205 protein-coding genes and 11 pseudogenes (2 of these 216 running past the window's edge) are annotated in these 227,787 nt (G+C 70.4%); 122 read left to right on the forward strand and 94 right to left on the reverse strand.

Features of this window, described 5'->3' with window-relative positions:
- The 3 genes from ADL12_RS00225 to ADL12_RS00235 all read right to left on the reverse strand — a co-directional run.
- Positions 1–218, reverse strand: partial view of a sigma-70 family RNA polymerase sigma factor gene (locus ADL12_RS00225; RefSeq protein WP_062697111.1) — the 5' portion only. The gene continues 352 nt to the left of window position 1, outside the view; 218 of the gene's 570 nt are visible here — the first part of the coding sequence; the start codon lies at positions 216–218; its stop codon lies beyond the left edge, outside the window.
- Positions 219–493: 275 nt separating this feature from the next.
- Positions 494–793, reverse strand: a complete 300-nt coding sequence (locus ADL12_RS00230; RefSeq protein ID WP_062697112.1) for a hypothetical protein — start codon at positions 791–793, stop codon at positions 494–496.
- Between the two features lie 178 nt (positions 794–971).
- Positions 972–3,221: a coiled-coil domain-containing protein gene (locus tag ADL12_RS00235; RefSeq protein WP_062697114.1), complete on the reverse strand. Its 2,250-nt coding sequence runs from the start codon at positions 3,219–3,221 to the stop codon at positions 972–974.
- A 263-nt stretch (positions 3,222–3,484) separates the two neighbouring features.
- Here ADL12_RS00235 and ADL12_RS00240 point away from each other — a divergent pair, with 263 nt between their 5' ends.
- From ADL12_RS00240 to ADL12_RS00260, 5 genes are all read left to right on the forward strand, one after another.
- Positions 3,485–14,467 (forward strand): hypothetical protein, encoded by a 10,983-nt coding sequence (locus ADL12_RS00240; protein WP_062697116.1) that lies wholly within the window; start codon positions 3,485–3,487, stop codon positions 14,465–14,467.
- Entirely contained in the window at positions 14,464–17,148 is a 2,685-nt protein-coding gene (locus tag ADL12_RS00245) for a right-handed parallel beta-helix repeat-containing protein (RefSeq protein WP_062697118.1), read from the forward strand. The genes ADL12_RS00240 and ADL12_RS00245 overlap by 4 nt, the downstream gene beginning before the upstream one ends.
- Before the next feature lie 57 nt (positions 17,149–17,205).
- The gene (locus ADL12_RS00250) at positions 17,206–18,066 is read left to right on the forward strand and encodes a hypothetical protein (RefSeq protein ID WP_062697120.1); all 861 of its coding nucleotides are present in this window, start codon (positions 17,206–17,208) and stop codon (positions 18,064–18,066) included.
- 164 nt (positions 18,067–18,230) lie between these two features.
- Positions 18,231–20,573, forward strand: a complete 2,343-nt coding sequence (locus ADL12_RS00255) for a molybdopterin cofactor-binding domain-containing protein (RefSeq protein WP_062697122.1) — start codon at positions 18,231–18,233, stop codon at positions 20,571–20,573.
- An 8-nt stretch (positions 20,574–20,581) separates the two neighbouring features.
- The gene (locus ADL12_RS00260) at positions 20,582–21,058 is read left to right on the forward strand and encodes a (2Fe-2S)-binding protein (protein WP_062697125.1); all 477 of its coding nucleotides are present in this window, start codon (positions 20,582–20,584) and stop codon (positions 21,056–21,058) included.
- A 34-nt stretch (positions 21,059–21,092) separates the two neighbouring features.
- On the opposite strand, the gene ADL12_RS00265 is transcribed toward ADL12_RS00260, so the two are convergent.
- Positions 21,093–22,055 carry a LysR family transcriptional regulator gene (locus ADL12_RS00265; protein WP_079051772.1) on the reverse strand — a complete coding sequence of 321 codons (963 nt, stop codon included), beginning with the start codon at positions 22,053–22,055 and terminating at the stop codon, positions 21,093–21,095.
- A 128-nt stretch (positions 22,056–22,183) separates the two neighbouring features.
- On the opposite strand from ADL12_RS00265, the gene ADL12_RS00270 reads away from it, so the two are divergent.
- The 5 genes from ADL12_RS00270 to ADL12_RS00290 are packed head-to-tail and all read left to right on the forward strand — an operon-like array spanning position 22,184 to position 26,305.
- Positions 22,184–22,879 (forward strand): type 1 glutamine amidotransferase domain-containing protein, encoded by a 696-nt coding sequence (locus tag ADL12_RS00270; protein WP_062697127.1) that lies wholly within the window; start codon positions 22,184–22,186, stop codon positions 22,877–22,879.
- A 3-nt stretch (positions 22,880–22,882) separates the two neighbouring features.
- Positions 22,883–23,446 (forward strand): TetR/AcrR family transcriptional regulator, encoded by a 564-nt coding sequence (locus ADL12_RS00275; RefSeq protein ID WP_062697129.1) that lies wholly within the window; start codon positions 22,883–22,885, stop codon positions 23,444–23,446.
- Between the two features lie 47 nt (positions 23,447–23,493).
- Positions 23,494–24,996, forward strand: a complete 1,503-nt coding sequence (locus ADL12_RS00280) for a purine-cytosine permease family protein (protein WP_062697131.1) — start codon at positions 23,494–23,496, stop codon at positions 24,994–24,996.
- Positions 24,993–25,541, forward strand: a complete 549-nt coding sequence (locus ADL12_RS00285) for a cysteine hydrolase family protein (protein ID WP_062697133.1) — start codon at positions 24,993–24,995, stop codon at positions 25,539–25,541. Before ADL12_RS00280 ends, ADL12_RS00285 begins: the two co-directional genes overlap by 4 nt.
- Complete coding sequence (locus ADL12_RS00290; protein WP_062697135.1) at positions 25,538–26,305, forward strand: Type 1 glutamine amidotransferase-like domain-containing protein; 768 nt, start codon at positions 25,538–25,540, stop codon at positions 26,303–26,305. Before ADL12_RS00285 ends, ADL12_RS00290 begins: the two co-directional genes overlap by 4 nt.
- A gap of 18 nt (positions 26,306–26,323) precedes the next feature.
- On the opposite strand, the gene ADL12_RS00295 is transcribed toward ADL12_RS00290, so the two are convergent.
- Genes ADL12_RS00295 through ADL12_RS00305 form a run of 3 tightly spaced genes read right to left on the reverse strand, consistent with a single transcriptional unit; the run spans position 26,324 to position 29,982 of the window.
- A complete protein-coding gene (locus tag ADL12_RS00295) occupies positions 26,324–27,238 on the reverse strand; it encodes a peptidoglycan-binding domain-containing protein (protein WP_062697137.1) in 915 nt (304 codons plus the stop codon).
- Between the two features lie 25 nt (positions 27,239–27,263).
- Positions 27,264–28,589, reverse strand: a complete 1,326-nt coding sequence (locus ADL12_RS00300; RefSeq protein ID WP_062697139.1) for a hypothetical protein — start codon at positions 28,587–28,589, stop codon at positions 27,264–27,266.
- A gap of 58 nt (positions 28,590–28,647) precedes the next feature.
- Entirely contained in the window at positions 28,648–29,982 is a 1,335-nt protein-coding gene (locus ADL12_RS00305) for a phosphoribosyltransferase family protein (RefSeq protein WP_062697141.1), read from the reverse strand.
- Between the two features lie 185 nt (positions 29,983–30,167).
- Between ADL12_RS00305 and ADL12_RS00310 the strand changes: the two genes are divergently transcribed.
- Positions 30,168–31,409, forward strand: a complete 1,242-nt coding sequence (locus ADL12_RS00310; protein ID WP_062697545.1) for an acyl-CoA dehydrogenase family protein — start codon at positions 30,168–30,170, stop codon at positions 31,407–31,409.
- 76 nt (positions 31,410–31,485) lie between these two features.
- Positions 31,486–31,884: an SseB family protein gene (locus ADL12_RS00315; RefSeq protein WP_062697143.1), complete on the forward strand. Its 399-nt coding sequence runs from the start codon at positions 31,486–31,488 to the stop codon at positions 31,882–31,884.
- A 143-nt stretch (positions 31,885–32,027) separates the two neighbouring features.
- On the opposite strand, the pseudogene ADL12_RS58250 reads toward ADL12_RS00315, so the two are convergent.
- Positions 32,028–32,516: pseudogene (locus ADL12_RS58250) on the reverse strand (FAD-linked oxidase C-terminal domain-containing protein); the annotation flags it as partial.
- Between ADL12_RS58250 and pqqB the strand changes: the two are divergent.
- Positions 32,435–33,286: a pyrroloquinoline quinone biosynthesis protein PqqB gene (pqqB, locus tag ADL12_RS00320; protein ID WP_062697547.1), complete on the forward strand. Its 852-nt coding sequence runs from the start codon at positions 32,435–32,437 to the stop codon at positions 33,284–33,286. The pseudogene ADL12_RS58250 and the gene pqqB overlap by 82 nt on opposite strands.
- 31 nt (positions 33,287–33,317) lie before the next feature.
- On the opposite strand, the gene ADL12_RS00325 is transcribed toward pqqB, so the two are convergent.
- The 6 genes from ADL12_RS00325 to ADL12_RS00350 all read right to left on the reverse strand — a co-directional run bounded on the left by ADL12_RS00325 (position 33,318) and on the right by ADL12_RS00350 (position 38,499).
- Complete coding sequence (locus ADL12_RS00325) at positions 33,318–33,707, reverse strand: MarR family winged helix-turn-helix transcriptional regulator (protein ID WP_062697145.1); 390 nt, start codon at positions 33,705–33,707, stop codon at positions 33,318–33,320.
- Between the two features lie 98 nt (positions 33,708–33,805).
- Positions 33,806–34,156: a VOC family protein gene (locus ADL12_RS00330; RefSeq protein WP_062697146.1), complete on the reverse strand. Its 351-nt coding sequence runs from the start codon at positions 34,154–34,156 to the stop codon at positions 33,806–33,808.
- Between the two features lie 161 nt (positions 34,157–34,317).
- On the reverse strand, positions 34,318–35,349 hold the full coding sequence (locus tag ADL12_RS00335; protein WP_062697148.1) for a LacI family DNA-binding transcriptional regulator: 1,032 nt from the start codon (positions 35,347–35,349) through the stop codon (positions 34,318–34,320).
- Positions 35,346–36,254, reverse strand: coding sequence for a carbohydrate ABC transporter permease (locus ADL12_RS00340; protein WP_062697150.1), 909 nt, complete (start codon positions 36,252–36,254; stop codon positions 35,346–35,348). The genes ADL12_RS00335 and ADL12_RS00340 overlap by 4 nt, the downstream gene beginning before the upstream one ends.
- The gene (locus ADL12_RS00345) at positions 36,251–37,174 is read right to left on the reverse strand and encodes a carbohydrate ABC transporter permease (protein WP_062697152.1); all 924 of its coding nucleotides are present in this window, start codon (positions 37,172–37,174) and stop codon (positions 36,251–36,253) included. The genes ADL12_RS00340 and ADL12_RS00345 overlap by 4 nt, the downstream gene beginning before the upstream one ends.
- Positions 37,171–38,499, reverse strand: coding sequence for an ABC transporter substrate-binding protein (locus ADL12_RS00350; protein WP_062697154.1), 1,329 nt, complete (start codon positions 38,497–38,499; stop codon positions 37,171–37,173). Before ADL12_RS00350 ends, ADL12_RS00345 begins: the two co-directional genes overlap by 4 nt.
- A gap of 183 nt (positions 38,500–38,682) precedes the next feature.
- Here ADL12_RS00350 and ADL12_RS00355 point away from each other — a divergent pair, with 183 nt between their 5' ends.
- From ADL12_RS00355 to ADL12_RS00365, 3 genes are all read left to right on the forward strand, one after another.
- A complete protein-coding gene (locus ADL12_RS00355; RefSeq protein WP_062697156.1) occupies positions 38,683–40,704 on the forward strand; it encodes a beta-galactosidase in 2,022 nt (673 codons plus the stop codon).
- Positions 40,705–40,816: 112 nt separating this feature from the next.
- Entirely contained in the window at positions 40,817–42,385 is a 1,569-nt protein-coding gene (locus tag ADL12_RS00360; protein WP_062697157.1) for a glycoside hydrolase family 53 protein, read from the forward strand.
- Positions 42,386–42,606: 221 nt separating this feature from the next.
- A complete protein-coding gene (locus ADL12_RS00365; protein ID WP_062697159.1) occupies positions 42,607–42,894 on the forward strand; it encodes a hypothetical protein in 288 nt (95 codons plus the stop codon).
- A 74-nt stretch (positions 42,895–42,968) separates the two neighbouring features.
- Here ADL12_RS00365 and ADL12_RS00370 read toward each other — a convergent pair whose 3' ends face one another.
- Entirely contained in the window at positions 42,969–43,769 is an 801-nt protein-coding gene (locus tag ADL12_RS00370) for a ribonuclease BN (RefSeq protein ID WP_244187723.1), read from the reverse strand.
- A 370-nt stretch (positions 43,770–44,139) separates the two neighbouring features.
- Between ADL12_RS00370 and ADL12_RS00375 the strand changes: the two genes are divergently transcribed.
- The 12 genes from ADL12_RS00375 to ADL12_RS00430 all read left to right on the forward strand — a co-directional run bounded on the left by ADL12_RS00375 (position 44,140) and on the right by ADL12_RS00430 (position 56,238).
- Positions 44,140–45,102: an SMP-30/gluconolactonase/LRE family protein gene (locus ADL12_RS00375; protein ID WP_062697160.1), complete on the forward strand. Its 963-nt coding sequence runs from the start codon at positions 44,140–44,142 to the stop codon at positions 45,100–45,102.
- An 86-nt stretch (positions 45,103–45,188) separates the two neighbouring features.
- Entirely contained in the window at positions 45,189–45,650 is a 462-nt protein-coding gene (crcB, locus tag ADL12_RS00380; RefSeq protein ID WP_062697162.1) for a fluoride efflux transporter CrcB, read from the forward strand.
- Complete coding sequence (locus ADL12_RS00385) at positions 45,647–46,063, forward strand: DUF190 domain-containing protein (RefSeq protein WP_062697164.1); 417 nt, start codon at positions 45,647–45,649, stop codon at positions 46,061–46,063. The genes crcB (ADL12_RS00380) and ADL12_RS00385 overlap by 4 nt, the downstream gene beginning before the upstream one ends.
- Positions 46,060–46,434 (forward strand): fluoride efflux transporter CrcB, encoded by a 375-nt coding sequence (crcB, locus tag ADL12_RS00390; RefSeq protein ID WP_062697167.1) that lies wholly within the window; start codon positions 46,060–46,062, stop codon positions 46,432–46,434. Before ADL12_RS00385 ends, crcB (ADL12_RS00390) begins: the two co-directional genes overlap by 4 nt.
- Positions 46,435–46,530: 96 nt before the next feature.
- Complete coding sequence (locus ADL12_RS00395) at positions 46,531–47,370, forward strand: undecaprenyl-diphosphate phosphatase (protein ID WP_062697169.1); 840 nt, start codon at positions 46,531–46,533, stop codon at positions 47,368–47,370.
- Positions 47,371–47,536: 166 nt separating this feature from the next.
- Positions 47,537–48,214 carry a FadR/GntR family transcriptional regulator gene (locus tag ADL12_RS00400; protein ID WP_062697171.1) on the forward strand — a complete coding sequence of 226 codons (678 nt, stop codon included), beginning with the start codon at positions 47,537–47,539 and terminating at the stop codon, positions 48,212–48,214.
- Positions 48,211–49,650, forward strand: a complete 1,440-nt coding sequence (locus ADL12_RS00405; RefSeq protein ID WP_062697174.1) for an amino acid permease — start codon at positions 48,211–48,213, stop codon at positions 49,648–49,650. The genes ADL12_RS00400 and ADL12_RS00405 overlap by 4 nt, the downstream gene beginning before the upstream one ends.
- Before the next feature lie 47 nt (positions 49,651–49,697).
- Positions 49,698–50,714: an asparaginase gene (locus ADL12_RS00410; RefSeq protein WP_062697176.1), complete on the forward strand. Its 1,017-nt coding sequence runs from the start codon at positions 49,698–49,700 to the stop codon at positions 50,712–50,714.
- 142 nt (positions 50,715–50,856) lie between these two features.
- Positions 50,857–52,266: an aspartate ammonia-lyase gene (aspA, locus tag ADL12_RS00415; RefSeq protein ID WP_062697178.1), complete on the forward strand. Its 1,410-nt coding sequence runs from the start codon at positions 50,857–50,859 to the stop codon at positions 52,264–52,266.
- 47 nt (positions 52,267–52,313) lie between these two features.
- A complete protein-coding gene (locus ADL12_RS00420; protein WP_062697180.1) occupies positions 52,314–53,255 on the forward strand; it encodes a glutaminase in 942 nt (313 codons plus the stop codon).
- A 227-nt stretch (positions 53,256–53,482) separates the two neighbouring features.
- Entirely contained in the window at positions 53,483–54,877 is a 1,395-nt protein-coding gene (gene mptB, locus ADL12_RS00425) for a polyprenol phosphomannose-dependent alpha 1,6 mannosyltransferase MptB (protein WP_062697182.1), read from the forward strand.
- On the forward strand, positions 54,874–56,238 hold the full coding sequence (locus ADL12_RS00430) for a glycosyltransferase 87 family protein (RefSeq protein WP_062697184.1): 1,365 nt from the start codon (positions 54,874–54,876) through the stop codon (positions 56,236–56,238). Before mptB ends, ADL12_RS00430 begins: the two co-directional genes overlap by 4 nt.
- Before the next feature lie 80 nt (positions 56,239–56,318).
- On the opposite strand, the pseudogene ADL12_RS49405 reads toward ADL12_RS00430, so the two are convergent.
- From ADL12_RS49405 to ADL12_RS00445, 3 genes and pseudogenes are all read right to left on the reverse strand, one after another.
- Positions 56,319–57,155, reverse strand: a pseudogene (locus ADL12_RS49405) (D-alanyl-D-alanine carboxypeptidase family protein); the annotation flags it as partial.
- 94 nt (positions 57,156–57,249) lie between these two features.
- Positions 57,250–58,386 (reverse strand): transcription termination factor Rho, encoded by a 1,137-nt coding sequence (gene rho, locus ADL12_RS00440; RefSeq protein WP_062697188.1) that lies wholly within the window; start codon positions 58,384–58,386, stop codon positions 57,250–57,252.
- Positions 58,387–58,630: 244 nt separating this feature from the next.
- Complete coding sequence (locus tag ADL12_RS00445) at positions 58,631–59,458, reverse strand: class I SAM-dependent methyltransferase (RefSeq protein WP_062697190.1); 828 nt, start codon at positions 59,456–59,458, stop codon at positions 58,631–58,633.
- Positions 59,459–59,587: 129 nt separating this feature from the next.
- Here ADL12_RS00445 and ADL12_RS00450 point away from each other — a divergent pair, with 129 nt between their 5' ends.
- The 3 genes from ADL12_RS00450 to ADL12_RS00460 are packed head-to-tail and all read left to right on the forward strand — an operon-like array spanning position 59,588 to position 61,945.
- Positions 59,588–60,310, forward strand: a complete 723-nt coding sequence (locus ADL12_RS00450; RefSeq protein ID WP_062697192.1) for an SgcJ/EcaC family oxidoreductase — start codon at positions 59,588–59,590, stop codon at positions 60,308–60,310.
- Between the two features lie 13 nt (positions 60,311–60,323).
- Positions 60,324–60,665, forward strand: coding sequence for a YciI family protein (locus tag ADL12_RS00455; RefSeq protein WP_062697193.1), 342 nt, complete (start codon positions 60,324–60,326; stop codon positions 60,663–60,665).
- The gene (locus tag ADL12_RS00460) at positions 60,662–61,945 is read left to right on the forward strand and encodes an RNA polymerase sigma factor (protein ID WP_244187717.1); all 1,284 of its coding nucleotides are present in this window, start codon (positions 60,662–60,664) and stop codon (positions 61,943–61,945) included. Before ADL12_RS00455 ends, ADL12_RS00460 begins: the two co-directional genes overlap by 4 nt.
- Before the next feature lie 247 nt (positions 61,946–62,192).
- Here the strand turns inward: ADL12_RS00460 and ADL12_RS00465 are convergent, their stop codons facing one another.
- The gene (locus tag ADL12_RS00465; RefSeq protein WP_062697195.1) at positions 62,193–62,591 is read right to left on the reverse strand and encodes a nuclear transport factor 2 family protein; all 399 of its coding nucleotides are present in this window, start codon (positions 62,589–62,591) and stop codon (positions 62,193–62,195) included.
- Positions 62,592–62,661: 70 nt separating this feature from the next.
- Here ADL12_RS00465 and ADL12_RS00470 point away from each other — a divergent pair, with 70 nt between their 5' ends.
- A complete protein-coding gene (locus ADL12_RS00470; RefSeq protein ID WP_062697196.1) occupies positions 62,662–63,219 on the forward strand; it encodes a PadR family transcriptional regulator in 558 nt (185 codons plus the stop codon).
- Between the two features lie 3 nt (positions 63,220–63,222).
- The gene (locus ADL12_RS00475; protein ID WP_062697198.1) at positions 63,223–63,966 is read left to right on the forward strand and encodes a class I SAM-dependent methyltransferase; all 744 of its coding nucleotides are present in this window, start codon (positions 63,223–63,225) and stop codon (positions 63,964–63,966) included.
- Here the strand turns inward: ADL12_RS00475 and ADL12_RS00480 are convergent.
- The 4 genes from ADL12_RS00480 to ADL12_RS00495 all read right to left on the reverse strand — a co-directional run bounded on the left by ADL12_RS00480 (position 63,944) and on the right by ADL12_RS00495 (position 67,481).
- On the reverse strand, positions 63,944–64,687 hold the full coding sequence (locus tag ADL12_RS00480) for a GntR family transcriptional regulator (protein ID WP_062697200.1): 744 nt from the start codon (positions 64,685–64,687) through the stop codon (positions 63,944–63,946). The genes ADL12_RS00475 and ADL12_RS00480 overlap by 23 nt on opposite strands.
- 130 nt (positions 64,688–64,817) lie before the next feature.
- The gene (locus ADL12_RS00485) at positions 64,818–65,984 is read right to left on the reverse strand and encodes a serine hydrolase domain-containing protein (RefSeq protein WP_062697202.1); all 1,167 of its coding nucleotides are present in this window, start codon (positions 65,982–65,984) and stop codon (positions 64,818–64,820) included.
- A gap of 113 nt (positions 65,985–66,097) precedes the next feature.
- Entirely contained in the window at positions 66,098–66,502 is a 405-nt protein-coding gene (locus ADL12_RS00490; protein WP_062697204.1) for a nuclear transport factor 2 family protein, read from the reverse strand.
- A gap of 10 nt (positions 66,503–66,512) precedes the next feature.
- Positions 66,513–67,481 carry an acetylxylan esterase gene (locus ADL12_RS00495; protein ID WP_062697206.1) on the reverse strand — a complete coding sequence of 323 codons (969 nt, stop codon included), beginning with the start codon at positions 67,479–67,481 and terminating at the stop codon, positions 66,513–66,515.
- Between the two features lie 103 nt (positions 67,482–67,584).
- Here ADL12_RS00495 and ADL12_RS00500 point away from each other — a divergent pair, with 103 nt between their 5' ends.
- Positions 67,585–68,964, forward strand: coding sequence for an 8-oxoguanine deaminase (locus ADL12_RS00500; RefSeq protein ID WP_062697551.1), 1,380 nt, complete (start codon positions 67,585–67,587; stop codon positions 68,962–68,964).
- Between the two features lie 78 nt (positions 68,965–69,042).
- On the opposite strand, the gene ADL12_RS00505 is transcribed toward ADL12_RS00500, so the two are convergent.
- The 3 genes from ADL12_RS00505 to ADL12_RS00515 all read right to left on the reverse strand — a co-directional run bounded on the left by ADL12_RS00505 (position 69,043) and on the right by ADL12_RS00515 (position 71,073).
- A complete protein-coding gene (locus ADL12_RS00505) occupies positions 69,043–69,627 on the reverse strand; it encodes an Rv1733c family protein (protein ID WP_062697208.1) in 585 nt (194 codons plus the stop codon).
- A 77-nt stretch (positions 69,628–69,704) separates the two neighbouring features.
- A complete protein-coding gene (locus ADL12_RS00510) occupies positions 69,705–70,460 on the reverse strand; it encodes a ferredoxin reductase (RefSeq protein ID WP_062697553.1) in 756 nt (251 codons plus the stop codon).
- A 7-nt stretch (positions 70,461–70,467) separates the two neighbouring features.
- Positions 70,468–71,073 (reverse strand): sulfite oxidase-like oxidoreductase, encoded by a 606-nt coding sequence (locus tag ADL12_RS00515; RefSeq protein ID WP_062697209.1) that lies wholly within the window; start codon positions 71,071–71,073, stop codon positions 70,468–70,470.
- A gap of 296 nt (positions 71,074–71,369) precedes the next feature.
- On the opposite strand from ADL12_RS00515, the gene ADL12_RS00520 reads away from it, so the two are divergent.
- The gene (locus tag ADL12_RS00520) at positions 71,370–72,209 is read left to right on the forward strand and encodes a putative protein N(5)-glutamine methyltransferase (protein ID WP_062697212.1); all 840 of its coding nucleotides are present in this window, start codon (positions 71,370–71,372) and stop codon (positions 72,207–72,209) included.
- Here the strand turns inward: ADL12_RS00520 and ADL12_RS00525 are convergent, their stop codons facing one another.
- Together ADL12_RS00525 and ADL12_RS00530 are read right to left on the reverse strand one after the other, a co-directional pair.
- Positions 72,210–72,929 (reverse strand): DUF5666 domain-containing protein, encoded by a 720-nt coding sequence (locus ADL12_RS00525; RefSeq protein WP_062697213.1) that lies wholly within the window; start codon positions 72,927–72,929, stop codon positions 72,210–72,212.
- A 137-nt stretch (positions 72,930–73,066) separates the two neighbouring features.
- Positions 73,067–75,145: a SpoIIE family protein phosphatase gene (locus tag ADL12_RS00530; RefSeq protein WP_062697215.1), complete on the reverse strand. Its 2,079-nt coding sequence runs from the start codon at positions 75,143–75,145 to the stop codon at positions 73,067–73,069.
- 266 nt (positions 75,146–75,411) lie between these two features.
- Here ADL12_RS00530 and ADL12_RS00535 point away from each other — a divergent pair, with 266 nt between their 5' ends.
- Positions 75,412–76,284, forward strand: a complete 873-nt coding sequence (locus ADL12_RS00535) for a hypothetical protein (protein WP_062697217.1) — start codon at positions 75,412–75,414, stop codon at positions 76,282–76,284.
- 134 nt (positions 76,285–76,418) lie between these two features.
- Positions 76,419–76,793 carry a hypothetical protein gene (locus ADL12_RS00540; RefSeq protein ID WP_062697219.1) on the forward strand — a complete coding sequence of 125 codons (375 nt, stop codon included), beginning with the start codon at positions 76,419–76,421 and terminating at the stop codon, positions 76,791–76,793.
- Between the two features lie 24 nt (positions 76,794–76,817).
- Here the strand turns inward: ADL12_RS00540 and ADL12_RS57960 are convergent, their stop codons facing one another.
- Positions 76,818–77,501, reverse strand: a complete 684-nt coding sequence (locus ADL12_RS57960) for a peptidase dimerization domain-containing protein (protein WP_341846329.1) — start codon at positions 77,499–77,501, stop codon at positions 76,818–76,820.
- Complete coding sequence (locus ADL12_RS57965) at positions 77,483–77,977, reverse strand: M20/M25/M40 family metallo-hydrolase (RefSeq protein WP_341846330.1); 495 nt, start codon at positions 77,975–77,977, stop codon at positions 77,483–77,485. Before ADL12_RS57965 ends, ADL12_RS57960 begins: the two co-directional genes overlap by 19 nt.
- 119 nt (positions 77,978–78,096) lie before the next feature.
- On the opposite strand from ADL12_RS57965, the gene ADL12_RS00550 reads away from it, so the two are divergent.
- Positions 78,097–80,112, forward strand: coding sequence for an NADPH-dependent 2,4-dienoyl-CoA reductase (locus tag ADL12_RS00550; RefSeq protein ID WP_062697221.1), 2,016 nt, complete (start codon positions 78,097–78,099; stop codon positions 80,110–80,112).
- A 31-nt stretch (positions 80,113–80,143) separates the two neighbouring features.
- Positions 80,144–80,695: a PadR family transcriptional regulator gene (locus ADL12_RS00555; protein ID WP_062697223.1), complete on the forward strand. Its 552-nt coding sequence runs from the start codon at positions 80,144–80,146 to the stop codon at positions 80,693–80,695.
- Positions 80,696–80,706: 11 nt separating this feature from the next.
- On the opposite strand, the gene ADL12_RS00560 is transcribed toward ADL12_RS00555, so the two are convergent.
- Entirely contained in the window at positions 80,707–81,243 is a 537-nt protein-coding gene (locus ADL12_RS00560) for a hypothetical protein (RefSeq protein WP_062697225.1), read from the reverse strand.
- Positions 81,244–81,409: 166 nt separating this feature from the next.
- The gene (locus ADL12_RS00565) at positions 81,410–82,387 is read right to left on the reverse strand and encodes a fibronectin type III domain-containing protein (protein WP_062697227.1); all 978 of its coding nucleotides are present in this window, start codon (positions 82,385–82,387) and stop codon (positions 81,410–81,412) included.
- A gap of 406 nt (positions 82,388–82,793) precedes the next feature.
- Between ADL12_RS00565 and ADL12_RS00570 the strand changes: the two genes are divergently transcribed.
- Positions 82,794–83,507 carry a glycoside hydrolase family 75 protein gene (locus ADL12_RS00570; RefSeq protein ID WP_062697555.1) on the forward strand — a complete coding sequence of 238 codons (714 nt, stop codon included), beginning with the start codon at positions 82,794–82,796 and terminating at the stop codon, positions 83,505–83,507.
- 7 nt (positions 83,508–83,514) lie between these two features.
- Here ADL12_RS00570 and ADL12_RS00575 read toward each other — a convergent pair whose 3' ends face one another.
- Positions 83,515–84,276 (reverse strand): SDR family NAD(P)-dependent oxidoreductase, encoded by a 762-nt coding sequence (locus ADL12_RS00575; protein ID WP_062697229.1) that lies wholly within the window; start codon positions 84,274–84,276, stop codon positions 83,515–83,517.
- A gap of 139 nt (positions 84,277–84,415) precedes the next feature.
- Between ADL12_RS00575 and ADL12_RS00580 the strand changes: the two genes are divergently transcribed.
- Positions 84,416–85,066 (forward strand): TetR/AcrR family transcriptional regulator, encoded by a 651-nt coding sequence (locus ADL12_RS00580; protein WP_062697231.1) that lies wholly within the window; start codon positions 84,416–84,418, stop codon positions 85,064–85,066.
- 212 nt (positions 85,067–85,278) lie between these two features.
- Here ADL12_RS00580 and ADL12_RS00585 read toward each other — a convergent pair whose 3' ends face one another.
- Genes ADL12_RS00585 through dhaK form a run of 3 tightly spaced genes read right to left on the reverse strand, consistent with a single transcriptional unit; the run spans position 85,279 to position 87,380 of the window.
- The gene (locus ADL12_RS00585; RefSeq protein WP_062697557.1) at positions 85,279–85,734 is read right to left on the reverse strand and encodes a PTS-dependent dihydroxyacetone kinase phosphotransferase subunit DhaM; all 456 of its coding nucleotides are present in this window, start codon (positions 85,732–85,734) and stop codon (positions 85,279–85,281) included.
- A gap of 7 nt (positions 85,735–85,741) precedes the next feature.
- Entirely contained in the window at positions 85,742–86,341 is a 600-nt protein-coding gene (gene dhaL, locus ADL12_RS00590; protein ID WP_062697233.1) for a dihydroxyacetone kinase subunit DhaL, read from the reverse strand.
- Positions 86,342–86,387: 46 nt separating this feature from the next.
- Positions 86,388–87,380 carry a dihydroxyacetone kinase subunit DhaK gene (gene dhaK / locus ADL12_RS00595; RefSeq protein WP_062697235.1) on the reverse strand — a complete coding sequence of 331 codons (993 nt, stop codon included), beginning with the start codon at positions 87,378–87,380 and terminating at the stop codon, positions 86,388–86,390.
- Between the two features lie 418 nt (positions 87,381–87,798).
- Between dhaK and ADL12_RS00600 the strand changes: the two genes are divergently transcribed.
- The gene (locus tag ADL12_RS00600) at positions 87,799–88,038 is read left to right on the forward strand and encodes a hypothetical protein (protein ID WP_062697238.1); all 240 of its coding nucleotides are present in this window, start codon (positions 87,799–87,801) and stop codon (positions 88,036–88,038) included.
- Here ADL12_RS00600 and ADL12_RS00605 read toward each other — a convergent pair.
- Both ADL12_RS00605 and ADL12_RS00610 read right to left on the reverse strand, forming a co-directional pair.
- Entirely contained in the window at positions 88,035–88,697 is a 663-nt protein-coding gene (locus ADL12_RS00605) for a hypothetical protein (RefSeq protein WP_063806595.1), read from the reverse strand. The two genes, ADL12_RS00600 and ADL12_RS00605, sit on opposite strands and share 4 nt — an antisense overlap.
- Positions 88,698–88,702: 5 nt before the next feature.
- Positions 88,703–89,278, reverse strand: a complete 576-nt coding sequence (locus ADL12_RS00610) for an RNA polymerase sigma factor (RefSeq protein WP_062697242.1) — start codon at positions 89,276–89,278, stop codon at positions 88,703–88,705.
- Positions 89,279–89,411: 133 nt separating this feature from the next.
- Here ADL12_RS00610 and ADL12_RS00615 point away from each other — a divergent pair, with 133 nt between their 5' ends.
- Together ADL12_RS00615 and ADL12_RS00620 are read left to right on the forward strand one after the other, a co-directional pair.
- On the forward strand, positions 89,412–89,876 hold the full coding sequence (locus tag ADL12_RS00615) for a cupredoxin domain-containing protein (RefSeq protein WP_062697244.1): 465 nt from the start codon (positions 89,412–89,414) through the stop codon (positions 89,874–89,876).
- Positions 89,866–90,273, forward strand: coding sequence for a hypothetical protein (locus ADL12_RS00620; RefSeq protein WP_062697246.1), 408 nt, complete (start codon positions 89,866–89,868; stop codon positions 90,271–90,273). Before ADL12_RS00615 ends, ADL12_RS00620 begins: the two co-directional genes overlap by 11 nt.
- Before the next feature lie 46 nt (positions 90,274–90,319).
- On the opposite strand, the gene ADL12_RS00625 is transcribed toward ADL12_RS00620, so the two are convergent.
- The gene (locus tag ADL12_RS00625; RefSeq protein WP_062697248.1) at positions 90,320–90,757 is read right to left on the reverse strand and encodes a cytidine deaminase family protein; all 438 of its coding nucleotides are present in this window, start codon (positions 90,755–90,757) and stop codon (positions 90,320–90,322) included.
- 200 nt (positions 90,758–90,957) lie between these two features.
- Between ADL12_RS00625 and ADL12_RS55920 the strand changes: the two genes are divergently transcribed.
- From ADL12_RS55920 to ADL12_RS00645, 4 genes and pseudogenes are all read left to right on the forward strand, one after another.
- A complete protein-coding gene (locus ADL12_RS55920; RefSeq protein WP_062697250.1) occupies positions 90,958–91,623 on the forward strand; it encodes a serine/threonine-protein kinase in 666 nt (221 codons plus the stop codon).
- A complete protein-coding gene (locus tag ADL12_RS00635; protein WP_062697252.1) occupies positions 91,620–93,098 on the forward strand; it encodes a PQQ-binding-like beta-propeller repeat protein in 1,479 nt (492 codons plus the stop codon). The genes ADL12_RS55920 and ADL12_RS00635 overlap by 4 nt, the downstream gene beginning before the upstream one ends.
- A 117-nt stretch (positions 93,099–93,215) precedes the next feature.
- Positions 93,216–93,620 (forward strand): annotated as a pseudogene (locus ADL12_RS49410) (dihydrofolate reductase family protein).
- Entirely contained in the window at positions 93,601–93,813 is a 213-nt protein-coding gene (locus ADL12_RS00645) for a DUF3311 domain-containing protein (RefSeq protein ID WP_062697254.1), read from the forward strand. Before ADL12_RS49410 ends, ADL12_RS00645 begins: the two are co-directional and overlap by 20 nt.
- Positions 93,814–94,301: 488 nt before the next feature.
- On the opposite strand, the gene ADL12_RS00650 is transcribed toward ADL12_RS00645, so the two are convergent.
- Both ADL12_RS00650 and ADL12_RS58255 read right to left on the reverse strand, forming a co-directional pair.
- The gene (locus ADL12_RS00650; protein WP_062697257.1) at positions 94,302–96,347 is read right to left on the reverse strand and encodes a spermidine synthase; all 2,046 of its coding nucleotides are present in this window, start codon (positions 96,345–96,347) and stop codon (positions 94,302–94,304) included.
- 92 nt (positions 96,348–96,439) lie between these two features.
- Positions 96,440–96,594, reverse strand: a pseudogene (locus tag ADL12_RS58255) (respiratory nitrate reductase subunit gamma); the annotation flags it as partial.
- Positions 96,595–97,489: 895 nt separating this feature from the next.
- Here ADL12_RS58255 and ADL12_RS00655 point away from each other — a divergent pair.
- Entirely contained in the window at positions 97,490–98,242 is a 753-nt protein-coding gene (locus tag ADL12_RS00655) for a hypothetical protein (RefSeq protein WP_159053044.1), read from the forward strand.
- A 135-nt stretch (positions 98,243–98,377) separates the two neighbouring features.
- Here ADL12_RS00655 and ADL12_RS00660 read toward each other — a convergent pair whose 3' ends face one another.
- Positions 98,378–98,944 carry a DUF2269 family protein gene (locus ADL12_RS00660; RefSeq protein WP_062697260.1) on the reverse strand — a complete coding sequence of 189 codons (567 nt, stop codon included), beginning with the start codon at positions 98,942–98,944 and terminating at the stop codon, positions 98,378–98,380.
- A complete protein-coding gene (locus ADL12_RS54775; RefSeq protein ID WP_167364370.1) occupies positions 98,944–99,120 on the reverse strand; it encodes a hypothetical protein in 177 nt (58 codons plus the stop codon). Before ADL12_RS54775 ends, ADL12_RS00660 begins: the two co-directional genes overlap by 1 nt.
- Before the next feature lie 124 nt (positions 99,121–99,244).
- Here ADL12_RS54775 and ADL12_RS00665 point away from each other — a divergent pair, with 124 nt between their 5' ends.
- The 4 genes from ADL12_RS00665 to ADL12_RS00680 all read left to right on the forward strand — a co-directional run bounded on the left by ADL12_RS00665 (position 99,245) and on the right by ADL12_RS00680 (position 103,512).
- The gene (locus tag ADL12_RS00665) at positions 99,245–99,820 is read left to right on the forward strand and encodes a TetR/AcrR family transcriptional regulator (RefSeq protein ID WP_062697262.1); all 576 of its coding nucleotides are present in this window, start codon (positions 99,245–99,247) and stop codon (positions 99,818–99,820) included.
- Positions 99,821–100,076: 256 nt separating this feature from the next.
- Positions 100,077–100,508 (forward strand): hypothetical protein, encoded by a 432-nt coding sequence (locus ADL12_RS00670; RefSeq protein ID WP_062697264.1) that lies wholly within the window; start codon positions 100,077–100,079, stop codon positions 100,506–100,508.
- A 143-nt stretch (positions 100,509–100,651) separates the two neighbouring features.
- Positions 100,652–101,500, forward strand: a complete 849-nt coding sequence (locus ADL12_RS00675) for an MATE family efflux transporter (protein ID WP_062697266.1) — start codon at positions 100,652–100,654, stop codon at positions 101,498–101,500.
- Between the two features lie 155 nt (positions 101,501–101,655).
- Positions 101,656–103,512: a PA domain-containing protein gene (locus ADL12_RS00680; protein WP_159053045.1), complete on the forward strand. Its 1,857-nt coding sequence runs from the start codon at positions 101,656–101,658 to the stop codon at positions 103,510–103,512.
- Between the two features lie 718 nt (positions 103,513–104,230).
- Here ADL12_RS00680 and ADL12_RS00685 read toward each other — a convergent pair.
- Positions 104,231–104,572 carry a hypothetical protein gene (locus tag ADL12_RS00685; RefSeq protein WP_062697270.1) on the reverse strand — a complete coding sequence of 114 codons (342 nt, stop codon included), beginning with the start codon at positions 104,570–104,572 and terminating at the stop codon, positions 104,231–104,233.
- Positions 104,573–104,864: 292 nt separating this feature from the next.
- Here ADL12_RS00685 and ADL12_RS49415 point away from each other — a divergent pair, with 292 nt between their 5' ends.
- Positions 104,865–105,620, forward strand: a complete 756-nt coding sequence (locus tag ADL12_RS49415; protein WP_062697272.1) for a hypothetical protein — start codon at positions 104,865–104,867, stop codon at positions 105,618–105,620.
- Positions 105,621–106,020: 400 nt separating this feature from the next.
- Here the strand turns inward: ADL12_RS49415 and ADL12_RS00695 are convergent, their stop codons facing one another.
- From ADL12_RS00695 to ADL12_RS00705, 3 genes are all read right to left on the reverse strand, one after another.
- Positions 106,021–106,884, reverse strand: a complete 864-nt coding sequence (locus ADL12_RS00695) for a F510_1955 family glycosylhydrolase (protein WP_062697274.1) — start codon at positions 106,882–106,884, stop codon at positions 106,021–106,023.
- A gap of 127 nt (positions 106,885–107,011) precedes the next feature.
- Positions 107,012–107,674: a DUF305 domain-containing protein gene (locus tag ADL12_RS00700; protein ID WP_062697276.1), complete on the reverse strand. Its 663-nt coding sequence runs from the start codon at positions 107,672–107,674 to the stop codon at positions 107,012–107,014.
- 98 nt (positions 107,675–107,772) lie between these two features.
- On the reverse strand, positions 107,773–108,231 hold the full coding sequence (locus ADL12_RS00705) for a hypothetical protein (protein ID WP_062697278.1): 459 nt from the start codon (positions 108,229–108,231) through the stop codon (positions 107,773–107,775).
- Positions 108,232–108,555: 324 nt separating this feature from the next.
- Between ADL12_RS00705 and ADL12_RS00710 the strand changes: the two genes are divergently transcribed.
- Complete coding sequence (locus ADL12_RS00710) at positions 108,556–108,924, forward strand: BlaI/MecI/CopY family transcriptional regulator (protein WP_062697280.1); 369 nt, start codon at positions 108,556–108,558, stop codon at positions 108,922–108,924.
- A 3-nt stretch (positions 108,925–108,927) separates the two neighbouring features.
- Complete coding sequence (locus tag ADL12_RS00715; RefSeq protein WP_062697282.1) at positions 108,928–109,839, forward strand: M56 family metallopeptidase; 912 nt, start codon at positions 108,928–108,930, stop codon at positions 109,837–109,839.
- Positions 109,840–109,881: 42 nt separating this feature from the next.
- On the opposite strand, the gene ADL12_RS00720 is transcribed toward ADL12_RS00715, so the two are convergent.
- Positions 109,882–110,181: a heavy-metal-associated domain-containing protein gene (locus ADL12_RS00720; RefSeq protein WP_062697284.1), complete on the reverse strand. Its 300-nt coding sequence runs from the start codon at positions 110,179–110,181 to the stop codon at positions 109,882–109,884.
- Positions 110,182–110,510: 329 nt separating this feature from the next.
- On the reverse strand, positions 110,511–111,386 hold the full coding sequence (locus ADL12_RS00725) for a DUF5134 domain-containing protein (protein ID WP_107119801.1): 876 nt from the start codon (positions 111,384–111,386) through the stop codon (positions 110,511–110,513).
- 296 nt (positions 111,387–111,682) lie between these two features.
- On the opposite strand from ADL12_RS00725, the gene ADL12_RS00730 reads away from it, so the two are divergent.
- Together ADL12_RS00730 and ADL12_RS00735 are read left to right on the forward strand one after the other, a co-directional pair.
- Positions 111,683–112,198: a hypothetical protein gene (locus ADL12_RS00730; protein WP_062697286.1), complete on the forward strand. Its 516-nt coding sequence runs from the start codon at positions 111,683–111,685 to the stop codon at positions 112,196–112,198.
- A gap of 96 nt (positions 112,199–112,294) precedes the next feature.
- Positions 112,295–113,929 (forward strand): multicopper oxidase family protein, encoded by a 1,635-nt coding sequence (locus ADL12_RS00735; protein WP_062697288.1) that lies wholly within the window; start codon positions 112,295–112,297, stop codon positions 113,927–113,929.
- Here ADL12_RS00735 and ADL12_RS49420 read toward each other — a convergent pair.
- Positions 113,917–114,072, reverse strand: a complete 156-nt coding sequence (locus ADL12_RS49420; RefSeq protein ID WP_167364369.1) for a hypothetical protein — start codon at positions 114,070–114,072, stop codon at positions 113,917–113,919. The genes ADL12_RS00735 and ADL12_RS49420 overlap by 13 nt on opposite strands.
- A 509-nt stretch (positions 114,073–114,581) precedes the next feature.
- Between ADL12_RS49420 and ADL12_RS00740 the strand changes: the two genes are divergently transcribed.
- Together ADL12_RS00740 and ADL12_RS00745 are read left to right on the forward strand one after the other, a co-directional pair.
- On the forward strand, positions 114,582–115,127 hold the full coding sequence (locus ADL12_RS00740) for a P-loop nucleotide/nucleoside kinase family protein (protein WP_062697561.1): 546 nt from the start codon (positions 114,582–114,584) through the stop codon (positions 115,125–115,127).
- Positions 115,128–115,136: 9 nt separating this feature from the next.
- Positions 115,137–115,643, forward strand: coding sequence for an NUDIX hydrolase (locus tag ADL12_RS00745; RefSeq protein WP_062697290.1), 507 nt, complete (start codon positions 115,137–115,139; stop codon positions 115,641–115,643).
- A gap of 437 nt (positions 115,644–116,080) precedes the next feature.
- On the opposite strand, the gene ADL12_RS00750 is transcribed toward ADL12_RS00745, so the two are convergent.
- On the reverse strand, positions 116,081–116,617 hold the full coding sequence (locus ADL12_RS00750; protein WP_062697292.1) for a DUF4396 domain-containing protein: 537 nt from the start codon (positions 116,615–116,617) through the stop codon (positions 116,081–116,083).
- Between the two features lie 291 nt (positions 116,618–116,908).
- On the opposite strand from ADL12_RS00750, the gene ADL12_RS00755 reads away from it, so the two are divergent.
- From ADL12_RS00755 to ADL12_RS57975, 5 genes and pseudogenes are all read left to right on the forward strand, one after another.
- Positions 116,909–117,529 carry a class I SAM-dependent methyltransferase gene (locus tag ADL12_RS00755; protein ID WP_062697293.1) on the forward strand — a complete coding sequence of 207 codons (621 nt, stop codon included), beginning with the start codon at positions 116,909–116,911 and terminating at the stop codon, positions 117,527–117,529.
- A gap of 178 nt (positions 117,530–117,707) precedes the next feature.
- Positions 117,708–117,830, forward strand: a pseudogene (locus ADL12_RS53640) (nuclear transport factor 2 family protein); the annotation flags it as partial.
- A 248-nt stretch (positions 117,831–118,078) separates the two neighbouring features.
- Positions 118,079–119,767, forward strand: coding sequence for a LacI family DNA-binding transcriptional regulator (locus tag ADL12_RS55925; protein ID WP_425265055.1), 1,689 nt, complete (start codon positions 118,079–118,081; stop codon positions 119,765–119,767).
- Between the two features lie 37 nt (positions 119,768–119,804).
- Positions 119,805–120,020, forward strand: a complete 216-nt coding sequence (locus tag ADL12_RS57970; protein WP_062697298.1) for a hypothetical protein — start codon at positions 119,805–119,807, stop codon at positions 120,018–120,020.
- A gap of 5 nt (positions 120,021–120,025) precedes the next feature.
- Positions 120,026–120,292 (forward strand): aldo-keto reductase family protein, encoded by a 267-nt coding sequence (locus tag ADL12_RS57975; protein WP_062697300.1) that lies wholly within the window; start codon positions 120,026–120,028, stop codon positions 120,290–120,292.
- Between the two features lie 148 nt (positions 120,293–120,440).
- On the opposite strand, the gene ADL12_RS00785 is transcribed toward ADL12_RS57975, so the two are convergent.
- Positions 120,441–122,003: a glycoside hydrolase family 43 protein gene (locus ADL12_RS00785; RefSeq protein WP_062697302.1), complete on the reverse strand. Its 1,563-nt coding sequence runs from the start codon at positions 122,001–122,003 to the stop codon at positions 120,441–120,443.
- A 426-nt stretch (positions 122,004–122,429) separates the two neighbouring features.
- Here ADL12_RS00785 and ADL12_RS00790 point away from each other — a divergent pair, with 426 nt between their 5' ends.
- The gene (locus ADL12_RS00790; protein WP_062697304.1) at positions 122,430–123,881 is read left to right on the forward strand and encodes a GH1 family beta-glucosidase; all 1,452 of its coding nucleotides are present in this window, start codon (positions 122,430–122,432) and stop codon (positions 123,879–123,881) included.
- A 214-nt stretch (positions 123,882–124,095) separates the two neighbouring features.
- Here ADL12_RS00790 and ADL12_RS00795 read toward each other — a convergent pair whose 3' ends face one another.
- The 4 genes from ADL12_RS00795 to ADL12_RS00810 all read right to left on the reverse strand — a co-directional run bounded on the left by ADL12_RS00795 (position 124,096) and on the right by ADL12_RS00810 (position 126,578).
- On the reverse strand, positions 124,096–124,506 hold the full coding sequence (locus tag ADL12_RS00795; RefSeq protein WP_062697306.1) for a nuclear transport factor 2 family protein: 411 nt from the start codon (positions 124,504–124,506) through the stop codon (positions 124,096–124,098).
- A 1-nt stretch (position 124,507) separates the two neighbouring features.
- Entirely contained in the window at positions 124,508–125,314 is an 807-nt protein-coding gene (locus ADL12_RS00800) for an MBL fold metallo-hydrolase (RefSeq protein ID WP_062697308.1), read from the reverse strand.
- 35 nt (positions 125,315–125,349) lie between these two features.
- Positions 125,350–125,964, reverse strand: a complete 615-nt coding sequence (locus ADL12_RS00805) for a DsbA family protein (RefSeq protein ID WP_062697309.1) — start codon at positions 125,962–125,964, stop codon at positions 125,350–125,352.
- A 110-nt stretch (positions 125,965–126,074) separates the two neighbouring features.
- On the reverse strand, positions 126,075–126,578 hold the full coding sequence (locus tag ADL12_RS00810; protein WP_062697312.1) for a MarR family winged helix-turn-helix transcriptional regulator: 504 nt from the start codon (positions 126,576–126,578) through the stop codon (positions 126,075–126,077).
- Positions 126,579–126,826: 248 nt separating this feature from the next.
- On the opposite strand from ADL12_RS00810, the gene ADL12_RS00815 reads away from it, so the two are divergent.
- From ADL12_RS00815 to ADL12_RS00845, 7 genes are all read left to right on the forward strand, one after another.
- On the forward strand, positions 126,827–127,963 hold the full coding sequence (locus ADL12_RS00815) for a LacI family DNA-binding transcriptional regulator (RefSeq protein WP_062697314.1): 1,137 nt from the start codon (positions 126,827–126,829) through the stop codon (positions 127,961–127,963).
- Between the two features lie 292 nt (positions 127,964–128,255).
- Positions 128,256–129,644, forward strand: a complete 1,389-nt coding sequence (locus ADL12_RS00820; RefSeq protein ID WP_062697316.1) for an extracellular solute-binding protein — start codon at positions 128,256–128,258, stop codon at positions 129,642–129,644.
- 1 nt (position 129,645) lies between these two features.
- Positions 129,646–130,569, forward strand: coding sequence for a carbohydrate ABC transporter permease (locus tag ADL12_RS00825; protein WP_062697318.1), 924 nt, complete (start codon positions 129,646–129,648; stop codon positions 130,567–130,569).
- Positions 130,566–131,486 (forward strand): carbohydrate ABC transporter permease, encoded by a 921-nt coding sequence (locus tag ADL12_RS00830; RefSeq protein WP_062697320.1) that lies wholly within the window; start codon positions 130,566–130,568, stop codon positions 131,484–131,486. Before ADL12_RS00825 ends, ADL12_RS00830 begins: the two co-directional genes overlap by 4 nt.
- A 28-nt stretch (positions 131,487–131,514) precedes the next feature.
- Positions 131,515–133,656 (forward strand): beta-galactosidase, encoded by a 2,142-nt coding sequence (locus ADL12_RS00835; RefSeq protein WP_062697322.1) that lies wholly within the window; start codon positions 131,515–131,517, stop codon positions 133,654–133,656.
- A gap of 66 nt (positions 133,657–133,722) precedes the next feature.
- Positions 133,723–135,528, forward strand: coding sequence for an RICIN domain-containing protein (locus ADL12_RS00840; protein WP_062697324.1), 1,806 nt, complete (start codon positions 133,723–133,725; stop codon positions 135,526–135,528).
- Between the two features lie 101 nt (positions 135,529–135,629).
- Positions 135,630–136,424 (forward strand): SAM-dependent methyltransferase, encoded by a 795-nt coding sequence (locus ADL12_RS00845; protein ID WP_062697326.1) that lies wholly within the window; start codon positions 135,630–135,632, stop codon positions 136,422–136,424.
- Between the two features lie 66 nt (positions 136,425–136,490).
- Here ADL12_RS00845 and ADL12_RS00850 read toward each other — a convergent pair whose 3' ends face one another.
- Positions 136,491–138,140, reverse strand: a complete 1,650-nt coding sequence (locus tag ADL12_RS00850) for a TlrC/CarA/OleB/SrmB family ABC-F type ribosomal protection protein (protein ID WP_062697328.1) — start codon at positions 138,138–138,140, stop codon at positions 136,491–136,493.
- A 263-nt stretch (positions 138,141–138,403) separates the two neighbouring features.
- Positions 138,404–139,318, reverse strand: a complete 915-nt coding sequence (locus ADL12_RS00855; RefSeq protein WP_079051774.1) for an EamA family transporter — start codon at positions 139,316–139,318, stop codon at positions 138,404–138,406.
- A gap of 83 nt (positions 139,319–139,401) precedes the next feature.
- On the opposite strand from ADL12_RS00855, the gene ADL12_RS00860 reads away from it, so the two are divergent.
- The 4 genes from ADL12_RS00860 to ADL12_RS00875 all read left to right on the forward strand — a co-directional run bounded on the left by ADL12_RS00860 (position 139,402) and on the right by ADL12_RS00875 (position 144,877).
- On the forward strand, positions 139,402–140,256 hold the full coding sequence (locus ADL12_RS00860) for a LysR family transcriptional regulator (protein WP_062697331.1): 855 nt from the start codon (positions 139,402–139,404) through the stop codon (positions 140,254–140,256).
- A 454-nt stretch (positions 140,257–140,710) separates the two neighbouring features.
- Complete coding sequence (locus ADL12_RS00865) at positions 140,711–141,484, forward strand: HAD family hydrolase (RefSeq protein ID WP_062697334.1); 774 nt, start codon at positions 140,711–140,713, stop codon at positions 141,482–141,484.
- Positions 141,481–143,877, forward strand: a complete 2,397-nt coding sequence (locus ADL12_RS00870; protein WP_062697336.1) for a glycoside hydrolase family 65 protein — start codon at positions 141,481–141,483, stop codon at positions 143,875–143,877. Before ADL12_RS00865 ends, ADL12_RS00870 begins: the two co-directional genes overlap by 4 nt.
- 118 nt (positions 143,878–143,995) lie before the next feature.
- The gene (locus ADL12_RS00875; RefSeq protein ID WP_062697338.1) at positions 143,996–144,877 is read left to right on the forward strand and encodes a universal stress protein; all 882 of its coding nucleotides are present in this window, start codon (positions 143,996–143,998) and stop codon (positions 144,875–144,877) included.
- Positions 144,878–144,904: 27 nt separating this feature from the next.
- Here ADL12_RS00875 and ppk2 read toward each other — a convergent pair whose 3' ends face one another.
- Positions 144,905–145,708, reverse strand: coding sequence for a polyphosphate kinase 2 (gene ppk2, locus ADL12_RS00880; protein ID WP_062697565.1), 804 nt, complete (start codon positions 145,706–145,708; stop codon positions 144,905–144,907).
- 254 nt (positions 145,709–145,962) lie between these two features.
- Here ppk2 and ctaD point away from each other — a divergent pair, with 254 nt between their 5' ends.
- Both ctaD and ctaF read left to right on the forward strand, forming a co-directional pair.
- On the forward strand, positions 145,963–147,633 hold the full coding sequence (gene ctaD / locus ADL12_RS00885) for an aa3-type cytochrome oxidase subunit I (RefSeq protein ID WP_062697339.1): 1,671 nt from the start codon (positions 145,963–145,965) through the stop codon (positions 147,631–147,633).
- Entirely contained in the window at positions 147,630–148,076 is a 447-nt protein-coding gene (ctaF, locus tag ADL12_RS00890) for an aa3-type cytochrome oxidase subunit IV (RefSeq protein WP_062697341.1), read from the forward strand. The genes ctaD and ctaF overlap by 4 nt, the downstream gene beginning before the upstream one ends.
- Here the strand turns inward: ctaF and qcrB are convergent.
- Both qcrB and ADL12_RS00900 read right to left on the reverse strand, forming a co-directional pair.
- Positions 148,019–149,527, reverse strand: coding sequence for a cytochrome bc1 complex cytochrome b subunit (gene qcrB, locus ADL12_RS00895; protein ID WP_079051776.1), 1,509 nt, complete (start codon positions 149,525–149,527; stop codon positions 148,019–148,021). The genes ctaF and qcrB overlap by 58 nt on opposite strands.
- Positions 149,528–149,621: 94 nt before the next feature.
- Positions 149,622–149,903 (reverse strand): annotated as a pseudogene (locus tag ADL12_RS00900) (DUF6479 family protein); the annotation flags it as partial.
- Positions 149,904–150,051: 148 nt separating this feature from the next.
- Between ADL12_RS00900 and ADL12_RS00905 the strand changes: the two are divergent.
- The 5 genes from ADL12_RS00905 to ADL12_RS00925 all read left to right on the forward strand — a co-directional run bounded on the left by ADL12_RS00905 (position 150,052) and on the right by ADL12_RS00925 (position 156,507).
- Positions 150,052–150,432 carry a four-helix bundle copper-binding protein gene (locus ADL12_RS00905; protein WP_062697343.1) on the forward strand — a complete coding sequence of 127 codons (381 nt, stop codon included), beginning with the start codon at positions 150,052–150,054 and terminating at the stop codon, positions 150,430–150,432.
- 83 nt (positions 150,433–150,515) lie between these two features.
- Positions 150,516–151,694, forward strand: a complete 1,179-nt coding sequence (locus tag ADL12_RS00910; protein WP_062697345.1) for an acyl-CoA dehydrogenase family protein — start codon at positions 150,516–150,518, stop codon at positions 151,692–151,694.
- A gap of 9 nt (positions 151,695–151,703) precedes the next feature.
- Positions 151,704–152,546: an oxygenase MpaB family protein gene (locus ADL12_RS00915; protein WP_208614445.1), complete on the forward strand. Its 843-nt coding sequence runs from the start codon at positions 151,704–151,706 to the stop codon at positions 152,544–152,546.
- 63 nt (positions 152,547–152,609) lie between these two features.
- Positions 152,610–154,850, forward strand: coding sequence for a serine/threonine-protein kinase (locus ADL12_RS00920; protein ID WP_062697347.1), 2,241 nt, complete (start codon positions 152,610–152,612; stop codon positions 154,848–154,850).
- A 79-nt stretch (positions 154,851–154,929) separates the two neighbouring features.
- The gene (locus ADL12_RS00925) at positions 154,930–156,507 is read left to right on the forward strand and encodes a phytoene desaturase family protein (protein WP_062697348.1); all 1,578 of its coding nucleotides are present in this window, start codon (positions 154,930–154,932) and stop codon (positions 156,505–156,507) included.
- A 39-nt stretch (positions 156,508–156,546) separates the two neighbouring features.
- Here ADL12_RS00925 and ADL12_RS49435 read toward each other — a convergent pair.
- A pseudogene (locus ADL12_RS49435) lies at positions 156,547–157,055 on the reverse strand (SDR family NAD(P)-dependent oxidoreductase); the annotation flags it as partial.
- Here ADL12_RS49435 and ADL12_RS00930 point away from each other — a divergent pair.
- Entirely contained in the window at positions 157,031–157,546 is a 516-nt protein-coding gene (locus ADL12_RS00930) for an MmyB family transcriptional regulator (protein WP_482261696.1), read from the forward strand. The pseudogene ADL12_RS49435 and the gene ADL12_RS00930 sit on opposite strands and share 25 nt — an antisense overlap.
- Positions 157,547–157,550: 4 nt before the next feature.
- Here ADL12_RS00930 and ADL12_RS00935 read toward each other — a convergent pair whose 3' ends face one another.
- A complete protein-coding gene (locus ADL12_RS00935; protein WP_062697351.1) occupies positions 157,551–159,323 on the reverse strand; it encodes a serine hydrolase domain-containing protein in 1,773 nt (590 codons plus the stop codon).
- A gap of 84 nt (positions 159,324–159,407) precedes the next feature.
- Here ADL12_RS00935 and ADL12_RS00940 point away from each other — a divergent pair, with 84 nt between their 5' ends.
- On the forward strand, positions 159,408–160,517 hold the full coding sequence (locus ADL12_RS00940; RefSeq protein ID WP_062697353.1) for an NAD(P)H-dependent flavin oxidoreductase: 1,110 nt from the start codon (positions 159,408–159,410) through the stop codon (positions 160,515–160,517).
- The gene (locus ADL12_RS00945) at positions 160,514–162,067 is read left to right on the forward strand and encodes an acyl-CoA synthetase (protein ID WP_062697355.1); all 1,554 of its coding nucleotides are present in this window, start codon (positions 160,514–160,516) and stop codon (positions 162,065–162,067) included. The genes ADL12_RS00940 and ADL12_RS00945 overlap by 4 nt, the downstream gene beginning before the upstream one ends.
- Positions 162,068–162,113: 46 nt before the next feature.
- Here the strand turns inward: ADL12_RS00945 and ADL12_RS00950 are convergent, their stop codons facing one another.
- From ADL12_RS00950 to ADL12_RS49440, 4 genes and pseudogenes are all read right to left on the reverse strand, one after another.
- Positions 162,114–165,023, reverse strand: a complete 2,910-nt coding sequence (locus tag ADL12_RS00950; protein ID WP_062697357.1) for an ATP-binding protein — start codon at positions 165,021–165,023, stop codon at positions 162,114–162,116.
- Between the two features lie 262 nt (positions 165,024–165,285).
- Positions 165,286–166,296: a (-)-alpha-amorphene synthase gene (locus tag ADL12_RS00955; RefSeq protein ID WP_244187719.1), complete on the reverse strand. Its 1,011-nt coding sequence runs from the start codon at positions 166,294–166,296 to the stop codon at positions 165,286–165,288.
- Positions 166,277–167,905 (reverse strand): cytochrome P450, encoded by a 1,629-nt coding sequence (locus ADL12_RS00960; RefSeq protein ID WP_244187720.1) that lies wholly within the window; start codon positions 167,903–167,905, stop codon positions 166,277–166,279. The genes ADL12_RS00955 and ADL12_RS00960 overlap by 20 nt, the downstream gene beginning before the upstream one ends.
- 45 nt (positions 167,906–167,950) lie before the next feature.
- Positions 167,951–168,306 (reverse strand): annotated as a pseudogene (locus ADL12_RS49440) (acylase); the annotation flags it as partial.
- Between the two features lie 280 nt (positions 168,307–168,586).
- Here ADL12_RS49440 and ADL12_RS00970 point away from each other — a divergent pair.
- The gene (locus ADL12_RS00970) at positions 168,587–170,086 is read left to right on the forward strand and encodes an acyl-CoA synthetase (RefSeq protein WP_062697362.1); all 1,500 of its coding nucleotides are present in this window, start codon (positions 168,587–168,589) and stop codon (positions 170,084–170,086) included.
- An 18-nt stretch (positions 170,087–170,104) separates the two neighbouring features.
- Here ADL12_RS00970 and paaK read toward each other — a convergent pair whose 3' ends face one another.
- On the reverse strand, positions 170,105–171,400 hold the full coding sequence (gene paaK / locus ADL12_RS00975) for a phenylacetate--CoA ligase PaaK (RefSeq protein ID WP_062697364.1): 1,296 nt from the start codon (positions 171,398–171,400) through the stop codon (positions 170,105–170,107).
- A 134-nt stretch (positions 171,401–171,534) separates the two neighbouring features.
- Here paaK and ADL12_RS00980 point away from each other — a divergent pair, with 134 nt between their 5' ends.
- From ADL12_RS00980 to ADL12_RS01000, 5 genes are read left to right on the forward strand one after another with little or no spacing between them, the layout of a single operon-like run.
- Positions 171,535–172,011, forward strand: coding sequence for a hypothetical protein (locus ADL12_RS00980; RefSeq protein ID WP_062697367.1), 477 nt, complete (start codon positions 171,535–171,537; stop codon positions 172,009–172,011).
- A gap of 46 nt (positions 172,012–172,057) precedes the next feature.
- Positions 172,058–172,939, forward strand: coding sequence for an alpha/beta fold hydrolase (locus tag ADL12_RS00985; RefSeq protein WP_062697571.1), 882 nt, complete (start codon positions 172,058–172,060; stop codon positions 172,937–172,939).
- Between the two features lie 57 nt (positions 172,940–172,996).
- Complete coding sequence (locus tag ADL12_RS00990; RefSeq protein ID WP_062697368.1) at positions 172,997–173,482, forward strand: cation:proton antiporter regulatory subunit; 486 nt, start codon at positions 172,997–172,999, stop codon at positions 173,480–173,482.
- 6 nt (positions 173,483–173,488) lie between these two features.
- The gene (locus tag ADL12_RS00995; RefSeq protein ID WP_062697370.1) at positions 173,489–174,766 is read left to right on the forward strand and encodes a cation:proton antiporter; all 1,278 of its coding nucleotides are present in this window, start codon (positions 173,489–173,491) and stop codon (positions 174,764–174,766) included.
- 33 nt (positions 174,767–174,799) lie between these two features.
- Entirely contained in the window at positions 174,800–175,525 is a 726-nt protein-coding gene (locus ADL12_RS01000; RefSeq protein ID WP_062697372.1) for an alpha/beta fold hydrolase, read from the forward strand.
- A 51-nt stretch (positions 175,526–175,576) separates the two neighbouring features.
- On the opposite strand, the gene ADL12_RS01005 is transcribed toward ADL12_RS01000, so the two are convergent.
- The 3 genes from ADL12_RS01005 to ADL12_RS01015 form a co-directional block, all read right to left on the reverse strand.
- Positions 175,577–175,984: a hypothetical protein gene (locus ADL12_RS01005; RefSeq protein WP_062697374.1), complete on the reverse strand. Its 408-nt coding sequence runs from the start codon at positions 175,982–175,984 to the stop codon at positions 175,577–175,579.
- A gap of 137 nt (positions 175,985–176,121) precedes the next feature.
- On the reverse strand, positions 176,122–177,720 hold the full coding sequence (locus tag ADL12_RS01010; protein WP_107119802.1) for an alkaline phosphatase family protein: 1,599 nt from the start codon (positions 177,718–177,720) through the stop codon (positions 176,122–176,124).
- 380 nt (positions 177,721–178,100) lie between these two features.
- A complete protein-coding gene (locus ADL12_RS01015) occupies positions 178,101–179,720 on the reverse strand; it encodes an acyl-CoA synthetase (protein WP_062697378.1) in 1,620 nt (539 codons plus the stop codon).
- Positions 179,721–179,886: 166 nt separating this feature from the next.
- On the opposite strand from ADL12_RS01015, the gene ADL12_RS01020 reads away from it, so the two are divergent.
- From ADL12_RS01020 to ADL12_RS01045, 6 genes are all read left to right on the forward strand, one after another.
- The gene (locus ADL12_RS01020; RefSeq protein ID WP_062697379.1) at positions 179,887–180,687 is read left to right on the forward strand and encodes a crotonase/enoyl-CoA hydratase family protein; all 801 of its coding nucleotides are present in this window, start codon (positions 179,887–179,889) and stop codon (positions 180,685–180,687) included.
- A 47-nt stretch (positions 180,688–180,734) separates the two neighbouring features.
- Positions 180,735–181,700: a Zn-ribbon domain-containing OB-fold protein gene (locus tag ADL12_RS01025; RefSeq protein ID WP_062697381.1), complete on the forward strand. Its 966-nt coding sequence runs from the start codon at positions 180,735–180,737 to the stop codon at positions 181,698–181,700.
- Positions 181,701–182,765, forward strand: a complete 1,065-nt coding sequence (locus ADL12_RS01030; protein ID WP_062697383.1) for a thiolase domain-containing protein — start codon at positions 181,701–181,703, stop codon at positions 182,763–182,765.
- The gene (locus tag ADL12_RS01035; protein ID WP_062697385.1) at positions 182,762–183,928 is read left to right on the forward strand and encodes a thiolase domain-containing protein; all 1,167 of its coding nucleotides are present in this window, start codon (positions 182,762–182,764) and stop codon (positions 183,926–183,928) included. Before ADL12_RS01030 ends, ADL12_RS01035 begins: the two co-directional genes overlap by 4 nt.
- A 120-nt stretch (positions 183,929–184,048) precedes the next feature.
- On the forward strand, positions 184,049–184,294 hold the full coding sequence (locus ADL12_RS01040; protein WP_062697386.1) for a DUF397 domain-containing protein: 246 nt from the start codon (positions 184,049–184,051) through the stop codon (positions 184,292–184,294).
- 134 nt (positions 184,295–184,428) lie between these two features.
- Positions 184,429–185,334 carry a universal stress protein gene (locus tag ADL12_RS01045; protein ID WP_062697388.1) on the forward strand — a complete coding sequence of 302 codons (906 nt, stop codon included), beginning with the start codon at positions 184,429–184,431 and terminating at the stop codon, positions 185,332–185,334.
- A 17-nt stretch (positions 185,335–185,351) separates the two neighbouring features.
- Here the strand turns inward: ADL12_RS01045 and ADL12_RS01050 are convergent.
- A pseudogene (locus ADL12_RS01050) lies at positions 185,352–186,213 on the reverse strand (phosphotransferase family protein).
- 221 nt (positions 186,214–186,434) lie between these two features.
- On the opposite strand from ADL12_RS01050, the gene ADL12_RS01055 reads away from it, so the two are divergent.
- Both ADL12_RS01055 and ADL12_RS01060 read left to right on the forward strand, forming a co-directional pair.
- A complete protein-coding gene (locus ADL12_RS01055; RefSeq protein WP_062697390.1) occupies positions 186,435–186,932 on the forward strand; it encodes a hypothetical protein in 498 nt (165 codons plus the stop codon).
- 228 nt (positions 186,933–187,160) lie between these two features.
- Positions 187,161–189,395, forward strand: coding sequence for a glycoside hydrolase family 95 protein (locus ADL12_RS01060; protein WP_062697392.1), 2,235 nt, complete (start codon positions 187,161–187,163; stop codon positions 189,393–189,395).
- Positions 189,396–189,400: 5 nt separating this feature from the next.
- Here the strand turns inward: ADL12_RS01060 and ADL12_RS01065 are convergent, their stop codons facing one another.
- Together ADL12_RS01065 and ADL12_RS01070 are read right to left on the reverse strand one after the other, a co-directional pair.
- The gene (locus tag ADL12_RS01065; RefSeq protein WP_079051780.1) at positions 189,401–191,299 is read right to left on the reverse strand and encodes an N-acetylmuramoyl-L-alanine amidase; all 1,899 of its coding nucleotides are present in this window, start codon (positions 191,297–191,299) and stop codon (positions 189,401–189,403) included.
- 306 nt (positions 191,300–191,605) lie between these two features.
- Positions 191,606–192,751 carry an aminoglycoside phosphotransferase family protein gene (locus ADL12_RS01070; protein WP_062697395.1) on the reverse strand — a complete coding sequence of 382 codons (1,146 nt, stop codon included), beginning with the start codon at positions 192,749–192,751 and terminating at the stop codon, positions 191,606–191,608.
- Positions 192,752–192,985: 234 nt separating this feature from the next.
- On the opposite strand from ADL12_RS01070, the gene ADL12_RS01075 reads away from it, so the two are divergent.
- Entirely contained in the window at positions 192,986–194,482 is a 1,497-nt protein-coding gene (locus tag ADL12_RS01075; RefSeq protein ID WP_062697397.1) for a DNA-binding protein NsdB, read from the forward strand.
- Positions 194,483–194,533: 51 nt separating this feature from the next.
- On the opposite strand, the gene ADL12_RS01080 is transcribed toward ADL12_RS01075, so the two are convergent.
- Entirely contained in the window at positions 194,534–195,961 is a 1,428-nt protein-coding gene (locus ADL12_RS01080; protein ID WP_062697399.1) for a PP2C family protein-serine/threonine phosphatase, read from the reverse strand.
- Positions 195,962–196,392: 431 nt separating this feature from the next.
- On the opposite strand from ADL12_RS01080, the gene ADL12_RS01085 reads away from it, so the two are divergent.
- Entirely contained in the window at positions 196,393–196,806 is a 414-nt protein-coding gene (locus ADL12_RS01085; RefSeq protein WP_062697401.1) for an SsgA family sporulation/cell division regulator, read from the forward strand.
- Positions 196,807–196,898: 92 nt separating this feature from the next.
- Here ADL12_RS01085 and ADL12_RS01090 read toward each other — a convergent pair whose 3' ends face one another.
- The gene (locus ADL12_RS01090; protein ID WP_062697403.1) at positions 196,899–197,996 is read right to left on the reverse strand and encodes a baeRF3 domain-containing protein; all 1,098 of its coding nucleotides are present in this window, start codon (positions 197,994–197,996) and stop codon (positions 196,899–196,901) included.
- A 63-nt stretch (positions 197,997–198,059) separates the two neighbouring features.
- The gene (locus tag ADL12_RS01095; RefSeq protein ID WP_062697405.1) at positions 198,060–199,643 is read right to left on the reverse strand and encodes an alpha/beta hydrolase; all 1,584 of its coding nucleotides are present in this window, start codon (positions 199,641–199,643) and stop codon (positions 198,060–198,062) included.
- 203 nt (positions 199,644–199,846) lie between these two features.
- On the opposite strand from ADL12_RS01095, the gene ADL12_RS01100 reads away from it, so the two are divergent.
- The 4 genes from ADL12_RS01100 to ADL12_RS01115 all read left to right on the forward strand — a co-directional run bounded on the left by ADL12_RS01100 (position 199,847) and on the right by ADL12_RS01115 (position 202,996).
- Positions 199,847–200,704: an alpha/beta fold hydrolase gene (locus ADL12_RS01100; RefSeq protein WP_062697407.1), complete on the forward strand. Its 858-nt coding sequence runs from the start codon at positions 199,847–199,849 to the stop codon at positions 200,702–200,704.
- A 62-nt stretch (positions 200,705–200,766) separates the two neighbouring features.
- Complete coding sequence (locus ADL12_RS01105) at positions 200,767–200,982, forward strand: hypothetical protein (protein ID WP_062697409.1); 216 nt, start codon at positions 200,767–200,769, stop codon at positions 200,980–200,982.
- Between the two features lie 245 nt (positions 200,983–201,227).
- The gene (locus ADL12_RS01110) at positions 201,228–201,881 is read left to right on the forward strand and encodes a chaplin (protein ID WP_062697410.1); all 654 of its coding nucleotides are present in this window, start codon (positions 201,228–201,230) and stop codon (positions 201,879–201,881) included.
- A 260-nt stretch (positions 201,882–202,141) separates the two neighbouring features.
- Positions 202,142–202,996, forward strand: a complete 855-nt coding sequence (locus ADL12_RS01115) for a GNAT family N-acetyltransferase (protein WP_062697412.1) — start codon at positions 202,142–202,144, stop codon at positions 202,994–202,996.
- A 44-nt stretch (positions 202,997–203,040) separates the two neighbouring features.
- Here ADL12_RS01115 and ADL12_RS01120 read toward each other — a convergent pair whose 3' ends face one another.
- Complete coding sequence (locus tag ADL12_RS01120) at positions 203,041–203,526, reverse strand: nucleoside deaminase (RefSeq protein WP_062697414.1); 486 nt, start codon at positions 203,524–203,526, stop codon at positions 203,041–203,043.
- Positions 203,527–203,644: 118 nt separating this feature from the next.
- Here ADL12_RS01120 and ADL12_RS01125 point away from each other — a divergent pair, with 118 nt between their 5' ends.
- Both ADL12_RS01125 and ADL12_RS01130 read left to right on the forward strand, forming a co-directional pair.
- Positions 203,645–204,421 carry a GNAT family N-acetyltransferase gene (locus tag ADL12_RS01125; RefSeq protein ID WP_062697416.1) on the forward strand — a complete coding sequence of 259 codons (777 nt, stop codon included), beginning with the start codon at positions 203,645–203,647 and terminating at the stop codon, positions 204,419–204,421.
- Between the two features lie 77 nt (positions 204,422–204,498).
- On the forward strand, positions 204,499–205,440 hold the full coding sequence (locus ADL12_RS01130; protein ID WP_062697418.1) for an NAD-dependent epimerase/dehydratase family protein: 942 nt from the start codon (positions 204,499–204,501) through the stop codon (positions 205,438–205,440).
- Between the two features lie 116 nt (positions 205,441–205,556).
- Here the strand turns inward: ADL12_RS01130 and ADL12_RS01135 are convergent, their stop codons facing one another.
- Positions 205,557–205,820 (reverse strand): hypothetical protein, encoded by a 264-nt coding sequence (locus ADL12_RS01135; RefSeq protein WP_062697420.1) that lies wholly within the window; start codon positions 205,818–205,820, stop codon positions 205,557–205,559.
- A 70-nt stretch (positions 205,821–205,890) separates the two neighbouring features.
- Positions 205,891–206,484, reverse strand: coding sequence for a nucleoside/nucleotide kinase family protein (locus ADL12_RS01140; protein WP_062697422.1), 594 nt, complete (start codon positions 206,482–206,484; stop codon positions 205,891–205,893).
- Positions 206,485–206,560: 76 nt separating this feature from the next.
- Between ADL12_RS01140 and ADL12_RS01145 the strand changes: the two genes are divergently transcribed.
- Together ADL12_RS01145 and ADL12_RS01150 are read left to right on the forward strand one after the other, a co-directional pair.
- Entirely contained in the window at positions 206,561–207,301 is a 741-nt protein-coding gene (locus tag ADL12_RS01145) for a phosphotransferase (protein WP_062697424.1), read from the forward strand.
- 92 nt (positions 207,302–207,393) lie between these two features.
- Entirely contained in the window at positions 207,394–208,161 is a 768-nt protein-coding gene (locus tag ADL12_RS01150) for an ArsR/SmtB family transcription factor (protein WP_062697426.1), read from the forward strand.
- A 79-nt stretch (positions 208,162–208,240) separates the two neighbouring features.
- Here the strand turns inward: ADL12_RS01150 and ADL12_RS01155 are convergent, their stop codons facing one another.
- A complete protein-coding gene (locus tag ADL12_RS01155; protein WP_079051781.1) occupies positions 208,241–208,681 on the reverse strand; it encodes an SPW repeat protein in 441 nt (146 codons plus the stop codon).
- Between the two features lie 249 nt (positions 208,682–208,930).
- Here ADL12_RS01155 and ADL12_RS01160 point away from each other — a divergent pair, with 249 nt between their 5' ends.
- Positions 208,931–209,287: a YciI family protein gene (locus tag ADL12_RS01160; RefSeq protein ID WP_062697430.1), complete on the forward strand. Its 357-nt coding sequence runs from the start codon at positions 208,931–208,933 to the stop codon at positions 209,285–209,287.
- A complete protein-coding gene (locus tag ADL12_RS01165; protein ID WP_079051782.1) occupies positions 209,287–210,552 on the forward strand; it encodes an RNA polymerase sigma factor in 1,266 nt (421 codons plus the stop codon). Before ADL12_RS01160 ends, ADL12_RS01165 begins: the two co-directional genes overlap by 1 nt.
- On the opposite strand, the gene urtE is transcribed toward ADL12_RS01165, so the two are convergent.
- The 6 genes from urtE to ADL12_RS01195 all read right to left on the reverse strand — a co-directional run bounded on the left by urtE (position 210,465) and on the right by ADL12_RS01195 (position 216,609).
- Positions 210,465–211,157, reverse strand: coding sequence for an urea ABC transporter ATP-binding subunit UrtE (gene urtE, locus ADL12_RS49445; RefSeq protein ID WP_079051783.1), 693 nt, complete (start codon positions 211,155–211,157; stop codon positions 210,465–210,467). The genes ADL12_RS01165 and urtE overlap by 88 nt on opposite strands.
- Positions 211,157–211,921, reverse strand: a complete 765-nt coding sequence (urtD, locus tag ADL12_RS01175; RefSeq protein WP_062697434.1) for an urea ABC transporter ATP-binding protein UrtD — start codon at positions 211,919–211,921, stop codon at positions 211,157–211,159. The genes urtE and urtD overlap by 1 nt, the downstream gene beginning before the upstream one ends.
- Positions 211,918–213,009 carry an urea ABC transporter permease subunit UrtC gene (gene urtC, locus ADL12_RS01180; protein WP_062697436.1) on the reverse strand — a complete coding sequence of 364 codons (1,092 nt, stop codon included), beginning with the start codon at positions 213,007–213,009 and terminating at the stop codon, positions 211,918–211,920. The genes urtD and urtC overlap by 4 nt, the downstream gene beginning before the upstream one ends.
- On the reverse strand, positions 213,006–213,902 hold the full coding sequence (urtB, locus tag ADL12_RS01185) for an urea ABC transporter permease subunit UrtB (RefSeq protein ID WP_062697438.1): 897 nt from the start codon (positions 213,900–213,902) through the stop codon (positions 213,006–213,008). Before urtB ends, urtC begins: the two co-directional genes overlap by 4 nt.
- 69 nt (positions 213,903–213,971) lie before the next feature.
- Positions 213,972–215,228 (reverse strand): urea ABC transporter substrate-binding protein, encoded by a 1,257-nt coding sequence (gene urtA / locus ADL12_RS01190; protein WP_062697439.1) that lies wholly within the window; start codon positions 215,226–215,228, stop codon positions 213,972–213,974.
- Between the two features lie 268 nt (positions 215,229–215,496).
- Complete coding sequence (locus ADL12_RS01195) at positions 215,497–216,609, reverse strand: substrate-binding domain-containing protein (protein WP_062697441.1); 1,113 nt, start codon at positions 216,607–216,609, stop codon at positions 215,497–215,499.
- A 170-nt stretch (positions 216,610–216,779) separates the two neighbouring features.
- Here ADL12_RS01195 and ADL12_RS01200 point away from each other — a divergent pair, with 170 nt between their 5' ends.
- The 3 genes from ADL12_RS01200 to ADL12_RS01210 all read left to right on the forward strand — a co-directional run bounded on the left by ADL12_RS01200 (position 216,780) and on the right by ADL12_RS01210 (position 219,090).
- Entirely contained in the window at positions 216,780–217,226 is a 447-nt protein-coding gene (locus ADL12_RS01200; protein ID WP_062697443.1) for a MarR family winged helix-turn-helix transcriptional regulator, read from the forward strand.
- Positions 217,227–217,425: 199 nt separating this feature from the next.
- Positions 217,426–218,136, forward strand: coding sequence for a chitinase (locus tag ADL12_RS01205; protein ID WP_062697445.1), 711 nt, complete (start codon positions 217,426–217,428; stop codon positions 218,134–218,136).
- A gap of 48 nt (positions 218,137–218,184) precedes the next feature.
- Positions 218,185–219,090 carry an aldo/keto reductase gene (locus ADL12_RS01210; protein ID WP_062697446.1) on the forward strand — a complete coding sequence of 302 codons (906 nt, stop codon included), beginning with the start codon at positions 218,185–218,187 and terminating at the stop codon, positions 219,088–219,090.
- Between the two features lie 22 nt (positions 219,091–219,112).
- Here ADL12_RS01210 and sph read toward each other — a convergent pair whose 3' ends face one another.
- Together sph and ADL12_RS01220 are read right to left on the reverse strand one after the other, a co-directional pair.
- Complete coding sequence (gene sph / locus ADL12_RS01215) at positions 219,113–220,099, reverse strand: sphingomyelin phosphodiesterase (protein WP_062697448.1); 987 nt, start codon at positions 220,097–220,099, stop codon at positions 219,113–219,115.
- 113 nt (positions 220,100–220,212) lie between these two features.
- Complete coding sequence (locus ADL12_RS01220; protein ID WP_062697450.1) at positions 220,213–220,671, reverse strand: pyridoxamine 5'-phosphate oxidase family protein; 459 nt, start codon at positions 220,669–220,671, stop codon at positions 220,213–220,215.
- A gap of 406 nt (positions 220,672–221,077) precedes the next feature.
- Between ADL12_RS01220 and ADL12_RS01225 the strand changes: the two genes are divergently transcribed.
- Both ADL12_RS01225 and ADL12_RS01230 read left to right on the forward strand, forming a co-directional pair.
- Positions 221,078–221,464, forward strand: coding sequence for a VOC family protein (locus tag ADL12_RS01225; protein WP_062697451.1), 387 nt, complete (start codon positions 221,078–221,080; stop codon positions 221,462–221,464).
- A gap of 67 nt (positions 221,465–221,531) precedes the next feature.
- Entirely contained in the window at positions 221,532–222,602 is a 1,071-nt protein-coding gene (locus ADL12_RS01230; RefSeq protein WP_062697453.1) for an adenosine deaminase, read from the forward strand.
- Between the two features lie 13 nt (positions 222,603–222,615).
- Here ADL12_RS01230 and ADL12_RS01235 read toward each other — a convergent pair whose 3' ends face one another.
- Positions 222,616–223,125 carry a mycothiol transferase gene (locus tag ADL12_RS01235; RefSeq protein WP_159053046.1) on the reverse strand — a complete coding sequence of 170 codons (510 nt, stop codon included), beginning with the start codon at positions 223,123–223,125 and terminating at the stop codon, positions 222,616–222,618.
- A 25-nt stretch (positions 223,126–223,150) separates the two neighbouring features.
- Positions 223,151–224,038, reverse strand: a complete 888-nt coding sequence (locus ADL12_RS01240; protein ID WP_062697457.1) for a LysR family transcriptional regulator — start codon at positions 224,036–224,038, stop codon at positions 223,151–223,153.
- Positions 224,039–224,187: 149 nt separating this feature from the next.
- Between ADL12_RS01240 and mgrA the strand changes: the two genes are divergently transcribed.
- Positions 224,188–225,183, forward strand: a complete 996-nt coding sequence (mgrA, locus tag ADL12_RS01245) for an L-glyceraldehyde 3-phosphate reductase (protein WP_062697459.1) — start codon at positions 224,188–224,190, stop codon at positions 225,181–225,183.
- On the opposite strand, the gene ADL12_RS01250 is transcribed toward mgrA, so the two are convergent.
- Both ADL12_RS01250 and ADL12_RS01255 read right to left on the reverse strand, forming a co-directional pair.
- A complete protein-coding gene (locus ADL12_RS01250) occupies positions 225,173–225,460 on the reverse strand; it encodes a DUF1905 domain-containing protein (RefSeq protein WP_062697461.1) in 288 nt (95 codons plus the stop codon). The two genes, mgrA and ADL12_RS01250, sit on opposite strands and share 11 nt — an antisense overlap.
- 71 nt (positions 225,461–225,531) lie before the next feature.
- On the reverse strand, positions 225,532–225,933 hold the full coding sequence (locus ADL12_RS01255; protein ID WP_062697463.1) for a nuclear transport factor 2 family protein: 402 nt from the start codon (positions 225,931–225,933) through the stop codon (positions 225,532–225,534).
- A 348-nt stretch (positions 225,934–226,281) separates the two neighbouring features.
- Between ADL12_RS01255 and ADL12_RS01260 the strand changes: the two genes are divergently transcribed.
- From ADL12_RS01260 to ADL12_RS58265, 3 genes and pseudogenes are all read left to right on the forward strand, one after another.
- Positions 226,282–226,692, forward strand: a complete 411-nt coding sequence (locus ADL12_RS01260) for a hypothetical protein (RefSeq protein ID WP_062697465.1) — start codon at positions 226,282–226,284, stop codon at positions 226,690–226,692.
- A 108-nt stretch (positions 226,693–226,800) separates the two neighbouring features.
- A pseudogene (locus ADL12_RS58260) lies at positions 226,801–227,113 on the forward strand (FHA domain-containing protein); the annotation flags it as partial.
- 119 nt (positions 227,114–227,232) lie between these two features.
- Positions 227,233–227,676, forward strand: a pseudogene (locus ADL12_RS58265) (protein kinase domain-containing protein); the annotation flags it as partial.
- Between the two features lie 104 nt (positions 227,677–227,780).
- Here the strand turns inward: ADL12_RS58265 and ADL12_RS01270 are convergent.
- Positions 227,781–227,787 carry the final stretch of a streptophobe family protein gene (locus ADL12_RS01270; RefSeq protein WP_425265053.1) on the reverse strand. The gene runs 1,295 nt beyond the window's last position, so 7 of the gene's 1,302 nt are visible here — the last part of the coding sequence; its start codon lies off the right edge, out of view — the gene reads right to left on this strand; the stop codon is at positions 227,781–227,783.

The following is a 227,787-nucleotide window of genomic DNA, read 5'->3' on the forward strand; positions in this document are numbered from 1 at the left end:
GGCGGCTGGTCCGCGCTGCTCAGCCAGGCGCGCAGCAGGGTCTCCTGGACGAAGTCCTCGGCGCGCTGCCGGTCGCCGCGCAGCAGGCGGGAGACGTAGCGCAGGAGCGGCCCGTGGTGCTGTTCGTAGAGCTCGCGGAAGGAGCCTTCGCAGGCGGGAGCGCTCCCACCGGGTCTGTGGGAGCTCCCGGCAGCGTGGCAGGTGGTGGACGTTCTCATGTGTTGCCTCCCCCGGAACCGGCGCCTGTGTCGTGGGCCGGTCAGGTCGGGACGCCGCGCGGACGCGGCGCGTAGCTGAGCAGTTGGAACGCGGGTGCCCAGGTGACCACCGCATCCACGAGCGGAACTGGTGGTTCCTGTTGGGCGGTGAGTCTATGAGTGTCGGCGGGACTTTCAAGCGTCTTTGAGGTGAACGTGAGGTTCGGCATGAAAACCCGACCAGGGCGAACGGGGATTGTGTCCCGTTCGCCCTGGTTCATCTCACTTGTTGGGCATCAGGCGGGGATACCGCCGGCGATCTGCCCGTCGAGGTCCCTCACGGACTGAGCGATCTGCTGGAACTGCTTGGAGAACTCGGTGATGTTGTTCACCGCCTGGGTCACCGACGTGTTGAAGTTCGCGTAGGACTCGCGCAGCTTCGGGCTGGTCTGCGCCAGCATCAGGCCGTCGCCGAGCAGCGCCTCGACCTCACGCTGGAGGTCCGACAGCTGGGGGACCAGCGTGGAGCTGACGGCGTTGTTGAGCTTGGCGGCCGCGGCGTTGACCGCCTCTTCGTCGACGTGGGTCTTGGCCATCGTGGTCTCTTTCCTTTGCGGTGCGCCCGGTCGCGACCGGCCGTGCACCTGGGTGGTGGAACTGCCGGGCCCGCGGATGCGGGCCCTTGGGACCCTGCGGGCGCCGGGGGGAGGGCGCCCGCAGGGAGTCATGGGAGAGGAAGCCGGGGGATGGGATGCGCGTCCGTCCGCGGGACGGTCACCGCCAGTTCTCTCCGAGCGTCCCGAGCGGGGGTTCGTCGCCGTAGCGGGTGTGCTGGGTGCTGGATTCCTTCAGGTACCAGGTCCCGTTCCGGTTCTTGTACCAGACCTCTTGGATCTCGTTGTTCGCGTCGGCGACGTAGCGTGTGGTGTCCGTCGTGACGACTCTGAGCTCGGAGCCATCGAGGCGCATGTAGTCCGTCCGGGTGTTGCCGTCCGGCAGCTCGATGGCCATCGGCGGGGAGAAGGAGTCGTCGGCCGGGCGGCCTGCGCCGTCGACGAGCGGCTTCTCGACCGTCAGGTATGCGGGCGGCCTGCCCACGCCGTTCGCGGCGTTCTCCTCGCCTGCGGGGTCACTGTCCCTGTCCCAGGTCAGGGTCCATTCGCCGTCCGGCGTCTTGCGCCACGTCTGGAGCGCGGCGCCCTTGTCGTCGGTGACGTAGCGCATCGATTCCCCTGGGCCGTACTCTTCGGGATTCGCGTCCATGTACACCTTGGTGACGGTGCCGTCGGAGCGCTGGGTGGTCGTCACGGAGTCGCCCTCGCGGGGAAGTGATCGGTATGTCTCGGTGTACGTCAGCCCGTTCTTGTTGGTGATCGTGGTCGTCGTCTCGACCGGGTTGCCGTTCTTGTCGACCTCGATCTGACCGTCGGCGTCCAGCTTGTACTCGACCTTCGTGTGACCGTTCTCGTCGTCCCGCTCGTAGGTGGTGGGTACGGGGGGCGGTGGGGTCTCCGACGGGCCGTCCCCGCCGAGTTCGCGGTTCATGTGCAGCGGGTTGGGTTTGCCGCTCTCCGGGGTCCAGGCCGGTTTCTTCGCCAGCTCTTCCTGCTCCGCGGCGTAGTCCTTCTGCATCTCCTCGGCCCGCTGCCGCAGCGGTTCCTCGTCCTTGTCGAGCTGCTTCTGCGCCTCTTCGGTCGCGGCCTGGTCCTTCCACAGGTCCTGCTGCTCTTTGTCCAGCTTGTCCCATTCGGGAGTGAAGGCGTCCTGTTCCTTCCGCAGGGCGTCCTGCTCCCGGTTCAGGTCGCTCTGGTCCTTCTGCTGCTCGCCTTCCAGCGTCTTGCGCTCGGCGTCCTGTTCCTTCCAGAGGTCCTGCTGCTTGCGCTGCAGCTCCTCGGCCCGCTCGCCGAAAGGTTCCTGCTCCTTGGCGAGCGCCGCCAGCTCCTTGTTCAGCGCCTCCTGCCGCGTCTGAAGGGGTTCGAGCGCCTTCTCCTGGTCGGCCTGCAGCTTCTCCAGGTCGTCCCATTTCTTCTGGAGGGGCTCGCCCTCCCGCTTCCACAGCGCGTCCTGTTCGGCCCACAGGGCGTCCTGCCTCTTCTGCCAGGCGTCGAGTTCGCCCTGTGTGACGCCCTTCTTGCGCAGCAGGGCGTCCCGTTCCTTCCAGAGCGCCTCCTGCTTCGCGGTCAGGGCGTTGCTCTTGGCGTCGTAGGTGTCCTGTTGCTGCTGCAGGGCCGCCTGCTGCGCCAGGTAGAGAGCCTCCTGCGCATGGCGCTGGTCCGACTCCTCCTTCCGCAACTCCTGCTGCCTGCGCTGCAGTTCGTCCTGGCGCTGCCGCAGGGGCTCTTGATCCTTCTGCAGGGCCTCGGATTCCTTGTTCAGGGCATCCTGCTTCGCCGCGAAGGCCGCTTCCTGCTCCTCCCGCTCGGCCTTCTGCCGCTGCCACAGCTCCTGTTGACGCCGGGCGAGTTCATCCTGGCGTTGCCGCAGCGGCTCCTGCTGCTTCTGGAGCTCCTCCTGCTGCTTGTTGAGGTCCGCCTGGCGCTTCCCCTGGGCGTCCTGCTCCTTCTGCAGAGCCGCCCGTTTCTTCTCCAACTCCTGCTGCTGCCGCTCCAGGTAGAGCTGCCCGGGTTTGTGCCGCCGCTCCAGGTTCGCGGCCTCGGCCCGTTTGTACATGGCGTCCTGCCGCTGCTTGTAGGCGTCGTTCTCCGCCTTGATGTTCTGCCGCTGGTAGGACGCCGCCATCGCCGCGGCGTTGACCGCGGTCGACGCGTCGGAGTCGTAGAACGCCTTGCCGATCTCGTCGAGGAGGTTGCCGAGGTCGGTCATGACCTGCCAGGCCTCGCGGAACGACTTCTGCCAGGCGTCGTAGAAGTTCGTCAGTTCCTCGGCCGTGTCCCGGCGAGGCCCGATGTCACCGGCGGCGAAATTGCGGTCCGTCTGCGAGGAGACGTTCAATTCATCGCGGAGATGCCAGATCTGGCGGGCGAGGACGTACATCAGATCGTAGTCGACCGAAATGCGGGCCACGTCTTTCCGTCCTTTCTTCCGGTGCGAGGGTCGAGGAAACACGGATGTTCGCGATATCGAACGAGCGGCGTCGTCGTATCCGCCCTGTAGACGCAGAGACGGACCCGAAAGGTTCAAATGAATTTCGCCCGGCACCCTACTGACCAGCAGGTATGTGGTATCCGTCACTTCATTGAACTGCTGATCCCCTTGAATACGTCACCAGGAAGTCATCCGCATGCAGAGCCGCCGACCCTCGCGGTCCTGGACACCTTGGAGGACCCGTGGCCAGCCCTGGCGACTGGAATCAAGTTGGGTACGACGGAAACCCTGTCGCCGGGAACCCTGATGTCATCGACGGCGTCACCCGGGAGTTCCGCCAACTCCGGGACCTGGCCGGTGATGTCGACGCCGGGCTCGACAACATGCTGGGCACCGCGTCGGGCGGCGGCTTCGAGGGGCAGACGGCGGACGCCCTGCGCAAGTATGTGAAGGAGTCGCTCAAGACGTTCATGGCGAACGTCAACCGTTCCTTCGACCTCGCGGCCTCGGCCACGGCCAGGTACGCGAACGCCCTGCGGGAGGCCCAGGGCCGGGCCGAGAGCGCCGCGGAGCGAGGCGGCGCGGTGGCCATCCCCCCGGCCGGCCTCGTGGGGAAGGACGCCCCGCCCCCCGCGGAACTCACCGCGGCGAAGAACGACGTCGAGGCCGAGGTCGACTTCATCACCGGCGAGGCCAAGATCCTGGAGGACGCCCTTCGGACGGCGGCCGACATGGTGTCCTCGCCCATCAAGCCGCCGAAGAAGAGCTTCTGGAAGAGGTTCGTCGAGGGGTTCTGGAAGGCGTTGGAGATCCTCACGATCGTGGTCTCGATCGTGGCGATCATCGTCGGCGGCCCACTGGGGCTGCTGGCGTTCGGCCTGGGCGCGGTCCTCTTCTTCAAGGCACTGGCGGACTACGCCCAGGGCAAGACGAGCGCCCTTGCCCTCGGCCTTGCCGTCCTCGGCATCCTCTTCCCGTCGACCAAGGGCCTCACCACGGCCGGCGGACTGATGCGCATGCTCAAGTCCGGCCTCAGTCTCGGCCTGAGGGGCGCCGGCAGGGGCCTCTCCTCGGGCGGCCGCATGCTGCTGCAGGCCGGCAGGCTGCTGATGGCGCCCCGGACGCTGGCCACCCTGACCGGCCAGGGTCTGCTCAAGCTGTCGCAGGCGGGCGGCCGCATGTTCTTCACCGGGATGTCCCGGCTGCCCGGCTTCCTCGCCGGCACGCCCAGGGCCTTCTCGAGCGCGATGCGGATGGCCGGCGGGTTCGCCAGGGGCGCGGTGCGGTGGGGGCGGTTCGCGCTGCGCCGCGACTTCTTCATGGCCACCGGGTTCGTCGGCGGTGGCATGGGCCGACGGCTGGGCGTATACGCGATCACCAACGTGGGCCGGGCCTTCGACTTCGTGGTGTCGGCGCTGCTGCCGCTGCGCTACTCCGAGCTCGCCAGGTTCGGCTTCCGGGGCGCCTTCCGCATGGGCATCCTCGAACGCGGCCTGCTCAGGAAGCCCCCGATCGGCACCACGCTCGGCAGGGGTGCGGGCTCTGTCGCCGGCGACCTGGCCGCGACGACCGGCCGCGGGCTGCTCACCCCCGAAGCCACGAGGCCGCTCGGGGAATCCGGCAAGCTGGTCGTACCCGGCACCCCGGCCTGGGACGACGCGGTCGACGAACTGACCGAGTTCATGCCCCCGCCGACCGCGCTGCCACGCTCGACGAGTGCGAGCTCCCTGCCCCGCGTTCCGGGGATGCCCTCGGGCCGGTTCTCCAGCACCTTCGACGACCTCGTGGAGCCGGTCGCCTTCAGCGACCTGGACGCTCTCGGCTCCCGCTTCGGCCCCTTGCTGCGCAACGGAAGCATCGATGTGGCGGACCTGGGCGCCGGTGGACTGCTGCCCCCGCAGTTCCGCAACGCCCTCAACACCCTCGACGACCTGGACGAGTTGGGCGCGACCGGCACCGGCCCGCGGTCGGTCCTGCTGGAGCAGCCGCAGAGCGCGGTCACCCGGCTGCGCGACCTGGACGCCTTCGCGGGCCTGGACCGCACCGGGGCCGGCCTGCTGAAACCCATGGACGAGCTGGCGGAGCTGGCGCCCTTCAGCATCGACGGCAAGTTCGGCGGCCTGACCACCGTCCAATTGCGCAAGATCCTCGACGGTGAGATCGACCTCGTCGGCATCACCAAGGACGGGGTGATCCTGCGCATCGGCAAGATCGACCCGGTGAACGTCCATGTCGGGCTGAAGGACGAAGTGACGATCCGGGTCATGGACCCCGACGAGCTGGGCACCGGCCCGCTGGTGGGGAAGTTCACCGGACCGGACTCGCCGACGCGCCTCGGCTTCAAGCTCGACGAGCTGGCCCGGCTACTCCCGGACAGCCCCGGCGACATGGGCCGCGCACGGGAGTTGCTGGGGATGGGGCCGCTGAAGACCGACCTCGTCACCAAGCCGGTCACCGCGCAGACGGGTTTCCCCCCGCTCACCCTGCGCGAGATCATCACCGGCGGTGCCGTGGGCAAGACCGGCACCGACCGCTTCCAGGCCTGGGTCCGCGCCCAGAACGCCGCTGTGGACCTGGATACGGCAGGCCAGAAGCTCTCGCAGGTCGCCGAGCTGCCGGACATACCGCCGCTGCGCCGCGCGGAAGCCGAACTGGACCTGAGCGCTGCCGAGTTGAAGTTCAACGAGGCGCGGCTCGACTTCGACCGGCTCGGGACGAACCTCAACACTGTCCGCCAGGACATCACGGTGATGATGGCCCGCCTGGACGGGCCGGCGGCGCACCTGCCCACCGGTGAACTGCGGCTGCTGGACGACCTGGCGCAGCCCACCGGGCGGTGGATCACGATGGAGCCCGGAGAGCAGCTCACCTACGTACTCAGAACGGACGCCGGGATCGTCCCGGACGTCAGGGTGGAGGTGGTCGACGGCCAGTTCACCGTCACCACCCCCGACGGCATCGTCACCAGATTCGGCCCGGACGGCGCGCCTGCAGGCGTCGACGTCCCGGTGCGCGCAGAGGCGCCGGCGGGCCCGTCGATGGTCCATGGCGCCGATCCGGTGCAGGTGGACGTACCGGCCGTGCCGCAGGTCCACTGGCTGGTGCGGCAGGACATGGACTTCGCGAAAACGTCCACTCCCAAGTCCGGTATGAAGACCCACCTGACCGCTGAGGGCCTCGTACCGGTCAAGATCGACGGCACCATCACACCGCTCCAGGCGGTGACGACGGCCAATGCCAAGGCGTTCAAGGCGGACAGTCCGTTCACGGCCTTCTCCCCACCCGGCAGCATCGTCAGGAGTTACGGCGACCAGGAGATCGGACTCGATCTCATCGCCCTCAGGAACGACATCCATGCCGGGGTCGAGAACGTCAGGAACATCGAGATCCTGTCCACCACCAAGGTCCAGGACGAGATCCTCGACGAGATCCGTATCAAGACCGGAGTGCCCGACCTGGACGTCCCGTCGACGTTCACCCACACGACCGGGAACAAGGAGATTCAGGAGTTCCTGGCCAGGAACGGCGTCACCAAGGGAATGGCCACCAAGGTCACCGCCGATATCAAGACCCTGTTGCAGGTGCGCCGGGACAACACCTGGCTGATCAAGGGCGTCATCCCCTCGAACTACTTGAAGGGCCCGTATGCGACGGTCGACTCCCTGAAGAACGTACCGGCCGCACCGAGCACACCACTCACGGCCCCCACGAACGCACTGGAATCGGCGGGCCGCGCCTCCGGATCCGGGCTGCCTCCGGTGGAGGTGCCGAAGCCGGTCCTCAAGTCGGACGACTTCTACATGTCCCACGTCGAGCTCGAGGATTTGCGCGGGGTGAAGCTCGTCCGGCAGGACGACTTCCACATGTTCCAGGAGGACCTCAAGGGGCTGCGCAAGTCGTACTTCGATCCGGACGGCGGCATGATCCCCGCCAACCCGGAAGGAAAGACGACCGCGTTCCAGCATGTCGCCGGCGCGGAGAACGCCACGCGGAAGAGCAACAGCCCCTTCACCTCCTTCGCCGAAATCGGCAACCACAAGGTCTACGGCGACATGGAGTTCACCCTTGACGCCTACAAGCTGGGCGTGGACATCAAGGCCGGACGGCTGCCGGATGTGGGCATCCTCCCGGCCCGGGACCTGCAGCGGCTGATCTCCGACCAGATCGAAAGGGCCATCGGCAAACGCCTGGACTTCACCTCCGAGCTCACCGGGAACAGCTCCCGGCAGGACGTTCTGAACTTCCTCAAGAGCCACGACGTCAATCCGGCCAAGGCCGGCAGGTTCGTCTCGGACGTCCGTGTGCTGCTCAACACGACCCGCGATCAGGAATGGCTGATCAAGGGCACGATTCCCAAGAGCTATCTGGAGGGTCCGTACCCCAGGACGGCAGTCTCCTCCGGCACCGGTGACGCGCTGTCGGTGGGCCCGCTCCCTGGCCTCGACGAGGCCGCCGGCAACCTCCGTCTGTCGGACACGGTCAAGACGGACTTCGAGGTGAAACCCGCCCTCGTCGAGTGGCGCACCCCCGCGGGCACGAACTCCGGCAGCTGGCCGCTGGAACTGCGCATCGGAGAACTGCGGCTGACGGACGAGCTGGGGCTGCCCAACGGTCAGTGGATCACGCTGGAGCCCGGAGAGAACCTCAACTGGGTCGTCAAGACGGACGCCGGGACCGTGGTTCCCGATGCCAGGGTGGACGTGGTCGACGGCGTCTACACCGTCACCACCCCGGACGGCATCACCACCAGGTTCGGCCCGGACGGCAAGGCAGTGCTCGCCGACACGCTGCCGGGGCTGAACCGCTTCGACGCGCCGCAGCCCATGAGCGAGCTGCGCCTGACGGACCCGGGGCAGAACGGCGTCCGCATGGAGTGGCAGAGCGTACCGCGTCCCGGAGGCGGCGCCACGCTCACCGACGCGCTGGGAGACGTACGCCTGCAGTACACCGCCGACCGCGCCCTGGAGTTCCTCGACATGCGGGTTCCGGGCCGGGACGTGTTGCTGCGCTTCGACGCGGCCCCCGAGATGGGCTCGCTGCCGCGGGTGGTCGGTCCGGACGGGGGCCGGCTGACCGGTACCGGTGTGGTGGTCGACCCGGTCAGGGGCGCGTTCGGCGTGGTCACCGGTGTGAGGGTGGGGACGCCGGACGGGGCTTGGACCGCCCGGTTCGACCTCGACGGCACATGGCTGTCCGAGGAAGTGCGGCTGGCCGGCCACGTCGGCGGTGCGCCGGCCGACGCACGGCTGATCACGACGTTCACCCGCGGGCCGGGCGGTGACATGGTGCCAACCCTCCGGTTGGCCGCGCCGGGGGTGGGCGACGGAGCCTTCTCCGTCGTACGGCTGCCCGGTGGTGACGCGGCCGGGCGGCTGCCGGCCGGGGGCTTCGCGGTGACCGACCTGGCGAACGGCGACCGGTTCTTCTTCGACCGCGCCGGCCGGTTCGTGGACCTCCCGGCGGACGCCCCGCCGATACGGCTGGACACGGCCGGGACGACCGTGCCGGACACGAACCTCGGCCCGCTGACGGCCCTCGACGACTTCGGCGGCCCGCTGTCCGAGCGGTTCTCGGTGAACTCCGTCCCCGAGAACAGCCTCCTGGACGGCGTCGCGACCGGCCTCCCGCGGATCGAGCTGTCCGATGCCGACGCGCTGACCGTCGCCCGTCCGGCGGACGTCACGCTGCCCACCGACCTGTCCCTCACCCGCCTGACCCCGTTCCAGGACGTGCTGCTGTCCGGCGTGGGCGACCTGGCCGGGCTGGAGTTCCGGATCGGCGGCGGTACCGCCGCCGACGGCCTGCCCGGTACGTTCCGGCTGGATGTCACACAGGCCACCCCGACACCCCACGGGGCGGGACCGCAGCCGCGGTTCACGGTGGAGCGCCTGGACAGCGGCGCGTTCCGCGTCACCGACCCGGCCGGCACCACCCGCTGGGAGTTCAGCGCCGGGGGCGAGTTCCTCGCCCGAGAGACGGCGCTCGTCGACAACGATCTGGGGCTGCCGTCCGGGCTGTGGTTCAGGACCACGGCCACGACCATGACGGACGGTGTGACCTCCAGGATCGTCGGGCTGGTCGGTCCCCGCGGCGTCACCGATTCGTTCCCGCTCACGGCGATCGACCGGTCGCTTCAGGACCGTCTGCCGGGCGGCTACACCCTGACCGACACGATCACGGGCAGCCGCTTCCACTACGACGCCGACCTCAACCTGACCTTCCGCGATGTCCCGGACCGCGACGGCTCCGGATTCCTGCGCTTCACCGAGGGTGCCCCCGACGTCCCGCCCGTCCGCCTCGACGACCTGGGCGGTTCCTCGGGCCTGGATGACCTCGCCCAGATCTTCGAGCGGACCCTGGACGAGGCATCGGGCGGCACGCATCCGGTGTCCGACGTCACCGGCCTGTCCCTCGGTGCCGAGCTGCGCCTGCCCGGCCTGGACGAATCCGCCGTCCTGCGGCTGTTCGACGCCATGGGACAGCACGGCGACCCGTGGCTCGCCCGGCTGGGCCCGGACGACCTGCCCCATCTCGACCAGCAGGTGATCTGGCGAGCCCCGGACGAGTACTGGACGGCGCTCCTGGACCCGGACGAGTACTGGACGGCGCTCCTGGAGCGGGCACCCGGGATCAGGCTGTCGGGCGCGGACGACCTCGCGGACCTTGAGATACGGCTGGTGCGCGTACCGTCCACCGACACGGCACCGGGCACGTTCCGCCTCGAACTCCTCGACCGCGCCCCAGCGGCGGACGGGACGGTCCGCGGCGCCGACTTCACGGTCGAACAGCTCAGGGGCGGCAGGTTCGCCATCACCGACCCGGCCGGGAACAGGACATGGACCTTCGCCCGGGACGGCTCCTTCCTGGGCCGGGAGACCCTGCTCACCGGGGAGGGACTCCCCTCCGACCTGCGGCTGTCGGTCACCGTCAACGAGGTGGACGGAGCCGTCCAGGTCGATCTGATCCGGCCTGCCGGCTCCATCAGGTCGCTGGAGTTCACCGGCGTGGAGGACGCGCTCGCCGGGCGGCTGCCCGGTGGCTTCACCCTCACCGACACGATCACCGGCAGCCGCTTCCACTTCGACCGGAGCGGGGCCCTCGTCTTCCGCGACCTGCCGGCCCGTGACGGCTCGGGCTTCCTGCGGTTCACCGAGGGGGCACGCGACGCGCAGCCGACCCGGCTGGTCGACCCGGTGTCCGAGCGATTCCCGCTCAACTCCATCCCGGAGGGAGGCCTCCTGGACGAGGGCCTCACCGACATCTCCCAGCTCTTCGAGCGCACCCTGGACGAGGCATCGGGCATCCGGGCCCTGCCCGAGAACGCGCCGGCGGCGGACCTGTCGTCCATCGCCGGAGCCATGGAGTTCCTGCATGCCGCACCCGACGCCCATGCCCTCCAGAACCTGGACCTCCTCCATGTGCGGCAGCTCGCGGACGACGCCACCGACTTGCTGAACAGGTTCCCCGGGCTGAGGCCCGAACTCCTCCAGGACCAGCTCCGCCACATGACCGCGCAGGCCCACGAGGGGATCCGGCAGGGCGCCGCCACCGTCATGCGGGAGTACCTGAACCTGCCCCTGGCGACGCGGCTGGAGGACCTGCAGGGCGGCGGCAGCCGCGTCTTCGGCGACTTCACCGTCACGCCGACGCTGCACGGCGGCCCGGGCGGCAGCCGCTTCACCGTCACGCACACACCGACGGACCTGACTACGGGCTTCGGCCCGAATCGCGAGCTGCTCTATCAGGAGGTGTTCCTCAGGGGCGGCCCCGCCGAGCTCGACGGGACCAAGCTCGGGCTCACCGGCCGCACGGCCCAGGGCGGTTGGACCCCCGACTCCTTCCAGTTCGTGGGCACACACGTGGCCGACGACGCGTTCACCGTCACGCGTCTCGACCCGAGCCTCCCGACCGACGTGCGCGGCGGCTTCACCCTCACCGACGCCGCCGGCACGACGAAGTGGCACTACGGCCCCGAGGGCACGCTCGCCCTGAGGGACGTCCAACTCGTCGGCGACCGGGGCGTGTTCCGGTTCGAGGCGGGCGCTCCGGACGGGGTGCCCCAGGTCCTGGACACGGCGGGCCATCCGTCCCTGACCCTGCGCGCGGAGCGGCTCGACGACGGCCGGATCGCATTGATCCACACCGGACCGGGGACCCCGGCCCTGGAGCGGACCGTCTTCGACGCGAGCGGCGGCAGGCTGCTGGAGGAGACCGTCGCCATCCGCGGCAAGGGCGGTAAACCCACCGGCTCGTACTGGAACATCGACCACGTCACCGGCAAGGGCGTCCGCGTCAACGGCGACAACACCCCGTTCACCGGCCGCTTCGACACCGCCACGCTGGAGACGTCCCCCACCGGACAGTTCAAGCTGACCGGCAAGGAGCCCGGCAAAATCACCCTGTTCGAGCGCGAGGTCCTCAAGAACGGCAACACCCTGCACATCGCCCGGGACCGCTTCGGCCACGCCCGCTGGACCGAGTTCGACAGCGCGGGCACCCGGGTCCGGGGCGGCGAGCGCATCGGGGACCCCGACCAGCGCACCTACCACGACGTGCCGGACGGTTCCTGGCGCCTGCTCAACACCTCCGACGTGCGCACCTACCACAAGGCCATCGACGGCGGCCTCGTGCGCGCCGAGAAGGGCGTGGACGGGCACTGGACCTGGACGCGGTTCGACAAGGAGGGCGCCGAGGCGCTGTCCGGCACCCGGCACTGGAGCGCCAACCACGTCGGCTTCAGGGACACCTTCGTCGACCCCGCGACCGGACTGGAGACGGTGGCCCAACGGCGCGCCCAGACCTGGCCGTTCGGCGGGCTGCACGGCTCCCGGATGTACCAGGAGCACTCGCTGCTGCCCGGTCACGCTCCCGCCGGAACACGCATCGACACCGACACGTACGTCGGTCAGGGCCCGGCGAACGCGCAGATCGAGAGCCTGGAGACGCTGGCCGACGGCGGCAGCCTGCTCGTCAAGCGGTTCGCCGACCAGCGTCCGCCCGCGTTCATGTGGAAGTCCGCGGCCGGCCGCAGCCCGTTCGACGGCTTCTTCCGCGACCTGTTCGCGGGCGACTCCCTGAACCGCGTCAGCCACTGGACCCAGACCGCCGCCGACGGCACCACGGTGACCGGCGTCCGGCTCAACCCCTCCGGCTCCAACTGGGTCGACATCGACCAGTTCGGCCGGGTCGTGCGAGAGACCCGCAAGCTCGACGACGGCAGCGTCATCGAGATCGGGCGCAGCGCCGACGACCCCACGCGCTGGGCGCAGCTTCCCGAGTACCGCCGGGGAGAGGCGTACGAACTGCACTGGCGGGACACGACGAACGAGCTGACCGGCACCCGGCACGTGGACAGCTCCGGGCAGTGGCGGGACATCTTCACCGACGGCGAGGGCGTCGAACGCGTCCGGCTGCGCAGTGAGGGCACCGGGACGCGCGAGTACCTCTTCGAGGCCCCGGCCGTCACGGACCTCGCCGGCCACGAGCGGGCCGGCATCTGGGTCGACAAGAACTCGCTGCTGCACGTCACCGGCCGGCGCGACCGGATGGGCGACGTGTTCGTGGAGTCGTCCGGCAGCCCCTACCGCACCAGCTGGACATGGAAGACGTACGACTCCGCCAATCCGGCCACCGTGCTCGACGAGGGCGTCCGCAAGCAGAACCGCGGCTCCCTCTACTCACGGACCTGGGACGACTCGTTCGTCGACCTCGACCGGCTGGGCAACGTGGTCCGGGAGCGCAACGCGACCGACGCCGCCGCCTCCTGGGTCGACGCGATGAGGCAGCCCGACGGCACCTTCAAGTGGACGAAGACCGCCGCCGACGGCACGGTCCACTCCGAAGGCGTCCGGGTCTACGACGACGTCGCCAAGGGCCGCTGGCGGGACCTGATCGACGACCAGGTGGTCCGGAGCAGGGACGGCGGCCGGGTCCGCGAGTACGCGTACGAGATCGTCGCCCCGGAGCCGCCCGCGGCACCCCCGGCCCCGCTCACCACGGGGACGCTGAGCGACCTGCTCGCCCACTCCGCGCGCCACTTCGAGACGCCGAGCACGGTTCGCGTGGACCGGGAGGTCTGGAAGGAGTACGACCTCGGCAAGGTCTTCCGCGAGCGCGTCAAGGTGGACGGCGATCCCGTCCGCTACCGCGAGGTCGACAAGCAGTGGGGCCAGTGGCGGGAGTACCAGAACGGCCACCTTGTCGAGCAGCGCGTCTTCGACGGACGGATCTACAAGACCGACGCCTTCGGCCGGCTGAGCATGTCGGGCCCGGCCGTGATCCCCCATTACCTGGCCGGCGTCCTGCCCAAGGTCGGCGGTGATGTCGGCCTGCCCGGCGACCGCGGCTGGCAGCTGATCGGCCGGGAGTTCGACTACCGCGGCGCCGACATCGAGGTCCTGGGCTATCTGCGAGAGGTCCAGGACCCGTGGCACGGTCTGTTCCGGGGCGTCAGGAACGGCGAGTCCGTCGAGATGCCCATGTGGCAGCGCGAACTCCGCAGCTTCCTGACCACGTTCAGCACCGGCTTCGTCACGGACTTCACCGCCAGCCTGCTGATCACCGAGCTCACCAACAACGGCAACCTCAAGGTGGAGGATGTCTTCAAGGCACTGCTCACCGGCGGAGTCGGCGGCACTTTCAGCGGCGGCCTCAACACGCTGTACAACCAGACCCGGCTCGGCTACTTCAAGACCACCATGGGCGCGCGCGACTGGGGCGCGCACCCCAAGCAGTCGATGCAGGGCAACACCGACGACTGGGTCACCGACTGGGCCGCCTTCGAAAAGCCCACCCGCTGGCGCAGCGCCACCTACGCCAACACCGTGGGTCTCGCCACCGGCGCGCTCAGCGGGTTCGTCAGCAACGCGATCAGCGCCGCGGTGTTCGGGGTCAACGGCAACGAGGTCAAGGGCACGGACGCGCTGCTGGCCGGCGGGTGGGGAGCTGCGGGCTCCCTGTTCAGCGGCGTGACCACGGGTCTGGCGCGGAACGCCTGGCACCTGACCACCGGCTCCCGGGTCTTCCACAAGGGCGGCCTCGGCGAACTCGGCATGAACTGGGCCGAGTCCGCGCTGTCCCGGTACCTCACCTTCCAGATCACCCAGGCGGACAAGGACAACGGCAACAACCTGCCCAGCCCCGGCCGGGCGTTTCCGACCCCGCCACCGCAGCCACCACGGGAGCAGCAACCCGCCGCTCTCACCGAGGGATTGGAGCTCCCGTGACCGCCACCGGCACCGGCACCGTGCACCGGGTCGCCCCCAAGGGCCGCGGCGCCCACCGCAGCATCACCTCCGCCGTACGCGCCGCGGCCGAGGGCGACGAGATCCGTATCGCTCCCGGCGACTATGTCGAGGTGCTGGTCCTGGACCGTGCGGTGAGCCTGCTGCCGGAGGAAGGGCCGGACCATGCCGTACGACTGCTGGCGGCGGACCCCGCCCGACCGGTCCTGGAGATCACCGCCCCCGGCGTCCGCGTCGACGGCATCGCGCTGACCGGCCAGGACCCGGCGCTGCCTGCCGTATTGGTGGCCGCCGGCGGCCTGGAACTGGACGGCTGTGAGATCTCCGGCGGCCGGCTGGAGGCGGGCGGCGATGCCTCGCTGACCCTGCGCGGCTGCCGGATCTTCCGTGCCGCCCTGGCCGGGGTGCACGCGAACACCACCGGTCCGACCGAGCTGATCGACACGGTGGTCGAGGACATCGACGGCACGGGTGTCGTCCTCGGCTCCGCCACGGCCGCGGAGGCCACAGGGCTGACGGTCCGCCAGGTCACGGGCTCCGGAGTCCGCGTACGGGGACGGGCCGGGGCCGTGCTCCGTGACTGTCGTATCACCGCCCCGGGCCGCAGCGGACTGCTGGTGGAGGACGACGCGACGGTGACCGCGCTGGAGTGCCAGGTGGAGGAGACGGGCGGGGAAGGCGTCCGGGTCCTGGGGAGCTCCCCGCGCCCCGGGGAGGCCCTGGAACGCCCGGCGGGCACAGAGGGCGGAGTGGTGCTCGCCGACTGCCGGATACAAGGCACCGGCGCGGACGGAGTGGCCGTCTCGGGCGCCGGGGACGTGCTCCTGCTGAACTGCCGCCTGCGGGACGGCTCCGGCCCCGGGGTGACCGCCGACGACGACAGCAGGGCCGTACTGGTCGACTGCCAGGTGGACCGGCCGCACGGCTCGTGCCTGGTGGCCCGGGGCAACGCCCGGCTGTCCGCGGCGGGCACCTCGGTGCACGGCAGCCGGGCCAACGGGCTGCTGGCGGGCGGCCGTTCGCAGGTGAGCCTGGCATCGAGCGATGTGCAGGACTGCGGCTTCAGCGCCGTGCACGCCTGCGACGACTCCCGGCTGTCGCTCACCGCCTGCCGCATCGGCTCCACCCCCGAGCACGGCGTCCGGGCCACCGACCGGGCCGAGCTCACCGTCGAGGGCGTCCGCATCAGCGACTGCGGGCTGTCGGGACTGCAGATCGACGCCGCGGCCGGTGCGCGGGTGCGCGGGCTGTCCGTGCTGCGCGGCCGGACCGGGATCAACGCCGAGTCCACCGGCACGGTCGTCCTGGAGGAGTGCGACGTCACGGAGGCCGAACGCGCCGGCATCACCTGCGGAACCGGCACGTCGGCCGTGCTGCGGGACTGCCGGATCAGCGGCACCGGCACCGCGGGCCTGGTGATCGGGGAGCGCGCGACCCCCAACATCGAGGACTGCACGGTGCGCGACGCGACCGGCTCCGGACTGGTCCTCGGCCCCTCGGCCGAACCGCGCGTCCGGGCCGTCACCGTGGCCCGCACCGGCAAGAACAGCCTGTTCGTCGGCGAGAAGGCGCGCGGCACCTTCGAAGAGTGCGTCTTCGCCGGCGCCGGCAACGACGGCGAGGCGTTCCCGGCCGTCCACATGGCGGCGGGCAGCGCGCCCGTGCTGCGCGGCTGTGTGGTGCGGGATGCCGAGGAGGACGTCGCCGCGGAGAAGGGAGCCCGTCCGGTGTTCGACGACTGCGTCTCACGCAACGTGACCCACCCCGCCCTGCCGACCGGCCGCGCCGAGGCGCTGCCGTCCACCGCGGGCGGGGACACGGCCGCGGCGACCAGCGCGCGGGAGACCGACGCCCCCGCCGAGGACACCCTGGAGGACCTGCTCGCCGAACTCGACGGACTGGCAGGCCTGGAGCGGGTCAAGAACGACGTGTCGTCCCTGGTCAAACTGATGCAGACCGTGCGCCGCCGCGAGGACATGGGCCTCGCCGCGCCCCCGCTCAGCCGCCACCTCGTCTTCACCGGCAACCCCGGCACCGGCAAGACCACCATCGCCCGCCTCTACGGCCGTATCCTCGCCGCCGTCGGCCTCCTCGACCGCGGCCACCTGGTCGAGGCCGACCGCTCCGCCCTGGTCGGCGAGTACGTCGGCCACACCGGCCCCAAGACCACGCGCGTCTTCGAACAGGCCCGGGGCGGTGTCCTCTTCATCGACGAGGCCTACTCCCTCACCCAGTACGCCGGCACCAACGACTTCGGGCAGGAAGCCATCGCCACCCTGCTGAAGCTGATGGAGGACCACCGCGACGACGTGGTGGTGATCGTGGCCGGATACCCACGGGAGATGGAGGTCTTCGTCCGCTCCAACCCCGGTCTGGCCTCGCGCTTCAACCGCACGCTGCTCTTCGAGGACTACGGCTCCGCCGAACTGGTCAGCATCGTGGAGCACCAGGCCGCACAACACCAGTACGAGCTCACGCCGACCGCCCGCGAGGCCCTGACCGCCCACTTCGACACGCTGCCCCGGGAGCGCGGATTCGGCAACGGCCGCGCGGCCCGCCAGCTGTTCCAGGCGATGACGGAGCGTCAGGCCTACCGCGTCGCAGAGCTGTCCGACGTCTCCGAGTCCGACCTGATGACCCTGACTCCGGACGACCTGCCGTAGGCGCAGGCCCGCTTTACCCGCCCCGGTCAACCTCACTCCTCGTTAAGGACCCGATTCATGCCGCAGAGTCCCGCTCGCCCCGACCGCTCGGACGGCGAGTTCGCTGATCTGTTCGCCCGGAAGGCCCGCACGCCGCTGAGGGGTTTCCTGCCCGGCCGCCGGGTCTGGAGCGCGGTCGGCGGCTCCGCGGCCGCGGTCCTGGTGATCGCCGGGTCCGCCTCGGTGGTCTCCGCCATCGACTGGAGCGCCGGCGACTCCGACAAGGTGACCACCGCGGCCGACAAGAAGGTTCCCGAGGCGAAGACACCTGCCGATGACGCCGAGAAGCCGACGGTCGTGCCGTCCCCGAAGGCGGAGGACAGCGGCAAGAAGAACCCCGAGATCGTCTATGTGCCCGTGCAGGGCGGAGGCGGAGCGGGCGGTGCAGGGGCCGCGCCCACTGTGAAGTCCGACTCGGGGGACACCTCGGGCGGCGGCAGCGGCAGCCAGGAGGAAGAGACCTCCTCCTCGACGGACCGCGGCACCCAGTCGGCCACGACGACCGGCTACCTGTGGTCGGACGGCAGCGTGGACTCCGACACCAACGACTACTGGGACCAGAGCACCGTCACCGTCAAGTCCACCAAGCCCCTCACCTCGCTCAAGGTGGTCGTGAAGATCATCCAGACCGGCGGTGTGTCGAGCACCGGGACGTGGAGCTCCCTCGGGGACAAGATCTCGGTGGCCACCGGGGGAAACAGCGGCGAGCTGGACTACGTGGTGACGCTGAAGTCCGGAAACACGCTGGAGCCCGGCACCTACGTGTTCAAGTTCCAGTACAACCACAACCAGGGCAGGCGTGACGCGGGCGGCGACCGCTACAACGTCACGGCCACGTCGACCGATTCGGCCACCGAGTTCCGCAAGGGCGCTTTCTGAGCCGAAGGCTGCGGCCGGGCCGCCCGCCTGGAGGTTCACAGGTGAGGGGCGTTGTGGGTGTTGCGTGTGGAAACGCGGCAGGGATCTTCCGCAACGCGCGCAGGCCGTGCACAGTCAGGAGCCGCCATGCATCGGGGCATGGCACGTCGTCGGGAGGACAGTCGATGGCAGCTCACCACCGTCCCCAGCGGCCGGAGACCCCATCAGCCGCCGCCCCGGACGGCATCGGCCGGCGCAGATTCCTGGGGTACGTGGTGGCCGCCTCGACGCTGACCGTGGCTGCCCCACTCGGTGAGGCGGCCCTGGCGCCCACCGAGGCGGCCGCGGCGGTCCCTTCCGTACCGGGCCCGGCCGAGATCTACGACCTCAACGACATGCTCACCCACGCCGCGCTGCCCACGGCGAACCTGATCACCATCCGCCTCGACACCGACGGCACGGCCTCCTTCGCCCTGCCCCGGGCCGAGGTCGGCCAGGGCATCACCACCTCCAGCGCCATGCTCATCGCCGAGGAGCTGGACCTGCCGCTGGAGAAGATCCGCGTCACCCTCGCCGACGCCCGCCCCGAGCTGCTGTTCAACCAGATCACCGGCGGTTCGAACACCACCATCTCCACCTTCACCCCGATCCGCGTCGCCGCCGCCGTGGCCCGCGGTCGGCTGCTCAGGGCCGCCGCGCTGGAACTGGGGGAGGCCCTCGACACCCTGACCGCGAAGGCGGGGGTCATCACCTCGACGGTGACCGGCAAGAGCCTCACCTACGGCGAACTCGCCGAGAAGGCCGCCTCGGTGGCCACCGGCCAGGTCTCCGTGACCCTGAAGGAGCCCGCCGACTTCAAGGTCATCGGCACCGGGCGGCGGCGCATTGACGCGCTGGCGGCGGTCACCGGCCGCAAGAAGTTCGCCATGGACGTGCATGTCCCGGGCGCGCTGCCGACGATGGTGTGCCGACCGCCGACGATCAACGGCACCGTCCACTCGGTCGGGAACCTCGACGACGTACGGGCCATGCCTGGCATCACCGACGTCGTACGCATTTCCACCGGCGTCGCCGTGCGCGGCCGCACCTTCGGCCAATGCATCGACGCGGTACGCGCGCTGGAGGTCACCTGGGAGCCGGGAACAGCGGAGAACGCCTCCGACGACTCCATCCGCACCGAACTCCGCAAGGCCGAACTCCCGCTCCCCGGACTGGACTTGCTGACCAAGTCCGTCGACGCCCGCTTCACCTTCCACTTCGCCAGCAACAGCGCCCTGGAGACCAACTGCGCCGTCGCCGACGTGCGCGAGGACTCGGCCGAGATCTGGGCGAGCCTGAAGTCGCCGATCACCGCCCAGGAGGACATCGCGCGAAAGCTCGGGCTGCCGGTCACCGCGGTCAAGGTCCATGTGACCGAGGGCGGCGGCTCCTTCGGCCGCAAGCTCTTCTACGACGCCGCCGCCGAGGCCGCCGAGATCTCGCGGGCGATGGGCAAGCCGGTGAAGCTGATGTGGCACCGCACCGACGACTTCCGTCAGGGCCGCACCCACCCCATGTCCACCTCCCGGGTGCGCGCCACCTACGCGCTCGGCCAGGTGCTCACCTACGACCAGCGCCACACCTCCGTGGCCACCGACTTCGGCCACGGCGTCGGCGAGATCATCACGGCCGAGGCCGCCCGGCTGCCCGTCGGCGACCTCACCTTCTCCGAGACGATCTTCACGCTCACCCAGCAGACTCCGTACAACTTCGGCGTCGTCACCCAACTCCTCAGCGAGACCGACAAGGGCTTCAACACCGGCTCCATGCGCAACATCTACTCGCCCAACGTGCGGTGCGCGCAGGAGCTGGTGGTGGACGAGCTGGCCAAGCGCATGGGCAAGGACCCCTACCGGTTCCGCCGCGCCTTCCTCAAGGACGAGCGCGCTCGGGCCGTCCTGGACAAGGTCGCCGAGGTGGGGGAGTGGGGTCGCAGCATGCCGGCGGGGACGGCGCAGGGCATCGCGATCCATCCCGAGTACCACGCGTACGTCGCCGTCCTCGCGGAGATCGACTGCCGCCCGGAGACCACCGGTCGGGAGATTCCCGACGCGTACACCGGGCCGCGTGTGACCAAGGTCGTCTGCGCCGTGGACGTGGGGCTGGCCGTCAACCCCCGCGGCCTCCAGGCCCAGATGATGGGCGGCATCATGGACGGCATCGCGATCACCCTCAGCTCCGGGCTGCACCTCGCAGGCGGGCACTTCCTGGAAGGCAGTTGGGACAACTACTTCTACACCCGCCAGTGGAACACCCCACCGGAACTGGAGATCGTCGTCATGCCGCCGACGACGGAAACCCCCGGCGGCGCGGGGGAGTTGGCCGTGGCCGGCGCGATGGCGGCCGTGGCCTGCGCCTACGGACGCGCGACGGGCACGATGCCGACGACGTTCCCCCTCAACCACGGCGAACCGCTCGGCTTCGAGCCACTGCCCACCAGCCCGCCGATCCCCGCGTCCCCGACCGACGGCCTGAGCCGCGCCTTCTAGGAGCCACCGTGCCCGAACACACCTTCATCCTCAACGGCGAGCCCGTCACCGTGGACATCGAGGACGACGTACGGCTGCTGTGGGTGCTCCGGGACGTCCTGGGCGTCACCGGACCGAAGTACGGCTGCGGCCTCGGCGTGTGCCAGGCCTGCACCAGCCACATCAACGGCAAGGCGTTCAACCCCTGTTCGGTCCCCGTGAAGGACCTGCGCCCCACCGACGAGGTCACCACCATCGAGGGCCTGCCCGCCACGGTCGGCAAGGAGCTCCACCCCATGCAGGAGGCCTGGCTGGAGCACGACGTCGCCCAGTGCGGCTACTGCCAGCCCGGCCAGATCATGACCGCCGTCGCCAAGGTCCGCCAGGCCCGCGAGGAGGGCCGCGAGATCAGCGAGGCCGACCTCGACGAGATCCGCAACGTCTGCCGCTGCGGGACGTACCACCGCATCCGGGAGGCCATCGTGGCGGGCGCGGAGAAGTACTGAACACGCCCCATGGGTGTGCTGTGGTGTCCGGGCGTCACCAGTCGCGGGCGGTTGCCAGCAAGTGGTCGCGGACCAGGGCGACATGCGGGTTCCCGGAAGAGCCCGGGCGCTGGACGAGGAAGCCGGTATTGATGGGCGGATCGTCCGGGTCGTGCAGCAGGACCAGCACGCCCGAGGCCAGCTCGGCGGAGCACAGATAGCGGGGCAGCACGCTGAACCCCGTCCCGCCCGCCACCGCGGCCTTCACCGCGTTCAGGTCGGGCATGGTGACCGCCGGGTGGCACACCAGACGCTTGCCGAAGACATGACGCCAGTAGCGGCGCACGATCGGCACGTCCTCGGCGTAGGCGACCAGCGGCACGCCATGCAGTGGGGCGGACCCGTCGGCCTCGATCCGCGCCGGTCCGCCGATGCGCTCCGCCCAGACGGGAGCCGCGACCAGCACGAACTCCTCGTCCCCCAGCGGCACCGAGGCCAGGGCGCGACCGCGCGGCCGGTAGGTCGAGATCACCAGGTCGTAGCGGCCCGCCCGCAGCTCCTCCAGGAGCGGCTCGGTCAGGCCCGGGGTGATGCGCAGCCGTACGCCTTTGTCGACCAGGGGTGCGAGGGCGGGCATGACGCGGTGGGTCAGCAGCTCGGCAGGCCCGGCGAGGTGCACGGGTTCGGCCGGGTGGACGTCGGCGGAGCCGCCCGGCCCCGTGACGGTGGCGAGAGCGTCCAGCGGCTCGACGATCCGGGAGGCGAGCTCGTCCGCGTAGGGAGCGGGGGCCACGCCGCGCGCCAGACGCTGGAACAGCTCCCGGTCCAGCTGCCGCTCCAGCGCGCGGATCTGCGTGGTGACCGTCGGCTGGGACAGGCCCAGCAGGCGGGCGGCGGCGGTGAAGGAGCCGGTGCGGTACACGGCCAGGAACGTGCGCAGCAGGTTCAGATCCACCGGCGCCGCGCCATCAGGCAGGGTGGTTCTGCCTATCCCCTCATTGGTATCCCTATACCTCATATGCCTGAGCCTATTGGATTCCAATGGCAGGGTGCGCGTACGGTCGGGACAACGACGTACTGACGATCTGTACGCACAGCGTCAGGAACCCCGGGAAACCCGCCTCTCGAACCCCGAAAGAGCACCCCATGTCGAAGATCCTTTTCGTGATGACCGGCGCCGACCAATGGACTCTGGCCGACGGCACCAAGCACCCCACCGGCTTCTGGGCCGAGGAGGCCGTGGCTCCGTACGAGGCCTTCAAGGCCGCCGGTCACGAGGTCGTCGTGGCCACGCCGGGCGGCGTCGTGCCGCCCCTGGACAACGCCAGCCTGGCGCCGCAGTTCAACGGCGGCGAGGAGGGCGCGAAGAAGGTGGCGGACGCCCTCGCCTCGATCAGTGAGATCCAGCACCCCATCAAGCTGGAGGACGTCAACCTCGACGACTACGCCGCTGTCTTCTACCCCGGTGGCCACGGCCCGATGGAGGACCTGGCCGTCGACGCCACGTCCGGCAAGCTCCTCGTCGACACCCTCGCCTCCGGAAAGCCGCTCGGCGTGGTCTGCCACGCCCCGGCCGCGCTGCTGGCCGCCACTGATGCCGACGGCGGCAACGCCTTCGCCGGCTACCGGCTCACCGGCTTCAGCAACGCCGAGGAGACCCAGGGGGGACTCGCGGCGGGCGCCAAGTGGCTGCTTCAGGACCGCCTGGTCGAGATCGGCGCCGACTACCAGGAAGGCGAGCCGTGGGCTCCGAACGTGGTCGTCGACCGCAACCTGGTCACCGGCCAGAACCCCGCCTCCGCCGGACCCGCCGCAGCCGAAATGCTGAAGAGGCTGGGCTGAACGGTGGCCGCCGACCGGCTCGACGAGGTCCTCGACGCCGCGTACGACTGCCTGACCCGGTACGGCGTACGGCGCACCACGATGGACGACATCGCCTCGACGATGGGCGTGTCCCGGTCGGCCGTCTACCAGTACGTCCGCAGCAAGGACGACGCCTTCCGACAGCTCGCCGCCCGCCTGCACACCCGGGCGCTGCGGCGGGCCCGGGAGGCCGCCTCGACCGAGGCCGCCTCGTACGCGACGCGCATACAAGGCGTCCTCACCGCCAAGCTCGACCTGGTCCGCAGGCTCACCGGGGACTCCCCGCACACAGCCGAACTCCTCGACGAAAAGGCCCGGTTGTTCGGTGACATCTGCGCCACCTTCACCGCGGATCTACGGCGCCTGCTGACCGCCCTGTTCACCGAGGCGGGCACGCCCGCCACCATCGAGCCCGCCGAGGCAGCCGACGTCTGCCTCGCCCTGGTCACCGGCCTGGAATCGACACCCGACGGCGAGCGACTGCTCGGGCCCGCGACGGACGCGCTGCTGACCGGCCTGCTGGGCGCCGCCGCGGCGTCCCACTGATCGGCCTCCGTCTTCCCCGGCGGAGTGAGCGGTGCGACGATGCCGGGATGATCACATCCCCGGACCCTCTCGACGGCCGCTCCCCGGGCCGAAAGCTCCAGGTGGAGACCCACGGCCTCGACGTGATCGCGGACACCGAACGCAAAGGCACCCCACGGACCCTGTTCTGGCCCTGGTTCGGGGCCAACGTGTCCATCCTGGGCCTGAGTTACGGTGCCTTCGCGCTCGGCTTCGGGATCTCGTTCTGGCAGGCTCTGGTCGCCGGAGTCGTCGGCATCGTCTTCTCCTTCCTGCTGTGCGGGTTCGTCGCCGTGGCCGGGAAACGCGGCTCCGCGCCGACGATGGTGCTCGGCCGCGCCGCGTACGGCGTGCGCGGCAACCGCCTGCCGTCGGTGATCTCCTGGATCCTCACCGTCGGCTGGGAGACCGTGCTGTGCGCCCTCGCCACCATGGCGACCGCGACCGTGTTCGGCAGGCTCGGCTGGGGCGGCGGTACGGGGACGAAGGTGGTCGCCCTCGTCCTGGTGGGCGTGCTGACCGTGGTCGTCGGTGTCATGGGCTTCGACCTGATCATGCGGCTGCAGACCGTGATCACCGTGGTCACGGGTGTGCTCACCGTCGTCTACGTCGCCCTCGTCGCCGACCACATCCACTGGTCCGCCGTCAGCGCCGTACCGGCGGGCTCCGCCCAGGAGTTCATCGGCGCGCTCGTCTTCATGATGACCGGCTTCGGCCTCGGCTGGGTCAACGCGGCCGCCGACTACTCCCGTTACCTGCCGCGCACCGCGTCGAGCGGGGGCGTGATCGGCTGGACCGCCTTCGGCGCCTCACTGGCGCCGCTGCTCCTGCTGGTCTTCGGACTCCTGCTGGCCGGTTCCTCCGACGAGCTCAGCGCCGCCGTCGCCGCAGACCCGATCGGCGCGTTGACGACGATCCTGCCGACCTGGTTCCTGGTCCCGTTCGCCGTCGTCGCCGTCCTCGGCCTCGTCGGCGGCGCGGTCCTCGACATCTACTCCTCGGGCCTGGCCCTGCTCTCGGCGGGCCTGCGCGTGCCCCGCTATGTGGCCGCGCTGGTCGACGGCCTCCTGATGATCGTGGGCGCGGTCTACATCGTGTTCGTCGCCGACGACTTCCTCGGCTCGTTCATGGGCTTCCTCACCACGCTCGGCGTCCCCATCGCCGCCTGGTGCGGCATCATGCTCGCCGACCTGACCCTGCGCCGCCGCGACTACGACGAGCCCGACCTCTACCGCCCGACCGGCCGCTACGGCGACGTACCGTTCACTCCGCTGCTCCTGACCCTCACTGCCACGGCCCTCGGCTGGGGCCTGGTCACCAACTCGGCGGCGGGCTGGCTGGAGTGGCAGGGCTATCTCCTCGGCCCACTGGGCCTGGGCGGCAGGTCCGGCGATTGGGCGTACGCCAACCTCGGAGTCCTTGCCGCCCTCGCGCTCGGCTTCCTCGGCACGCTGGTGCTGCGGCGCGGGCGCGTCCGTGAACAGGAGGCGCAGGTGCCGAGCCCGGCGGCGGACGAGGGGGCGGCCGTATGACCGCCGGGTGGCTCGCCGTCATCGACATGCAGCGCGTCTTCGCCGACCCCGACAGCCCCTGGGCCTCCCCGCGATTCGCCGAAGCGGCGGCAGGCGTACGGCGCCTGCTGCCGGCCTTCGGGGACCGGGTCGCCTTCACCCGTTTCGTGGCACCCGGAGAACCGGAAGGCGCCTGGCGGACGTACTACGAGCAGTGGCCCTTCGCCCTGCAACCGCCAGAGGCCCAACTCTGGCAGCTGACGGACGAGTTCATGGATCAGGCACAGCACGTACTGGACGCCACCACCTTCGGCAAATGGACCCCGGAACTCGCCCGACGAGCCACCCCGGAAGGCCGCCTGGTCCTGGCCGGCGTCAGCACCGACTGCTGCGTCCTGTCGACAGCCCTGGCGGCCGCTGACGCGGGCGTCGAGGTGCTGGTGGTCGCCGACGCCTGCGCGGGTGCGGACGACGACTCGCACGCCAAGGCGTTGCAGGTGCTGGACCTGTACCGGCCGTTGATCCGGGTGACGACGGTCGCCGAGCTGCTGGAGGAGACGACATGAGCCACCCGCATCGCCTGGCCCTGGTCGGTGGAGGTTTCTCCACCGACGAGGACGGCCTGTTGGACGACTGGGTGCTGGGGCAGGCGCGTACGCCTCGCCCCAAGGTCTGCTTCCTGCCCACCGCCAGCGGTGACGCCCCCGCGTACATCGAGAAGTTCCTCGCCGCCTTCCGTGCCCGCCCGGACTGCGAGCCCTCCGTCCTGCGCCTGTTCGACAGGAAGCTCGACGACGACGCGCTGCGTGCGTTCGTGCTCGCTCAGGACGTCGTCTATGCGGGCGGCGGCAACACAGCCAACCTCCTCGCCGTGTGGCGCGTGCACGGCGTGGACCGCCTGCTGCGCGAGGCCTACGACCAGGGAAGCTTGCTGTGCGGTATCAGCGCGGGCGCCAACTGCTGGGCGGAGGCCTCGCACACCGATTCCTTCGGCCCGCTCACCTTCCTGCCGGACGGCCTGGGCCTGCTGCCGGGTTCGGTGTGCCCGCACTACGACAGCGAACCCGGGCGCCGCCCTTCCTACCGGTCGGCCGTGGCGACGGGCGCCCTGCCCGCAGGGTGGGCCCTCGATGACGGCACCGGCGCCCTCTTCACGGACGGTCGGCTCACGGAGACCGTGTCCCGGGTTCCGGGGGCGTACGTGTACCGGGTGACGGACGGGGGCGGTGACGTCGACGAGCGTGTGCTTGCGTGCCGGGTCCTGTCCCGCGGCACCGGCACGGGCACTGGCGCCGGCACCGACGCCGAAGCCGCGGACCTGCGGCGATGACCAGTCGAGGCCGAGAAGTCACGGCTCCGAGGTCTCGGATTCCAGTGACCTCCGGGTCGCTTTGCCGTAGACGCCGGACTCGTCGCTGAGGATGACGCGGGTGAGCTGGTAGGTGCGCACCGCGCTCTCGACCTCGCGGTCGTAGTCGGCGTCGACGGCTCCGCCGTAGTAGCCGATCTGGCGGAGGCGGAGCTGGAGTTCGGTGACTTCCGGTCCCTGGTCGGCGAGGCGGAGGACCGGGGCCGCGTCCTGCGGGGCGCTCGGCGCGGGGGTGGGGGAAGCACTTGCGGTGGTGCCGGGGCCGGACGGGGTGCCGGTCGGCGTGGGGGAGGGGTTCGGATCGTCCGAGCCGCCCGTCGGGGGCGTACTCGGCGACGCGGTCGGGCTCGGGGACGCCGCCGCGGAGGATGTGCCTTCCGACTGCTCCCCAGGGGAGTTGTCCTCCGGGGCCGAACCGTCGGGCAGAGGCGCCCGCACACCGTCGGGGAGTGCCCCCTCCCGCGAGGGGCTGTCGTACGTGAAGAGCCCGCTGGCGAACGCTCCCGTCAGCAGGAAGGCCAGTGCGGCGCACACTCCGGTGATCACAAGGGTGTAGCGTCCGCGCCAGGTGCTCGCCGGCGACTGCGGGTCCGCCGACTGCCGTTCGTCTTCGCCGAGTTGGGGCACCTCGGAGAGGCCGGGGTCGACGGCGGGCGGCGCCGTCGAGGGGACGAGGGGCGGGCCGTCCGGATCCCCGTCGTCCGCCGAGCCGCCACCGAGCTCCACGAACGGCCGTATCCGCACCGGATCGAAGTCCTCCGCGGCCGCCGCCTCAGCCGTGCGCGTCTCGCGATGGGCGTCGGACGCGAGGCGGCCGCACGAGCAGGCCGGTGTGCCGTCCGTTGCCCGAGGGGTGCCGCACTCGGGGCAGACAGGGCCGTTCGGTTCGCTCACGAGGGGTACCTCTCCGTGCAGATGTTCAGAATTCAAGCAGACCTTCTGCACGTGATCTCCATGAGCCCGGGAATTGGCGGAACCGGTCTCTCCGGACCGTCGAGAACCGGCCGCCCCGGCCCAGCAGCGCTGTGTCCCGGGGCGCGGGGCCCCGGGACACTCTGTGGTTGCGCGGGTCGGCGTCCGGTCGGGCGGCGTCGAGGGCTTCGGTGATCTCAGGCTCACGGCGGCGGTCAGGGCCGGCAGCACGCCTGGCCGACGATGTCGCCCTCCGCGGCCACCGGTGAGAGGCGAGCACCCGGCGCTCGCCGAGCGTTTCGGCGGCGGGCATGCTGACCTCGAGCCCGCGGCACACCTGCGCCATGCCGCCACGCCGCCCGAGGGAGATCACGAAGGCGAACTGGCCGAGCCCGACCGCCGACGCATCGATCCCCGACTCCACGGCGAGCGAGAATGTCGCGGTGATGTTGGCCCACTCGGCGTCCAGCCAGTCGAGGGCTCCGTCACGGGACAGGTCGGGAAGCGCGGGAGGTTGCTGCGACACGATGACCGGCACGGGGGTGACGACCAGCTCGATCACCTCTGTCACGGCCGGCATGCCGCTCAGGCAGTAGTCGCCCAGCCGGGCGATCGCCGGTCCGGGGTCCGCCGCGGCGTCGTCGGCACGGGCGGCCTGCCGCAGCAGGTCGTGCATCCGGTAACGGCCCGCCGCCGACTCCTGGACCGGATGGACGTCGACCAGGTCCTCCAGCAGGGAACGGGTGTTGGCCAGCGGGATCCCGGCCAGGGCTGCGGCGCCGTACGCGTCGATGTCCTCGCCTGGTACGAGCCCCAGCAGCCCGAACATCCTCCGTTGGGCGGGGTCGAGCTGCCGCAGCGACATCTCGAACACGTCCGACACCGCCAACTCGCTCTCGCGCAGCCGTTCCATCAGGGTGTCGAGCGTCCACGCGGGCCTGTGTCTGAGCCGCGCGGCGGCCACCCGGATGGCCAACGGCAGGTTCCCGCACCGGCGCAGCACCTCGCCGACATCGCCGGGACGAGTGCCGCCCGCGGATTCGACGAACAGCTCCGCCGCCTTCTGGGTCGGCAGGACGTCCAGCGAGATCGGCTGGACGCCGTCCAGCAGCACGATCGCGCCGCCGGCTCCGACTGCCACAGCGCGGCCCGCTCGGCGACCCCGTCGGGAATCCTGCCGGGCGGCGACCCGAGCGCGGTCAGCAGCACCCGCAGCGCCTCCCATGCCGTCGATCGCCACCATCGTCGTGTTCCGCGCGGCGCCGAGGAAGGTGTCCAACTCCGTCCGGCGCCCGGTGAATGCGGTGATGTCGTGCGGCAGGTCATTGCGCACCGGCGCAAGGGCCGGCCTGACCCTGATCCTGGAGGGAGCGGTGGGCTGACTGATCGCTTCAGAAGGGAGCGGGGAGCCGGTCGGCGTGGGTGGTGAACCAGTCGCGGGCCAGTTCGGCGACGGTGGTGAGGGTGCCGGGTTCCTCGAAGAGGTGGGTGGCGCCGGGGACGACCGCGATGCGGTGCTCGCAGTGCATCCGGTCGGCGGCGAGGCGGTTGAGGCTGAGCACCTGGGTGTCACGGCTGCCGACGATCAACAGGGTCGGCGCCCGCAGGCGGGTCAGCGCCGCCGGGGTGGCCAGGTCGGGGCGGCCGCCGCGGGAGACGACCGAGCGGACGTCGGAACCGGACAGCGCGGCGGCCTCCAGCGCGGCGGCGGCGCCGGTGCTGGCCCCGAAGTAGGCCACGGGCAGGCCGGTTTCACCGCGCAGCCACAGGGACGCGGCGTGCAGGCGCCTCGCCAGCAGCAGGATGTCGAAGACGTTGTGCCGGTCGTGTGCCTCGTCGTCGGTGAGGAGGTCGAGCAGCAGGGTGGCCAGGCCCGCGCGGTTGAGGGCGGTGGCGACGTACTGGTTGCGCGGGCTGTGCCGGCTGCTCCCGCTGCCGTGCGCGAACGCCACGGCCGCCGACGCCCCCTCCGGCACCACCAGGCGGGCGCCGACCCGCGCACCGGCGGCCGGGATCAGCACCTCGCGGTCCGACGGCGATACGGGTCCCGCCTGCTCGGTCGGGCCTGCGACGTCGGGGGAGCGGGGAGTGGCGCGGGCGGCCTCCGCGAGCAGGGACGTGACCTCGGCGTCCGAGACCTGGGCGAAGTTCCGGTACCAGGCGCCCACCGAGCCGAGGACCTGGTGCGTCTGCGGGCAGACGACGTCGTCCGCCACCTGCCGCAGCCGGGCGACACTGTGTTCCGGACCGACGGGCACGGCGAGCACGATCCGGGCCGCGCCCTGACCTCGCACGACCCGGCAGGCGGCCTCGGCCGTGGCCCCGGTGGCGAGCCCGTCGTCCACCACGACGGCCGTACGGCCGTCGACCGGCAGTGCGTCCCGCTCTTGGCGGTAACTCCGTACGCGCCGTTCCAGCTCGGCCCGCTCGACCGACTCGACGGCCTCCTGCTCGGTGGAATCCAGCCCGGCCTCGCCGATCACGTCCGGGTTGAGGACGCGGACCCCGTGCTCGCCGATCGCCCCGAAAGCCCACTCCGGCTGGTCGGGCACGCCCAACTTGCGCACTACCAGCACATCCAGCGGGGCGCCGAGGCGGCGGGCCACCTCGGCTGCCACGGGCACCCCGCCCCGCGGCAGCCCCAGCACCACGACATCCTGGCCGCGCAGCTCCGCCAGCCCCTCGGCCAGGAGCTGCCCGGCCGCCCTGCGGTCGTCGTAACGCATACACGCCTCCCGCGCCCACGAGGACGGGAGCCTGTCCCTTCCTCTTCAGGCTACGACTGTTCGCCCGCGGTCCCGGCACTTGGCGATATCCGGTCGGTACCCCCGAGGCGGTTGCCGTGTTCAATCACTCGTACCGCGTCACGCATCACGGCACGAACGGACGGCCCCACACGTCAGGAGGCATCGTGATCGCCGCTCCCGAGCCCGGCCCGACCGAACGAGACCTCGTCGAACGCGCTGTGAACCTGCGGCCCGTGCTGCTCGAACGCCAGCCGGAGACCGAACGGCTCACGCACTACCCCAAGGACACCCACGACGACTTCCTGCGAGCCGGCTTCTACCGGATGCTCCAGCCGCGCCGGTACGGCGGCTACGAGTTCGGCCTGCCCACCTTCTACCGCGTCGTCACCGAGATCGCCCGCGGCTGCCCCTCCACCGGCTGGGCCCTGTCGCTCACCGCCGCCCACGTCCTGCAGGTCGCCACGCTCTTCGGAGAGAAGGCGCAGGACGAGATCTTCGGCGCCGACGGCGACTTCCGTGCCGCGTCCACGGTCGCGCCCATCGGCGTCGCGCAGCCCGACGGCGACGGCCATGTCGTCCTCGACGGCACCTGGCCGTACTCCTCGGGCGCCCCCTACTCCACCCACTACGTCGGCCAGACCCTGCGGGCCCCCGACCGGCCCGGCGGCCCACCGGGACCGCCGGTGCTGTTCGTCGCCCCGCGCTCGGTGTGGACGGTGCTCGACGACTGGCACGGCGTCCTCGGCCTGCGCGGCAGCGGCTCCAACAGCATCCACATGGAACAGGCCCGCATCCCCGCGTACCTCACCTGCGAGGCGAGCCTGCTCGACCTGCCGGTCGAGGGCGGCAGCGTCGGCTACGAGCTGCACGGGAACCCCATGTACGCCGGCCGTGCGCCGAGCTTCTACCACGGCGAACTCGCCGCCATCATGACCGGCACCGCTTACGCCGCCGCCGACGAGTACGCCCGTGCCATCGCCGACCGCCCCCTCACCCTGGAACCCGACCGCACCCGCGCCGACCTCCACGACTACCAGCGGCACCTCGGTGAGGCCCTCGGCGTGATACACACGGCCGAGGCGGCACTGCAGCGCACCGCCGAGGAGTGGATGGAGACCTGCCGGCGCAACACCACCGGCGACGCCCCCTTCACCACCGCCGAGGACAACCGCCTCGCGCTCATGTTCCTGAACGCGGGCCGGATGACCTGGGACGTCCTGCAGGGCACCCTCTTCCGCACGGCCGGTTCCCGGCACGCGCGCGACGGCGAGCGGCTGCAGCGCTACTTCCGGGACGCGGCCACGTACTGGACCCATGTGGGCCCCAGCATGGCCGAGCCCCTCGCCCGCCGGGTCGGCTGCGACCGCCTGGGGCTGCCCTCCGGCCACATTCCGTTGATCCCCTGAACAGCCACAGGAATGCTCCGGTCCGGATCGGGTACGCGAGCAGGACCGCCTGACCGCCGCTACCAGGGGATCTGCCATGGAAACACCCGCGAACGACAACACCGCCACACCGGCCCGGCGGGCGCTGGACGCGCTGGCCGACAACACCGAGGACAGGGCGGCGATGGACATGCTCGCCGGCAGCGACGTCCTCGTCCCCGTCCCGGACGACGCCGAGCAGGACGCCACCGACCCGGGCGCCGTGGCGCTGCCGGTCATCGAGAGGGCGGGCGGCGAGCCGGTCGTCCCCGTGTTCACCTCGGAGCCCGCGATGGCCGAACTGCTGCCCTTCGTCTCCCGCTACCGCCTGGTACCGCTGGGCGCACTCGCCTCGCAGTGGCCGGCCGACGATCTGGCCCTCACCATAGACGGCGGCTCCGCACACCCCCTGACTCTGACGTCGGAGGGCGTACGGACCCTGCTGGCGAGGCCGTAGCGCCGGACCACGACGCCAAGGGGATGAGCGGCACCGAAGCCGCTCCTCCCCTTCGCGCGCACAGCGCCTTTCCGGGGTTGAGGACTCCCCCGCGGATCGAACGCCTCTTTCAGCCGCCGCTGCACGGCATGGGCCGCAGGCCCGAGCGCCTCCGCCACCCACTGCCGCTTGAGCACACCCGCCCCGTGCTCCCCGGTCAGCGTTCCGCCGAGGCGTAGCGCCAGCGCGAAGAAGGACGGGCACGTCACGAGGGCCTGCCGCTCGTCACTCCGATCCCGATGAGCACCCTCGCCCGCCCCCGCGCGGACCCGGCGACGACCGAGGCCGCCTTCCGCGCCGTACGGGAACTGCTGCGCCAGGAATGACGGCCGCGGAAGTGACGGCGACTGCCGTGCAACCGCCGTGCGGCCTGCTCGACCAGCCTGCTCGACCAGCCCGCTCGTGCAGCCTGCGAAGGTCGGCCGGAACTGCCCCCTCTTGCAGGGTGCTTCGGCCGTATGGAGAGGGAAGATCCCACCGGGAGGACTGACGCGAAGGGGTGGGGGTCGTCTTGAGGGTCGTCCTGCTGGGCACCGCCGCCGGAGGCGGGTTCCCGCGATGGAACTGCGCCTGCGCGCGGTGCGCCGCCGCACGTGACGGCAAGCTGCCTGCCCGCACCCCGGAATGCGCGGCCGTCACCGGCAACTCCCGCGACTGGTGGCTGCTGAACGCCTCGCCGGACATCCGCGCCCGGCTCACCGCCAACCCCGCCCTGTGGCCGGGCCCCCGGGACACTCCGGTACGGGGCGTGCTGCTGACGGACGCCGAGGCCGATCACGTGGCGGGCCTGGCCGTGCTGCGCGGAACGGCGGGGTTCAAGACGTACGCCGCCCCGCCCGTGCTCGCCGCCCTGGCCCCGGCGCGGGCGGCCCTCGACCGCCACGCCCCGGGGGAGTGGGCGGACAGCCTGACGGAGGGCGGGTTCGTGCTGTCCGGCGGCCTGGTCGCCACGGCGCATCCCGTCGCCGGTGAGCCGTCGGCGTACGTGCCGGGCCGGGCGAACGACCACCGCTGGGTGACGGCGTACCGCATCGAGGATCTGGCCACCGGAGGCGTCCTCGTCTACGTGCCCCGCGTGAGTGCGTGGACCCCGATGCTGGACGACCTCGTCGAAGAGGCGGACTGCGTTGTACTGGACGGCACGCACTTCACGGCAGACGAGGCGACGCAGGCCGGGCGTCATCTGCCCGTCTCGGGACCCGACGGCAGCCTCAGCGCCCTGACCCGCCACCCGCAGGCCCGGCGGATCTACACCCACCTGGCCGACACGAACCCCCTGCTCGACCCCGCCTCGGCGGCTCGCACGCAGGTGTCCGAGGCGGGCGTCGAAGTCCTCCCGGACGGGGCGGAGCTCGTGCTCTAGGTCCCTTCGTCTGAGCCCCCGGCGTCCGGCGTCAGCCGCCCAGCATCCGGGCCAGCGCGTCGCGCTGCAGCGGCAGGACCTCGGCGTGCAGGTCACGGCCCTTGCGGGTGAGGGCGACGAACACGCCGCGCCGGTCCTCCGCGCAGACGGAACGCTCCACCAGGCCATCCTTCTCCAGCCGGCCGATGAGCCGGGACAGCGCGCTCTGGCTGAGGTGGACCCGTCCGACGAGGTTCTGCACCCGGCACTGCTCGCCCTCTTCGGGCGTCGCGGACGCGAGGATGTCGAGCACCTCGAAGTCGCTCGCGCCCAGACCGTGCGGGTGCAGTACGCGGTCGATCTCGCACATGGTGCGCGCGTGCACCGACAGGATGTCCCGCCACCGTTCCTCGAGCCCTGCGTCGGCCGTCTTCACTGCCATACCGGCACGGTAGCACCAAACCGGCCATTTGTTGACTGTGCAACTAGTGCGTGCGCAAGTGAAGCGCGACCGCCCCGGGAGCGCGTCACAGCGGGCTCTCAGCCGGTCGGGTCCTGGAGCAGCCCGACGAGATTGCCGTCCGCGTCCTTCACGGAGGCGATCAGCCTGCCGCCGCCGACGTCGTGGACGTCCTGGAGCGTCTCGGCGCCCGCCTCCAGCAGGGCCGTGAGGGTCGCCCTGATGTCGTCGACGTGCCAGTAGGGGACCGGACCGGTCATGCCCTTCGCGTGCCCGTTGGGGTCCAGGCCGACGTCCTGCCCGGCGTCCTTGAAGCCGACGTAGTACGGCTCGTCCGCGTACGGCTCCGTGCCCAGCAGGGCCCTGAACAGGGCCTTCGTCCGGTCGAGGTCCTTGACGGGGTAGATGATCGTGTTGACTCCGGCGGTCATGGCGTTCTCCCGATGACGTGTGCTCCGACGTGTTTCGTCGGTGGCTTCACGCTAGGACGGGGGAGCGGCCCCGGACTTCTCGATTCCTGACCGATCGCACACCGAGGGCGCGCCCACGGCTGATCACCGTGCGGCGCGCCCTCGCGGCCCGTGTGCCGCCGTTACGTCGACTCCCGCTTCACCAGCTCCGTCGGCAGGATCACCGCCGCCGGGTCCTCGCCGCCGATCTGCGCGAGCAGCAACCGCACCATCTCGGCGCTGATGCGGTCGTAGGGCTGGCGGATCGTCGTGAGGGCGGGCGTGGCCTCCGTGGCCGCGCTGGAGTCGTCGAAGCCGCCCACCGAGACGTCCTCGGGCACCCGGCGGCCCGCCCGGTTCAGCGCCGTCAGGGCGCCCTGCGCCATCAGGTCGGAGGCCACGAACAAGGCGTCCATGTCCGGGGCCTGCGCCAGCAGCCGTTCGGCGCCTGCCTCGCCACTGGCCCGGCTGTAGTCGCCGGAGACGATGAGCCGGTCGTCGATCTCGACGCCCGCCTCCGAGAGCACCTCTTTGTAGCCGGCGAGGCGATCGACACCGCCCGGGGTGTCCAGCGGGCCGCTCACCATGCCGATCCGGCGGCGGCCCAGCGACAGCAGGTGGCGCACCATGTCACGGGCGCCGTCCCGGTCGTCCGCGGCCACGTAACTCACCTTGGAACCGAGCCCCATGGGCTTGCCGCACTGGACGAGGGGCACGCCCGCCTCGCGCAGCTCCTCGGCCACCGGGTCACCGGAGTGGCTGGACACCAGCAGCACCCCGTCGACGTGCCCCGCCGTGATGTACCGCGTTATGCGGCGCCGTTCGTCCCGCGTGCCCGCCAGCATCAGCAGCAGCGGAATGTCGTGCGCGGCCAGCGCCTGCGTGCAGCCGCTCAGCAGGACATTGAAGTTGGGGTCCTCGAAGAACCTCTCCTGCGGCTCGGTCAGCAGGAAGCCGATCGAGTCCGAACGCCCTGTGATCAGCGAGCGGGCATGCCGGTTGACGACGTAACCCGTCCTGCGGATCGCCGCGTTGACCGCCTTCTGCGCGGTCGGGCTGACGTAGTGCCCGCCGTTGAGCACCCGCGAGACGGTGCCCCGTGAGACTCCGGCCTCGCGCGCCACGTCGTGGATAGTCGGCGGCTTGCGTCGGCCCCCCGTGTTGCTCATGGTCATGACTTTACGGCTCCGGAGAGCAGATCGAGGCTCCAGAACCGCTGGACGACCAGGAAGAGCGCCACCAGCGGAATGACCGCGAGAAAGGCGCCGGTGATCACCAGCGTGTACAGCGCGGGCGTGTTGGCGCCCTGTTCGAGGAGCGTGAACAGGCCGAGCGTGATCGGGAACTTCTCGTCGTCGCTGAGCATGATGTATGGCAGCAGGAAGTTGTTCCAGATCGCCACGAACTGGAAGAGGAACACCGTCACCATGCCGGGCACCATCATCGGCAGCGCGACCCGGGTGAAGATCCGCCACTCGCTCGCCCCGTCCATCCGACCGGCCTCGACCACGTCGCCGGGCACGGCCGCGGCGGCGTAGATCCGCGAGAGGTAGACGCCGTACGGCGAGAGGATCTGCGGGAGCAGCACCGCCAGGTAGGAGTCCGTCAGGTCTGCCTTCGCCAGCAGCAGGTACTGCGGGATGGCGAGGATGACCGGCGGCATCAGCACACCGGCCAGCAGGACGTTGAACATCGTCTCGCGGCCGCGGAAGCGGTAGATCGCCAGCGCGTAGCCGCTGAACGCCGACACACACGTCGACAGCAGCGCGCCGAGACCGGCGTACAGCGCGGAGTTGCCCATCCACTGCCAGTACACGCCGTCGCGGTAGGCGCTCAGATCCGAGAAGTTGTCGGCGAAGCCCGTGCCCGGCAGGAAGGTGAACGTGGAGAACAGCTCACTGCCGGACTTCGTCGCCGCGATCACCACCCACGCCACGGGCAGCAGACAGTAGATCGCGCCGAGCAGCAGCGTGACCGTCGGGATCAGCGCGATCCGGCTGCGCAGCGGCGGCCGGCTCTGCGCGGTGCCGGGCGTGGCCCCCGCTGCGGTGTCGGCCTTGCCGACGGCAAGAGAACTCATCGTGCTGCCTCCTGCTTCTGGCGACGGTTCGCGGCCCGCAGGAACCCGAAGGACAGCAGCAGCGTCGCGAGGGCGATGATCGTGGCCTGGGCCGCCGCCGCGTAGATGTCGCCCTTGCCGAAGGCATCCTGGTACACCTTCATCAGCGGACTCCAGGTCGTGGACACGGAGTTGGTGAGCGGCTTGAGGGTGGTCGGCTCGTTGAACACCTGGAGCGTGGCGATGATCGAGAAGAAGAAGGTCAGCACCAGCGAGGGCGCCACCATCGGGATCTTGATCTTCAGCGCGATCTGCAGCGGCGTGGCGCCGTCCAGCTTGGCCGCCTCGTACACCTCGGCCGGGATCGCCTGCAGCGAGGTGTAGATGACGATCATGTTGAAGCCGGTGCCGCCCCAGACCGCGATGTTCGACAGGGCGAGGTACAGCGGCCCGCCGTCCAGCAGGTCGGGCTGCGGCAGGCCCAGCTTCTCGAGCACGTAGTAGAAGGGGCTGACGTCCGGCAGGTACAGAAAGCCCCACAGCAGCGCCGCCACGACGCCGGGGATGGCGTACGGCAGGAAGATCGCGAGCCGGGTGAAGGGCGCGAGCCGCACCTTGTCGGAGTCGAGCATCAGCGCGAACAGCAGGGCGAGGCCCAGCATCACCGGCACCACGATGCAGCCGTAGCCGAGCACGCGCAGTGCTCCGCCGACCAGCTCGTTGTCGGTGAGGGCGTCCGTGTAGTTCTCCAGCCCGGCCCAGACCTCCTTGCGGGCGCCGGAACCGAGCCCGAGCCCGGAGACCTTCACCTTGCGGAAGCTGAGCCAGACCGCGTAGCCGATGGGCAGTGCGAAGAAGAGAGCGAAGAGGATCGTGGCGGGGAGGAGGAAGGCGTACGGGGCCCCCTTCACCCCGTACGCCCTCCGGCTTGTGCTGGTCACTCGGAGACCCCGAAGCCCTGCTTCTTGAGGTCGGCGACCGTGTCGTCCTGCATGGTCTTCAGGGCGGCGACGAAGTCCGACTTGTTCTTGGCGGCGGAGCCGAAGGCGTCCTTGAAGGTCGTGTAGGCGACGTTCACGTTCGGGCCCCAGGCCGACGGTGCCGTCGTCTCGGCGATCTCGGCGGCCTTCGTGTAGAAGTCGGGCTGGTTGGAGAAGTAGTCCGGCGGCGTGGTGAAGGCGCCGCTGAGCTGGGCCGACGTGGAAGCCGGGTAGATGCCGCTCTCCTTGGCCAGCGCGTTGAGCGCGTCGCCGTCGGTGTTCAGCCAGGCGGCGAACTTGGCGGCGGCCGCCTTGTTCTTGGAGTCCGTGGTCACGGCGGTGGAGGAGCCGCCCCAGCTGCCGGTGACGTCCTCGGACTGCGACCACTGGGGGAGCGGGGCCATGGCCCACTTGCCCTTGGTGTCGGGCGCGGCCGTGGTCAGGGTGCCCGGGGCCCACACGGCGCTGACCCAGGCGATCTGCTTGCCGGTGTTGAGCGCCTTGTTCCAGGCCGGGGTGTACATGGGCTGGTTGTCGATGGCGCCCTCCTTGACGAGGTCGCCCCAGAACCCCGCGACCTTCTGGGAGGCGGCGTCGTCGATGCCGACCTTCCACTTGTCACCGGAGGTCGTCCACCACTTGGCGCCGGCCTGCTGGGCGAGACCCGCGAAGAGGCCGGAGTCGTTGGCGGAGAAGGTGGTGAGGTCCGTGTCGGGGGACTTCTTCTTCAGCGCGCGGGCGGTCTCGGCGAACTCGTCCCAGGTGGCCGGGACCTTCAGCCCGTACTTCTTGAAGAGGTCCTGGCGGTAGTAGAACATCATCGGCCCGATGTCCTGCGGGACCGCGTAGACCGCGTCCGTGCCCAGCGTGGTCTGCTGCCACACACCCTCGGCGAACTTGTCCTTCGCGTCGCCGACCTCGCTCGCTATGTCCGCGACGGCGTCATTGCTGACCAGCGTCGGCAGCGCCTGGTACTCGGCCTGGACCAGGTCCGGGGCCTTGCCCGCCTTGTGCGCGGTGAGGATCTTGGTGACCAGCGTGTCGCCGGACGCCTGCTTCTTCACCGTGACCGTGATCTGGTCCTTCTTGCCCGGGCCCTTGTTCCACAGGTCGACGACCTTGTCCATCCCGGGCGTCCAGGTCCAGTACGTCAGCGAGACCGGACCCGAAGGGTCCTCGCCGGCGTCTTCGGAGCCGCAGGCGGCAAGGGCGGTGGCGCCGAGGGCGACGGCGACGCAGGTGGCCGCACTTCTGAAAACGAGTCGCCGACGCTTCGTGATGGGCATGGATCTCTCCCCTGACCTGGGGCCTCCGCCTGCTGCGAGGGCCCGCCATGCTTCTGTGAGCGTTCACAGTAGAGAAACATCCCGGACACTTGTCAATGGTTGTTGCTGTGCGGTTATGTTGGGCTCGCACCGCCGATCCAGTGTGTGCACGTTCCCAAATGATCGACCAAACGGGAGAGATCCATGCCGGAGACCAACCCCAGGGGCCTCACCGGGCTCGCCTTCGGTGGGGACTACAACCCCGAGCAGTGGCCGGAAAGCGTCTGGCACGAGGACGTCCGGCTGATGCGGGAGGCCGGCGTCACGATGGTGAGTGTCGGGATCTTCTCCTGGGCGCTGCTGGAGCCCTCACCCGGGGTGTACGACTTCGGCTGGCTGGACCGCCTCTTCGACCTGCTGCACGAGAACGGCATCCGCGTCGACCTGGGCACCCCCACCGTCTGCCCGCCGGTCTGGTTCTACCGCGCGCACCCCGAGGCCCTGCCCGTCACGCCGGAGGGCGTGCGCTACGAGTTCGGCTCCCGCGCCGCCATCTGCCACAGCAACGCCGACTACCGCGCCGCCGCCGCGACCATCACCACCCAGCTCGCCGAGCGCTACGGCGACCACCCCGCGCTCACGATGTGGCACGTGCACAACGAGTACGGCGTCCCCGTCTCGGCCTGCTACTGCGACTCCTGCGCCGCGCACTTCCGGCGCTGGCTGGCGGCGACATACGGGACGGTCGCCGCAGTCAACGAGGCCTGGGGCACCGCCTTCTGGGGCCAGCGTTACACCGACCTCCAGCAGGTCAACCCGCCGAGGGCGACGCCGACGGCCGTCAACCCGGCCCAGGCGCTGGACTACAAGCGGTTCGCCGATGCCACCATGCGCGAGAACTTCCGTATGGAGCGGGACATCCTGCACCGCCTCTCGCCGGGCGTCCCGGTCACGACCAACTTCATGACGGCCCTCAGCCAGTGCGACTCCGTCGACTACTGGGCCTGGGGCCGTGAGGTCGACCTCGTCACCAACGACCACTACCTGATCACCGACGGCCGCCGCACCCACGTCAACCTCGCCATGGCTGCCGACCTCACGCGCTCGGTGGCCGGGGGAGCGCCCTGGATCCTCCTGGAGCACTCCACCTCGGGCGTCAACTGGCAGGCCCGCAACCCCGCCAAGGCCCCCGGCCAGATGGCCCGCAACTCCCTCGCCCACGTCGCGCGCGGCTCCGAGGGTGCCATGTTCTTCCAGTGGCGGCAGTCCCGGCGCGGTGCCGAGAAGTTCCACTCGGCGATGCTGCCGCACGGCGGCACGGACACGCGCGTGTGGCGCGAGGTCGTCGAACTCGGCGCCGCCCTCGACTCGTTGAGCACGGTCCGCGGCACCCGCACGCAGGCCGACGTGGCCATGCTGTGGGACTGGAACTCCTGGTGGGCGCAGAACCTCGACTGGCGCCCCACCGAGGACCACGACCCGCGCGAGCGCGCCGACGCCTTCTACGAGGTCCTCTACGACCGCCACCTCACGGTCGACTTCGCCCACCCGGAAGCCGACTTGTCGGCCTATCCCCTTGTCGTCGTACCCGCGCTGTACCTGATGACGGAGGCGGCCGGCCGCAATCTGCTCCGGTATGTCGAGAACGGCGGCACCCTCGTCGTGTCGTACTTCTCCGGCATCGTCGACGAGCACGACGCCGTGCACGAGGGCGCCTACCCGGGACCGCTGCGGGACGTCCTCGGCCTGACGGTCGAGGAGTTCTCGCCGCTGCTGCGGGAACAGCTGGTGCGCATCACCGGCCCGGACGGCTCCGAGCTCAGCGGCGACGTGTGGACCGAATTCGTCGTCCCGCGCGGCGCCGAGACCGTCTGGACGTACGCAGACGGACTGACCGCGGGCCACCCCGCCGTCACCCGGCACCGCCTCGGCGAGGGCACCGCCTGGTACGTCTCCACCCGCCTGGGCGCCGAGGGCCTCGACGCGCTGCTCGGCTGGGCGATCGAGGACGCGCAGGTCGCGCCGCGTGTCGACCTGCCCCGGGACGTCGAGGTCGTGCGTCGCGCCGGCGAGTCGGGCAGCTACCTGTTCGCCGTCAACCACACCGCGTCGGACGCCAAGGTGCCGCTCGAGACGCCCGGCACCGAGCTGCTGACCGGTGAACGCGCCGCGGGCCGCCTCGAGGTCCCCGCGGGAGCCGTCCGGGTCGTACGACTCGACGGCTGAGCCGACTCCCCTCCGCCCGCGCGTGCCACGAGCCGCGGGCGGAGGGGCTCCTCACCGCCCAGGTGAGGGACACCCCCAACCCCCACTTACGTCGAAGGGACGACGGACGACGATGTTCCATCCCAGACGCACCCTCCGAGTCCTGCTGCTGCCGCTCGCAGCCGGACTCGCCCTCACCGCCCTGCCCGCGCAGACCGCCTCGGCGGCCAGCACGCTCACCAATGGCGGCTTCGAGTCCGACGGCACGGGCACGGCCACCCCGGCCGGCTGGTCCACCTACTCGGCGGCCGGCCAGAACTCCGCCTCCTTCACCGAGGCCGGCGGCCACGGCGGCAGTTACCGCCTGACGCATTACGCGTCTTCCGCCTACAAGGTGGAGACCTACCAGTACCTGTCCGGGCTGACCAACGGGAACTACAAGCTCACCGCCTGGGTCCGCTCCGGTGGTGGCCAGAACTCGGCGTACATAGCGCTGAAGAACTGCGGAGGCACGGAGCAGCGCACCGACCTGCCCGTCTCGGCGAGCGGCTGGATCCGTATCGTCGTGCCGGTCAATGTGACCAGCAACCAGTGCACCATCAGCATCAACAGTGACGCGAACGCGGGCAACTGGATCAATGTTGACGACCTGACCTTCGCGTCCGGCACAAGCGGCACGTCGATCCATGGTGCCGACATCTCCTCCCTCGCCAAGAGCGAGGCCAAGGGCGGCGTCTACAAGACCAGTTCCGGCACCACCGGCGACGCGGTCACCATCCTGAAGAACGCCGGCATGAACTACGCGCGCCTGAAGGTCTGGGTCAACCCGGCCGACGGCTACAACAACAAGACGCGCGTCCTCGCCATGGCCAAGCGCATCAAGGCGGCCGGCATGAAGCTGCTGGTCGACTTCCACTACTCGGACACCTGGGCCGACCCGGGCGCCCAGAGCAAGCCGTCCGCATGGGCAGGCCACTCGTACAGTCAACTCAAGACCGACGTGTACAACCACACGTACGACGTGTTGAACGCGTTGAAGGCTCAAGGCACCACCGCCGACATGGTCCAGGTGGGCAATGAGATCAACGGCGGCATGCTGTGGAACGAGGGCTCCACGAGCAACTGGTCGCAGCTTGCCGGTCTGCTCAACTCGGGCTACGACGCGGTCAAGGCCGTCAACTCGTCCACCACGGTCGCCCTGCACCTCGCCAAGGGCGGTGACCTGTCCGGCACCCGCTGGTGGTTCGACAGCGCAGTGTCCAACGGCGTGAAGTTCGACGCGATCGGCCTGTCCTACTACGGCTACTGGCACGGCTCGCTCTACGACTTCCAGACGACTCTGGACGACGCGGCCTCCCGCTACGGCAAGCCGGTCTTCGTCGCCGAGACGGCCTACCCGTTCCGTCTGGACAGCGAGGACTCGCACGAGGAGATCATCAACACCACCGGCGAGCTGGTCTCCGGCTACCCGGCGAACACGGCCGGGCAGCGCCGCTGGATGAACGACGTGGCCAGCATCGTGGAGGCCGTCCCGAACGGCCGTGGCCTCGGCGTCTTCTACTGGGAGGCGACCTGGACCGCGGTCTCCGGCAACGGCTGGGACCCGACCGACGCCTCCTCCGGCAACGGCTGGGAGAACCAGGCCCTGTTCGGCTATGACGACAAGGCCCTGTCGTCGATGGCGTGGTTCAGCCACCGTTGAGCCCGTTGAGCCCGTTGAGTGCGTTGAGTCCGTTGACTCGGTGAACAAGGGGCCCGGCCGCGCCCATGCGGCCGGGCCCCTTGGCGCGTCCCGGTCGAACGGCCCTGTGTCGCACGACCGTTCGGTACCGGACAAGGGTCGACGAGTCCCGGACACGGCCGCTGTGACTGCGGGACAGTGGAAAGACGCGTGACGACGCGGCCCGCCGGAGGGGGGACGAGATGCTGAGGACTTCCGTCAGCGCCAGGCGCTTGGACATCCTGGAATGGCTGAAGGATCCGGCCGCGCACTTTCCGGAGCAGCGGCAGGGCGACCCGGTCGAGGACGGCGTGAGCGCGGACGCCGTGGCCGCGAAGCTGTGCGTGCCGCGCAAGGTCGCCGAGACCCACCTCAGTCTCCTGGTGGCCATCGGCGCGCTGCGTACCAAGCGGATCCGGCGGCGCACCTACTACCGGCGTGACGAGGTGCGGATCGCCGAGGTTGCGCGCATGTTCGAGAAGGGCTGGTAGCGGCGCTGCCCGGGCCGCGTGCTGCGGGTGCGGGACGGGCGCGGGTTCCCGTCCTGCCCGATCGGGCGGTACGTCTAGTCGGGCATACCAGGCGGCGCATGGTCCGCGGAACGGGCGGCCGACGACCCGCGCCCGCGGTGCCGTCGCTGCGGGGCCGTGCGGTCCGGCTTGCCGGAGGCCGTGCGCTTCGGCTCGTCGAAGTCCTCGAACAGCTCGCACAGCAGCCGGCCCACCAGCGCACCGCCGTAGACCACGAACCCCACGCCGACCAGCCAGGACTCCACCACCAGGACGGTCCCGACAGGCCCGTAGCTGATCGCGTTGGTGACGAGCAGCGGGGTGAACACCAGGAACGAGAACAAGCGCAGCCCGACCAGCCCCGCCATGGTGGCGATCGCACCCGGCAGCAGATCCCGCCAGCGCACCTCACCGCTGAGCAGGAAATGCGGCCCCCACCAGAAGAACAGCAGGCCGACCGCCATGCTCAGCAGGATGCGGGGCGTGCCCTCCAGCACAGTGCGGGTCTGCACCTGCGCGTACACGTACACCATGAGCATGATCAGCCAGACCGTCTGCCGCCACACCCGGTGCCACGGCCCGGCGGGCAGCCGCCAGATCCGTTCGTAGCCGTTCTGGACGCTCGAGGCGAAGGACAGACCGAACACGACGAGCAGCGCCACGCTCAGCGCGCTGGTCGTGCTGAGCACCTTGCGGGGCGGAGTGAAGACCTGCGTGAGGGCGCGGGCCGACCGGCCGGACAGGTCCATGCCGTCCACCAGCCACAGGGCGAACCCGCCGTGCCCCAGCGGATCCACGGCCGCCACCACGATCAGCAGCGGAGCGAGCGTGACCAGGGCGAGCGCGGCGAAGCCCATGGCGCGGTGCAGCAATTCCAGCTCCTTGCCACGCCGGTGGAGCTCCGCGAGCCCCAGCCGGTGCCATGTTGCGTGTGGCCAGGAGTGCCGGACTTTCAACGCGACCGCCGTGGGTCACGGGCCCCTCTACCGGGGCGGCGGTCCGCACACCACCGGGGCGGACGTGACATACGACCACCCTCTCTCCGCCTGTTGTGCGCGCCTGCCCCGAGTGGCCGACGGACGTACCCCCTAAACCGTCGCACACACTCGCATACCGGGACGTATGACACGGCGGGGTCCGGGTACCCGGGCGCGCGTCGTCGTGACGCCCGCACCAGGGTGTATGCCTGCCGGGACGGACTGTCCCGACACCGAAGGGGAGGCATCCATGGACCGTCCCACCGAGCTCGTCCCGCGCCAGTACGTGGCGATCGGCGGCCGTGGCCCGGAGGACGTGGTCGCCGATGCCCGGGGCCGGGTGCTGACCGGCGTCGAGGACGGCCGCATCCTGCGCGTCGACGGCCTCACGGAGTCGTCGGTGGCCCGCGTCGAGGTGCTCGCCGAGACCGGCGGCCGCCCGCTCGGCCTCGAACTCCTCCCGGACGGAGACCTGCTGGTGTGCGACGCCGAACGCGGGCTGCTGCGGGTCGGCCTCGACGACGGCGTCGTGCGCGTCCTGGCCGACTCGGTGGCGGGGGAACGGCTGCGGTTCTGCAGCAACGTGGTCGCCCTGTCCGACGGAAGCGTCTGCTTCACCGTCTCCAGCCGCCGCTACCCCCTGCATCGGTGGATCGGCGACATCGTCGAGCACACGGGAACGGGCCGCTTGCTGGGCCTCGCCCCCGGCAGCGAGAGCCCCGAGGTGCTGCTGGAGGGGCTGCAGTTCGCCAACGGGCTCGCTTCGAGCGCCGACGAGTCCTTTCTGGTCGTCGCCGAGACCGGGGCCCGCCGGCTCACCCGCTACTGGCTCACCGGACCCCGCGCCGGACACAGCGAACCCTTCGCCGAGAACCTGCCGGGCATGCCCGACAACCTCTGGCGCGGCACACCCGACGGCCCGACCTGGGTGGCGCTGGCCGGCCCACGCGTACCCCCGCTGGACCTGCTCCACCGCGCCGCCCCGGCCGTACGCCGCAGCGCCGCCCACGCCGCCGTGCGCGCCCCCTTCCGTCCCACGGGCACGATCGGCGTGCTCGCGGTCGACGACACCGGCCGGGTCGTCCACCACCTGGCCCGCCGCCACTCGGGGTTCCGCATGGTCACCAGCGTGTGCGAAACCGGCGGCCGGCTGATCCTGGGCAGCATGGGGGAGCGCGGCGTCGCGGTGTGCGAGGCGCCCGTCCCGAAATGAGCCCGGAGCCCCGGCGTACCCTGTTGACCGGCCGCGATCACCCCGCGAGGGGCGGTGACGACGGCCCAGGCAGGAGACGTACGACCATGACAGCCCCGGAGACCGAGACCCTCCGTGTCCCCGCCCCCGCCCCACGGCGGCACGCCTGGCGGACCCAGGCGCCGATCGTCGCGGTGGTCGCACTCGGCGGAGCCGTCGGCGCCACGGCCCGGTACACCGCCTCGCTGTGGTGGCCGACCCAGCAGGGAGGCTTCCCCTGGGCGACCTTCTGGACCAATGTCGTCGGCTGTGCCGTGATCGGCGTGTTCATGGTGGTCATCACCGATGTGTGGGCCGCACACCGCCTCGTCCGCCCCTTCTTCGGCACCGGAGTGCTCGGCGGCTTCACCACCTTCTCCACCTACGCCGTCGACATCCAGAAGCTGGTCGACAGCGGACACCCCCGCACCGGACTGGCCTACCTCGCCGCCACCCTGGTCGCGGCGCTCACGGCGGTCTGGCTCGCTGCGGCGGCGACCCGCCGCGTCCTGAAGTGGAGGCAGTCATGACGAGGCTGACCGGCAGGGCCCTGCGCGTGACCGTCTTCGTCGGCGAGCACGACACCTGGCACCACAGGCCCCTCTACTCGGAGATCGTCCACCGCGCCCACGCCGCCGCCCTCGCGGGTGCCAGCGTCTTCCGCGGCATCGAGGGCTTCGGCGCGTCCTCCGTGATCCACACCTCGCGGCTGCTGTCCCTGAGCGAGGACCTGCCGGTCGCGATCGTGATCGTCGACACCGAGGAGCGCGTACGGGCCTTCCTGCCGCAGCTCGACGAACTCGTCACCGAAGGGCTCGTGACCCTCGACGAGTGCGAGGTCATCCTCCCCCAGTCTCGGCTTCGCTCGACCGGGGGCACCCCCACCGTCGGCCGCGACGACACTCCGGGCACATCGGACACGGAAGGTAAGAAGTCGCCGTGAACTGGCTCCTTGTGATCGCGGGCGCCACGGTCGGCGCCCCCCTCCGCTACCTCACCGACCGCGCGGTGCAGTCCCGCCACCACTCGGTGTTCCCCTGGGGCACCTTCGCGGTCAACGTCACCGGCTGCATGATCCTGGGCCTGCTCACCGGCGCGGTGGCCGCGGGCGCCGCGAGCTCAGACCTCCAGCTGCTGCTCGGCACCGGGCTGTGCGGGGCCCTCACCACGTACTCGACCTTCTCGTACGAGACGCTTCGGCTCACCGAGACGGGGGCGGGGCTCTACGCCGTCGTCAACATCGTGGGCAGCGTGACCGCCGGCCTGGGCGCGGCCTTCCTGGGGGTCTCGATCGCCGAGGCGGTGTGGTCGTAGGCGACCGGCCGAGGTCGTCGTATGCCACGGATCCATACCCGCACCTGGTAGGACAGTGCGCGCCACTGTCCCGTCGAACCCCCGGAACTGGATCCCATGAGCGCCATCAGCGTCGGTCAGGCCGTCGTCCTCGGAGCCGTCGAGGGGGTGACCGAGTTCCTGCCCGTCTCCTCGACCGGCCATCTCAAGATCGCCGAGGGGCTCATGGGCATCCCCGTCGACGACGACGCGGTCGTCGGGTTCTCGGCCGTCATCCAGGTCGGTGCGATCGCCGCCGTGCTCGTGTACTTCTTCAAGGACATCGTGCGGATCGTCTCCGCGTGGGTGCGCGGGCTGCGGGACAAGGAGGAGCGGTACCACCACGACTACAAGTTCGCCTGGTGGGTGATCTACGCGACGATCCCGATCATCGTCGTGGGCCTGGCCGCAAAGCCGCTCATCAAGGGGCCGCTCGCCTCCCTGTGGGTCGTCGCGGCTTCGCTGATCGTCGGCAGCGGGGTGATGTGGGCGGCCGATCAGATGGGCCGGCACAAGCGAGGGGAGGACGACACCTCCTTCAAGGACGCGATGCTCGTCGGCAGCTCCCAGATCCTCGCCCTGCTTTTCCCGGGCTTCTCGCGCTCCGGCGCCACGATGTCCACGGCGCTGATGCTCGACCTGGACCGGGTCGCCGCCACCCGTCTGTCCTTCTTCCTCGGCATCCCGGCCCTGACCGGCGCCGGCATCTACGAGCTGAAGGACGCCCTCGGCACGACGGGCACGGGCGCGCTGCCGCTGGCTGTCGGCACCGCCGTCTCCTTCGTCGTCGCCTACGCGTCGATCGCCTGGCTGCTCAAGTTCGTCGCCAAGCACTCGTTCAACGCCTTCGTGGTCTACCGGATCGTCGTCGGGGTGCTGCTGTTCGGGCTGCTGGGCGCAGGTGTGATCAACAGTTGACCGGGTGCGGACGGGGAATCGATGTGAAGTCTGTTTTCAGGCTTCACATCCGATGAATCTTTCCTTTCGATGCCCTTGACACCACCCTCGGCTCACCCGGAGTATCACTCTCGTGAACCTGTCAGACAGCCGGACAGCCGGACAGCCTCCGCGGCGCGTCAGCGCGATGGAAGCGGTCCTGGCACACCTCCGCAGTGCCATCGAGCGCGGCGAGTACGCCGTGGGCGACAAGCTCCCCTCCGAGGCCGAGCTCTGCCGCACCCTGGAGATCAGCCGCCCTGTCCTGCGCGAGGCCCTCAGGGCCCTGCAGACCATGGGTCTGACCGTCTCCAAGACCGGCAAGGGCACCTTCGTCGTCGCCAACGCCGTCGAGGACCCCACCTTCGGCGACTACGCGGCCAGCGACCTGCTGGAAGTGCGCCGGCACGTCGAGATCCCGGTCGCCGGGTACGCGGCCCTGCGCCGCACCCCGGAGAACCTCGACCACCTCGCCCACCTGCTCGACCGTATGGAACGGGAGACGGACACCACCGCGTGGGTCGCGATGGACACCCTCTTCCACCTGGCCGTGGCCGAGGCCGCCCAGAACCCGGTCTTCCGCCGGGTCATCGAGGAGATCCGCGACGCACTGGCGCGTCAGTCGGCCTTCCTCAACGAGCTGGGCGGCCGCCGCGAACAGTCCAACCGCGAGCACCGGGCGATCGTCGAGGCGCTGATCGACGGTTCCGAACTCGACGCGACCGACGCCATGGCCCACCACCTCGACCGCGTCGAGACGACACTCACCGACATCGTGCGCCCCGCGCGCACGGACATCCCCACGGAAGGCGGACCCGAGGCGTGAGCGAGCAGCACCTCAAAGAAGAGATGCGCCCCCAGTCCGGACACGTCGACGCCGGAGACGCCGGCTACAGCAAGTCGCTGAAGTCCCGGCACGTCAACATGATCGCCATCGGCGGCGCCATCGGCACCGGCCTGTTCCTCGGCGCCGGCGGCCGACTCGCCGACGCCGGCCCGTCCCTGTTCATCGCCTACGCGGTCTGCGGAATCTTCGCCTTCCTCGTCGTCCGCGCCCTCGGCGAACTCGTCCTGTACCGCCCGTCCTCCGGCGCCTTCGTGTCGTACGCCCGAGAGTTCATGGGGGAGAAGGGCGCGTACACCGCGGGCTGGATGTACTTCCTGAACTGGGCGACCACCGGCATCGCCGACATCACCGCGGTGGCCACGTACACCCACTACTGGGGCATGTTCTCCGACATCCCGCAGTGGGTGATCGCGCTGATAGCCCTGGCCGTCGTCCTCACCGTGAACCTGATCTCGGTGAAGATCTTCGGCGAACTGGAGTTCTGGTTCGCGATCGTCAAGGTCGGCGCGCTCGTCGTCTTCATGTGCATCGGCATCTTCCTGCTGGTCACCCAGCAGCCGGTGGACGGCCACACCCCCGGCCCGTCCCTCATCACCGACAACGGCGGCGTCTTCCCCAACGGCCTGCTGCCCATGCTGCTGATCATCCAGGGCGTCGTCTTCGCCTACGCCTCCGTCGAGCTGGTCGGCGTCGCCGCCGGTGAGACCGAGAACCCCGAGAAGATCATGCCCAAGGCGATCAACTCGATCATGTGGCGCGTCGGCCTGTTCTACGTCGGCTCGGTGGTCCTGCTGTCGATGCTGCTGCCGTGGAACAAGTACACCGCCGGTGAGAGCCCCTTCGTGACCGTGCTCTCCAACATCGGCATCCCGGCGGCCGGCGGCGTCATGAACCTCGTCGTCCTCACCGCGGCCATGTCCTCGCTCAACTCCGGCCTGTACTCCACCGGCCGCATCCTGCGCTCCATGGCGATGTCCGGCTCCGCCCCGAAGTTCACCGGAGTGATGAGCCGCAGCCAGGTCCCGTACGGCGGCATCCTGCTCACCAGCGGTATCTGTGTCCTCGGTGTCGGCCTCAACTTCGTCGTCCCCGCCGACGCGTTCGAGATCGTGCTGAACTTCGCGGCCATCGGCATCCTCGCCACCTGGGGCATGATCATGCTCTGTCACCTCCTCTTCTGGCAGAAGACCCAGAAGGGCGAGCTCACCCGCCCCGGCTACCGACTGCCGGGCTCCCCCTGGACCGAACTCGTGACGCTGGCCTTCCTCGCCTCCGTCCTGGTCCTCATGTACGCCGACGGAGGCGCCGGCCGCACCACCGTGCTGTGCCTGCCGCTGATCGTCGCAGCGCTGGTCGCGGGCTGGTACGGCATCCGAAGCCGTGCCAAGCGCGCCTCCAGCAAGGCCGACGCGTGAGACCCGCGCCGGTCGACGACCCCTCATCGACCCACCACCAGGCAGTGATGTACAGCAGTTCCATAGCGGACGCACCCCTTGTCCGCGAACCTCTCCACGCCCCCGTCGCCCACCTCATACGCGGCGGAATGATCGAAGGCATCCACTACGGATCCGTCGTCGTCCTCGGCGCCGACGGCGAGGTCCAGTTCCAGCTCGGTGACATCGAGGCCGCCTTCTACCCGCGCTCCGCGCTCAAGCCCGTCCAGGCCGTCGCCATGGTGCGGGCCGGGCTTCCGCTCGACGGCGAGCTGCTCTCGCTCACCGCGGCCAGCCACTCCGGCGAGGAACGCCACCTCGCCGGAACCCGGCGGATCCTCGAAATCGCCGGGCTCACCGAGGAGCATCTGCGCAACGTTCCGGACATGCCGTTCGACCCGGTTGTCCGGGACACCTGGGTACGGGAGGGCCGCGCGCCCTCCCGGCTCGCCCAGAACTGCTCCGGCAAGCATGCCGCCATGCTGTACACCTGCCGGCTCAATGGCTGGTCCCTGGAGGACTACCTCGACCCTGGGCACCCGCTCCAGCAGGCCATCGCCGAGATCGTCGAGGACCTCACCGGGCAGCGGATCGCGCGCGTGACCGTCGACGGGTGCGGTGCGCCGTTGTTCTCCGTCTCGCTGCACGGGCTCGCCCGCGCGGCCGCCCGCATCACCACGGCGGCGCCGGGCACGCCCGAGGCTCGGGTTGCCGACGCGATGCGGGAGCACGCGGAGATGGCGTCCGGCACCGGGCGGGATGTGGCGGCGTTGATGCGGGCCGTGCCCGGGCTGCTCGCCAAGGACGGTTTCGAGGGCGTTCAGGTCGCCGCCCTGCCGGATGGGCGGGCCGTTGCTGTGAAGATCGCCGACGGGGCGAACCGGGCGCGAGTTCCGGTCGCGGCGGCGGCGCTTGCGTGGGCCGGCGTCGATCCGGAGTTGCTCGCCGAATTCCAGGGTGAGGCCCTGCTTGGGGGCGGTCAGGCGGTCGGGTGTGTGCGGCCCGTTCGTTCGCTGGAGCCGGTTGTTGTTTCGGCTTGCGCCTAAGGATGTGCCGGATTTCTCGCACGGCGGCTGCGGGCCGTTTGTGGCTTGTCGCGCCCACGCGGCGGAGCCGCATATTGATGCAGTCCCGCGCCCCTGGAGGGGCGCCAACCCTCAACCCCTTTGAAAGAGGAACCGTTCCCTCATGACCGCCGCCACCCGTAGCGAGCACGATCTGCTCGGCGACCGCGATGTCCCCGCTGACGCGTACTGGGGTGTGCACACCCTGCGCGCCACGGAGAACTTCCCCATCACCGGTACGCCCATCTCCGCCTACCCGCACCTCATCGACGCCCTCGCCGCCGTCAAGGAGGCCGCTGCCCTCGCGAACGAGGAGCTCGGCCTGCTGGAGGCGAAGAAGGCCGAGGCCATCGTCGCCGCCTGCCGTGAGATCCGCGCCGGCCGGCTGCACGAGCAGTTCGTCGTCGACGTCATCCAGGGCGGCGCCGGCACCTCGACCAACATGAACGCCAACGAGGTCGTGGCCAACCGGGCGTTGGAGCTGCTGGGGCACGCCAAGGGCGAGTACCAGTACCTGCACCCCAACGAGGACGTCAACCTCGGCCAGTCGACCAACGACGTCTACCCGACGGCCGTCAAGATCGCGACGGTGTTCGCGGTGCGCGGCCTGCTCAAGGCGATGTTCGTCCTGCAGGACGCCTTCGCCCGCAAGGCCGTCGAGTTCCGCGACGTGCTCAAGATGGGCCGTACACAGTTGCAGGACGCGGTGCCGATGACGCTCGGGCAGGAGTTCTCGGCGTATGCGGTCATGATTGACGAGGACCGGTCCCGTCTTGCCGAGGCCGTCGAGTTGATCCATGAGATCAACCTGGGCGCCACGGCCATCGGCACCGGCCTCAACGCCCCCGCCGGATACGCCGAGTCGGCCCGCCGCCACCTCGCCGAGATCACCGGGCTGCCGCTGGTCACCGCCGCCAACCTGGTCGAGGCGACCCAGGACTGCGGGGCGTTCGTCCAGATGTCCGGCGTGCTCAAGCGGATCGCCGTCAAGCTGTCCAAGAGCTGCAACGACCTGCGCCTGCTGTCGTCCGGGCCGCGCGCGGGCCTCGGTGAGATCAACCTGCCGCCCGTGCAGGCCGGTTCGTCGATCATGCCCGGCAAGGTCAACCCGGTGATCCCCGAGGTCGTCAACCAGGTCGCCTTCGAGGTGATCGGCAACGACGTCGCCATCACCATGGCCGCCGAGGCCGGACAGCTCCAGCTCAACGCCTTCGAGCCGATCATCCTGCACTCCCTGTCGGAGAGCATCACGCACCTGCAGAGCGCCTGCGTGACCCTCGCCGAGCGCTGCGTGGACGGCATCACCGCCAACACCGAGGCACTGCGCCGGACCGTGGAGAACTCCATCGGCCTGGTCACGGCCCTCAACCCGCACATCGGCTACACGGCCGCCACCGACATCGCCAAGGAGGCACTGGTCTCCGGCCGGGGAGTGGCCGAACTCGTCCTGGAGAAGGGCCTGTTGCCCGCCGAGGCCCTCGCCGACCTGCTGCGGCCGGAGGTCGTCGCGGGCACCGGGCAGGCCCTGGCCTGATCAGGCCCGAACCCGCGGATGCGCACCGGGACCGGCAGAGAGGCACAATGGTGATCATGGCAGCGTCGACGTCGTCACTGACCTTTCAGCCGATCCTGGAGCGCATCGCGGAGGAGATCGGGCGGACCCCCGGCCGCGGCCGGCCCGCCGACTACATCCCCGCGCTTGCGGCCTGCGACCCACGGGCCTTCGGCATGGCCGTCGCGGAACTCGACGGCACGGTGTACGGCGTGGGGGACTGGCGCGAGCCGTTCTCCACGCAGTCCATCACCAAGGTCTTCACCCTCGCGCTCGACCTGGCCCGCGAGGGCGACGAACTCTGGGAGCACGTGGGCCGCGAGCCCTCCGGCAACCCCTTCAACTCCCTGGTCCAGCTGGAGTACGAGAACGGCATCCCACGCAACCCGTTCATCAACGCGGGCGCGCTCGTGGTCACCGACCGCCTCCAGACCCGTACCGGAGACGCGGCGGGCGAACTCCTCGCCTTCCTCCGCGCCGAGAGCGGCAACCCGAGCCTGGACTTCGACAAGGACGTTGCCGCCTCCGAGTCCACACACGGCGACCGCAACGCCGCCCTCTCCCACTTCATGGCGTCGTACGGCAACATCGACAACCCCGTGCCGGTCCTCCTCGATCAGTACTTCCGGCAATGCTCCATCAAGGCGTCCTGCGCCGACCTGGCCCTCGCCACCACCTTCCTGGCCCGCCACGGCGTCCGCGCCGATGGCACCCGCCTCCTCACTCGCAGCCAGGCCAAACAGGTCAACGCGGTCATGCTGACCTGCGGCACCTACGACGCGGCAGGCGACTTCGCGTACCGGGTGGGCCTCCCCGGCAAGAGTGGAGTGGGCGGCGGCATCATCGCGGTGGTACCGGGCCGCTGCACGCTGTGCGTATGGAGCCCGGGCCTGGACGAGCGGGGCAATTCGGTGGCAGGAGTGGCAGCACTGGACCGCTTCACGACGCTGACGGGCCTCTCGGTGTTCTGACGGAACTTCTTGGCGCGGGGTGTGGTCACGCCGCCCAGGGGCGCGGGGAACTGCGCGACAAGCCCCCACCGGCCCGCACCCTGCAAACCACCGACACCCGGCACATGGGCAGCAGCCTGCAACCCCCTCGCATGAGATCACCGGCCAGCCACACTCCGGCTTCCCCCCGGAGGGCCCCGCGTCAACTGAAAGCCACCCGGCGTTGACACGCTGACCGAGTGTTGGCCATGGCTTTCCCCGTCGATCTCCGCCGCTGCCAGATACTCGGTCTGGCCGGTACCGCCTTCCTCGCCCTGGGCGGTGAGACAGCCGGCGCGCTGCCGGTCCGGGAACTCCTGGCCCCGAGCTCCGCGCACGCGGCCCTCGGCCTGGTCGGCGTCTACTTCGGCGTCGTCCTGCTGATAGCGGCCTGGCTGCTGCTCGGCCGGCTCGTACGCAGCGCCGACCCGCCGACCCCGCGCGCCCTGCTGCTGGTCCTGGCCGTCTGGGCCACCCCGCTGCTGATCGCCCCGCCGCTGTTCAGCCGGGACGTGTACAGCTACCTGGCGCAGGGCGCCATGGTGGACGCACACATCGACGTGTACGCGTACGGGCCCGCCCACCTCGGTGGGCCGCTCGCGGACGAGGTCGCCCCGCTGTGGCGGCACACGGCGGCCCCCTACGGCCCGGTGTTCCTGGGCGTGGCCTCCGCACTGTCCGGTCTGACGCGCGGCGAACTGCCCGCCGGTCTCCTCGGCATGAGGCTCATAGCGCTGCTCGGCGTCGCGCTGATGGCGGCCGCGCTGCCGCGCCTCGCCCGGCACAGCGGGGCCGACCCGGCCGCCGCCCTGTGGCTGGGCGCCCTGAACCCGCTCGTGCTGCTGCACCTGGTCGCGGGCGCCCACAACGACGCCATCATGCTCGGCCTGCTCGGCGCCGGTCTGGTCGCCGCTCTCGGCCGGTGGCCGGTGGTCGGCGCCGTACTCGTCACGCTCGCCGCTCTGGTCAAGGCTCCCGCCGCGCTCGGCCTGGCCGCGGTCGTGCTGCTCCAGATGCGGGCCGGTCACCACCCGGCGAAGGCCGTCTTCACCACGGCGGCCGCGTCCGCCGCCACCACGGTCGCCGCAACGGCCGTCGCGGGCACGGGATACGGCTGGATCGGCGCCCTGGACACCCCGGTCTCCCCCCAGAACTGGGCTCTGACCAGCCTGCTCGGCCGTGCGACGGCCTCGCTGCTGGAAGAGGTCGGCAGTGATCTGGCGCCGCTGGCCGTTCCGGTGTGGCACGTCTTCGGGCTGGTGCTCACGGCGGTCCTCGTGGTCCTCATATGGTGGCGCTGGCGTCCGCGCCCCGTGTACGCGCTGGGCCTGAGCCTGGCGGCCGTGGCCGCCTTCGGACCGGCGATCCGCCCCTGGTACGCGTTGTGGGGCCTGTTCCTCATCGCCGCCGCGGCGCCCAGCACTTCGGTACGGCACCGGGTGGCGGCCCTGACGGGAGTGCTCGCGCTCGCCGTCCTGCCCAGCGGCGGTGCCGCGGACGTGGGCCAGTTGGTGCTGGCGGTCTCGGGGGGCGCGCTCGCCGTGGTCGTCCTGTGGCAGGCACATCTGGCGGCGCAGGCCCCGGCCCTGGAGCGCACCGCATGAGGCTTCCGCGCACCGACCGCGGCCGGATCGTACTGGTGCTCCTGCTCGCCGCCGCCGTGACCGTCTTCACCGCGACCGTGCCGCTGCTGCGCGACTGGTTCGACCTGCGCGTCTACTACGGCACCGTCGACAGCTGGATCCACCACGGCGGCCGTATCTACGACTACCGGGTGCCCGGCACGGCGTACGGCTTCACCTACCCGCCGTTCGCCGCCGTCGTCATGCTGCCCATGGCGCTGCTCGATCTGCACGCGGCGATCGCCGTGGCACTGCTGCTCAACCTGGCGGCACTGGCCTTCGCCTTGCGTGTCCTGGCCGGACGTTCCTGGCGGCGTTACGGCTGGTACGGCTGTGCGCTGGCCGCCTGCGCGCTGGCCCTGTTCGAACCCCTCCGGGACACCTTCAGCTTCGGTCAGGTGAACATCCTGCTGCTGGCGCTCGTGCTTCTCGACTGCCGGCTGCTGGCTACGGGGCGGGGTCGCTGGGCCGGTCTGGGGATCGGGCTCGCGGCCGCGATCAAGCTGACGCCCGCCGCGTTCATCGGCCTGCTGCTGGTCGCCCGGCGCTGGCGAACCGCCGCCGTGGCGAGCGCCGTTGCCGTAGCGGCGACGGCGCTCGCGGCTTGGGTGGCACCCGACGCCTCGCGCTTCTACTGGACCCACGCGATGTGGGACACCACCCGGGTGGGCCGCCTCGACTATGTCTCCAACCAGTCACTGCAGGGCATCCTGGCCCGCCTCGGCGTGTCCGAGCGTGCGGTCTGGGCGGTGGTGGTCGTGCTGGTCCTCGGCGTGTGGGTGGCGCGTACCCGCCGTGCGGTCGCGGCGGGGGACTGGACGGCGGCGTTCGCCCTCACCGGGCTGACCGCCTGCCTGGTCAGCCCGATCACCTGGGTCCACCACCTGGTGTGGCTGCTGCCCTCCTTCGCCGTCCTCATCCGCGCCGGGCACCTGCGCATCGCGGCCGCCCTGTACGCGATGCTGTGCACCAGCGTGGTGTGGCTGTGGTTCGACGACGCTTCCGGCGTCGACGGCTTCCTCGGCAGCAACACCTACACCTGGATCACGCTCGGCCTGCTGCTGTGGCTGCCGGTCGGTCACTCCGGCGCCGAGCGCTCGACGACCTTGCCGCGAAGCACCAGTGACGTGGCACCGGCCCCCATCCCGGCGGCGCCCGCGATCGCCCACGCCTCCGCCCAGCCCGCCCCGGCAGGGCCGCCCTCCGGTGCCACCTCCGCCACCACGGGCGCCGTCGCCGGCCCGGGCCTCGGCTTGACCCGCAAGCCGTCCAGCGACCCCACCGGCTCGACCCGCCCGGCCGCGTCGAACCCCCAGTCGAGGAGCTCGCCGGCCTCCTCGTAGACGGCGAACCCGCCCGCCCGGGGGTTCATCACCGTCACGACGAGGGTGCGATCCCCCCGGCGGGCGGCGGCGATGAGCGTGTTGCCCGCCTTGCTGGTGTAGCCGTTCTTGACGCCGATCAGCCCCGGATACGGTTCCACCCCGTCCGCGCCGGTCAACAGCCGATTGGTGTTGCGGATCTCGTACGACCAGCCGCCCCCGCCCGGGAACCGCGCCTCGGCCGTGCCGCAGTACCGCGCGAACTCCGCGTTGCGCAGCCCGGCCCGGCCGAACACCGCCAAGTCGTACGCCGACGACACCTGGCCGGGAGTGTCGTAGCCGTCCGGCGACAGCACGCGCGTGTCGAGGGCGCCCAGCGCGATCGCCTTGGCCTGCATCTGGGCGGCCGTCGCGCGCCAGCCGCCGTTCAGCCCGGCCAGTACCCGCACGGCGTCGTTGCCGGAGCTGAGGAACACCCCGCGCCACAGATCGGCGACGCGGTACGTACGTCCCTCGGCGAGCCCCACCAGACTGCTGCCGGGCCCGATCCCCGCCAGCTCCTCCTCGTTCACCCTGTGCGGGACGCCGGCGGGCAGGGTCGGCAGCACGGTGAGGGCGAACAGCGCTTTCAGGGTGCTGGCGGGCGGCAGCTTCCGGTGCGCGTTGTGCGCGGCGAGCACCTCGCCGGAGTCGGCGTCGGCCACCAGCCACGACAGCGCGGAGACGCGCGGAGGGCGGGGCACCGCGGAATCCGGCCGCACGTGGATGCCGGACCGGTACAGCAGCGCGGGCCGCGGCTTCGCCGCCCTCGGCCCGCCGGGCGGGTCGGGGTCGTGCCCGGTGCGGGCGACCGCGGTGGCGGGCGAGAGCGCCAGCAGACCGGCCGCGCACAGTGCGCAGGTGGACACGAGCGCCCGGGTGGGAAATCCGATCGTCATGACCGTCAACGTAGGAAGCCGGCCGTCGTACACCGAGCTGCCCGGGCCGGGAGGGGCGCGCCGGCACCCGGACGGGCGATGCTTCCGCGGCGCGTCACTCGCCCGGCAGCGTCGGCTGGATCCGCCGCAGGAACGTGGCGTTGTCGGGCGTCTCGCGCATGCGCTCCAGGAGGGTTTCCAGGTTGGCCTGGCCGTCCCGGGTCTGCAGCGCCCGGCGCAGGCCGCGCACGGTGGTCAACTCGGCCGGGGGCAGGAGGAGTTCCTCGCGTCGGGTGCCGGACGGGTTGATGTCGACGGCGGGGAAGATACGGCGGGAGGCGAGGTCCCGGCTCAGGCGCAACTCCATGTTGCCGGTGCTCTTGAGCTCCTCGAAGAAGAAGTCGTCGGCCCGGGAACCCGTCTCCACGAGGGCCGTGGCGAGGATGGTCAGCGAACCGCCCTCCTCGGCCAGGCGCGCGGCGCCGAAGAACCGCTTCGGCCCGTGCAGCGCGGCCGCGTCGACGCCGCCGCTGAGGGTGCGGCCACCGGACGCGGCCGCGTTGTTGTGCGCCCGGCACAGCCGGGTCAGGGAGTCGAACAGGATGACGACGTCTTCGCCGGCCTCGACGAGCCGCTTGGCCCGCTCGATGACGAGCTCGGCGAGCGCGATGTGCTGCTTGGGTGCCCGGTCGAAGGTCGAGGCGTACACCTCGCCCCGTACCGAACGCTGCATGTCGGTGACCTCCTCGGGGCGCTCGTCGATGAGCACCACCATCAGCCGGCACTCCGGGTGGTTGCCGGCGACGGCCGCCGCGATCTGCTGGAGCAGTACGGTCTTGCCGGTCTTGGGCGGGGCCACGATCAGCCCTCGCTGGCCCTTGCCCACGGGCGCGATCAGATCGGCGACACGCCCGGTCAGGCCGGACGCCGGGTGTTCGAGACGGATCCGCTCACGCGGGTGAAGGGGCGTCAGCTCGCCGAAACCGCGGCGGTTGTTGCCCGGGGTGCGGCCGTTGACGCGGGCGACTTCGGTGAGGGCACGCTGGGTGCCGCGCACGCCGTCGACGAGGTCGCCCTTGCGCAGGCCGTACCGGCGGATCACCGCGGGGGAGACCTGAAGGTCGGAGGGAGAGGGCAGCAGGTTCTCGGCGCGCAGGTGACCCTTCCCGTTCGCGTCGATGTCGAGGAAACCGGTGACGGCACGGACCGGGGGCTGCTGCTGGACTGGGGGGTGTTCAAGTGTGGTGGTCATGGTGGTCGGTCCTTTCACGAACGGAAGGCATGAGACATGCGGAAGGAAGGGGTGAGCCGCGGACATCGGGAAGGCGGACAGAGCGCCTTCGGGCGGCGGGAAACAGCACCTCGGATACGACGGAACCAGTGGTCACGAGGTGGTGACGTGAAGCCGGTACGACGACCGGCGAACTGAAGGAGAACCAGCACCGGCGCCCACGACGGGGCGTACACAGGTACTAACGGGACGGTACCACGGTGGTTCAGCGTGTGGCGAGCAAACCGTACAGCAGAGGAATGCGCGGCTCGGGCAGCCGCCACCAGCCGGAGGGCGTGCGCGCCATCTGCGGCCAGCGCTGCCAGGGCAGCTCCTCGCTCTCGCGCAGCCGCCGGACGGTCAGTCCCGCTCCGGTCAACGCGCCGACGACCTCTCCTATTCCGTGCATCCACTCATAACTGTCGGTCGCGCCCTCCACGGCCGGACCGTCCGTGTAGGTGCGGGTCGCGTCCCGGTGCACGGCGTCGTCGCCGCCCAGGTAGTCGTGGCGCAGCAGCAGCTCGGGTCCTTCGTCCGGACCGGGCTTCGGGCCGAGGGAGTTGAGCAGTGGATGGAACTCGACGATGTACAACCGCCCACCCGGACGCAGGAGTTGGGCCAGCACCTCCGCCCAGCGGTCGAGGTCGGGCAGATAGCACAGGGCGCCCTTGCCCGTGTACACCACGTCGAACTGCCGCCGCCCCAGGGCCTCCACGGCGTCGTACACATTCGCCTGTACGTACGTGACGTCGAGCCCCGCCTTCTCGGCGATGCCGTTCGCGGCGGCCACGGACGCCTCGGAGAAGTCCAGGCCGACGGCCCGCGCCCCGCGTTGCGCGAAGGCGATCGTCTCGGTGCCGAGGTGGCACTGCAGATGGAGCACATCGCGGCCGGCCAGCTCACCGAGGTCGTCCCACTCGAAGGAGGCGAACCAGCGGTCGGGATCGAGATCCTGGTCGAGGCCGTAGAACCGGCTGGCGAGGTGGACGGGGGTGCGGGCGTCCCAGTTGGCCTGGTTCGCCGACATCATCCGCGCGTGCTCGTCGGTGGTCATGAGGACATCCAACCGCGAACGGGCCGTGCGCGGCGGCAGGAATTCCGGACACGGGACACCCGGGTGTCGATTCGCGCCGGTCCCGTTCGTCGGTGGGGTGTAGGAAGCTCATGAGGACCGGGAGGATCCATGAAGTACATGCTGCTCGTCTGCGGCGACGACACCGCCGACGCCTCGGGCATGACCCCCGTCGAGCCCTGGGTGGAAGACCTCGGGGACCGCAACGTACGCCTGCACGGCCACCGCCTCGCGCTCCCCGCCGAGGCCGTCACCGTGCGGGTGCGCGGCGGCGAGGTGCTGCGCAGCGACGGCCCGTTCGCGGAGACGAAGGAGTACGTCGCCGGGTTCGACATCCTCGAGTGCGACAGCATGGAGGAGGCGATCGAGGCGGCCGCGCGGCATCCCGTGGCCGCCATCGGGGCCATGGAGGTGCGGCCGTTCTGGGAGGACGAGGACGCCGAGGGGCAGATCCGTGCGCTCGACGTCGAACTGACCGAGGCGGCGCGAGCACGGGACGCCGACCGCACGGCGGCCTGCTACGCCCCGGACGTGGCGGCGTTCGTCGACGGCCGCGAACACCAGGGGATCGACGCCCTGCGCAAGTCACTGGAGGAGCTGTTCGCCGACGTCACCGGCCCTGTCACCCGCGAGGTGCTGGACTTCCGGGTCCACGTCGACGAGAGCATCGCCTTCGGGCACGCCCTCGTCCGCCTGCGCGCCACCCGCACCGACGGCGCCCCGCTCGACGACCTGAGGCGCGTCACCACCGGCTACCGCAACGCCGGTCTGCGCTGGCTGATCGCACACGAACACGTCTCTCTCGGCTCTCTCGACACCGAGGAGCGGTCATGAAGGAGGAGCGGTCATGAAGTACGTCCTGTTCCTCTGCACCTTGGTCGGCGGCGAGGAACTCAGCCCCGAGGAGATCGCCGAGGACCCCCGCTTCACCGCGTACATCGACGAGGTCCGCAGCCGTGACATCGTGAAGGGCGGGGCCCGGCTGCGCCCGCACACCGACGCCACCACCGTGCGCGTCCAGGGCCACGAGGTCCTGCTCAGCGACGGGCCCTTCGTGGAGTCCACGGAGTACGTCGCCGGCATCGACATCGTCGAGGTCGCCGATCTCGACGAGGCCATCGCCCTCGCCTCCCGGCACCCCGCAGCGCTGGGCGGCGGTTCGGTGGAGGTGCGGCCGGTCTGGGAGTGAGCGAAGTGCCGGATGTCGAGCCGGATGTCGAGGAAGCCGTCGCCGTCGCCTTCCGTGAGGAATGGGGCCAGGTCGTCGCCACCCTGATCCGGGTGACCGGCGACTGGGACCTCGCCGAGGAGTGCGCCCAGGACGCCTTCGCCCAGGCTCTCGACCGGTGGCGGCGCGACGGAGTGCCGCGCCGCCCCGGCGCCTGGCTGACCACGACCGCCCGCAACCGCGCCCTGGACGTACTGCGCCGGGAGGCGGTGGGCGCGGCGAAACTCCGGGAGGTGGCGGTGCTGGCCCGCGACGAACCGTCGTACGAACCCGAGGACGCGAGCGGGGACGACAGCGGCGTGCAGGACTTGCAGGACGACCGGCTGCGGCTGATCTTCACCTGCTGTCATCCGGCGCTGCCCATCGAGGCCAGAGTCGCGCTGACCCTGCGTACCCTCGCGGGCCTGACCACACCGGAGATCGCCCGCGCCTTCCTGGTCCCCGAGGCGACCATGGCGCAGCGCCTGGTGCGCGCCAAGCGGAAGATCCGCAACGCCGGAATCCCGTACCGGGTACCGCCCGCGCACCTCCTGCCCGAGCGCACGACGGGGGTGCTCGGCGTGGTCTACCTCCTGTTCAACGAGGGATACGCGGCCACCGCCGGCGTCGATCTGGTCCGTACGAACCTCTGCGCGGAGGCGATCCGCCTGGCCCGCGTCCTGGCCCGCCTCATGCCCGACGAGCCCGAGGTGCTCGGCCTGCTCGCACTCCTGCTGCTCCACGACGCCCGCCGCCACACGCGCGTGGACGCCGCGGGCGACCTGGTGACCCTGGAGAACCAGGACCGCACGGCCTGGGACCGGGCCGAGGCCGACGAGGGCACCGCCCTACTGGAGACCGCGCTGCGGCGAGGCCGCCCCGGGCCCTACCAGATCCAGGCCGCCATCGCCGCCTGCCACATGACCGCGCCCACCGCCGACGACACCGACTGGGCCGACATCGCTGCCCTGTACGGCGAGTTGGCCCGCTTCGTGCCCTCCGCCGTGGTCCGCCTCAACCGCGCGGTGGCCGTCGGCGTGGCCGAAGGCACGGATGCGGGTCTCGCCCTGATCGCGGAGCTGGAGGACGAGGGCGATCTGGCCGGCTACCACCTTCTCCCGGCGACCTGTGCCGATCTGCTGCGCCGCGGCGGCCGCATGGACGAGGCGGCCGAGGCATACCGGCGCGCGCTGGAACTGGTCGAGAACGACGCGGAACGGAGGTTCCTCGAGAAGCGGCTCGCGGAGTGTCGATTCGCCTAGGGGCTGTTCGCCGGTGGGGCGAAAGCACGCGTACGGCACTGGAGCCCCCAACGACCGCTCCCGCCCCCGCGCCGGGTTCATCACGATCCTGGACACGCAGTTCCTCTTCGGCCCGGGCTCGGCGCCTGCGCGGTCGCCGTCGTCACCTCCGTCGCCGTGTCCCACACCACCGGACCCGAGCCGCGTTGGCGGCCTGCGTTGTGCTCACGGCAGGCGGGGCTGGACTGTGCGCGGCCGGGCGCGGCTGTTACGCCGATCGCGCCTCCGCCTCCTTCGCGATCTGCTCGAACTGCGCCCCCATCGCCTCGGCCAGAGCCTGCGCGCCCGACTGGGGACGGACCATGACCATGAACTCGTCGATCAGGCCGTCCTCGTTCACCCGGAGGAAGTCGCAGCCGGTGATCTCCCGGTCGCCCACCCGCGCGGTGAAGACCAGCGCGTGATCACGGCCGCCCGGGTCGTTGATCTCCCGCACGTAGCGGAAGTCCTCGAAGACCCGCACCACACCGCGCAGGATCGCCGCGGTGATCGCCTTGCCGGGGTACGGCTTGAACACGACCGGACTGGTGAAGACGACGTCCTCCGCCAGCAGGGCCTCCACGGCATCGAAGTCGCCGGCCTCGACCGCCTCACGGAACGCGCGCATCGGGTCCCCTCATAGTCAATTAGTTGAGTAGGTGCCGATGATAATAATCACCTGCTGTTAACGTGTCCATATGTCCCTCAAGTACGCCGTCCTCGCCGCCCTCCTCGAGGGCGAGGCCTCGGGCTACGAGCTGTCCAAGGTCTTCGACGTGTCGTTCGCCAACTTCTGGCCGGCGACCCCGCAGCAGCTCTACCGGGAGCTGGAACGCCTGGAGCAGGACGGCCTTGTCGAGGCCCGGTTCGTGCAGCAGGAACGGCGGCCGAACAAGCGGATGTTCACGCTCACCGCGGTCGGCCGGGAGGACCTGCGCGCCTTCGCCGCCGAGCCGCCGCGACGGCCCACCGCCATCCGTGACGAACTTCTGATCAAGCTCCAGGCCATGGAGGACCCCGAGACCACCCGTGCGCTGATCGAAGAGCGCATGACGTGGGCGCGCAGCAAACTCGACCGCTACGAACGCGTCCGCAGCCGCCTCCTCGACGGGCGGACCGAGGAGGAGTACCTGCGCGAGACCGACCGCATCGGGCCGTACCTGACGCTGCTGGGCGGAATCTCCTTCGAGGAGGAGAACCTGCGCTGGTGCGAGCGCGTTCTCGCCGTCATCGAGCAGCGCGTCACTGCGGGGTGACGGATGTTCAGTCCCGAAGGCCCCTCCCTGCGCGAACTCGCCGTCCAGGCGCTGTCGTCCGTCGAGCGCGGATACGACCTGCTCGCCCCGAAGTTCGACCACACTCCGTTCCGTACGCCGGACTCGGTGCTCGACGCCGTCACGTCGGCCCTGGCGCGCACCGGCCCGTACGACGACGGCCTCGACCTGTGCTGCGGGACGGGCGCCGGTGCCGAGGTGCTGGCCGAGGTGTGCCGACGCAGCGTCACCGGCGTCGACTTCAGCGCCGGCATGCTCGACGTCGCCCGGCGGCAGGTGGAGACAGGGGACACGCGCGTCGCCTGGGTGCGTGCGGACGCCCGTGCCCTGCCGTTCACCTCCGCCTTCGACCTCGTGGTGAGCCTCGGGGCGTTCGGCCATTTCCTGCCCGATGAGCTGCCGGGGCTGTTCGCCCAGGTCCACTCCGTCCTGCGGCCCGGCGGGATCTTCGCCTTCCCTCTCGTGGCACCGCCACGTCCCACGTCCCCCGCCTACTGGATGCTGCTGGGCTTCGACGCGGCGATGCGGGTGCGCAACGCCCTGTGGCGCCCGCCCTTCGTCATGTACTACCGGGCCTTCCGGCTGGGGGAGGTGCGGAGCGAGCTCGCACGCGCCGGCTTCCAGGTGGAGCTGCAGGCGCTGCCCGAGTTCGGGCGGCGCCGGGACGGGAGCCCGCGCGTGCGGATGGTCGTGGCCCGGAGCCCGCTCAGCCCGGCGCCGGCAGCGTGAACTCGTAGACCAGGGCGTCCTGTTGGGCATCCACGACGAGGTCCGTGATCTCCAGGGGGCGGGCGTACTGGTCGTGCACGCGCCGGGTGACCCGCACCGAAGGCGCGCCCGGGAGCCGGGTGATGGCGTCCCGGTGGTGCAGGGTGAGGCCCGCCTTGCGCATCCAGTCGTAGGCGCGGCGCAGTTGGGCCGATCCGGTGCCGTCGGCGCGGTCGCGATAGCGGGCGAGCTCGGCCACCTCGGCGAGCGCGACCGCGGAGAAGGACGTCACGGCCGTACGCCGGCCGCATCCGTCGGGGCTCGCGGACTCGTAGCGGTGTACGAGGGTCGGCCGGTGCGGGGCGAGCCCCAGGGCCTCGGCGTGTTCCGGCGGGGGAGTCTCCCAGGTGACCGTGGCCCGGTCCACGGCTTCCGGGCTCGTGGTCCGTGCGCCGACCGGGAAGGTGAGCGACGCCGGGGTCTCGACCGGCGGACCGGGCAGCGTGGCATGGCTGCCCCGCCGGTCGGTGGCGACCAGGCCGCTGCGGCGCAGCACCTCCAGCGCCTGCCGTACGGTCTCCCGGCTGACCTCGAAGTGCTCAGCCAACTGCCGTTCCCCCGGCAGCCGTTCGCCGGGTGGGATGGTTCCGTCGCGCAGCTCGCCGACCAGCTGGGTGGCGATCCTCCAGTACAGCGGCTGCGCTTCGGTGAGCGGGTGGTCGTGCGGGGTGGTGCGGGCCATGCCGCGCCTCCTGTTGGTGACGTGTCGTAGCCGTGCGGGCTCGTTGCGCCACCAGATCTAAGCATTGGTCTAAACCACCAGGGAAGGGTGGTCTGTCACTTCGGCCGAAACGGCGCGCGTCGACCGGTCGTCACAGGGTGCTGTAGAGGGCGTCGAGCAGCGCCATCTTCCGCGGGTCATTGGCGATATGAGGCCCCATCCGGTTCATCACATAGCCCAGCGACACCCCGGCCTCCGGGTCCGCCAGACCGCATGAGCCGCCGAAGCCGTCATGTCCGAAAGCCCGCGGGTTGGGCCCGTACGAGCCGTTCGGCCCGCTGAGCCACAGCCCGAGTCCGACCTCCGTCTCGCTCTCGAACCCGGCCCCGAGCACCAGGTCGCGGCAGCTGCCCTGCCCCTCGCGCACCCGCTCGGCCTCCTCGGGGGACAGCACGCGATGGCCGTCGTACGCCCCGCGGCCCGCGAAGATGCCGTACAGCGCGGCGACCGCCCGTGCGGTGCCGTGGCCGTTGGCCGCGGGGATCTCGGCGGCCCGCCACTGAGGCGAGTTGGCGTGGGGCGCCCCGACGGCGGGGTTGGTCAGCGCGGCGAGGGCGGCGGGCGCCAACTGGCTGAAGACCGCGGCCTGTTCACTGGTTGTGGCCACCGGCGGCTGCGCCAGCTCGGCCACCCGCCCGAAGTCCTTCTCGGGCAACCCGATCGCGAAGTCGATCCCGAGCGGCCCGGTCACCTCCCGCTCCAGAAAGGCCCCGGGCAGCAGTCCCGACGCGCGCCGCACGACCTCCCCGACCAGGAAGCCGTACGTGAGCGCGTGATACCCGGATTGCGTCCCCGGCGCCCACCACGGCTCCATCGCCGCGAGCCGCTGTGTCGTCAGCTCCCAGTCGCACAGCTGCTCAAGCGAGTGCGGCTCCCGCAGCCCGGACAGACCGGCCCGGTGCGACAGCAGATGCCGTACGAGGATCTGCTCCTTGCCCGCGGCGGCGAACTCCGGCCAGTACGTGGCCACCGGCGCGTCGAGGTCGATCAGTCCCCGGTCGGCGAGGATGTGCGCGCACAACGCCGTCGGCCCCTTGGACGTGGACCACACGTTGACCAGCGTGTCGCGCTCCCAGGAGCGGCTGTGCGCGGCGTCGGCCCACCCGCCCCACAGGTCCACGACGGTCACGCCGCCCACGGTGACGGCGACCGCGGCGCCCAGCTCCTCGCGCTCCCGGAAATTGGCCTCGAACGCCGTCCGCACCGCCACGAACCGCGGATCGCAGTGCCCGTGCACCTGTACCTCGTGCTCCGCCATGGCCCACCCCTGGTCGTCCGCCGGAAACCCGGGCCGCGGCAGTGCGGCCCGGGCTCCCTGAACGTACCGACTGGTCGGACTTCGCGGAAGGCAGCGAACACGCCGACCTCACCTCACTCGAAGAACAGCGCGCCTTCCGGCTCCCGGTGCCCCTCGACCGTGTGCCAGTAATCGCGGGTCTCGACGGCCGGCCCGGCCGCGTCGAACCGCACGAAGACGCAGCCGGCGAGCGTGGACGGCGCGCCGTCCTCCTCGGCGAGGACCCGGAACTCGGCCACGGCCACTCCGTCCTCGCCGACGACCGGCGCGGAGAAGCGCACGTCGGTCACCCGCTCGCCGGCGAACGACCAGCGCAGATAGGCGGCCAGTTCCGCGCGCCCCCGGTGCGGCGCGCGAAACGGCATCGAGCGGTGGACGCAGTCCTCGGCATACAACTCCAGCAGCGCGTCCACGTCGTGCTCGGCCCACGCCCGCTGCCAGACCCGGACGAACCGCTCCGCCGCCTCACGCGTCCGCATGCGTGGCCTCTCAGGCGTGCGCGCGCAGCCAGTCCAGCTTGGCCGCCTCGTGGAACGGGCCGCCGCCCTCATGGTCGTTGAAGTCGTACACCTCGATGGCCTTCTCGCCGTGGGCCCAGGCGTTGTAAGCCGCGAACACGGTGGAGGGCGGGCAGGTCTGGTCCTCCAGGGCCGCCGAGAACAGGGCGGGCGACTGGCCGCGGGCCGCGAAGTGGACGCCGTCGAAGTAGGACAGGGTGCGCAGGACGTCGTCGGTGCGGCCCCGGTGCGTTTTGAGGTAGAGGCCGATCTCGCGGTACGGGTGGCGGTCCGTGGTGGTCGCGGCGCGCGGGTAGTCGCACAGGAACGGCACATCCGGCGCGATCGCCGTCAGGTCCGGCACCAGACCGCCGACCGCGATCGTGATGCCGCCGCCCTGGCTCGCGCCGAGTGCGACCGTGCGCGAGGCATCGGCCAGCGGATGGGAACGGGCGGCCTCGACGGCACGCACCGCGTCCGTGAACACCCGGCGGTAGTAGTAGTTCTCGGGCGCGTCGATGCCACGCGTCATGAAACCGGGGTAGGCCGGCGCGGCCCCCACCGGGTCCGGCGTCCCGCCACCGGCGCCCCACGCGCTGCCCTGACCGCGCGTGTCCATCATGAAGTGCGCCCGGCCCGTGGACGCCCACAGCAGGTTCTCGTGCGGCAGGCCGCGCCCGCCGCCGTAGCCGATGAACTCCACGACCAGCGGTAGCGGTTCGGTGGCCCCGGCGGGCAGCCGCAGCCAGCCCTTCACCGGGTGACCGCCGAACCCGGCGAACGTCACGTCGTACACCTGCACCGTGGAAAGCCCTGTGTCGACCGGCTCGAAGCGGGCGTTCAGCGGGTGCTCGCGAGCTTCATCGAGGGTCTTGGACCAGAACGCGTCGAAGTCCTCGGGTGCGACCGACTTGCTGCGGTACTCGCGCAGTTCGTCGAGCGGAAGGTCGAACAGGGCCATGAAGGACCGCCTTTGCCAAGAGTGAGTGCGGATGATCACACCGTACGTGGGTGATCGGAGGACTCGCCAGGTCTTCCCCGTGCCGAACGCCTACGATGGCGCCATGACGTCTGCCGTCGATCCCCCGGTGCAGGCTGCGGACCTGCTGGTCAGGGACGCAGAACTACTGGTCGTCGACGGAGAGCGGGAGATCCCGGGCGGCTGGCTGGCCGTCACCGGTGGTCGGGTCACCGGCCTCGGTACCGCCGGGAGCGAACCCGAGGCCCGCACGACCGTCTCGGCGGCCGGACGGCTCGTCACCCCGGGTCTGGTCAACACGCACCATCACATCTACCAGAACCTCACGCGCTCCTACGCGCCCGCCGTGAACGGCTCGCTGTTCGACTGGCTGACCACCCTCTACCCGCTCTGGGCGGGTCTCGACGAGGAGGCCGCGTACGTGTCGGCCTACGTCGGCATGGCCGAACTGCTGATGGGCGGCTGCACCACGTCGTCCGACCACCTCTACGTCCATCCCCGCCCGCGCCTCGTCGACGCCGAGATCCGCGCCGCCCGCGACATCGGCTTCCGCTTCCACGCCACCCGCGGCTCGATGACCCGCTCCGTCGAGGACGGAGGGCTGCCGCCGGGGAGCGTCACTCAGACCGAGGACGAGGTGCTGGCCGACAGCGAGCGCCTCATCAGGACGTACCACGACCCCGAACCGGGCGCACTGGTGCGGGTCGCGCTCGCGCCCTGCTCGCCGTTCTCGGTGACCAAGTCACTGATGACCGCGACCGCCGAACTCGCCGAGCGCCACGACGTACGACTGCACACGCACGTCGCCGAGGACCACGACGAGGACACGTACTGCCTTCAGACGTACGGCTGCCGTCCCGTCGAGTACTTCGAGGAGACCGGGTGGATGAGCGACCGCAGCTGGGTCGCGCACTGCATCTACCCGAACGACGCCGAGTTGCGCCGCCTCGCGGCCGCGGGCGTCGGTGTGGCGCACTGCCCCAGCTCCAACATGCTCATCGGCGGCGGCACCGCGCGCGTGAAGGAGATGCGCGAGCTGGGCCTGCCCGTCGGCATCGGCTGCGACGGCTCCGCCTCCACGGACCACGCCTCGCTCTGGATGGAGACCCGGGCGGCGCTGCTGCTGGGCCGCTATCGCGGTGGACCCGGCGCGATGACCGCCCGCGACGTCCTCGACATCGCCACTCGCGGCTCGGCGCGCTGTCTGGGCCGGGACGACGAACTGGGCCATCTGCGGCCCGGGGCCTGCGCGGACCTGGTCGTGTGGGATCTCCACGCGGTATCGCTCGCCGGCGCGCTCAGTGACCCGGTGGAGGCCTGGCTGCGCTGCGGGCCGGCCCGGGCGTGGACCACGGTCGTCGCCGGCCGGATCCTCGTCGACCGCGGTGAGCCCCGCTTGCCCGGGCTGGCGGATGCCCTGCGGGCGCACGACCGGATCGCACGCCGGATGCAGCAGGGTGACTAGCGTGGTCCGCGCGAAGCGCGCCCAAGCCGTCCGCACGAGGCGCGCCCGAGAGGCAGGCCATCGGGACACCAGCTCGGGTCACGCCCGGCGGCCCGTCCACTCCGGCTCCGTCCGGGCCCACTCCTGATCCCATTCGGCCAGGCGACGACGCATCGCGGCATGGCGTACGACCGCATGGCCGAGGAGGATCACGGCGACCGCGCCGCCCGTCGCGCAGACGCCGATGGTGATGGTGTGCTGCCAGACCGCCGTGCTGTCCGCGGGCGGGGCCACACTCCGGCCCCGGGAGTCGAGCCACACGTCGACCGTGTCGCCGTTCCGTGTGCCCGCCGGGACACGCGCCGTGGCCGTACGCGGACCGCCCTCCGGCTCCGTCCAGCGGACCGTCGTTCTCACGGACGGCCGCCGTCCGCCCTGTGCCATGGGGAGCGCGTCGGAGGTCCTGCCGACGACCTCGGCCCGGATCTGACGGCGCTCGGCACGCTGCTCCCGGGCGGTCGCCCGGGCGTCGTCATGGGCCCACCAGGCCGTGAACACCCCCACCAGGGGAGCGGCGACGAGCAGCAGGACCGCCACGGCCAGTAACGTCCACGCCTCGACGACATCCGAGCGGCGCCGCAGCGGACTGTGCCGCAGGCGCCGGCCACACAGCCGGTATCGCATGGCGTCCAGGTACCCCGTAGACCGGACATCGTTCCTGACGATCCCGGACGGACACGCGGCCGGTGCCGGACCGCCGGTCAGCCGAAGCGTTCGATCCGGATGCGGTGCACGGGCTGGCCTGCCGCGACGAGCAGCCGGGAGGCATGTTCGGCGAATCCATTGGAGCCGCACACATAGGCTTCCCACCCACCGGGAGGCTGCTCGGCCAGGAGCGGCGCCACATGTGCGGCGGCCATGCGTCCCACGGGCACATCCTCCGGCGCGCTCCGCGTGAACACGGGCGTCGTCTCCGCGCCGTACTCCCGCGCGTAGATCAGCTCTTCGGGGCTGCGCGCCGACACCAGCAGCCGCAGCGGCACATCCAGGCCCCGCGCCCGGTGGTGCCGCAGCATCGACATCAGCGGTACGACGCCGGAGCCGGCGCCGATCAGCAGCGCGGGCCGGTCCCCGGGCCAGGCGAAGAAGCCGCTGAGCGGGCCGCGCACCTCGACCGTGTCACCGGGCTCGGCAACCGTGTGGAACCAGCCGGACACCTCACCGCCCTCGACATGGTCCAGGGTCAGCTCGATGTGCCCGGCGTCGTCCGGCGCCGACGCGATCGAGTAGTGGCGCTGGGCCACATAGCCGTCCTCGGCGGTCAGCCGCAGCATCAGGTGCTGGCCGGGCAGGTGGCCCGCCCAGGCGGGCACCGCGAGGCGGAAGGTCGCGGCGTGCGGGCTCTCGCGGCGGATCTCGGTGATCGTGGCGGTCTGCCACACCGCGGCGGCCCGGTTGCTGACGTCGATCCGCCCGGGCACGGCGAAACGGGTCGGGGGAGTGAACGTCTCCGTCACAGTCACCTCAGTCACCGGAGTACCGCTGCTCCTCCCACGGATTGCCACGGGCGTGGTAGCCGTTCTGCTCCCAGAAGCCCGGCTCGTCGTGGTCGAGGATCCGCAGCCCCGCGATCCACTTGGCGCTCTTCCAGAAGTACAGGTGCGGCACCAGCAGCCGTGCCGGACCACCGTGCTCCGGGGCGAGCGGCTCCCCGTCGAACTCCCACGCGATCCACGCCCGCCCGCCGGTCAGGTCGGCGAGCGGCAGGTTGGCGGTGTACCCGGTGTGCGAATAGGCGACGGCATGTGTGGCGGACACATGGGGTCGGACCACATCGAGGAACGTGTCCAGCGACACGCCCCCGAACCGCACTCCGAACTTCGACCAGCTCGTCACGCAGTGGATGTCGCCCTCGTACGCCGACGCCGGCAGTTCGTGTGCCTGCTCCCAGCTCCAGCTGCGCGGCTCCTCGACCAGGCCGTCGATGCGGAAGGACCACTCGGCGGGCGTCAGCTCGGGAGTGACCTCTGCGGACAGGACAGGCCAGTCGTCGCCCGCGTCGTACTGGCCGGGCGGCAGGGCGGCGTTCGGGACGCGTGGGCGCCCGGCGAAGCCTCTGGTGACGTTCATACGGGTGGTGCCTCCAGGCTGCCGCCGTCGGCGACGGCCCGTGGGTCGAGCGTGATCAGTACGTTTGTCATTCAACCGTACGTGTCCCGGCTGGCCTTCGTCGATGTGCGGGAGCGACCGTGATCGTTGGGGTAGGGTTGCCGTTCGGTCGGGACAGTCCCGGCCCTGCGGAGCCCAGGAGGTGAGACCCATTACCGCTGTGTCAGGTCGGGTGCTCTCACCTTGGATCGGCGCGGATCACCGCCAGTAGGCGACCGCGAGAGCACCCTTCGGCTTCCGAAAGGCTCTCGGCTTCGATGCCCTCTCTCTCCTCTTCCTCGTCCTCCCCTTCTTCTTCCTCGTCCCGCTCGCCGCTCTCGCGTGACGCCGTCGTGACCGCACTCCGTGCCGCCGGCTGCGTCTTCGCCGAGGACGAGGCCCGGTTGATCCTGGCCGCCGCCCGCACTCCGGACGAGCTGGCCGCCATGGTGGACCGTCGCGTCACCGGCCTGCCCCTCGAACTCGTCCTTGGCTGGGCCGAGTTCCGCGGCCTGTGCGTGGCTGTCGAACCCGGCGTCTTCGTACCCCGCCGCCGTACCGAGTTCCTGGTCGAACAGGCCCTCGCCCACGCCCCCGACGCGTCCGTCGTCGTGGATCTGTGCTGCGGCTCGGGCGCGGTGGGCGCGGCACTGGCCGTCGCGCTCGGCAACGTCGAACTGCACGCCGCCGACATCGACCCGGCGGCGGTGCGCTGCGCCCGCCGTAACGTGGCCGCTTTCGACGGTCAGGTGTACGCGGGCGACCTCTTCGAGGCGCTGCCCGACAGCTTGCGCGGCCGCGTGGGCATCCTCGCGGCGAACGTGCCGTACGTGCCCACCGGCGAAGTCGGCCTCCTGCCCGCGGAGGCGCGTGACCACGAGCCGCAGGTCGCGCTGGACGGCGGTCCGGACGGGCTGGACGTCCTGCGTCGCGTCGCCGCCGAGGCGCCCCGGTGGCTGGCACCCGGCGGCTGTGTACTGGTCGAGACGAGCGAGCGCCAGGCGCCGAGGGCCCTGGAGGCCTTCACCCGCAGTGGAATGTCGGCGCGCCTGGTCGCCTCCGAGGAGCTGTACGCAAACGTCGTGGTCGGCCTCAACCAGCCGAGCCGACGGGCCTGATCAGGTCGTCGCGCCGCTCTTCGAAGGACTTCCCGAGGGGCCGGAACCATCCCGGTCCCAGTGGCGAGGCCCGGGGAACTTGTCCCGCCACTCGCCCGGGCCCCTCTCCTCGCCCTTCTCCTTCTTCCACTCCGCCCAATTGCCCGCCAGCACACGGGAGGCCGTCCTGGTGTCGTCGTCGGACCGCGTGCCGGCGAGGAAAACGTCCTCGCCCTTCTTGAGGGCGGCGGCGCCGGAGCTCTTGTCCCCGTCGTGACGGACGACGGTGTCCGAGCCGACGGTCCACGTCCACTCGGCGCCGTCCTCGCTCTTGACGGTGACCTGGTCGCCGTCCACCTTCTCGATGGTGCCGCGCTGCCAGATCCGTACGACCCACTCGTCGCTGTCGGGGTCCTTGACGGTCGCCTCGCCGTGCACGCCGCCTCCGCCGAGGCCGAACCCCATGCCGTGACCGTGCCGCCCGCCGGGCCCGTCCGGCGCCGGTGAGCCCGACGCCGACCCGGAGGCCGAGGGCGAGGCCCCGTCACGGGAACCCGACGAGGTCGCGGCGTAGGCGACCGTACCGCCGAGGGCGAGCACGGCCACCGTGGCCGCCACGGTCACCGCCCGGGCCCGGACGGACCGCCGCTGCCACAGCCCGCCCGGCCTTGTGAGGACCTCGAAGTCGGTGTCGGCCGGTTCGCCGCCGACGTGGTGTTCGTGATCCGGATCGTGTGTCACCGCTCGCTCCCATCGGTCACGGCACCCGGCATTCCCCATGCCATGTCTTGCTGTGATTGTGGGTTGCGGACGATAAGGAACCAGTAATCAGTTCCTGTGAAAAAGGGTTGCCGTCGCGGCGTCGGTCGCGGCAGCCGTCAACTCGGGGGCAGCACGCGCGCGATGAGCAGCGCCACGTCGTCGGAGTTGTCGGGCCGGTGCAAGGTGCGCAGGAGGAGGTCGCAGCACTCCTCCAGGGGGCGGTCGGGGTCGTCGAGGAGCTCGAGGAGCGCGTCGAGGCGTTCGTCGAGCGAGTGTTGCCGGGTCTCGACGAGGCCGTCGGTGTAGAACACCAGCTGGTCGCCGGGTTCGAGGGCGATGGTCGTCGTGGAGAAGGCGACGCCGCCGACGCCCAGCGGCGCTCCTGTGGGCAGTTCGAGGAGTTCCGGCGGGTGGCCGTGACGTACGCGGACGGGCGGCAGATGCCCGGCGTTGGCGATCCGGCACTGCCGCAGCTGCGGGTCGTGGACGGCGTACACGCAGGTGGCGATGGAGTGGTCGAGGCCCTCGGTGATCTTGTCGAGGTGTTCCAGGAGCAGGGTCGGTTCGAGGTCGAGGGAGGCCAGCGTGTGCGTCGCGGTGCGCAGCCGGCCCATGGTCGTGGCGGCGTCGATGCCGCTGCCCATCACGTCGCCCACGACGAGCGCGGTCTTGCCGTCCTCCAGCGCAATCACGTCGAACCAGTCGCCGCCGACCTCGGCGCTTGCCCCCGCGGGCTGGTAGCGGGAGGCGACCTCCAGGCCGCCGGTCACCGGCGGATGGCTGGGCAGCAGGCTGCGCTGCAGGGTGAGGGCGGTGTCGCGGGCGTTCTGGTACCAGCGGGCGTTGTCGATCTGCACCGCCGCGCGGGCGGCCAGCTCACGGGCGAGCAGCAGATCGTCCTCGCTGAACGGCAGCGGATTGCGGGTGCGCTTGAGGTCCAGGGCGCCGAGCACCTCGCCGCGCGCGATCAGCGGCACCGCCAGATAGGAGTGCACGCCCGCGCGGCTCAGCTGGACGGCGGCCTCGGGGGAGCGGGCGATGCGCGGCAGATCCTTCTCCTCGACCTGCGCCACCATGACCGGGTTCGCCGTACGCACGCACTCGGTGACGAGGCGGTCAGGACCGTAGCGGGCGACCTGGCCGGGCTGATCGGCGGCGTCGAGGGCCTCCGTGTCGTGTTCCGTCTTGACGGCCAGGGCCCGGATCACCGCTGATTCCGCGGGACCGAGGCTGCTGCGTCTGCCCTCCACCACGGCTTCCAGCAGATCCACGGCCGCCACGTCGGCGAGCTCCGGCACGGCGACGTCGGCCAGTTCGCGCGCCGTACGGTCCAGGTCCAGCGTGGTGCCGATCCGCGCGGAGGCGTCGGCGATGAGCGCCAGACGCCGCCGCGCCGTTTCGGCCTCGACGGCGGCCTGATGCTGCTCGGTGATGTCCACGGCCATCCCGGCCACGCCGAGCACGGTCCCCGCCGTGTCCTCCAGCCGATACAGCGAGATGGACCAGAAGTGCTCCCGGTCCGGATCGGCCGGGGTCCGGCCCACGATGCGCTGGTTGATGAGCGGATCCCCGGTCCCCAGCACTACACGCAGCGCCGCCTCGATGGCGTCGGCATCGATGTCCGGCAGCAGCTCGCGCGGTGTATGGCCGATGTGGTCCTCGGCGGGGATGCCGTTGAGCAGGGCCAGCGCCTCGTTGACCGAGACGTACCGCAGTTCGGTGTCGAGGACGGCCAGGCCGACCGGAGCCTGCGCGATCGTCCGGGTCGACAACGCGACGTCCCGCTCCACCTGGCGGACCGTCGACTGGTCGGCGCACAGGCCCAGCGCATAGACGTCCCCCCGGTCGTCCAGCAGCCGCATGTTGCGGAACTCCACCAGTCGGGTGGTGCCGTCCTTGCGCAGGATCGGGAAGGCCCCGGCCCAGCCCTCGCCGGTCTCCATGACGTCGGCGAACAGTTTGACGACCAGATCCAGGTGCTGTTCGTGGACCATGATCCGGGCGGCGTACTGGCCGAGCGCCTCCTGTGCCGGATAGCCGAACAGCTCCTCGGCCTGGGGGCTCCACAGCACGATGCGCCCCTCGGTGTCCAGCACCACCGAAGCCACGCCGAGCACGTCGAGCAGCCCGCTCGGCCCTACCGGCCCGCGCACCGGCTCGTCGCCCTCGGCCACGGGACGTTCGGCTGCAGACATCCCACGCACCGCCTTCGCCCATTCACGCGGCACGCCGTTCCCCCGTGCCGACTCCCCTTGTTCTACCGCGTTCAACCGTCTCCGGGCCCCCTCGGTCGTCCACCTCCACCATCCCTCAACACGGCGATGAACGTCCGCCGAAGTCATCACGGGGCACGGGACTGTGGTCGATCAGACAGCACACGTTCGCTCTATTGGTCTGTACATGACTACCTCGGCCCGCGAGACTGTCCGCCGACACGCCCCCACCCCAAGGAGTCGCTCTCATGGCCCTGCGCGCCCGGCAACGTTGTCACGCCGCCCTCACCGGCCTCGTCGCCCTCGCCTCCGTCGCCGTGCTGTCCACGGCGACGCCCGCGCAGGCCGCCGACACCTGGACGGAGGTGGGCTCGGACCGCGCCGACCCGCTGACCGAGAGCCAGGGTCTGACCTCCGTGGAGGTCCCGGCGAACAGCCCCAACCGTTACACGGGCATCGGCACGATCCCCTCCTCGGTCCGCAGCCGCGGCTGGAACCATGTGGGTGACCCCGACGCCTCCTACGGCGGCTACTACATCGAGCCGTACCAGGCGGACTCGGGCAGCGCGAAGATGTTCCGGGTGCAGGCGCCGGACGGGACCTGGTCGGAGTACGTGCACACACTGGGCTCCGGGGAGGCGCTGAACAACTCCTTCGTCGCCGTCTCGCCCGCCGGCCAGTGGATGGTCTCCGGGGAGTGGGGCACCATGACGCGGCTGCTCGTCCACCCGACACCGGGCGTCAACCCCGGCACGTCACCGTCGGTGAACCTGCCCTGGACGTCGAGCATCCGGCTGGACCATGCCGTACGCGACATCCAGGGCTGCGACTTCCTCGGCGCCACGACCCTGCTGTGCTCCTCCGACGACCCGGCCGGGACCCTCTTCGGCATGACCAAGCCGCTGCTGCAGATCGACCTCTCCGCCGAACCGGGCACCTCCGACGTGACCGGCCACGTCACGGCGCTGCGTCAGCTGCCGATGCGCAGCTCCTGCTCGGGCGAGTTCGAGACGGAGGGCATCGACTACGACCGCCGCACCGCCACCCTGCGCGTGATCGTCATCTCGCCGGGCTTCTGCGTGCTGACGGACAGCAAGACGTACCGGTTCACGCGCGGCTGAGGGCGCCCGCAGCCCGCGGACCGTGCGGCTCCGCCGGTAGTGCTCCGCCGCCCGTGGTGCTTTTCTTGGGGTTGGGGTCCGCTTCCGCGGGCAACCCGTGGTACCGCGGCGCGGCCACGAGAGGAGCGATCACGATGGATCGTGAACGACTGCACGAGGAGCCTGTCTCCGTCGAGATCAGCGGATGCAGCAAGGAGGACGCCCGGATCGTCTTCGACACGCTGTGCGCGTGCTTCGAGTCCGACCGGCGCCCCGAGGATGTGCCGCAGCAGCTCCATGAGACCCGGCCCATGGTGTGGCTCGGCACGTTCGAGGTGACGGACACCCACGAGTGCCCGCCCCCCGCCCCCCTCTCGGCGTCCGTCGAGGCCGACGCGCAGGGTGGCTACTGGGCCATCGAACGGCTCCGTACGACGCTGGACTCCCTGTTCACGGTGCACGACCTGTCCTCGGCCTCGGGCGACCAGGAGAAGGAGCTGCACGTGGTGCTGGAGAGCCGCAGCTCATGACGAGGCCGGCCATGAGGAGCTCGGTCAGGGCGAGCCCAGGAGGCTGAGCACGGCACGCCGGTAGACGGCGTGGACGGCGGGCAGGTCCTCGAGACAGGCCCGCTCGTCCACGCCGTGCAGCCCCTCGTACCGCACGCCGAAGCCCGCCGTGGCCCAGATGCCCTCACCCGCCAGCAGATTGCCGATGTTCGACGGACCGGCGGTCTTCGTCCGCACGGCCAGGCCCTCCCGGGCGGCGGCGTCCAGCAGCGCGGCGGCGGGCTGCTGGTCCTTCACCAGTCGATACGGCGGCCAGGCAGCCACCGGGGTGATCGTGGTCGGCCGCGGCGCGGGCACCCGCACGTCCAGGTCACGCACCGCCGCACGCACCAGCCGTTCGGCGGCGTCGGCATCGAAGGCCGGCGTGGTGCGGATGTCGACGCCCAGCTCGCACAGATCCGGCACCACCGAGAAGCCCTGACCGCCGTGGCAGGAGGTCACCGTCAGTTTCGGTGGCAGGGGGAACTCCCCGTCGGCGCCCGGGAGTTCGGCTTCCTCCAGGAGTCGTACGAGGTGTGCCGCGCGAGAGACGGCACCCGGTGCCGTACGGCGAGACCCCGAGTGGCCGGAGGCCGCGTGCACGGCGATCGTGGTCCGCCACAGGCCCCGCCCGCCGACCACGACCTCGTCGAGGCCCGGGTAGCCGATCATCACCCCGGCCGGACGCACGCCTCCGGATCGGCCAGATAGGCGCGGGCGCCGCCGAAGCCGCCCGTGTGCTCGTCGACGTCGAGGAGCACCGCGAGCCCGCCGTGCAGGGCGTCGGCGCGGCCGTGCAGCTCGGCCGCGACACCGCAGAACATCGCCGCGGCGAGCTTGGAGTCCGCGGCGCCCCTGCCCCGCAGCCAGCCGTCGACGACCTCGCCGGAGTCCGGCGCGAAGGACCAGGCGGCCTCGTCGCCGTAGGGGGCGGTGTCGACGCAGGCGTCGAGCGCCCACCAGCGTCCGGGCCGGCCGCCCGCGACCTCGATCAGCAGGCCGACTGCGCCGCCCTCGTCGTCGTAGAGGCGCCGATACGGCAGCGCACGCCCCGCGAGCCAGTCCTCCAGGACGCCGAGGACGGGGCCGTAGTCGTCGATCCCGGCGCGGCTGGGGCAGCGGATCAGCCGCTGGGCGAGGTCGATCACGTCGGCATGTGCGGTCATGGGCCCACTGTGCCCCGGCGTGGTCCGTGTCACCCCTCCCAGGTTGTGCAACTAGTTGCATAAATGTCTCTGGGTCCTCTACAACTACAGACGTACGACACCGCGCACGGAGGGGCCCGATGAGCCGTTACCCGCACCTGCTGAGCCCGCTCGACCTGGGCTTCACCACACTGCCCAACCGCGTCCTCATGGGCTCCATGCACGTGGGCCTGGAGGAGGCCGAGCGCGGCTTCGAGCGCATGGCGGCCTTCTACGCGGAGCGGGCGCGCGGGGGAGTGGGCCTGATCGTCACCGGCGGCATCGCACCCAACGACGAGGGGCGCCCGTACGAGGGCGGAGCCAAGCTCACCACCGAGGCGGAGGCCGAGCAGCACCGGGTCATCACCGAGGCCGTGCACCGCGAGGGCGGCCGGATCGCGATGCAGATCCTGCACTTCGGCCGGTACGCCTACCACCAGGACCTCGTCGCCCCGAGCCCGCTCCAGGCGCCGATCAGCCCCTTCCCGCCGCGCGAGCTCACCGACGCCGAGGTCGAGCGGACCATCGACGACTACGCGCGCGCCGCCCGCCTCGCCCGGCAGGCCGGCTACGACGGCGTGGAGATCATGGGCTCCGAGGGCTACCTCATCAACGAGTTCATAGCCCAGCAGACCAACCAGCGCACCGACCGCTGGGGCGGCTTGTACGAGAACCGGATGCGCTTCCCGGTCGAGATCGTCCGGCGGGTGCGCGAGGCCGTCGGCGAGGACTTCATCATCGTCTACCGGCTGTCCATGCTGGACCTCGTCCCGGGCGGCTCCACGCTCGACGAGGTGATCACGCTCGCGAAGGCCGTCGAGGCAGCCGGGGCGACGATCATCAACACCGGCATCGGCTGGCACGAGGCGCGCATCCCGACCATCGCCACCTCGGTGCCGCGCGGCGCCTACACCTGGGTCACGAAGCGGCTGATGGGCGAGGTGTCCGTCCCACTCGTCACCACCAACCGCATCAACACCCCGGAGCTGGCAGAGGAGTTGCTGGCCGACGGCCGCGCGGACATGGTGTCGATGGCCCGTCCGATGCTCGCCGACCCCGACTTCGTCGCCAAGGCCGCCGCCGGAAAGCCGGAGGCCATCAACACCTGCATCGGCTGCAACCAGGCCTGCCTCGACCACACCTTCAGCGGCAAGATCACGTCCTGCCTGGTCAACCCGCGCGCCTGCCACGAGACCGAGCTGACCCTGTCCCCGACCCGGCGGCGCTTGCGCGTCGCGGTGGTGGGCGCGGGACCCGCCGGCCTTGCCTGTGCCGTGAGCGCGGCCGAATGCGGCCACGAGGTCACCCTGTTCGACGCCGCGAGCGAGATCGGCGGCCAGCTGAACGTCGCCCGCAAGGTGCCGGGCAAGCAGGAGTTCGACGAGACGCTGCGTTACTTCCGCCACCAGCTGGAGTGGCAGGGCGTGAACATCCGCCTGAACACCTGGGTGTCGGCCGAGGACCTCACCGCCTACGACGAGGTCGTGGTCGCCACCGGCGTCACCCCCCGTACCCCGGACATCCCCGGCATCGACCACCCGAGCGTCGTGGGCTACCTCGACGTCCTGCGCGACGGCGCCCCCGTCGGCGAGCGCGTCGCCGTCCTGGGCGCGGGTGGCATCGGCTTCGATGTCGCCGAGTTCCTCACCGACGGCGGCGACAAGGCGAGCGAGGACCCGGCGACGTACTTCCGTCAGTGGGGCGTCGACATGGACTACACGTCCCCCGGCGGCCTCGCCGCCCCCGAGCGGCCCGCCCCGCCGCGCACCGTCCACCTGCTCCAGCGCAAGACCACCAAGGTCGGCGCGGGCCTCGGCAAGACCACCGGCTGGATCCACCGCACCGAGCTCAAGCACCGCGGCGTCACCATGGTTCCGGGCGTGCGCTACGACCGTATCGACGACGCCGGACTGCACGTCACCGTCGGCGAGGAGAGCACGGTCCTGGAGGTCGACACCATCGTCCTGTGCACTGGGCAGGAGCCGCGCCGCGACCTGTACGAGGCGTTGCTCGCTGCCGGCCGCAGCACGCACCTCATCGGCGGTGCCGACGTGGCCGCCGAACTGGACGCCAAGCGCGCCATCAAGCAGGGCACCGAGCTGGCGGCGAGCCTGTAGGGCCGACCGAGCGCGTCCCTAGGATGAGTCCATGTCACTCCCGCACGCGATCCTCACCGCCCTGGTCGAAAAGCCGTCATCGGGGCTGGAGCTGACCCGCCGGTTCGACAAGTCGATCGGGTACTTCTGGTCGGCGACGCATCAGCAGATCTATCGCGAGCTGGGAAAACTGGAGGCCGAAGGCTTCATCCGCACCCTGCCGAGCGAACAGCCGGCCCGCGGGCAGAAGAAGAGCTACGAGGTCCTTCCCGCGGGCCGCGCCGAACTGGCCCGCTGGACCGCCGCGTCCCAGGACCCCAGGCCCCACCGTGACACGCTGCTGCTGCGCATGCGTGCCGCGGCCGTCGTGGGGACCGAGGGTATCGAGGACGATCTGCGGCGCCATCTCGCCCTGCACCGGCGGCAGTTGGCCGAGTACGAGGAGATCGAGAAGCGGGACTTCCCGCCCGGCAAGGACAGTTCGCAGGACCGGTTGCGGCACCTGGTGCTGCAAGCCGGCATCGATCTGGAGACCTTCTGGACGCAGTGGCTCACGCGCGCCCTGGAGGAGTTCGCGGAGCTGCCGGGCCACGAGACGGCGTGAGCCGAGGGCGTTCAGAGCCGGTACGGCTTCGAACGGCGGCGCAGGGCCCAGGCAGCCGTGGCCAGCACACCCGTGCCCACCAGTGCGCCGCCCGCCACCAGCGTCAGGGTGCCATAGTCCTTGCTGCCGCCGCCCATGCCGCCCATGACGCCGCGCGACGGGGAGGGCGAGGCCGTGGCGGAGACCCTGGGAGCCGTGACGACGACCGACTGGGTGCCCGCCGTCGAGCCGTTGGAGCACACGACGATGACGGTGTACGTGCCCGGGCTCACGCCCGACCAGGCCGCCGACTGCAGCGCGGCCGTCCCTGACAGGGAGACCTGGCGCCCCTGGGCGAAGTTCGCCTGCCGGCTGTTGAGCAGCGAGGCGGTGCCCCAGCTGCCGTTGACGTTGGTGCACGCACTGGTCGTGACGGAGACCGTGGACCCGGTGGTGCTCACGGAGATCCCCGAGACCGCGGCGGCCGGACCGGCGGCCAGGGTGAAGGGAAGAGCGGAGGCGGCTGCCACGGTCAGGCCCGAGCGGAGGAAGAGCGATGAGTTGCGCATGTGATGCCCTCCGGCGGCACGGTTGGCGGTACGTCCGTTGCGCCGCCGAGGGTCGGGAACGCCCGTGCTGCCTCAGGGTCAGCCAACGCGCCCCGTACCCGTCCCGCATGCGGACCTCCGCCGGACAGGTGACGGATTGCTGCATCCGGGGAGACCGGACCAGGCGTCAGCCCCGATAGCCGGTCGTCACCGTCCGCGCCGCCGAGAAGCCGCCCCAGGTGCCGTCCGGCAGCTTGCCCCGGATCCGCACCCGGTGACCGACTCCGGCCTCCCGACCCAGGTAGAAGCTGTACGTGGCCCGCTCGCGTGGGGCGCTCCCGCCGTACACCAGCGAGGTGGCCGTACGGCCGTCGAGCTCGACCTGGTACTCCGCGATCACGACGTCCGTGCGCGGCGGCACCCAGCTCAGGTCGAGGTAGTACGCCCCGTCCGCGCGATGGGTCGTCGCCCGGAACGCGGTCGGCGCGGTGCCGCGCCCGTCGTCGGTGCCGGGTGTGGTGACACGGACCGCTGCCGTGGCGGGCGAGAGGTTGTCGGCCGCGTCCCGGGCCCGGACGGTGAAGGAGTAGCGGGTGCCGGGCCGGAGACCGGTGACCACGGTCGCCGTCTGGTTCCCGCCCACACTGTGGATCTTTGTGTCGCCCTGATAGATGTCGTACGACACCACGTCCCGGTCGTCCGTCGCCCTCGACCACGACAGCTGAACCGCGCGGCTGCCGACCGCGCGGCCCTCGGCCGGTCCTGGACTTGAGGGGGCAGAGTGGTCGGCGGCCACGATTGCGGGAGTTGTCGCCCGGACCTCCTTGCTCGGCGGCCCGACCCGTCCGTCGGTATCACGGGCTCGCACGGTGAAGGCGTACGCGGTGGACGGCTTGAGCATGGTGACATCCACCATGTGTGCAGAACCCGGCACTTCCTTGATCTTCGTGGGTCCCCGATACACCTCGTAGGCACGGATGCTGCGGTTCGCGGAGACGGCGTTCCACATGACATGCACGCTGGTCGCGCTGCCCGCTGCGGCCGTGACACCGGTGGGCGCCGCGGGCAGCCGGCCGCCCTCCTCTTCCGGCCCGCTCCATGCGCAGGACGAGAGCAGGGCGAGCACTGCGCAGATCACGGGCACGAGGACGGGAACGCGTCGCACGGCTCTGCCTCCCGGGGGCCAACTGGCGGCAATGGTCCGGACCAATAGGGCTTCACTATGTCGCTGCTGACGCGATCACCTCAAGAGGGCGGTTGTTGGTGAACCGCCAGGGGCGTTACGTATGCTGAAGCTCCTCACGGCTGAACTCTCCATGAAGGAAGGGGAGTTCATGCCGCCGGTGCGGGCCGCTGTCGTCGCTGATCCCGCGCCGGACGCGGGTGGCCGGGGGGCCGGGGCGCGTTTCGCGGGCTCAGGCCCCCGGCTCCTGCCGGAAGTTCGGGAATGATCGTCGTGTCGTCGTGTCGTCGGGGTGCACGCCGTACGGCCCCGCTGGTGGCAGCATGATCGACACAGCATCAGATGGGCTGAGTGTCCGTCAGTGTTCCTCGACGAGAGGGTCCCTATCGTGCGTTTCCACTCGCTGACGCTGGCCGCGGCGAGCGCCGCCCTGCTCGCCCCGACGATGCCGCCCCCGACCCCGCCCCCCACGCTGGAAGGGGCAACGGCCCACCGTGAGGCGGACGTCAGCGCCGCTGACCTGCTGTCAAAAGTGCGTGAGTGCGCTGCCGTCTCCCGGGGGCGCTACCGCAGCGACAGTGGTGCGCCCGCGACGATCCAGGTCTGCGGGGCGCGGGACGCGGTGTTTTGGAAGGCCGACATGGACATCGACTGCGACGGTCGGCGCACCCGCCACTGCAACCGCCGTACCGATCCGTACTTCTCCGCCGCGACGGCCTATCAGCAGTCCGACGGCCGCTACTTGAGCGCCGAACGCCTCCCGTACATCGTCGTGCCCGCTCCGAGCCGCCTCTGGAACCCACTTGACCACGGCATCCGCGGCGGCTCGGTCGCCGCGGTCGTGTACGAGGGGCGGGTGCGGTACGCGGTCGTCGGCGACGTCGGCCCTGACGACATGATCGGCGAGGCGTCGTACGCCGCCGCCGAGGCCCTCGGTATCTCGCCCGACCCGCACGGCGGCGGCACGGCCTCCGGGGTCACCTACATCGTCTTCACGGACACGCGGGTGAAGCCCATCGAGGACCACGCGGCCGCCGTGGCGACCGGGGAGCGGCTGGCAAGGGAGTTCGTGCACGGGAAGCGATACCTGCACGGCAAGTGAGGAGGCGTCAGACCGCCGACCAGCCGTCGTCGACCGGCAGGATCACGCCGTTGATGTTGCTCGCCGCGTCCGAGGCGAGGAACACGATGGCGGCGGCCTGCTCCTCGGGCTGGGCCGGCTTGCCGATGTTGACGAAGTGCGGGCCGAGGGCTGCCGGTCCGTGAGCGTCCTGTGCGGCGTCCACGACGATGCCGGTCTGAGTGCCGCCCGGGGCGATGGCGTTCGCGCGGATTCCCTGCTTGCGGTACATCACCGCAAGGGACTTGGTCAGCCCCACCACGCCGTGCTTCGACGCCGTGTACGCGGCGCCCGCGGCGCTGCCGCGCAGACCGGCCTCGGACGCCGTGTTGACGATGGCACCTCTGCCCGCCTGGAGCATGTGTGGCAGGACTGCCCGGGTGAGCAGGAAGGGGGCGGTGAGGTTGACCCGTATGACCCGCTCCCACTCGGCGTCGGTGACCTCCGCCAGGGCCGACATGCGGTCCATGATCCCGGCGTTGTTCACCAGGACGTCCACGCCGCCGAAGCGCTCGACGGCGGCCTCGACGACATGGTCGACGACCGTCTGCTCGCTCAGGTCGCCGACGACGGCGACCGCGCCGCCGCCCGCCTGCTCGATCTCCTTCACGACTGTCTTCGCGCCCTCGGCGTTCAGGTCCGCCACCACGACCCGGGCGCCCTCCTTGGCGAAGGCCAGGGCGGCCGCGCGCCCGATGCCCGAGCCCGCTCCGGTGACGATGACGCTGCGTCCGTTCAGTCCGCCGGTCATGAGGTACTCCCATCCGTGAGTCAGAGGGGCGGCCTGTCGAACGCGCCCGAGGCCTCACCCTACGGCTTTGTGTCTCTGAGTGACATAAAGTATTCGTGGAGAATTCCGGGAGAGCGATCAGCGCCGGCCGGAGGAGAACATGACCGCATCCCGTGGACGTACGAGGCGGCCTACGGGGCGACCGCCCCTGACCGAGGAGCGCAAGTCCGAGATCCGGTTGGAGATCGCGCGGGCGGCGGTGGACCTGTTCGTCACCCAGGGCGTGGCGGCGACCACGGGCGAGCAGATCGGAGCGGCGGTCGGTGTCTCCGCGCGCACCGTGTGGCGCTACTTCCCGAGCAAGGAGAGCTGCGTACGGCCGCTGTTCTCGGCCGGTATCGACCTGATCGCCGACTGCCTGCGGCGTTGGCGTCCCGGGCAGCCCCTCGAGGAACTCTTCGACCAGGAACTCGCGGTCGACGACCGCCTGCTCGCCGGACCCGACCGCGCGACCGTAGGGGCACTGGTACGGCTCACCCGTACCGAGCCCGGCCTGCGCGCGATCTGGCTGCAGACGTACGACGAGGCCGAACCGGCGTTCGCCCAAGCCCTCGCCGAACGCGCCGGGCTGCCCGCCGACGATCTGCGCCCGACGATCCAGGCGGCGACGCTCAACGCGGCACTGCGCGCGGCGGTCGAGCACTACGCCTGGCACACCGCCGACGCCCGCCCCGACCGGTCAACCGCACAGACCGAACTGGTGGCAACATTGCGCCTGGCGCTGGGGGTTGCGGCGGAGGGGGTCGTGTAGGGGGGACTCCTGGGAGCGGGCGGGGGAGGGCAGATCCTGTGCGGCGGCCGTCAGATCCCCGGGCAGGCGCCATCACCTCGCGGCGGCAGCCAGGACCCCGCGAACCGCGAACCGTCACCCGGGACGCGGCCGAGGGGCCCGTGGCGCCATGGCTGCCGGCCTCGGCCGCCGCGCTTCAGGACCCGTGGCGTGGCGGCAGCCGTAGGTCGTCCCTACACCTTCCGGTAGGTGTACGCCTCCGCGGCCGCCGCCTCCACCGCCGCGAGGTCGGCGCCCGTGGCCGCCGTGACGACCGCGGCCACCGTGCCCTCGACGAACGGGGCGTCCACCAGGCTTGTGCTGTCCGGGAGTTCGTCGCCCTCCGCGAGCAGGGCCTTGACGGTGAGGACCGCGCTGCCCAGGTCGGTGAGGACCGCGACCCCGGCGCCGCGGTCCACGGAGGCGGCCGCCGCGGCGATCAGCTCGGCGCTGGTGCCGAGGCCGCCGGCCTCGGTGCCGCCCGCCGCGGCCACCGGCACCGCCGTGTCGCCGCCCGCGAGCCCCTGCGCCAGCTCGGCCACCGACGCGGCCACCTGTGCGCTGTGCGAGACCAGCACGATGCCGACGAGCCGCTCGCTCTTGTAGTCGCTCACCTTCTCGCCACTCTTCTTCTCGTTCTCGGCACGCATCTTCTCGTCACTCACCGTTCGCCTCCGCCAGCCCCGCGATCAGCAGCGCCGAGGATGTGGCCCCGGGATCCTGGTGTCCGATGCTGCGCTCCCCGAGATAACTCGCCCGTCCCTTTCGGGCTTGCAACGGCGTCGTCGCCAGGGCGCCCTCCTCGGCGGCGGCCCGTGCCGCGGCGAAGCCGTCACCGAGCGCGTCCACGGCCGGCACCAGCGCATCGATCATGGTCTTGTCGCCCGGCGCCGCCCCACCCAGCGCCATGACCGCGTCCACCCCGGCCCGCAGCGCCTGGGTGAACTGGTCCTCGCTCACCTCACCGGCGTCCCCGAGGGCTTTGCCGGTCCGGCGCAGCAGCGTTCCGTAGAGCGGGCCCGACGCCCCGCCGACGGTCGAGATGAGTTGGCGCCCGGCGAGCATCAGGAGGGCACCGGGCGTCTGCGGGGCCTCCTTCTCCACCGCCGCCGTGACGGCGGTGAACCCGCGTTGCAGGTTGCTGCCGTGGTCGGCGTCCCCGATGGGCGAGTCGAGGGCGGTGAGCCGTTCCGCCTCACGGTCGACGGCAGCGGTGGTCGCCGTCATCCAACGGCGGAAGAAATCGGCGTCGAGCACGGGATCTCCTTGCGTCACAGGTGCTTTGCGAGCGTCTGACTTGCGGTCACATTCCCCACCGCAGTCCCGGAGTCTTCACCGGCGCGTTCCACAGCCGCAGCAGTTCCTCGTCGACCTGGCACAGGGTGACGGAGGCGCCGGCCATGTCGAGCGAGGTGACATAGTTCCCGACGAGGGTGTGGGCGACGGCGACACCGCGCTCGGCGAGCACCCGCTGGACCTCGGCGTTGAAGCCGTACAACTCCAACAGCGGTGTCCCGCCCATGCCGTTGACCAGGACGAGCACGGGGTTGCGCGGGGTCATGTCCTCCAGGATGGCGCCCACGGCGAAGTCGGCGATCTCGCCCGACGTCATCATCGCGCGCCGCTCCCGGCCAGGCTCGCCGTGAATGCCGATGCCCAACTCCAGCTCGCCGGGCGGCAGATCGAACGTGGGGCTGCCCTTGGCGGGGGTGGTGCAGGCACTGAGGGCGACACCGAAACTGCGGGAGTTCTCGTTGACCTGCCGCCCGATCGCCTCCACCCGCTCCAGCGGCTGCCCCTCGTCCGCCGCGGCACCGGCGATCTTCTCCACGAACAGCGTCGCGCCCGTGCCGCGCCGTCCGGCCGTGTAGAGGCTGTCGGTGACCGCCACGTCGTCGTTGACGAGCACCTTCGCGACCTGGATGCCCTCGTCCTCGGCGAGTTCCGCGGCCATGTCGAAGTTGAGGACGTCGCCGGTGTAGTTCTTCACGATGAACAGCACCCCCGCCCCGCTGTCCACGGCGGCCGCGGCGCGCACCATCTGGTCGGGCACCGGCGAGGTGAACACCTCGCCCGGACAGGCCGCCGACAACATCCCCGGACCCACGAATCCACCGTGCAGCGGCTCATGCCCCGACCCGCCACCGGAAATGAGGGCGACCTTCCCCGCCACGGGCGCGTCCCGCCGTACAATCACACGCTGCTCCACATCGACGACCAACTCGGGGTGGGCGGCCGCCATACCGCGCAGCGCATCCGCGACGACGCTCTCCGCGACGTTGATCAGCATCTTCATGGGTACCTCCTGGTGGGGCTGGCAGATGGGTTCATGACCTGCGTTTTTGCAGGTCAGAGTGGATCGGGTCAGTAGTCGATCGTGGCGGTTCGTGGCGGTCGGAAGCGGGTTCTTGCGGTACTGATGCTGACTTGACGCCGACTTGGTGACGGGTCGTCAGATTCCTGGGGGTGGTCGGAGGCGGGTCTGTGGGAACGCTGCTGTCGGCAGTATCGACCTTGCGCAAGCGAAGGTCACGTGCGCGGATGCTCCTGGGCGTGCCAGGTGCTCGGGCGGGCTGCTCGTCGCACCGGGGAGCGACCTCGAACACCGAGGGTGCAACGGACGTGGAGCGGCCGATACTGGTGGGCTGGTCCGCCGGCTGAGCCCGCTGTTCCCGGTTGCCCGCCGGCTCGGCCTGGCCGCGCGGATGAGCGCCGTGCCGCATGCCGAGATCAACCTCGAACTCAACGAGCTCTGCGCACCCACCGCCCTCGAACCGGTCCTCGACCAGGTGACCGCACCGACCCGGTACGTGCTCGCCACCAGCGGCAACCTGGGCGCCGACGCGAAGACCATGGAACAGCTCCGCGCCAACCTCGCCCCGGTAATCGCCCGCAACCCGAACATCCGCTCCCGGCGGACCAGCAAGCCCACCGTCTGCGACGCAACCGCCTAGCTCGTCGGGAAGCTCGCCGTGGCCAGGAGGCTTCCGTCCGGGCCCATCAGGCGGGCGCCGGTCAGTGTCGTCGGGTCGGTCGCGACCGGCCCGCCCCAGTATCCGTAGCCGTCCTTGAGCGGGAAGGAACCCATCGGGACCGTCGATCCGTCGGCGTGTACGAGCAGACAGCGCACCGGGCCCCGGCCGTTCTCGTCCAGGTCGACGGACATGTACACCCAGCCCTCGTCACCGGCATGAGCGTAGATACGACCGACCTCGTGGCCGTCGGAGACCAAGGCCGCCTCCCTCAGGCCGCCGTCCGTCCGCTGTGAGACCGTCGGTGGCGCCGCCTCGACCGCCGTGCCGATCGTCCATCCGCCGAAACCGCAGGCCAGGGCCGCGGCCACGGTGGCCGCCGCCAGCCGTAGCCGGTGCCTGCGCCGCTTCGGCACGGGCGCCGCGCCCAGGGCCCGTACGACCCGGCTCTCGAAACCGACCGGCGGCTCGGCGCCGGGCAGCAGCGCGAGCAGACCGTCGCCGACCAGCGTCAGCCGCTCGACGTGCTCCCGGCACTCCGGGCAGCGGTCCAGATGGGCAACCGCCTCGGCGCGCTCGTGGGCCGGCAGGACCCCGAGCGCCAGCTCGGCGTCCAGCTCCCGCAGCTGCTCGCACTCCATGCCGCTCACCGCTTCTCCGCCGCTTCAAGGAGGGCTCGTACTTTGAGCGTCCCGGTCCGGATCCGGGTCTTCGCCGTGCCCAGCGGAACGTCCTCCGCGTCCGCGACCTCCCGCGCCGTCATCCCGTAGATCCCGGCCATCACCAGGGCCCGCGCCTGCTCCCGGGGCAGTTCCGCCACCGCCCGCCTGACGCGCTCCGCGCTGTCGTCGGCGAGCGCCCGCCGCTCGGGCGTCTCGGTCACGCTGCCGAGCAGCGCGTCCAGGTCCTCCGGGGCGACCGGGCTCACCCGCCGGGCCCGTACCGCGTCGATCGCGAGGTTGTGCGCGATCGCCGTCAGCCAGGACCGTACGGAGCCGCGCCGGGGGTCGTACACCTGTGCGTGCCGCCAGGCCCGCTCGAAGGTCTGCTGGGCTACGTCCTCGGCGAGCTGGGTGTCGCCGACGACGGCGATGGCCACGCCGAAAACCGTGCGCTGGAAGCGGCGCACGAACGCGACGGCGAACTCCGGATCGTCCGTCGTCAGACCGGTGAGCAGTGCCTCGTCGGGGACCCGCCCGAGGGAGAGGCCCATGCGCCACATACCAGGGATACGTTCCGCCGCCCGGAAGGGATTGCCTTACGTCCATTCTCCGCCCGCGCGATCCCGCGGGCCGCAATCCTTCGGCCCGGCAGCGTCGTACCCCTTGCGGGGGGACGACCCGGAGGACCGACTCATGACCACCCCGCACATCCGCCGCCGCGTGCTCCTGGGCGTGGCCGCCGGCGGTCTGACCGCTCTGCTCGCCGCCTGTGGAGGCGGCGGCAACGGCAGCAGCAGTAACGACGACAGCACCAGCAACAGCACCGGCAAGGGCACTCAGGTCACGGCCGAGCTGTCCGACTTCCGCATCAAGCTCTCGACGGAGAAGTTCCAGCCCGGCCAGTACACCTTCACCGCGAAGAACACGGGCTCGCACGACCACGCCCTGGAGATCGAGGGTCCCGGCGGCGAGGACCGCAGCAAGACGCTCGAGCCGGGTCAGTCCACGACCCTCACGGTGACGCTGAAGTCCGGCTCGTACGAGGTCTACTGCCCGGTCGACGGACACAAGGACCGCGGCATGGAGACGGACATCACCGTCGGCGGAGCCCCGGCACCGTCCGACGACAACGACACCTCTCCGGGCAATGGCTACTGACGGAGCGGCCGCGAGGCTCGTCCTGCGCCTGGCCGGCGCCGGGCTGACGGCGGCGATGGCCGCGATCCATCTGCGCCTGTGGGCCGAGGGCTACCGGGATCTCGCCACCATCGGGCCGCTCTTCCTGCTCAACGGCGTCGTCGGCCTCCTGCTCGCCCTGGCGCTGCTGGTCACGCCCGTGCGCGGGCTCGGCCCGGTCGCCGCCGTCACCGCGCTGTTCACGGCCGGCACGCTGGGCGCACTGTTCCTGAGCCTCACCACGGGCCTGTTCGGATTCAACGAGTACCTCGACGCGGAGCTGGTCCGCCCGACCCTGTACGTCGAGACGGCGGGAGTGGTCGTCCTGACGACCCTGGCGGTGACGGCCTTCAGCCACCGCCACCGTCAGCGACGCTAGCCAGTGCCGCATCCGGCAAGGTTCGCCCTGTTGTCGGCCGGCGGTGTCAGCCCGTGCTGAGTAGCGCGGTTGGCTCGGCCTCGAGTTGGTGGTCGGCCCAGACGTAGCTTTCGGGCAGCAGATCGGTGATGAGGACGGTTCGGATGCGATCGCCTTCGCCGACGATGACTTTGAGGGCGGGGAAGTAGTCGAGAAGGACCTGACGGCACCGGCCGCACGGGGGAACAACCCCGCGGTCGCGGTCGCCCACGGCGACGATTGTGTCCAGCTCGTAGGCGCCCTGGGCGGCTGCCGCGCCGACGAGGACCAGCTCAGCGCAGGGGCCTCCGGTGAAGTGGTAGGCGTTCACCGCGGTGACGATCCGGCCGTCCTGGGCACGGGCCGCGGCTGCCATGGTGTGGTTGTCGCCCCGGCACCGCGTGCGAGCGACTTCAGCCGCGGCCTGGATGAGTTCGTGGTCGACGGCTCGGGTTTGCGTGGTCATCTTCTCTGCCTTCGTCGGGTGTCAGGCGACGTTGGCCTGCGTAACGAGGGTGTGCAAGCGAATATCTGCGGTGTGCTTGTTCCGCCGGCACGATCGCGATGCGGACCTTGCGCGGGTAGCGGCTACGCAGACATGTGACCGTGGAGTACGTCGTACGATCCACCCCGTTCGTCGGTCGGCGATCAAGCGATGGGGGAGTCGTGGACGGGCTGCGGCAGTCGGATCCGCGCCGGATCGGTCCGTACAAAGTGGTGGGCAGGCTCGGCGCGGGCGGCATGGGCGAGGTGTATCTGGCCGAGTCCCGGCCGGGGCTCCGGCTCGCCGTCAAGGTGGTGCGTACCGAGCACGCCCAGGACCGTATGTTCCGAGCCCGCTTCCGGCAGGAGGTACGGGCTGCACAGACGGTCGGCGGCACCGGTACGTACACCGCGCGCGTTGTCGACGCCGACATCGAGGCCGAACGTCCATGGATGGCAACGGAGTTCGTCGAAGGGCCGAACCTGCGGGAAGCGGTGCTGGACCACGGACCACTCCCCGAGGACGCGGTCCTCACCCTCGCGGCGGCGCTCGGCGAGGCACTCGATGCGATTCACGGCAAGGGCATGGTCCACCGCGACCTCAAGCCGTCCAACATCCTCCTCGCGCCGGACGGCCCGCGCGTGATCGACTTCGGGATCGTACGGGCCCTGGAGGCGACCTCGCTGACCAGGACCGGCACCATCGTCGGCTCGGTCGGCTACGTCTCGCCGGAGCAGATCCGCAATGGCGCCGAGGTGGGCATGGCCAGCGACGTCTTCTCGCTGGGCGCGGTCCTCGCGTACGCCTCCAGTGCCGTGAGCCCTTCGGCGAGGGTCATGACTCGGTGATCCTGCTGCGGATCCTGACCCGGGACTTCGATCTGACCGGGGTGCCGAAGCGGGTGCTGCCGCTGGTCGAGTCCTGCCTGGGCGCCGAGCCGGCGGAACGGCCCACCCCGCGGGCCGTGGTCGAGGCCGTGGGCCACACCGGCCGCTCACTGCGGGACAGCACCCGCCCGGGCTGGCCGGCCTTCACCGCGGACGGTCCGGAGGGCGGCGAAGGGTGGCTTCCCGACCGGGACGCCGGTCAGGCCCGAAGTCGCGTCGAGTATGTCGCTCCGGCCACGGCGGTCAGTGAGCCTTCGGTGGCGGATGTTCCGACCGAGCCCGGCGGTACCGGGCGGGGGCCGTCACGCCGCCGCCTCCTGGCGATCGCCTCGGGCGGCTTGCTGGCCTCCGGGGGCGGTGTCGGTGGCTTCCTCTTCACACGGGACCCCGATGGCCGGTCCTCCGGCGGCAGTGCCTCGAAGTCCCCGTCCGCGAAGGGCAGTTCCGCTCCTCGGCCGACGGTGGCCTGGCGGTACGAGAGCGGGCAACTGGATGCGGCGGGCGGGCCGTGTGTGGGTGTGTCGTCGGACGGTGGTGTGCTGTACACAGCCATCGACAGCGGCACCGTATGCGCCGTTTCCGCCGAGGGCGAGGAACTGTGGCGGATCCGACTCCAAGGGGGAGGGGCGTCGACGCCGGTCGTCACCTCGGACGCGGTCTTCTGCACCACATGGGGCGGATACGAGGAAGCCCCTTGGTCCCTGCTCTGCGCGGTGGACCTCAAGGGCCGGCTCCTGTGGAGCAGGAGCCTGGGAGAGCACGGCTCCATGCCGGTCCTCGCCGGTGATGCCGTGGTCGTGAGGGCGGGGAGTACCGACGCGGGCGAGCTGCGGGCCTACTCGGCCGACGGCAGTGTGCTGTGGCGCAGAACGACTCCCGGCGGGGTGACCACCGACCCGCTGGTGGCCGACGGCGTGGTCTACACGGGCACGTACGGCGACCGCCTGGTGGCCCTGGACGCGGCCGACGGAACCATGCTCTGGTCCGTGTCCGCCGGGGCCGACGTCAACAGCCCCACACTGGTCGGTGGCCGGACCCTGGTGACCACGTCGGGCACCGAGCCGCGGCTGCAGGGCTTCGACCTGGATGGCAACAAGATCTGGAGCAGCGCGGAACTGGGCGAGGCGCTGGGATGCGTCGCGGTGGCTTCACTGGGGGTCGTCGAGATCGGGGGCACTCTTACGGCGATCAAGGCCGACGGCTCCGAAGCATGGACGTACGAGAGCGGCGCGGAGTGGCTCCCCGGACTGGCCGTCGCAGACGAGACGATCTATGTGCAGACCGACAAGGCAGTCCATGCTCTCGGACGGGACGGCAAGCGCCGCTGGTCGGTGCCGGTCGACACCGCAGAGTCCATGGTGGTCCCGGCGCCCCACGGCACCCGCCTCTACGTCAACACACTCCAGAGCATTACGGCCCTGGACCTCAAGGCATAGCTGAGCAGGTCGGACGAAGTCCGCTGTGGTTCGGCAGCGCCGCAAGCCACGACGGTGCCGCAGATGATTGACGGCACAGCGCGGCACTTCCAGCGGAGCGCTCAGCTGTCCAGGCTGATGGCGAAGGCGGCGTCGATTGGGTGCGACGGTCGCCGAAGCCACGGCGCCGCCAGCGCCAACTGGACCGGCTACTGGGGTAAGCAAGGCCAACACGTATCGGGCATTCGCACGGATGCTGGCCGACGACGCTGGAAGGCCCCCTCGACTGGCCGAGCGCGACCGTCGTGAGCGGGGGCACTGATGGCCGCCGGTCTGGTCGACCGTTTGCAGGTGACGCTCTTCCCTGTCATCACCGGTCAGACCGGGCTGGATCCGATCTTCCAGGGTGCGGCCGACTTCGACCTGGAGCTGGTCGAGAACCGGACGCTCGACGGTCACATCCAAGAGCTCATCTACCGGCCCACCCTCCTCCCCCACAGCGAGCAGGAGAGGAGCGCCGGTCATGGCACGGGACGGGCATGACCGGCTACGGCTGGCCGCGATCGCCGTACTGCTTCTCGGGCCCGCGGCGGGACTGCTGTGGGTCCCCTGGTACGCCGGTGCTGAGCCGCGGCTGGCCGGGACGCCGTTCTTCTACTGGTACCGGCTCGCCTGGGTGCCGGGGTGCGGGCTGTGCCTGCTCGCCGCGTACGCGCTGACGGACCGACATCGCTGATCCACGCTCCCGTTCTGCCGGGTTGGACCTGTGCTTGCGGCGCAGATGGGCCTCGTCGCATTCGCGCTGCTCGCGATCGCCCACCGACACACCCCCGCCCTTGTGGCTGGAGCCGACCGGACCCGGGTTGTAACGAGCGCATAACCCTACACGAAGGTGTCGTTGCAGTGACGGCCGAGCCAACCAGTTCATGCTGACCGGCTTTTGACCCTCGTTAGTTTCGCTGGCAACCGGATCTTCGAACTCTTTCGCAAGAGGCGAGCCAACCATTGACCCCGACCCGGCCTGGACACCGCTGCACGTCACCCCCGCGCATCCGGACTACCCGAGGGACCACAACAGCTACTCGGGCGCGGCGGAGGCCGTGCTGTCGGCGCTCGTGGGGCCACGTACCACCACGTTCGATGCCCGGGTCTTCTCCGGCATCCACACCAGGTAGGCAGACGAGGCCCTGGTGATGGCTCAATTTCCGGGTGTCGGTGTCGTGGCTAGGTTTTGACCGCCACCGCCTCGTCCGGCATCCGCGTTGCCGGCCCGCCCGGCCCGCGGCCGGCGAAGCGCATGGCGATGCATGCCCCCAGGTACAGCGTGGCGACGACCAGCAGCAGTGCCTGATAGCCCGTCACCAGGGCCAGGTACTCGAGCGCGCCCCCGGTCAGGGCGCCCAGCAGGTTCGCGCCGAACGCGGACGTCGGGTCGGGGGCCAGCGCGAGGCGGTCGGAGAAGATGAGGTTGGCACAGAAGATGGGCGCGAAGGCCAGGGCGATGGCCGCGGCGAGCCGGCCGGCGGCGGGCAGCGAGAGCACGGCCTGCGCCGGAACGAGCCAGGCCACCGCGAGTGAGCCGAAGAGCAGGATCTGCAGCAACAGCAGGTTCACCCGCCGCACCCTGCGTCGGACCTCGACCGCAGCAAGGACGGAGAGCAGAACACCGAAGAAGACGAGGGCGTTGACCAGCCACGTCGTACCGAAGAACAGCGCGAAGCCGATCACGTTCTTCGTTTCGAGCAGCATGAAGGCCGCGCCCAGCAGGAACATGTCGGTGTAGCGGAACGTGCTTCGGATACGCACCCCGGTCAGGCGCACCGACAGCAGCGTCACCAGCAGGATCGCGCCCAGGGCGCCCAGGTAGAGCGTGGGGATGCTCCGGTGCAGCAGATACGGGAAGGGGTGGTCGTCGCTCGCGGCCGCCGGGACCGGCCCGCTGGGCTGCCAGATCTGCTTGCAGGACTGGTCGCCGGGGGCCATTCCGGCCACCAGCACCGCCGCGTTCCGTTTGAACGTCGTCATACATGGGGCGTGGCCGTAGAGGGTGTCGAGGTCACCGGCGAAGCGGTCGACGAGCCAGCTCTTGCGATAGTAGTTGTACATCGCGAACGCGCCGTTCGGCGTCAGGTGGTCGCGGGCGGCCTCGAACGCCTGACGGGTGAACAGGTAGCTCTCCAGCCGCAGATTGCTCGCGCCTGACACCAGGGTCAGAGAGTCCGGGAGCGCCAGGATGACGAGGTCGTACTTGGTGTTCGTCCGCTCCAGGAACGCCCGTCCGTCGTCGATGTGGACGTGCACCCTTGGGTCGTCGTACGGCCTGGCCGGGTGCAGCTGTGCGCCGATCTCCTGCAGGCGGGGATCGATCTCGACCGCGTCCACGCGCTGTGCCCCGTGCGCCAGTGCGACCGCGACGTCATTGCCGTTGCCGGCCCCGATGACCAGCACGCGCTTGTGCGGGTTGCGGGGGGTTTGCTCGTACGCCTGCCGGTAGGGCGAGTTTTCCCGCATCAGCACCGGCAGTGGCGCGGTGCTCTGGTGCGGGACGCCGTTGGCGGAGATGTAGGAGGTCCGCGTGGTGGTCGGTGAGGCCTTGAGCTGGATCTTGTAGTACGGCGACCAGGAGATGCCGGTTGTCGTCGTTTCCAGGAACAGCGCGGCGACCATCGCCGTGAGAGGGATGCCGTACAGCAGCGTGTTGCGGCGCCCGCCGAGGATCAGCAGGGCCGCGGCGGCGAGTACGCCCCACACGACCGAGGGGGCGCGGAGCCAGGACAGTACGGCGAAGGAGACCGAGCCGGTGATGCTGCCGAGCAGGTCGTAGCGGTAGGCATCGAGAGAGGGGAGTTGGCGGAAGAGGTCGGCGGTGATCTTGCCGATCCCGGCCATGATCACTGCGGTCAGCAGGAAGATGGCCGGCAGGGTCACCCACTGGGGCAGGCCGGTGGTCTTCACGGCGGTGAAGTAGATGACCTCGCTGCTGCTCTGACGCACCTGCACCGGGTACGCGCGTACCAGGATGACGAGAAGCGCGAGCGGGATCGGCGTCCAGCGTTTGAGCCACTGTCCGCGTGCGGCGGGGATCAGGAACCCGATGCCGATGCCGAGAAACGACCCCAGCAGGATGAAGTTCGAAAAGTAGCTGAGGTGGACGACGTTGGCGCCCGCCCATCTGATCAGCGCCAGCTCGACGAAGAGCATGGTGGTGCTGGCCAGCACGAGCCTCCAGCGCAGCGAGCTTTCTGTTTGCCCGGATTTGGTCAGCTTCATGCCGATTCACGGTGCCAGTTTCAGGTCGGTGAGTCGAGGTGCCTTGCCGGTGTGCGGGGGACATTGGTCAGGGGCGGGGGCGGTCCCTTGGTGGTCAGGGCGTGGAGTTGGAACAGCAGCGGGGCGCCGGCGATGGCCTCGGGCTTGGGCGGCAGGACGAACAGGCCGCGGAACCGACGGAGACGGTGGAGCAGTAGTCGTAGCCGACACCGAAGACGTTGCGGGCGAAGGTGTTGGTGATGCCTAGCCCCCACTACTTGCCCGGTGATCACCGTGAAGGCGCCCAGGTGGAACAAGGGGCCGCTCAGCGCAGCCAGCGGTGTTCGGGAGCAGATCAGCACCGCTCGCCGAAGCGGCGGTCGAGGAGGAGAACTCGGCGTTCATCGAGGGCCTTCCGCGTGGACGGCCGGGGCGGGCGGTAGGCGAGTCGGTAGTGCGGGCGTCGGCGGCGCGAAGGTGCTCGGAGGCGCGAACTCGCCGTCCCCGGTGGGTCCCGTAGGGGTCGAGGCCGACCTCGGTGGGTGGCGGCAGCAGAGTGAGCAGCGTGGCGTTCCTCTGCCTCATGGGCGTGAGCCGGGTCGGGTGGCCCGTGGCCGCGTGGTCCGTCGATCGGCGTAGGGCGCCTCGTGATGTGCGGGCGGGCGCAGAGTCGGCGTTGCCGTCTGGTAGCCGCTTTCGCAGTCGTGGAGTTGGTCCTTCTCCACAACCGCCGTTCTTGCTTCCTCCGTAGTCCGGGCACTTCATGCCTGGAGGGCCGCATCTCTCAAGCGCAGCTGCCCGCCTTGGCTTCGGTAGCCATGGAGGATTCCCCGTACGGCCAGGCATCTGAAGGTTCCTGACCCCGTGACTCCTGTTGCGCCCAGGCCCGCCGCCCAGGCGCTGTCTGTGAAGCTCATTCGTACTGTGTGCATGACAAGCTGCGAGTGATCCTCTAATCTGCTTCCGATTCGAATCACTCGGATCGACTGGAGCCCCACCGGCATGCCTGTTTCCCAGGCCCGTTTCGCATGCCGTCCAGTGCGCACGGCCAGTCACCACAGCACCACCGCAAGGTAGTTCGCGATCTCGGCTGTGCCGTCGACGAAGGGGCGCTCCCGGGGTCGCGTGTGGCTTTCATCCACCGATCACTGAGGAGACCCCTCGTGCGTATGAAGCTGCTCGCCGCCGTCACCGCCGCGGCCGCCGCCACACTGACGTTCAGTACCCCCGCCCAGGCCAGCCACTCGTGGGGCGGCTACCACTGGGCCCGCACCGCCAATCCGTTCACCCTCAAGCTGGGTGACAACCTCAACTCCACCTGGGACAGCCACCTGAGCACCGCGTCCAGCGACTGGTCCAAGTCCGCCGTGCTGGACACCACTGTCGTGGCGGGTCAGTCCTCGGCCAGACGGTGCGCCGCCACCACCGGCCGGGTCGAGGTCTGCAACAACACCTACGGCAACAACGGCTGGCTCGGCATAGCCTCCATATCCATCACCGGCGGCACCCACATAACCTCCGGCACGGTCAAGCTCAACGACACGTACTTCAACACGGCCACGTACAACACGCCGGCCTGGAGGCAGCTGGTCACCTGTCAGGAGGTCGGGCACACCTTCGGCCTCGACCACCAGGACGAGAACTTCGACAACCCGAACCTCAACACCTGCATGGACTACACGAACAGTCCTGACAGCAACCAGCACCCCAATCAGCACGACTACGACGAACTGGCGACGATCTACGCGCACCTCGACTCGACCAGCACGGTCGATCAGTCCGCGGCCGTGCCGCAGGTCGGCAACGACAAGGCGAGCTGGGGCAAGCGCGTGGCGCACTCCGAGCGTGGTGACACCTACGTCCGGAACTTCGGCGACGGCAAGTCGGTGGTCACCTTCGTGATCTGGGCGAGCTAGCCCTCGCTGCCGTGGGCGGCCGGAACAGCTCGGCCGCCCACGGGTGCGCGAGCTCAGGCGAGGATGCGCAAGGGTCCGGTCCTCACCCGCACCATCGTGCACGCATGCGCTGCGAGCAGGGTGCGCAGGGCCTGGTCAGGTGTGAGCCTGGGCCTCAGTGTCCAGGCCTGCCCTACTACCGGGCCGATCGGTTCGGTGGGCCTGCTGCACCCGCCAGCCGTACGGCGTGATGCCTCGTGGCTTGTAGATCGACAGGGCTGTGGTCGCGAGCAGGACGACGACGGCAGCGGCGGCGTCAACGACGAGTTGGACTCGCATCCCGCTGAGGTCCGAGCCGGACAGATCCGTTCGCGCCGCCGCATCCGCCACTTGGTCGGCCACCCGCATGTGCAGCAGGAGGAGGAAGGTGGCCAGGGCGGTCAGGATGAGCTTGGCCAGCACCCAGTAGTGGCGGAACAGTCCCCACGTGGTGCCCAGGGATTGGATCAGCCCGGTCAGCAGCGCGGCGAAGGCCAGCGGGACGATTACGTACCAGCCGGTCATCTCCATCGCGAGACAGGCCCCGCGCACTCGCTGGGGATCCTCGCCGTTCAGGCCGACCAGGGCGAGGACCAGGAAGGCGGCGACCGAGCCGAGCCAGCCGACCGACGAGACGACGTGCGCGGTGAGCGCGAGTTTGCGGACACCCGCCGGCATGGCCATCAGTGGCCGCCGTGCATGCCTGGCCCCATGCCGGTGCCGGTGAGGTGCAGGACGAGGAACACGACGACTACGGCCAGTGCCACGGCGCCGGAGATCTTCACCCAGCGCGGAGTGGGCGGGGCCGTGCTGCGGTCGGAGGCCGGGGCGGCGGCGGGCTCGGACGGTGAGTCGGTCATGCGGATCTCCTCTGTCGGGTGAGCCCGGCTGCCGGGTCTCCTGGCACGGCGGAAAGACTTATCGAGACATGGTGTCTACGTCAAGCCGAGGTGTATCGAGAACGTCGTCGCGTACACTGACCTGGTGCCGAAGCTGTGGAACGAGACCATCGAGGAGCACCGTCGGGCTGTTCGCGACGCGGTGCTGGAGAGCACGGCTGCGCTCGTCGCCGAGCAGGGGTTGCGGGCCGTGACGATGTCGCGGATCGCCGAGCAGAGCGGCATCGGCCGGGCCACGCTGTACAAGTACTTCCCGGATGTCGAATCCATCATGATGGCCTGGCATGAGCGCCAGATCGCCGGTCACCTCGACGAACTTGCCGAGCTCCGTGACCGTCCGGGTACGCCCGGCGAGCGGCTCGCGGCGGTTCTGGAGCGCTACGCGCTCATCCAGCAGCAGCGTCACGGGCACGGGGGAGAGTTCTCGGCGCTTCTGCACCGGGGCGATCATGTGGCGCATGCCGAGCAGCATCTGCACCACTTCATCCGGGGCTTGCTGTCCGAGGCGGCCAAGGCGGGCGAGGTCCGGGACGATGTCGCGTCGGACGAGCTGACGGGCTACTGCCTGCACGCCCTCGCCGGAGCGGGCGGTCTGTCCTCCAAGGCCGCGGTCAAACGACTTGTTGCGGTCACCTTGACCGGGCTGCGCCCCGAGAGTTGATCCGTCGTGGGGCAGCGTCCCGCCGGCCCGGCTGTCTGCAGGCGACAGCGCGTACGCGGGGCGCACGCGCACTGAGAGTCGTGCGAGGGCGGTGAAGCAGCACTTCTGCCCTCGTCCGTGCACAGGCAGCCCCTATCCCTCGCGGGAATCGGATGGTCGGTACGCTGGGCCGCCGAGGACGAAGACGAGCAGACGAAGACGAGCAGAAGACGAGCATCTGCCGCGAAGGTGCGGCCAGGGGACGACAGTAGGGCGCGTGGGCAAGAGCATGAAGGCGAGCGAGGTCACCCTGCGTCTCGTCCTGCTGACCTTGCTGCTCCTCGGTGTCGGTGTTCTGCACACCCTTGGACATGCCGGAGCTCACGGCGGAATCACGGCGTCCGACGCCGTCCAGCACCTCGACAATGCCGCACCTGTTGCTGCTGGGTCGCCGCACGCGACCGATGAGACGACGTGTTCTCTTGCCGACACGGTAGAGTTCCTCGATCCGCATCAGCACGTCGAAACCACCGTCCACACGGACGTTTCCAGCTGTTTCGCGGTGGTTTCACCCGGTCCCTGGCTGGTCCCACCCCACAGCCATGTCGTGTGGGACGGTGACGACGACATCGGCGCCGGTCCAAGCGGTTCGGCGCGTAGTTCCGCCATGGCCAAGGCGGGTTCACGGTTGCAGGTCCTGCGGATTTAGAACACGGCGTCCCGAGCGCCGCCCCTCGGTGGGCCGGTCGTTCATCCGGGCCCCATTCTTCCGCTGACCGCCATCCCGATCCGACGGGTCGGCTCGGTGCGCCCGCGCGCCTCCGACAGCCCTCCCGTGCTGAAAGGCTCACCGTGTCCCAGCACCACCTGGCCGACCGCTCCACCATGCCCGTATCCCCGCGCCCACCGCAGGCGTACGAGCCACACGGCGCCGTGCCCCGACAGCGGGAGCACGCCCCCGCGCCGGCGCGCCAACCCGAATCTCCGTCCCCGCGAGGAGGAGGCCGCCGTGGTGGTCGCCGCCGAGCACCCAAGCGGGCGCCCCTGCTGGGCAACTACGTCGGCCACGCCGCCACGTTCGTCGGCGCAGGACTGATCAGCGGCGCCATCGTGCACCACCCGCTCGATCCGGCCCGGTATACCGTCATCGCGCTGATCGGCGCGGTGGTCTTCCTGTGCGCGACCCTCCTCACCGAGTTCATCCTCACCAAACAGCGGCCCGAGACCACCAAGGTGCTGAGCATCGTCGCCTCGTCGCTCGCGCTGTCGTTCGGCATCGGCATGCTCAGCGGCGGACTCCAGCACTTCGAGGACTTCCCCGCACGCGGCGCGATGCTGATCCCCTTCGGTCTCACCCTGTCCTTCGTCGCGTACGTGCTGCGGCACGAACCGGCACGCCGACGCAGCATCATCGGCCCGACCGGGGCGCTGGTGCTGGTCACGGCCGTACTCGCCTTCGTCGGCCTGCGAGGGATCGCCGACGGGATGGCCGCCGAAGGCGGAGGCGGAGGCGGCCACAGTCACGGTGAGGAGGCCGGAGAGCCGGGGGAGGGACACGACGAGGGCGCTGGAGGGACGGGGGACGGACATGCCGAAGATGCGGAAGTCCAGGAGCCGACCGCAGAGCCGTCGGCCGACCGCTCCTCCGAGCCCGCGGACGCCGAGGGCGGCGGGCACGCGGGCGACGGTCACAGCCACTGAGCCTTGAGCGCGGCACCAAGTACCGCTAAATACATTCGTGTTAAACGGCTTCCCTGACTGTGAGCAGACAAGTAGGTTCCCGGTGCCCGGCCCGATCGGCCGGGCACCGCCTCGTCAAAGGCGTGCGGAACACCGCACAGACAGGGGGAGGGACCATGCGCAGCAGACGCAGACAGGCAGCCGCCGGACTTGCAGTGATCGCATCCTTGGTGGCGGCCGGACTCACCGGCGTCGCCCGGGCCCACGACGGCGTCGGCTCCACCGACGGCGCCATCGACAACGCTCAGGCCACACACGACCACGACCAGCACGGCGGAAGCGACGGTCACCTGCCGGCGAGCAGTGACGACGTCCGCCTGGTCAGCAAACTCCGACTCGACAGCGTCGAAGGGAAGATCGCCGACGTCGGCGTCTACAAGGGATACGCCTACCTCGCCTCCTGGGGCGGCGTCGGCTGCGACAACACCGGCGTCCACGTCGTCGACATTCGCAACCCCGGCAAACCGAAGAAGGCCGCCTTCATCCCGACCACGGGGAGCGCTCCCGGCGAGGGCATTCAAACCGTCCACATCAGCACCCCGGCCTTCACCGGCGACATCCTCGTCACCAACAACGAGATCTGCGGCGACGGCGGAGTCGGCGGCATGAACATCTACGACGTGACCGACCCGACCAATCCCAAGCAACTGGCCAATGGTGTCGGCGACTTCACCCTCGGCGACGAGACGACCGAACTGGCCCGCGAGATCCACAGCGCCTTCGCCTGGGACGCGGGCGACAAGGCGTACGCCGTCCTCGTCGACAACGAAGAGGGCACCGACGTCGACATCATGGACATCACCGACCCGACGAAGGCCACGCTCGTCGCCGAGTACGACCTCGACGAGACCTTCCCGCAGATTGTCCAGGCGGCACCGGCCAACCTCACCGAGATCTTCCTGCACGACATGGTCGTCAAGAACATCCGCGGCCGGCAGATCATGGTCGCCTCGTACTGGGACGCCGGGTACGTCCTCCTCGACGTCACCGACCCGAAGCGCGCCAAGTACATCGGCGACACCGACTTCACCGACCCCGACCCCGAGGCCGCCGAGAGCGGTCTGACCGTCGCACCCGAAGGCAACGGCCATCAGGCCGAGTTCACCCTCGACAACCGCTACGTCATCGGCGCCGACGAGGACTTCGCCCCGTACGCCCTGTCCGCCCGCAATGTCACCGACGGCAGCGCGATCACCGCGGGCCAGGGCATCCCGCTCACCCCCGGCACCACGCTCACCGGCGGATCCGTGTACGTCGGCCGCGCCTGCAGCGGCGATGCCGCCGTCCCTGCCGGCGACCCCGCCGCCGTGGACATCGCCATCGTCGAACGCGGCGTGTGCAGCTTCACCGAGAAGGTCGCAGCCGTCGAGGCGGCGGGAGGCTACGACGGCATCCTCGTCTTCAACCGCACCGGCAGCGACGCCTGCGATGCCCAGACCGGCATGAGCGTCGAGGGCACCCTGCCCACCTTCGGTGTCGCGCCGCGCGGCCAGGGCTTCGCCATCTTCGACCAGCCGTACAGCAAAGCCGACTGCCTCGCCGGCACCGGCCCGCAGACCCTGCCGGTGGCCGTCGGCACCAAGGGCGACCAGCTCACCTTCTCCTCGCACTTCGACGGTTGGGGCTATGCGCACCTGTACCGCAACGAGCGCGGGAAGATGACAGAGCTGGACACGTACGCGATCCCCGAGGCTCACGACCCGGCATACGCCTCCGGCTTCGGCGACCTCTCGATTCACGAGGTGGCGACCTCGCAGGTCTCTTCCGACCTTGCGTACATCTCGTACTACGCGGGCGGTTTCCGCGTCACGAAGATCAAGAACAACAAGCTCGTCGAGGTGGGCCACTACATCGACAAGGGCGGCAACAACTTCTGGGGCGTGCAGACCTTCGACCACGCCGGCAAGGAGTACGTCGCCGCGTCCGACCGCGACTACGGGCTCTACATCTTCCAGTACACCGGACGCCAGTAATCAACCCAGCCGGGCGGCTTCCACCGGACTTCGGGTGGGAGCCGCCGCCTGCATGTCGCGGCCCCCTGAAACGTGGCCGCTCGAGGACGTACGTACCGGCAGCTGAGAGCCTGACGGCTGGGGCGGACACCCAGGAAGCGGGCGGCAGATGACGACCGGGCGTCGGCGGACACTCCCTCGACCGGGACTGGACCACACCCCCAACCGCTCGCTCTGCCCGTCCGGCCGGACGCACAGCCTGCCTCGGCCCTCAGGGCCGCGACCCTGTACTCGGCCCCCCCGCGTGAGTCGGCGGCAAGTCCGCCTGAGCCGGGATCAGGCGCGCAGGCCCGATTCCGCCCTTGACGGCCACGGCGTCGTGAGCGGTTCGAGAATCTCGGCTCATCCACGCGTGCCGCCCCTCGCGCCGCTCACGCCCCGGACTGCCGCACCACATGCCCCACGGGTGTGGAGATCTCGGCGCGGTCGCGACCGAGCGATGATGGTATGGCTGGTAATGCACTCGCCGGCCCCTCTCGGCGGACGTAGAGCGAAAGAAGCCGAAAAATCGGGCATCTGACAGTGCCGATGAGGCGGCAGGGCGCACATCACCGGTGGGAGCAACTACACCGCGGGGGAACCGGTCCAACGTACCACTGCCAATCCACTTGGCACTCAAACCCGCCTCCCTTCGGGCCGTTTGACGCCGCTGCCGTCGGAAGGGAGGGCACACGAACGGTTATACGCCGACCTCAACGTCATCGGGGTCGGCATCGGACAACGGCGGGTCGGCGGCCGGCCGCAGGCCGACCAGGTCGCTCTGATCGTCTACGTGAAGGAGAAGCTGGACGAGGCACGGCTGAAGAAGGACGAGCAGGCCGTACCCGTACCGCGCGAGTTCGAGGGCATCGGGACCGGCGTCGCCGCACCCTACGGCCCGGACGCCCCGGTGGAAGTGCTCGGCGTCAGCGAGCAGCACCACCACTCCGTCGACATGATGTCCATCGACCGCGTCCGCCTGCACGAGCAGTGGGCGGCCGAGCAGGGCGGGCAGGAGCTGCCGTTCCAGGGAACCATCCACGACTACGGCGACATCGAGGTCATCCAGGACGACGGCACCCTCGTGCAGACCGTCAACGGTCAGCCCGGGGTGGACTCTCGTCCGCGCCTACAAGCTGTTCCGGCGACACGCAAGGCATCGGCTACCCGGTCTTCAGCAAACCGCCCCGCACTCGGCTCGAGCAAGCTCCAGGGCATCCTGTTCCTCAACCAGGGGCACTTCCCGGTCTGGCGCCACGTGATGCTGCAGGAGCAGGGACACCGCTGGAGCAGCTTCGCCGCGTACCGGGACGACCCGAACGGGCCCAACATCCGTGGACTACGACGTCCACGACTGGGTGGACATCGACGGCGGCCGGTTCCAGCGCGTCTCCCTGGCCTCGGACCAGCGCGAGTACTGCGAGCTCGATCTGTATCTGATGGGTGCGATGGGCCCCGACGGGGTCGGCGACATGAACCTGTTGTCGAACATCACCAACGTGTCCGGCAACACCTTCAGCGCCAGCAAGAAGCGGTTCGAGATCGACAACTTCCTGTGGGCCAATGGCGCGCGCGTGCCCAACGAGGCCGCGGCCCAGAAGCAGTTCAAGCACGGCTTCTGCCTGCTGACCAAGGACTTCGGCAGTGCGCACGACCTGGCCGACCGCATCGACCAGTTGCGTCGCCGGTTCGAGGTCGACTTCCGAGCGGCGACCAAGGGGCTGCTGTCGGTCGACACCTCCATGGGCCCGCTGCGCCGCGAAGCCCAGCCGGGCGAGATCAGCGAACTCACCGGCGGCGGCTACACTTCCCTGCACCGCCACCAGGTGTCGCCGTACGACCTGAACGTCACCGGTACGCAGTTCACCGGGACCATCCAGCCGGGCCAGACCCAGTACTGGTTCACCTACAACTGGTCGCCCTACTGGCACATGGACTGGTCGGTGCGGCCGACGACGGCCGGCGGCAAGGTCACCTCCTTGGTGGAGGTCGAGCGCGCCGGTAACGGGACGCTCACCTACTGGCTGACGATCCGGAACACCGGTTCCGCGGCCACCGACTTCGAGGCGCGCTACGCGCGGCTGCACTGACCGGTGAACGGAGACCGATCATGCGTCTGACCATTGAGGTAACGGACGGGCTGGGGGACATCCAGGTCGTTCGCGCGGACACGGCGGGGCAGCGGCAGGCGGGAGCCGGCGAGGGGACAGGGCTGCCCGCATCGGTTCCGGCCGGCGCGTTCGACGGCGGGGCCGACAACCTTCCTCGACCGGCCACGACGGCCCTGGCCCCGGCGTCGTCGCCGGCCGGCACCGAAGGGCAGTCGAGCCTTCTCGGAGCCCCCGCGGGAGCCATCGCGGCACCGGGACAGCCGAGGTTCCCGGCCGGTGAAGCTCGGTCCGCCGGGCCTGCTCCCGCCGCCTATGAGGGGGAGCGCTACTCACGCGGCACGGAGGTCGACATACGGCCGGCGCGAGACCGGCACGCGTGTCAGTGCTCGCCGCTCGACTCGACAGCCATGCGTTTGGCGAACGTCTCGCCGCCGTTCTTGGACTCGTAGACACCGTCCTGAGTGGCGGCGAGAACGTGTCCGGCGTCCACGGCGGTGAGAGCCTGGGGCCGCCCGCCCGGCACGGTCGAGACCTTCTTCCAGGTGGCTCCGCCGTCAATGCTGCGGTTCAGCCCACCAGAGGTGTCGATTCCGTACAGAGCGTCCTTCGCGCTCCACGAGAGGAAGGCCATCACCGGCTGCTCGCCCTTCGCGAACGTCTTGCCACCGTCCGTGCTGCGGGCGACGCCCTCGGTCGTCGTGGCGAGGACGAGGCCGGGGTCTTCAGGGCTGACCGCGATGTCGAGTGCCTGGAGCTGCGCCCCGTCCTTCCAGGTGGTGCCGTCCTCGCTGACACGCAGCAAGCCGTTGGTGGCGTCGTAGGCGTAGATCGAACCGTGCGCGTGGTCCAGGGCGTGGAAGTCGGCCTGGCCGGAGAGGGACAGGGACGTCCAGGTCTCGCCGGCGTCGGTGCTCCTGATCAGGCCCTTGTTGCCGCCCTCGGAAGGATGGCCGCTGGCGTAGAACGTCGTGTCCTGAGCCACCGTGAAGCCCATGAAGTCGTCCGTGCTGTCGCCGACCAGCTGGGGCTTGCCCTGCGCGTCAGGGGTGTGGATGCCTTCGTGGGTGGCGACGTAGAGGCGCTGGTCGACCAGGCCGAGGCCGTGGATGTGCGTCAGCGTGGTGGCGGACCGGGCGGCGGTCGAGCCGGTGTCGTCCCCCGAGCCGGTGTCGTTCTCGCTGGAGCAGCCGACCAGGGTGAGAGCCAGGGCAGTGGCCGCCGCTATGGCATGGCGCTTTTTCATGGTTCCTCGGAGGTGGTGACGACCTGCTGCGGTGTGCGAGCCGGATGCGAGCAGTGAGTGGGGCGCGACCGCCCGGGCTCCACGGCGTGCGCACCGCGGAGCCCGGACGGTCGGGGAGTGATGCTGCTCAGAGCCGGTCGAGGATGCTCTGGAGCTGCTTGACCTCGGCGGACTGGCCTTCGACGATGGCGCCTGCCATCTTCACCGCGGCGGCGTTCTTGCCTTTCTTCTGCTCGTCCTTGGCCATGGCGATCGCGCCGTTGTGGTGCTCGATCATCATCTCGGCGAACATCTTGTCGAACTCCTTGCCCTTCATGGCCTTGAGCTCGTCCATGTCCTTGTCGGACATCATCCCGTCACCGCCCATGTCCATGCCGCTGTGGTTCATACCGGGCATCGACTCCATGGCGGTCGGCTTGTTCCAGGACCCCAGCCAGCCCTTCATGGTCTGGATCTCGGGGTCCTGAGCCTTCTCGATCTTCGCGACGATGTCCTTGATCTCCGCGTCGGCCGCTCGGCCGCCTGCCAGCTTGGCCATCTCCAGGGCCTGCTCGTGGTGCGGGATCATCATCTGCGCGAACGTGACGTCGGCGTCGTTGAAGTCACCGGCCTTGGCGCCGGACTCGGCGCTCGCCGTGGCCGAGTTGCTGCCGCTGCCGTGGTCCATGCCGCTCATACCGTCGCCGTTGTCACCACAGGCGGACAGGAGCAGGGCGCCCGCGGCGACGACGCCCACGGCCGCGATACGGCGGACGGGCTTGCGGCGCAGGGTACGCGTGAAGGCAGTCATGGTCGGATTTCACCTCGTGTGTCGGTTCTCTGGGCTGTTCTTTCGGTGCATGCGGAATCGCGGGGCACACGTGGTACGCGCGCCCGAGGCGATTCGGCCTACAGCCGCAGGACCGACAACTGGGTGAGATCGGGGCCGCGTGGCAGGGGTATCGCCCGCAACGCGACGGGGAGCTGGGCGCGCAGGCTCGCCAGCCAGTCGGGACGACGACCTAGCGCTGAGCGCAGGAGCGCGGCGAGGAGCCAGGCACTGAGCAGCACGGCCACACACAGCGACAGCATGTCCATCGCCATCACCGGCTCGCGCGTCGACGGCGTGTCGTCCGGCGTGGTCGCCCGGACGGCGTCCGTGGGTATCGCGGCCCAGCCGGGTTCGTGAGCCGCCTGTCCCTCGTCCATCACGGCCGCTGACACGTGGGATGCGGAGCTCATCCCCGCGGAGGACGAGTCGTCGTGGTGCCCGACGGTGTGCATGACGAAGACGCTGACCGCGAGCACGACGACGAGCAGCAGGTGCCCGAGGGCGCCTCCTGTCCGTACGCGTCGGCTGACGTTCACCGCGGGACCTCCGGATCCTGGTGCTGCGGACCTCCGAGCCGACAGTACCGAAAGGGAAGACGGCACGCTGTGACGGGTCGAGAATCAGCTGTTCCACTAAGCCACTTGGCGACGAGTTTACGAGGGAAGGCGGGCGCCATGCGTCTGCACCAAGCTGGTCGTCCTGGCCGTCGGGGTCAGCGGCGCCCGGTCCTATTGGGCTCCTGCACAGCTGTTTCCTGGCCGCTGCCTCCATCGGCATCGAGGACCGCCTGAACTCCGCCGTCTACGATGGCAGTTCACGGGTGCCGGAGGACTCGCACTCCGGAAGGGAAGGGAGCGGTCGTGCGTCAGCTGGGTGAGCTGGAGGCGGAGATCATGCACCGCCTGTGGGCCTGGGGCCGGCCGGCCACCGCGCGCGACGTACTGGCGGACATCAACAAGCAGCGCCCGCTCGCCTACAGCACGGTCAAGACCGTGGCCGACATCCTGCACCGCAAAGGCATGCTCACGCGGCACAAGGAGGGCCGGGCGTGGGTGTACACGCCCACCTGTACGCGCCAGCAGTACACGGCGTCACAGATGCAGGACGCCCTCGAGGACAACCCGGACCCGGCGGGTGCTCTGGCGAGTTTCGTGGAACGGATCTCGCCGGCGGAGGCGGACGCGCTACGCTCGGCGCTCCGAGCGGTGAAGAGGCGGAGTGCGGAGTAGCGCATGATCACAGCCGTGGCGCTGGCCGGATACGCGGCCCTCGTGGGCGCCACGGTGCCTCCCCTCCTGGCCCGGTCTCAGTGGCTCCACCGTGCGCCGGCCGTCGCGGTCCTCGCCTGGCAAGCCCTCATGGTGACGTTCGTCATCGCCACCGCACTCTCCGTGCACCACCTGGCGCTGGCAGGGCACCACGCCCACGAAGGGCTCGTCGGCCTGCTGATCGCGTGTGGATTGGGCGCTCACACCTCGCATGCGGACGGTGCGTCACACACGTTCGGCGACGCACTGGCGCTCGCCGCGCCGGCCCTGATCGTCCTGTTGCCGGTCGGCTGGCTGATCCGGTGCGCCTGGCGGGCGCGACGTGTCCGTCGGCGCCAACTGGACATGCTCACTCTGGTCGGAGAGCCGGCCCCGGAGTACGGCGCCACGATCGTCGACTACGACGTTCCCGCCGTGTACTGCCTGTCGGGACGCCGCTCTCGCGTGGTCGTCACCCGCGCCGCCCTGGAGGCCCTCACCGAGGAGCAGCTGCGTGCTGTCCTCGAGCACGAGCGCGCCCACATCGCGGGCCGGCACCACATGCTGAAGGTGCTCGTCGACGCGTTCTCCCATGCCTTCCGCGGACTGCCCCTCGCGCGGTACGCCAAGGAGCAGACCGACCTGTTGCTGGAGATGATCGCGGACGACCGCGCCCTGCGGTTCCACTCCCCGGAGGCGCTGGCCACCGCGATGTACGAGGTCGCGGCCGGGCGAGCCCCGCAGGCGGCTCTCGGTGCGGGCGGATCGGGGGTTCTCATCCGTTTGCGACGCGTTCTCACTCCGCAGCCCCGACCGCATCGGGCGGCATGGCTGGGCATCGTGGCAGCCACGGTCACTGCTCCGATGCTGCCCCTGCTGGCGGCGTGCGGGCCCTGACTCCTACCGGACCCGCACGTTCCCATCAGTGCCTGCGTGCCGTCAGGCCTGGCCTACGAGTTCGTAGCCCGCCTCGTCGACGGCGGCGCGGACGGCGTCCTCGGCGAGCGGGGTGGCGGACGTGACGGTGACCTCGCCCGTCGTGGCGACGGCCGTGACGGAGGTGACGCCGTCCAGAGCGGATATCTCCTTCGAGACCGCGCCCTCGCAGTGGCCGCAGGTCATGCCCGACACCTTGTAGACGGTGGTGACACCGATGCCCTGAACATCGGTGGTGGCACCCGAGCCGCAGGCACCGCCCGAGCCGCCGCAGCAGGAGCTGGAGTTCGTCTGATCAGTCATGGTCTGTCCCTCAGGGTGTGTGGGTGCGTGGGTGCGTGGGTGCGTGGGTCGGCCATAGGGCGGGGTGTGACACCTCCAGGCCCTTTGGCCACGAAGGCACTATACCCCGGTAGGGTATCCATCAGCTGGCGTAGGTCACACCTTCCTTGATCGCCGCCTCTCCTTTCCGGCGAAGGTTCTTAGTATTCGTTGTGGCCTGCGCGGGCAAAGTCGCGCGGAGGTGGCGGTAAGCATCGGGGTGAGAGTCCCGCCGCTGCGGGTGGCCGCCTTGCTCCTCTACGGAGCCGCCGTGGGCCGTGATCGGCGGGTCGGGGCAAGCCCGGCGGGCATCACGTCGCCATCATCAGCAGCATGCCGGACATGGCCGCACCCATGCCGATGTGAGCCGCCAGAGCGGCGTCGGGTGCGGCGCCGACCTTCCGGCGGCGACCGCGGCCGGCCCGCCCTTCACCTGACCTGGCCTTGTCCCAGACGGAGATCGTCAGCGACGCCAGGAACACCACCAGCGTGTCGGGCGCGGAGAGCAGCCAGCGCCCCCAACTCCGGCCCGTCGCCAGGCGCTTGTCCGTGCCGCGGACCCGCACCCGGACGGATGCCGCGATCGACAGCAGGAAGTACAGGGCGAACGCCGCAATCACCCAGCGCCAGACGGAGCTCGAGCCGCCCGAGGTACCGGCGCCGGCGGACGGTGCCATGCCCGACATGTCCATCCCGGGCATCGAGTGCATGCCCTGCATGCTCTCCATCCCGTGCATGGACCCCATGCCCTCCATCTGCGGCGTTCCCGTCGTGCTCGCCATGTGCTCCATTCCGGGCATGTCCGCCATGGAGGAACCGAGGGCCAGTATGGGGCCGGACGATGTGCTCGTCATCGCGAGTGTCATGATCACCATGCCGGCGCTGCCGGCGATGAGGTGCACCCAATGACGGCCCTGCTTCCATCCGCCCACTCGCGTGTGCCTGGCCGCCATCGCGATGCCGCCAAGCCCGAGTGCGACGAACGCTGCCGTCCACCACATGCCGTAGCTCGCGTACCAGGCGGCCGTCGCAGGCAGGGACATGATCGCCATGCACAGGCCCATGAGCAGGTCACCGCTCGCCGCGAACCGCGTCTCCCCACGGGTGGTCACCACGCGGACCGCGCTGACGGCAGCCACCAGAGCGGCGATTGCCACGATGGACCAACTGAGCGCCAGGTTTCCCATCTCCACCTTCCCGGTTGTCCGGGGGCGCGACGGGCCCGCTCGGGCCGATCGCGGGCTCGTCGCCCAGGGGCCCCTCGGGTGCCTTGCGAGCCGTTAAGTGCTATTGCCCTTAGTACGTCTTGAGGGTGGAGGGTGTTCAGGGGGCTGGTGAGAACGATTGCCGCGGCCGCGCTCATGACCGTCGCTGCGTGCTCCCGGACCGGCTCCGGCTCGGCCGACTCAACTTGATGTCGGCCTTACCCCCTCCGGGTATATTGGGCGGCGCCTTCCCTTCGCAGAAAGCTCGTAAGGAAGCGATGACGGTACGGAAAGCCCTCGTGTCTCGGACCCTCGCCCCCACGGGCGCCGTCCGCTGGATGCGCGCTGCCGTCATCGCGGTGTTCGCCGCGCTCGCCGTGCTGGTGCACCACGAGATCGCCGTGGGGGCCCTCACTCCGACGCAGTCGTCCGGCAGTCACCTGATGCCCGGCGTTACCGGCATGGTGATGTCGCACGATTCCTCCGGGCAGGCCGTACGCATGCCGGGGCATGCGTACCACGGCACTTCCACGCCGCCTGCCGAGCCATCGCAGGCCGCTGTGGCATCTGCGTCGACGATGACCAGCGGCGAAGGTCTGGCCTGCTCCGGCATGCTCATGCAGCACTGCGCGTCGGCGAGCGTCGACGCGGTGAAGTTCGTGCCGCCGCCGGCGGAGACTTGGGTACCGAGCGACCTCGACCGGCAGCCCGCTGCAACCGTCGGCTCGAAGGCAGCCGGGACGGTGGGCCGAGCGCCCCCGGACCTGTCCGTTCTCTCGCAACTGCGCATTTAGGCCGTGCCCAACGGTCTCCTCGCGGCCTTGCCGTGCGAGGAGCTGTTTCCGCACGTGATTCCGCCATGCGTACCGAGAGATTGAGGACAGCCCGACATGAACAGCATCAACCGCCGCTCCGTCCTGTTGGCCGGTCTCGGCGTCGCGGGCGCGGGCGCGCTCGCCGCCTGCACCAGCAGCTCCAGCAGCACCCCGGCCCTGGTCAACCCCTCCGGTTCGGCGGTCGCCGCCACCGAGAAGAAGCGCCCCAGCACCGGCACGGTGCGCAATGTGACCCTGACCGCCGCACCCGCCATGCTCGACCTCGGCGGGGGTGTCATGGCCAAGACCTGGGCCTTCAGCGGCCGGGCCCCGGGCAAGGAGATCCGGCTCTCGGTCGGCGACACGCTGGCCGCCGAGCTGTCCAACCAGTTGCCGGGCAAGACCACCACGTCCATCCACTGGCACGGCCTCGCCCTCCGCAGCGACATGGACGGCGTGCCCCCGGTCACCCAGCAGGCCGTCCGGGCGGGCAGCAACTTCACCTACCGCTTCCTCACCGACGCCCCGGGCACCTACTTCTTCCACCCGCACGTCGGTGTCCAGCTCGACCGGGGCCTGTATGCGCCGCTGATCGTGGAGGACCCCAAGGAGCCGTTGTCGTACGACGACGAGTGGGTCGTCGTCCTCGACGACTGGGTCGACGGCGTCACCGGCACACCCGACGAGGTCTTCGCCGAGCTGCGGCAGGGCATGGGCGGCATGGACATGGGAGACGGCTCCAGCTCCGGTGCCGGCTCCGGCAGCGGCCACGGTGGCCATGACATGGGTGACATGGGTGACATGGGTGGGATGGGCATGGGGGCCGACTCCGCATCCCCGTCCGCCTCGCACTCGTCCGGCGGGATGTCCATGAAGTTCATGCTCATGGGTGCCGAGAGCGAGTTGCTCGGCGGCGACGCCGGTGACGTGAAGTACCCGTATCACCTGATCAACGGCCGTGTCCCCGCCGACCCGGACGTTTATCAGGGGCAGCCCGGCAGGCGCGTACGGCTGCGGATCATCAACGCGGGAGGCGACACGGCCTACCGGGTGGCGCTCGGCGGCCACAAGCTGACCATCACCCACACCGACGGCTACCCCGTCGAGCATCAGCAGGTCGACGCCCTGCTGGTCGGCATGGGGGAGCGGTACGACGTCCTGGTCACCCTTGGCGATGGAGTCTTCCCGCTGGTCGCGCTGGCCGAGGGCAAGGAGACCACCGGCATGGCCCTGGTCCGTACGGGATCAGGCAGCGCGCCGAAGACGACCGTCCGCCCCAAGGAACTGGACGGCATGATCATGACCGCCTCGCAGCTCCGTGCGGCGGACGAGGTGCGGCTGGAGTCCAAGAAGGTCGACCGGGTGCACCGCATCGAGCTGACCGGCGGCATGGACAAGTACAACTGGGCCATCAACGGCACGCGGTTCGACATGAACGATCCGACCGCGAACCCCCTCATGATCGAGGAGGGCCAGCGAGTCCGGCTGGACTTCGTCAACACCACGGAGATGTGGCACCCGATGCATCTGCATGGCCACACCTACCAGTTGGGCTCCTCCGGCCCGCGCAAGGACACCTCGATCGTGCTGCCGAAGAAGAAGCTGTCCGTCATCTTCGACGCCGACAATCCGGGGCAGTGGATGCTGCACTGTCACAACGCCTACCACGGGGAGGCGGGGATGATGGCGCTGGTGGCCTACCAGGCCTGACCGGTAATGACCGTCAGCCGGGCTGCGAGCAGATTGTGGGTACGGAATCCGGCGAGGGAGAGACGGTGGTCGCCGGAGCGGGTATCGAGGACTGCGAACAGTCCGGCGAGCGTCGACAGTGACGCGATGGCGACGGGGACCATGAAGCCGGGACATGAAGCCGGGGATGGACGGCGTCGGGGAACCAGAAGCGCACAGCGATTCATCCGCCGGTCCCGCTGCGTCTTCGGCGGATAGAGGCCCCGGCGGCGGCAGGAACGCCGGTGGAGTTGTAGGCCAGGGCGAAGAACAGGTTCGGTCGGGGGCCTACGGCGAGGCTGTGCGGCAACCCGAGTGTGTACGGCTGGCTCCCGCCCGGAGCGGGACCTGCGTGGGGACGCGAGTGTCCAGCGGTGACGTTGCGGGTACTTGACCGCAACCCGGTCGCTGCCTTGGCCGGCGGCAGGATCGGGTCTGCCCAGGAGCGCAGGGTCTCCGGGATGGCCTCGATGGAGTGAGGTGACCCAGTTCGGCAGCGGGATCCGGCCCCGCTTGGCGATCTTTCGGGCGTGTTCTGGCAATGGCGTTCGGCCTCATCCAATGCGCGGGGCATGCTGATCCGACAGGTCGGGTCCGATGGGTGGGCCTGGCAACCGGGGTGTGGGGGATCGCGTTGATCGTCTGGGTTAACGGTGCGTTCGGCAGCGGGAAGAGCACGTTGGTGGATGAGCTGCGTCCTCGATGGCCCGAGGCTCTGGTCTACGACCCGGAGGTGGTCGGCTATGTGCTGCGGGAGATCGTGGAGGTGCCGACTGGCGACTTCCAGGATCTTCGGCTGTGGCGGCGGCAGGTCGCTGACCTGGCGGTAGGGCTGGTTGAGGAGTACGGCCGTCCGGTTCTGGTCCCCATGACCTTGATCAACCCTGGGTATGTCGGCGAGATCTTCAGCAAGTTGACGGATGCCGGCATCGAGGTTCACCACTTCTTCCTCAAGGTCTCCCGAGAGGTGCTGGAGAAGCGGATCGACGGCCGGAGCTTCACCCCGGATGACCCCGAACAGGACGAGAGGGTCCGGCGCTGGTGCAAGGACAGGATCGAGCCTTGCATGGCCGCGGCCGACACCCTGCCCAGCGGCACCGTGTTTCTGGATGGCGAGCTCACCCCGCAGGAGTTGGCCGATGTGGTGCTGGCTCGTGTCGACGCGGCTGCGGGCCGGTAGGACTGGTTCATGGCTGAACTTGTTGAGCGTGTCGACGAACGTGACGAGGTGCTGGCTGTTGTGGAGAGGGGAGAGGCGATCCGTCACCAGTGGCTGCACCGCATATCGACGATCGTGTGCCGCAACAGTGCGGGGCGGATCCTTGTCCACCGCCGTCCAGACGATGTCGCTCTTTTCCCGGGGCAGATCAACTGGATGCTGGGAGGCGCGGTGGACGTGGCCGAGTCGTATGAAGATGCTGCTGCGCGGGAGTTGGTGGAAGAGCTTGGTGTTCATGCCCGTCCTCGTTACCTGTTCAAGTTCTTGTGCGAGGGCGCGATCAGCCCGTATTGGCTCGGTCTGCATGAGGTCGTCGTCACGGAACCCGTCCAGCCGGACCCGTCGGAGGTCGCTTGGCATGACTGGCTGACTGAGTCCGAACTGACTGACCTGGTCCGAGATCGGGAGTTCGTTCCGGATGCTCGCGAGGCGTTCGACCGATATCGCGCCTTGCCGTTGCGGCCGGGAGCGATGTGAGCTGCGGTGCGCGTTGCTGGAGTTCGCCCTCCGCGGCTGGGCGTCCCGCGGAAGTGAGTGTGTGGTAGGCCGTGCAGGCATGGAGGTGGGAGAGCAGCGCGTGAGCGGCTGGGCAGCCGGATGCAGACAGCGAGGCCTGTCGGGAACTTGCGCGGTCAAGTATCTCCGCCCGGTGTCGATGGCTGTCGGGGTCGACATACAGCCTGGCCGGTCGGTTGAGACCCTGGATGAAGTTGGGCTTCGGCTTGTTGTCCGTGCGGCACGCTGTTGGCTTCAGGCGGTGGTCGCGCTGCAGACATCGGCCCGGTCCATACCGTGCGGACACTTCGTCGGTTCGCCGACCATGCCGTGGGGCAGTCAGGCGTGCGCATCCGCTCCTCACTGCTCTTCACGGATGGCCACCGCATGCCCGAGGCGCGTCGCGGTGCGGGAAGCTCTCAGTGGTAGGCGTGTACGACGGCATGTCCCTTGCCGCGCCCGATCATCCACTTGTTGACCGGCGTGGTGATCAGGAAGGCGACGGCGAACCCGCCCAACAGGGCCGCCCAGAAAAGACCCTCGGACAGGTGGGCGTCCATCGCACCGGGGGTGACGGCAATGATGGCGTTGTCGACCAGCTCCATCACGGCGATGGAGACGGTGTCCGCGGCCAACGCGACCTTGAGCGCGGTCTTGAAGTCCAGACCGGCCCGGACCACCGCGAACAAGGTGAAGGAGTAGCCGAAGAAGAAGGCGAGCGAGATCGCCAAGACCATGGTGGCGACATTTCCCCACATCAGGGCCGTGCCGATCACCATGCCGAGAATCTCGCCGATGGCGCACCCGGTCAGGCAGTGCAGCGTCGCCTTGGCTGCCATACCCCAGGAAGCTCGCGCGTGCTCACCGTGATGTGCCGCGTGGTCGACGTGAGGGTGGTGGCCCTCGTGGGCGGCGTGGTCGTGCCCGGCGCCTGAGTGCTGAGCGGTGTGATCCATTGCCTTCATCCCCATTCCCATCTGATGGGCTCGTTCCCGAGCCCCACGTCGAGGAACTATATACCCCCTAGGGGTATGCGAGCCCAGCCAGTATGCGGGCCAGTGATGGCCGGGGGTGAGGGTGGTCAGGGTTTAGCTCGCGCTTTCAGGTGCGTCGGTCTCGCGCCCGGATGCGATGCTGGGATCAAGACATGATGCATCGATATAGACACTGTGTATCGATAAGACTAGCTTGGCTACGGAGGGACCTGGAGCAGCAGGTTCCCGCGTTCGACCAAAGAAGGGCCCCTCATGCCTGACACCCCTGTCCACCACCCCGGCGCCGGAAATCCGTGGCACAAGCCCGATGACATGTACGCCAGCCCGCCGCCCTGGGACATCGGCCGACCCCAGCCGGCGTTCCTCGCTCTCGCCGACGCGGGCGTCGTCCGAGGCCGGGTGCTGGACGTCGGTTGCGGGACCGGTGAGCACGCGCTCATGGCCGCGGGCCTGGGTCTGGACGCCACGGGGGTCGACGTGGCCACCACTGCTTTGCGCACGGCTGAGGAGAAGGCGCGTGACCGGGGGCTGACAGCTCGGTTCCTCGTCCACGACGCCCGAAAACTGGCCGCCCTCCGGGAGCAGTTCGACACCGTGCTCGACTGCGGCCTGTTCCACATATTCGGCGACGACGACCGCGCCACTTACGTCGGCAGCCTGCGATCCGCCGTACGACCAGGCGGTCGATATTTCATGCTGTGCTTCAGCGACCAGCAGCCAGGGGATCAGGGGCCGCGGCGGGTGGCACGGGCGGAGATCGAAGCCGCGTTCGCCGACGGCTGGCGGATCGACTCCATCGCAGCGGCCACGATCGACATCACCACCGACCCGATGAGCATCCGGTCCTGGCTCGTCTCCGCAACCAGGATCTGAACACCCGCAGGACGGGCTGTACATGCCCCGGTGCGCCCCGCACGGGTGCGCGCACCAAGATCCCCGCCTGAGGATCCCCACGCGAAAACCGGAGGGAAACGTCATGCCGAATGCAGAGGCCCGCGTCGTCACCGACCGCGCGAGCCGGTATCTCGTCCAACTGTGCCGACATGCCGGCCGGATGGGCCACTACGAGGACACCTTTCGTAAGGTCGACGGCACCTGGCTGCTGGCGACACGGACCCTCGTCCTGCCTTTCGGCGGGCCGACGGAACGTCTGGACAGCGCCGGCCAGTCCTGATCAAGGACAGCACCACCTCGGAATCGCCACCCACGAGTCGCACCAAGTCCTGCGCTGGGGGGACCCGGCATGCTGATGGATGAGCTACTCACGCTGAAACTGCACGAGCTGCCAGTGAAGACGATCGCGTTCAACAACCCCCAAGATGCTCGACCTGGCGGGCGCCAACCTGGGCAGCATTCCCCGTCCCTGATACCCGTCTCAACAAGGGGACCGCCTTCAGTCCCCAGGAGCGCGCCGAACACGGCCTGGACGGGTTGCTGCCGCCGGCGACGGAGACACAGGAGGAGCAGGCGGACCGTGCGTGCGAGGCGTTCCTCGCGTACGACAAACCGCTCAACCGGCACATCTACCTGCGGCAGTTGCAGGACACCAACGAGGTGCTCTTCTACGGCCTGCTCACTCGGCGCCTGGAGGAGATGCTGCCCATCGTCTACACCCCGAGGGTCGGGGAGGCCTGCCGCCGCTTCAGCGAGATCTACCGCAGGCCACGCGGCCTGTTCCTGACGTACGAGGACCGGCATCGCTTCCGCGACATCCTGCGCAACCGCCCGGGCCGCGAAGTCGACGTCATCGTCGTCACCGACGGCCAGCGCATCCTGGGCCTGGGCGACCAGGGCGTAGGCGGCATGGGCATCCCGATCGGCAAGCTCAGCTTCTACACCGCCATCGGCGGCATCCACCCGGCGCGCACCCTCCCGATCCTGCTCGACGTCGGCACCGACAACGAGGACCTGCTGGCAGGCGAGCACTACCTCGGCCGCAGGCGGCACCGTGTCACCGGCGGGACGCGCCCAGTCCCCGCTCCTGGCCCCCGAATCTCGTCCCGGCCGTTGCGAGGATGCGGCCCGAGGCCTGTGACAGTATCGGCTGTGGACGCAGGGCCGCGTGCTCGGGCTGAGGGCAGAGGAACGGGTGACATGAACCGGCCACCGGGAATGATGGACGTGGCACGGGAGGCCGGCGTCTCGCACATCACCGTCTCCCGGGTCATCAACGGTCATCCGTCGGTGCGGCCGGAGACCCGGGCCCGGGTCGAGGCCGCGATTCAGAAGCTCGGCTACCGCCGCAACAGTGTGGCCAGGGCTCTCAAGAGCCGCCGTTCGTCGACGATCGGCGTAGTCATCGTCGGGTCGGAGCTGTTCGAGCTGCCCCGCATCCTCCTGGGTGTGGAGACGGCCGCCAAGCAGGCTGGTTACTGGGTGAGTCTGGCGAGCCGGCAGGGCGAGAGCACCACAGGTGACCTCGTGGAGACACTGCAGCGGCTCACCGATCAGTCGGTCGAGGCGATCGCGGTGGTCGCCGACCGTCCCCTCGCCGTGGAGGCGCTGTCCGGCCTGGTCTTCGAGGTTCCGGTGGCGGTGGTGATGTCCGGCAGCGTGCCCAACCCCGATCTGAGCTTCGTCGAGGTCGACCAGGAACTCGGCGCCCGACTCGCGGTTCGGCACCTTCTCGATCTCGGACATAGGCGCGTCGCCCACCTGACGGGTGCCTTGCGCACCTTCGACGCCCGGGCCCGTGTCGACGGCTGGCAGGCCGAACTCGCCGCCGCGGGAGCGGCGGGGAGCATGCTCGAAGGGGACTTCAGTGCGGAGAGCGGATTCCGCCTCGCCCACCAGCTCTGCACCGCCGGCACCGACCTGCCGACCGCGGTCTTCGCGGGCAACGACCAGATGGCGATGGGAGCGCTGGCGGCGTTCGCGGAGCGGGGCGTGAAGGTGCCGCAGGACGTGTCACTCGTCGGGTTCGACGACATGAAGGGCTCGGGCTACCTCGTGCCCGCCCTGACCACGGTCCGCCAGGACTTCGTCCACCTGGGCAGGAGCGCCATCGGACTGCTGGTAGGGATGTTGGGCGGGAAGGAAGCGGAGCGACAGAAGATCACGCCGGAACTCGTCGTACGGCGCAGCACCGCCGCTCCCCGCGCGGATTCCTGAAGCGTGGCCCGCGTCACCCGAAGAGTACGAACAGCACATGCGTGATCGGGAACTCGGCCGCACCGGGCTGAACGTGTCCGAGATCGGCTACGGAGCCCGGGGGCCGGGCAAGATCAGGTCCTTCGGGATCTCCGTCAAGGACCACCAGCCCGAGAACGTGCTCGCGGTGCTGCGCACCGGAGTCCCGGACGTGGTCCAGGTCATCTGCAACATCTTCGAACAGGCCCCGTCCGACACGTTGTTGCCGGCCTGAGAGGAGTGCGGCGTCGGTGTGATCGGTCGGGTCGTCGGGTCGCACTCGACGAAGGCGCCCTCACCGGCTCGATCCGGACGGGCGTCACCTTCCCGGAGGGCGACTGGCGCAACTGGTACTTCAGGGACGACCGGCCCGCCCGGGTCGAAAAGCGCGTGGACGCGATTCTCGCCGACCTGGGGATCGACGTCGCGGAACTCCCCTCCACCGCCCTGCGCTTCGCCCTCGCCGGACAGGCGGCTCCCCCGTCATCGTCGGGATGTGCTCGCTGAGGAACGTGGAACGCAATGCGGCGATCGCCGACGCACCGCCGCTCACCCAGCAAGCGCGGCGGCCGCACTCTCGCAGCGGGCCAAGCACCGCTGGGCGAAGAACTTCTACGGCTGACCCCCGCCTGCAGGGACCGCCCCTGACACACCGTCAGTCGACCGGGGTGTACTCGAACCAGCGCACGTGTGCCTCACCCGCGTCGGCTTCGGCGGTGCCGGTACCGGTGCCGTACAAACCGATGTAGACGCCGACGAACCCTCCGGCGCGTTCCGTGCTGAAGAAGGGCCGTTCGATGCTTCCCAGGGTCGTCCAGGAGCTGTCCTTGACGCTGAAGGTATAGCCGGACTCGTCGCTGTCGACAGCGAGGACGACCTCGCTGTCCGCCACGGCGACCGCCGCGAGGCGGGTGGCGGCGCCTGCCTCGCGGGCGGTGAGCATGACATGCGGGGTTCCGGAGGCGTCGACGGTGAGGCCCAGCGTGGCGTGCTGGTTGTGGTTCTGGAAGACGGTCAGACCCGCTTCCTGCGTCGGCGTGGCGGCGGTGAAGCGGATACGGGTGCGGACGCGCAGGCGCAGATGCTGCTGGCGGCGTGCGATGAACGCGGGGGTGCCGGTCGAGGTGAGGGGCTCGGGGGAGAGGCGGATGGTCAGGCCGCCTTCTCCGGAGCGCGGTGAGACGAGGTCGTCGACCGGTCCGCGCAGGCTGTTCCATTCCGGGCCGAGTGCGCTGCCGCTGAACTCGTACGTCACCGGTCCGTCAGGAGCCCCCACGGTCGTCGCCGTCCTCGTTCCCGCGGGCAGCCGTTCCGACAGCCTCACCCGTCCGGTGTCCGGTGCGAACACGGGGCCCCTGGGCGTCCATTCGACGGGAACCAGGAACACCTCGCGGCCGAGTGTGTGCGTACCCTCGAACGGCCGTACCCCGAGGGCGACGGCCCAGGTCTCGCCGGCGGGGGTGTCGACGAGGTCGACGTGTCCGACGTGGTGTATCGGTTCCGCCGCCCCGCGGTGGCGATGGGTGAGCAGCGGGCTCCTGGGGTCCGTGGAGTAGGGGCCGGTGACGGTGTCGGAGCGGGCCGCGGTCACGGCGTGATGGTGTTCGGTGCCGCCTTCCGCGGCGATCAGGTAATACACGCCATCGCGTTTGTACACGTGCGGTGCCTCCACCCAGGCACCGCGCATCGCCCCGTGCCACAGGATGTGGGTCGGGCCGGTCAACGCCAGGGTTTCCAGGTCGAGTTCGCGCATCCACAGCTCACCCGGGCCGGTCTCCTCCGGGTGTGCGGCGTCGCGGCAGGCGGTGAACCAGCAGCGGCCGTCGTCGTCGAAGAAGAGCGACGGGTCGATGCCCTCTGCCTCCAGCACGACGGGGTCCGACCAGGGACCGGCCGGGTCGGCCGCGGTGCAGAGGAAGGTGGTGCTGCCCTGGCGGCCTCTCGCCAGGGTCACGACCGCGTAGAAGGTGCCCTCGTGATGGCGGATGGTGGCGGCCCAGAGGCCGTCCGAGACGTCCAGCCCGGTCAACGACACCTGGGACGGCCTGTGCACCACATGACCCAGCGGTCTCCAGCTCACCAGGTCGCGGCTGTGGAACACCGGGAGCCCGGGATAGTACGCGAACGACGACGTGACCAGGTAGAAGTCCTCCCCGACCCGGCAGATCGACGGGTCCGGATGACTGCCGGCAAGAACGGGGTTGGCGAAGGTCGGCACGGGCGCACTCCGAGGCAGGCGGGGGTGGGAACGAGATTTCGTCGGGGCGAAGACCTTGACAGCTTGTTAACGTTAACATCACCGTGGTTCCCGGCAAGAAGCCCGACAGAAGCCGGAACGCACCACACGTCGGAGGAGACGTGAATGAGCGCAACTCCCTTGGTTTCCAGTCCGGACGGGTCGGCCGGCGGGGACGTTTTGTTCCCGGTAAGTCGGCCGTCGCCGCGCTGGTAGTCGCTCTCGCGGCGGCCTCGCCGGCCGGTTGTCCCTACGGTGACGACTCGGCCTCCGGTGACGACTCGGCCTCCGACCGCGAGCCGGACACGTCGCAGTGCTGGACCTCCACCCTCGAGGTCGGGGGCATCGCGTACAGCGGCTCCAAGGGCTCGGCCGTCTCCAACCTCCCCCTGATCGAAAGAAACGTGCATGCCGACAGCCAGGCAGGAACCCGTCGAACCCCTGTCCTTCCCCAGCCACTTCCTCCTCGGCTCCGCGACCGCCGCCTACCAGATCGAAGGCGCCGCCACCGAGGACGGCCGCGGTCCCTCCATCTGGGACACCTACTCCCACACCCCGGGCAAGACCTGGAACGGCGACACCGGTGACATCGCCGCCGACCACTACCACCGCCTCGAGGAAGACCTCGATCTCATGGCGTCCCTGGGCCTGCGGGCCTACCGGTTCTCCCTCGCCTGGCCGCGGATCCAGCCCACCGGTCGGGGCCCGGCCAACCCCAAGGGGCTGGACTTCTACAGCCGCTTGGTCGACGGCCTTCTCGACCGGGGCATCATCCCGGTCGCGACCCTCTACCACTGGGACCTGCCCCAGGCCCTCGAAGACACCGGTGGCTGGACGAACCGCGCCACCGCCTACGCGTTCGCCGACTACGCCCGTACCGTCGGCGAAGTCCTCGGCGACCGCGTAGCGATCTGGACCACCCTGAACGAACCGTGGTGCTCCGCCTACCTCGGCTACGGATCCGGAGCCCACGCCCCCGGCCGCACCGACGGGGCCGCGGCTCTGACCGCGGTCCACCACCTCAACCTCGCCCATGGCTTGGCGGTTCAACAGCTCAGGGCGGTGGCCACCAATGATCCGCAGTACTCCGTCACCCTGAACTTCCACGTCCTCCGCGGTAAGGGCGACGGCGGCGAAGAGGCCGTGCGCCGCATCGACGCACTGGCCAACCGCTCCTTCACCGAACCCCTGCTGCGCGGCCACTACCCGCAGGACCTCATCGAGGACACCGCCGCCGTCACCGACTGGGCGTTCGTCGAGGACGGCGACCTCACCCAGATCCACCAGCCCCTGGACCTGCTCGGCGTCAACTACTACGCCACCACCACCGTCCGCCTGTGGGACGGAGTGACACCGCGTCAGAACAGCGACGGTCACAAGGACATGGGCGGCTCGCCCTGGCCCGGCTCGGCCCACGTCGAGTTCGTCCAACAGGACGGCCCGCACACCGCCATGGGCTGGAACATCGACCCTGACGGACTCGAAGAACTCCTCCTGGACCTGCACACCCGCTTCCCGAACCAGCCCCTGGTCATCACCGAGAACGGAGCCGCCTTCGACGACCACCTCTCCACCCGCTCCGACGGCACCTACGCCGTCCACGACCCCGAGCGTGTCGACTACCTACGTCGCCACCTCACCGCCGCCCACCGGGCACTCGTCTCCGGCGTCGATCTGCGCGGGTACTTCGTGTGGTCGCTGATGGACAACTTCGAGTGGGGCTACGGATACTCCAAGCGCTTCGGCATCGTCCACGTCGACTACGAGACCCAACGCCGAACGCTCAAGGACAGCGCCCTGTGGTACCGGGAGCTGGCAGTGACGGGGAGCATCCCGCCGCTGCCGACCGGGATCCGCTGATCACGAACGTTCCGAGGAGGGTGTGGCTCGATTTCGCGCCACAGAAGTTGTGCTGGGACGCGAGCGCGGACGCCGTGTCCCACGTCGCGCCGAGGCGTGGCGACCGCGACCACCTCGCCCTCGCGCTGCGCGGTCAGGCGCCCGCCGCGCAGCGGCCCGGGATCGTCTCCGAGTGCCCGCCGATCACCACTCGCGGCGGAGCCTCCACCGCGGCTTACGCGTCGTGGGTCATCGCGTCGCGGACCTTGGCCGTGTCCACGAACTGCTCGAAGCGGACGATCAGCCCGCCGCGTACGACGAAGTGGTGCGCGACCCGGACGTCGATCGGCTTGCCCGTGGCCTTGTTGACGGCTGTGTAGCGGGCCAGCACGACGACGTTCTCGCCGTCGGGGACGTAAGTGTCGTCGTGGGCGACCCAGTTGTCCCACTCCTTGGCCAGCTCCTCCATGACGTTGGACGTCACGCCTTCGGGCGTGCGGTAGGTGCCGCCCAGGGGGAAGCCGGCCATCTCGGTCCACTCCACGTCGGGGGCGAGGGTGGCGCGCAGGGCTTCCAGGTCTCCGGTGGCGGAGGCCAGGTACTGGCGCCGTACGACGTCGGCGGGGGAGACGGCGAACTCGGTCATGTCAGCCCCACTTCATTTCGCCCTTGGCGACCTTGGCGCCGATCTGCGCGGCGATCAGCATGCCGTGGTCGGGGTAGCGGCCGACGAGGGCCTCGGTCAGCGCGGCACCGTCGGCGGCCTTGCCCAGCTCCTCCTCGAAGGCCACCAGGTAGTCGCGGGTGGCGGTGATGGCGGAGGCGTCGGCGGCGGTGCCGGGCAGGCGGTGGCCGGGGACGACGAGCTGCGGGTCGAGGGCGGCCATCTCGTCGAGCAGGTCGATCCAGGTCGCGCGGTCGCCCGGGGTGGGAGTGTCGGCGACCCAGACGTGCTCGTGCTGGAACAGCAGTACGCCGCCGAGGATCGCACGCTGCTCCGCCTGCCACAGGTAGTGCCGGTCCGGAAGTCCGGCCGGGCCGCCCTTCAGCTCGAAGCGATGGCCCTCCAGGGAGAGGTCGCCGGTGAGCGGTTCGATGTCGACGAGGCGGGTGGGCAGGTTCGTGCCGAGTGCCTCCCACGCCTTGAGCTTGCCCTCGTAGGAGTGCCGGATGTGTTCGATGACGATCGGGGTGGCGACGAACTTCGCGTCGGGGAACGCGTCGGCGAGGACTTCGGCGCCGAAGTAGAAGTCGGGGTCACCGTGGCTGATGAAGACGGTGGTGAGCTTCTTGCCGGAGTCGAGGATCGCGGCGGCCAGGCGGTGCCCGTCGGCCCGGGTGAAGCCGGCGTCCACCAGCAGGGCCTGGCTCTCGCCGGTGACGAGGGTGGCGGTCTTGTTCTTGCTGCCGGCGGGGAAGTCGAGGTCGTGGACCTTGAAGTCGAGCGTGCTCATGGAAAGGCTCCTAGCTCTCGGAGAGGGGAGTGGGGTCAGGAGGTGCGGGCGGACAGCCGCTGGTCGATGTCGTCGGCGGTGGCGTGTCCGCGGGCCAGGGTGGTGACGCGCATGCCGTCGAGGGCGAGGAGCGTCGGGAAGCCGGTGACGCCCAGCGCGGCGGCGCGGCGGAAGTCGGATACGGCCTCCGCCTGCGTCTCGGATGCCGCGAACGCGGCGACGACTGCCTCGGCGTCCAACCCCGCGTCCGCGGCGACCTGTCGGTAGGTCGTCGCGTCGGAAAGGCTCCGTCCGTCGATGTAGAAGGCGCGTTGGAGGGCGGCGGCCAGTTCCGCCGTACGGTCGGGAGCCGCCCGGCGCAGCGCGGCCACCCCGCGGGCGGCGGCCTCGGAGTCCATCACGAACGAGCCGTCGGCGATCAGCCGCTCGTAGCCCTCGCCGAACTCGGCGCCTGTCCGCTCGGCGATCTGGGCGTTGGCGCCACGGACATACCCGAACTCGCGGATCGGCACCCGGCGCGGCCCGGTGAACAGGCCGCCGGAGACGACTTCCACCGGCATTTCGGGGTGCCGGGAGGTGATCTCGCCCAGCGTTGCGGAGAAACCGTGCGACCAGCCGCAGTAGGCGTCGAAGACATAGAGGAGCTTCATCGAGGACCTCGAGAGGATGTGGCACCCGCCTTGTGCGGACGCTCACCCGGGCAACATTATCTGACGCGTCAGATATTTCCATGCGCCCGCCTCAATGGCGCGGCGCCCGCTCAGGGCAGCAGTGGCAGGGAGGTCCGGGCCGAGTGGCTGAGAAGTCGCAGGTCCTCCGCGAAGCGCTCCCGGTGGGCAGGGGGAAGGGGCTCCAGGAAGTACCGCTTGATGTTCTCCACGTGGAGCCGGGAGGCGCGTACGACGGTGTCCTCGCCCAGTGGTGTCAGTCGCACCAGACGCCCCCGCCCGTCGGCCGGATCCGTGACGCGTTGCACCAGTCCGGCAGCCTCCATCCGGTCCACCAGCCGCGTCGCCCCGCCCGTGGTGAGCACCTGCTCCTGGCTGATCGCTCGCATCGACAGCCCCGGGTCGCCGGCCCGTCCCAGGATCAACAGCACCTCGTACATCAGGTGGCTGATCCCGCACTCCTCCTCGATCTTCCGACCCAGGATGTACTCCAGCCGGTTCGCGGCACCCTGCAACCGTCCGAACGCCAGGACCAGCTCGTTGTCGGCCGCCTCCTTCGCGGTCGTGATCTCCGGCTGCCCGCCCTGCTCGCCCACGGCACCTCCTGTGTTCGTCCAGGCGGAACCTACCGTGCCTGATCGCGTATCGGCTCAGCGAGTGCGGAGGAAGGCCGGCTGCGGGTTGCCGTGATGCTGCGCGAAGTCTTGACACGTCCTGTTCGACTGCGTAGATATGACACCGCAGTCATGACAGCGCAGTCATACGGGACGCCGACGGGACATCGGCTCCTGGCGACTGGCTCTGACTCGCTAGGATCTGAGCCGCCGGACATCGGGAGACACCAATGACGCGAGTGGGAGGACAGGGCGGTAGCCCTGCCGCGCCGCGTGCCGTGGACGTGGCCCGGCTGGCCGGCGTCTCACAGAAGACGGTCTCCCGGGTCTTCAACGCCGAGCGCTACGTCTCCGACGACGTGCGCCGGCGTGTGCTCGGAGCCGCCGAGGAGCTCGGCTACCGGATGAACAGTGCGGCCCGGGCGCTGGCCTCGGGGCGCACTCGCTCCATCGGCGTGGTCACGCTGGGGACTGCCCTGTACGGGCCGGCCTCGCTGCTCATCGGCATCGAGCGGGCCGCCCGGGACGCGGGCTATGCACTCCGGGTCGTCAATACGCTGGAGGGCGACCGGGGAGGTGTCGCCGGGGCGGTGGAGTCGCTGCTCGAGCAGGGCGTGGACGGCATCGTCGTATCCGAACCGATCGACGAGTCAGACGAGGGATCGGTCTCCCTCAGTGTCGACGTGCCGGTGCTCGTGCTCGGTGCGCCCGCGACGTTCGGCGGTCCCCGGGCCGTGACCGCGGGGGTCGGTGCCGAGTCGCTGGCGCGGGCCGCCACCGAACACCTTCTGGACCTCGGCCATGTGACGGTTCATCACCTTGCCGGTCCGCAGCGGTGGTTCGCCGCCCGGGACCGGCTCGGGGGTTGGCGGGCGGCGCTGTCGGCGCGCGGCAGGCTGCAGCCGCCCGTCCTCGAGGGCGACTGGTCGGCCGCCTCCGGCTACGCTGCGGGGCGCGAACTCGCCTCTGCCGGTGACGTCACCGCGGTGTTCGCCGCCAACGACGACATGGCCATCGGTCTGATCCGCGCTCTGACGGAAGCCGGCCTGCGTGTGCCGGACGATGTCAGTGTGGTCGGCTTCGACGACATCCCCGTCTCCGCCTATGTCACGCCTCCGCTGACCACGATGCGCCAGCCCTTCGACGCCGTGGCGCACGAGGGGCTCCGCCTCCTGGTGCAGGCCATCGAGAAACCGGACGCGGAGCCGGCGCCGGCGAACGATCCGCCGGTCGAACTGGTCGTCCGTGCCTCGACCGCACCTCCGGTGGCCCGGACGACTCCAGCACGCGGGCGGCGCTCGGCCTCCCGCTCGAACGGCTCGGCACACGCACCACCGGCCGGGAACGGACCGCCCGCCACCGACTGAACAGCACCCCGGCCCGAGCGACACCCGCTCGCGCCGGAAGGTGAGCCCGCCTGCGGCCACCGCCCCTCAAAACCCTTCCACAACCGTGGACTTCCGCTGTACGGCACGTGACACGCGCGCCCGCCACAGCCCGCGCGACGCACACCCGAACATGGCGACCCCGATGCCCTGGTGACGACGTCCGCGCCTCGCCCTTCCTCACACCTCCCCACCTCTGCACTTCTCCCTTCCCACCCGTGCGACGCGCCCTCGCCAGGCGTGCCGTCCCCATGCCCACCGGCGGGAGTTCACCATGCCCCGATCCTTCGTTCCCACGTCCTCCATGAGCCGTCGGCGCTTCCTCGCCGCGACCGGAGCGCTGTCCCTCGGCGCGGCGCTTGCCGCGTGCGGCGGCGACGGCGACTCGGGCGGCTCCTCCGCCCCCACCGAGCCGGTCAGCCAGGCCGATATCGACAAGGCGATGAAGACGCCGACCCAACTGACGTTCTGGACCTGGGTCCCGGACATCCAGCAGGAGATCGCGCTCTTCGAGAAGAAGTACCCCGCGATCAAGGTCAAGGTCGTCAACGCCGGTCAGGGCGTCGAGCATTACACCAAGCTGCGCACCGCCCTCAAGGCCGGCACCGGCGCACCCGACCTCGCGCAGATCGAGTACCAGGCGGTCCCCACCTTCACGATCACGGACAGCCTGCTGAACCTGAGCCCGTACGGCGCCACGGCTCTGAAGGACCAGTTCGTCGACTGGACGTGGGGACAGGTCAGCGGACCCGGCGGCGAGGTCTGGGCGATCCCGCAGGACACCGGACCGATGGGCATGCTGTACCGCAAGGACATCTTCGACAAGCACGGCATCCAAGTGCCGGAGACCTGGGAGGAGTTCGCGGCCGCGGCCCGCAAGCTGCACAAGGCCGACCCGGACGTCTACCTGACCAACCTCGCGGCGAACGAACCCGCCGCCTGGCACGGCCTGCTGTGGCAGGCGGGCGCGAAGCCGTACGCCACCTCCGGCAAGAGCGACCTGTCCGTCAGCGTCGACGACGCGGTCTCCAAGAAGCTCGCCGAGTACTGGGGCGCCCTCGCGAAGGAAGGCGTCATCAGCACCGACCCGGACTTCACCGACGGGTGGTACACCGGGTTCAACAAGGGCAAGTACGCCACCTGGCTCACCGCGGCCTGGGGTCCGGCGTTCCTGTCCGGTTCGGCCAAGTCCACCGCGGGCAAGTGGCGGGCGGCGCCGCTGCCGCAGTGGGACGCGGCCAAGCCGGTCTCGGGCAACTGGGGCGGCTCGACGACCGCGGTCATCCGCGCCACCAAGAACCCGATCGCGGCGGCCCGGTTCGCCCAGTTCCTCAACAGCGACCCGGCGAGCGCCAAGATGTTCGCCACCAAGCAGTTCTTCTTCCCGGCGACCAAGTCCCTGCTCGCGGACCCGAGCTTCACCGGCGACGCGCCCGCCTTCTACGGCGGCCAGAAGGTCAACCAGGTCTTCGCCGACATCAGCGACACGGTCCCGACCGCGTTCCAGTGGCCGCCGTTCCTGGACCAGGCGGCGAAGGACTGGACCGAGACCGTCGGCAAGTCCCTCGCCGACCAGGCCGACACCGTCGCCGCCCTCGGCACCTGGCAGTCGCGGCTGACGACGTACGCCAAGAACCAGGGCTTCACGGTCAAGGGGGCCTGAGATGGCTGCCACCACCGCCGCATACGACAGGAAACCGCGTCGAGCCGGCCCGCCGCGCCGTCGGCTCGGCGGGCCGGGCCCGCTGTTCGTGGCCCCGTTCCTGATCCTCTTCCTCCTGCTGTTCCTCGCCCCGCTCGGCTATGCCGCCTACCTCAGCCTCTTCCAGCAACGCCTCATCGGCGGCACGGTCTTCGTCGGCCTGGACAACTACGTCACGGCCCTCAAGGACCCGCTCCTCCTGCACGGCATCGGCCGCGTGGCCCTGTTCTTCGTGATCCAGGTCCCGCTGATGCTGCTGCTGGCCCTGGTGTTCGCCCTCGCCCTCGACAGTGGTCTGCTGCGGCTGGCCCGCGTGATCCGGCTGGGCATCTTCGTGCCGTACGCGGTCCCGAGCGTGGTCGCCGCGCTCATGTGGGGTTACCTCTACGGCCCCGACTTCGGCCCGTTCGCCCAGCTGAGCCGGGAACTGGACATCCCGGCCCCGCACTTCCTCAGCGAGAGCTGGATGCTGGGCAGCCTGGCGAACATCGTCACCTGGGAGTTCGTCGGCTACAACATGATCATCCTGTACGCGGCCCTGCGCACCATCCCGCAGGACCTGTACGAGGCGGCCGCGATGGACGGGGCGGGCGCCTGGCGGATCGCCCGGTCGATCAAGCTGCCCGCGCTGCGGCCGGCGCTCCTGCTGACCCTGCTGTTCTCGGTGATCGGCAGCTTCCAACTGTTCAACGAGCCGAACCTGCTGATGAAGATCGCCCCGGACGTCATCAGCAGCTCCTACACCGCCAACCTCTACTCCTACTCCCTCGCCTTCACCGGAAACCAGCTCAACTACGCGGCCACGGTCTCCTTCCTCCTCGGACTGGTCATCGTCATCGCCTCCTACGCCGTACTGCTCACCGCGAACCGCAGGAGGGCCGCATGACGACCACCTTGCAGCCGCCGGCGACCGCAGCGGCCCCTGCCGCACCCAGGCGTCACCGGCCCGCCGCCCGCCGCCGCAGCACCCCGCTGACGATCGCCATGCTGGCGGCGCTCGCCTACTTCCTCCTGCCCCTGTTCTGGCTGCTGGTCGCCTCGACCAAGGGCACCCAGGACCTGATCAACAGCTTCGGCCTGTGGTTCTCCGACGCCCCGCAGCTCCTGGCGAACATCAAAGCCACCTTCACCCAGGACGACGGCGTCTTCGTGGACTGGCTGCTCAACACCGCCGTGTACGCCGTCGTCAGCGCGGTCGGCGCCGCCCTGCTGGCGGCCGCCGCCGGGTACGGGTTCGCCAAGTTCCGCTTCCGCGGCGACCGCGCCGCGTTCAACCTGGTCCTCGGCGCCATCATGGTCCCGGCCACCGCGCTGGCGATCCCGACCTATCTGCTGTTCGCCAAGGTCGGCCTGGTCAACACCCCCTGGGCGATCATCCTGCCCTCGCTCGTCAACCCCTTCGGCCTCTACCTCATGCGTATCTACGCCGCCGACGCGGTCCCGGACAGCCTCCTGGAGGCCGCCCGTATCGACGGGGCCGGGGAGGCCCGCATCTTCTTCCGGATCGCGCTCAGGCTGCTGGCTCCCGGCCTGGTCACTGTCCTGCTGTTCACACTCGTGGCGACCTGGAACAACTACTTCCTGCCGCTGATCATGCTCAACGATCCGCAGCTGTACCCCATCACGGTCGGCCTCTCCTCCTGGGCCGCGCAGGCGCAGAACGGGGGAGGCGGCGCCAGCAGCGACATGCTGCCGCTCGTCGTGACCGGCTCCCTGATCTCCATCGTGCCGCTCGTCATCGCCTTCCTCCTGCTCCAGCGCTACTGGCAGAGCGGCCTGGCCACCGGCGGCGTCAAGCAGTAACTCCCTCTCATTTCCCGGAGGTTCCTCCATGGCGGATCTGCCCGCCCGCGTCCTGTTCGGCGCCGCGTACTACCACGAGTACACGCCCGAATACGACCCCGAACTGCGGCCCGACGAACGGCTCAAGACCGACCTCGACCTGATGGCCGAGGCGAACTTCACCGTAATCCGGGTGGGCGAGTCGGTCTGGTCGACGTGGGAGCCGGAGAACGACCGCTTCGACCTCGACTGGCTCCAGCCCGTCCTCGACGGCGCCCACGAGCGCGGCATCTCCGTCATCCTCGGCACACCGACGTACGCCGTCCCGCCGTGGCTGGCCCGCCAGTACCCGGAGATCACCGGTGAGCACGCCACCGGACAGCGCATCGGCTGGGGCGGTCGCCAGGAGGTCGACTTCACCCACCCCGCCTTCCGCTTCCACGCCGAGCGGATCATCCGCAAGATCGTCGCCCGGTACGCCGACCACCCGGCGGTCATCGGCTGGCAGGTCGACAACGAACCGGGCCTGCACCTCTTCCACAACCAGGGCGTCTTCCAGCGCTTCGTCGACCATCTGCGCGAGAAGTACGGGGACGTCGAGACCCTGAACCGTGAGTGGGGCCTGGTGTACTGGTCCCACCGACTGTCCACCTGGGCCGACCTGTGGACCCCGGACGGCAACGTCCAGCCTCAGTACGACGTCGCCTGGCGGGAGTTCCAGGCCCGCCAGGTCACCGAGTTCATCGGCTGGCAGGCGGACATCGTCCGTAAGTACGCGCGCCCCGGCCACTTCGTCACCACCTGCATCTCCTACACCCGGCAGGGGGTCGAGGACGACGAGCTGTCCGCGCGGCTCGACATCGCCTCCGGCAACCCGTACTACGACATGCAGGACGGCCTCCTGCTCCCCGACCCCACACCTGACGATCACGAGCAGGTCTGGAAGACCACCGGTGTCTGGTCGATGTACCAGACCGCCGACTGGATGTTCTCCTCCCGCCAGGAGCCGTTCCTGGTCACCGAGACCAACGCGAGTTCCATCGGCTTCGCCTGGGACAACCGCCCCGCCTACGACGGTCAGTGGCGGCAGGCCGCCTGGGCGCACGTGGCGCGCGGCGCGCGGATGATCGAGTACTGGCAGTGGCAGACCCTGCGCTTCGGCGCCGAGACCTACTGGGGCGGCGTCCTGCCGCACAGCGGTCAGCCCGGCCGCTCCTATGCCGAACTCGCCTGCCTCGGCGCCGAGTTCGAGGCGGTCGGCCCGCTCGTCGCGGGGCTCGAACCGGACGCCGACATCACGGTGGTCTACTCGACGCCCAGCAAGTGGCTGATGCAGAAGCACCCACCGCTCGCGACCCCCGACGGAGAACCCGACCCCGCCGCCTACCATCGCATCCTCGACCCCTTCTACCGTGGCGCGTTCGAGGCGGGCCGCCAGGTGCGGATCGTGCACGCCCGCCAACTGCACGACCCGAGCGGCGCGCGTGCGGGCATGGCACCGGAGGAGGCCGCACGCCGTCACCCGGTGCTGGTCGTACCGGCGTTGTACATCGCCGCCGACGCGACCCTCGACTGGCTCACCGCCTACGCCGACGCGGGCGGCCACCTGGTCGTCGGCCCGCGCACCGGATACGCCGACCACGAGGCAAGGGCCCGGCTCGAACCGCAACCCGGACGCCTCGCCGAGGCCGCGGGCGTCACGTACGACGAGTTCAGCAACCTCGCCGCTGACCTCCCCGTACACGCCGTGCCCGGCGGCCCGCTCCAACTGCCGCAGGACGCGACGGCGACCCGCTGGGCCGACGGCCTGACCGTCACCGACGCCGACGTTCTCGCCGCATACGACCACCCGCACTTCGGCCGCTGGCCCGCGGTCACGACCCGCCGCCATGGCGCGGGCCGTATCACCTGCGTCGGCACGATCCCCGGCCGCTCCCTCGCCCGCGCAATGGCGGAATGGCTCGCGCCCTCCTCGATCAGCGGCTGGCGCGACCTGCCGGAGACCGTCACCGCGACGACCGGGACGTCCCCCGACGGACGCCGCGTCCACGTGATCCACAACTGGAGCTGGGAGCCGGCCCACGCGGTGGCTCCGGTGGAGCTGTCCGACCTCCTGGACGGCAGCAGCATCCCCGCGGGCACCGCGCTGGAACTCCGCGCCTGGGACGTACGGGTGTTCGTCACCGCATAGGCACCGACGGCCCGGGACGAGGGCCGCCGGCACAGCATCACCGTGGTCATCCCCAAAGGAGGGGCAATGCACAGAAAAAGGCTGGGAAGGGCGCTGGGAACCGTCGCCGCAGCATCCGCAATGCTGGCGATACCCGCGTCCGGAGCGCAGGCGTACAACCCGACGGGCGGGACCCTGTACCAGCTCGGGAACGAGCCGTGTCTGAAGGGGCGGGGCAACTGCGCGGTCTACCCGAAGTCGGCGCAGTTGCCGGGCGGGCGGCTGGTCGCGTCGTTCGAGAAGTCCACGGTCGTCGCGGAGACTGGAAGCGCGGACAAGCAGACGCTCCCGGTGTACAAGAGCGACGACCACGGGACGACGTGGCAGCCGCTGTCCGAGGTCAAGGCCCCGGCGTACCTTTCAAGCGACCCCCAGTACGCGAGGTACACGAGCAACTGGACCAACCCGTACCTCTACGTCCTGCCGCAGGACGTCGGGAACCTGAACCAGGGCACCCTGCTCCTCGCGAGTGTCGTGTCGGGCGACGACTACTACTACAAGGAGCACAAGGCCGCCGACCCCAACTGGACGCCGTCCAACGACGGCGACCGCAAGGACCTGGCGATCGCCCTGTACTCCAGCACCGACGACGGCGCGACGTGGAAGGTCGTCAACGTCGTCGCCACCGGCGGCTGGCAGGGTGGCAGCGCGGGCGCGACCGGCCAGAACATCGCCGCCGCGAACACGAACAAGCAGGTGGACCCGCTCTGGGAGCCGTACCTGATGGTCTACAAGGGCCAGCTCGTCTGCTACTACTCCGACGAGAACGACTACACCGGCTTCAACGCGACCACGGGCGTCCCCACCCTGGACCCCGCCAACGACACCGCGACGGACTCCAAGGGCCAGATCCTCGTCCACAAGACCTGGGACGGCCGCAGTGCGGCGTGGAGCGCCCCCGTCGTCGACATCGCCGGACTGACCCAGGACATGGGTGGCGGCAAGACGGAGATCGGAGGCGGACGGCCGGGCATGACGAACGTCGTCCGGACGACGGACGGCAAGTGGCTGCTGACCTTCGAGTACTGGGCCGGCGGAGCCAACACCAGGTACGTGCTTGCCGACGACCCGCTGAAGTTCTACCGCGGCTCCGCCACGGGCACCGGCGTCACCTCGTTGCCGCTCGACGCCGGTTCCCGTGCTCTCGCGACGGGCGGCAGTCCGGTGATCATCAGGCTTCCCGGCGGTCGCCTGGTCTACAACGCCGCCGGCAGCGGCAACGTCTGGGTCAACGAGAGCGGACGCGGCGACGGCGCCTGGAAGGAGTACCAGACGACCTCGCAGGCCGGATACAGCCGCAACCTGCAGTACGTCGAGGGCACCGGCCGCGTCTCCATCCTGAACAACCAGGGCACGTCGACGCTCCGCTTCGCCGAGGTCGACCTCGGCCACTCGGACGGCGCCTACCACCAACTGGTGAACCGCAGGACCGACCAGGTGATCGGCACCGGAAACAAGACCAATGACGCGAACATCGGCAACGGAGACGTTCCCGACGTCCGCCTGGAGGCGCCCGGCTCGGTGGCGAACGGCGACACCCAGTTCTGGCACGTGGTGACCGAACCCAACGGTGGCGTGAGTCTTCTCAACAAGTCCGGCGGCCGCGCGGCGGCCATCTGGACCGGGAACGCGACCGTCGGCCAGCGGATCGGCCAGTGGGTCGACAACAGCTCCACGGGCAGCTGGAACCTCATCAAGACCGCCGACGGGTTCTACAAGCTGCAGTCGGTCAAGAACACGAGCCTGTACCTGACCGGTGCGACCGCCGGCGCGCCGCTGACCCTGCAGAACGCGGTCAACGACGGTTCACAGGACTGGGAGCTCGTCCAGTAGGCCCCGGCCGCACGTACGACGGCCGGAGGTGAGACGTCTCCGGCCGTCGTTCCGGTGCGTCTAGGTTATGCCGTGACGTCCGCTCAACTCGGGGAGCACCCATGGCAATTGAACGTCCACTCATCAACAGCGGCGTGCCGCACTCCGCCCGGATCTGGAACTACTGGCTCGGCGGCAAGGACTGCTACGAGATCGACCGGCAGGTCGGCGACCAGATAGCCGGTGCCAACCCGGCGATCCTCGACATTGCCCTGGCACAGCGGGCGTTCCTCGTCAGGACGGTGGAGTACCTCGTCGGGGAGGCCGGGATACGCCAGTTCCTCGACGTGGGTACCGGCCTGCCCACCGCGAACAACACCCACGAGGTCGCCCAGAGACTGGTCCCCGAGACCCGGATCGTCTACGTCGATCACGACCCGGTCGTCCTGGCCCACGCCGAGGCCCTGCTCACCAGCACGCCCGCGGGGGCCACGGACTACATCGACGCCGACCTGCGCGACCCCGAAGCCATCCTGGAACAGGCCGCCAAGACACTGGACTTCACCCAGCCGGTCGCGCTGATCCTGCTGGGCATCACCGCCCACATCACCGACGACACCGTCTACGACATCGTCGGCCGCCTCATGGCCGCCCTGCCCTCCGGCAGCCACCTCGTGCTGTGCGACGACACCGAGGTGCTCAACCCGCGGCAGATGCGCGAAATGATCGAGCAGTGGAACGAGGCGAGCGACAACCCCCGTGTCAACCGCAGCCCGGAGGAACTAGCCAGGTTCTTCGCGGGCCTTGAGCTGCTGGAGCCCGGCGTGGTCTCCGTCTCCCGGTGGCGCCCCAGCGAGCCCGGTGGGCAAGCTCCCGCCGAGGTCGACGACTTCGGCGGTGTGGCCCGAAAGCCGTGACGTCCACGCCGCTGGTGGGACAGTGCGAGGTGCGCTGTCCCACCTGGGATGGGGGACTTTCGGGGCTCAGCTCGCTGCGGCCTCCTGAAGCTGTGCGACCTGGCCTGCATTCAGCTCCAGGTGCGTGCCGGTGAAGCGGGTGCGCAAGCGGCGGTCGTGGGTGACGACGACCACCGCGCCCCGGTAGCCGGCCAGGGCTCCTTCCAGTTCCTCGACCAGGGCGGGGGAGAGATGGTTGGTGGGCTCGTCGAGCAGCAGCAGGTCGACGGGTTCGGTCACCAGGCGGGCCAGTTCGATGCGGCGCCGTTGCCCGTAGGACAGTTCGCTCACTTTCAGGCGCAGGTCGGAGGGGCTGAACAGGCCGAGCGACAGGAGGTGGTCGGTGTGCTCGTCCAGGTCGCCTCCGCGGTCGTACGCGAACGCCTGGGGGACCGTGAGGCGGGGCGGCCACGGAGTCTCCTCCTGCCTCAGGTGCCCGACCCGGCCCCGCGTGCGCACCGTCCCCTCATCGGGCCGCAGCTCACCCGCCAGCACGCGCATCAGTGTCGTCTTGCCGGCGCCGTTGGGCCCGGTGATCAACAGCCGCTCCTCGCCGCCGACCCGCAGTGACGGCACGTGCAGCCGGTCCCCGACCCGGATGCCGGTGAGCTCCGCTGCCGCCTGCGAGGTCCGGCCGTCGGCAGTCGCCATGCGGGCGGCGAACACCAGCGGTTCGGGCGGCGGCGCCACCGGATGGTCCGTCAGTCGTTCGACGCGTTCCTTCGCGTTGCGGATGCGGCTCATCGCCCCGTGGCCGCGGCTGCGGGCGCGGAAGCCGCCTTGGCCGAACACGGCGAACGGCAGCTTGCGCGGGATCGCCTCCAGACGAGCCACGTTCGTGGCGGCCAGCTTCTGGTTGCGGGCCAGCTCCGCGCACCAGTCCTCGTACTCCCGCAGACGGCGCCGCCGCTCGGCGGCTTTGGCGGCGAGGTAGCCGTCGTAGCCGTCGCCGTAACGCGTCACCTTGCCGTCGCCGACCTCCAGGATCGTGCTGGTGACCCGTTCCAGGAACACCCGGTCGTGGGTGACCGCGAGCACGGTGCCGCGATGCGCCCGCAGATGGGCCTCCAGCCAGCCCACCGCCTGATCGTCGAGATCGTTGGTCGGCTCGTCCAGCAGCAGCAGCTCGGGCTGGGACGCGAGGGTCGCGGCCAGCGCCAGCCGGGACCGCTCACCGCCCGACAGGGTGCCCAGGGTCCTGTCCCGTGCCAGACCAGGCAGCCCGAGGCCGTGCAAGGCGATGTCCACCCGGGCGTCGGCCTCGTAGCCGGCGCGCGCCTCGTACTGGGCGACCAAGTGGCCGTAGCCGTCCAGCGCCGCGGTGAGCTCCGCTCCCGCCAGGCCCTCGAGTCCGGCCTCGGCGCGGCGCATCCGCGCTTCGAGATCGCGCAGGTCGGCAAGGGCCACATCCACCGCGTCCTGGACGCTCGCCTCGGGTGGGAGGGCGAGCGACTGGGCGAGATGGCCGACGCCGCCGGGCGCGATCACAGTCAGCTCGCCGTTGTCGGGCCGGTCCTGACCGGCGATCAGTCGCAGCAGGGTGGATTTTCCTGCTCCGTTGTCGCCGATGATGCCGGCCTTCTCGCCCGGTTTGACGTTGAAGGACACGTCGTCCAGTACGACGTGGTCGTCGTAGCGGCGGGTGACGTGCTGAAGAGACAGCTGTGCAGTGAACATGGAAAGTCCCCAGTTCTCGGCCGAACCGATCGGAACGGGCGGATGGACGCATCCGCGCACGCCGGATCACTCCGCTGCACGCCGGGCAGGCGGCGTCACGGGAGGAGCGCAAGCACGGATGAGAACGCGCGACGGGCGGAGCCGAGCTCAACGCGGTCGCGCGGGGACTGTCACAGAGAACCCATGCGCAGCACCGTAGGCCGGAAATCTGCGCGCCGGCAAGTCCTTTTCCTGGCGGCGAACCCGGCCCACGTGACTGTGCGTCAGTTCCGTGACGTCAGGATGCTCAACGAGTTGGCGGCGACGATGGCGCCGATGCCCGCCCACTCCGGCCCGCCCAGACCCTGGCCCAGGCCGACCCAGCCGACCATGGCCGCGAGGACCGGGTTGACGCTCATGAACAGGCCGAAGACCCGGGGCGGCACATGCCGCAGGGTGAACAGGTCCGCGAGGTAGGGCACGGCCGAGGCGAGGACACCGGCCGCGACCGCGCAGGCGACGGCGTCGGCTGTCGGCGGATGCCGTACGGCGACGGTGATGCCGATCGGCAGGAACATCACGGCGGACAGGCCGGCCGCGGCGGCCGCGCCCTGGGCTCCGGGGATGCGCCGGCCCACCGTGCGGTTGAGCAGGATGTACGACGCCCAGCAGCCGGCGGCCAGCAGGCCCAGGGCCATCCCGAGGTAGTCGGTCGAGGGCTGTGGGCGCATCAGGGTGACGACGCCGGCCGCGGCGATCGCCGCGCAGCAGACGTCCGTGCGGCGGCGCGAGGTGGCCAGGGCCAGGGTGAGGGGCCCGAGGAACTCCAGGGTCACCGCCAGACCCAGGCCGACGCGGTCCATCGCGGAGTACAGCGAGAGGTTCATGGTGCCGAACACCAGGGCCAGCAGGACCACCGGCCACCACTGGTGCCAGGTGAACGAACGCAGCCTCGGCCTGCCGACGGCCAGCAGTACCAGGGCGGCGACGTACTGGCGTACGGCGACGACGCCGACGGCGCCGAGGACGGGGAAGGCGAGGGAACCGATCGCGGCGCCGGTCTGGGTGGACAGACCGCTGCCGATCATCGTGGCCACGCCTGCGAGACGGCCACCGGGGTGCCCGGGGTTCTCGACGGGCCGGGCCGCCTGGGTCGCCGGGGCCGCCTGGGCCGGCGCGGGTGCGGGTCGAGTGCGCATGAGCCGATCGTGCGGACTTCCGATCTTTGCGCAAAATGCGTCCCCGTCGGCAGCTATACGCTTGAGTCATGGATACTTGAGGCATGGATGTGGAGCTGAGGCAGTTGCGCTGCCTCGTCGCGATCGTCGACGAGGGCAGTTTCACCGACGCCGCCATCGCCCTCGGCGTCTCCCAGGCAGCCGTCTCCCGCTCGCTGGCCTCGCTCGAACGGGCCCTGGGCGTACGGCTGTTGCGGCGGACCTCCCGCGAGGTGAGCCCGACGGGGACCGGGCTGCGCGTCCTGGCGCACGCCCGGCGGGTGCTCGGCGAGGTGGACGACCTGGTTAGGGAGGCCGGCTCCGGCCACGGCCGGCTGCGGATGGGCTACGCCTGGGCGGCGCTCGGCCGACACACCCCGGCCTTTCAGCGCCGCTGGGCAGCCGCGCACCCCGGGACCGATCTGCAACTCGTGCGCGTCAACTCGGCCTCCGCCGGTCTCGCCGAGGGAGCCTGCGACCTGTCCGTCGTACGCCGCGCGGTGGACGACCGGCGGTTCGACTCCGCGATCGTCGGGCTGGAGCGGCGGCTGTGCGCCGTGGCCGCCGACGACCCGCTGGCCCGGCGCCGCGCGGTCCGGCTGGCCGACCTCAGCGGCCGTACCCTCCTCGTCGACCGCCGCACCGGTACCACGACCGCCGACCTGTGGCCGCCCGACGCGCGTCCGGCGACCGAGGAGACGCACGACGTCGACGACTGGCTCACGGTGATCTCCACCGGCCGCTGCATCGGCGTGACCGCCGAGGCCACCGCCTACCAGTACCCGCGCCCCGGCATCGTCTACCGGCCGGTACGGGACGCCGTGCCCATCGCCGTACGGCTGGCCTGGTGGCGCGACGACCCGCCTCCCGCCGCCCAGGCCGCGATCGAGCTGCTCACGACGCTGTACCGGGGCGACTGAGGCCCGTACGCGGGCGACTCACGCCCGGCAGGGGAGCGGCGGGCGACACCACAAGGCGCCACAGGGGGCGAAAGGCCACGACGCAAAAGGGCGGGAAGGGCCCTATCCACTTCTCGCGGATCCTGATTGCGCGGTGCGCGGCCGTCATCCGCTTCCCCGCGCCGGTTCTGGGTCCTTCCCGTCACCTCCAGCACACCATGCGCGCGGCCGATACGCCAGGGCCGCTCGGCCCCTGTACGGGCAGCAGGCGATGTCGGAAGGTGACAAGGCGGGCCTGACGGGTACCCATGAGCGGATCCTGCCGGCAGCGGGAGAGCCGTCGAGTGGAGGTGAGGACGCTGTGCGTTTCGCGTTCCGTGACGCCGACGTACGCGGACATCCCCCGGATGCCGCATGCGCACGGTGCTGCCCCGCACACGGCCCGGAAACCGACCAGGCGCGGTGGGGGTGACCGATGCACAGGCCCCCGACCCCCGACAGGGCGCGCGAGGCGCTCGCCCCCGCCCTGCGCGACGTACGCGCCGTCGTCTTCGACACCGACGGAGTGATCACCGACTCGGCCAAGGTGCACGCCGCCGCCTGGAAGGTGGCCTTCGACGGCTTCCTGCGCGCCCACCCGCCCGAGGACCCCGACCGGCGTCGCCCCTTCGACGAGCAGGACGACTACCTGCGGTACGTCGACGGCAAGTCCCGCCTCGACGGAGCCGAGGCTTTCCTCGTCGCCCGCGGCATCGAGGCATCGGCCGAGACCGTGCGGGCCGTCGCCGCGGACAAGGAGCGCCTGTTCACCGAGAAGCTGCGCGAGCACGGCGTCGAGGCCTACCCGGGGACCGTACGGCTGGTGAAGGCGCTGCGTGCGGCGGGAGTGCCCCGTGCCGCGGCCTCCGCATCCCGGCACGCCGGCGAGTTGCTGAGCCGGGCAGGGGTGCTCGACCTGTTCGACGTCCTCGTGGACGGCGGCGAGGCGGCCCGGCTGGGCCTGGCGGGCAAGCCGGAGCCCGATCTGTTCCTGGAGGCGGTCCGCCGGCTCGGCGTCCCTGCCGACCGGGCCGCCGTCGTCGAGGACGCCCTGGCCGGGGTGGAGGCGGGTCGGCGCGGCGGATTCGCCCTGGTGGTCGGCGTGGACCGGGCCGCCGGTGCGGACACCGGGGCGCGGCTGCTGCGGCACGGCGCCGACATCGTCGTCCCCGACCTCGGAGAACTCTGCGCGGGAGGAGCGCCGACGTGACGGACCGGAGCTCGGAGGCCGAGGAAACGGGCTGGAGCTGGGAGTACGAGGGCTACAGGCCCGCCGACGAACGCCTTCGGGAGTCGCTGTGCACGCTCGGCAACGGCTACTTCGCCACCCGGGGCGCGCTTCCCGAGTGCGCCGCCGACGAGGTCCACTATCCGGGAACGTATGTGGCCGGCATCTACAACCGGCTCACCTCCAGGGTGGCGGGCCGCCGTGTGGGGAACGAGGACATGGTCAACGTCCCGAACTGGTTGCCCCTGCGCTTTCGCCTCCCCGACGGGCAGTGGATCGTCCCCGACACCGCGACCGTGCTCGACCACCGGCAGCTGCTGCACCTGTCCGCGGGGATGCTGGAGCGCCGGACGCGGTACGGCCTCGGCGACGACCGGGTATTGACGGTGCGTCAGCAGCGGATCGTCCACATGGCCGATCCACATCTGGCAGCTCTGCGCACCGAGTTCACGGCTGAGGGATTCTCCGGCCCGCTCGAGGTGGAGGCGGCTCTCGACGGCTCGGTCACCAACTCCGGCGTGCCGCGCTACCGGGACCTCGACGGCCGCCATCTGACCCACATCCACACCGGCACCGCCACCCCGGACACGGTCTGGCTGCGCTGCCGCACCCGTACCTCCGACATCCGGATCGGCATCGCGGCCCGGCTGACCGCCGACGTGCACGTCACGAGCCGTCACGAACGGCCGTACGCCATCCAGCAGTTGACGCTCGACCTGGCCCCCGGCCGCACCGTCACCATCGACAAGACCGTCGCCCTGCACACCTCCCACGACCCCGCCATCAGCGACCCGCTGCACGCCGCCGTCGACCGGGTGGGCCGGGCCCCCGGCTTCGACTCCCTGGTCGCGTCCCACCGCGCCGCCTGGGGCCAGCTGTGGCGCCGCGCCGAACTCGACGTCCCCGGCGAGTCGGGCCGCATCCTGCGCCTGCACCTCTTCCACGTCCTGCAGACCCTCTCCCCGCACACCGCCGACCTCGACGTCGGCGTGCCCGCCCGGGGACTGCACGGCGAGGCCTACCGCGGCCACGTCTTCTGGGACGAACTGTTCGTCCTGCCCTACCTCAACCTGCACTTCCCCGAGGTCTCCCGCGCCCTGCTCCGCTACCGCCACCGGCGCCTCGAACAGGCCTGCACCAGTGCCCGGGCAGCGGGGTACCGGGGGGCGATGTACCCCTGGCAGAGTGGCAGCGACGGGCGTGAGGAAACCCAGCAACTGCATCTCAACCCGCGCTCGGGACGCTGGCTGCCCGACCACTCCCATCTCCAGCACCACGTCGGCTCGGCGATCGCGTACAACGTGTGGCGATACTGCGAGGCGAGCGGCGACATGGAGTTCCTGCACACCAAGGGCGCCGAGATGCTGTTGCAGATCGCCCGCTTCTGGGCGCACAAGGCCGTCTACGACGACAGCCTGGGCCGCCACCGCATCAAGAGCGTCGTCGGCCCCGACGAGTACCACGAGTCCTACCCCGGTGCCGCGGCGCCCGGCCTCGACGACAACGCGTACACCAACGTCATGGCCGCCTGGGTGCTCACCCGCACCATGGAGCTGCTGGGTGCCCTGCCCGAGCCCCGCCGCCGCGAACTCGTCGAGCGCACCGGCCTGGACGCCGGCGAACTCGACCGGTGGGAGGACGTCTCGCGCACCCTCCACGTCCCCTTCCACGACAACGTCATCAGCCAGTTCGCGGGCTACGGCGACCTCGCCGAGCTCGACTGGAACGGCTACCGCGGCCAGTACGGCGACATCCGCCGGCTGGACCGGATCCTGGAGGCGGAGGGCGACACCGTCAACCGCTACAAGGCCTCCAAACAGGCCGACGTCCTGATGCTCGGCTACCTCTTCTCTCCGGCCGAACTGCGGGGCCTGTTCCACCGGTTGGGGGTGCGGCTGGACGAGGACACCTGGCGGCGCACCGTCGACTACTACATGCACCGCACCAGTCACGGCTCCACGCTCAGCGGCCTGGTCCACGGCTGGGTGCTGGCCCGCGCCCGGCGGGCGGAGGCGTGGAAGTTCTGCCAGGAGGCCCTCCAGGGCGACATCGCCGACGTACAGGGCGGCACCACCGGCGAGGGCATCCACCTCGGCGCGATGGCCGGCACACTCGACCTCGTCCAGCGCGGGCTGACCGGCCTGGAGACCCGCGAGGGCGCACTGTGGCTCGACCCCGTGCCGCTGCCCGAGCTGTCCTCGTACGGGTTCGCCCTGCGCTACCAGGGCAACTGGGGCGTACGCCTGCGCCTGGAACGCGGACTGCTGGAGATCGCGGTCCCGTCCCACGACATCTCACCGATCGACCTACGGCTGCCGGGCCGCGAGGTGACCCTGCAGCCGGGGGAGACGGGACGACTCGTCCTTCCGGAGTGAGGCCGGCCCGGTGCGGGACACGGCCGACGGGGAGAGGCTGGGAGGACGGCGGAGCCTGCGTGGAAGCCGCGGGATCCGGCGCGGAAACCCGCGGTTCCTGCACGGAAAGGGGAGCGCGATGAACGGCCCGGTTGTCGTAGGGGTGGACGGTTCGCCGTCGAGTCTGGCGGCCGTGGAGTTCGCGGCGCGCGAGGCAGGGCTGCGGGGCGTTCGGCTCCGGCTGGTGCATGCCTTCGTCCGGCCGGCCGCGCACATACCGGCCGGCGGGCGGCCCTGGGAGCCGAGCGGCGCCGGGCTGCGCGAGCTGATCGACGGCACGCTCACCAAGGCCGAGCGGCGCGCTCACGAGACGGCGCCCGGCGTCGAGATCGTGCGCGAAGTCGTCGTCGGCGAACCGTTGACGGTGCTGGAGATCGAGTCGCGCACCGCATCCCTGGCCGTGGTCGGGAGCCGGGGCCACAGCCGCTTCGGCGCCCTGCTGCTCGGCTCCACCGCAGGTCATCTGGCCGCCCACGCCGCCTGCCCGGTGCTGGTGGTGCGCGGCAGGCCGAACCCCGACGGGCCCGTCCTCCTCGCCGTCGACGGCTCGCCCGCCGCCCGGGGAGCCGTCGAGTTCGCCTTCGCCCTGGCATCCCTGCACGGCACGGACCTGGTGGCGCTGCACGCCTGGAGCACCCGGACCGAGCGTGCCTACGAGGCTCCCGCCGACCCGCCCTTCGTGACGTACGACGAGGACCGGCTGCGCGACGAGGAGGAGCGCGTGCTCGCCGAGGCGCTGGGCGGGCTGCGCGACGTGTACCCCGACGTGGCCGTGGACCGCAGGCTGGTGCGCGGCCGGATCCGCCACACCCTCATCGAGGCCAGCGCCGAGGCCGGGTTCGTCGTGGTCGGGGCACGCGGGCGGGGCGGGTTCGCCGGGCTGCTCCTGGGCTCGGTCGGCCAGGCCGTGCTCCACCACGCGCACTGCCCGGTTGTTGTCGTGCGGTCCGGTGAGGGGTGACGGGGGCGAATGGCCCGGGTGCCGGGCTCAGAGGTGCGCCGCGTGGTCCGGGACGTAGTTCTGCAGATCGCGCGGCGGCCGCTGATAGCCGGTGGACTCCGGCCTGTCGGGCAGGTCCGGGACTGGCGGGGACACGTCCTGGTACGGCACCGAGTCCAGCAGGTGGGCGATCATGTTCAGCCGGGCCCGGCGCTTGTCGTCGCTCTCGACGACGTACCAGGGCGCCTCGCTGATGTCGGTGTGCACCATCATCTCGTCCTTGGCCCGGGAGTACTCCTCCCAGCGGGTGATCGACTCCATGTCCATCGGGGACAGCTTCCAGCGCCGCAGGGGGTCCTCCAGGCGGCGCCGGAAGCGGTCCTGCTGCTCCTCGTCGCTCACCGAGAACCAGTACTTGCGCAGCAGGATCCCGTCCTCCACCAGCATCCGCTCGAAGATGGGGCACTGGCGCAGGAAGAGCTGGTACTCCTCCTTGCTGCAGAAGCCCATGACGTGCTCGACACCGGCCCGGTTGTACCAGCTGCGGTCGAACAGCACGATCTCCCCGGCGGCCGGCAGATACCCGATGTACCGCTGGAAGTACCACTGCGAGCGCTCGCGCTCGGTCGGCTTGGGCAGGGCCGCGATCCGCGCCACCCGTGGGTTGAGATGCTCCGTGACCCGCTTGATGGTGCTGCCCTTGCCCGCCGCGTCCCGCCCCTCGAAGACGACGACCAGACGGGCGCCCTCCGCACGCACCCACTCCTGCAGTTTCACCAACTCCGTCTGCAGGCGCAGCAGTTCCTTCTCGTACGTCTTGCGCGGCAGCTTCTCCGCCTTGTCGCCGGCCATGCCGCCTCCCGCCGCCTGCCCGAACACCAGAACAGCACCGTACTGACCGACGGTGAGCCGCGCACCCCGGACGCACACCTGCGGCCTTTGCGCAGGCCGGCATCCGGCGGGCAGGGTGGGCGCACGGACGGTGTCGATCCCCCGGATGTGGGCTGCGGGTGCCGTATGCGCCGGGATCCACTCTCGTGAGGCGCACGGGTGAATGCCGCGGCGAGCAGGACTGACACCGCCGCTGCCCGGGTACCCAGCGCCGCATGGCGGTGGACAGCAGGACCCAGCCGGCGCGCCCGACGCCGCCCCGGCAGCGCGGGAGACTCGGCCGGGCGTTGCTGCGGTGGGCGACGACGACCGACCACAAGGTGATCGGCAACCTCTACATGACGACCGCCTTCGGCTTCTTCCTCCTCGGCGGCGTCCTCGCGCTGCTGATGCGGGCCGAACTCGCCCGCCCCGGGCTCCAGTTGTTCAGCAACGACCAGTACAACCAGCTGTTCACGGTGCACGGCACGGTCATGATGCTGCTCTTCGCGACCCCGCTGTTCGCCGGGTTCGCCAACGCGATCATGCCGCTGCAGATCGGCTCCCCGGACGTGGCTTTCCCGCGGCTGAACGCCCTGTCGTACTGGCTGTACCTGGGCGGCGGCCTGATGGTCGTGGCCGGCTTCGTCGTACCCGGGGGAGCGGCGAGCTTCGGCTGGTTCGCCTACGCGCCCCTCAACAGTGCGGTGCGCAGCCCCGGCTCGGGCGGTGACCTGTGGGCCATGGGCCTGGTGGTGACCGGTGTGTCCACCACACTCGGCGCGGTCAACTTCATCACCACGATCCTGTGTCTGCGCGCCCCCGGCATGACCATGTTCCGGATGCCGCTGTTCACCTGGAACGTGCTGTTCACCTCGATCCTGATCCTGCCCGCGTTCCCCGTCCTCACGGCCGCTCTGTTCGCCCTGGAGGCGGACCGCAAGTTCGGGGCGCACATCTACGACGCGGCGAACGGCGGCGCGCTGCTGTGGCAGCACCTGTTCTGGTTCTTCGGCCACCCCGAGGTGTACATCGTCGCGCTGCCGTTCTTCGGGATCATCTCCGAGATCATCCCGGTGTTCAGCCGCAAGCCGCTCTTCGGCTACGTCGGCCTCATCGGCGCCACCATCGCCATCACCATGTTGTCCGCGGTGGTGTGGGCCCACCACATGTTCGCCACCGGGGCCGTACTGCTGCCGTTCTTCTCCCTGATGTCCTTCCTCATCGCCGTGCCGACGGGAGTGAAGTTCTTCAACTGGATCGGCACCATGCGGCACGGCTCCCTGTCCTTCGAGACACCCATGCTGTGGGCCTGCGGCTTCCTGGTGACGTTCCTGCTCGGCGGCATGAGCGGCGTCATCATCGCCTCCCCGCCACTCGACTTCCACCTCACCGACTCGTACTTCATCGTCGCCCATCTGCACTACGTGCTGTTCGGCACGGTCGTCTTCGCGATGTTCGGTGGCTTCTACTTCTGGTGGCCGAAGTTCACCGGCAAAATGCTCGACGAACGCCTCGGCCGGATCCACTTCTGGACCCTCTTCGTCGGCTTCCAGACCACGTTCCTGGTTCAGCACTGGCTGGGCGAGCAGGGCATGCCCCGCCGCTACGCCGACTACCTGGCCGCGGACGGCTTCACGCTGCTCAACACGATCAGCTCGATCGGCGCGTTCCTCCTCGGGCTGTCCACGCTGCCGTTCCTCTACAACGTCTGGCGCACCGCCCACTACGGAACACCGGTGGCCCAGAACGACCCCTGGGGATACGGCCGCTCCCTCGAATGGGCCACGTCCTGCCCGCCCCCGCGCCACAACTTCACGGCAATGCCCCGGATCCGCTCCGAGTCCCCGGCGTTCGACCTGCACCACCCCGACATCGCCCGCCTCGACCAAAGGCAGCAGCAGTGAAGACCGAGGCCCGTCTGTTCATCGGCGTGGCGGGGTTCTTCCTCGTCACCACGGTCGGCTACGGCTGGCGTTCCAAGGAACCCGCCGGTACCGCCGTCCTGACCGTCGCCTTCCTGATGGCCGCCCTCGTCGCGTTCTTCCTGCACATGCAGTACCGCAGACGGGGCCTGAGGGCACAGGACCGCCCGGACGCCGAAGTCGCCGACACCGCGGGCCCGCTCCACTTCTTCGCGCCGCGCAGCCCCTGGCCCCTCACGACCGCACTGGGCTCCGTCCTGGCGGCGCTCGGCGTCGTCTACGGCCTGTGGCTGTTCCTGCTCGGCGTCGGCGTGCTCGGGCACGGCGTGTTCGGCATGGTGTTCCAGTACGTGGGCCGGGACGACGCTCAGCGTTCCAGCTCGTCCGCCGACGGTGCCCGCTCTTCCTCGCCGCGGTGGCCATAGGCCCTCAGCACGTACTGCCGCTCCTCGTCCAGCGGCTCGTGGCTCTCCTCGTAGCCGCCCGCGATGGTCTGCCGCACCTCGCCGGTCTCCTCACCCTCCGTCAGCCGCTCCCGGTCCGCCTCCTGCAGCGCCACACAGACCCGCTTGGTCACCATGAACGCGAGCGGCGGCAGCAGCACGAAGGCGATCCGGAACACCCAGGTCAGCGCATTCAGGGAGATGCTGAAGGAGTACGCGATGATGTCGTTTCCGCCGGCCGCCAGCAGGACGGCGTAGCAGCTGATCGCCGCGACACCGAGTCCCGTGCGCACGGGCCTGTCGCGAGGCCGGTCGCACAGGTGGTGCTCCTCCCGGTCACCGGTCACCCACCGCTCGGCGAACGGGTACGCGTACAGCACGGCGAACAGGACGCCCGGCAGCACGACCGCGGGCAACAGCACGTTCCACATCACCGTGTGCCCGGCCACCACCGTCTCCCAGGGCGGCACCAGTCGCAGCGAGCCCTCCAGGAATCCGACGTACCAGTCCGGCTGCGAACCCGTCGACACGATGTCCGCGCGATAGGGGCCGTACGCCCAGATCGGGTTGACCTGCGCGACCCCCGAGAGCAGCGTCAGGACCCCGAAGACCATGAGGGACAGGCCGCCCGAAGCGGCTGTGAACTGCGGGAACATGGGCTTGCCGACCGCGTTGCGGTTGGTGCGGCCGCGGCCCGCCCAGTGCGTGTGCTTGAGGTAGAAGACCAGGATCAGGTGCACCGAGATGAGCGCGAGCAGCAGTCCGGGGAGCAGCAGGATGTGCAGCCCGTACAGCCGCGGGATCAGTTCCTCGCCCGGGAACTCGCCGCCGAACGCGAACATGCTCACATACGTCCCCACCACCGGGATCGACAGCATGATGCCCTGGGCGATCCGCAGGCCCGTCCCCGACAGCAGGTCGTCCGGCAGCGAGTAGCCGGCGAAGCCCTCGGCCAGCGCCAGCATGAACAGGGTCACGCCGATCAGCCAGTTGGCCTCGCGGGGCCGGCGGAACGCGCCCGTGAAGAAGATCCGCAGCAGATGCAGCCCGATCGCGGCGAGGAACACCAGGGCCGCCCAGTGGTGCAGCTGACGGAGCAGCAGACCGCCGCGCACATCGAAGCTGATGTCCAGCGTCGACTCGTACGCGGACGACATGCGGCTCCCGGCGAGCGGCACGTACGAGCCGTGGTAGATGACCTCCGTCATCGACGGCTGGAAGAACAGCGTCAACCAGACGCCGGTCAGCAGCAGGACGACGAAGCTGTAGAGGGCGATCTCGCCCAGTAGGAAGGACCAGTGGTCGGGGAAGGCCTTGCGCAGCAGACCGCCGCCCTCGGAGAGCGGCAGTCGCGCGTCGACAAAGTCGGCGGTGCGCTGAGCGGCATGACGGGCTTCCGTGTCGGCACGGGCCCTGCTCCTCCTCCACAGCACGGATCACGAGTGCCCTGGTTGCCGCGGCCGGAAACGGACAGTCACGTACGATCACTCGTTGGTTTGCCCGCCGGCCAGGCGTCCGGCGTCAGGTACGGGAGGGAACGTTGCCGTGGGCGGGCAGCTCGTGCGGGGTCAGCCGGCTCTCGCTCCTGGGCACCTCGTCGGGCTCCCGGTGCTCCCGGACCTCGTGGACCGGGCCCTCGTCGGGCAGCCGGGGCTGCTCCTCGGGGCGTGGCGGAGGCGGTTCCCGGCGCCTGATCCGGGCGCCCAGCACGAAGGCACCGATGAGCAGCGCCACGACGACCAGACCGGCGACGACCAGTCCGATGCCGAGCGCACCTTCTGCGGCGATGTCCGTCCATGCGAAGCTCATGGGGCCGCGAGTACCCCTGGCACCCCGCGCGAACCCGATCACCTGGCGTGCTCAGTGGCGTGCCGGCTGGACCGCGCCACCCTCGGACCCGGCCGGAACCCTTGCGAGCACCGGGTTTGGGCTCACCCGCTCCGGCTACCCGACCGATGTGACACAGACAACGTCCCAGCAGCAGCTCGTCCAGTTCCTGGAGGACCGTTTCGCGGCCGCGCAGGCCTGCACCGAGTGCGCTCGAGCCTGTGCCCTGCGCGTGAGCCTGGTGGATCCGGACGGGACCGAGGAGCAGGACCTTCTGCGCCGCAAGGGCATCCTGTGCGCCGAGGTGTGCGACGCGACCTGCCGGGTGCTCTCCGAGGAGTGCCACGACGAGGGCGCCGAGGCTGCCTTCCGGGTCCAGCTGGAGTGGACCCGGTCGGTGTGCCTGGAGTGCGCGCACCTCTTCGACCGGTACCCGGGCGGCGAGGACACCGCGCAGGTGTGCCGTGACTGCGCACGGGCCTGCACGGACTTCATGGCCACGCTCGACTGAGCCGCTCCTCGCCATTCCCAATTTCTGGAACACGTTCTACGGTGTGCGCCGTCAGGACCGGCCTTGGGGAGCCTGGAGGCGCCGTGCATCTCGAATACACGCCCGAGCAGCAGCGGCTGCGCAACGAACTGCGCGACTACTTCGCCGAGCTGGTGCCGGACCTCGCCCAGACCCGATTCACCAACCCTGCCGACCAGAAGCGCTACTACCGCAAGACTATCCGGCGGCTCGGCACGGACGGCTGGCTCGGCGTGGGCTGGCCCAAGGAGTACGGCGGGCGCGGCCTGACCGCGATGGAGCAGTTCATCTTCTTCGACGAGGCGGCCCAGGCGGGCGTACCGCTGCCCCTGATGGCCCTGAACACCGTCGGCCCGACGATCATGCAGTACGGCACGGACGAGCAGAAGGCGTACTTCCTGCCGAAGATCCTCTCCGGCGAGATCGACTTCGCGATCGGCTACAGCGAGCCCGACGCGGGCACGGACCTGGCCTCGCTCAGGACGCGCGCGGTACGGGAAGGCGACGAGTACATCGTCAACGGCCAGAAAATCTGGACGACCAACGGCGACACGGCCGACTGGGTCTGGCTGGCCACGCGCACGGACCCCGAGGCCCCGCCGCACAAGGGCATCACCATGCTCCTCGTCCCGACCACCGAGCCCGGCTACTCCTGCACCCTCATCAACACCCTTGCCTCGCACGACACCACGGCCAGCTACTACGAGAACATCCGCGTCCCCGTCTCCCGCCGCGTCGGCGCCGAGAACCAGGGCTGGCGTCTGATCACCAACCAGCTCAACCACGAGCGGGTCACCCTCGCCGCCCACGGCACCATGGCCATCCGCGCCCTGCACGACGTGCAGCGCTGGGCCATGGAGACCAAGCTCGGCGACGGCCGCCGGGTCATCGACCTCCCCTGGGTGCGCCGCCGCCTCGCCCAGACCCACACCAAGCTCGACGCCCTCAAGCTCCTCAACTGGAAGATGGTGAGCGCCGTCCAGGAGGGCACACTCACCCCGCAGGACGCCTCCGCCGTCAAGGTCTACGGCTCCGAGGCGCGCCGCGACGCGTACGCCTGGCTGATGGAGATCGTCGCCGCACCAGGGGCGCTGAAGGAGGGCTCGGCGGGCGCGGTGCTGCACGGCGAGCTGGAGCGCGGCTACCGCTCGGCCGTCATCTTCACCTTCGGCGGCGGCAACAACGAGATCCAGCGGGAGATCATCTCGTGGATCGGGCTGGGGATGCCGAGGGTGCGGCGTTAACCTGCGGGCATGGGCGATCCCGGGCTGTTCACCCCGACGTCGGTGACCTGGCAGATGCACGGCGACCCCATGATGTGGGTCGCCGGAATCCGCGCGCTCTACCTCCAGGCCCTGCACCCGCGCGCGGTACGTGGCGTCATGCAGAACTCGGACTTCCGGCAGGATGCCTGGGGCCGGCTGCTGCGCACCGCCAACTTCGTCGGCACGATCAGCTACGGCACCACGGAGGCCGCCGAGAGGGCGGGCGCCCGCGTACGGAAGATCCACAGCATGCTGACCGCCGTCGACCCGGACACGGGGGAGCGGTACGGCGTCGACGAACCCGAGCTGCTGCTGTGGGTGCACTGCGCCGAGATCGACTCCTATCTGCAAGTCGCGCGCCGCTCCGGGTTTCGCCTCACCGACGAGCACGCCGACCGCTACGTCGCCGAACAGCGGGTCAGTGCCCGCCTGGTGGGCCTCGACCCCGGCGCCGTACCGGCGAATCAGGAGGAGATGGCGGCGTACTTCGAGAAGGTGCGGCCCGAGCTCGCGTGCGGACCCGAGGCACGCGCGGTGGACGACTTCCTGCTCCACCCGCCGACGCACCCCCTTCTCGTCCCGGCGCGCGAGGTGCTGTGGCGGCGCGTGGCGCAGTTGGCGTATGCCGCTCTGCCGCCGTACGCCCACGAGCTGTACGGCAGACCGGCCGCGGAACCCGCCACCGTCACCCGTCAGTTGCGTGCCACGGGCACCCTGCTGCGCTGTATTCCCGCACGTCTGCGCTGGCAACTCCCGCCGAAACACATCCTGCGCGCCATGAGCCGACTCGGCCCGGGCTCGCGCCCGGCACCGTACAAACTCGGACGATAGCTCGCCATACTGGACGAGCCGGGGGAGGGTGGGGCGGACCGTGACGGGGGGCGATCGCGGGAGATGGGGGACAGCAGGCTGATCCAGGGCCGGTACCGGCTGCTCGATCCGATCGGGCGCGGCGGTATGGGCGAGGTGTGGCGTGCGCGCGACGAGTCGCTGGGCCGGCATGTCGCCGTGAAGTGCCTCAAGCCGCTGGGACCGCACCACGACCAGTCCTTCACCCGTGTCCTGCGGGAGCGGTTTCGGCGTGAGGCCCGGGTGGCCGCGGCGCTTCAGCACCGCGGGGTGACCGTCGTGCACGACTTCGGCGAGTCCGACGGCATCCTGTTCCTGGTCATGGAGTTGCTTCAGGGCCGCAACCTCAGTCAGCTCCTGGAGGACAACAAGCACCACCCGCTGCCCGTCCCGGATGTCGTCGAGATCGCCGACCAGGTCGCCGCCGCCCTCGCCTACACCCATCAACAGGGCATCGTGCACCGCGACCTGAAGCCCGCGAACATCATGCGGCTCGCCGACGGCACGGTGAAGATCTGCGACTTCGGCATCGCCCGCCTCGGCCACGACATCGGCTTCACCTCCCGGCTGACCGGCACCGGCATCGCGATGGGCACCCCGCACTACATGTCGCCGGAACAGATCAGCGGGGGCGAGGTGGACCAGCGCAGCGACCTGTACTCGCTGGGGTGCGTGCTGTACGAAATCGCCACCGGGGTACCGCCGTTCGACCTCGACGACCCCTGGGCGATCCTCGTCGGCCACCGCGACACCCCGCCCCGGCCGCCACGCAGTCACCGCGCCGAGCTGCCCGAGTACTTCGAGAAGGTCATCCTGGACCTGCTCGCCAAACGCCCCGAGGAACGCCCGTACGACGGCCGCGAGTTGGGGCGGCGGATCGGCCTGGGCCGTACGACACCCGCGTACGTGCCGACGGTGGTGACCCCGCAGCCGGACCTCGGGCGCCAGGCGCCCGTAGCCCGCGAACCCCGCCTGCCCTCCTGGACCCGGGGCATGACCACCGGCCACAAGGCCACCGGCGCCGGACTGCGCACCACACCTCCCGACGCCGGGGCCGGCCTCACCGGCGAGTGGGTCCCGCGGTCGACGACCGGCCGCCCCGAGGAGACCGCCGCACCGGACGAGCCTGCCGCCCCTTCCGCGGCTACGCTCACCGCGCTGGCCGGACGGCACAACGCCGGGCTCAGCCTGGGCCGCCTCGGCCGCTGGACCGAGGCGGGCGAGGTGCACCGGGCCGTCGCCGCCGAGCGCGAGCACCTCCTCGGGCCCGACCACCCCGACACCCTCGCCAGCCGCTACGAGGTCGCCTTCACCCTCAGTCGCACCGGCCGTGCCGCCGACGCCCTGCGCGAGTACAAGCACGTCGCCCGCGCCCGCAGCCTCTCCCTCGGCCCGGACCACCCCGAGACGCTCGCCGCCCGCCAGGAAATGGCCTACGTACTCGGCCAGTTGGGCCGCCACTTCGACGCCCACCAGGTCTACACGTCCGTGCTCACCGCACGGGAACGCGCCATGGGAGCCGACCACCCCGACACCCTGCGCTGCCGCCACAACCTCGCCTTCAACCTCAGCAGACTCGGCCGCCTGGAGGACTCGTACCGCATGGCCGGTGAGGTTGCCGCCGCCCGCGCGCGCGTCCTCGGCCCGAGCCACCCGGACACCCTGGTCACCCGTTATGAAGTCGCTTACGCACTGGGTCAGTTGGGGCGCTGGGCGGAGGCCCTGCAGACCTACGCCGAGGTCGCCGAGGCCCGCGCCCAGGCCCTCGGTCCGGACCACCCCGACACCCTCGCCGCCCGCTACGAGGTCGGCATCAGCCTCGGCCGTCTCGGCCGCAGCGCGGAGGCGCTCCAGCTCTACCGCGAGCTGATCGACGACCGCACCCGCGTGCACGGCCCCGCCCACCCCGAGACCCTCCGCGCCCGCCACGGCCTCGGCGTCAACCTCGGCCGACTCGGCCGCTGGGAGGAGGCCCTCGCCGAATCCCGCGACGTGTGCGCGATCCGCGAGCGCGTCCTCGGCCCCGACCACCCCGACACCCTGGTCAGCCGGCGCGAGGTCGCCGTGAGCCTCGGCTGGCTGGGCCGCTGGCCGGACGCGCTCACCGAGTACCGCAAGGTGGCCGCCGCCCGCGAACACGTCCTCGGCGCCGACCACCCCGACACCCTCGCCAGCCGCAACGACGAGGCCCACTGCCTTCAGCAGCTCGGGCGGGGCGCGGAGGCCGTCGAGCTGTACCGCCGGGTGGCGGTGCTGCGGCAGCAACGGGGGTCCGCAGGCCCGTGAGCCCGGTGTGGTCCCCTGCCGGTGCCTCCTGCGTGGCCGACCTATGGCCGACCTAGATCATCACGTGTTACGAAGAACCATGCCTGTACACGAGGGACACCCGGGACACCGTACATACGACGCAGTCATCGTCGGCGGAGGCCACAACGGCCTGGTCGCCGCCGCCTACCTGGCCCGGGCCGGCCGGTCCGTGCTGGTACTGGAGCGGCTGCACACCACCGGGGGCGCCGCCGTGTCCACGCGGCCGTTCGCCGGCGTCGACGCACGGCTGTCGCGCTACTCGTACCTGGTCAGCCTGCTGCCGAAGAAGATCGTCCGGGACCTCGGACTGGACTTCCGCGTCCGCACGCGCAACGTCTCCTCGTACACGCCGGTGGAGCGCGACGGCCGGCCGACCGGACTGCTGGTCGGGGGCGGCGAGCGGCGCACCCGGGAGGCGTTCGCCCGGCTGACCGGCGGCGAGCGCGAGTACGCGGCCTGGCAGCGGTTCTACGGCATGACCGGCGAGGTCGCCCAGCGGGTGTTCCCGACGCTCACCGACCCCCTGCCGAGCCGTGAGGAGCTGCGCCGCCGGGTGGACGACGAGGAGGCCTGGCGGATCCTCTTCGAGGAGCCGATCGGTGTCGCGATCGAGGACCGGTTCATGGACGAACTGGTGCGGGGCGTGGTCCTGACGGACGCGCTGATCGGCACCTTCGCCGACGCCCACGACGCGTCCCTGAAGCAGAACCGCTGCTTCCTCTACCACGTGATCGGCGGCGGCACCGGCAACTGGGACGTCCCCGTCGGCGGCATGGGGGCCCTCACCGACGCCCTGGCCACGGCGGCTCGTGCGGCGGGCGCGGCTGTCGTCACCGGCCACGAGGCGGTACGGATCGACACGGACGGCCGTACGGCGGAGGTCACGTATCGGACGGCGGACGGTGAGGGCGTCGCCGCCGCCCGGCACGTGCTGGTGAACGCCTCCCCGCAGGAACTGGCCGCCCTCACCGGCGACACGCCCCCGACCCCCGCCGAGGGCGCCCAGCTCAAGGTGAACATGCTGCTCAAGCGCCTGCCCCGGCTGCGCGACAACTCCGTCGACCCCCGCGAGGCGTTCGCCGGCACCTTCCACATCGCCGAGAGCTACGGCCAACTGGCCACCGCCCACGCCCAGGCCGCCGCCGGGGAACTCCCCACCGCGCCGCCGTCCGAGATCTACTGCCACTCGCTGACGGACCCGACGATCCTCGGGCCCGGCCTCGTCGAGCAGGGCTACCAGACCCTCACCCTGTTCGGCCTGCACACGCCGGCCCGGCTCTTCGAACGCGACAACGACGCCGTGCGTGAGGAACTGCTGAAGTCGACGCTCGCCCAGCTCGACGCCCACCTCGCGGAGCCGCTCGCCGACTGTCTGGCGACGGATGCGGACGGGCGGCCCTGCATCGAGGCGAAGACCCCGCTGGACCTGGAGCGCGACCTGCGCCTGCCCGGCGGCAACATCTTCCACCGGGAGCTGACCTGGCCGTACGCCCAGGAGGGCACGGGGCGCTGGGGCGTGGAGACGCGGCACGCGAACGTGCTGCTGTGCGGGGCGGGCGCGGTGCGCGGGGGCGGGGTGAGCGGGGTGCCGGGGCACAACGCGGCGATGGCGCTGCTGGAGAGCGCCGACGGCTGACGCCGCCCAGGCCCGGGACGCCGCCGACGGCTGACACGGGTCGACGATGCCGGGGGAGTTGCGCTCCCACTCGTCGACCATCTCGGTGAACGTGAGACCTGGCGCGATCGCGTTGACGCGAATGCCCTCCCGGCCGTACGTGAATGGAGTTGTTGACGATCGCCCCGCGCCCGGCGGTCGCGCGGATGTCGGCGATCTCGGCCTTCATGGCCAGCCACGGCCCCTTTGAAGGCCAGGTCGAGCCGGCCGTACAGCTCGACGGTCCGTTCCACGGCGGCCCGGACGCTGCCGGCGTCGGCCAGGTCACAGCGCACGCACTCCGCGGTGCCACCGACTGCCCGGATCTCCTCGGTGACCGCCTTGAGCTGCGTCTGAGTGCGGGCCGCGAGGACCACGCGGGCGCCCTCGCGGGCGAACAGCCGCGCGGCGGCGGCGCCGATGCCGCGCCCGGCGCAGGTGACGAACGCGACCTTGCCGACGAGCAGTCCGGTGGCCGTGGTGGGGGTGATCGGTGTGCCGGCCGATGTGTGGTCCGGTGCGTGGGTCATGGCAACGAGCCTGGGTCCGCCCGCCGCCGCTCATCCAGGCACCGGCAGTACCTGGCTGCGCACTCGGCACCCGCACTCGGCACCCGCACTCGGCACCCGCGCATACTGGGGACGTGGACCGACGACAACTGGCGGACTTCCTGCGCGGCAGGCGCGAGCGCATCACCCCCGCCGATGCGGGGCAACTGCGCGCCGCGGCGGCCCGCTACCCCGACGACCCTGAACTGACCGCTCTGATCGCCGAACTCCTCGACGACAGCGAGCAGTTCGCGGCACTGTGGGCGGCCCACGAGGTCACCCCCGCGCCCACCCTCCGCAAGACCTTCGACCACCCTGTCGTAGGTCCCGTCACGGTCAACTGCGACGTCCTCGACATCGCCGACCGGGACCAGCGGGTCGTCATCCACACCGCCACTCCCGGGTCGTCGTCCGACGAGGCGCTACGGTTCCTGTCGGTCGTCGGTGCCCAGCGCCTGCACGTTCCCGGCTGAGCGGTCAGTCGGCGGAGGCCGCCCAGCCCTTCGCCGTCATCCGCGCCGCGTCCGCGGGCCGGGTGTCGTCGAAGACGACGGTGCCCGCCGCCTCCACGCGCAGACCGTCGACGTACGCGCCACGGCCCACGTACAGCCGGTCGGTCGCGTACCGCCAGCGGAGCTCCAGCTGCCGGTGCGCGGGGAGCGGCGCCGTCAGGCGGTGCCAGACGCGGCCGGACCAGCCGGTGACCGTGCCGGTCGGGTGATCCTGCGGGCGCTCGCCGCGGCGTGTCGTCGTGAAGGGGACCTGCTGCCAGGTGGTGCCCCTGTCGGTCGTCGACTCCAGGGTGAGGACGTCCGACTGGGGTTCGGTGTCCCACCACAGGGCGCAGCACAGCCGTGCGTCGCCCGAGGACGTGTCGAGCGCGGGGAGCGCGAGGGTCGCGGTCGTGGCGCTCGCCATTCCCGTGAACCACGCGGTACGGCCGTGCCGGGGGCGGACCGGTACGGCACGGGCCATGTTGTCCGCGGCGGCGACCCGGGGCGCGGAACCGGAACGCCAACTGCGCACCGGGTGGACCGAGTTGCCGAGGACGACGAGGAAGGAGTCGGTCGTCGGGTCGAGGACCAGCGAGGTGCCGGTGAAGCCGGTGTGGCCCGCGGTGCGCGGGGTGGCCATCGCGCCCATGTACCAGTGCTGGTAGAGCTCGAAGCCGAGGCCGTGCTCGTCACCCGGGAAGGCGGTGTTGAAGTCGGTGAACATCAGCTCCACCGACTCCGGCTCCAGGATGCGCGCCCTGCCGTAGGACCCGCCGTTGAGCAGCGTCCGGCCGAGGACCGCGAGGTCCCAGGCGTTCGAGAACACGCCCGCGTGGCCCGCGACCCCGCCGAGGCTGAAGGCGTTCTCGTCGTGCACCTCGCCCCACACGAGCCCACGGTCCAGGCCGGACCAGGGTTTGCGGGCGTCCTCGGTGGCCGCGATCTTCGCCTTCCAGGCGGCGGGCGGGTTGTAGCGGGTGCGGCGCATGCCCAGCGGGCCGGTTATCTCGTCACGGAGGAGGGTGTCGAGCGTACGGCCGGTGATCTTCTCCAGGACCAGCTGGAGGGAGATCAGGTTCAGGTCCGAGTAGAGGTACTTGGTGCCCGGAGCGTTCAGTGGCGCCTCGTTCCAGATGAGTTGGAGCTTCTCCTCGTACGTCGGCGCGTTGTACAGCGGGATCCAGGCGCTCAATCCCGAGGTGTGGGTGAGGAGCTGACGGATCGTGATGTCCTGCTTGCCCGCGCGGCCGAAGTCCGGGAGGTAGGAGGCGACCGCCGCCTCCAGCCCGAGGGCACCCCACTCGATCTGCTGCACGGCGAGGATCGAGGTGAACAGCTTGGACACCGAGGCCAGATCGAAGACCGTCTCCTCGGCCATCGGGATCTGCTGGTCGACCGGGAACTCGACGCCGGTGTCGGTCTTCTCGTCGTACGCCTGGTAGCGCACCGCCGTCCCGATCGGCTGGTGCAGGGCCACCGTGCCGCCGCGCCCGGCGAGCAGGACGGCGCCCGCGTACCAGGGGTGCTTGGGGGAGGGGCCCAGGAACGCCTCGGCGTCGGTGACGAGTCGGCGGAGGTGGGTGGGGAGGAGGCCGGCCTGCTCGGGGGAGCCGTGCCGGAGTGTGCGGTGCCCCTGTGCGGCCGATGCTTCGGCTGGGCCTGCGGGGAACGGCGCGACGGCGATTGCACCGCCCAGGGCAAGGGCTCTTCGGGTCAGTTGACGACGGGTCAGTCCGGTGTGCACCTCATCGGTCATCGCGCAACTCTATCCGGCAACCGAATCTGACGGGCTATCAGATAACCTCTTCCGTCCTCCGGAGGACTGCGGCATCCTGCGCCCATGCAGACGGAGCTGAGCAAGAAACTGGGAGTCGAGCACGCCATCTTCGGCTTCACGCCGTTCCCCGCCGTCGCCGCGGCCATCAGCCGGGCCGGCGGTTTCGGAGTGCTCGGCGCGGTCCGCTACACCGCCCCCGACGACCTCAAACGCGACCTCGACTGGATCGAGGGCCATGTGGAGGGCATGCCGTACGGACTGGACGTCGTCATGCCGGCGAAGAAGGTCGAGGGCGTCACCGAGGCGGACGTCGAGGCGATGATTCCGCAGGGGCACCGGCAGTTCATCAGGGACACCCTCGCCAAGTACGGCGTGCCCGAACTGGCCGAGGGTGAGGCGTCCGGCTGGCGTATCACCGGGTGGATGGAGCAGGTCGCCCGCACCCAGCTCGACGTCGCCTTCGACTACCCGATCAAGCTGCTCGCCAACGCCCTGGGCTCGCCGCCCGCGGACGTCGTGGAGCGCGCCCATGACCGGGGTGTGCTGGTCGCCGCGCTCGCGGGCAGCGCCCGGCATGCCGTCAAGCACAAGGAGGGCGGTATCGACATCGTGGTCGCACAGGGCTACGAGGCGGGCGGCCACACCGGTGAGATCGCTTCCATGGTGCTCACGCCGGAGGTGGTGGAAGCGGTCGACCCGCTGCCCGTACTGGCGGCCGGGGGGATCGGGAGCGGCCAGCAGGTGGCTGCCGCACTCAGCCTCGGCGCCCAGGGTGTGTGGCTCGGCTCCATATGGCTGACCACCACAGAGGCCGAACTCCCCTCACCCAGGCTCATCCAGAAGTTGCTGGCCGCCGGCTCCGGCGACACCGTGCGCTCCCGCGCCCTGACCGGAAAACCCGCACGTCAGCTGCGCACCGAGTGGACCGACGCCTGGGACGACACGAACGGGCCCGGCACCCTCCCCATGCCCCTGCAGGGACTGCTCGTCGCCGACGCCGTCTCCCGGATCCAGAAGTACGAGGTCGAGCCGCTGCTCGGCACCCCCGTCGGCCAGATCGTGGGCCGGATGAACAGCGAACGCAGCGTCCAGGCCGTCTTCGACGACCTCACCCGCGGCTTCGAACGAGCCGTCGATCGCATCAACCGCATCGCCGGAAGGAGCGGCCAGTGACGAGCACACCCCCCGCAGGCTTCTGGGCCCAGGCCGCGGCCGACCCCCACCGCACGGTCCTCGTCGCCCCCGACGGCGAGGAGTGGACCGCCGGCCGACTGCACGCCGCCGCGAACCGCCTCGTCCGCGGTCTGCGCGCGGCCGGCATGGAACGCGGCGACGCCTTCGCCGTCGTCCTGCCCAACAGCGCCGAGTTCTTCACCGCGTACCTCGCCGCCAGCCAGGCCGGGTTCTACCTGGTCCCCATCAACCACCACTTCGTCGGCCCCGAGATCGCCTGGATCGTCGCCGACTCCGGCGCCAAGGTGCTCCTCGCCCACGAACGCTTCGCCGCACCCGCGCGTCACGCCGCCGACGAGGCCTGCCTGCCCGGCACCCACCGGTACGCGATCGGCACGGTCGAGGGCTTCAGGCCGTACGCCGAACTCCTCGACGGACAACGGGAGTCGGCACCCGCCGACCGCACCCTGGGCTGGGTCATGAACTACACCTCGGGCACCACCGGCCGCCCGCGCGGCATCCGGCGCCCGCTGCCGGGCAAGGTCCCCGAGGAGTCGTACCTGGGCGGATTCCTCGGCATCTTCGGCATCCGCCCGTTCGACGACAACGTGCACCTCGTCTGCTCGCCGCTGTACCACACGGCCGTCCTCCAGTTCGCGGGCGCGTCCCTGCACATAGGGCACCGGCTGGTCCTCATGGACAAGTGGGTCCCGGAGGAGATGCTCCGCCTGATCGACGCCCACCAGTGCACGCACACCCATATGGTCCCGACCCAGTTCCACCGCCTGCTCGCCCTGCCCGAGGAAGTGCGGGCCCGCTACGACGTCTCCTCCATGCGGCACGCCATCCACGGCGCCGCCCCCTGCCCCGACCACGTGAAGCGGGCGATGCTCGACTGGTGGGGCCCGTGTGTGGAGGAGTACTACGCGGCCAGCGAGGGCGGTGGCGCCTTCGCCACCGCGGAGGACTGGCTGAAGAAACCCGGCACCGTCGGCAAGGCCTGGCCCATCAGCGAACTGGCCATCTTCGACGACGACGGCAACCGGCTCCCGCCGGGCGAACTCGGCACCGTCTACCTGAAGATGAACACCGGCGGCTTCGCCTACCACAAGGACGAGGCCAAGACGAGGAAGAACCGCATCGGTGACTTCTTCACCGTCGGCGACCTCGGCTGTCTCGACGAGGACGGCTACCTCTTTCTCCGCGACCGCAAGATCGACATGATCATCTCGGGCGGGGTCAACATCTACCCGGCCGAGATCGAGTCCGTGCTCCTGGCCCACCCGGCCGTCGCCGATGCCGCCGCCTTCGGCATCCCGCACGACGACTGGGGCGAAGAGGTCAAGGCCGTCGTCGAACCGGCCCACGGTCACCAGCCCGGCCCCGACCTCGCCGCCGCGATCCTCGACCACTGTGCCGAGCAACTCGCCGGCTACAAGCGGCCCAAGAGCGTCGACTTCATCACCGAGATGCCGCGCGATCCCAACGGCAAGCTGTACAAGCGGCGGTTGCGGGCCCCGTACTGGGAGGGGCGGGCGCGATCCATGTGACCACGGCCCGGCGCGTCGTCCGAGGCCGGTGGCCGGCTGGGAGGCCTCAGGGGCGCGGGCGAGGAAAGGTCTCCAGGGCCTTGGCGAGGCCGGCGGCGTCGGTGCCGACCTTGCGGTAGACGCTGGACAGCAACTGCCGCACACCCTGCTCGGTGAGCCGGAGTTCCTTGGCGATCACTGCCGCCGGGTGGCCCTGGACGGCCAGTTCGGCGGTGCGGCGCTCCTGAGTCGTCAGCGTGTCCGCCTGCGCGTACCGCAGCGGCAGCGGGCGCAGTCCGGCCGCCGAGAGTTCTTCCCTGGCCCGGGCGGCGAGCGCCTCCGCTCCACAGTGGACGGCACCTTCCAGACCTCGGTAGAGGAGATCGGCGGCCTCCTGGACCCGGCCGTTGCGGGACAGGGTGGCGCCGTGGCCGATCAGGGCACGGGCGAGCTCGTAGGAGGCGGGTGACTGTTCCAGGTGGTCCACGGCCTCCGCGTACAGGTCGACTGTCGCCGGTCCGCCGGTCACCTCGGCGAGGGTGTGGAGAGCTTGGCCGATCGTGGAGGCGGCGCCGAAGTCCTGGGCGCGCGTGACGGCGTCCCGGGCGAGGGAGAGCGCACGGTCGGGGTCGGTGGGGGCGAGGGCGGACGCCAGGTGCAGCTGCCAGGGGCACCAGGAAGGGTTGCGCGAGCCCCGTGCGTCCAGCCATTCGCCGACGGCGGACAACAGGCTCGCGGCCTCGGAATGCCGGCCCTCGGCCAGGAGCAGTTCGGCGTACACCGTGCGGGGATCGGGGTAGATGACGGCGTTGGGGACGATCTCACCGTAGCGGTAGGAGTCGGCGAGGCGACGCGCCTCGGTGGTGCGGCCGCGGGCGAGCAGGGTCTGGATGAGGATGCCGATGGCGAACCACTGGGCGGGAACGGCGCCTTCGACCCGGTCGGCGATGCGCAGGCCCTCCAGTGCCAGCTGCTCCGCGTCCGCCAGGCAGCCACGACGGTAGCGGATGTAGCCGTAGAGGGTCTGTCCCAGGGCCAGGTGGGAGCCACGCCAGCCTTTGCCCTCGCACTCCGCGATGCCGTTGGTGAACAGTTCCTCGGCACGCCGGGGCTGGTCGCTGTACATGAACACCAGGGCGACCGACACGGGCACCTCGAAACCCCGGGTCTCGTCCGTCCAGCTCAGTCCACCGCGCAGGGCCTCCTCCGCACACGCGAGGACGGTCTGCCGAGGCTCGCCGCGCACCATGGCGTCCCACGCACGCGAACCCAGGATGTACCGTTCCTCCAGCCCGCGGCCGGTCAGACGCTCGGCCAGGCGTGCCAGCCTGCGTGAGCGGGCGAAGGAGTCGGGCTCGTCGGCGCGGAAGGCGCTCCAGACGAAGTGATCGCCCTGCATGCGCAGTCGGATGCGTGGATGGGTGGCGAGCCGTGCCTCGTCGGCGGACACGGTCGCCGCCTCGGCCAGCCGGTCGGTGTGGGCCAGCGCCTGGGTCAGCCGGTAGACCATGGAGGCCCGCAGATGGGGATCCACGTCGGGCTCTGCCAGTGCCTCCTGGAGATGGCTGACCGTGGCCGTGGGTTCGATCAGGAACGTCGAGCCCGCGAGCTCGTGGAGCAGTGCGGCCCGGTCCTCCGGCAGCGGTGGCTCCTGCAGTGCTCGGGACAGGACGCGCCGGGCAGCCTCCGGAGCCCCGGCCCGAAGATACTCACGGGCGGCATCGCGCAGGCACTCGACCACCTCGGGCCTGCCTTCGCAGGGAACCTCCAGCAGATGCCGGGCAGCGGCGCTCGCGCCGAACCCCGCCGCGCGGACGGCCTCCGCGGCCCTGTCGTGCAGGCCGACGCGCAGGCCCGAGGGGATGGACCGGTAGACCGTCGTGGCGATCAGCGGGTGGACGAACTCGATGCCGCCCCCGGGCCCCTCGGCCTCGGCGAGGATCCGGGCGGCACGCAACTTCTCGGTGGCCTCCACGGCCTCCTCGCTGCCGATCACTGCGAGAGCGGCGGCGAGCTCCCGTGGCACCGGTGGACCCAGTACGGCTGCGGCATGGGCGAAACGGACGGTGGTCGTGCCCAGTGCGTGCAGGCTCTCGATCAGTCCGGTGCCCTTGACCGCCGCGGCCAGGTCCCGCATCGCGGGCAACTCGTCCTGCGCGCCCATCAGATTCCGTTCGGCGAGCCTGATGGCGAGTTCGACGGTCTCGAACGGGCTGCCACCGGTGACCGACCAGCATTCGTCGCAGAACTCGTCCTCGACTCCCTCTCCCAGTTCGTCCCGGACGATCTGGGCCACGCCGGCGGCGCTGAGCCGCGCCAGCGGATAGGGGCGGTCCCCCTGACGTTCGACGACCGTGCGGAAGGGGGCCGCATCGGGCGGCAGTTCGTCGGGCCGGTAGGCGACGATGATCAGGAGCGGAAGATCAGCGGCCCGCGGAGCGAAGGAGGCGAGCCAGCCGAGTGATTCGAAATCGGCCCAGTGCAGGTCGTCCAGGAGCAGCACGAAGGGCGCTTTCATCCCCACGAGGCGCGTCATGACCCAGTCGAGGCCGTCGCGCACCCCGGTCGGGTCCGGCGTGTGGGCGGTGTCCGTCGCCTCCAGGCCGAGCGCGGCGGCGAGGATGTCGTACCAACTGCCCAGGAAGGTACGGCGTTCCGTCTCGTCCATCGTGGCCAGGGCGGGCTGGACAAGCTGGCGCACCAGGTGGAACGCCAACTCCTGGTCCTTCTCGCCGGCCCGGGCCGAGAGCACATGGAAGCCGTGCGCCGCGGCGCGGGCGCGTGCCTTCGTGAGGAGGGCCGTCTTGCCCAGCCCGGCCGGACCGGTGAAGGCGAGGAGTCCAGTGGGCCGTGCCCGCTGCGCGCCGTCGGCGGCGTCACGGAGGTCCGACAGTGCGGAGTCGAGCGCCTGGAGTTCCCGTTGGCGCTCGAGCAACGGGCGGGGCTCGGTGTTCGGTTGCCACGACCCATGCGCCATGTGCCCTACCGCTTCCTGTCGTTGATCCTCGGAGGACAGCGCAGAGCGTACGCCCCGGGTGAGCACCCGGTGGTCGTGTTCGGGGAGGAGAATGACAGAGAAGGATGAATCCCGCGGCGAAGTGGTTCGATTGTCCGCCCTTCGGGTAATGAGATCCGAATGAGCCCCTCTCGGTGCGGGCCGTTGCGGAGAACCGGGCGCGGGCGACCTCGGAGAGACGTGCGCCCGCCGCGTGGCACTGGCGGGCGCGGCGCACCATGCCTCAGGTGAGGGCGGGCGTCAGGGCCGTGTCCACATAGCGCGGCACGGTGCGGGCCCAGTAGTAACACCCGCGGATCCAGCCGACCATGCCTTTCACGTAGCCGATCCCGGCAGGGCTCAACTCAGGTTTGATCTCCTCGTAGAGCCGCTCGAACTCCTTGATCGTGCTGTTGATCTGCCGGATGGCCAGCAGTACAGCCACCGGTAGGGAGCACTGGTGGGCCCGCTGGTGGGCAAGCGCCAGATTGATCATTCCGGCCGCCCGCTGCTCCTTCACCGCGGAGAAGAGATCGGGTATCCACACGGCCGCATCGGCCGACAGCCGGCTCAGTCGCTGCATCGTCGGGTGATACAGCTCCTCGGGGGCCAGCTCGCACGGTTGCGCCGCTTCGGCCAACGGGTAGAAGGGCTCGATGCCCGCGGTGAGGGAGCGTATCGAGGTGCTCAGTCCGATGCGTGGGGGGAGGGGCTGGGCCTGGGCCACCGACTCGTACAGGAGGCCGTGGACGTATTCGCGGCTCTTCCATGCCCATCGCGCAGCTTGTGCGGGGGTGCAGCGCTCTTGGACCTGCCGGTGGAGATCGGCCAGCGCCACCCCCAGGGGGGTGCGGGGCACAGCACCGTCGCGCAGGATTCCGATGCTCTCGCAGAGCATGGGCAGCAGTCGGTCCGGCGACCGCCGGCCGATCTCTTCCGCCCGGTCGTCGAAGACGAATTGATAGGCGATTTGATTGGCCACGATCTGGAGGACGTCCAACTCCACCGTCGGGCTGTTGTAGGAGGCGAGTTCGGCCGGCCGAGTGAAGGCGATCATCGCCGCCACTCCCACTTCCTCGGTCAGCCCGCACGAGCGTAACCATGCGTCCAAGCCGGCGGCCGCTTCGGATGCGTGGTGATTGCTCATGAACGGGAAAGGCATGTAGAGATGGGCGTCGATCAGGTCCTTGAGGCTGGAAGCCGGAATTCCGTTCTGCGTGGCGAGCGCGATTTCCTCATGCGTCGTCGACACCATTGTCACCTGCCCTTCGGGATTCATGGGTGCCGGGCGCGGCGGTTGCCCGGGGTGCGAGAGAAGCCTCGCGAGGCGATGTATCGACCGGCGTGTGCGCACGCGTTTCGCAGGTCATCACCAGCGACCTTGGCCCCAGCGTTGCACCGGGGCGCGGTTGTTCGACCGGACCGGGCAGGTGGCGCAGGCGCCAGCGCCCGGCGACGGTCGCGAGGGCCACGGTCATCTCCGCCATGGAGAGCACGTCGCCGATGCACTTGCGGCTGCCCGCGGCGAACGGGGTCAGCGCACGGTGCTGCTCGTCGGATGCCTGACCCGGCAGCCAGCGTTCCGGAAGGAATCGGTCCGGGTCGGGGAACGACGCGGGATCGTGGTGCAACAGGTAGGGGCTGTAGAGAACGGTGGCGCCCCGGGGGAGACGGCACCCGGCGAAGTGCGTTTCCTTGGTGGTGACGCGGGTGAAGAGCCAGCCGGGTGGTGAGTGGCGCAGCGTCTCCGTGACGACGCATCGGGTGTAGACGAGGCGCGGCAGATCGTCGGGGCCGGGTCGCCGCCCTCCGGCGAGCACGGCGTCCAGCTCGGCGTGCAGGCGGTGCTCCGTCTCCGGATGCTCGGCCAGGAGACTGAAAGCGGAGGCCAGGCCCATGGAAGGGCTTTCGGATCCGGTGAGCAGGAGCGACACGAGGTGATCGTGGACTTCCTGTTCGGTGATCGCCTTCCGTGAACCGTCGTCACGTGTGGCTTCCAGCAGCGTCCCCAGCAGGTCGTCGCGGGGAGCGCCCAGTCGGCGCTCGGCGATGGCCGCGTCGATGATCGCGTGCACGCGATCGACCGCATGCCGGTAACGACGGTTCGCGGGTGTGGGCACACGAAACAGGGCCTCGACCGGCACCACCGTGCGGACGAACAGGCCACGGACGATGGCGGCCAGGCTGTGCCGTACCTCGGCGGTCGTCGCGGCGTTCAGTGAGTCGGAGAAGAGAACGCGGCTGATGACCCCTGTCGTGAACGTCATCATGGCCGCGCTGACGTCGATCGCCTGCCCTGGCCGCCAGTCGCGGCACACCGACTCGGCCTCCTCGCCCATCAACTCCGTGTGATCGGCGACCTGGGAAGGGCGGAAGTCGGGTTGCAGCAGCCTGCGCTGCCGCCGATGCGCCTCGTGACGGCACGTCACCACGCCGTCTCCCATCAGTATCCGGAGCCTGTCGTACTGCGGACCTCCCTTGTCGAAGGTGCGTGAGTCCCTGAGCATCCGGTGGACCAACTCCGGATGACACACCATCCAGGCCCGCTGGGGGCCCAGCTGTATTTCGACCAGATCTCCGTGCGCGGGCAAAGAATTGAGAAACGCCAGCGGCTGACGGAACAACGCGATACCGTGACCGAGGATTGGGAATATGCCTGGAGCAGTACCAGTCCTCCAGGTTCGCTCCTGTTCAGGCACAGCATGGCTCATGGAAACCTCCGCCTCAAACGCGGCACGTGAAATCGGTGAACGTGCCACGGACTTGACACTTGAGACAAGTCCTGCCCAGTTCAAGCGGCGCTCGGTTTCCCGAAACCTTTCTCCAAAGGGGCGCACAGAAGCACGGAGTAGCAAAAGAAGCATTCGCTGAACGGTTGTCGTTGCATCACGCAACGACAACGATTTTCACTCGTCACTCCAGTGTGGTCCTGCACCATGTGGCCCCGCCCCAGGGTTCGAGGACTGCGAGTACGTCAGCAGCGTACGGGCCACCGGGCAGCGGCTGCCGTTCCAGCCGACCGCCTGGATGTGGCTGGAGCCGGTCGTGGCCTCCGTATAGCCGCCCCCCGCACCTGGTCCCACACCGCCTCGATCTTGTCCCACACACCCAGCCCTTGCGTGCCACCCGGAACGGGGATGCGCTGACCGTTCCGTACGACGAACTGGTGCTCACCGAGGCGGGAATCGAGCGCGATGCCCGCCGCCCGGAGTTCGGCGACCGCGTCCGCGAGGGCCACGGCGAAGCCGGGGGCGGCGGCGGACAGAGCACCGTGCGAGAGCTGTTCCTGCCGGTCCTGTCGGTCCTGCTGATTCTGCCGGTCGTGCTGGTCCTGCTGCTCGGCCGCGGTCGCGGGCAGCCCGGCCGCCGTGGCGGCGAGCAGGGCGACGGCCGCGACGACGAGCCGTCTGGGGCGGGTGCGCATCGTGCCTCCCAACGTCATTGAGGGAAGGAACCGTTGAGCGTACCAACGGGTATGTGTCCCCGGTGAGGTGTCCTGCCGCCCTGCTTGACCTGTCTGTGCGGCACACCGAGGATCATGTGTCATGACGCCAGGACACGGCAGCACGGTTGACGGCGTACTGCGCCGCAGCGCCCGACGCACCCCCGCGCGCGTCGCGGTCGACTACCGCGACCGCTCGTGGACGTACGAGGAACTCGATGCGGCCGTGTCGCGCGCGGCGAGCGTCCTGCTCGGCCAGGGCCTCACGCCCGGCGACCGGGTCGGCGCCTACGGCCACAACTCGGACGCCTATCTGATCGCCTTCCTGGCCTGCGCCCGCGCGGGCCTCGTGCACGTCCCGGTCAACCAGAACCTCACCGGCGACGACCTCGCGTACATCGTCGGCCAGTCCGGCAGCTCCCTGGTCCTCGCCGACCCCGACCTGGCGGGTCGACTCCCGGACGGCGTCCGTACGTTTCCCCTGCGCGACGCCGACGACTCACTGCTGGCGCGGCAGGCCACGGCGTCCGCTCACGACGGCCCGGAGCCGAGCAGCGAGGACCTGGTGCAACTGCTCTACACCTCGGGCACGACCGCCTTGCCGAAGGGCGCGATGATGACCCACCGCGCCCTGGTCCACGAGTACCTGAGCGCGATCGCCGCCCTCGACCTGAGCGCCGGCGACCGCCCCGTCCACTCGCTGCCGCTGTACCACTCGGCGCAGATGCACGTGTTCCTCTTGCCGTACCTGGCGGTCGGCGCCACGAACATCATCCTGGACGCGCCCGACGGCGAGCAGCTCTTCGATCTGATCGAAGCGGGCCGCGCGGACAGCCTGTTCGCTCCGCCCACGGTGTGGATCGGCCTGGCCAACCGCCCCGACTTCGCGAGCCGTGACCTGGACGGACTGCGCAAGGCGTACTACGGAGCCTCGATCATGCCGGTGCCGGTCCTTGAGCGGCTGCGTGAGCGCTGGCCCAAGCTTGCCTTCTACAACTGCTTCGGCCAGAGCGAGATCGGCCCGCTGGCCACGGTGCTGGCCCCGGACGAACACAAGGGCCGCATGGATTCCTGCGGCCGTACCGTCCTCTTCGTCGACGCCCGCGTGGTAGACGAGGACGGCGAGGACGTGCCCTACGGGACGCCCGGCGAGATCGTCTACCGCTCCCCGCAGTTGTGCGAGGGCTACTGGGACAAGCCCGAGGAGACCGCCGAGGCCTTCCGGGACGGCTGGTTCCACTCCGGCGACCTCGCGGTGCGGGACGCGCACGGCTACTTCACCATCGTCGACCGGGTGAAGGACGTCATCAACTCCGGTGGCGTACTGGTCGCTTCACGTCAGGTCGAGGACGTGCTGTACACGCACGAGGGCGTCGCCGAGGTCGCCGTCATCGGCCTGCCCGACGAGCGGTGGATCGAGGCGATCACGGCGGTGGTCGTCCCACGCGGCGAGGTGACCGAGGCCGAACTGATCGAGCACGCGCGCGAGAAGCTCGCCCACTTCAAGGCGCCGAAGCGGGTGGTGTTCGTGGACGAGCTGCCGCGCAACGCGAGCGGAAAGATCCTCAAGCGGGAGCTGCGGGACCGGTTGGCCGAGGGGTAGCGGGGTCGCCCGTCCTGCCTAGCGGGGCCGCAGGTCCTCGATCCGCCGGATCTTGCCCACGGAGCGCTCCAGCGACTCCGGTTCGACGATCTCCACGGCGATCGACACGCCGATGCCGTCCTTCACGGCCGCTGCGATGGCCTGCGCGGCGGCGTCCCGGGTCTCGGGTGACGCGTCGCGGCGAGCCTCCGCCCGCACCGTGAGGGCGTCGAGACGGCCCTCCCGGGTGAGGCGCAGCTGGAAGTGGGGTGCGACCCCCGGCGTGCGCAGCACGATCTCCTCGATCTGGGTGGGGAAGAGGTTCACCCCACGCAGGATCACCATGTCGTCACTGCGACCCGTCACCTTCTCCATCCGCCGGAAGACCCGCGCCGTGCCCGGCAGCAGCCGGGTCAGGTCCCGAGTCCGGTACCGGACAACCGGCATCGCCTCCTTGGTGAGCGAGGTGAAGACCAGCTCGCCCTCCTCGCCGTCGGGCAGCACCGCACCGGTGAACGGGTCGACGATTTCGGGGAAGAAGTGGTCTTCCCACACATGGAGCCCGTCCTTGGTCTCCACACACTCCTGCGCGACCCCCGGCCCGATCACCTCGGACAGCCCGTATATGTCGACGGCGTCGATCGCGAACCGCTCCTCGATCTCCTGACGCATCTGCTCCGTCCAGGGCTCGGCACCGAAGATGCCCACGCGCAGGGAGGTACCGCGCGGATCGACGCCCTGCCGCTCGAACTCGTCGAGGAGGGTGAGCATGTACGAGGGCGTCACCATGATGATCTCGGGCTTCAGGTCCTGGATCAGCTGGACCTGGCGGGCCGTCATACCGCCGGACGCGGGGATGACCGTACAGCCGAGCCGCTCGGCACCGTAGTGTGCGCCGAGCCCACCGGTGAACAGCCCATAGCCGTAGGCCACATGCACCTTGTCCCCGGGCCGACCGCCCGCCGCCCGGATCGAGCGGGCCACCATGTCGGACCACAGGGAAAGGTCCGCGTCGGTGTAGCCGACGACCGTGGGACGTCCGGTGGTGCCGCTGGAGGCATGGATGCGGCGGATACGGTCCTGGGGCACGGCGAACAACCCGTACGGGTAGTTCTCGCGAAGGTCGGCCTTGGTCGTGAACGGGAAGCGGGCCAGGTCGGCGAGCGAGCGGCAGTCGTCGGGCCGTACGCCGGCCTTGTCGAAGGACTCCCGGTAGAACGGCACGTTGTCGTACGCGTGCCGAAGCGACGTCCGCAACCGCTCCAACTGCAACGTCCGCAACGCCTCCGGGTCGAGCCGTTCCCCCGAGTCCAGCAGCTCCGTCGCATCCGCCATGGGGAGTTCTCCCTCGCCAACCGCGTCAATCCGGGCGACCGATCATTCGGTCCGGGTGTTCGGGATCAGTAATCCAGGCGGCGAATGATCAGGCAAGAGGGCGGCCGCACTTTCTGCGAGCGCGGCCGCGCAGAATGGAGCCCGTGGACCTGCGACCCGAGCTGCTTCCCGCCCCGGTGCCACAAGTGCGGCTGCGCGAGCTGATCAGTGCGATCGAGCGGATCGAGCACCTGCTGCACTGCGGCGAACGGGCGACGGCACAGGCCGCGATCGCCGGGTTCAACGAGGACACCGGGCACGCCTATGGCGCCTACGACTTCCTCGCCTACAGCGGGTCGCGGAGCGTGGAGGAGTTCGCGCGCGAGGCGGCTCGGCCGGCCTATCCGCGGGTGCCCGACATCACGCGGGACGAGCTCGTCGCAATCGTCCGCAGGGTCCTGGAGTTCGGGCCGGACGACGACTACCACCTGCTCCTCTTCGAGACGAATGTCGTGCACCCGGCGGCCTCGGGCCTGATCTTCCACCCGCCCGCCGGGCTGGAGGACGCCTCCGCCGAACAGATCGTCGACGCGGCCCTGGCCCATCGCCCCATCGCACGGCGAACCTTGTGAGACAACTCCGTTGCGGCGCGGGCGGTCGGTGACCAAGATCGACGCCATGCCGACTTTCACCGCCTCCGACGGGACCGAGATCGCCTACCACCTGCGAGGCGAGGGCGAACCGCTCGTCGTCCTGCCCGGCGGGCCCATGCAGGCCTCCGCCTATCTGGGTGACCTCGGAGGTCTCGCCGCCCACCGGCAGCTGGTGCTGCTCGACCTGCGAGGCACCGGGGACTCGGCCATGCCGGCGGATTCGGCGACGTACCGCTGCGACCACCTGGTGGACGACGTGGAGATGTTGCGCGACCACATGGGGTTGGCCCACATGGATCTGCTCGCGCACTCGGCGGGCGGGAGCCTGGCCATGCTGTACGCCGCCCGGTATCCACAGCGGGTGTCGCGGCTGGCCCTGGTGACCGCGACGCCCTGGGCCCTGGGGATGCCGCCCACCGCTGAGGACCGGTTGACCGCCGCCCGATCGAGGGAGGGTGAGCCCTGGTTCGCGGAGGCGTTCCCGGCGTTCGAGGCCTGGCTGAAGGGAACGGGTGACTTCGGGCCCGTGCTCGCGCCCTTCTTCTACGGGCGCTGGGACGACGCGGCGCAGGAGCATTACGCGCGCGGCGACGACCAGTTCAACGACGAGGCCGGCGACATCTACGGCTCCGAAGGCGCCTACGACCCGCCCGCCACCCGCACCGCACTCTCCCGGCTCGCCGCCCCGGTCCTCGTCCTGGCCGGCGAACTCGACGGAAGCCCTCGTCCCGAAACCGCCCGCCGCACCGCCGAGGTCTTCCCGAACGCCGAGGTCGCCGTGCAACCCGGCGCCGGGCACTATCCGTGGCTGGACGACGCGCAGTGGTTCGTACGGCGTGTCGTCGCCTTCCTGGAGGGCAGCGGGGGAGCGCACCCGGCTCCGGAACCGCGGCTCGCCGCTCGGTAGGGTTCGACGAGAGGGAATCCGACGAGACGACTGCACGAGACATGGGGAGAGCCAGCTGTGAGCGCTCCACGCCTGAGCAGTACGCCTTTGCCCGGCATCGGGGTCCGCTACGACCTCGGCACGCGCGAGCAGCGCCGCCTGTCGGTGGTCGCCCACCGGGACGGATCGCGGACGCTGAGCGCGTACCGCACGGACGATCCGGACGCCTGCGCGCTGTCGGTACGCCTCACCTCCGGTGAGGCGGCCACGCTGATCGACGCGCTGATGCCGGCGCACCACAGCCCCAACCTGCTGTCCACCACCGAACTGGGCCTCGTAGCCGAGCGGATCGAGCTGTCCGCCACGTCGCACTGGAACGGACGCCTGCTCGGCGAGACCCGGATGCGCACCGAGACCGGCGTGTCCATCGTGGCCGTGCTGCGCCGCGCCGAGGCCATCCCCTCGCCGACGCCCGACTTCCGGCTGGCCGGCGGTGACACCCTGATCGTGATCGGCACCCGCGAGGGCGTGGAGGCGGCCGCCGCGATACTCGGGCGGGAGTGAGCCGCGATGCACTCCTCCGCGGTCTTCCTCGTCGAGTTCGGCGCGATCATCCTCGCCCTGGGTCTGCTGGGCCGGTTCGCCGGGCGTTTCCAGTTCTCGCCCATCCCCCTTTACCTGCTGGCCGGGCTCGCCTTCGGCAAGGGCGGGCTGCTCCCCCTGGGCGCCAGCGAGGACTTCGTCGCCATCGGCGCCGAGATCGGGGTGATCCTGCTGTTGCTGATGCTCGGCCTCGAGTACACGGCCAGCGACCTGCTCTCCAACCTCAAGACCCAGTACCCGGCCGGTCTCGTCGACGCCGCGCTCAACGCCCTGCCGGGTGCCGCCATGGCGCTGCTGCTCGGCTGGGGCCCGGTCGCCGCCGTCGTACTGGCCGGCGTCACCTGGATCTCCTCCTCCGGTGTCATCGCGAAGGTCCTCGGCGACCTCGGGCGGCTCGGCAATCGTGAGACCCCGGTCGTGCTGAGCATCCTGGTCCTCGAAGACCTCTCCATGGCCGTCTACCTGCCGATCGTCACCGCCCTGCTCGCCGGTGCCGGCCTCGCCGCAGGGAGCGTCACCCTCGCCATCGCACTCGGCGTCGCTGGACTCGTCCTCTTCCTCGCGGTGCGCTACGGCCGCCACATCTCTCGCTTCGTCTCCAGCGACGACCCCGAGAAACTGCTGCTCGTCGTGCTCGGCCTGACCCTCGTCGTGGCCGGGCTCGCCCAGCAACTCCAGGTCTCCGCCGCCGTCGGCGCATTCTTGGTCGGCATCGCGCTGTCCGGTGAGGTGGCCGAGGGTGCGCACAACCTCCTGGCGCCCCTGCGGGACCTGTTCGCCGCCGTGTTCTTCGTCTTCTTCGGCCTGCACACCGACCCCGCGAGCATCCCGCCGGTGCTGGTGCCCGCGCTCGCCCTGGCCGTCGTCACCGCGCTCACGAAGATCGCCACAGGCTACTGGGCCGCAAGGCGCGCCGGGATCTCCGCGAAGGGCCGCTGGCGCGCTGGTGGCACGCTGGTCGCCCGCGGAGAGTTCTCCATCGTCATCGCCGGGCTCGCCGTCACCGCGGGCATCGAGCCGTCGCTGGGCCCGCTGGCCACCGCCTACGTACTGATCCTGGTGATCCTGGGCCCGCTCACCGCCCGATACACGGAGCCTCTGGCGACGCGTCTGACGCAGCGCCTGAGCGAGCGCGCGGTGCGGGGCCCGGCAGCCACTGGGGGCGAGCGCGAGCTCGAACCGACGGCGCAGGCATCGCACGACCCGGTGGACGGCCAGGACGTGGACGTGCTCGGCCAGTCATGAACCGGCCCAACTCCGGTCGGCTACCGTGCCGTTGTGGACACGACATCCCGCACGGTCAAGGCCAACGGCATCACCCTGGCCTACCGCACCTGGGGCCCCGAGGACGCGCCGCCCGTCCTCCTGCTGCACTGCCGCGGTGCCGACGGCACGGACTGGACGCGGATCGCGCAAGGGCTGGCGACAGGTGCGCGGCAACGCCGGGTGTACGCCCCTGATCTGCGGGGCCACGGGCGCAGCGACTGGCCCGGCACGGCTCCGGGCGCGGGGCCGGAGGTGTACCGGTACGAGGTGATGCGCGACGACATACGAGCCTTTCTCGTCGCCCTCGGCCTCGACCGGGTCGATGTCGTCGGCCACTCGCTCGGCGGCGCGGTCGCCTACCTCTTCGCGCAGCAGTCGCCCGAGGCCGTACGACGGCTGGTCCTGGAGGACGTACCGGCACCGTTCCCGCTCGACCCGCCACGCCCGCCCGCCGAACGGCCGGACGAGGAGCCGCCGTTCGACTGGGCCATGGTGCGGGCGACCGACGAACAGCGCAACGCCCCCGATCCTGTGTGGTGGGACCACATGGGTCGGATCACCATGCCGACGCTGCTGATCGGGGGCGGCCCCACCAGCCTCATCCCGCAGGAGCAGATCGCCGTACTCGCCGACATGATCCCCGACACCCGACGGGTGACCCTCGACACGGGACATCTGGTCCACGAGACCCGGCCCGAGGAGTTCCTGGCGGCCGTGGAGACGTTTCTGGCGGAGTGATGGCGGTCGGCACGCCTCAGGAGTACCGAGGATTGGGCGCGGCGCCCCGCTTCAGCGGCTGAACCGACGCCGGTACACGACGTAACCGGCGGTCAGAGCCACCGCACCGACGGCCAGGCCGGCTCCCAGAACCACCTCGAAGTCCGCCGGCCCCGTGCTGCCGCCCAGGCCGCCCCTGACTCCCTGCGTGGGGAGTGGCGAGCGGGTGGGGAGCGGCGATGGCACGGCCGCGTTGCGGCGCGGCAGGACCTCACAGGCGATGCCGTCGTCCACCCCCCGGTCCTCGTCCAGGCGATGGTGGTCATCGGGGTCGCGGTTGAACTCCGCCTGTGCGTCTTCCTGGAAGGCGAAGTCGCTGCAGTTCAGGTCGCCCCGGGCTTGGGCGACGTGGGCCGCCGGGCCGGCGGTGACGAGGACGGTGATCGCGGCTGTGCCTATCGCGCGGGTGCGTCTCTTCACGGGGCTCCCTCTCGGTCCTGCGGTCTCGACGACCGTCATTGCGACCGTAGGGACGCCCCTGCTCAGCAGCGCGTCCTGCTACGCCATACGACTTCTTCCGCACCTCGGCGATGCACGAACGGCCCAACCCCGGGTGCTCAGTCCGTCTGCGGCCCGTATGCCGTCATGAAACGGTCGCGGAACTTGTCCATGCCCCAGGTCGGCGCGTTCTCGGCGGGCTTGAGGCCGTCGGTCCAGTGCCAGTCGGCGATCTTGTCGAGGACCTTCCGGTCGCGGGCGACGATCGTGACGGGGACGTCCTTGCTCGTGCTGCCGGCCGTGACTGTCGGGACGGGCTGGTGGTCGCCGAGGAAGACCAGGACCGTGTCGTCGGTGCCGTAGCGCTCCACCCATTCGGTGAGGCTGTGGATCGAGTACTCGATGGCGCGGCGGTACTCGGTGCGCACGCGCTCGGAGTCCTTCCAGACCTCCTTGGGGTCCGTGCCCTCCTTCTTGATCTGGTGGAAGACCGAGCCGTCGCCGAGGTCGTCCCAGTCGACCATGCGGGCGATGGGGGACCAGGGGTTGTGGCTGGAGGCCAGGATGATCTCCGCCATGATCGGCTCGCGGTTCTTCTTGCCGTGCTCCAGCTTCTGGAAGGACTCCAGGCTGAACTGGTCCGGCACCGGCGTCCAACTGAAGTACGGGCCCTGGTAGCCGAGGTGGGTGGAGTCGTAGATGTGGTCGAGGCCGAAGTACTTGCCCTCGGGCCAGGACTTCCGGACGCCCGGGACGATGCCGACGGTTCGCCAGGCGCCGCTCTTCTGGAAGTAGCTGGTGAGGGTTGCGCGGTCACTGGTGGTCAGTGTGCGGTACCGCTGCTGGTTCTTGATCCACAGGCCGGACAGGAACGTCGAGTGGGCGAGCCAGCTGCCGGCGCCCGTCACGGGCGACCTGAGCCAGCCGCTTCGCGCCTCGAAGCCCGCCGTCTTGAGTCTGGCGTCCCCCTCCTTGAGCGTCGCGTCGATCTCCGGTGCCATCGCCGGATCGTCGATGGCCACCCGGCCATAGCTCTCGATGAAGGTGAACATGACGTCCTTGCCGCGCAGTCCGGTCAGCAACTGGTCGGGCGGGGTGTCGGCGAAAGCGTCGACAGGGAGCTGCTTCTTGAAGTCCTCGGCGTCCCCGAGGCCGTCGCGGACATACTGCACACGGTTGGCGAGGTACTGGGCGTAGCTCTTGGTGGCGACCGTGACACCGCCGAACTGCATCCCCAGGGTGAAGCAGATGATCCACACCACGCCGAGGACCAGCGTGGTGCGTACGGCCACGGGGCGGTGCCGGGCCAGCACGTCCGCCAGCCGCATCACTGCGAGCGCGCTCACCACGAGCACGGCGACGACCAGGACGATCACCCCGATCACCGCAAGCACCTCACCCGTGCGGCCGAGCGAGTCCTTCAGGAAGTCCGCCGCGTCGTTCAGCAGAACCCAGTCGAAGACCAGGTCGAACGGCCGCGCCAGGGTCTGGCGGAAGCCCATGTCGAGGCACTTGAGAATCGTGGACAGCCCGAGAAACGCCCCCAGGACGACGGCCGTGATCCGCCGTGCCTTCGACGGCAGCGTGAGCAGGACGGCTGCAAGGAAGATCGCCTCGACGGGGAGACGAAGGAACTGCTGGACAGTGATCCAGTCGAGGCGGTTCGGCACGAGGAGCGCGGCGAGCACGAGCGCACCGGCCAGGACGTTCGTCCCCATCCGCACGGCACGTGCGGCGTGGGAGTAACGACGGCGCCAGCCGAACCAGCCGGGTCGATCCGCGAGGCGGGGCGCGCTGGTCTCGTCGGCCGGTTCGGCTGCCTTGGCGGCTTCGGTCGGTTCGACCACCTCGGCGGTCGGCGTCGCCTGGGCCGCGTCGTCGCTGTCGACCGCCTCGGCATCCTCGGCGGTCTCGACCGCCTCCGTCGTCTCTGCTTCCTCCGTCTCTCGTGTTACTTGCTCTGCTGCTGCCTCCTGCGACACCCGGAGGTCCTCCCGTGCGGTCTTGCGATGGCATGGCAAACAGCGCCCAACGATCGAGCCTGCCACCACGAGTACGTCCGCACGTCACCTTAGGTTCAATCGGACCTGCCCGGAATTCACCCGTCCGCGGCCACCGCCACCTCCCGCGCCCACCGGTAGTCCGCCTTGCCGCTGGGCGAGCGCCGGATCGAGTCCGTGATCACCAGCTGGCGGGGGATCTTGTAACCCGCGAGGTGGGAGCGGCAGTGGGTCTGGATGTCCGCCAGCGACGGCCGTACCGCGCCCGCGCGCAACTGCACCACGGCCGCCACGTGATGCCCCCACTTCGCGTCCGGCACCCCGGCCACCAGCACGTCGTACACATCGGGATGGGACTTGAGCGCCTGCTCGACCTCCTCCGGGTACACCTTCTCGCCCCCGGTGTTGATGCACTGCGAGCCGCGGCCCAGCACGGTGACGACGCCCTCCTTGTCGACCGTGGCCATGTCGCCGAGCAGCACCCAGCGCTCGCCGTCCTTCTCGAAGAAGGTCTCGGCGGTTTTCACCGGGTCGTTGTAGTAGCCGAGCGGCACGTGACCGCACTGCGCGACCCGGCCCACCTCACCCGCGGCGACGGGCTCGTGTGTCGCCGGATCGACCACCTGGGTACGGGAGTTGACGCGGATGCGGAAGCCGCGCTCGGGGCCGGAGTCCTCGGTGGCGGTGCCGTTGAAGCCGGACTCCGAGGAGCCGAAGTTGTTCAGCAGCATCACGTTCGGGACCAGTGCCTGGAACTGCCGGCGCACCGTGTCCGACATGATGGCCCCGGACGACGACACGCTGAACATCGACGAGCAGTCCGTTCCCTTCATGGGCCCGCTGAGCGCGTCGACCAGTGGCCGCAGCATCGCGTCGCCCACCAACGACACGCTGGTGACCTTCTCCTTCTCGATCGTGCGCAGAACCTCCTCCGGCGCGAACTTGCGGTGGATCACGATGCGCTGGCCGAAGTTGAAGCCGATGAAGGCGGTCAGCGTGGACGTGCCGTGCATCAGCGGAGCGGTGGGGAAGAAGGTGATCCCGTCGCCGCCCGCCGCCACGCGCTCGGCGAGCTCCTGCGGCTTCTTCACCGGCTCACCGGTCGGCGCGCCGCCGCCCAGCCCCGAGAAGAACAGGTCCTCCTGGCGCCACATCACGCCCTTCGGCATCCCGGTGGTGCCGCCGGTGTAGATGATGAACTGGTCGTCCCCCGACCGCGCCGGGAACCCCCGCTCGGGCGACCCGGCGGCCTCGGCGTCCGCGAACGCCACGGCCGGCGCACGGACCGCACCCGGCGCCACGGTGCCGACCCGGACCAGATGCCGCAGCCCGTCCACCCGGGGCAGCGCCGCCGCCACCCGGTCCGTGAACTCCGCCTCGAAGACCAGGGCCACCAGATCGGCGTCCCGGTAGAGGTACACCAACTCCTCTTCCACGTAGCGGTAGTTGACGTTGACCGGCACGATCCGCGCCTTCAGGCAGCCCAGCACCGTCTGCAAGTACTCGATGCCGTTGTAGAGATGGAGCCCGAGGTGCTCGCCGGGACGTATCCCGCTGTCGATCAGATGGTGGGCGATGCGATTGGCGGCCGCGTCCAGCTGTGCGTACGTCAGACGCCGCTCAATGCCCGTGCCCGGGTGGTCGATGTGCACGAGTGCCTCGCGGCCCGGAACCGCGTCGACGACCGACTCGAACAGGTCGGCAAGGTTGTACTCCACCGCTCCTCCTGACCTCGCTCTCCACCGGCTGCCGGTCATCAGAGCAAAGGGCGGCACAACTGTGAAGGGTCCGCGCACAAGAAATCTGACTGTCTGTCAGAAAACTCTTGAAGTGCCCCGGCGCCTCCTGCAACCTGTTCTCGTTCTTTCAGAGGGGAGATGGGCGATGGGTGGGACGGAACACCTCACCGTGCAGCGCGAAGGCGCCACACTGGTGCTCACACTGAACAGGCCGGAGGCCAAGAACGCGCTCTCACTGGCCATGCTCGTCGGCCTGTACGACGGCTGGCTCGAGGCCGACGCCGACGACTCGGTCCGCTCGATCGTGTTCACCGGCGCGGGCGGCTCGTTCTGCGCGGGCATGGACCTCAAGGCCCTGGCCGGCAAGGGCATGGAGGGAGAGCAGTACCGGGACCGGCTGAAGGCCGACCCCGACCTGCACTGGAAGGCGATGCTGCGTCACCACCGCCCCCGCAAGCCGGTGATCGCCGCCGTCGAGGGCCACTGCGTCGCGGGCGGCACGGAGATGCTCCAGGGCACCGACATCCGCGTGGCGGGCGAGTCGGCGACCTTCGGGCTCTTCGAGGTGAGGCGCGGTCTGTTCCCCATCGGCGGCTCCACGGTCCGCCTGCAACGCCAGATCCCGCGCACTCATGCCCTGGAGATGCTGCTCACCGGACGCCCGTACAGCGCCCGCGAGGCCGCCGACATCGGCCTCGTCGGGCACGTCGTCCCCGACGGCACGGCACTGCCCAAGGCCCTGGAGATCGCCGAACGCATCAACGCCTGCGGCCCACTGGCCGTCGAGGCCGTCAAAGCGTCCGTCTACGAGACCGCCGAACTGACCGAGACCGACGGCCTCGCCGCCGAACTCCGGCGCGGCTGGCCGATCTTCGACACCGCAGACGCCAAGGAAGGCGCCCGCGCCTTTGCGGAGAAGCGACCGCCCGTCTACAAGCGCACCTGACTGCCGTGCCCGGCCCGTGCGCCCCACCTCCAAAGGAGATCCGCGGGATGCCCGAAGTCCTCAAAGCGCCGCTCGTCGTCGAGTTCCCCTTCACCCGCTCTCTCGGCCCTGTCCAGAGCGCCTTCCTCACCGGCCTGCGCGAACGCGTCGTGCTCGCAGTGCGCACCAGCGACGGCCGCACGCTCGTCCCTCCCGTCGAGTACGACCCCGTCACCGCCGAGGAGATTCGCGACCTGGTCGAGGTCGCCCCGACCGGCACGGTCACCACCTGGGCCTGGAACCACGCCCCCCGCCGTGACCAGCCTCTCGGCACCCCCTTCGCCTGGGTCCTGGTCCGCCTCGACGGCGCCGACACCGCTCTCCTGCACGCCCTCGACGCCCCCGGCCCCGACGCCGTGCACACCGGCATGCGCGTCCGCGTCCGCTGGGCCGAGGAACGCACCGGCGCCATCACGGACATCGCCTGCTTCGAGCGGTACGAAGGCAGCCCGGACGGCGGCGACCCGGCCGAACCGACAGGCCACACAGGCGAGTTCGACGACCCGGTCACCGGCATCGTCGCCCGCGCCCGCCTCGAGTACACCTACTCACCCGGCCGCGCCCAGACCGCCTACATCAACGCCCTGGCCGACCGTCGGAACGTCGGCGAACGCTGCCCCTCCTGCCGCAAGGTGTACGTTCCACCGAGGGGTGCGTGCCCCACATGTGGGGTCGCCACATCAGAACAGGTCGAAGTAGGTCCCCGCGGCACAGTCACCACGTTCTGCATCGTCAACATCAAGGCTGCTCATACGGCGAATCTCGACATCGAAGTGCCGTACGTCTACGCCCACATCGCCCTCGACGGCGCCGACCTCGCCCTGCACGCCCGAATCGGCGGCATCCCCTACGACCAGGTGCGCATGGGTCTGCGCGTCGAACCGGTGTGGACCGAGGGCGCCCGCTACCCCGACCACTACCGGCCGACCGGCGAGCCCGACGCGGACTACGACACGTACAAGGAGCTGGTGTAGATGACCAGGGACCTGCCGGTCAGGGACATCGCCGTGGTCGCCTTCGCTCAGACCGACCACCGGCGCACCAGCGAGGAGCTCTCCGAGGTGGAGATGCTCATGCCGGTCCTGCACGACGTGCTCGCACAGACCGGCCTCAAGACCGCCGACATCGGCTTCACCTGCTCCGGCTCCAGCGACTACCTCGCCGGCCGTGCCTTCTCCTTCACCCTCGCCCTCGACGGTGTCGGCGCCTGGCCGCCGATCTCCGAGTCGCACGTCGAGATGGACGGCGCCTGGGCGCTGTACGAGGCGTGGACCAAGCTGCTGACCGGGGACGCCGACACCGCGCTGGTCTACTCCTACGGCAAGTCCTCACCCGGCCCCCTGCGCGACGTCCTGACCCGGCAGCTCGACCCCTACTGCGTCGCCCCTCTCTGGCCCGACTCCGTCGCCCTGGCCGCCCTCCAGGCCCAGGCCCTCATCGACGCCGGCGACACGGACGAGCCCGCGCTCGCCGCCGTCGCCGCCCGCAGCCGCGCTGACGCCACCGCCAACTCCCATGCTCAGCTGCGGGGTTCGGTGCCCCAGGGGGAGTACGCCGTACGACCGCTGCGTACCGGCGACTGCCCGCCCATCGGCGACGGGGCCGCCGCCGTGATCCTCGCGGCGGGCGAGCGGGCCCGCGAGCTGTGCGACCGGCCCGCCTGGATACGCGGCATCGACCACCGCATCGAGGCACACGGCCTGGGCGTGCGCGACTTGACCGACTCGCCCTCGACCCGCCTCGCCGCCGAGAAGGCGGGCTCCTTCGAACGGCCGGTCGACACCGCCGAGTTGCACGCGCCCTTCACCTCCCAGGAGGTCGTCCTGCGCAAGGCGCTGAAGCTCGACGCCGGCGTGCGTGTCAACCCGTCCGGCGGGGCGCTCGCCGCCAACCCCGTCATGGCCGCCGGGCTCATCCGCATCGGAGAGGCAGCCGCCCGTATCCACCGGGGCGAGTCCGACCGGGCGCTCGCGCATGCCACGTCCGGACCGTGTCTGCAACAGAACCTGGTCGCCGTACTCGAAGGGGATCCGCGATGAGCAAGGAGCCCGTGGCCGTCGTAGGCGTCGGTCAGACCAAGCACGTCGCGGCGCGCCGGGACGTGTCCATCGCCGGGCTCGTCCGGGAGGCGGCCCGACGGGCCCTCGACGACGCCGAGTTGGGCTGGGCCGATGTCGACGCCGTCGTGATCGGCAAGGCGCCGGACTTCTTCGAGGGCGTGATGATGCCCGAGCTGTACCTCGCCGACGCGCTCGGCGCGGTGGGCAAGCCGATGCTGCGGGTGCACACGGCCGGTTCGGTCGGCGGATCCACCGCCCTCGTCGCTGCCAACCTGGTCGCGGCCCGCGTGCACGGCACCGTGCTGACGCTCGCCTTCGAGAAGCAGTCCGAGTCGAACGCCATGTGGGGCCTGTCCCTGCCGATCCCCTTCCAGCAGCCCCTGCTGGCCGGGGCGGGCGGGTTCTTCGCGCCGCACGTGCGCGCGTACATGCGGCGCAGCGGCGCGCCCGACACGGTCGGCTCGCTGGTGGCGTACAAGGACCGCCGCAATGCGCTGAAGAACCCCTACGCGCACCTGCACGAGCACGACATCACCCTGGAGAAGGTCCAGGCCTCGCCCATGCTCTGGGACCCGATCCGCTACTCGGAGACCTGCCCGTCCTCCGACGGCGCCTGCGCGATGGTCCTCACCGACCGCGTCGGAGCCGCCCGCGCGGCACGCCCGCCCGCCTGGATGCTCGGCGGTGCGATGCGCAGCGAGCCCACCCTCTTCGCCGGCAAGGACTTCGTGTCGCCGCAGGCCGGGAAGGACTGCGCGGCCGACGTGTACCGGCAGGCCGGGATCGCCGATCCCCGCCGGGACATCGACGCGGTGGAGATGTACGCGCCGTTCTCCTGGTACGAGCCCATGTGGCTGGAGAACCTCGGCTTCGCCGCCGAGGGCGAGGGCTGGAAGCTCACCGAGTCCGGGGTGACCGAGCTCGACGGGGACCTGCCCGTGAACATGTCGGGCGGGGTTCTGTCCACCAACCCCATCGGGGCCTCCGGCATGATCCGCTTCGCGGAAGCGGCCCTCCAGGTGCGCGGACAGGCCGGGGAACACCAGATCGACCGGGCCCGCAAGGTGCTCGGGCACGCCTATGGCGGCGGGTCCCAGTTCTTCTCCATGTGGCTCGTGGGCTCCGAGCCACCGGACGCCTGAGAGGACTACCGGGCGGCGGCGGAGACGACTCCGCAAAGGTCCTCCTCACGTGGCCTGTCGACACTCGTAACCGATCGCTAGGCTGACCCGCGGACGACGCGAATCGGGAGGAGCACGGACGTGGCCGAGAGCACCACCATCCAGCAGCAGCCGCTCACGGGCTGGGACAAGCCGGAGCTGGACCTCAGCAACGCCGACTGGCACTCCAGCAGCCGTGGCCTGGGGGATGTCCAGATCGCCTTTGTCGAGGGGTTCATCGCGATGCGCAACAGCGGCCGCCCGGAGAGCCCTTCCCTGATCTTCACACCCGCCGAGTGGGGTGCCTTCGTGTCGGGCGCGAGGGAGGGCGAGTTCGACCTGACCTGACAGCGCTCTTCGGGCCGATCCGGGTGTGTTCCGCCCGTTTTTCCGGACACGCGACCTTGAGAACCCCCCTGGGGCCGACGCCTGAGCCAGGCTGACCCCGGGAGGGGTAGGTCGTATCCGGAGGTGAGGAACCCATGAGCACCCTGCCGGTCATCGCGGCGGTCGACGGCTCGGACGACAGCCTGGTCGCGCTGGACTGGGCCTTCGAGGCAGCGCTGGTGCGCGAGGCGCCGCTGCGCATGGTCCATGTGCAGCAGTACGCCGCCTGGGCCAAGCCCGGTGTGCTGCCCGCTGGGCGACCGCAACCGGAGGACGATCCGGTGCTCGACCGCGTACGCCGGTATCTGGCAGGGCGGGTCGAGCGGCCGGAGACGGAGTACCTCGCCCTGGAGGGCGCGCCCGCCGCGGTTCTGCCCGAACTGGGCTCCGCCGCCCAGCTGTTGGTGCTCGGTTCCCGCGGGCGCGGGGGCTTCGTCGGCCTGCTGCTCGGCTCCACCGCTACGGCCGTCGCGCGTGACGCCGAGTGCCCGGTGGTCGTGGTGCCCAAGCCGGGACGCGAGGTCCATGACGGCATGCCGATCGAGCCGGGGCCGCGGGTCGTCGTCGGCCTGCAGGTCGACAGCCCCGACGAGGCCACGCTGTCCTTCGCCTTCGCCGAGGCCGCCCGGCGCGGCGCCCGACTCCAGGTCGTCGCCGCCTACCCATGGCCGGCGCACCTGTGGACGGCGGCTCCCAGCCAGATCGTGCCGCCACCCGTCGACCAGGACGCCGTCGAGAACGAGACCCGCACCCTCGCGGAAGGCCTCCTCACCCAGCACCGCGACCGTCACCCCGAGGTCCGCGCCGAGCCATATGCCGCCCCGGGCGACGCGGCCGGCCACCTCGTCGCCGCTTCCAAGGACGCGAACCTGGTCGTCGTGGGCCGCCACCGGCGCCTCCCACTGGCCCCCGCCCGCATGATGGGCTCGGTGGCCCAGGCCGTCCTGCTGCACGCCGCGAGCCCGGTGGCCGTGGTGCCGCCTGCGCCGCCGCAGGAGTGAGCGGGCACCGGAGCGCGTCACGCGGTGCCGAACCACGCCTCGGCCAGGGACGGCAGCGTACCGTCGGCCGGTGCGCCCAACTCCCGTATGTACCAAGGGAGATTGCTGTACACATGCAGCAGCGTGTACGCCAGCAGCTCGGCCGGGGCGAAGGAGGTGTCGTACGGCCTGGTGAGGCGGGCCAGACGTTGCGGATCGCCGCGGGTGACGAACAGGCCCACGCCGACGAAGTCGTACGCGCGGAAGCCGATCATGGCCGGCTCGAAGTCGCAGAGCCCGGTCAGGCGCCAGCCGTCAGGATCGACAAGGAAGTGCTGCTGCATGACCTCGTTGTGCAGCAGGGAACGGTGCGGGGCACGCGGCAGTGGAACCGAAGCGAGGAACTCGGGGATCTGCTCCAGCCAGGCGGCCGGCCGACCGCGCTCGCGCTGCCGCTCCACGGCCCCGGAACGCTGCCGGTCCACGAACGCGCCCCAGTCCCCGGGCCCGAGGACATCCTCGAGCGGGGCGGCATCGAGGGTATGCAGTACGGCCAGGGCTCGCTGATCTCAGCGACGAGCCGCTCACGGTCGAGGCGCGGGACGCGGTCCCAGGCACCGGCCAGTTCTCGCCCCGCAGCCGGGACATCAGGACGTACCGCCGGCCGTTCTCGTACGGACCGGCGTCGTGCACGCGTGGCGTCGGGACGGGCAGGAGCCCCTGGACATGGGACAGGACGCGGTCCTCGGCGATGCCGTCCCGGGCGGCGGCTCCTGGGAAGAGCTTGAGGACGTGTTCGTCGCCCACGGCGTAGACCGGCTGTGACCCGTCCGGGAAGCGCGTCAGCGGGAGACCTGCCAGAGCGAGACGGGCGCACAGATCCTCCGCTCCGACCCGCATCACCTTCTCGTCGGGGACGACGGCGTCCCCATCCTCGTCTGTCTCCACCGGCGGCAGCGTGATCGGGACCGTAGGACGTGCCTCTGCCGGAGGGCAACGGAATTCCGCGGCACCCGACGGCATCACGGAGCGCTCGGGAAGTCGCGCCCGCGCGTCAGGGATCAGCGTCCGAACCCATGCCCGCACGTCACGGAGCAGTCCCGGACACGTACCATGGCGACATGTCGTTCCTCCGCCGCCGCAGCGCCACGCCCGCCGGGCCCGACTTCGACGTACTGGCCATGGATCCGGGCGACTGGCCCGGCAATCTGGGTGCCGGGCTGCTGCCCGCCCCCGACGGCAGCTGCCAGGGCGTCTTCCTGCGCTACGACCTCTTCGGCGGCCGCGGCCCCGCGATGATCATCGGCAACCTGCCTGAGGGCTCCCCGGCCCGCGAGGTCGACGAGGACGAGATCCCGTTCGAGGTCGCGCAGCTGCTGCTGGCCCTGGAGAACGACGAAGAGGTCGCCGTCGTCGGCAGCGAGGACGTGCCCGTCATGCAGGGAGACAACCTCCTGATCGTGCGCCGTCTGAAGCTCTCCGAGAGCCGGATCTCCTGCGTGCAGTTCGACCGCAGCGACAACGTCCTGGTGACCATCGCCGCGTGGGACCGCCCCATCACCGACGATCTGTACGCGCTTCTGAAGCCGCTGCCCGCGGAGCTCTTCCAGCAGGGCTGAGTCCTCCCGATCGAGGCCCGCCGATCGGGGTTCCGCACATGTTGTCATGACCCTTGTCGCAGAGTCATCGGACCTCTAGCGTCAGGGGTCATGTCGCATGAGTCGCATGAGATCACTCGAAGGACCACATTAAAGGCCGCGGTCACCGGCGCCGGTGCGCTTGCTCTGGGAGCGGACGCCACTGCGGCTGTCGCCGCTGATTCCTCCGATGTATCGAGGGAGTCGTCAGTGCTCTGGTACGCCACTCCCGCCGCCGACTGGGAGCGCGAGGCCCTGCCCCTCGGCAATGGCGCACTCGGCGCCATGGTGTTCGGCACCGTCACCTCCGAACGGCTGCAGTTCAACGAGAAGACCCTCTGGACCGGCGGCCCCGGCTCCGCCCAGGGCTACGACCACGGCAACTGGCGCGCACCCCGCCCCGACGCGATCACCGCCGTGCAGGACGACCTCGACGCGCGGACCACCCTCGACCCCGCGTCGGTGGCCGACCGGCTCGGCCAGCCACGGGTCGGCTACGGCGCCCACCAGACCTTCGGCGACCTCCACCTCGACCTGCCCGGCGCGCCGACGACGACCCCGCAGGACTACCGCCGCGAACTCGACCTCGACAACGCCGTCGCCTCGGTCGCCTACACCCACCAAGGCGTCCGCCACCAAAGGGAGTTCTTCGCCTCCCACCCCGACGGCGTGATCGTGGGCCGCCTCGGCGCCGACCGGCCCGGCAGCGTCACCTTCACCCTGCGTTACACCTCACCCCGCGCCGACTTCACGGCCTCCGCGGCCGACGCGACCCTGACCGTGCGGGGCGCACTCGCCGACAACGGGCTGCGCTTCGAGGCGCAGGTGCGGGTGCGCAGCCAGGGCGGCTCCGTCACGTCCGGCGCCGACGGCACGATCACCGTGACCGGGGCGGACAGCGCCTGGTTCGTGCTGGCCGCGGGCACCGACTACGCCGACACCTACCCCGACTACCGCGGCCCGGACCCCCACGTCGGCGTCACCCGTGCCGTGCAGCAGGCGGGCGACCGCTACGAGGCACTGCTCGCCCGGCACACCCGCGACCACCGAGCCCTGTTCGACCGAGTCGGCCTCGACATCGGCCAGTCGATCCCCGCGGACGTCCCCACGGACCGGCTGCTGGCCACGTACACCGGCGGGACGAGCGCGGCGGACCGTGCCCTCGAAGCCCTGTACTTCCAGTACGGCCGCTACCTGCTCATCGCCTCCTCGCGCCCCGGCTCCCTGCCCGCCAACCTCCAGGGCGTCTGGAACAACAGCACCACGCCCCCGTGGTCGGCGGACTACCACACCAACATCAACATCCAGATGAACTACTGGCCCGCCGAGGCCGCGAACCTCGCCGAGACGACGGCGCCGTACGACCGCTTCGTCGAGGCCCTGCGCGCGCCCGGACGCCGTACGGCACAGGAGATGTTCGGCTCGCGCGGCTGGGTCGTGCACAACGAGACCAACCCGTACGGCTTCACCGGCGTGCACGACTGGGCGACCGCGTTCTGGTTCCCCGAGGCGGCGGCCTGGCTCACCCAACAGATGTACGAGCACTACAGATTCTGCGGCTCCACCGACTACCTCCGCACCACCGCGTACCCCGTGATGAAGGAGGCCACCGAGTTCTGGCTCGACAACCTGCGCCCCGACCCGCGCGACGGAACCCTCGTCGTCACCCCCAGCTACTCGCCCGAGCACGGCGACTTCACCGCCGGCGCGGCCATGTCGCAGCAGATCGTCCACGACCTGTTCACCAACACCCTCGAAGCGGCCCGGATCCTGGGCGACACGCCCGACTTCCGCCGCCGCGTCGAAGACACGCTGAACCGGCTCGACCCCGGCCTGCGCATCGGCTCCTGGGGCCAACTCCAGGAATGGAAGGAGGACTTGGACGACGCCACCGACACCCACCGGCACGTCTCGCACCTGTTCGCCCTCCATCCCGGACGGCAGATCGAACCCGGCAGCAAGTGGGCCGAGGCCGCCAGGATCTCCCTGACCGCACGCGGGGACGGCGGCACGGGCTGGTCCAAGGCCTGGAAGATCAACTTCTGGGCCCGGCTGCGCGACGGCGACCACGCACACAAGATGCTCGGCGAACAGCTCAAGTCCTCGACCCTGCCCAACCTCTGGGACACCCACCCGCCGTTCCAGATCGACGGCAACTTCGGCGCCACCTCCGGAATCGTGGAGATGCTCCTGCAGAGCCAGTACGACGTCATCGAGGTGCTGCCCGCCCTGCCCGCCGCCTGGCCCACCGGCTCCGTGCGCGGCCTGCGCGCCCGTGGCGGCGCCACCCTCGACATCGAGTGGGCGCACGGCCGGGCGACCCGCATCGCCCTGAAGGCGTCCCGGACCCGTGAACTCACCGTACGCAGCGACCTGTTCAAGGGCGGCGAACTGACCTTCAAGGCGGTCGCCGGGCGACGCCACACCTGGAAGAAGGAGGACTGACCCGGCTAGGAACCCGACGCCACCACCCGCACATCCGCCGCCCGCACGAACGCCACCCTATGGCCGAACTGCACCTCGTAGTAGAGGTCCTTGCCGACCACGACCCGATGTGAGGCTCCGTCGAAGGCCACGGCGTAGTAGTACTCGCCCGGCAGTCTGTCGCCCACCGCGTACCTCTGGCCCGCGGGCAAGGTGTAGGGCAGCGGCGACACTGCCTGGGCGGGTACGTCCGTCGGATAGGCGGAGGCCTCGGGGTAGGCGCGCCCGTACACCGGGACGGTCTTGAGGCCGTCCTTGGGCGTCACCACGAGGCCGGTCGCGTTTACCGCTGTGGGGTTCTTGCCGGGGTTCTTGAACCACGCCTTCTGGCCCAGGTACCAGATCGCCGTCCAGTCGCCGTCCCGGCCGGCGACCGCGTACTGCTGACCGGTCGACACCCGCGAGGCCAGGTCGTTCACGCCGGTGGTCGGGGTCGAGCCCAGGCCGGCGTCCTTGATGAGGGGATACGACTCGCCGGGCCCGGAGTACAGCCGTACCGCGCTCGAACCGTGGTCCGCGCAGGGCTTGCCGGCGGTGACGCAGCCGGTGTACCGCGGCCGGTTGGTGGCGTAGTCGGGGCGGATCGTCACCAGGCCGCCGTTCGGGCCGGCGGTGGCTACGAAGGGGCGGCCGAGCAGCTCGAAGTAGTGCCGCCAGTCCCAGTACGGGCCCGGGTCGGTGTGCATGCCACTGATCGTCGACGTGGTCGAACCCGGCACGTTGTCGTGACCGAGGATGTGCTGCCGGTCCAGCGGGATGCCGTACTTCTTCGCGAGGTACGTCACCAGGCGCGCGGAGGACCGGTACATCGCCTCCGTGTACCAGGCGTCCGGCCGCGCCAGGAAGCCCTCGTGCTCCAGACCGATCGACTTGGCGTTGACGTACCAGTTGCCCGCGTGCCAGGCGACGTCCTTGGCCTTCACATGCTGGGCGATGTGGCCGTCGGTGGAGCGCAGCGAGTACTGCCAGGACACATAGGTCGGGTCCTGCACCATCTCCAGGACGCCGTTCCAGGCACCCTCCGTGTCGTGGATGACGATGTACTTGATGCTCTGGGAGGCCGGACGGTTGCCCAGGTCGTGGTTGCCGTAGTCGTTGTCCCCGAACTCCTTGTACGGCGCCGGGACCCACTCGCAGGACACCGTCGTCGGGCACTCGGTCTGCGCGGCGTCGAGGGTGCGCAACCCAGCCCGCCTCAGCTGCCCGGTGTGGGGGGAGAGGCCCGGCTGGGCGGCCAGGGTGACCAGCTGGCCCGCGTCCGTCGCGCGCTTCTGGCCGGTGCGCAGCACGTCGTAGACGTCGTTGGCGTATGCCGCCGCCGTCGCCGTGTCGTCGGCACCGGAGAAGCGGGCCACCGCGCCGTACCAGTCCGCGGGATCGGAGCTCAGGGGTTCGCCCAGCTCCTGCTGCGCGGCGGCGAGCAGGGCGGCACCGCCGGCCACATTGGCGGCCGGGTCCGTGCGCAGCGCCTCCGGGCGCAGTCCGGTCAGTTCGGCCGCTTTCGGCAACGTCCTGAGGCGGGCCGGGATCTCCGAGGTCTCCGGCAGTTTCGCCTCGGGGAGCAGGGGCGGGCGGGCACTGTCTCCGCGTGCGTCCTCCGAGCCGTCGCTGTGGTGCGGCGGCCCCTCGGCGAGCGCGGTGCGTGCATCGGTGAGGTGCATCGGGCCGTAACCGCCGGTCACACTGGGCGCCCCGGCATGCGCGTCCCAGCGGGACTGGAGGTAGGAGACGCCGAGCAGGACGCTCTGCGGCACGTGGTACTCGGCGGCGGCGGAGGCGAAGGCCGGCTGAAGGCGGTTCTCCGAGTTCCGGGCATCGGAGGGGGCCGCGCCCAGCAGCGGGAACAGCAGTGCCGCAGCGGCCATGGCGGTGACGGATCCTCGCAATGCAGCCTCCTGGGACGGTCGGGCGCGATGAGCCGTGCGGGACCGGGCGTGAGTCTGTGGTACCGGCTGTCCGACGATCCGTCAATCATGCCAAGGGCCAGGCGAATTCCCTTGTCAACCGGGGTTCCCGGGAGTTTCGTGGCGGCGGTCTGCGGGCCTGCGGGGCGTCAGTGGCGTACACCAGTGGGACGAGTACGGCCATACGGAGGAACTCACTGCCGCTGCACACACGAAAGCCCGCGGTACGCCGCTGTCTCCAGGGCGCACCGCGGACCATCGTCCCCGTCAGCGAGTACCGACCGCCGCACGCACGGCCCGCCGGGCCAGCTGGCAGTCGTCGTGCAGCCGCCTCAGCAGCAGCCGCTGTTCCTCGCCGGACGGCGCAGCACCCGGGTGGGCCACTCCCGGTGCCGCCGGGGTCGGAGCGTCGTGCATCGAACGCTGCACGGCCGTCTCATAGGTACGGATCTCACGGGTCAGCACGAGCATCAGGTTCACCAGGAAGGCGTCCCGTGAAGCCGGGCCCGCCGACTGCGCGATCTGGCTGATCTGCCGTCGGGCCGCCGGTGCGTCCCCGAGCACCGACCACAGCGTCGCGAGGTCGTAGCCCGGCAGGTACCAGCCCGCGTGCTCCCAGTCCACCAGCACTGGACCGGCCGGTGAGAGCAGGATGTTCGAGAGCAGTGCGTCGCCGTGACAGAACTGGCCCATGCCCTGCCGGCCCGCGGTCGTCGCGATGCCGTGCAGCAGCTTCTGCAGATCGCCCATGTCCCGGTCGGTGAGCAGGCCCAGCTCGTGGTACCGGGAGATCCGGGTCGCGTAGTCCAGCGGCGCGTCGAACGTGCCCGCCGGCGGCCGCCACGCGTTGAGCCGGCAGATCGCTCCGAGCGCGGCCCTGATGTCCGCGCGCGGCGGTGCCTCCACCGGGTGCCGCTGCAGTGCCGCCACCCGGCCCGGCATCCGCTCGATGACGAGCGTGCAGTTGTCCGGATCCGCTGCGATCAGTCTCGGCACGCGCACCGGTGGGCGGTGCCGGACGAACGAGCGGTATGCCGCTATTTCGTGCCGGATCCGCTCGGCCCACGCCGGCGAGTGGTCGAGTAAACACTTGGCGACGGCCGTGCTGCGCCCGGTCGTGCCGACCAGGAGCACGGACCGTCCACTGCGGCGCAGCACCTGTACCGGAGCGAACTCCGGGCAGATCCGGTGCACCGACGCGATCGCCGTACGCAGCTGGGCGCCCTGGGGGCCGGACAAGTCGAGTCTCCCGCTGAGCGGTTGGGTGCCGAGCCCCGCGGGACGCCGCGTCCGGCCCGCGCCGAGCACGGGGGGAGCCGCCGGCCGCGCGGGGTCGAGGTAGGGGCCACTGCCCGCCGGGCGGGGACGAAGCGACCGGGGCGGGGCGGACACGGAGGACGATGCTGCGTACATGGGAGAAACAGATCCCTTCGTGTGCCTGCGAAGTCGAAGCGCTGCCCGATCCGGCCGCCCGGGTGCACCCTGGGGAATGTCCCTCGGCGAACCGGGTCGGGGTGGCGCGTTCCTACCTGACACCCGATGCCCAGTGGCACACCATCTGGCGCACCCTGGCGAACCCTGGCGAATAGTCGCCCGGCACCTCCCACCGGGCTACTGTCAACTCAGCCGAGAACCTGGGGGCTTGACGTGAGCGGAGAACCCAACACCCGCCTGGCGGACCTGTTCGGCCTGGCCGGCTGGTCCAAGGGCGAGCTCGCGAGGCTGGTCAACCGGCAGGCGGCGGCCATGGGCCACCCCCAGCTGGCGACCGACACCTCGCGGGTGCGGCGGTGGATCGACATGGGAGAGATCCCGCGCGATCCCGTGCCGCGGGTGCTGGCGGCCCTGTTCACCGAGCGTCTCGGCCGTGTCGTGACCATCGAGGACCTCGGTCTGGTCCGGCACGGGCGTGCGGGGAAACGGCAGGACGGCGGGAGTGTGGAGCATCCCGACGGTGTGCCGTGGGCGCCCGAGCGGACGGCTGCGGTCCTCACCGAATTCACGGGAATGGACCTCATGCTCAACCGACGCGGCTTGGTGGGCGCGGGTGCCGCGCTCGCCGCGGGATCCGCACTCAGCAGCGCCATGCACGACTGGCTGCACTCCGACCCGGCCCTCAAGGCCGACGCCCCCCAGTTCGACGACCCATTGCACGCCGACCCCGCCGGGTTCGACCGGTACGAGGCGGCCCCGATCGGTTCTCAGGAGATCGAGGAACTGGAGCGCTCGGTAGAGGTGTTCCGGGCCTGGGACGCGGCCCGCGGCGGCGGGCTGCAGCGCAAGGCAGTCGTAGGGCAACTCAACGAGGTGGGCGGCATGCTCGCCTACCGTCACCCCGAACATCTCCAGCGGCGCCTGTGGGGCGTCGCCGCCAACCTCGCCGTCCTCGCGGGCTGGATGTCGCACGACGTCGGCCTGGAGCCCACGGCCCAGAAGTACTTCGTCATCGCCGCCCACGCGGCCCGGGAGGGCGGCGACCGGCCTCGCGCCGGGGAGGCGCTCTCCCGAGCGGCTCGCCAGATGGTGCACCTCGGCCGGCCCGACGACGCACTCGACCTCATGAAACTCGCCCAGTCCGGCTCCGGCGACCAGGTGCTGCCGCGCACCATGGCCATGTTCCACACCATCGAGGCCTGGGCACAGGCGTCGATGGGCAAGGGCCAGGCCATGCGCCGCACCCTCGGACAGGCGGAGGACCTCTTCGTCTCCGACAAGAGCGACGTGCCGCCACCGAGTTGGATGCAGACCTTCAAGGACGAGGATCTGTACGGCATGCAGGCCCTGGCCTACCGCACGCTGGCCGAGTTCGAGCCCGGCGCGGCCGCGCACGCCCAGCACTACGCGGAGAAGGCCCTGGCCCTGCGCGTCGACGGCCGGGAGCGGTCGAAGATCTTCGACCATCTGTCCATGGCGTCCGCCTGCTTCATCGCGGACGACCCCGAACAGGCGGACCGGTACGCACGACTGGCCCTGATGTCGATGGGCTCGAACTCCTCCGGCCGCACCTGGGACCGGCTGCGCCAGATGTACCGGCTCACCGCCGAGTACTCCAGCTATCCGAAGATCCACGAACTGCGGGAGGAGATCCGATTGGCGCTGCCCAAGGCGAGGAAGCCGGGCGGCGGCAACAGCGCACAGGCATAGGGGGACTGTGCGACTGATTGATCCTCGTGGGTTCCAGGACGTCACCAGGTTCTAGGACGTCACCCTGGCCACGAGTACGCAGGCATTGTCCTCGCGCTCACTCTCACCGAACTCCTCGACGACCAGCCGTGCGCAGTCCTGTGCGGTGCGTGCCTCGCCGAAACGGGGGCCCAGTTCGAGGAGCTGATTCACGGCGTCCGCTGTGCTGTGCCTCGGCGCGAGTCCGTCCGTGTGCAGCAGGAGCAGGTCGCCCACCTCGAGGGTCTCTTCGGCCTGTGCGTAGACGGCGCCCGAGGTGGCGCCGAGCAGGACGCCGTCCGGCGCGTTCAGCCTGCGCCCCGTCCCGTCGCGGAACAGCAGCGGGGCGGGGTGTCCGGCCTGCGCCCAGGTCAGGGTGCGGGTGTCGGGCCGGTAGCGGCAGCAGACGGCGCTGCCGAGGGCCGGCTGGACGGTGGCGTCGAGCAATTGGTTGAGCCAGGACATGAGTTGCCCCGGCTCGGTGCCCGCCATGGCCATGCCGCGCACCGCGCCCAGCAGCGTCGCCATGCCCGAGGCCACGGCGACGCCGTGCCCGGTGAGGTCGCCGATGCTCAACAGCGTTGCTCCGTCGGCCAGTTCGAGTGCGTCGTACCAGTCGCCGCCGATCAGCGCGCTCGTCGACGACGGCAGATAGTGAGCCGCGAGGTCCAGGGTCTCCGGGCCCTGGTGCGGGAGCCGCAGGGAGCCGCGCCACGGCGGCAGTACGGCCTCCTGCAGCTCGACCGCGAGCCGCTGCTCGGTCTGCGCGTGGTGCCGGTGATGCTGGAGCGAGTCACGGGTCTCGCTCACCACCCGCTGGCTTCTGCGCAGTTCGCTGACGTCCCGCAGGACGGCCCACATCGAGGCGGTGCTGCCGTCGGTGTCGAGCACGGGCTCGCCCATCATGTGCACGGTCCTGACCTCGCCGTCCGGCCGTACGACGTGGAACTCCCCGTCGATCGGCTTGGCGTCGACGAGGCAGTTGGTGACCATCGCCGTCAGCTTCGGCCGGTCCTCGTCGAGCACCAGGGACGGCAACTCGTCGAGGGTGAGCGGCGCAGTGGCGGGGTCGCGACCCAGGATCTGGTAGAGCTCGCCGGACCAACTGGCCTCGTCCGTCAGCAGGTTCCACTCCGCGCTGCCGACCCGGCTGAGCAGCGAGCCGCGCCGGGGAGCGGGTGGCGCGGAGTCGGGCGTGGCCGCGGGAGCCGCGTCCACCAGGGCCGGGCCGTCCCGCAGTTGCGCCAGGTGCTCGTCGAGGTCGTCGAGCTGGTGCAGGGCGAGGTCGTACAGCGCCCGCTGCCACCGCTCCTGCGGGTCCGAACCGTCGTCGCTCTGCGTGTCCCGCCGCACGGCGTCGACGTCGCCCTTGAGTCGCCGCGTCTGCGATATGAGCGCTTCGACCGAGCCGCGTCCGGGCGGCTGAGCGGCGGGGCGGTCCGCAGAGAGATGGGGCGGCATGACGCACTCCGATGCGAGGACGGTACGACCAAGGCTGACGGAAGGACCGTTACGACTGTCGCACAGCCCGCGACGCCCTGTAAGGGATTTGGCAACACCCGATACGGTGGTGCGTCTGGCATATGCCAGAGTCTTCACGGCGGGCTCGTGCCAGGCGATTGCTGTAGGTCGCCGAAGGGGTCAAGTCGTAGACGGCGTACGTGATTTGACGTCTTGCCGGGACACCTCCGCGGCACTCAATCGAATGTTCGACGGCTGCACGTCCTAGGGATGGGGCGGTAGTGGCCGTCGGCCGGCGGGTTGCGCTGTTCGGGAGTGATGCAGGTCACATAAATGATGTCCGCTCCGGTGTAATGCGAACGGCATCTGCGGGGTCGTAAAAGCACAGCGGCAAAAAACCGTCCTACTTCCGACCCGCAGGGAGACCGCCCATGGACATCGCCCTCGAGCAGCCCGCCCGTGCCCGTCTGATCACCGGCGAGGAGCGCGAAATCTCCGTTCCCGCCACGCTGCGGTACGCCTCCACGGACCCGCTGGCGGTGCACATCGACTTCCCGGGCGAGGTCTCCCTCGATGGTCATGGGGCCACCTGGATCTTCGCCCGGAGCCTGCTGGAGGCGGGCCTGCGCGGGCCGGCCGGAGACGGTGACGTGCACATCTGGCCGTGCGGCCCGGAGCGTACGGTCGTGGAGCTGCACTCGCCGTACGGCATGGCGCTGCTCCAATTCGACACCTGCGCCCTGAACCGCTTCCTGCTGCGGACCTACGCTGTGGTCGCGACCGGTGAGGAGGACCTCGGGGCGGTCGTGGAGCGCGGTCTGACCTCGCTCTTCGGCAGCGTCTGAGGCAGTCGACCGGAGGCCGGCCGGACCGAGGAGGCCGAACGGATGAGGAGGCGACCGGGCCGCCGCCGCTGTGCCTCCTCATCGCTGCCGCGTCAGTACCGCAGCACCCCGGCGATCCCCTGGGCGTCGCTCAGCGTGCCGTCCGGTACGAAACGGACCTCGGCGCCGGTCTCCAGGCACTGCTCGACGATCTCGTCCACGATGTCCTCGCGGGCGTCGAGGTCGCCGCTCTCGGCCGGGATGAGATGGTCGCCGTCCTCGCCGCGCACCGTCACCCGGTAGTTCTCCTCGACGGCCAGCAGCCGGATCCGGCCTTCGCGGGCGCTGCGCCAGACCTCGTCGACGCCCGCCGCGAACGCCTTGCGGCCCTGGGCGGATTCGAGTTCCCGGGCCACGGCGGCGGCGTTCCTGCGGTCCTCGGCGGTGACCAGCGGACGGATCGCCTGCCACACCGCCTCGTGCGTGCCGTGCGCGAGCCCGCCGTGCGGGACGTGCACCGCATCCTTGGTGACGCCGCCGATCTCGTCCAGCAGGGAGAGCGCCGCCTGCTCGCCGGTGACGTACAGCGGTCGCGGGTTGTTCCGCAGGATCGCGCTCATGGCGGAGTCCGCGTCCTTGAGGAAGTGGCGGGTGCCCTCGTCACGGAACGTGCTCGGCATGTCGCCGATCCGCTCCTGGCGCTCGGCGTCGAAGTTGTCGAAACGCCTGGTCAGCGGGAAGCCGCCGGTGCGGGCCTCGGTGACGCGGTCCAGGCTGCCGGTCCACAGCGTGACACGGTCGGGGGAGACCGAGAGCACCCAGAACGGCCGCTCGGCGGCCTCCGCGGAGACGAGGTTGCGGGTCAGGAAGGTGTCCGAGAGCACCACGCGCTCGGGCACCGTGCGGGCGAGCGACCACACCTGGTGCTCGCCCGGGGCTGCGAAGATCACCAGGCCGTCCTCGGCATAAGTGAGATCGACCTCGGTGAGGGCCTGGTCGAGCTGTCGCTCGACGTCCACCCGTCGCTCTCGGGTGACCGAGGGGTCGGCCTCCAGCTGTTTCTTGGCCTCGGCCACGACATTGCGCAGCCGAACCTGGTCCTGGGCCCGATAGGGCTCCCGGGGATGCGTGGGCGTCAGCACGGACACGGCCGGATAGGGGCGCGGGCGCCGCAGCTCGATGAGGGTCGTGGGACTGAGTGCGTGCTCCATAACAGCACGATAGGACCGATTCACCGATCGGGCATTAGGGGCAATCCCCTCGCCCTTGCGTCCCTACTCCGCGGCGCTCTCCGGCCCGCAGGAGCTGCCGTCGGCCGGCAGTGTGCCGTACAGCAGGAAGCTGTCGACCTTGCGGTGCACGCACTTGGAGGAGGCGTATCCGGTGTGGCCGCTGCCCTTGTTGTCCAGGACCACGGCCGGGGGGCCGAGTCGCTTCGCCGTCTCCAGGGTCCAGCGGTAGGGCGTCGCCGGGTCGCCGCGGGTGCCCACGAGGAGCATCTTCGGCGTGTGCACGTCCTTCACGTCGTCGCGGATGAAGTCCGTGCCCCTGGGGCGCCCGTAGCACATCAGCACCCCGCTGAGCCGGTACGGGCCGAAGACCGGTGACGCCTGCTCGTACTCGGCGTGCAGCCGGTCGAGATCGCCGATGATCTGCTCGTCCGTCGGGCGGTCGGGATCGTCCGCGCAGTTGATCGCCATCAGTGCCGCGGGGGAGTTGTCGAGGGGGACGTCCTCGTCGTCGACGAGACCGCTGTCGGGGTCCTCGCTCTCCTTGTGGCTCGCGGGTGCGGCTCCGCCGGTGGCGAAGGTCTCGACGGCGTGTGTGTCGCCGTCCTCGACCAGCGACGCGAGGGCCCGCTCCAGGGAGGGCCACAACTCCTCGCTGTAGAGCGCCTGTCCGATGGCGCCGACCAGGTCCTGCCCGGTGAACGGCTGCCCGAAGGCCGACGGCACCGGGTCCTCGTCCAGCGAGTCGACGAGTCGTACGACCTGCTCGCGGGCCTCGCGAGGGTCCTGCCCGAAGGGACAGGCGATGTCCTTCACGCACCAGTTGATGAACTCCTCCAGCGCCTTCTGCTGCCCCTGGGCGCTTGCCACTCCCTGCTCGGTCAGCGGTTCGGTCAGCGTGTCCACGCCGTCGAGCACCAATCGGCCGACCTTCTCGGGGAATTGGGCGGCGTACACCGCGCCGAGCCGCGTGCCGTAGGAGAAGCCCAGGTAGTTGAGCTTCTTGTCGCCGAGGGCCTGGCGCATCACGTCCATGTCGCGCGAGGCGTTGACCGTGCCGATGTGGGGGAGCACGGGCCCGGAGTGCCGGGCGCACGCGTCGGCCGCCTTCCTCAACTGCTTCAGGACGGACTGCGGATCGCGGCCGATCTCCGTGCCGCCGTCCGTCACGGCGATGTCCTCCTCGCCGTCCCCGCAGCTGACCGGCGAGGACCTGCCGACGCCGCGCGGATCGAAGGTCACGATGTCGTAGCCGTCCGTCAGCTCCATGAAGTCCTTGCCACCGGCGGCGAATTCGGGGATACCGGCGCCGCCCGGCCCGCCGAAGTTGAGCAGCACCGAGCCCTGCTTCTTGCCCGTGGCCCGGTAGCGGGCGAGCGCCAGATCCAGCGTCCCCTCCCGGGGACGGGCGTAGTCGAGGGGGACGGTGACCTTGCCGCACTGCAGATCCTTCGGCAGGCCCTCGCCCGGGCACTTGGCCCAGGTGACCTTCTGCCGGTAGAAGCGGGTGAGGTCGGGCCCGGCGCCGTCCGTGGCCGTCGGCAGCCCCGTGCCGAGCAGGACCAGTCCGACCGCGCCGGTGACCGCGCAGCGCCGCAGCGAGGGCCGCGTTGACAGCTTGGCCAGCATCAATGCCTCCAGGGACGCCCGTCGCGGACCGGGATACGGCGTCCTCGATCACGATAAGGGGGCCCCGGAACACACGCCTCCGGACGAGCGGGACGGCCTGGCCTGCTGCCGTACGCTGCGCGCCTCGTACCGGTGGTGCGGATGATCTTTCGTTGACTAGTGTGAACGTTCGAATGCCAGGGCAGCCGTCCGGATGTCGGAAAGTGAGCAGACAGGTGCAACCGACCTTCGTACTGGTTCACGGAGCCTTCGCGAACTCCTTCTCCTTCGCACCGCTCCAGGCCGAGCTCGGCCTCCTCGGACACCGCTCCGTCGCTGTGGACCTGCCAGGGCACGGCTTCGGGGCGACCTACTCGCGCGCCTATCAGGCCCCGCAGGACCTCGAAGGGCTCGCCACCGCGCCCGGCTCGATCAAGGACGTCACGCTCACCGACAACGCCGCGCACCTGATCGGGATCCTGGAACGGGCACGGCGCAACGGTCCCGTGATCCTCGTCTCGCACAGTCGCGGCGGCCTGACGGCCACCGCCGCGGCCAACGCCCGACCGGACCTCATAGACCGCCTCGTCTATATCTCGGCCTGGTGCCCGGTCGATCTCGACGTCAGTGACTACTACGCCGAACCGGAGATGGCCACGGTCGACGTCGGTTCCCTGGCCATGGCGATGGCCGGGAATCCCGCCGAACTCGGCCTGCTCCGCGTCAACTTCCGCACGGCGGATCCGGACGCCCTCGCGGCGTTCAAGGCGGCGTTCCTCGCCGACGGCACCGACGAGGAGTTCCTGACCTTCCTGAACACCTTCCAGCCCGACGAGAACCTGGACGTCGGCACCTGCTCCGACCGGGCGCAGGCCGCGACGTGGGGCCGCATCCCGAGGACCTATGTGCGTCTGGCCGGCGACGCGAGTCTGCCGCTCGCCATCCAGGACCGGCTGATCCGCGAGGGCAACGCCCTCACACCGGACAACCCGTACGACGTCCACACCCTCGAGAGCAGCCATCTGAAGTGGCTGGTCGACCCGGCACCGGCGGCCCGGATCCTGGGGGAACTCAGCCAGTAGGCGCCGGAGGGGCCGGATCAGCCCCGCATGCGAGCAGCCGGCACAGGCCGCACCCTGGTGCCATGGACGGCGAGCAGCCCATCGCGATCTACCCGCCCGCCGTGGACGGCGGCCGACGGGTCCGTGTCGGCGACCATTTCCTCGGCATGGCGTACGGGCTGCTGGACGTCGCCGAGTTCCTGCGCCGGGCCGGAATCGAGGACGCCGACGAGGAGTACGTACGGCGGTCCAGGCTGATCGAGTGGCGCGGCGGCGGCCCCGAGGCGTGGAAGCGGTGACCTCCGGCTGGTGCCGGCCTCGCCAAGTGTCGAGGGCCGGCTTGTGCCCAGCTCATCGTCGGTCGGGTCACGTCTGTCGAGCATGTTCAGAGCAACAAGTCGGATGAATGGGGAGTCATCACCCAGTTCGACAACCATGCCGCTCGATGGGGTGAAAGACCGATAAGCCATAACTCGAATGGTTCATCTGCGTTTTATCCGGTGCGGGCGAGCGCTCGCGACCATGTCTGGAAGGCAGGGAACCTATGAGACGGGTTACCCGAAACGGTGTGATCGCCTTCGCCGCCACCGGCGCGATGGCTGTGACGATCCCGGCGTATGCCGACTCCGCGGCACACGGTGCCGCGGCCGACTCACCCGGGCTGATCTCCGGCAACACCATCCAGCTCCCGGTGCACGTCCCGGTGAACGTGTGCGGGAACACCGTGAACGTGGTGGGGCTCCTCAACCCCGCCGTGGGCAACACCTGCACCAACGAGGGCGGTGGCGGCAAGACGGGAGGCACGTCGAACGGCGGCGCCTCGGCCGAGGGACGCGGAAAGGATTCGCCGGGCGTCGTCTCCGGCAACACCATCCAGCTGCCGGTCCACCTCCCGGTGAACGTCAGTGGCAACACCGTGAACGTGGTCGGCGTCGGCAACCCGGCGATCGGCAACGAGTCCGTGAACGCGCCCGGCAACCGCACTCCGCACACCACGAAGCCGGCGCCGAAGCCGTCCGTACCGCCGACGAGGCACCAACCGCGTCCGGTGCCACCCGCGTTCGTCCCCCACGGGTCCGAGGCCGCCCTCGCCCACACCGGAGCGGACCAGACCCTCGCCGCCGTGGCAGGCGGCACGGTTCTCGTCCTGAGCGGGGCCATCCTGTACCGGCGCTTCCGTCCCCAGTCGGTGCGCTGACCCGCTGCTTCGCGCGCGGCACGGAAGGCCCCACCGGGTCGGCGAGCGGTGGGGCCTTCGTCGTAGCGAAGTAGCCGAAGTAGCCGAGGTAGCCGAAGTACCGCAGGACCGAAGTGCCGAACACCCGGACGGCCATGGCTCTTTGGAACGCGTCAACGGCTTGATCACGCCGTGGCGCCCGCCCGGACGATCCGCGAGGATGCTGCGTGCGCGGTCGATCACCGTGCGCATGCAGAGTCCCCAAGGAATGGAGCGCACCCATGGCCTCTCCGGCCCTCGAAGACCTCGTCGTCACCCGTGCCGGCCTCGACGACTGGCCGGTCATCAGCGGGTGGGCCGCCGACGAGGGCTGGAACCCGGGGCTCGCCGACGGACCGCCCTTCTTCGCCCAGGACCCCGACGGCTTCTTCCTCGGCCGGATCGACGGCGAGCCCGTCTCGGCGATCTCGGTGGTCAACTACGGCACGGACTACGCCTTCCTCGGCTGCTACCTGGTCCGCCCCGACCTGCGCGGCCGCGGCCACGGCCTCACGACGTGGAAGACCGCGCTGGCCCACGCCGGAAGCCGCACAATCGGACTCGACGGCGTCGTCGCCCAGCAGGACAACTACCGCCGCTCCGGCTTCGAACTCGCCCACCGCACGGTCCGCTTCACCGGAACCGCGCCCGCCGCCGAGGTGCCGGCGGATGTGCGGGGCGTACGGTCCGAGGACATCGAGGACATCACCGCGTACGACGGCATCTGCACCCCGGCCGACCGTCCACGGTTCCTCGCGCACTGGCTCACCGGCACCGGACACCACGCCGTGGTCCGCCGCACCGGCGACCGCGTCACCGGCTACGGCGTGATCCGCCCCGGCCGCGACTGCCCGCGCATCGGCCCGCTCTTCGCCGACACCGCCGAGGACGCGCGGGTCCTGTTCGCCGCCCTGACCGCCGAGGCGGCCGGGCGCGAGGTCGCCATCGACGTGCCCGAGCCCAACGCGGCGGGCGTGGCGCTCGCCGAGGAGGCCGGTTTCACGCCCTCCTTCGAGACCGCCCGCATGTACACGGGCCCCGTGCGGCCGTACGCCGAGGAGCGGGTCTTCGGCGTCACCACCCTGGAACTCGGCTAGCGCGTAAGCCGCTTCAGCGGCACCGCTGTCGGAACACCTGCCCGTCAGCCGGTTCGCCCGTGGAAGCGGAAGTGCAGTGCGCGGACGTCGTCCGTCAGCTCGGGCACGGGGCCGTCCACGACCACGCCGGGCGCGACGTCCTGGACCGGAAGAGTCCGCACGGGCGGGGCGGGTACCCCCAACTCGCCCAGCCAACCGGCCAGTTGCTCCGACGAGGCGACGTACACGATGCGCCCCAGGCCCACCCACGCGTGCGCGGCCGCGCACATCGGGCAGTGCTCGCCGGAGGTGTACACCGTGGCTGCCGCCCGCTCCACCGGCGTCATATGGGCGGCGGACCAGCGGGCCAGCTCGAACTCGGGGTGCCGGGTGCGGTCGCCCGAGGCCACCCGGTTGTGGTCCTCGGCGAGCACCACCCCGTCCGCCCCCACCAGAACCGAACCGAACGGCTCGTCCCCGGCCTCCAGCGCCTGCGCCGCGAGCGCGACGCAGCGGCGCAGGTGCGGCAGTTCGGCGTCTTTCACGACCATGACGTACGGCCCTCCTCGCGGTGCGTCTTTGCCCTGAGCTTCCTATGGTCGCCCAGGTCGTGTGCGGTCGGGTCGAAAAGGCCTTGCCGTGGCGGTGGCGGGGTGCTGGAGTGGCCCTATGGATCATGCTGCCGTGCTCGCCCTCTTCGACCGGGACATGCGTGAAGGCGCGCGGCCGGACGGTCCCGACGCCGTGGTCGAGAGAGCCGGCGGGGTGGTCCGCCAGGTGTCGTCCGCACTCGGCTGGAACGGCGTGGTGTGGTCCGATCTCGACGAGGCGAGCGCCGACGCGGCGATCGCCGCACAGATCGCCCACTTCTCCGGGCTGGGGTTTGAGTTCGAGTGGAAGCTCTACGGGCATGACCTCCCGGTCGACCTCGGCCGGCGGCTCAGGGACGCGGGCTTCACGTCCGAGCCCGAGGAGACGCTGATGATCGGCGAGGCCGCCGACCTGAACCTGGAGGCGGAGCCGCCGGAAGGCATCCGCATCGTCTCCGTGACCGACCGGGCGGGCGTCGACCTCGTCGCGGAGGTGCACGAGAAGGCCTTCGGCACCGACGGCTCCCGGCTCCGGCACCAGCTGCTCGCCCAGCTCACGGCCGACCCGGACACCGTGGTCGCGGTCGTCGCGCTGGCCGGCGACACTCCGGTGAGCGCGGCCCGGATGGAGCTCGTGCCGGGGACGCGGTTCGCCGGGCTGTGGGGCGGCGGGACCGTCGAGGGCTGGCGGGGCCGGGGCATCTACCGCGCGCTGGTCGCCCACCGGGCCCGCGCCGCCGTGGACCGTGGCTACCGGTACCTGCAGGTCGACGCCATGAGCACGAGCCGGCCCATCCTGGAACGGCTCGGCTTCGCACCGCTGACCACGACGACGCCGTACGCGTACACGCCGTAGGGACACCGGCCGATCACCTCGAGTGGTCACCTCGGCCGGGATGTCACATCCGCGCCCGTTCGATCCGTCGCAAGGTCATGACGACCAACCAGAGCAACGACAGCGGCCACAGCCGGAGCATCCTCCTCGCGGGTGCCGGCGGCGTCCTGGGCAGGCACATCACCCGCGCCCTGACGGAGGCGGGCCACAAGGTCACCGGCCTCGGCCGGGGCGGGCGCAACGACATCCGGGCCGACCTGACCAACCGTGACGCCCTGCTGCACGCCGTCGACGGCCACCACTTCGACACGGTGATCCACGCCGCGACCGCACTGCGCAAGCCGCCCATGCGTCACCGCGACATGCACGCCACCAACGCGCTGCGCATCGACGGAACCGCCCACCTGATCGAGGCCGCGCAGGCCACCGGCGCCCGACGCTTCGTGGCGGAGTCCATGGTCTTCGGATACGGCTACGGTGACCACGGCGACCGTGTGATCGTCGAGGACGACCCCTTCGGTCCGCGCGGCCGCTCCCCGGAGCTGGAACGGCACATCGCGGCGATGCGCATCAAGGAACAACTCGCCTTCGGTACCACGGGGTTGGACGGCATCGCCCTGCGCTTCGGCCTGTTCTACGGCCCCGGTGGCACCGACGCCCTTCTGCCCATGCTGCGCAAGCGGCAACTGCCTGTCCCCGCCGATCACGGCCGGGTCCTGCCCTGGATCGAGCTCACCGACGCGGCCCGAGCGGTGGTCGCCGCCGTCGAGCGCGGACGCCCCGGCGAGGCGTACAACATCGCCGACCGTACCCCGATGGGTTTCGGGACCCATGTCCGGTGCGTGGCCGAGGAGTTCGGGCTGCCGAAGCCGCTGACCGTACCGCTGTGGCTGATGAGGCCCATGTCGTACGCGCACACGGTGATGTCGACGACGCTGCGGGTGTCCACGGCGAAGGCGGAGCGGGAACTGGGCTGGACGCCCGCCCACCCGGCGACCCGTGACGGCCTCGCAGCGATGCGGGCCGCGGCACTCCCGTGAACGGCGCGCCGCATCCCGTCGGCGCGCCGTCCCTTCGCGACTCCGTGTCTGCGCGTGTGCCGCCTTCCGTGTGTGCCCTGCCTCTGTGTCCAGCTGTCCGCGTACCGCTTACCGGGTCAGCGGCGCGCCTTCGTCCGGTCCAGTGCGGCGACGCCCAGTGCGGCGAGGCCGATCTGAATGAGCCACTCGATCCAGTCGACGCCGTCGGTGTCGGCCACGTCCAGGCCGGCCGCGAGCGCCGAGCCGAGCAGTGCGGCCACGATGCCGACGAGGATGGTCCACAGGACCCCGATGCGCTGACGGCCCGGCACCACGAGGCGCCCCAGCACACCGATGATGATGCCGATGACGATGGCACTGATGATGCCCGAGATTTCCATGTCGCCCCTCATCCTCCTTCCCCCGCAATAAGTTGAGTTCCCCATGGAGGGAGGGACAGTCCGTTCCGCTTCAACCGGCGGTGGACGCCGGGCCGATCGCTGCTCCGGCCCCGCCCGTGACGCCCGTGACGCCCGTGACCCACCCGGTGGCGGCCACCACCTCCGCGGCTATGCCGATCACCGGGCGGCCGTCGGTCACCACGCGCAGAACGTCCGTGGGAGCCCGCTCGTCCAGGAGCCGTGCCTTGCGGGCGCTGCCCCTCAGCTCGTGCTCCAGCTCGGAGCCGAGTTCGCGCCCGGTCAGCCGCTGTTCGACCGTCTCGTCGGTGGCGGTGAGCAGAACCCGAACGAGCCGTACGCCGTCACCCATGGCCTGGCGGAACATGGGCGCTGCCTCGTCGAGCACGCTGACGGTGTTCGTGTAGACGAGCCGCCGGTATCCGAGCTCGGCGTAGTTGCCCCATACGGCGGCCAGGTTCCGCTCCGTGATGCCGGCCCGGTGCGTGTCCCCGGCCGGTGCCGGATGGACGGCTCCCGTGTAGTCGCCGTCGATCACGGCATGCGCGACCTGCGCGGCCCGCAGCCGGGCCGAGACCTCCCAGCCCACCGTGGTCTTGCCGACCCCGGCCCGTCCTCCGATGAGCAGTACTTCCGCATGATCCATGCGGGCAGCGTGCCCCGGTGTGGGCATCCTTTGCGAGTGGTTTTGGCTCGGGCTGGTGCTGATGGACGGAGGCGGGATGGAGGAGCGGGTGCTCGGCGGCGGGGCCGTCAACGAGGTCGTGCGGGTGGGAGCGACCGTACGGCGTACGCCGCACGAACGGTCCGGGTACGTGCGGGAGTTGCTCGCCCTCTTCGCGGCCCGTGGTTGGGGCGGGGCGCCGCGCTGCCTCGGGACGGACGAGCGGGGTCGGGAGGTGTTCGGATACCTCGAGGGCCGGGCGGCCGTCACTCCCCGGGAGCGGGCAGCGGCGTGCACCGACACCGCGCTCGTGCGGGTCGCGCAACTCGTCCGCCGCCTCCATGACTTGACGCACGGAACGCCTCTGGCAGGCGACCGGGACGTCGTGTGCCACAACGACCTCGCCCCGAAGAACACGGTGTACGCGGTGGACTGCGCCGAGTGGTCGCCCACCGCCTTCATCGACTGGGACCTCGCCGCGCCCGGCGAGCGCGTCCATGACCTCGCCCATGTGTGCTGGCAGTACCTGGATCTGGGGCCGCGTATCACCGATGTGTCCGAAGCGGCCCGGCGCATCGCGCTCGTCTGCGACGCGTACGGGACGGGTGGCGGCAGCGAGGGCATCGTCGACGTGATCCTTTGGTGGCAGGACCGCTGCTGGAGGGGCATTGAGGTCGGCGCGGAGCGTGGTGAGCCGGCCATGGCGGCGCTGCGGGAGAGCGGGGCCGCGGACGAGGTGCGGAACGCGTACGCCTGGGTGGCTGGACACCGGCGCGAGCTGGGGGCCTTCCTCGGCTGACGCGACTCGCCCCGGACGAGGCGATGGCCGCGATTGACATGCAGGCAATTGCCTGCATAACGTTGAGCGTGCGATCAGAGAGCGACTCCGGGATGGACAAGGTCTTCAAGGCGCTGGCCGACGACACGCGCAGACGGCTCCTGGACCGGCTGCACGAGGACAACGGGCTGACCTTGGGGGAGCTGTGCGCGCGCATCGACATGACGCGCCAGTCGGTGACCCAGCATCTGGCCGTCCTGGAAGCCGCCAACCTGGTCAGTACGGTGCGGCGGGGGCGGGAGAAGCTGCACTACCTCAATCCGGTCCCGCTCCATGAGATCCAGGAGCGGTGGATCGACAAGTTCGAGCGCCCGCGGCTGCGCGTGCTCGGCGCCATGAAACGACGAGCCGAGGAAGCCATGACCGACAAGCCCACATTCGTGTACGTCACCTATATCGAGAGCACGCCCGAGAAGGTCTGGGACGCCCTGACCGACGCGGACCTGACCGCCGCCTACTGGGGTCACAGCAACGTCTCGGACTGGCGGGCCGGATCCCGCTGGGAACACGTGCGTACGGACGGCTCCGGCATCGCCGACGTCGTCGGCACCGTCGTGGAGAGCGAGCGCCCGAGCCGCCTGGTCACCACCTGGGTGGCGCCGGACGAGGAGGGACACGAGGACAAGTACTCCCGGGTCACCTTCGACATCCAGCAGCACGCCGAGATCGTCCGCCTCACCGTGACCCACGAGGACCTCCCGGACGAGGGCGCGCACGCCGACGTGTCGTCCGGATGGCCGGCCGTGCTGTCCAACCTCAAGTCGCTCCTGGAGACCGGCCACGTACTGCCGCAGGAGCCGTGGCTGATGCCGGCTCGTTGAACGAGGTCGCTCCGCGAGGGCGCGAGAAGGCCGGTCCGCGGGTGCGGACCGGCCGACGTGGCTGCTTCTCCGGTGAGCCCTACGACTTGGGGGTGCTCCTCGCCGCCGTACCGGCGCAGATCAGCCCCAGGACCACAGCCAGTGCGCCGATGATGATGTTGTTGACGACGACGCCTGCGTCCGGGCTGTCGCCGACGACCCACGGGGCGATGATCATCCAGGCGCCCATCGCGCAGAAGGCCCAGCTGAGGCCGTACATACGCTCCGGGGCCCGGGTGAACCCGAGGGCCAGCAGGCCGATTGCGATGCCCACGATCAGGTTGTGGGTCACGAGCGGAGGCTGGCTGGTCGTGTAGTGGAGTATCCAGGGGGACACCGCACAGTACAGACCGAGCAGGAACACCGGTCCGTCCACGAGTGCCACGTCACGACCGCCGAGCATGCGGTCGTAGCGTTCCCGCATTTCGGATACATCGGGGTGGGCGGTTATGTCACCTCTGGTGGGCTGCACGTTGGCCATGACTCGTCTCCTTTGACTTGCAGGCCTGACCGCGTCTGGTGCGGTATGCGGTAAGCGCCGCCTAGAGGACATTCTGCGCTTATTTCTTCTTTATGTGTAGAGCTCGTCGGGTTCATGACGATGTAGGCGCAGTCGCCGCTCGCAAAACTCTCCGGTGTCGGCCTGCGGGGTGTCGATCCGAGGGCGGGCCGTTCGTGTAGGAGGTGAGAGAGCGCCGCAGAGGGACGCTCCGACGCCAAGGAGGCCGACATGAAGTACTACCTGCTCAGCGTGATGCAGCCCGTGGGTGACGAGCTGCCCCCGCCGGAGGTGCTCGCCGAGATCGGCAAGAACCTCGACGTCTTCCACCAGGAGCTGAGGCAGGCCGGTGCCTGGGTCTTCGCCGGGGGACTGCACGGACCGGAGTCGTCCACCGTGCTCAGGCCCAGCGCCGGCGACGTCCTGATCACCGACGGACCGTACGCCGAGGGCAAGGAAATGCTCGGCGGGATCTGCCTGATCAAGGCGCCCGACCTGGACGCCGCCCTCGAATGGGGGCGCAAGGCGGCGCTGGCGACCACGCTTCCCATCGAGGTGCGGCCGTTCACGGGCGAAGCCGAGGACTGATGACGGCCCCGGACATCGAGGACGTCTTCCGTGCCGAGTACGGACGGGCCGTCGCCGTCCTCGTCCGCTTCCTCGGCGACATCGACCTCGCCGAGGAAGCGGTCCAGGACGCCTTCACCACGGCGGTGCGGCGCTGGCCGGAGACCGGTGTGCCGCCGAGCCCGGCCGGGTGGATCATCACGACCGCCCGCAACCGGGCGATCGACCGGCTGCGCCGCGAGGCCAAGCGGGACGAACGGCACGCCGAGGCCGCCCTGCTGCACGCCCCCGACGCACCGCCCGAGGAGGGCCCCGTGCGCGACGAACGGCTCCGGCTCATCTTCACCTGCTGCCACCCCGCCCTCGCCCCCCAGGCCCAGGTCGCCCTCACCCTGCGCCTCCTCGGCGGACTCACCACCACCCGGATCGCCCACGCCTTTCTGGTGCCCGAGCCGACCATGGCCCAGCGTCTGGTGCGGGCCAAGGCGAAGATCCGCGACGCGCGCATCCCGTATCGCGTGCCTCGTGACGCCGACCTCCCGGACCGGCTGAACGGCGTCCTCGCCGTCGTCTACCTGATCTTCAACGAGGGGTACGGCGGCTCGCCCGAGCTGTGCACGGAAGCCGTACGCCTGGGCCGGCTGCTCGCCGAGCTGATGCCGGACGAGCCCGAGGTCACCGGCCTGCTCGCGCTGATGCTCCTCGTCGAGTCCCGCCGGCCCGCCCGGGAGGACGCCGACGGAGCGCTCGTGCCGCTGCCCGAGCAGGACCGGGATCGCTGGGACCGCGACCTCGTCGCGGAAGGACAGGCCCTCGTACGGCGATGCCTGCGCCGGAACCAGCCGGGGCCCTACCAGATCCAGGCCGCCATTCAGGCCGTGCACAGCGACGCGCCCACCGCCGAGGCCACGGACTGGAGGCAGGTACTCCAGCTGTACGACCAGCTGATGGCCCAGGCCCCCAGCCCCGTCGTCGCCCTGAACCGGGCGGTGGCCGTGGCCGAGGTCGAGGGTGCGCGAGTGGCCCTCGACCTCGTGGACGCCCTCGACCTGGACGGCTACCACGTCTTCCACGCGGTCCGCGCCGACCTGCTGCGCCGCCTCGGCCGGGACACGGAGGCGGTTCGGGCGTACGAGGCCGCGCTGGCCCTGACCGCGAGCCCGGCAGAGCGCGCCTGGCTCGACCGCCGGCGCCGCCCTCACACGCTGAGCGCCTCCCGCACCGCCACCTCGGCCTCCGCGCCGCCCTCGCCGAAGGACGTGACCCGCCCGGCCTCCAGCACGTAGTACCGCTGAGCCGCCCGCATCGCGAACCCGACGTGCTGTTCGACCAGCAGCACCGAGAGCCCGCCCCGCGCGGCCAGCGCGAGGATCGTCTCCTCGATCTCGGCGACCACCGACGGCTGGATGCCTTCGGTCGGCTCGTCGAGGAGCAGCAGCCGAGGCTCCGTCACCAGGGCGCGGGCGATGGCGAGTTGCTGCCGCTGGCCGCCGGAGAGCAGGCCCGCGCGACGGTTGGACAGCGCTCGCAACGCCGGGAACAGGTCCAGCGCCTCGGCGACCGACTCCTTGCCGCGCCTGCGCCCGTCCGCGACGAGCTGGAGGTTCTCGGCCGTGGTCAGGTGCGGGAAGGACTGCTGGCCCTGCGGGACGTACGCCATCCCGCGCGCGACCCGTTCGTGCGGCTTGCGGCGGGTGATGTCCTCGCCGTCCAGGCGGATCGTGCCGCTGGTCGGCGTGAGCAGTCCCACGGCGGCCCGCAGCAGCGTGCTCTTGCCCGCGCCGTTGTGCCCGAGCACGGCAGCCACGCCGTCCTTGGGCACCTCGACGGAGACGCCGTGCAGGACGGAGCTGCGGTGGTAGCCGACGCGTACGTCGTCGATCTGGAGCATCACGCCTCCTGTACGGCCACGTCGGCGGTGGTCTCGGCGGCCGCGTGCCCGAGGTACACCTCCTGCACCTTCGGATCCGCCTGCACCTCGGCGACCGTGCCCTCGCTGAGCACCTTGCCCGCGTGCAGCACGCTGACGCTGCGGGCGAAGGACCGCATGAAGTCCATGTCGTGCTCGATGACGACCACGGTCCGCTCCGCACTGATTCGCTGCAGCAGCTCGCCGGTCGCCTGACGCTCGTCGTGGCTCATGCCGGCCACCGGCTCGTCGAGCAGCAGCAGCCGTACGTCCTGCACGAGCAGCATGCCGATCTCCAGCCACTGCTTCTGACCGTGCGCGAGCGTCCCGGCGGGGGAGTCGGCGAGCTCGGTGAGCCCGACCGTCTCCAACGCCCTGGCGACCGGCTCGGGGACATCCTTGCGCCGCCGCAGCATGGTCCACAGGCTCCGGCCCGCGCCCGCCGCGATGTCCAGGTTCTGAAGGACCGTCAACTCCTCGAAGACGGTGGCGGTCTGGAAGGTCCGCCCGATGCCCGACCGGGCGATCCTGTGCACGCTGCGCCCGAGCAGCTCCTCGCCGCCGAACCGCACCGAGCCCTCCGCCCGCACCAGGCCGGTCACAGCGTCGACGAGGGTCGTCTTGCCCGCGCCGTTGGGACCGATGAGGAACCGCAGATCGCCCGGGCGGACATCGAGGTCCACTCCGTCGACCGCGGTGAACCCGTCGAAGGACACGCGCAGTCGGCGTATCTCCAGCCCGCTCATGCTGCCTCTCCTACGGGGATGACGGCCGCCTTCTTCTCCTCGGCTGTGGCCCTGCGGCGCCGCACGATGCCCGCAAGCGAGGCGAGCCCGCCGGGCAGGAACGCGAGCGCCACGATGAACAGCAGCCCCTGGAAGTACGTCCACGCCGCCGGGAACTCCTCCGACAGCGCCGTCTTCGCCCAGGCCACCGCGACCGCGCCGAGCACCGCCCCGACCAGGCTCGCCCGGCCTCCCACCGCCGCGCCGATGACGAACTCGATCGACGGCACGATGCCGATCAGCGCCGGCGAGATGATGCCGACCGCCGGCACGAACAGCGCGCCCGCGAGGCCCGCCATGCCGGCCGCCACCACGTACGCGACGAGCTTGACGTTCGCCGGGTCGTAGCCGAGGAAGCGCACCCGCTCCTCCGAGTCCCGTACGGCGACCAGGAGTTCGCCGTAGCGGCTGTGGATCAGCTGGCGGGCGAGGGCGATGAGCAGCAGCAGGGCGGCGGCGATGACGAAGTACACCATCCGCTGGTTGACCGGGTCGTCGAGGGCGTAGCCGAAGAAGCCCTGGATGTCGGTGAGCCCGTTGGTGCCGCCGGTCGTGGCCTGCTGGCCGATCAGCCAGATGGCGAAGGCCGCGGCGAGCGCCTGGCTGAGGATCGCGAAGTACGCGCCCTTGACCCGGCGCCGGAAGATGAAGGAGCCGAGCACGGCGGCCACGGCCATCGGGAGGAGCACGGTCGCCGCGAGAGCGAACAGCGGATTGGCGAACGGCTGCCACCACCAGGGGAGTTCGGTGGCGGTGCCGTACAGCTGCATGAAGTCGGGCAGGTTGCCGGGGCCCGCGTCGGCGATCTTCAGGTGCATCGCCATGGCGTAGCCGCCGAGCCCGAAGAACACGCCCTGACCGAGCGTCAGCAGCCCGCCGCGGCCCCAGGCCAGACAGACACCGACCGCGACCATCGCGATGCACAGGTACTTGGCGAGCAGCCCGAGGCGGAAGTCGGACAGGACCAGCGGGGCGAGAGCGAACAGCACGACGGCCGACCCCGCGAAACCGGCCGCGGCCCGGGCCGAGGGGCCCTTGAGCAGGTTCATACGAGACTCCTCGTGCGCAGCGTGTACAGCCCCTGGGGCCGCCACTGGAGAAACGCGACGATGCCGACCAGCACCAGCACCTTGGCGACGCTGACGGTGGTGGAGTACTCCAGCACCGACTGGAGCACGCCCAGCACGAAGGCGACGATGACCGTGCCCTTGAGCTGTCCGATGCCGCCGACCACGATCACCAGGAAGGCGTCGATGATGACGTTGGTGCCCATCGTCGGCCCGATCGGACCGACCAGCGTCAGTGCCACCCCGGCCACACCCGCGAGCCCGGAGCCGATGAAGAAGGCCGTACGGTCCACGGTCGACGTCGAGATGCCGGACACCTCCGCGAGGTCACGGTTCTGCACGACGGCCCGGATCCGGCGGCCCAGCGGCGTCAGCCGCAGCGTCAGCGACAGCGCGACGACCGCCGCGACCGCCAACCCGAGAATGAACAGGCGGCTGTTGGCGACGGTCAGCGGATCGTCGCCGCCGATGAGGGTGATGTTCCCGGTGAGGACGTCGGGCGCGCGGGTCTGCACGTTCGGCGCGCCGAAAATGTCCCGGGCGAGCTGCTGGAGCATCAGGGAGACACCCCAGGTGACGAGAAGCGTGTCAAGTGGCCGCAGATACAGGCGTCGTATCAGCAGCCATTCGAGAAGTGCGCCGAGGGCGCCCGAGACGAGAAATGCGACGGGAAGAGCGACCAGAAGTGAAATTCCGGCGCTGGCAATGGACTTCTGCAGGACATACGTCGTGTAGGCGCCGGCCATGATGAACTCGCCGTGGGCCATGTTGATGACGTTCATCTGGCCGAAGGTGAGCGAAAGGCCGAGCGCGATGAGCAGCAGAACGGCACCGATGCTGATGCCGGTGAAGGTCTGACCGAGGACCACGGTCATACGGCGGCTCCGGGGAGGCGGGGGAGCGGGGGACCCGGCGGGCGTGCCGGGCCCCCGCGAGGCGAGCGGTCAGGACAGGCCGGAGGCCCAGGAGTAGCCCTTGAGGTAGGGGTCCGGCTTGATGGGCTTGCCGGAGTCCCACACCTGCTCGATCAGACCGTCGGAGCCGACCTTGCCGATCCGGGCGGTCTTGTAAATGTGCTGCGAGGCGCCGTCGATGGTGACCTTGCCCTCGGGCGCGTCGAAGGTGATGCCGTCGGATGCGGCCTTCACCTTCTCCGGGTCGAAGGACTTCGCCTTCTCGACCATCGCCTTCCACAGGTAGACCGAGACGTACGCGGCCTCCATCGGATCACTGGTCGGCTTGTCCTGGCCGTACTTGGCCTTGTACGCCTTCACGAACTTCTCGTTCGCGGCGCCCTGCGTGGTCTGGTAGTAGTTCCAGGCCGTCAGCTGCCCGTCCAGGTACTGCGTACCGATCGACTTGACCTCCTCCTCGGCGATCGACACCGAGACGACCGGCATGCTCTTCGCGGTCAGGCCCGCCGACTTGTACTCCTTGAAGAAGGCCACGTTCGAGTCGCCGTTGAGGGTGTTGAAGACCGCGTCCGCCTTGGACGACTTCACCTTGTTGGCGATCGTGCTGAACTCCGTGGATCCCAGCGGCGCGTAGTCCTCACCGAGGATCGTCATGCCGTTGGCCTTGGCGTACGCCCTGATCTCCTTGTTGGCGGTACGCGGGAAGACGTAGTCGCTGCCGACCAGGTAGAGCTTCTTCAGGCCCTGGCTCTTGAGGTAGTCGAGGGCCGGGACGATCTGCTGGTTGGTGGTCGCGCCCGTGTAGAAGATGTACGGCGACTGCTCCAGGCCCTCGTACTGCACGGGGTAGAAGAGCAGCGACTTGTTCTTCTCGAACACCGGCTTGACGGCCTTGCGGCTGGCGGAGGTCCAGCAGCCGAAGGTCGCGGCGACCTGGTCCTCCTTGATCAGCTTCTGCGCCTTCTCGGCGAAGGTGGGCCAGTCGGAGGCGCCGTCCTCGCTGATCGGCTTGATCTTCTTGCCGAGCACACCGCCGGAGGCGTTGATCTCGTCGATGGCGAGCGTCAGCGAGTTGCGTACGGTGACCTCGCTGATCGCCATCGTGCCGGACAGCGAGTTGAGCAGACCGACCTTGACCGTGTCGCCGCTGACGTCGATCTTCGCGGCCTTGTCGGACGAACCCGCCGCGTCGGTCTTCGCGCCGCACGCCGAGAGCGCGACGACGGCGGCGAGCGCCGCGGTACCGGCCAGGAACCGGCGCCGGTGTATGTGGGGAAGGCTGGACAATTGGACCTCCTTGTCCCCATGACGAGGACACCTGAAAAGGAAGGAATCAGCAGCCCTTCAGGGTCCCTGAAGTGCGGTCCACAGCCTCAAGTCACCCTGTTTCCAAGGTGTTTCGAGTTACTTTCCCAGCTGTATCTTCCGGCTCGCCGCAGGCAACGAAACGGGAAACAAAAAAGCCCCGGGTCGAATTCCGCACCGGAATTCACAGTTCGCCCGAGGCATTCTAGATACTTCCTGTGGGAAGTATCTGCGTGTGGTGAGGTGCATGTCAAGGGTGAGCGCCGTCGAGGTCGAGCTGAGTGAGCACGTCGAAGTCCACGCCGTCCGCCTGCGCGAGGTAGATCCGCTGCTGGACGTGGCTGTCCCTGAGCCGCAGCAATCCGCGCGGCCCTTCGTACGACACCGACTCGGCGCTCGCGCCGATCGCCGCCACGTCCAGCGTCCTGGCCCGGGCGATGAGTGCGGCGAGCAACAGCACGCCCTCGTAACACGATTCGCCGAGACTCCCGGGTGCCGGCGCCTCGATGCCGTACCGCCCGGCGTACCGGCCGTGGAAGTCGAGGGTGTCCTGGTTGGCGAGCGAGGCGAAGAACCCGGCGGTGCTGTAGAGGCCGGCGGTCGCCGTGGGGCCGCTGGCCATCAGCATGTTCTCGTCCATGAGCGTGCTCAGGCGCAGGCACCGCTGGTCCAGGCCGACGGCGGCGAACGCCCGGTTGAAGCGGACGGCGTCGTTGCCCACCAGGAGCATCAGGACGGCGTCGGCCTCCGACTGCTCGATGCGCCGCAGCACCCCGTCGAAGTCATGGGTGCCCAGCGGCAGATACGCCTGTCCGCAGATGCCGCCCCCCGACTCGTGCGCATAGGTGCGCGCGGCCCGTGCGGTCCGGCGCGGCCACACATAGTCGTTGCCGACGACGAACCACCGCCGCACCTTGCGCTCGCCCGCCAACAGGCGCATCGCGGGCCGCAGTTGGTCGTCCGGTGTCTCACTGGTCAGGAAGACGCCCGTGGTGTGCTCCCCGCCCTCGTACAGGGCCGTGTACACATACGGCACCCGGTGCGCGATGCGCGGCGCCAGTGCCTGGCGCACCGAGGAGATGTGCCAGCCGGTGACGCCCTGCACGACGCCCAGCTCCACCAGTGCCTCGACCCGGTCGGCGATCTCACGGGGCTCGGCGCCGCCGTCCACCGGCAGCAGCCGCAGCTCCTTGCCGAGCACGCCGCCCGCGTGATTGACCTCGTGGGCGGCGAGCTGTGCGCACAGCTCGCAGGTCGGGCCGAAGATGCCCGCGGCGCCCTGCATGGGGAACACGAGAGCGACGCTGAGCACGGAGTCGTCGACGGTGAACCAGTCGAGCGGATGGGGGTCGAGCTGGAACATGCGGTCATGATTCCGGGTCCGCTCGGTGAACTCCAGTCCGTCTCGTGGGCCGGGCGGTGTGGAAGTGGTGGGCGTCGACGACCGTTTGTGGGGACGTGGACGATGTGGCCGCCCCATGTGGTGAAGCGGCGCTTGTACGATTGACGGCACCCCGGGACCGAGGGAGCAGGATGCCTACCCCACCTCCGCGTCAGCCCCAGGATCTGACGCAGCTGTTGACGCGTGCCGAACGACTGGCCGCGCGCCGGTTGCAGAGCGTGCTCGACGCGGACGGCTGCTCGCTCGACGCCTGGCGGGTGCTCTCCCTGCTCTCCGACGGCGAGGGCCACTACATGACAGCGGTGGCCGAAGCGGCCTTCCTGCCGCCGGCGACGCTCACCAAGCTGGTCGACCACCTCGTCGACCAGAACCTCGTGTACCGCCGCGTCGATCCGCTCGACCGGCGCCGCATCCTCGCCCACCTCACCCCGCGCGGCGAGACCTACTGGCGGCGGATCAGCCGCGAGGTCCGCGCGAGCCTGCCGGTGCTGAGCGAGGGCGACGAGGACCTGCTGCGTGGCCTGCTGGAGCGACTGGTCGACACCCTGGAGCAAGCGGCGACGCAGAGCGCCACCTGACGTCGACTCCCCAGCCGACTTTCAGGTTGCTTGGTCTGAACCATTGACTGGTACAGACCAAAGCGGTTGAGTGTGTCCTCACACCCCCCACCACGGCCGCCCCCACGCCGTGGCCGACCTTGTCGGCGCGTGCGCACAAGGCCCTGCTTCGCCCTGCCCTTGTCCGGGTGCGGCCGTGCTCCGCAAAGGAGTTGATCCTGTGTCGAGGCGCCGCATAGCCGCACTGCTGTCCTCACTCGCCCTGGGCAGCGCCGCACTGCTGCTCCAGCCGGTCCCGAGCGCGTCCGCCGCCGGCTTCGTCGTCAGCGAGTCGCAGTTCAACCAGATGTTCCCGAACCGGAATTCGTTCTACACGTACAGCGGCCTCACCGCCGCCCTCAGCGCCTACCCCGGCTTCGCCAACACCGGCAGCGACACGGTGAAGAAGCAGGAGGCGGCCGCGTTCCTCGCCAACGTCAACCACGAGACCGGCGGCCTGGTCCACATCGTCGAGCAGAACCAGGCCAACTACCCCCACTACTGCGACTGGAGCCGGCCGTACGGCTGCCCCGCGGGCCAGGCCGCCTACTACGGACGCGGCCCCATCCAGCTCAGCTGGAACTTCAACTACAAGGCGGCCGGTGACGCCCTCGGCATCGACCTGCTGGGCAACCCCTGGCGGGTGCAGAACGAGGCGGCCGTGGCCTGGAAGACCGGCCTGTGGTACTGGAACACCCAGAGCGGTCCCGGCACCATGACCCCCCACAACGCCATGGTCAACCAGGCCGGCTTCGGCCAGACCATCCGCAGCATCAACGGCTCCCTGGAGTGCGACGGCAAGAACCCGGCACAGGTACAGAGCCGCGTCGACGCCTACCAGCGGTTCACGCAGATTCTCGGCGTCTCCCCGGGCGGCAACCTGTACTGCTGATGCCCCCGGTGCCCGAGACGTGCCCGAGGTGTGTGCGAGACTCCGCCGATGACCTCCGAAACGATCACCGCGGACGCCGCGGGCACCTGGAAACTCGGCGCCCTGTCCGTGAGCCGCGTCGGCTTCGGCGCGATGCGGCTCACGGGCAGTGCCGCCTTCCACCACGGGACGCCGAGCGACCGGAACCGCTCGATCGCCGTGCTGCGCAAGGCGGTCGAGCTCGGCGTCACCCACATCGACACGGCCGCCTTCTACTTCTCCGCCCTCCGCTCGGCCAACGAACTGATCAACAGCGCGCTGGCGCCGTACCCCGACCACCTGGTCATCGCCACGAAGGTCGGTCCCCACCGCGACTACGACGGGCAGTGGGGCACCTCGTCCCGCCCCGACCAACTGCGCGGCCACGTCGAGGAGAACCTGCGCCAGCTGGGCCGCGACCACCTGGACGTCGTATACCTGCGCCGCATGCGGCAGGACTCCATCGCCGAGCACTTCGGCGCGCTGGCCGAGCTGCGCGAGGCGGGGCTGATCCGGCACCTCGGCATCTCCGCCGTGGAACCGCGACACCTCGCCGAGGCCCGGGCCATCGCGCCCGTGGTGTGCGTGCAGAACCGGTACGCGCTCGACCGGCCCGACCCCGAGGCCGACGAACTCCTGCGCCTGTGCGGCGAGCAGGGCATCGCCTTCGTGCCGTTCTACGCCGTGGCCGGCGACACCGGGGAGCAGGGCGCGACCACCGCCCACGACGACGAGGTACTCGCCGTGGCGCGGGCGCACGGCGCGAGCCCCGCCCAGGTACGCATCGCCTGGACCCTGCACCAGGGCCCGCACGTCCTCGCCATCCCCGGCACCGGCAACCCCGACCACCTGGTCGAGAACGTGGCCGCGGGCGCCCTCCGCCTCACCGACGACGAGCTGGCCCGGCTCAACTCGGCGCGGCAGCAGACCGGTTGAGCCGGAGCCACCGGGTCACCGCTCAGCCCGTGTACCCGGTCACCGGATAGTGGTCCGAGAGGTTCGTGTACGTGTAGTCGGTGCCCCAGCTCGTCACCGTCCAGGGCGCGCTCTGCTCCTTGACGACCTCGTTCTTCCAGACCGTGGGACGGGCGTGACCCGCGCGGTGCAGGACGTAGTCCAGGTCCTCGCGCGGGTCGTCGGGGTAGCGGTCGCGGGCGATGGAGTTGTCCTGCGTGTCGAAGGAGTACGGGTGCCCGGCGCGCGCATCGGCCCCGACCAGACCGCCGTCGGTGAGCATCGAGGCGTACTCGGCGGTGCGCGAGTCGACGTTCAAGTCCCCGGCGACCAGGACCTGTTCACCCGCGGGGATGTTCTTGGCGTCCAGGAACGCGTCGATCGCCCTGAACTGCCGGCTGCGCATCGCGGCGGCCTCACCGGCGTCGCAGCCCGGGTCGGTCGACTGGGCGTGCGTGCCGACGACGTGCACCTTGGCACCGTTCACGTTCAACACCACATACGCGAAGCCCTTGTTGGACCACCAGTCCGCCCCGCACGCGTCCTTGAACACGTACTGCTCCTTGCGCAGCACCGGCCACTTGCTGAGGATCGCGACCCCGCCGTCCTCGGGCGTCGTCGCCGAGTACGCCCCGCCCGTCGCGTCCCAGCCGTCCTTGCTCCGCCCCACCACCGGCGTCTGGTACGGATACACCCCCGCCACCGCTGACTTCAGCGCGTCGGACGAGGAGTTGTCGAAGGCCTCCTGCACCACCACGACGTCGTTCCCACGGAAGAACGACGCCTTCGCGATCTCCGCGGCCCGGTGGTCCTGGCCCCAGTTCGGGTAAAGGGTCTTGCTGAACAGGAAGACGTTGTACGACAGCACCCGCAATGGCGGGGCCTGGTCGGCGGCCGTCGCGGTGGGGGCGGTGGCCGCGAGGCCGGTGGTGGCGAGCGCGAGGGCGAGCACGGCTGCGCCCGGGGTGCGGCGCGGTGCGAAGAGCGTCACTGGATCTCCCTGAGGGTGAGGGGGGCTGAGTGGCGCCGCACATCAAACCACCGGCGATTACTCCCAGGTAACACCCGTGCGGGAAAAGAATGTCGGGCGGCGGTACGCCCGGGTCAGACCCTCCACACCCCGTCCCGCATGAGGAACCGGCCGCGCATCTCGTGCTCCCCGTTCCGCACCTGGACCGTGCGCGGACGCACGCGGAAGTAGACGTACGGCAGGCTGTCCGCCCGGGGGTCCCATCCCGTCTTCGCGAGGAACGCCTCGGCCGCCGGGGCCGGCACCTCGTCGGCGGCATACATCTCGGCGTCGCCTTCGATGAGAACGACGTCGAGCGTGTCCCCGAGCGCCAGCCGGGTCCGGCCGCCGTCGCGCAGGTTCCGGCCCGTCGGAGTGCTCAGCCGCGTCGCGAGCCACAGGGACTCGCCGTCGTACACGAACCAGAGCGGGACCAGGCAGGGCAGCCCGTCGGTGTCGGCCGTGGCCACCCAGACGTCCATCTCCTTCGCCAGCCGGGCCAGGAGATCGCGCTTGCGCTGCGAAGGGTCGCGGGGCGGCTCGGTGATCGTCATGGCCGGGACGGTACCGGGGGACTGGGCGGTGCGGATCGGGCCCGGGGCCCGACTCGGTTCGGGCCTGAGCCCTAGGCCCTGTCGTCAAATTCCCGCCTGCCGCGCAACGCCATGCACGCTCCCCCACTGCCTTAAGGGCGTGGGAGGTGCCCCCACTCGCCGCACCGGGCGCAGACCCACGTACAAACCAGTACGAGGGTCTGCGCCCGGCACGCCGAGAGCACGCACCTGACGCCGCGCGGCCCGCCCTTCGGGCGGACGACGGGAATTTGACGACAGGGCCTAGGTCCACGGGGCAACCGGGCGTCCGTCGCTCGGCGACTGTGCCTCCATTCCGCGGGCGACTGGCGTCCGTCAAGTTTTACGTATAACCTCTCCCGTCAATCGAACCTCCCGGAAGGCCCCGATGAGACGCATCGCCCTGGTCACCCTCGTCGTCGACGACTACGACGAGGCGATCCGCCACTACACCGAAGCCCTCGGCTTCCGGCTCGTCGAGGACACCCCGCGCCCGGACGGCTCCCGCTGGGTCGTCGTCCAGCCCGGCGGCGAGGGGACCGGTCTGCTGCTGGCCCGGGCCAAGGGCGACCAGCAGCGCGCCCGGATCGGTGACCAGACCGGCGGGCGCGTCGGGTTCTTCCTGTACACCGACGACTTCACCCGCGACCACGCCCGCATGCTCGCCGCGGGCGTGACCTTCCTGGAGGAACCGCGGCACGAGCCGTACGGCTCCGTCGCCGTCTTCCAGGACCTCTACGGCAATCGCTGGGACCTGCTCCAGCCCGCCGGCTGACCCGCCTCCCGCTCCTTCTCCCGCCGCTCCGACACCACCCCGCTCAAGGCTCAAGGAAAGACCCGCCATGACTACTACGCGCGTAGACCCCGAAGTGATCCGCCGCCTCCCCAAGGCCGTCCTGCACGACCACCTCGACGGCGGCCTGCGCCCCGCCACCGTGGTGGAGCTCGCGGAGGCGGTCGGCCACACCCTGCCCACCACCGACCCGGACGAGCTCGCCGCCTGGTACTACGAGGCCGCCAACTCCGGCGACCTGGTCCGCTACATCGCGACCTTCGAGCACACCCTCGCCGTGATGCAGACCCGCGAGGGACTGCTGCGCACTGCCGAGGAGTACGTCCTCGACCTGGCCGCCGACGGTGTCGTGTACGGCGAGGTGCGTTACGCCCCCGAGCTGAACACCAACGGCGGGCTGACCCTCGCCGAGGTCGTCGAGACCGTCCAGGAGGGCCTCGCCGCCGGTATGGCGAAGGCCGCGGCCGCCGGTACTCCGGTGCGCGTCGGCACCCTGCTGTGCGGGATGCGGATGTTCGACCGGGTGCGTGAGGCCGCCGACCTGGCCGTGGCCTTCCGGGACGCGGGTGTGGTGGGCTTCGACATCGCCGGTGCCGAGGACGGCTTCCCGCCCGCCGACCACCTCGACGCCTTCGAGCACCTGCGCCGAGAGAGCGTCCCGTTCACCATCCATGCCGGTGAGGCGCACGGCCTGCCCAGCATCCACCAGGCCCTCCAGGTGTGCGGCGCCCAGCGCATCGGTCACGGCGTGCGCATCACCGACGACATAGTGGACGGCAAGCTCGGCCGTCTGGCCGGCTGGGTGCGCGACCGCCGTGTCGCGCTGGAGATGTGCCCCACCTCCAACCTCCAGACCGGTGCCGCCACCTCCATCGCCGAGCACCCGATCACCGCGCTCAAGGACCTCGGCTTCCGCGTCACCCTCAACACCGACAACCGTCTGGTGTCGGGGACGACGATGACACGCGAGATGTCCCTGCTGGTCGAGGAGGCCGGCTGGACGGTGGAGGGCCTGCGCACGGTCACGGTGAACGCCGTGAAGAGCGCGTTCATCCCGTTCGACGAGCGCAAGGCCCTCATCGAGGACGTCGTCCTGCCGGGGTACGCCGCCGCGCTGTGAAGCGGCTCGCGGGCTAGGAGCTCTTCAGCAGCCCGCGGAGGTAGGCGGCCTGTCCGGCGTGCTGCAGATCGTCGGACAGGACGCTGACCAGCCGTACGCCCAGAGTGACCGGCGGATCCCAGCGCTCGTCCACGATGCGCTCCAGATCCTTGGCGGCCACCTCGCGCAGCGCCCCGAGGGTCTGGGCGTGCACGGCGTCGTAGTAGCGGGTCAGCAGGTCACCGGAGTCGACCCGCACCTTGGCGACCTTCGCGGCGGTGTGCCCGTACCCGGTGTCATGGCGGGGCAGGTCCAGCCCGAAGGTCTTCTGGAAGTCCTGCGTCAGCCACACCTGGTCGAGCTCGAAGGCGTCGGCGATGTGGTCGTCCTGGACGCGGGTGAGATGCCAGATCAGCCAGGCGATGGAGTTGGCGTCGGGGGAGGGGCGGGCGTGCAGGTCGTCGGGGTCGAGGCCCTCGACGGCGGCATGGACTTCTTCCTGGATGCGGTTGTATCCGTCGATGAGGATGTCCTTGGCATGCATGGCTCCACCATCGCGCAACCGGCCGTCATGCGCCTTCCGTCTCCAGCAGCGCCATCAGCGCCCGGGCCGCCGGGCTCGTGGCCTGCGGCGGCGGCAGCAGGGCGACCGTCTCGTAGACGTTGTCGTCGGCGACCTTCACGGGCAGCGCGGTCAGCGACCGCCGCTTGTGCCGGAAGTGGCGCGGTACGACGGCGACGCCGAGGTCCTCGTCCACCAGGTCCAGGAGGCTGTGCACGTCATTGACCTCCAGGGAGACGCTCCGGCGTACGCCGGCGGCGGCGAAGACCGCGTCGGTGGTGCGGCGCGGCCCCCAGTCCGGGTGGAAGTCGACGAAGACCTCGCCACCCAGCTCCTCCGGAGTGACCGCAGCCCCGGCGGCCGCGAGCCGGTGGCTCGGATGGCACAGGACGGTCATCGGTTCGCCGGTCAGCGGTACGACCCGCAGCTGGTCGGTGTCCTCCTGCGCGGCCCGTACGGCGAAGGCCATGTCGAGGCGCCCGGCCGCGACCTCCTCCGCGAGCGCCCCCGAACCCGCCTGGCGCAGGCAGATCTCCACGTCCGGATGCTGCCGCCGGAAGGCCGCGAGCAGCCCCGCCACATGCACCCCGGCGATGCACTGCTCGGACCCGAGCGCCAGCATCCCACGCAGCACGCCCTGCACCGCGGCCACCGCCTCATGGGCAGCCCGCACCTGCGCCAGGATCCGCTCCGCCTCGCCCAGCAGCGCCCGCCCGGCCGGGGTGAGCGTCACCCGTCGGGTCGTCCGCACGAACAGCGGCGTCTGCAACTCCCGTTCCAGTGCCCGGATCGAGGCCGACAGGCCCGACTGGGACACCATCAGGCGTTCGGCCGCCCGGGTGAAGTGCTGGTCCTCGGCGACCGCGACGAAGTGCTGGAGATGGCGCAGTTCCATGATTGAGCAGCGTAACCGCTGAATCCCATCGGATTTACCTGTTGGACCACTGCCCGCAGGTCACGACAGAGTGGACGCCGACTGGGATACCGGTCGCCCACCGGTTCTGCGGAACCGTCCTCACGTGTGCCAACCCCTCTGGAGTCGCGTTGTACACCGCACACACCGACCGCTACGCGGACATGCCCTACCGGCGCACCGGACGCAGCGGCCTCAAGCTCCCTGCGATCTCGCTCGGCCTGTGGCACAACTTCGGTCCGGCGGACCGTACGGTCGAGACGCAGCGGGCCATCCTGCGCCGCGCCTTCGACCTCGGCGTCACCCACTTCGACCTGGCCAACAACTACGGTCCGCCGCCCGGGTCCGCCGAGTCGGCCTTCGGTGAGGCGCTGAAGACGGACTTCGCGCCGTACCGGGACGAGCTGATCATCTCCACCAAGGCCGGCTATCTGATGTGGCCCGGCCCCTACGGCGAGTGGGGCTCGCGCAAGTACCTGCTGTCGTCGCTCGACCAGAGCCTTACGCGGATGGGCCTGGACTACGTCGACATCTTCTACTCGCACCGCCCCGACCCGGACACTCCGCTGGAGGAGACGATGGGCGCCCTGCACTCGGCGGTGCAGCAGGGCAAGGCGCTGTACGTCGGCGTCTCCAACTACTCGGCCGAGCAGACCCGGGAGGCCGCCCGCATCCTCGGCGAGCTGGGCACCCCACTCCTCATCCACCAGCCTCGCTACTCGATGCTGGACCGCCGCCCCGAGGACGAGGGCCTCCTCGACGCGCTGGACGAACTCCAGGTCGGCTCCATCGTCTTCTCCCCGCTGGAGCAGGGCGTGCTGACCGCCCGCTACTTCGACGGCATTCCGGAGGGCTCGCGGGCCGCGAGCGACAGCCCGTTCCTGAACTCGGACCGGCTCACCGAGGAGCTGGTGGGTCAGCTGCGCGCCCTCAACGACATCGCCAAGTCCCGCGGTCAGACCCTGGCCCAGATGGCGCTGGCCTGGGTCCTGCGCGGCGGCCGGGTGACCTCGGCGCTCGTCGGCGCGAGCAGTGCGCAGCAGATCGAGGACAGCGTCGCGGCCGCCCGCAACCTGGACTTCGACGCGGAGGAACTGGCCCGGATCGACGCGGTGATCAAGGGCTGAGCCGTTCCGTCAGGTGAACGGTGACGGAGTCGCCCTCCTGCTTCCCGATGGCCTTGCGCACCTCGGCCTTGACGGGGAGCTTGTGGGTGCCGTCGCCGAGAGCCATGAACGAACTCTGGAACGGATGTCCGTCGACGGTCCCGCGGATCTTGACCAGGCCGCGGGTACCGAAGAAGTCGGCGGACTCCGGCCAGACCACATAGGTCCAGCCGCCCTTGCTGGGGCTCTTGAGCAGGACGGCGGTGAATTCCGCGTCCACTTTCCCGCTCGTGGTCATGGTGTTCTCCGTTCGCGGTGGTCTTTGTGGCTTTCATGGGGCAGACCGCCGCGAGGCACGGAACTCATCGCTCACGCCTCAGCGGGCACCCGGTCGAGGAATCCCAGGACGGACATGATCCGTCCCTCGGCGTCCAGTGTGATCACATCGGACCCGGCCACCGGCGCCGATCCTTCCCCAGAGGGGGTGCCCCCAGCCTCCCGCACCAGTTCCCAGGAGAAGCGCGCCGTGTCGTGGTGGCCGTCGACGGCGCCGGTGAGCCGGAAGACGAAGCCCGGGAAGCGCGCTTGCGCCGCCGCGACGACGGCCGTGATCCCCTCGTGTCCGCGGACGTCGGCGAGAGGGTCGGTGTAGCCGCCCTGCGGGGCCCACGCGACGGCTACCGCCCGGGCCCGCTCGCCGGGCTCGCGGGCGTTCCAGGCCTCGAGGTAGCGGGCGACGGCGAGGTCGTGGCGGTCGGTGGATGCGGGCATGGCGATCAGCCTCCAACGAGGTCGTCACTGCTGGTCGGAACCGGGATCCCGGTCGCGGTGACCCGGTAACGCAACCATGCCCGCCCTGTGCGGAAAGCTCGATTACTCCCGAGGTAATGCAGCGGCCATTGCCCGAGGTTGACGTGTACCCGCCGTATTTCGGCCAACACCGGCTGTGAATATGCCAGGAGACTGGCCGGAAAGTCGTGGTGACAGTGTTTCAGTAGTGAACATACTCGACTACGAGGGTGCCTCACATGGGGCGACGGCGCCCTTACACACCGCTCACGAGCCGCACGGAAAGCGAGGTCCGCCGAGAGGCGAACACGGCAACACGGGGGAGGCTACGTGCACGACGAGTTCCTGTGCCATGTCACCGCATACGGCGTCTGCGGCGGACGGCGCATCGGTGTACCCCTGGGAACCTACCGGGCACCCACCCTGGCCCTCGCCCTGTGGTGGTTACGCGACCGGGCTTCCTGGATCGCCGAGCGATTAGACCCGCAACCCGACGCCGAGCACTTCCCGCCGGGCGCGCTCGTCCCGGTCGCCGGCACCGTGCCCGACGTGCCGGCCGTACTGCGCACCTGGTGCGGCGACGTCGGTCAACAGGAGCTGGTCGCCGACGAGTTGGCGGCCGGGCGACTGGTCAGGCTCGCGGTGAGCGACGACACCACCGAGTACGAACTGCTCGCCGAGTCGGTGGACGCGCTGCGCATGCAGCGGACGATCCCGGCGTTGTTCGTGTCCATCGCGTGAGCCCGATGTCCCGAGTGGTCGCTGTCCCGGTTGATCTCCGTCCCGGGCGAAGGCTGGGGCATATGGTGCAGTCGGGAGCACATGTGGGTGTATCGATAGAACCTCGGCATGGCGGAGTGTTCGGTCGCACGGACTGCGCCCGTACTCGTCCTGGAGACCGAGTCGGGCTCGACTGTGATGATCCCGGTCCGTGACTGCTACGTCGGACGCAACCCGCTCAGCGACATGGTCATCGACGAGTCCCGCGTCTCCTGGCACCACGCGGTGCTGCGACCCGAGGCCGACCACTGGACCCTCGAGGACAACAACAGCACGAACGGCACCTACACCGAAGGTCGCCGCATCCGCGAGCGGGCGTCGGCCTGGCACCGTCATCCGCTTCGGCAACCCGTCCGACGGCCCCCGCGCGGTGCTGCTGGACCGCGACCTGCGCCATCTCCTCGACCGCCGGGGCCCGCACACGTCGCCTCCGCCCCAGGCGCGGCGCACGAGCAAGGGCTGGTCCACCGGGACGTGAAACCCGGCAGCATCCTCGTCGCGCGCGGCACCGACAGCGACCACCCCGAGCACGTCTACCACACCGGCTTCGGCCTGACGAAGAAGCCGCTGTCCCTGACCGGCTTCACGACCGTCGGCCAGTTCGTCGGCACGCTCGACTTCGTCGCCCCCGAGCAGATCTCGGGCAGGCCGGTCGACGCGCGCTGCGACGTCTACGGATTCGCCTGCGTGCTCTACGAGTGCCTGGCCGGCCGCCCGCCGTTCTGCCGCGACTACGACATGGCCCTGCTGCAGGCCCACCAGTACGACGAGCCGCCGCCCCTGACCGACGCGCGCTCGGACCTCGCCCCGTCCGTCGACCCCGTGTTCGCCACGGCCCTGGCCAAGAACCCCGACGCCCGCCACGACTCCTGCCTCGCCTTCGTCGCCGGTCTGCGCTCCGCCCGGGGGGGCATGCGCCGACGGAGGTGGACTTCAAGGTCGTAGGGCGCCGCGGCCGCCCCCTTCGGGACGGATCCGCGAGGGATGTGCCGAAGTGACCGCCCCGTTGGGCCGAGCCGGTCTTCGGGTGGTGAAGGCGAGGCCGCGCGTCACTCG

This window comes from Streptomyces regalis (genome assembly GCF_001509475.1).
Taxonomy (GTDB): domain Bacteria; phylum Actinomycetota; class Actinomycetes; order Streptomycetales; family Streptomycetaceae; genus Streptomyces; species Streptomyces regalis.

Coding starts and splice junctions, on each gene's coding strand:
- ADL12_RS00230 (WP_062697112.1), bottom strand. CDS start 793: ATGGCCAAGACCCACGTCGACGAAGAGGCGGTCAACGCCGCGGCCGCC.
- ADL12_RS00250 (WP_062697120.1), top strand. CDS start 17,206: ATGCCGCAGAGTCCCGCTCGCCCCGACCGCTCGGACGGCGAGTTCGCT.
- ADL12_RS00255 (WP_062697122.1), top strand. CDS start 18,231: ATGGCAGCTCACCACCGTCCCCAGCGGCCGGAGACCCCATCAGCCGCC.
- ADL12_RS00265 (WP_079051772.1), bottom strand. CDS start 22,055: ATGAGGTATAGGGATACCAATGAGGGGATAGGCAGAACCACCCTGCCT.
- ADL12_RS00270 (WP_062697127.1), top strand. CDS start 22,184: ATGTCGAAGATCCTTTTCGTGATGACCGGCGCCGACCAATGGACTCTG.
- ADL12_RS00280 (WP_062697131.1), top strand. CDS start 23,494: ATGATCACATCCCCGGACCCTCTCGACGGCCGCTCCCCGGGCCGAAAG.
- ADL12_RS00285 (WP_062697133.1), top strand. CDS start 24,993: ATGACCGCCGGGTGGCTCGCCGTCATCGACATGCAGCGCGTCTTCGCC.
- ADL12_RS00290 (WP_062697135.1), top strand. CDS start 25,538: ATGAGCCACCCGCATCGCCTGGCCCTGGTCGGTGGAGGTTTCTCCACC.
- ADL12_RS00305 (WP_062697141.1), bottom strand. CDS start 29,982: ATGCGTTACGACGACCGCAGGGCGGCCGGGCAGCTCCTGGCCGAGGGG.
- ADL12_RS00315 (WP_062697143.1), top strand. CDS start 31,486: ATGGAAACACCCGCGAACGACAACACCGCCACACCGGCCCGGCGGGCG.
- ADL12_RS00325 (WP_062697145.1), bottom strand. CDS start 33,707: ATGGCAGTGAAGACGGCCGACGCAGGGCTCGAGGAACGGTGGCGGGAC.
- ADL12_RS00330 (WP_062697146.1), bottom strand. CDS start 34,156: ATGACCGCCGGAGTCAACACGATCATCTACCCCGTCAAGGACCTCGAC.
- ADL12_RS00335 (WP_062697148.1), bottom strand. CDS start 35,349: ATGACCATGAGCAACACGGGGGGCCGACGCAAGCCGCCGACTATCCAC.
- ADL12_RS00340 (WP_062697150.1), bottom strand. CDS start 36,254: ATGAGTTCTCTTGCCGTCGGCAAGGCCGACACCGCAGCGGGGGCCACG.
- ADL12_RS00350 (WP_062697154.1), bottom strand. CDS start 38,499: ATGCCCATCACGAAGCGTCGGCGACTCGTTTTCAGAAGTGCGGCCACC.
- ADL12_RS00355 (WP_062697156.1), top strand. CDS start 38,683: ATGCCGGAGACCAACCCCAGGGGCCTCACCGGGCTCGCCTTCGGTGGG.
- ADL12_RS00360 (WP_062697157.1), top strand. CDS start 40,817: ATGTTCCATCCCAGACGCACCCTCCGAGTCCTGCTGCTGCCGCTCGCA.
- ADL12_RS00365 (WP_062697159.1), top strand. CDS start 42,607: ATGCTGAGGACTTCCGTCAGCGCCAGGCGCTTGGACATCCTGGAATGG.
- ADL12_RS00370 (WP_244187723.1), bottom strand. CDS start 43,769: ATGGGCTTCGCCGCGCTCGCCCTGGTCACGCTCGCTCCGCTGCTGATC.
- ADL12_RS00375 (WP_062697160.1), top strand. CDS start 44,140: ATGGACCGTCCCACCGAGCTCGTCCCGCGCCAGTACGTGGCGATCGGC.
- crcB (WP_062697162.1), top strand. CDS start 45,189: ATGACAGCCCCGGAGACCGAGACCCTCCGTGTCCCCGCCCCCGCCCCA.
- ADL12_RS00385 (WP_062697164.1), top strand. CDS start 45,647: ATGACGAGGCTGACCGGCAGGGCCCTGCGCGTGACCGTCTTCGTCGGC.
- ADL12_RS00395 (WP_062697169.1), top strand. CDS start 46,531: ATGAGCGCCATCAGCGTCGGTCAGGCCGTCGTCCTCGGAGCCGTCGAG.
- ADL12_RS00400 (WP_062697171.1), top strand. CDS start 47,537: ATGGAAGCGGTCCTGGCACACCTCCGCAGTGCCATCGAGCGCGGCGAG.
- ADL12_RS00410 (WP_062697176.1), top strand. CDS start 49,698: ATGTACAGCAGTTCCATAGCGGACGCACCCCTTGTCCGCGAACCTCTC.
- aspA (WP_062697178.1), top strand. CDS start 50,857: ATGACCGCCGCCACCCGTAGCGAGCACGATCTGCTCGGCGACCGCGAT.
- ADL12_RS00420 (WP_062697180.1), top strand. CDS start 52,314: ATGGTGATCATGGCAGCGTCGACGTCGTCACTGACCTTTCAGCCGATC.
- mptB (WP_062697182.1), top strand. CDS start 53,483: ATGGCTTTCCCCGTCGATCTCCGCCGCTGCCAGATACTCGGTCTGGCC.
- ADL12_RS00430 (WP_062697184.1), top strand. CDS start 54,874: ATGAGGCTTCCGCGCACCGACCGCGGCCGGATCGTACTGGTGCTCCTG.
- rho (WP_062697188.1), bottom strand. CDS start 58,386: ATGACCACCACACTTGAACACCCCCCAGTCCAGCAGCAGCCCCCGGTC.
- ADL12_RS00445 (WP_062697190.1), bottom strand. CDS start 59,458: ATGACCACCGACGAGCACGCGCGGATGATGTCGGCGAACCAGGCCAAC.
- ADL12_RS00450 (WP_062697192.1), top strand. CDS start 59,588: ATGAAGTACATGCTGCTCGTCTGCGGCGACGACACCGCCGACGCCTCG.
- ADL12_RS00455 (WP_062697193.1), top strand. CDS start 60,324: ATGAAGTACGTCCTGTTCCTCTGCACCTTGGTCGGCGGCGAGGAACTC.
- ADL12_RS00465 (WP_062697195.1), bottom strand. CDS start 62,591: ATGCGCGCGTTCCGTGAGGCGGTCGAGGCCGGCGACTTCGATGCCGTG.
- ADL12_RS00470 (WP_062697196.1), top strand. CDS start 62,662: ATGTCCCTCAAGTACGCCGTCCTCGCCGCCCTCCTCGAGGGCGAGGCC.
- ADL12_RS00475 (WP_062697198.1), top strand. CDS start 63,223: ATGTTCAGTCCCGAAGGCCCCTCCCTGCGCGAACTCGCCGTCCAGGCG.
- ADL12_RS00480 (WP_062697200.1), bottom strand. CDS start 64,687: ATGGCCCGCACCACCCCGCACGACCACCCGCTCACCGAAGCGCAGCCG.
- ADL12_RS00485 (WP_062697202.1), bottom strand. CDS start 65,984: ATGGCGGAGCACGAGGTACAGGTGCACGGGCACTGCGATCCGCGGTTC.
- ADL12_RS00490 (WP_062697204.1), bottom strand. CDS start 66,502: ATGCGGACGCGTGAGGCGGCGGAGCGGTTCGTCCGGGTCTGGCAGCGG.
- ADL12_RS00495 (WP_062697206.1), bottom strand. CDS start 67,481: ATGGCCCTGTTCGACCTTCCGCTCGACGAACTGCGCGAGTACCGCAGC.
- ADL12_RS00500 (WP_062697551.1), top strand. CDS start 67,585: ATGACGTCTGCCGTCGATCCCCCGGTGCAGGCTGCGGACCTGCTGGTC.
- ADL12_RS00505 (WP_062697208.1), bottom strand. CDS start 69,627: ATGCGATACCGGCTGTGTGGCCGGCGCCTGCGGCACAGTCCGCTGCGG.
- ADL12_RS00515 (WP_062697209.1), bottom strand. CDS start 71,073: ATGAACGTCACCAGAGGCTTCGCCGGGCGCCCACGCGTCCCGAACGCC.
- ADL12_RS00520 (WP_062697212.1), top strand. CDS start 71,370: ATGCCCTCTCTCTCCTCTTCCTCGTCCTCCCCTTCTTCTTCCTCGTCC.
- ADL12_RS00530 (WP_062697215.1), bottom strand. CDS start 75,145: ATGTCTGCAGCCGAACGTCCCGTGGCCGAGGGCGACGAGCCGGTGCGC.
- ADL12_RS00535 (WP_062697217.1), top strand. CDS start 75,412: ATGGCCCTGCGCGCCCGGCAACGTTGTCACGCCGCCCTCACCGGCCTC.
- ADL12_RS00540 (WP_062697219.1), top strand. CDS start 76,419: ATGGATCGTGAACGACTGCACGAGGAGCCTGTCTCCGTCGAGATCAGC.
- ADL12_RS57965 (WP_341846330.1), bottom strand. CDS start 77,977: ATGACCGCACATGCCGACGTGATCGACCTCGCCCAGCGGCTGATCCGC.
- ADL12_RS00550 (WP_062697221.1), top strand. CDS start 78,097: ATGAGCCGTTACCCGCACCTGCTGAGCCCGCTCGACCTGGGCTTCACC.
- ADL12_RS00555 (WP_062697223.1), top strand. CDS start 80,144: ATGTCACTCCCGCACGCGATCCTCACCGCCCTGGTCGAAAAGCCGTCA.
- ADL12_RS00560 (WP_062697225.1), bottom strand. CDS start 81,243: ATGCGCAACTCATCGCTCTTCCTCCGCTCGGGCCTGACCGTGGCAGCC.
- ADL12_RS00575 (WP_062697229.1), bottom strand. CDS start 84,276: ATGACCGGCGGACTGAACGGACGCAGCGTCATCGTCACCGGAGCGGGC.
- ADL12_RS00580 (WP_062697231.1), top strand. CDS start 84,416: ATGACCGCATCCCGTGGACGTACGAGGCGGCCTACGGGGCGACCGCCC.
- ADL12_RS00585 (WP_062697557.1), bottom strand. CDS start 85,734: ATGCGTGCCGAGAACGAGAAGAAGAGTGGCGAGAAGGTGAGCGACTAC.
- dhaK (WP_062697235.1), bottom strand. CDS start 87,380: ATGAAGATGCTGATCAACGTCGCGGAGAGCGTCGTCGCGGATGCGCTG.
- ADL12_RS00605 (WP_063806595.1), bottom strand. CDS start 88,697: ATGGAGTGCGAGCAGCTGCGGGAGCTGGACGCCGAGCTGGCGCTCGGG.
- ADL12_RS00610 (WP_062697242.1), bottom strand. CDS start 89,278: ATGTGGCGCATGGGCCTCTCCCTCGGGCGGGTCCCCGACGAGGCACTG.
- ADL12_RS00615 (WP_062697244.1), top strand. CDS start 89,412: ATGACCACCCCGCACATCCGCCGCCGCGTGCTCCTGGGCGTGGCCGCC.
- ADL12_RS00620 (WP_062697246.1), top strand. CDS start 89,866: ATGGCTACTGACGGAGCGGCCGCGAGGCTCGTCCTGCGCCTGGCCGGC.
- ADL12_RS00625 (WP_062697248.1), bottom strand. CDS start 90,757: ATGACCACGCAAACCCGAGCCGTCGACCACGAACTCATCCAGGCCGCG.
- ADL12_RS00645 (WP_062697254.1), top strand. CDS start 93,601: ATGGCACGGGACGGGCATGACCGGCTACGGCTGGCCGCGATCGCCGTA.
- ADL12_RS00650 (WP_062697257.1), bottom strand. CDS start 96,347: ATGAAGCTGACCAAATCCGGGCAAACAGAAAGCTCGCTGCGCTGGAGG.
- ADL12_RS00660 (WP_062697260.1), bottom strand. CDS start 98,944: ATGGCCATGCCGGCGGGTGTCCGCAAACTCGCGCTCACCGCGCACGTC.
- ADL12_RS54775 (WP_167364370.1), bottom strand. CDS start 99,120: ATGACCGACTCACCGTCCGAGCCCGCCGCCGCCCCGGCCTCCGACCGC.
- ADL12_RS00680 (WP_159053045.1), top strand. CDS start 101,656: ATGCGCAGCAGACGCAGACAGGCAGCCGCCGGACTTGCAGTGATCGCA.
- ADL12_RS00695 (WP_062697274.1), bottom strand. CDS start 106,884: ATGAAAAAGCGCCATGCCATAGCGGCGGCCACTGCCCTGGCTCTCACC.
- ADL12_RS00700 (WP_062697276.1), bottom strand. CDS start 107,674: ATGACTGCCTTCACGCGTACCCTGCGCCGCAAGCCCGTCCGCCGTATC.
- ADL12_RS00715 (WP_062697282.1), top strand. CDS start 108,928: ATGATCACAGCCGTGGCGCTGGCCGGATACGCGGCCCTCGTGGGCGCC.
- ADL12_RS00720 (WP_062697284.1), bottom strand. CDS start 110,181: ATGACTGATCAGACGAACTCCAGCTCCTGCTGCGGCGGCTCGGGCGGT.
- ADL12_RS00725 (WP_107119801.1), bottom strand. CDS start 111,386: ATGGGAAACCTGGCGCTCAGTTGGTCCATCGTGGCAATCGCCGCTCTG.
- ADL12_RS00730 (WP_062697286.1), top strand. CDS start 111,683: ATGACGGTACGGAAAGCCCTCGTGTCTCGGACCCTCGCCCCCACGGGC.
- ADL12_RS00735 (WP_062697288.1), top strand. CDS start 112,295: ATGAACAGCATCAACCGCCGCTCCGTCCTGTTGGCCGGTCTCGGCGTC.
- ADL12_RS49420 (WP_167364369.1), bottom strand. CDS start 114,072: ATGGTCCCCGTCGCCATCGCGTCACTGTCGACGCTCGCCGGACTGTTC.
- ADL12_RS00745 (WP_062697290.1), top strand. CDS start 115,137: ATGGCTGAACTTGTTGAGCGTGTCGACGAACGTGACGAGGTGCTGGCT.
- ADL12_RS00750 (WP_062697292.1), bottom strand. CDS start 116,617: ATGGATCACACCGCTCAGCACTCAGGCGCCGGGCACGACCACGCCGCC.
- ADL12_RS00755 (WP_062697293.1), top strand. CDS start 116,909: ATGCCTGACACCCCTGTCCACCACCCCGGCGCCGGAAATCCGTGGCAC.
- ADL12_RS57970 (WP_062697298.1), top strand. CDS start 119,805: ATGCGTGATCGGGAACTCGGCCGCACCGGGCTGAACGTGTCCGAGATC.
- ADL12_RS00790 (WP_062697304.1), top strand. CDS start 122,430: ATGCCGACAGCCAGGCAGGAACCCGTCGAACCCCTGTCCTTCCCCAGC.
- ADL12_RS00795 (WP_062697306.1), bottom strand. CDS start 124,506: ATGACCGAGTTCGCCGTCTCCCCCGCCGACGTCGTACGGCGCCAGTAC.
- ADL12_RS00800 (WP_062697308.1), bottom strand. CDS start 125,314: ATGAGCACGCTCGACTTCAAGGTCCACGACCTCGACTTCCCCGCCGGC.
- ADL12_RS00805 (WP_062697309.1), bottom strand. CDS start 125,964: ATGAAGCTCCTCTATGTCTTCGACGCCTACTGCGGCTGGTCGCACGGT.
- ADL12_RS00815 (WP_062697314.1), top strand. CDS start 126,827: ATGACGCGAGTGGGAGGACAGGGCGGTAGCCCTGCCGCGCCGCGTGCC.
- ADL12_RS00820 (WP_062697316.1), top strand. CDS start 128,256: ATGCCCCGATCCTTCGTTCCCACGTCCTCCATGAGCCGTCGGCGCTTC.
- ADL12_RS00825 (WP_062697318.1), top strand. CDS start 129,646: ATGGCTGCCACCACCGCCGCATACGACAGGAAACCGCGTCGAGCCGGC.
- ADL12_RS00830 (WP_062697320.1), top strand. CDS start 130,566: ATGACGACCACCTTGCAGCCGCCGGCGACCGCAGCGGCCCCTGCCGCA.
- ADL12_RS00835 (WP_062697322.1), top strand. CDS start 131,515: ATGGCGGATCTGCCCGCCCGCGTCCTGTTCGGCGCCGCGTACTACCAC.
- ADL12_RS00840 (WP_062697324.1), top strand. CDS start 133,723: ATGCACAGAAAAAGGCTGGGAAGGGCGCTGGGAACCGTCGCCGCAGCA.
- ADL12_RS00845 (WP_062697326.1), top strand. CDS start 135,630: ATGGCAATTGAACGTCCACTCATCAACAGCGGCGTGCCGCACTCCGCC.
- ADL12_RS00850 (WP_062697328.1), bottom strand. CDS start 138,140: ATGTTCACTGCACAGCTGTCTCTTCAGCACGTCACCCGCCGCTACGAC.
- ADL12_RS00855 (WP_079051774.1), bottom strand. CDS start 139,318: ATGCGCACTCGACCCGCACCCGCGCCGGCCCAGGCGGCCCCGGCGACC.
- ADL12_RS00860 (WP_062697331.1), top strand. CDS start 139,402: ATGGATGTGGAGCTGAGGCAGTTGCGCTGCCTCGTCGCGATCGTCGAC.
- ADL12_RS00865 (WP_062697334.1), top strand. CDS start 140,711: ATGCACAGGCCCCCGACCCCCGACAGGGCGCGCGAGGCGCTCGCCCCC.
- ADL12_RS00875 (WP_062697338.1), top strand. CDS start 143,996: ATGAACGGCCCGGTTGTCGTAGGGGTGGACGGTTCGCCGTCGAGTCTG.
- ppk2 (WP_062697565.1), bottom strand. CDS start 145,708: ATGGCCGGCGACAAGGCGGAGAAGCTGCCGCGCAAGACGTACGAGAAG.
- ctaD (WP_062697339.1), top strand. CDS start 145,963: ATGGCGGTGGACAGCAGGACCCAGCCGGCGCGCCCGACGCCGCCCCGG.
- ADL12_RS00915 (WP_208614445.1), top strand. CDS start 151,704: ATGGGCGATCCCGGGCTGTTCACCCCGACGTCGGTGACCTGGCAGATG.
- ADL12_RS00920 (WP_062697347.1), top strand. CDS start 152,610: ATGGGGGACAGCAGGCTGATCCAGGGCCGGTACCGGCTGCTCGATCCG.
- ADL12_RS00925 (WP_062697348.1), top strand. CDS start 154,930: ATGCCTGTACACGAGGGACACCCGGGACACCGTACATACGACGCAGTC.
- ADL12_RS00930 (WP_482261696.1), top strand. CDS start 157,031: ATGTGTGGTCCGGTGCGTGGGTCATGGCAACGAGCCTGGGTCCGCCCG.
- ADL12_RS00935 (WP_062697351.1), bottom strand. CDS start 159,323: ATGACCGATGAGGTGCACACCGGACTGACCCGTCGTCAACTGACCCGA.
- ADL12_RS00940 (WP_062697353.1), top strand. CDS start 159,408: ATGCAGACGGAGCTGAGCAAGAAACTGGGAGTCGAGCACGCCATCTTC.
- ADL12_RS00950 (WP_062697357.1), bottom strand. CDS start 165,023: ATGGCGCATGGGTCGTGGCAACCGAACACCGAGCCCCGCCCGTTGCTC.
- ADL12_RS00955 (WP_244187719.1), bottom strand. CDS start 166,296: ATGGTGTCGACGACGCATGAGGAAATCGCGCTCGCCACGCAGAACGGA.
- ADL12_RS00960 (WP_244187720.1), bottom strand. CDS start 167,905: ATGCTTCTTTTGCTACTCCGTGCTTCTGTGCGCCCCTTTGGAGAAAGG.
- ADL12_RS00970 (WP_062697362.1), top strand. CDS start 168,587: ATGACGCCAGGACACGGCAGCACGGTTGACGGCGTACTGCGCCGCAGC.
- paaK (WP_062697364.1), bottom strand. CDS start 171,400: ATGGCGGATGCGACGGAGCTGCTGGACTCGGGGGAACGGCTCGACCCG.
- ADL12_RS00980 (WP_062697367.1), top strand. CDS start 171,535: ATGGAGCCCGTGGACCTGCGACCCGAGCTGCTTCCCGCCCCGGTGCCA.
- ADL12_RS00985 (WP_062697571.1), top strand. CDS start 172,058: ATGCCGACTTTCACCGCCTCCGACGGGACCGAGATCGCCTACCACCTG.
- ADL12_RS00995 (WP_062697370.1), top strand. CDS start 173,489: ATGCACTCCTCCGCGGTCTTCCTCGTCGAGTTCGGCGCGATCATCCTC.
- ADL12_RS01010 (WP_107119802.1), bottom strand. CDS start 177,720: ATGGGGACGAACGTCCTGGCCGGTGCGCTCGTGCTCGCCGCGCTCCTC.
- ADL12_RS01020 (WP_062697379.1), top strand. CDS start 179,887: ATGGGTGGGACGGAACACCTCACCGTGCAGCGCGAAGGCGCCACACTG.
- ADL12_RS01025 (WP_062697381.1), top strand. CDS start 180,735: ATGCCCGAAGTCCTCAAAGCGCCGCTCGTCGTCGAGTTCCCCTTCACC.
- ADL12_RS01030 (WP_062697383.1), top strand. CDS start 181,701: ATGACCAGGGACCTGCCGGTCAGGGACATCGCCGTGGTCGCCTTCGCT.
- ADL12_RS01035 (WP_062697385.1), top strand. CDS start 182,762: ATGAGCAAGGAGCCCGTGGCCGTCGTAGGCGTCGGTCAGACCAAGCAC.
- ADL12_RS01045 (WP_062697388.1), top strand. CDS start 184,429: ATGAGCACCCTGCCGGTCATCGCGGCGGTCGACGGCTCGGACGACAGC.
- ADL12_RS01055 (WP_062697390.1), top strand. CDS start 186,435: ATGTCGTTCCTCCGCCGCCGCAGCGCCACGCCCGCCGGGCCCGACTTC.
- ADL12_RS01065 (WP_079051780.1), bottom strand. CDS start 191,299: ATGGCCGCTGCGGCACTGCTGTTCCCGCTGCTGGGCGCGGCCCCCTCC.
- ADL12_RS01070 (WP_062697395.1), bottom strand. CDS start 192,751: ATGTACGCAGCATCGTCCTCCGTGTCCGCCCCGCCCCGGTCGCTTCGT.
- ADL12_RS01080 (WP_062697399.1), bottom strand. CDS start 195,961: ATGCCGCCCCATCTCTCTGCGGACCGCCCCGCCGCTCAGCCGCCCGGA.
- ADL12_RS01085 (WP_062697401.1), top strand. CDS start 196,393: ATGGACATCGCCCTCGAGCAGCCCGCCCGTGCCCGTCTGATCACCGGC.
- ADL12_RS01090 (WP_062697403.1), bottom strand. CDS start 197,996: ATGGAGCACGCACTCAGTCCCACGACCCTCATCGAGCTGCGGCGCCCG.
- ADL12_RS01095 (WP_062697405.1), bottom strand. CDS start 199,643: ATGCTGGCCAAGCTGTCAACGCGGCCCTCGCTGCGGCGCTGCGCGGTC.
- ADL12_RS01105 (WP_062697409.1), top strand. CDS start 200,767: ATGGACGGCGAGCAGCCCATCGCGATCTACCCGCCCGCCGTGGACGGC.
- ADL12_RS01110 (WP_062697410.1), top strand. CDS start 201,228: ATGAGACGGGTTACCCGAAACGGTGTGATCGCCTTCGCCGCCACCGGC.
- ADL12_RS01115 (WP_062697412.1), top strand. CDS start 202,142: ATGGCCTCTCCGGCCCTCGAAGACCTCGTCGTCACCCGTGCCGGCCTC.
- ADL12_RS01120 (WP_062697414.1), bottom strand. CDS start 203,526: ATGGTCGTGAAAGACGCCGAACTGCCGCACCTGCGCCGCTGCGTCGCG.
- ADL12_RS01125 (WP_062697416.1), top strand. CDS start 203,645: ATGGATCATGCTGCCGTGCTCGCCCTCTTCGACCGGGACATGCGTGAA.
- ADL12_RS01130 (WP_062697418.1), top strand. CDS start 204,499: ATGACGACCAACCAGAGCAACGACAGCGGCCACAGCCGGAGCATCCTC.
- ADL12_RS01135 (WP_062697420.1), bottom strand. CDS start 205,820: ATGGAAATCTCGGGCATCATCAGTGCCATCGTCATCGGCATCATCATC.
- ADL12_RS01140 (WP_062697422.1), bottom strand. CDS start 206,484: ATGGATCATGCGGAAGTACTGCTCATCGGAGGACGGGCCGGGGTCGGC.
- ADL12_RS01145 (WP_062697424.1), top strand. CDS start 206,561: ATGGAGGAGCGGGTGCTCGGCGGCGGGGCCGTCAACGAGGTCGTGCGG.
- ADL12_RS01150 (WP_062697426.1), top strand. CDS start 207,394: ATGGACAAGGTCTTCAAGGCGCTGGCCGACGACACGCGCAGACGGCTC.
- ADL12_RS01155 (WP_079051781.1), bottom strand. CDS start 208,681: ATGGCCAACGTGCAGCCCACCAGAGGTGACATAACCGCCCACCCCGAT.
- ADL12_RS01160 (WP_062697430.1), top strand. CDS start 208,931: ATGAAGTACTACCTGCTCAGCGTGATGCAGCCCGTGGGTGACGAGCTG.
- ADL12_RS01165 (WP_079051782.1), top strand. CDS start 209,287: ATGACGGCCCCGGACATCGAGGACGTCTTCCGTGCCGAGTACGGACGG.
- urtE (WP_079051783.1), bottom strand. CDS start 211,157: ATGCTCCAGATCGACGACGTACGCGTCGGCTACCACCGCAGCTCCGTC.
- urtD (WP_062697434.1), bottom strand. CDS start 211,921: ATGAGCGGGCTGGAGATACGCCGACTGCGCGTGTCCTTCGACGGGTTC.
- urtC (WP_062697436.1), bottom strand. CDS start 213,009: ATGAACCTGCTCAAGGGCCCCTCGGCCCGGGCCGCGGCCGGTTTCGCG.
- urtB (WP_062697438.1), bottom strand. CDS start 213,902: ATGACCGTGGTCCTCGGTCAGACCTTCACCGGCATCAGCATCGGTGCC.
- ADL12_RS01195 (WP_062697441.1), bottom strand. CDS start 216,609: ATGTTCCAGCTCGACCCCCATCCGCTCGACTGGTTCACCGTCGACGAC.
- ADL12_RS01200 (WP_062697443.1), top strand. CDS start 216,780: ATGCCTACCCCACCTCCGCGTCAGCCCCAGGATCTGACGCAGCTGTTG.
- ADL12_RS01210 (WP_062697446.1), top strand. CDS start 218,185: ATGACCTCCGAAACGATCACCGCGGACGCCGCGGGCACCTGGAAACTC.
- ADL12_RS01220 (WP_062697450.1), bottom strand. CDS start 220,671: ATGACGATCACCGAGCCGCCCCGCGACCCTTCGCAGCGCAAGCGCGAT.
- ADL12_RS01225 (WP_062697451.1), top strand. CDS start 221,078: ATGAGACGCATCGCCCTGGTCACCCTCGTCGTCGACGACTACGACGAG.
- ADL12_RS01230 (WP_062697453.1), top strand. CDS start 221,532: ATGACTACTACGCGCGTAGACCCCGAAGTGATCCGCCGCCTCCCCAAG.
- ADL12_RS01235 (WP_159053046.1), bottom strand. CDS start 223,125: ATGCATGCCAAGGACATCCTCATCGACGGATACAACCGCATCCAGGAA.
- ADL12_RS01240 (WP_062697457.1), bottom strand. CDS start 224,038: ATGGAACTGCGCCATCTCCAGCACTTCGTCGCGGTCGCCGAGGACCAG.
- ADL12_RS01250 (WP_062697461.1), bottom strand. CDS start 225,460: ATGACCACGAGCGGGAAAGTGGACGCGGAATTCACCGCCGTCCTGCTC.
- ADL12_RS01255 (WP_062697463.1), bottom strand. CDS start 225,933: ATGCCCGCATCCACCGACCGCCACGACCTCGCCGTCGCCCGCTACCTC.